General features: G+C 69.4%; 206 protein-coding genes and 4 pseudogenes (2 of these 210 only partly in view). 131 read left to right on the top strand and 79 right to left on the bottom strand.

The genetic code is table 11. From position 1 onward, the window contains the following. Positions 1–779, top strand: the 3' portion of a protein-coding gene (locus D892_RS0134305; protein WP_024805586.1) for a carbohydrate kinase family protein. Its footprint begins 148 nt before the window's first position; 779 of the gene's 927 nt are visible here — the last part of the coding sequence; its start codon lies off the left edge, out of view; it ends in the stop codon at positions 777–779. Here the strand turns inward: D892_RS0134305 and D892_RS0134300 are convergent. The 3 genes from D892_RS0134300 to D892_RS0134290 all read right to left on the bottom strand — a co-directional run bounded on the left by D892_RS0134300 (position 776) and on the right by D892_RS0134290 (position 3,261). Continuing rightward, positions 776–1,429 (bottom strand): hypothetical protein, encoded by a 654-nt coding sequence (locus D892_RS0134300; RefSeq protein WP_036567681.1) that lies wholly within the window; start codon positions 1,427–1,429, stop codon positions 776–778. The two genes, D892_RS0134305 and D892_RS0134300, sit on opposite strands and share 4 nt — an antisense overlap. Positions 1,430–1,438: 9 nt before the next feature. Continuing rightward, positions 1,439–2,500, bottom strand: a complete 1,062-nt coding sequence (locus D892_RS0134295; protein ID WP_232236234.1) for a radical SAM protein — start codon at positions 2,498–2,500, stop codon at positions 1,439–1,441. Between the two features lie 80 nt (positions 2,501–2,580). After that, positions 2,581–3,261, bottom strand: coding sequence for a hypothetical protein (locus tag D892_RS0134290; protein ID WP_036570843.1), 681 nt, complete (start codon positions 3,259–3,261; stop codon positions 2,581–2,583). 194 nt (positions 3,262–3,455) lie between these two features. On the opposite strand from D892_RS0134290, the gene D892_RS0134285 reads away from it, so the two are divergent. Next, the gene (locus D892_RS0134285; protein ID WP_198037058.1) at positions 3,456–4,895 is read left to right on the top strand and encodes a helix-turn-helix domain-containing protein; all 1,440 of its coding nucleotides are present in this window, start codon (positions 3,456–3,458) and stop codon (positions 4,893–4,895) included. Here the strand turns inward: D892_RS0134285 and D892_RS0134280 are convergent. Next, a complete protein-coding gene (locus tag D892_RS0134280) occupies positions 4,794–5,720 on the bottom strand; it encodes an alpha/beta hydrolase (RefSeq protein ID WP_024805581.1) in 927 nt (308 codons plus the stop codon). The two genes, D892_RS0134285 and D892_RS0134280, sit on opposite strands and share 102 nt — an antisense overlap. 374 nt (positions 5,721–6,094) lie before the next feature. Between D892_RS0134280 and D892_RS0134275 the strand changes: the two genes are divergently transcribed. From D892_RS0134275 to ruvB, 4 genes are all read left to right on the top strand, one after another. Next, positions 6,095–6,604 carry an O-acetyl-ADP-ribose deacetylase gene (locus D892_RS0134275; RefSeq protein WP_024805580.1) on the top strand — a complete coding sequence of 170 codons (510 nt, stop codon included), beginning with the start codon at positions 6,095–6,097 and terminating at the stop codon, positions 6,602–6,604. A gap of 203 nt (positions 6,605–6,807) precedes the next feature. After that, entirely contained in the window at positions 6,808–7,377 is a 570-nt protein-coding gene (gene ruvC / locus D892_RS0134270; RefSeq protein ID WP_024805579.1) for a crossover junction endodeoxyribonuclease RuvC, read from the top strand. Further along, positions 7,374–7,979: a Holliday junction branch migration protein RuvA gene (gene ruvA, locus D892_RS0134265; RefSeq protein ID WP_024805578.1), complete on the top strand. Its 606-nt coding sequence runs from the start codon at positions 7,374–7,376 to the stop codon at positions 7,977–7,979. The genes ruvC and ruvA overlap by 4 nt, the downstream gene beginning before the upstream one ends. A 7-nt stretch (positions 7,980–7,986) precedes the next feature. Beyond that, the gene (gene ruvB / locus D892_RS0134260) at positions 7,987–9,075 is read left to right on the top strand and encodes a Holliday junction branch migration DNA helicase RuvB (protein WP_024805577.1); all 1,089 of its coding nucleotides are present in this window, start codon (positions 7,987–7,989) and stop codon (positions 9,073–9,075) included. Positions 9,076–9,083: 8 nt separating this feature from the next. Here ruvB and D892_RS0134255 read toward each other — a convergent pair whose 3' ends face one another. After that, the gene (locus D892_RS0134255; protein ID WP_024805576.1) at positions 9,084–9,437 is read right to left on the bottom strand and encodes a DUF4288 domain-containing protein; all 354 of its coding nucleotides are present in this window, start codon (positions 9,435–9,437) and stop codon (positions 9,084–9,086) included. A 117-nt stretch (positions 9,438–9,554) separates the two neighbouring features. After that, the gene (locus D892_RS0134250; RefSeq protein ID WP_051499279.1) at positions 9,555–10,220 is read right to left on the bottom strand and encodes a TetR/AcrR family transcriptional regulator; all 666 of its coding nucleotides are present in this window, start codon (positions 10,218–10,220) and stop codon (positions 9,555–9,557) included. A gap of 37 nt (positions 10,221–10,257) precedes the next feature. Between D892_RS0134250 and D892_RS0134245 the strand changes: the two genes are divergently transcribed. After that, entirely contained in the window at positions 10,258–11,748 is a 1,491-nt protein-coding gene (locus D892_RS0134245; RefSeq protein WP_024805574.1) for an NAD(P)/FAD-dependent oxidoreductase, read from the top strand. Between the two features lie 82 nt (positions 11,749–11,830). Here D892_RS0134245 and D892_RS0134240 read toward each other — a convergent pair whose 3' ends face one another. The 6 genes from D892_RS0134240 to D892_RS47270 form a co-directional block, all read right to left on the bottom strand. Continuing rightward, positions 11,831–12,133, bottom strand: coding sequence for a WXG100 family type VII secretion target (locus D892_RS0134240; protein ID WP_024805573.1), 303 nt, complete (start codon positions 12,131–12,133; stop codon positions 11,831–11,833). Between the two features lie 55 nt (positions 12,134–12,188). Next, positions 12,189–12,995, bottom strand: coding sequence for an ESX secretion-associated protein EspG (locus D892_RS0134235; RefSeq protein ID WP_024805572.1), 807 nt, complete (start codon positions 12,993–12,995; stop codon positions 12,189–12,191). Between the two features lie 2 nt (positions 12,996–12,997). Next, on the bottom strand, positions 12,998–15,568 hold the full coding sequence (locus tag D892_RS49420; RefSeq protein WP_024805571.1) for a hypothetical protein: 2,571 nt from the start codon (positions 15,566–15,568) through the stop codon (positions 12,998–13,000). A 51-nt stretch (positions 15,569–15,619) separates the two neighbouring features. Further along, complete coding sequence (locus D892_RS0134225) at positions 15,620–22,135, bottom strand: hypothetical protein (RefSeq protein WP_024805570.1); 6,516 nt, start codon at positions 22,133–22,135, stop codon at positions 15,620–15,622. A 15-nt stretch (positions 22,136–22,150) separates the two neighbouring features. Next, complete coding sequence (locus tag D892_RS0134220; RefSeq protein ID WP_024805569.1) at positions 22,151–22,654, bottom strand: YbaB/EbfC family nucleoid-associated protein; 504 nt, start codon at positions 22,652–22,654, stop codon at positions 22,151–22,153. A gap of 177 nt (positions 22,655–22,831) precedes the next feature. Beyond that, positions 22,832–23,143: a hypothetical protein gene (locus tag D892_RS47270; protein WP_156959807.1), complete on the bottom strand. Its 312-nt coding sequence runs from the start codon at positions 23,141–23,143 to the stop codon at positions 22,832–22,834. On the opposite strand from D892_RS47270, the gene D892_RS42825 reads away from it, so the two are divergent. From D892_RS42825 to D892_RS0134155, 12 genes are all read left to right on the top strand, one after another. Continuing rightward, complete coding sequence (locus tag D892_RS42825; RefSeq protein ID WP_232236408.1) at positions 23,046–23,411, top strand: YbaB/EbfC family nucleoid-associated protein; 366 nt, start codon at positions 23,046–23,048, stop codon at positions 23,409–23,411. The genes D892_RS47270 and D892_RS42825 overlap by 98 nt on opposite strands. Positions 23,412–23,458: 47 nt before the next feature. Then, a complete protein-coding gene (locus D892_RS0134205; protein WP_156959805.1) occupies positions 23,459–23,764 on the top strand; it encodes a hypothetical protein in 306 nt (101 codons plus the stop codon). A 4-nt stretch (positions 23,765–23,768) separates the two neighbouring features. After that, entirely contained in the window at positions 23,769–28,298 is a 4,530-nt protein-coding gene (locus tag D892_RS48940) for a hypothetical protein (protein ID WP_024805566.1), read from the top strand. 76 nt (positions 28,299–28,374) lie between these two features. Further along, a complete protein-coding gene (locus tag D892_RS44180) occupies positions 28,375–28,881 on the top strand; it encodes a YbaB/EbfC family nucleoid-associated protein (RefSeq protein ID WP_024805565.1) in 507 nt (168 codons plus the stop codon). After that, positions 28,878–30,353, top strand: coding sequence for a hypothetical protein (locus D892_RS42810; protein WP_024805564.1), 1,476 nt, complete (start codon positions 28,878–28,880; stop codon positions 30,351–30,353). Before D892_RS44180 ends, D892_RS42810 begins: the two co-directional genes overlap by 4 nt. Positions 30,354–30,424: 71 nt before the next feature. After that, positions 30,425–31,129, top strand: a complete 705-nt coding sequence (locus D892_RS0134185; RefSeq protein ID WP_024805563.1) for a hypothetical protein — start codon at positions 30,425–30,427, stop codon at positions 31,127–31,129. Positions 31,130–31,291: 162 nt separating this feature from the next. Continuing rightward, positions 31,292–31,768: a preprotein translocase subunit YajC gene (yajC, locus tag D892_RS49860; protein ID WP_024805562.1), complete on the top strand. Its 477-nt coding sequence runs from the start codon at positions 31,292–31,294 to the stop codon at positions 31,766–31,768. A gap of 100 nt (positions 31,769–31,868) precedes the next feature. Continuing rightward, the gene (secD, locus tag D892_RS0134175; protein WP_024805561.1) at positions 31,869–33,758 is read left to right on the top strand and encodes a protein translocase subunit SecD; all 1,890 of its coding nucleotides are present in this window, start codon (positions 31,869–31,871) and stop codon (positions 33,756–33,758) included. A gap of 2 nt (positions 33,759–33,760) precedes the next feature. Next, positions 33,761–34,963, top strand: a complete 1,203-nt coding sequence (secF, locus tag D892_RS0134170; RefSeq protein ID WP_036567676.1) for a protein translocase subunit SecF — start codon at positions 33,761–33,763, stop codon at positions 34,961–34,963. 243 nt (positions 34,964–35,206) lie between these two features. Further along, complete coding sequence (locus D892_RS0134165; RefSeq protein WP_232236232.1) at positions 35,207–36,958, top strand: ABC transporter substrate-binding protein; 1,752 nt, start codon at positions 35,207–35,209, stop codon at positions 36,956–36,958. 33 nt (positions 36,959–36,991) lie between these two features. After that, a complete protein-coding gene (locus D892_RS0134160) occupies positions 36,992–37,564 on the top strand; it encodes an adenine phosphoribosyltransferase (protein ID WP_024805558.1) in 573 nt (190 codons plus the stop codon). 54 nt (positions 37,565–37,618) lie between these two features. After that, a complete protein-coding gene (locus D892_RS0134155) occupies positions 37,619–38,005 on the top strand; it encodes a hypothetical protein (RefSeq protein WP_156959804.1) in 387 nt (128 codons plus the stop codon). A gap of 21 nt (positions 38,006–38,026) precedes the next feature. Here D892_RS0134155 and D892_RS0134150 read toward each other — a convergent pair whose 3' ends face one another. Then, positions 38,027–38,332 (bottom strand): hypothetical protein, encoded by a 306-nt coding sequence (locus D892_RS0134150; protein ID WP_051499275.1) that lies wholly within the window; start codon positions 38,330–38,332, stop codon positions 38,027–38,029. 251 nt (positions 38,333–38,583) lie between these two features. On the opposite strand from D892_RS0134150, the gene D892_RS0134145 reads away from it, so the two are divergent. The 4 genes from D892_RS0134145 (at position 38,584) to D892_RS0134125 (ending at position 42,307) form a co-directional block, all read left to right on the top strand. After that, positions 38,584–40,176 (top strand): ABC-F family ATP-binding cassette domain-containing protein, encoded by a 1,593-nt coding sequence (locus D892_RS0134145; RefSeq protein ID WP_198037057.1) that lies wholly within the window; start codon positions 38,584–38,586, stop codon positions 40,174–40,176. A gap of 164 nt (positions 40,177–40,340) precedes the next feature. Next, the gene (gene msrB / locus D892_RS0134135) at positions 40,341–40,796 is read left to right on the top strand and encodes a peptide-methionine (R)-S-oxide reductase MsrB (RefSeq protein WP_024805554.1); all 456 of its coding nucleotides are present in this window, start codon (positions 40,341–40,343) and stop codon (positions 40,794–40,796) included. 44 nt (positions 40,797–40,840) lie between these two features. Further along, the gene (gene msrA / locus D892_RS0134130; RefSeq protein WP_156960032.1) at positions 40,841–41,308 is read left to right on the top strand and encodes a peptide-methionine (S)-S-oxide reductase MsrA; all 468 of its coding nucleotides are present in this window, start codon (positions 40,841–40,843) and stop codon (positions 41,306–41,308) included. A gap of 126 nt (positions 41,309–41,434) precedes the next feature. Continuing rightward, positions 41,435–42,307 carry a DUF1460 domain-containing protein gene (locus D892_RS0134125; RefSeq protein ID WP_084161336.1) on the top strand — a complete coding sequence of 291 codons (873 nt, stop codon included), beginning with the start codon at positions 41,435–41,437 and terminating at the stop codon, positions 42,305–42,307. An 82-nt stretch (positions 42,308–42,389) separates the two neighbouring features. Here D892_RS0134125 and D892_RS0134120 read toward each other — a convergent pair whose 3' ends face one another. Continuing rightward, positions 42,390–42,743, bottom strand: a complete 354-nt coding sequence (locus D892_RS0134120; RefSeq protein WP_024805551.1) for an MmcQ/YjbR family DNA-binding protein — start codon at positions 42,741–42,743, stop codon at positions 42,390–42,392. Positions 42,744–43,119: 376 nt separating this feature from the next. Between D892_RS0134120 and D892_RS0134115 the strand changes: the two genes are divergently transcribed. Beyond that, the gene (locus tag D892_RS0134115; protein WP_024805550.1) at positions 43,120–45,546 is read left to right on the top strand and encodes a bifunctional (p)ppGpp synthetase/guanosine-3',5'-bis(diphosphate) 3'-pyrophosphohydrolase; all 2,427 of its coding nucleotides are present in this window, start codon (positions 43,120–43,122) and stop codon (positions 45,544–45,546) included. A 64-nt stretch (positions 45,547–45,610) separates the two neighbouring features. On the opposite strand, the gene D892_RS0134110 is transcribed toward D892_RS0134115, so the two are convergent. Next, a complete protein-coding gene (locus D892_RS0134110) occupies positions 45,611–46,456 on the bottom strand; it encodes a DMT family transporter (RefSeq protein WP_024805549.1) in 846 nt (281 codons plus the stop codon). Between the two features lie 399 nt (positions 46,457–46,855). Here D892_RS0134110 and D892_RS0134100 point away from each other — a divergent pair, with 399 nt between their 5' ends. From D892_RS0134100 to D892_RS0134020, 16 genes are all read left to right on the top strand, one after another. Beyond that, positions 46,856–48,514: a cutinase family protein gene (locus D892_RS0134100; RefSeq protein ID WP_232236231.1), complete on the top strand. Its 1,659-nt coding sequence runs from the start codon at positions 46,856–46,858 to the stop codon at positions 48,512–48,514. A gap of 57 nt (positions 48,515–48,571) precedes the next feature. Beyond that, a complete protein-coding gene (locus tag D892_RS0134095; protein ID WP_024805547.1) occupies positions 48,572–49,558 on the top strand; it encodes a hypothetical protein in 987 nt (328 codons plus the stop codon). 15 nt (positions 49,559–49,573) lie between these two features. Further along, positions 49,574–50,449 (top strand): hypothetical protein, encoded by an 876-nt coding sequence (locus D892_RS0134090; RefSeq protein ID WP_024805546.1) that lies wholly within the window; start codon positions 49,574–49,576, stop codon positions 50,447–50,449. Further along, positions 50,446–51,123, top strand: a complete 678-nt coding sequence (locus tag D892_RS0134085; RefSeq protein WP_024805545.1) for a hypothetical protein — start codon at positions 50,446–50,448, stop codon at positions 51,121–51,123. The genes D892_RS0134090 and D892_RS0134085 overlap by 4 nt, the downstream gene beginning before the upstream one ends. Next, entirely contained in the window at positions 51,120–51,416 is a 297-nt protein-coding gene (locus D892_RS0134080; protein WP_024805544.1) for a hypothetical protein, read from the top strand. The genes D892_RS0134085 and D892_RS0134080 overlap by 4 nt, the downstream gene beginning before the upstream one ends. Further along, positions 51,416–51,676, top strand: a complete 261-nt coding sequence (locus D892_RS0134075; RefSeq protein WP_024805543.1) for a hypothetical protein — start codon at positions 51,416–51,418, stop codon at positions 51,674–51,676. The genes D892_RS0134080 and D892_RS0134075 overlap by 1 nt, the downstream gene beginning before the upstream one ends. A 13-nt stretch (positions 51,677–51,689) precedes the next feature. Next, positions 51,690–52,334 carry a hypothetical protein gene (locus D892_RS0134070; protein ID WP_232236230.1) on the top strand — a complete coding sequence of 215 codons (645 nt, stop codon included), beginning with the start codon at positions 51,690–51,692 and terminating at the stop codon, positions 52,332–52,334. Beyond that, entirely contained in the window at positions 52,331–53,173 is an 843-nt protein-coding gene (locus D892_RS0134065) for a hypothetical protein (RefSeq protein ID WP_024805541.1), read from the top strand. The genes D892_RS0134070 and D892_RS0134065 overlap by 4 nt, the downstream gene beginning before the upstream one ends. Before the next feature lie 79 nt (positions 53,174–53,252). After that, positions 53,253–54,746 (top strand): hypothetical protein, encoded by a 1,494-nt coding sequence (locus D892_RS0134060; protein ID WP_024805540.1) that lies wholly within the window; start codon positions 53,253–53,255, stop codon positions 54,744–54,746. Beyond that, positions 54,743–56,245: an SCO6880 family protein gene (locus D892_RS0134055; RefSeq protein ID WP_024805539.1), complete on the top strand. Its 1,503-nt coding sequence runs from the start codon at positions 54,743–54,745 to the stop codon at positions 56,243–56,245. Before D892_RS0134060 ends, D892_RS0134055 begins: the two co-directional genes overlap by 4 nt. A gap of 84 nt (positions 56,246–56,329) precedes the next feature. Beyond that, positions 56,330–60,001: a hypothetical protein gene (locus D892_RS48930; protein ID WP_024805538.1), complete on the top strand. Its 3,672-nt coding sequence runs from the start codon at positions 56,330–56,332 to the stop codon at positions 59,999–60,001. 163 nt (positions 60,002–60,164) lie between these two features. Then, on the top strand, positions 60,165–60,446 hold the full coding sequence (locus D892_RS0134045; protein ID WP_232236229.1) for a transposase: 282 nt from the start codon (positions 60,165–60,167) through the stop codon (positions 60,444–60,446). A 511-nt stretch (positions 60,447–60,957) separates the two neighbouring features. Then, on the top strand, positions 60,958–62,685 hold the full coding sequence (locus tag D892_RS49415; RefSeq protein ID WP_024805535.1) for a peptidoglycan DD-metalloendopeptidase family protein: 1,728 nt from the start codon (positions 60,958–60,960) through the stop codon (positions 62,683–62,685). Further along, positions 62,682–63,311, top strand: a complete 630-nt coding sequence (locus D892_RS0134030; protein WP_024805534.1) for a hypothetical protein — start codon at positions 62,682–62,684, stop codon at positions 63,309–63,311. Before D892_RS49415 ends, D892_RS0134030 begins: the two co-directional genes overlap by 4 nt. 37 nt (positions 63,312–63,348) lie before the next feature. Continuing rightward, positions 63,349–65,193 carry a type IV secretory system conjugative DNA transfer family protein gene (locus D892_RS0134025; protein WP_024805533.1) on the top strand — a complete coding sequence of 615 codons (1,845 nt, stop codon included), beginning with the start codon at positions 63,349–63,351 and terminating at the stop codon, positions 65,191–65,193. After that, a complete protein-coding gene (locus D892_RS0134020) occupies positions 65,190–65,591 on the top strand; it encodes a DUF4913 domain-containing protein (protein WP_024805532.1) in 402 nt (133 codons plus the stop codon). The genes D892_RS0134025 and D892_RS0134020 overlap by 4 nt, the downstream gene beginning before the upstream one ends. A gap of 180 nt (positions 65,592–65,771) precedes the next feature. Here D892_RS0134020 and D892_RS0134015 read toward each other — a convergent pair whose 3' ends face one another. Then, positions 65,772–66,347, bottom strand: coding sequence for a hypothetical protein (locus D892_RS0134015; RefSeq protein WP_024805531.1), 576 nt, complete (start codon positions 66,345–66,347; stop codon positions 65,772–65,774). Positions 66,348–66,811: 464 nt separating this feature from the next. Continuing rightward, positions 66,812–67,684, bottom strand: coding sequence for a peptidylprolyl isomerase (locus D892_RS0134010; protein WP_024805530.1), 873 nt, complete (start codon positions 67,682–67,684; stop codon positions 66,812–66,814). 116 nt (positions 67,685–67,800) lie between these two features. Between D892_RS0134010 and hisS the strand changes: the two genes are divergently transcribed. The 3 genes from hisS to D892_RS0133995 all read left to right on the top strand — a co-directional run bounded on the left by hisS (position 67,801) and on the right by D892_RS0133995 (position 71,121). Then, entirely contained in the window at positions 67,801–69,078 is a 1,278-nt protein-coding gene (hisS, locus tag D892_RS0134005; RefSeq protein WP_024805529.1) for a histidine--tRNA ligase, read from the top strand. A gap of 85 nt (positions 69,079–69,163) precedes the next feature. Continuing rightward, complete coding sequence (locus tag D892_RS0134000; RefSeq protein ID WP_024805528.1) at positions 69,164–69,808, top strand: hypothetical protein; 645 nt, start codon at positions 69,164–69,166, stop codon at positions 69,806–69,808. A 305-nt stretch (positions 69,809–70,113) separates the two neighbouring features. Continuing rightward, positions 70,114–71,121 carry a malate dehydrogenase gene (locus tag D892_RS0133995; RefSeq protein WP_024805527.1) on the top strand — a complete coding sequence of 336 codons (1,008 nt, stop codon included), beginning with the start codon at positions 70,114–70,116 and terminating at the stop codon, positions 71,119–71,121. Positions 71,122–71,147: 26 nt separating this feature from the next. Here D892_RS0133995 and D892_RS0133990 read toward each other — a convergent pair whose 3' ends face one another. Together D892_RS0133990 and D892_RS0133985 are read right to left on the bottom strand one after the other, a co-directional pair. Next, positions 71,148–72,020 carry a TIGR03619 family F420-dependent LLM class oxidoreductase gene (locus D892_RS0133990; RefSeq protein ID WP_024805526.1) on the bottom strand — a complete coding sequence of 291 codons (873 nt, stop codon included), beginning with the start codon at positions 72,018–72,020 and terminating at the stop codon, positions 71,148–71,150. A gap of 289 nt (positions 72,021–72,309) precedes the next feature. Next, on the bottom strand, positions 72,310–72,957 hold the full coding sequence (locus tag D892_RS0133985) for a TetR/AcrR family transcriptional regulator (RefSeq protein WP_024805525.1): 648 nt from the start codon (positions 72,955–72,957) through the stop codon (positions 72,310–72,312). A 218-nt stretch (positions 72,958–73,175) separates the two neighbouring features. On the opposite strand from D892_RS0133985, the gene D892_RS0133980 reads away from it, so the two are divergent. Then, positions 73,176–74,564: an NAD(P)/FAD-dependent oxidoreductase gene (locus D892_RS0133980; RefSeq protein WP_024805524.1), complete on the top strand. Its 1,389-nt coding sequence runs from the start codon at positions 73,176–73,178 to the stop codon at positions 74,562–74,564. Here D892_RS0133980 and D892_RS0133975 read toward each other — a convergent pair. Next, entirely contained in the window at positions 74,536–76,173 is a 1,638-nt protein-coding gene (locus tag D892_RS0133975; protein ID WP_024805523.1) for a hypothetical protein, read from the bottom strand. The two genes, D892_RS0133980 and D892_RS0133975, sit on opposite strands and share 29 nt — an antisense overlap. A 2-nt stretch (positions 76,174–76,175) precedes the next feature. Continuing rightward, positions 76,176–76,502, bottom strand: coding sequence for a type VII secretion target (locus tag D892_RS0133970; protein ID WP_024805522.1), 327 nt, complete (start codon positions 76,500–76,502; stop codon positions 76,176–76,178). Between the two features lie 239 nt (positions 76,503–76,741). Here D892_RS0133970 and D892_RS0133965 point away from each other — a divergent pair, with 239 nt between their 5' ends. The 4 genes from D892_RS0133965 to D892_RS0133950 all read left to right on the top strand — a co-directional run bounded on the left by D892_RS0133965 (position 76,742) and on the right by D892_RS0133950 (position 81,938). After that, the gene (locus D892_RS0133965) at positions 76,742–77,758 is read left to right on the top strand and encodes an NAD-dependent epimerase/dehydratase family protein (RefSeq protein ID WP_024805521.1); all 1,017 of its coding nucleotides are present in this window, start codon (positions 76,742–76,744) and stop codon (positions 77,756–77,758) included. 32 nt (positions 77,759–77,790) lie between these two features. Next, positions 77,791–78,816: an Rv2578c family radical SAM protein gene (locus D892_RS0133960; protein ID WP_024805520.1), complete on the top strand. Its 1,026-nt coding sequence runs from the start codon at positions 77,791–77,793 to the stop codon at positions 78,814–78,816. A 120-nt stretch (positions 78,817–78,936) separates the two neighbouring features. Next, positions 78,937–80,862: a 2-oxoacid:acceptor oxidoreductase subunit alpha gene (locus D892_RS0133955; protein WP_024805519.1), complete on the top strand. Its 1,926-nt coding sequence runs from the start codon at positions 78,937–78,939 to the stop codon at positions 80,860–80,862. After that, positions 80,859–81,938 carry a 2-oxoacid:ferredoxin oxidoreductase subunit beta gene (locus D892_RS0133950; RefSeq protein ID WP_024805518.1) on the top strand — a complete coding sequence of 360 codons (1,080 nt, stop codon included), beginning with the start codon at positions 80,859–80,861 and terminating at the stop codon, positions 81,936–81,938. The genes D892_RS0133955 and D892_RS0133950 overlap by 4 nt, the downstream gene beginning before the upstream one ends. 474 nt (positions 81,939–82,412) lie before the next feature. Here D892_RS0133950 and D892_RS0133945 read toward each other — a convergent pair whose 3' ends face one another. Both D892_RS0133945 and D892_RS0133940 read right to left on the bottom strand, forming a co-directional pair. Beyond that, positions 82,413–82,988, bottom strand: coding sequence for a hypothetical protein (locus D892_RS0133945; RefSeq protein ID WP_024805517.1), 576 nt, complete (start codon positions 82,986–82,988; stop codon positions 82,413–82,415). Positions 82,989–83,194: 206 nt separating this feature from the next. Beyond that, positions 83,195–84,106, bottom strand: coding sequence for a neutral zinc metallopeptidase (locus D892_RS0133940; RefSeq protein ID WP_024805516.1), 912 nt, complete (start codon positions 84,104–84,106; stop codon positions 83,195–83,197). Positions 84,107–84,351: 245 nt separating this feature from the next. Between D892_RS0133940 and aspS the strand changes: the two genes are divergently transcribed. Continuing rightward, entirely contained in the window at positions 84,352–86,139 is a 1,788-nt protein-coding gene (aspS, locus tag D892_RS0133935) for an aspartate--tRNA ligase (RefSeq protein WP_024805515.1), read from the top strand. A 99-nt stretch (positions 86,140–86,238) separates the two neighbouring features. Here aspS and D892_RS44175 read toward each other — a convergent pair whose 3' ends face one another. Continuing rightward, positions 86,239–87,342, bottom strand: a complete 1,104-nt coding sequence (locus D892_RS44175) for a hypothetical protein (protein WP_024805514.1) — start codon at positions 87,340–87,342, stop codon at positions 86,239–86,241. Positions 87,343–87,672: 330 nt separating this feature from the next. Between D892_RS44175 and D892_RS0133925 the strand changes: the two genes are divergently transcribed. The 9 genes from D892_RS0133925 to D892_RS0133885 all read left to right on the top strand — a co-directional run bounded on the left by D892_RS0133925 (position 87,673) and on the right by D892_RS0133885 (position 98,786). Continuing rightward, the gene (locus D892_RS0133925) at positions 87,673–88,842 is read left to right on the top strand and encodes a phosphotransferase family protein (RefSeq protein WP_024805513.1); all 1,170 of its coding nucleotides are present in this window, start codon (positions 87,673–87,675) and stop codon (positions 88,840–88,842) included. A gap of 117 nt (positions 88,843–88,959) precedes the next feature. Beyond that, a complete protein-coding gene (locus D892_RS0133920; protein WP_024805512.1) occupies positions 88,960–90,051 on the top strand; it encodes a methyltransferase in 1,092 nt (363 codons plus the stop codon). A 210-nt stretch (positions 90,052–90,261) separates the two neighbouring features. Beyond that, positions 90,262–91,608 (top strand): replication-associated recombination protein A, encoded by a 1,347-nt coding sequence (locus D892_RS0133915; RefSeq protein WP_024805511.1) that lies wholly within the window; start codon positions 90,262–90,264, stop codon positions 91,606–91,608. 170 nt (positions 91,609–91,778) lie between these two features. Beyond that, positions 91,779–92,366 carry a Uma2 family endonuclease gene (locus D892_RS0133910; protein ID WP_024805510.1) on the top strand — a complete coding sequence of 196 codons (588 nt, stop codon included), beginning with the start codon at positions 91,779–91,781 and terminating at the stop codon, positions 92,364–92,366. A 91-nt stretch (positions 92,367–92,457) separates the two neighbouring features. Next, positions 92,458–95,124, top strand: a complete 2,667-nt coding sequence (gene alaS / locus D892_RS0133905) for an alanine--tRNA ligase (protein ID WP_024805509.1) — start codon at positions 92,458–92,460, stop codon at positions 95,122–95,124. Further along, positions 95,124–95,705 carry a Holliday junction resolvase RuvX gene (gene ruvX / locus D892_RS0133900; protein ID WP_024805508.1) on the top strand — a complete coding sequence of 194 codons (582 nt, stop codon included), beginning with the start codon at positions 95,124–95,126 and terminating at the stop codon, positions 95,703–95,705. The genes alaS and ruvX overlap by 1 nt, the downstream gene beginning before the upstream one ends. Then, positions 95,698–97,353, top strand: coding sequence for an endolytic transglycosylase MltG (locus tag D892_RS0133895; protein WP_024805507.1), 1,656 nt, complete (start codon positions 95,698–95,700; stop codon positions 97,351–97,353). The genes ruvX and D892_RS0133895 overlap by 8 nt, the downstream gene beginning before the upstream one ends. Before the next feature lie 91 nt (positions 97,354–97,444). Then, positions 97,445–98,230, top strand: coding sequence for a shikimate dehydrogenase (locus tag D892_RS0133890; protein WP_036567666.1), 786 nt, complete (start codon positions 97,445–97,447; stop codon positions 98,228–98,230). 79 nt (positions 98,231–98,309) lie between these two features. Then, positions 98,310–98,786, top strand: a complete 477-nt coding sequence (locus D892_RS0133885) for a B-4DMT family transporter (RefSeq protein ID WP_024805505.1) — start codon at positions 98,310–98,312, stop codon at positions 98,784–98,786. Positions 98,787–98,864: 78 nt separating this feature from the next. On the opposite strand, the gene D892_RS0133880 is transcribed toward D892_RS0133885, so the two are convergent. From D892_RS0133880 to D892_RS0133860, 5 genes and pseudogenes are all read right to left on the bottom strand, one after another. Further along, positions 98,865–99,206 (bottom strand): hypothetical protein, encoded by a 342-nt coding sequence (locus tag D892_RS0133880; protein WP_024805504.1) that lies wholly within the window; start codon positions 99,204–99,206, stop codon positions 98,865–98,867. An 84-nt stretch (positions 99,207–99,290) separates the two neighbouring features. Then, positions 99,291–100,427 carry a 3-dehydroquinate synthase gene (aroB, locus tag D892_RS0133875; protein WP_024805503.1) on the bottom strand — a complete coding sequence of 379 codons (1,137 nt, stop codon included), beginning with the start codon at positions 100,425–100,427 and terminating at the stop codon, positions 99,291–99,293. A gap of 1,208 nt (positions 100,428–101,635) precedes the next feature. Next, positions 101,636–102,154: pseudogene (locus D892_RS48915) on the bottom strand (shikimate kinase); the annotation flags it as partial. Beyond that, complete coding sequence (aroC, locus tag D892_RS0133865) at positions 102,151–103,356, bottom strand: chorismate synthase (RefSeq protein WP_036570789.1); 1,206 nt, start codon at positions 103,354–103,356, stop codon at positions 102,151–102,153. The gene aroC and the pseudogene D892_RS48915, both read right to left, overlap by 4 nt. Before the next feature lie 181 nt (positions 103,357–103,537). After that, positions 103,538–103,978, bottom strand: a complete 441-nt coding sequence (locus D892_RS0133860) for an A24 family peptidase (protein ID WP_024805500.1) — start codon at positions 103,976–103,978, stop codon at positions 103,538–103,540. A gap of 207 nt (positions 103,979–104,185) precedes the next feature. On the opposite strand from D892_RS0133860, the gene D892_RS0133855 reads away from it, so the two are divergent. From D892_RS0133855 to nusB, 3 genes are read left to right on the top strand one after another with little or no spacing between them, the layout of a single operon-like run. Then, complete coding sequence (locus D892_RS0133855; protein WP_024805499.1) at positions 104,186–105,307, top strand: Xaa-Pro peptidase family protein; 1,122 nt, start codon at positions 104,186–104,188, stop codon at positions 105,305–105,307. A 48-nt stretch (positions 105,308–105,355) separates the two neighbouring features. Beyond that, positions 105,356–105,919: an elongation factor P gene (gene efp / locus D892_RS0133850; RefSeq protein ID WP_024805498.1), complete on the top strand. Its 564-nt coding sequence runs from the start codon at positions 105,356–105,358 to the stop codon at positions 105,917–105,919. A gap of 10 nt (positions 105,920–105,929) precedes the next feature. After that, a complete protein-coding gene (nusB, locus tag D892_RS0133845) occupies positions 105,930–106,442 on the top strand; it encodes a transcription antitermination factor NusB (RefSeq protein WP_024805497.1) in 513 nt (170 codons plus the stop codon). 294 nt (positions 106,443–106,736) lie between these two features. Here nusB and D892_RS0133840 read toward each other — a convergent pair whose 3' ends face one another. Continuing rightward, positions 106,737–107,876, bottom strand: a complete 1,140-nt coding sequence (locus D892_RS0133840) for a serpin family protein (RefSeq protein WP_024805496.1) — start codon at positions 107,874–107,876, stop codon at positions 106,737–106,739. Between the two features lie 728 nt (positions 107,877–108,604). Here D892_RS0133840 and D892_RS0133835 point away from each other — a divergent pair. Continuing rightward, positions 108,605–109,162, top strand: coding sequence for a DUF4334 domain-containing protein (locus D892_RS0133835; protein WP_024805495.1), 558 nt, complete (start codon positions 108,605–108,607; stop codon positions 109,160–109,162). Positions 109,163–109,223: 61 nt separating this feature from the next. On the opposite strand, the gene D892_RS0133830 is transcribed toward D892_RS0133835, so the two are convergent. Both D892_RS0133830 and D892_RS0133825 read right to left on the bottom strand, forming a co-directional pair. After that, positions 109,224–109,937 (bottom strand): HD domain-containing protein, encoded by a 714-nt coding sequence (locus tag D892_RS0133830; RefSeq protein WP_024805494.1) that lies wholly within the window; start codon positions 109,935–109,937, stop codon positions 109,224–109,226. Positions 109,938–110,019: 82 nt separating this feature from the next. Next, positions 110,020–110,646 carry an alpha-ketoglutarate-dependent dioxygenase AlkB gene (locus tag D892_RS0133825; protein ID WP_024805493.1) on the bottom strand — a complete coding sequence of 209 codons (627 nt, stop codon included), beginning with the start codon at positions 110,644–110,646 and terminating at the stop codon, positions 110,020–110,022. 353 nt (positions 110,647–110,999) lie between these two features. Between D892_RS0133825 and D892_RS49855 the strand changes: the two genes are divergently transcribed. The 3 genes from D892_RS49855 to D892_RS44170 all read left to right on the top strand — a co-directional run bounded on the left by D892_RS49855 (position 111,000) and on the right by D892_RS44170 (position 113,642). Next, positions 111,000–111,116 carry an integrase core domain-containing protein gene (locus D892_RS49855; RefSeq protein WP_369801848.1) on the top strand — a complete coding sequence of 39 codons (117 nt, stop codon included), beginning with the start codon at positions 111,000–111,002 and terminating at the stop codon, positions 111,114–111,116. 285 nt (positions 111,117–111,401) lie between these two features. Continuing rightward, positions 111,402–112,730: a DUF1254 domain-containing protein gene (locus D892_RS0133815; RefSeq protein ID WP_198037055.1), complete on the top strand. Its 1,329-nt coding sequence runs from the start codon at positions 111,402–111,404 to the stop codon at positions 112,728–112,730. A 261-nt stretch (positions 112,731–112,991) separates the two neighbouring features. Next, on the top strand, positions 112,992–113,642 hold the full coding sequence (locus D892_RS44170) for a TetR/AcrR family transcriptional regulator (protein WP_024805490.1): 651 nt from the start codon (positions 112,992–112,994) through the stop codon (positions 113,640–113,642). A gap of 4 nt (positions 113,643–113,646) precedes the next feature. On the opposite strand, the gene D892_RS0133805 is transcribed toward D892_RS44170, so the two are convergent. The 4 genes from D892_RS0133805 to D892_RS0133790 all read right to left on the bottom strand — a co-directional run bounded on the left by D892_RS0133805 (position 113,647) and on the right by D892_RS0133790 (position 116,870). Further along, a complete protein-coding gene (locus D892_RS0133805; RefSeq protein WP_024805489.1) occupies positions 113,647–114,387 on the bottom strand; it encodes an SDR family NAD(P)-dependent oxidoreductase in 741 nt (246 codons plus the stop codon). A 94-nt stretch (positions 114,388–114,481) separates the two neighbouring features. Continuing rightward, positions 114,482–115,606: a Rieske 2Fe-2S domain-containing protein gene (locus D892_RS0133800; RefSeq protein ID WP_024805488.1), complete on the bottom strand. Its 1,125-nt coding sequence runs from the start codon at positions 115,604–115,606 to the stop codon at positions 114,482–114,484. Between the two features lie 125 nt (positions 115,607–115,731). Further along, the gene (locus tag D892_RS0133795; protein WP_024805487.1) at positions 115,732–115,917 is read right to left on the bottom strand and encodes a hypothetical protein; all 186 of its coding nucleotides are present in this window, start codon (positions 115,915–115,917) and stop codon (positions 115,732–115,734) included. A 71-nt stretch (positions 115,918–115,988) separates the two neighbouring features. Next, positions 115,989–116,870, bottom strand: a complete 882-nt coding sequence (locus tag D892_RS0133790; RefSeq protein ID WP_036567663.1) for an alpha/beta fold hydrolase — start codon at positions 116,868–116,870, stop codon at positions 115,989–115,991. Positions 116,871–117,131: 261 nt separating this feature from the next. On the opposite strand from D892_RS0133790, the gene pyrR reads away from it, so the two are divergent. The 14 genes from pyrR to D892_RS48910 all read left to right on the top strand — a co-directional run bounded on the left by pyrR (position 117,132) and on the right by D892_RS48910 (position 134,122). After that, positions 117,132–117,788: a bifunctional pyr operon transcriptional regulator/uracil phosphoribosyltransferase PyrR gene (gene pyrR, locus D892_RS0133785; protein WP_024805485.1), complete on the top strand. Its 657-nt coding sequence runs from the start codon at positions 117,132–117,134 to the stop codon at positions 117,786–117,788. Between the two features lie 55 nt (positions 117,789–117,843). Beyond that, a complete protein-coding gene (locus D892_RS0133780) occupies positions 117,844–118,809 on the top strand; it encodes an aspartate carbamoyltransferase catalytic subunit (RefSeq protein ID WP_024805484.1) in 966 nt (321 codons plus the stop codon). Continuing rightward, on the top strand, positions 118,809–120,122 hold the full coding sequence (locus D892_RS0133775; protein WP_024805483.1) for a dihydroorotase: 1,314 nt from the start codon (positions 118,809–118,811) through the stop codon (positions 120,120–120,122). Before D892_RS0133780 ends, D892_RS0133775 begins: the two co-directional genes overlap by 1 nt. After that, complete coding sequence (locus D892_RS0133770) at positions 120,123–120,632, top strand: hypothetical protein (RefSeq protein WP_024805482.1); 510 nt, start codon at positions 120,123–120,125, stop codon at positions 120,630–120,632. Continuing rightward, on the top strand, positions 120,629–121,780 hold the full coding sequence (carA, locus tag D892_RS0133765; protein WP_024805481.1) for a glutamine-hydrolyzing carbamoyl-phosphate synthase small subunit: 1,152 nt from the start codon (positions 120,629–120,631) through the stop codon (positions 121,778–121,780). Before D892_RS0133770 ends, carA begins: the two co-directional genes overlap by 4 nt. Beyond that, on the top strand, positions 121,780–125,166 hold the full coding sequence (gene carB / locus D892_RS0133760) for a carbamoyl-phosphate synthase large subunit (protein WP_024805480.1): 3,387 nt from the start codon (positions 121,780–121,782) through the stop codon (positions 125,164–125,166). The genes carA and carB overlap by 1 nt, the downstream gene beginning before the upstream one ends. A 13-nt stretch (positions 125,167–125,179) precedes the next feature. Further along, positions 125,180–125,836 carry a hypothetical protein gene (locus tag D892_RS0133755; protein ID WP_156959801.1) on the top strand — a complete coding sequence of 219 codons (657 nt, stop codon included), beginning with the start codon at positions 125,180–125,182 and terminating at the stop codon, positions 125,834–125,836. After that, the gene (gene pyrF / locus D892_RS0133750) at positions 125,833–126,657 is read left to right on the top strand and encodes an orotidine-5'-phosphate decarboxylase (protein WP_024805478.1); all 825 of its coding nucleotides are present in this window, start codon (positions 125,833–125,835) and stop codon (positions 126,655–126,657) included. Before D892_RS0133755 ends, pyrF begins: the two co-directional genes overlap by 4 nt. A 645-nt stretch (positions 126,658–127,302) precedes the next feature. Continuing rightward, positions 127,303–127,620 (top strand): integration host factor, actinobacterial type, encoded by a 318-nt coding sequence (gene mihF, locus D892_RS0133745; RefSeq protein ID WP_024805477.1) that lies wholly within the window; start codon positions 127,303–127,305, stop codon positions 127,618–127,620. Between the two features lie 7 nt (positions 127,621–127,627). Then, complete coding sequence (gmk, locus tag D892_RS0133740; RefSeq protein ID WP_024805476.1) at positions 127,628–128,209, top strand: guanylate kinase; 582 nt, start codon at positions 127,628–127,630, stop codon at positions 128,207–128,209. A gap of 66 nt (positions 128,210–128,275) precedes the next feature. Further along, positions 128,276–128,551, top strand: coding sequence for a DNA-directed RNA polymerase subunit omega (gene rpoZ, locus D892_RS0133735; protein WP_024805475.1), 276 nt, complete (start codon positions 128,276–128,278; stop codon positions 128,549–128,551). Positions 128,552–128,601: 50 nt separating this feature from the next. Further along, entirely contained in the window at positions 128,602–129,819 is a 1,218-nt protein-coding gene (coaBC, locus tag D892_RS0133730) for a bifunctional phosphopantothenoylcysteine decarboxylase/phosphopantothenate--cysteine ligase CoaBC (protein ID WP_024805474.1), read from the top strand. Between the two features lie 271 nt (positions 129,820–130,090). Further along, positions 130,091–131,305, top strand: a complete 1,215-nt coding sequence (gene metK, locus D892_RS0133725) for a methionine adenosyltransferase (RefSeq protein ID WP_024805473.1) — start codon at positions 130,091–130,093, stop codon at positions 131,303–131,305. A 111-nt stretch (positions 131,306–131,416) separates the two neighbouring features. Then, positions 131,417–134,122: a primosomal protein N' gene (locus tag D892_RS48910; protein WP_232236404.1), complete on the top strand. Its 2,706-nt coding sequence runs from the start codon at positions 131,417–131,419 to the stop codon at positions 134,120–134,122. Positions 134,123–134,224: 102 nt separating this feature from the next. On the opposite strand, the gene D892_RS0133715 is transcribed toward D892_RS48910, so the two are convergent. The 5 genes from D892_RS0133715 to D892_RS0133695 all read right to left on the bottom strand — a co-directional run bounded on the left by D892_RS0133715 (position 134,225) and on the right by D892_RS0133695 (position 138,319). Beyond that, on the bottom strand, positions 134,225–134,629 hold the full coding sequence (locus D892_RS0133715) for a hypothetical protein (RefSeq protein WP_024805471.1): 405 nt from the start codon (positions 134,627–134,629) through the stop codon (positions 134,225–134,227). 4 nt (positions 134,630–134,633) lie between these two features. Beyond that, positions 134,634–135,221, bottom strand: coding sequence for a putative immunity protein (locus D892_RS0133710; RefSeq protein ID WP_024805470.1), 588 nt, complete (start codon positions 135,219–135,221; stop codon positions 134,634–134,636). Positions 135,222–135,581: 360 nt separating this feature from the next. After that, a complete protein-coding gene (locus D892_RS0133705) occupies positions 135,582–136,139 on the bottom strand; it encodes a hypothetical protein (RefSeq protein WP_024805469.1) in 558 nt (185 codons plus the stop codon). A 287-nt stretch (positions 136,140–136,426) separates the two neighbouring features. Further along, positions 136,427–137,470, bottom strand: a complete 1,044-nt coding sequence (locus D892_RS0133700; RefSeq protein WP_024805468.1) for an NAD(P)/FAD-dependent oxidoreductase — start codon at positions 137,468–137,470, stop codon at positions 136,427–136,429. A 63-nt stretch (positions 137,471–137,533) separates the two neighbouring features. After that, positions 137,534–138,319, bottom strand: coding sequence for an acyl-[acyl-carrier-protein] thioesterase (locus tag D892_RS0133695; protein ID WP_024805467.1), 786 nt, complete (start codon positions 138,317–138,319; stop codon positions 137,534–137,536). A 297-nt stretch (positions 138,320–138,616) separates the two neighbouring features. Here D892_RS0133695 and D892_RS0133690 point away from each other — a divergent pair, with 297 nt between their 5' ends. Next, entirely contained in the window at positions 138,617–138,793 is a 177-nt protein-coding gene (locus tag D892_RS0133690; protein WP_156959800.1) for a hypothetical protein, read from the top strand. On the opposite strand, the gene D892_RS0133685 is transcribed toward D892_RS0133690, so the two are convergent. From D892_RS0133685 to D892_RS0133620, 12 genes are all read right to left on the bottom strand, one after another. Next, positions 138,760–139,857, bottom strand: a complete 1,098-nt coding sequence (locus tag D892_RS0133685) for a winged helix DNA-binding domain-containing protein (protein ID WP_024806614.1) — start codon at positions 139,855–139,857, stop codon at positions 138,760–138,762. The two genes, D892_RS0133690 and D892_RS0133685, sit on opposite strands and share 34 nt — an antisense overlap. Positions 139,858–139,983: 126 nt before the next feature. Then, the gene (locus tag D892_RS42780; protein ID WP_084161333.1) at positions 139,984–140,772 is read right to left on the bottom strand and encodes an aminoglycoside adenylyltransferase domain-containing protein; all 789 of its coding nucleotides are present in this window, start codon (positions 140,770–140,772) and stop codon (positions 139,984–139,986) included. Between the two features lie 146 nt (positions 140,773–140,918). Further along, a complete protein-coding gene (locus D892_RS0133675) occupies positions 140,919–141,326 on the bottom strand; it encodes a VOC family protein (RefSeq protein WP_024805465.1) in 408 nt (135 codons plus the stop codon). A gap of 21 nt (positions 141,327–141,347) precedes the next feature. Then, the gene (locus D892_RS0133670; RefSeq protein ID WP_024805464.1) at positions 141,348–142,088 is read right to left on the bottom strand and encodes an ArsR family transcriptional regulator; all 741 of its coding nucleotides are present in this window, start codon (positions 142,086–142,088) and stop codon (positions 141,348–141,350) included. 235 nt (positions 142,089–142,323) lie between these two features. Further along, the gene (locus D892_RS0133665; RefSeq protein WP_024805463.1) at positions 142,324–143,082 is read right to left on the bottom strand and encodes an ESX secretion-associated protein EspG; all 759 of its coding nucleotides are present in this window, start codon (positions 143,080–143,082) and stop codon (positions 142,324–142,326) included. A gap of 55 nt (positions 143,083–143,137) precedes the next feature. Then, positions 143,138–144,295: a hypothetical protein gene (locus D892_RS0133660; RefSeq protein ID WP_024805462.1), complete on the bottom strand. Its 1,158-nt coding sequence runs from the start codon at positions 144,293–144,295 to the stop codon at positions 143,138–143,140. Between the two features lie 10 nt (positions 144,296–144,305). After that, on the bottom strand, positions 144,306–144,803 hold the full coding sequence (locus tag D892_RS0133655) for a hypothetical protein (protein WP_024805461.1): 498 nt from the start codon (positions 144,801–144,803) through the stop codon (positions 144,306–144,308). Between the two features lie 42 nt (positions 144,804–144,845). Next, positions 144,846–145,406, bottom strand: coding sequence for a DUF3558 domain-containing protein (locus tag D892_RS0133650; RefSeq protein WP_024805460.1), 561 nt, complete (start codon positions 145,404–145,406; stop codon positions 144,846–144,848). 374 nt (positions 145,407–145,780) lie between these two features. After that, positions 145,781–146,800: a 2-hydroxyacid dehydrogenase gene (locus D892_RS42775; RefSeq protein WP_024805459.1), complete on the bottom strand. Its 1,020-nt coding sequence runs from the start codon at positions 146,798–146,800 to the stop codon at positions 145,781–145,783. Between the two features lie 166 nt (positions 146,801–146,966). Further along, entirely contained in the window at positions 146,967–147,758 is a 792-nt protein-coding gene (locus D892_RS0133635) for an ABC transporter ATP-binding protein (RefSeq protein ID WP_024805458.1), read from the bottom strand. Next, positions 147,748–148,590, bottom strand: a complete 843-nt coding sequence (locus D892_RS42770; RefSeq protein WP_156959799.1) for an ABC transporter permease — start codon at positions 148,588–148,590, stop codon at positions 147,748–147,750. The genes D892_RS0133635 and D892_RS42770 overlap by 11 nt, the downstream gene beginning before the upstream one ends. Before the next feature lie 5 nt (positions 148,591–148,595). Next, the gene (locus D892_RS0133620) at positions 148,596–149,603 is read right to left on the bottom strand and encodes an ABC transporter substrate-binding protein (protein ID WP_198037054.1); all 1,008 of its coding nucleotides are present in this window, start codon (positions 149,601–149,603) and stop codon (positions 148,596–148,598) included. Positions 149,604–150,268: 665 nt separating this feature from the next. Here D892_RS0133620 and D892_RS42765 point away from each other — a divergent pair. The 12 genes from D892_RS42765 (at position 150,269) to D892_RS0133560 (ending at position 161,054) form a co-directional block, all read left to right on the top strand. After that, positions 150,269–151,267 carry a TRAP transporter substrate-binding protein gene (locus D892_RS42765; protein ID WP_156959798.1) on the top strand — a complete coding sequence of 333 codons (999 nt, stop codon included), beginning with the start codon at positions 150,269–150,271 and terminating at the stop codon, positions 151,265–151,267. A 14-nt stretch (positions 151,268–151,281) separates the two neighbouring features. Next, positions 151,282–152,055: an Asp/Glu racemase gene (locus D892_RS0133610; protein ID WP_024805454.1), complete on the top strand. Its 774-nt coding sequence runs from the start codon at positions 151,282–151,284 to the stop codon at positions 152,053–152,055. After that, positions 152,052–152,603: a TRAP transporter small permease gene (locus D892_RS42760; protein ID WP_024805453.1), complete on the top strand. Its 552-nt coding sequence runs from the start codon at positions 152,052–152,054 to the stop codon at positions 152,601–152,603. Before D892_RS0133610 ends, D892_RS42760 begins: the two co-directional genes overlap by 4 nt. Beyond that, positions 152,600–153,880 (top strand): TRAP transporter large permease, encoded by a 1,281-nt coding sequence (locus D892_RS0133600; protein ID WP_024805452.1) that lies wholly within the window; start codon positions 152,600–152,602, stop codon positions 153,878–153,880. The genes D892_RS42760 and D892_RS0133600 overlap by 4 nt, the downstream gene beginning before the upstream one ends. Further along, positions 153,877–154,815: a LysR family transcriptional regulator gene (locus D892_RS0133595; protein WP_304413537.1), complete on the top strand. Its 939-nt coding sequence runs from the start codon at positions 153,877–153,879 to the stop codon at positions 154,813–154,815. The genes D892_RS0133600 and D892_RS0133595 overlap by 4 nt, the downstream gene beginning before the upstream one ends. A 91-nt stretch (positions 154,816–154,906) precedes the next feature. Next, complete coding sequence (locus D892_RS0133590; RefSeq protein WP_024805450.1) at positions 154,907–155,695, top strand: alpha/beta fold hydrolase; 789 nt, start codon at positions 154,907–154,909, stop codon at positions 155,693–155,695. Further along, entirely contained in the window at positions 155,692–156,696 is a 1,005-nt protein-coding gene (locus tag D892_RS0133585; protein WP_051499259.1) for a zinc-binding dehydrogenase, read from the top strand. Before D892_RS0133590 ends, D892_RS0133585 begins: the two co-directional genes overlap by 4 nt. 121 nt (positions 156,697–156,817) lie before the next feature. After that, complete coding sequence (locus D892_RS0133580; RefSeq protein WP_024805448.1) at positions 156,818–157,345, top strand: flavin reductase family protein; 528 nt, start codon at positions 156,818–156,820, stop codon at positions 157,343–157,345. After that, positions 157,342–158,802, top strand: coding sequence for a 4-hydroxyphenylacetate 3-hydroxylase family protein (locus D892_RS0133575; protein ID WP_024805447.1), 1,461 nt, complete (start codon positions 157,342–157,344; stop codon positions 158,800–158,802). Before D892_RS0133580 ends, D892_RS0133575 begins: the two co-directional genes overlap by 4 nt. Continuing rightward, positions 158,799–159,215, top strand: a complete 417-nt coding sequence (locus D892_RS0133570; protein WP_024805446.1) for a RidA family protein — start codon at positions 158,799–158,801, stop codon at positions 159,213–159,215. Before D892_RS0133575 ends, D892_RS0133570 begins: the two co-directional genes overlap by 4 nt. After that, entirely contained in the window at positions 159,212–159,886 is a 675-nt protein-coding gene (locus D892_RS0133565; protein ID WP_024805445.1) for a DUF1028 domain-containing protein, read from the top strand. The genes D892_RS0133570 and D892_RS0133565 overlap by 4 nt, the downstream gene beginning before the upstream one ends. Before the next feature lie 31 nt (positions 159,887–159,917). Beyond that, positions 159,918–161,054: a M20 family metallopeptidase gene (locus tag D892_RS0133560; protein ID WP_024805444.1), complete on the top strand. Its 1,137-nt coding sequence runs from the start codon at positions 159,918–159,920 to the stop codon at positions 161,052–161,054. 79 nt (positions 161,055–161,133) lie between these two features. Here the strand turns inward: D892_RS0133560 and D892_RS44165 are convergent, their stop codons facing one another. Then, positions 161,134–161,511: a DUF4254 domain-containing protein gene (locus D892_RS44165; RefSeq protein WP_198037053.1), complete on the bottom strand. Its 378-nt coding sequence runs from the start codon at positions 161,509–161,511 to the stop codon at positions 161,134–161,136. Further along, positions 161,508–161,894 carry a hypothetical protein gene (locus D892_RS0133550; RefSeq protein ID WP_024805442.1) on the bottom strand — a complete coding sequence of 129 codons (387 nt, stop codon included), beginning with the start codon at positions 161,892–161,894 and terminating at the stop codon, positions 161,508–161,510. The genes D892_RS44165 and D892_RS0133550 overlap by 4 nt, the downstream gene beginning before the upstream one ends. Positions 161,895–162,183: 289 nt before the next feature. On the opposite strand from D892_RS0133550, the gene D892_RS0133545 reads away from it, so the two are divergent. The 3 genes and pseudogenes from D892_RS0133545 to D892_RS0133535 all read left to right on the top strand — a co-directional run. Next, positions 162,184–163,077, top strand: a complete 894-nt coding sequence (locus D892_RS0133545) for a DUF5753 domain-containing protein (RefSeq protein ID WP_084161328.1) — start codon at positions 162,184–162,186, stop codon at positions 163,075–163,077. A gap of 38 nt (positions 163,078–163,115) precedes the next feature. Next, on the top strand, positions 163,116–163,757 hold the full coding sequence (locus tag D892_RS0133540) for a LysE family translocator (protein ID WP_198037052.1): 642 nt from the start codon (positions 163,116–163,118) through the stop codon (positions 163,755–163,757). A gap of 119 nt (positions 163,758–163,876) precedes the next feature. Then, positions 163,877–164,140 (top strand): annotated as a pseudogene (locus tag D892_RS0133535) (DUF885 family protein); the annotation flags it as partial. A gap of 6 nt (positions 164,141–164,146) precedes the next feature. On the opposite strand, the gene D892_RS0133530 reads toward D892_RS0133535, so the two are convergent. Beyond that, complete coding sequence (locus D892_RS0133530; RefSeq protein WP_024805438.1) at positions 164,147–164,605, bottom strand: helix-turn-helix domain-containing protein; 459 nt, start codon at positions 164,603–164,605, stop codon at positions 164,147–164,149. Between the two features lie 90 nt (positions 164,606–164,695). Here D892_RS0133530 and D892_RS0133525 point away from each other — a divergent pair, with 90 nt between their 5' ends. Further along, positions 164,696–165,916: an MFS transporter gene (locus D892_RS0133525; protein WP_024805437.1), complete on the top strand. Its 1,221-nt coding sequence runs from the start codon at positions 164,696–164,698 to the stop codon at positions 165,914–165,916. A gap of 3 nt (positions 165,917–165,919) precedes the next feature. Next, on the top strand, positions 165,920–166,135 hold the full coding sequence (locus D892_RS47245) for a hypothetical protein (RefSeq protein ID WP_156959796.1): 216 nt from the start codon (positions 165,920–165,922) through the stop codon (positions 166,133–166,135). Positions 166,136–166,909: 774 nt separating this feature from the next. Here the strand turns inward: D892_RS47245 and D892_RS0133520 are convergent. Both D892_RS0133520 and D892_RS0133515 read right to left on the bottom strand, forming a co-directional pair. Beyond that, positions 166,910–168,250, bottom strand: coding sequence for a sensor histidine kinase KdpD (locus D892_RS0133520; protein WP_024805436.1), 1,341 nt, complete (start codon positions 168,248–168,250; stop codon positions 166,910–166,912). Between the two features lie 12 nt (positions 168,251–168,262). Beyond that, positions 168,263–168,979 carry a response regulator transcription factor gene (locus D892_RS0133515; protein WP_024805435.1) on the bottom strand — a complete coding sequence of 239 codons (717 nt, stop codon included), beginning with the start codon at positions 168,977–168,979 and terminating at the stop codon, positions 168,263–168,265. Positions 168,980–169,156: 177 nt separating this feature from the next. Between D892_RS0133515 and D892_RS0133510 the strand changes: the two genes are divergently transcribed. Continuing rightward, on the top strand, positions 169,157–169,930 hold the full coding sequence (locus D892_RS0133510) for a hypothetical protein (protein WP_024805434.1): 774 nt from the start codon (positions 169,157–169,159) through the stop codon (positions 169,928–169,930). Positions 169,931–170,007: 77 nt separating this feature from the next. Here the strand turns inward: D892_RS0133510 and D892_RS47240 are convergent, their stop codons facing one another. After that, on the bottom strand, positions 170,008–170,439 hold the full coding sequence (locus tag D892_RS47240; protein WP_156959795.1) for a hypothetical protein: 432 nt from the start codon (positions 170,437–170,439) through the stop codon (positions 170,008–170,010). A gap of 456 nt (positions 170,440–170,895) precedes the next feature. Between D892_RS47240 and D892_RS0133495 the strand changes: the two genes are divergently transcribed. From D892_RS0133495 to D892_RS42745, 3 genes and pseudogenes are all read left to right on the top strand, one after another. After that, positions 170,896–172,422, top strand: a complete 1,527-nt coding sequence (locus tag D892_RS0133495; protein ID WP_024805433.1) for a sulfatase-like hydrolase/transferase — start codon at positions 170,896–170,898, stop codon at positions 172,420–172,422. A 403-nt stretch (positions 172,423–172,825) separates the two neighbouring features. Then, positions 172,826–173,197 (top strand): annotated as a pseudogene (locus D892_RS49850) (transposase); the annotation flags it as partial. Further along, on the top strand, positions 173,098–173,583 hold the full coding sequence (locus D892_RS42745; protein ID WP_051499254.1) for an IS3 family transposase: 486 nt from the start codon (positions 173,098–173,100) through the stop codon (positions 173,581–173,583). The pseudogene D892_RS49850 and the gene D892_RS42745, both read left to right, overlap by 100 nt. A 128-nt stretch (positions 173,584–173,711) precedes the next feature. On the opposite strand, the gene D892_RS42740 is transcribed toward D892_RS42745, so the two are convergent. From D892_RS42740 to D892_RS48900, 4 genes are all read right to left on the bottom strand, one after another. Further along, positions 173,712–174,557, bottom strand: coding sequence for an FAD-dependent monooxygenase (locus D892_RS42740; RefSeq protein ID WP_255360308.1), 846 nt, complete (start codon positions 174,555–174,557; stop codon positions 173,712–173,714). A 27-nt stretch (positions 174,558–174,584) separates the two neighbouring features. Further along, a complete protein-coding gene (locus tag D892_RS48905) occupies positions 174,585–174,986 on the bottom strand; it encodes an FAD-dependent monooxygenase (RefSeq protein WP_232236227.1) in 402 nt (133 codons plus the stop codon). A 259-nt stretch (positions 174,987–175,245) separates the two neighbouring features. Further along, positions 175,246–176,019 (bottom strand): oxidoreductase, encoded by a 774-nt coding sequence (locus tag D892_RS0133480; RefSeq protein ID WP_024805432.1) that lies wholly within the window; start codon positions 176,017–176,019, stop codon positions 175,246–175,248. A gap of 88 nt (positions 176,020–176,107) precedes the next feature. After that, positions 176,108–176,278 carry a hypothetical protein gene (locus D892_RS48900; protein WP_232236226.1) on the bottom strand — a complete coding sequence of 57 codons (171 nt, stop codon included), beginning with the start codon at positions 176,276–176,278 and terminating at the stop codon, positions 176,108–176,110. Here D892_RS48900 and D892_RS49845 point away from each other — a divergent pair. Then, positions 176,204–176,563, top strand: coding sequence for a TetR family transcriptional regulator (locus D892_RS49845; RefSeq protein WP_369801847.1), 360 nt, complete (start codon positions 176,204–176,206; stop codon positions 176,561–176,563). The genes D892_RS48900 and D892_RS49845 overlap by 75 nt on opposite strands. Here the strand turns inward: D892_RS49845 and D892_RS0133475 are convergent. Next, positions 176,516–177,040, bottom strand: coding sequence for a VC0807 family protein (locus tag D892_RS0133475; protein WP_304413536.1), 525 nt, complete (start codon positions 177,038–177,040; stop codon positions 176,516–176,518). The two genes, D892_RS49845 and D892_RS0133475, sit on opposite strands and share 48 nt — an antisense overlap. Before the next feature lie 313 nt (positions 177,041–177,353). Between D892_RS0133475 and D892_RS49840 the strand changes: the two are divergent. Both D892_RS49840 and D892_RS49835 read left to right on the top strand, forming a co-directional pair. Continuing rightward, positions 177,354–177,545: pseudogene (locus D892_RS49840) on the top strand (histidine kinase); the annotation flags it as partial. A gap of 344 nt (positions 177,546–177,889) precedes the next feature. Further along, complete coding sequence (locus D892_RS49835; RefSeq protein ID WP_369801846.1) at positions 177,890–178,045, top strand: response regulator transcription factor; 156 nt, start codon at positions 177,890–177,892, stop codon at positions 178,043–178,045. A gap of 18 nt (positions 178,046–178,063) precedes the next feature. Here D892_RS49835 and D892_RS0133455 read toward each other — a convergent pair whose 3' ends face one another. The 3 genes from D892_RS0133455 to D892_RS0133445 form a co-directional block, all read right to left on the bottom strand. Continuing rightward, positions 178,064–178,951, bottom strand: a complete 888-nt coding sequence (locus tag D892_RS0133455) for a glycine betaine ABC transporter substrate-binding protein (RefSeq protein WP_024805429.1) — start codon at positions 178,949–178,951, stop codon at positions 178,064–178,066. 94 nt (positions 178,952–179,045) lie between these two features. Further along, on the bottom strand, positions 179,046–179,996 hold the full coding sequence (locus D892_RS0133450) for a proline/glycine betaine ABC transporter permease (protein WP_024805428.1): 951 nt from the start codon (positions 179,994–179,996) through the stop codon (positions 179,046–179,048). Beyond that, positions 179,986–181,266, bottom strand: coding sequence for a glycine betaine/L-proline ABC transporter ATP-binding protein (locus D892_RS0133445; protein ID WP_024805427.1), 1,281 nt, complete (start codon positions 181,264–181,266; stop codon positions 179,986–179,988). The genes D892_RS0133450 and D892_RS0133445 overlap by 11 nt, the downstream gene beginning before the upstream one ends. A gap of 354 nt (positions 181,267–181,620) precedes the next feature. On the opposite strand from D892_RS0133445, the gene D892_RS0133440 reads away from it, so the two are divergent. From D892_RS0133440 to D892_RS0133410, 7 genes are all read left to right on the top strand, one after another. Further along, complete coding sequence (locus D892_RS0133440; RefSeq protein WP_369801845.1) at positions 181,621–182,268, top strand: PadR family transcriptional regulator; 648 nt, start codon at positions 181,621–181,623, stop codon at positions 182,266–182,268. Between the two features lie 105 nt (positions 182,269–182,373). Next, a complete protein-coding gene (locus D892_RS0133435) occupies positions 182,374–183,381 on the top strand; it encodes an alpha/beta fold hydrolase (RefSeq protein WP_024805425.1) in 1,008 nt (335 codons plus the stop codon). Between the two features lie 77 nt (positions 183,382–183,458). After that, on the top strand, positions 183,459–184,025 hold the full coding sequence (def, locus tag D892_RS0133430) for a peptide deformylase (RefSeq protein WP_024805424.1): 567 nt from the start codon (positions 183,459–183,461) through the stop codon (positions 184,023–184,025). Further along, positions 184,025–184,948: a methionyl-tRNA formyltransferase gene (gene fmt / locus D892_RS0133425; protein ID WP_024805423.1), complete on the top strand. Its 924-nt coding sequence runs from the start codon at positions 184,025–184,027 to the stop codon at positions 184,946–184,948. Before def ends, fmt begins: the two co-directional genes overlap by 1 nt. 347 nt (positions 184,949–185,295) lie before the next feature. After that, positions 185,296–186,606 (top strand): RsmB/NOP family class I SAM-dependent RNA methyltransferase, encoded by a 1,311-nt coding sequence (locus tag D892_RS0133420; protein ID WP_024805422.1) that lies wholly within the window; start codon positions 185,296–185,298, stop codon positions 186,604–186,606. Positions 186,607–187,088: 482 nt separating this feature from the next. After that, entirely contained in the window at positions 187,089–190,994 is a 3,906-nt protein-coding gene (locus tag D892_RS0133415) for a Pls/PosA family non-ribosomal peptide synthetase (protein WP_369801844.1), read from the top strand. Then, positions 190,994–192,328: a M1 family metallopeptidase gene (locus D892_RS0133410; RefSeq protein ID WP_024805420.1), complete on the top strand. Its 1,335-nt coding sequence runs from the start codon at positions 190,994–190,996 to the stop codon at positions 192,326–192,328. The genes D892_RS0133415 and D892_RS0133410 overlap by 1 nt, the downstream gene beginning before the upstream one ends. Before the next feature lie 244 nt (positions 192,329–192,572). Here D892_RS0133410 and D892_RS0133405 read toward each other — a convergent pair whose 3' ends face one another. From D892_RS0133405 to D892_RS0133395, 3 genes are all read right to left on the bottom strand, one after another. Further along, positions 192,573–194,648 carry an NAD(+) synthase gene (locus tag D892_RS0133405; RefSeq protein WP_024805419.1) on the bottom strand — a complete coding sequence of 692 codons (2,076 nt, stop codon included), beginning with the start codon at positions 194,646–194,648 and terminating at the stop codon, positions 192,573–192,575. A gap of 153 nt (positions 194,649–194,801) precedes the next feature. Continuing rightward, positions 194,802–195,578 carry a SigB/SigF/SigG family RNA polymerase sigma factor gene (locus D892_RS42730; protein ID WP_036570744.1) on the bottom strand — a complete coding sequence of 259 codons (777 nt, stop codon included), beginning with the start codon at positions 195,576–195,578 and terminating at the stop codon, positions 194,802–194,804. Positions 195,579–195,874: 296 nt separating this feature from the next. After that, entirely contained in the window at positions 195,875–196,297 is a 423-nt protein-coding gene (locus D892_RS0133395; RefSeq protein WP_024805417.1) for an ATP-binding protein, read from the bottom strand. A 113-nt stretch (positions 196,298–196,410) separates the two neighbouring features. On the opposite strand from D892_RS0133395, the gene rpe reads away from it, so the two are divergent. Next, positions 196,411–197,076, top strand: a complete 666-nt coding sequence (rpe, locus tag D892_RS0133390) for a ribulose-phosphate 3-epimerase (RefSeq protein ID WP_024805416.1) — start codon at positions 196,411–196,413, stop codon at positions 197,074–197,076. A gap of 101 nt (positions 197,077–197,177) precedes the next feature. Here rpe and D892_RS0133385 read toward each other — a convergent pair whose 3' ends face one another. After that, positions 197,178–197,648 carry a hypothetical protein gene (locus D892_RS0133385; RefSeq protein ID WP_024805415.1) on the bottom strand — a complete coding sequence of 157 codons (471 nt, stop codon included), beginning with the start codon at positions 197,646–197,648 and terminating at the stop codon, positions 197,178–197,180. Between the two features lie 621 nt (positions 197,649–198,269). Between D892_RS0133385 and D892_RS0133380 the strand changes: the two genes are divergently transcribed. The 4 genes from D892_RS0133380 (at position 198,270) to D892_RS0133365 (ending at position 201,313) form a co-directional block, all read left to right on the top strand. Continuing rightward, complete coding sequence (locus D892_RS0133380; RefSeq protein ID WP_024805414.1) at positions 198,270–198,875, top strand: riboflavin synthase; 606 nt, start codon at positions 198,270–198,272, stop codon at positions 198,873–198,875. Positions 198,876–198,961: 86 nt separating this feature from the next. Further along, the gene (locus D892_RS0133375) at positions 198,962–200,218 is read left to right on the top strand and encodes a bifunctional 3,4-dihydroxy-2-butanone-4-phosphate synthase/GTP cyclohydrolase II (protein ID WP_024805413.1); all 1,257 of its coding nucleotides are present in this window, start codon (positions 198,962–198,964) and stop codon (positions 200,216–200,218) included. A 62-nt stretch (positions 200,219–200,280) separates the two neighbouring features. After that, positions 200,281–200,796, top strand: coding sequence for a 6,7-dimethyl-8-ribityllumazine synthase (ribH, locus tag D892_RS0133370; protein ID WP_024805412.1), 516 nt, complete (start codon positions 200,281–200,283; stop codon positions 200,794–200,796). 4 nt (positions 200,797–200,800) lie between these two features. Beyond that, positions 200,801–201,313, top strand: a complete 513-nt coding sequence (locus D892_RS0133365) for a PH domain-containing protein (RefSeq protein WP_024805411.1) — start codon at positions 200,801–200,803, stop codon at positions 201,311–201,313. Positions 201,314–201,762: 449 nt separating this feature from the next. On the opposite strand, the gene ggt is transcribed toward D892_RS0133365, so the two are convergent. Next, positions 201,763–203,697 carry a gamma-glutamyltransferase gene (gene ggt / locus D892_RS0133360; protein WP_024805410.1) on the bottom strand — a complete coding sequence of 645 codons (1,935 nt, stop codon included), beginning with the start codon at positions 203,695–203,697 and terminating at the stop codon, positions 201,763–201,765. 227 nt (positions 203,698–203,924) lie between these two features. On the opposite strand from ggt, the gene D892_RS0133355 reads away from it, so the two are divergent. After that, complete coding sequence (locus tag D892_RS0133355; RefSeq protein ID WP_024805409.1) at positions 203,925–205,397, top strand: amino acid permease; 1,473 nt, start codon at positions 203,925–203,927, stop codon at positions 205,395–205,397. Between the two features lie 51 nt (positions 205,398–205,448). Here the strand turns inward: D892_RS0133355 and D892_RS0133350 are convergent, their stop codons facing one another. Next, the gene (locus D892_RS0133350; protein ID WP_024805408.1) at positions 205,449–206,252 is read right to left on the bottom strand and encodes an ABC transporter ATP-binding protein; all 804 of its coding nucleotides are present in this window, start codon (positions 206,250–206,252) and stop codon (positions 205,449–205,451) included. A 76-nt stretch (positions 206,253–206,328) separates the two neighbouring features. Here D892_RS0133350 and D892_RS0133345 point away from each other — a divergent pair, with 76 nt between their 5' ends. Next, positions 206,329–207,018 carry an HAD family hydrolase gene (locus tag D892_RS0133345; RefSeq protein ID WP_024805407.1) on the top strand — a complete coding sequence of 230 codons (690 nt, stop codon included), beginning with the start codon at positions 206,329–206,331 and terminating at the stop codon, positions 207,016–207,018. Positions 207,019–207,056: 38 nt separating this feature from the next. Here the strand turns inward: D892_RS0133345 and D892_RS0133340 are convergent, their stop codons facing one another. Beyond that, the gene (locus tag D892_RS0133340) at positions 207,057–208,727 is read right to left on the bottom strand and encodes an FAD-binding dehydrogenase (protein WP_024805406.1); all 1,671 of its coding nucleotides are present in this window, start codon (positions 208,725–208,727) and stop codon (positions 207,057–207,059) included. Between the two features lie 123 nt (positions 208,728–208,850). Here D892_RS0133340 and D892_RS0133335 point away from each other — a divergent pair, with 123 nt between their 5' ends. The 3 genes from D892_RS0133335 (at position 208,851) to D892_RS0133320 (ending at position 212,894) form a co-directional block, all read left to right on the top strand. Next, positions 208,851–210,128, top strand: coding sequence for a winged helix-turn-helix domain-containing protein (locus D892_RS0133335; RefSeq protein WP_024805405.1), 1,278 nt, complete (start codon positions 208,851–208,853; stop codon positions 210,126–210,128). Positions 210,129–210,414: 286 nt separating this feature from the next. After that, positions 210,415–212,349: a CocE/NonD family hydrolase gene (locus tag D892_RS0133325; RefSeq protein WP_084161869.1), complete on the top strand. Its 1,935-nt coding sequence runs from the start codon at positions 210,415–210,417 to the stop codon at positions 212,347–212,349. A 98-nt stretch (positions 212,350–212,447) separates the two neighbouring features. Next, positions 212,448–212,894 (top strand): hypothetical protein, encoded by a 447-nt coding sequence (locus tag D892_RS0133320; RefSeq protein WP_024805402.1) that lies wholly within the window; start codon positions 212,448–212,450, stop codon positions 212,892–212,894. A gap of 100 nt (positions 212,895–212,994) precedes the next feature. Here the strand turns inward: D892_RS0133320 and D892_RS0133315 are convergent, their stop codons facing one another. Then, entirely contained in the window at positions 212,995–213,999 is a 1,005-nt protein-coding gene (locus tag D892_RS0133315) for a bile acid:sodium symporter family protein (RefSeq protein WP_024805401.1), read from the bottom strand. Positions 214,000–214,070: 71 nt separating this feature from the next. On the opposite strand from D892_RS0133315, the gene D892_RS0133310 reads away from it, so the two are divergent. From D892_RS0133310 to tpiA, 9 genes are all read left to right on the top strand, one after another. Then, entirely contained in the window at positions 214,071–214,928 is an 858-nt protein-coding gene (locus tag D892_RS0133310; protein WP_024805400.1) for a LysR family transcriptional regulator, read from the top strand. 382 nt (positions 214,929–215,310) lie between these two features. Next, complete coding sequence (uvrC, locus tag D892_RS0133305) at positions 215,311–217,449, top strand: excinuclease ABC subunit UvrC (RefSeq protein WP_024805399.1); 2,139 nt, start codon at positions 215,311–215,313, stop codon at positions 217,447–217,449. Positions 217,450–217,575: 126 nt separating this feature from the next. Continuing rightward, complete coding sequence (gene rapZ, locus D892_RS0133295) at positions 217,576–218,565, top strand: RNase adapter RapZ (RefSeq protein ID WP_024805398.1); 990 nt, start codon at positions 217,576–217,578, stop codon at positions 218,563–218,565. Beyond that, positions 218,562–219,803 (top strand): uridine diphosphate-N-acetylglucosamine-binding protein YvcK, encoded by a 1,242-nt coding sequence (gene yvcK, locus D892_RS0133290; protein ID WP_024805397.1) that lies wholly within the window; start codon positions 218,562–218,564, stop codon positions 219,801–219,803. The genes rapZ and yvcK overlap by 4 nt, the downstream gene beginning before the upstream one ends. Beyond that, positions 219,794–220,777, top strand: coding sequence for a DNA-binding protein WhiA (gene whiA / locus D892_RS0133285; protein ID WP_024805396.1), 984 nt, complete (start codon positions 219,794–219,796; stop codon positions 220,775–220,777). The genes yvcK and whiA overlap by 10 nt, the downstream gene beginning before the upstream one ends. A gap of 254 nt (positions 220,778–221,031) precedes the next feature. After that, positions 221,032–221,790 (top strand): hypothetical protein, encoded by a 759-nt coding sequence (locus D892_RS49410; protein WP_024805395.1) that lies wholly within the window; start codon positions 221,032–221,034, stop codon positions 221,788–221,790. 176 nt (positions 221,791–221,966) lie between these two features. After that, positions 221,967–222,986 carry a type I glyceraldehyde-3-phosphate dehydrogenase gene (gene gap, locus D892_RS0133275; RefSeq protein ID WP_024805394.1) on the top strand — a complete coding sequence of 340 codons (1,020 nt, stop codon included), beginning with the start codon at positions 221,967–221,969 and terminating at the stop codon, positions 222,984–222,986. A gap of 4 nt (positions 222,987–222,990) precedes the next feature. Further along, positions 222,991–224,211: a phosphoglycerate kinase gene (gene pgk, locus D892_RS0133270; RefSeq protein ID WP_024805393.1), complete on the top strand. Its 1,221-nt coding sequence runs from the start codon at positions 222,991–222,993 to the stop codon at positions 224,209–224,211. Then, positions 224,211–224,996, top strand: a complete 786-nt coding sequence (gene tpiA, locus D892_RS0133265; protein WP_024805392.1) for a triose-phosphate isomerase — start codon at positions 224,211–224,213, stop codon at positions 224,994–224,996. Before pgk ends, tpiA begins: the two co-directional genes overlap by 1 nt. A 175-nt stretch (positions 224,997–225,171) precedes the next feature. Here tpiA and D892_RS0133260 read toward each other — a convergent pair whose 3' ends face one another. After that, on the bottom strand, positions 225,172–225,984 hold the full coding sequence (locus tag D892_RS0133260) for an SAM-dependent methyltransferase (RefSeq protein WP_024805391.1): 813 nt from the start codon (positions 225,982–225,984) through the stop codon (positions 225,172–225,174). Between the two features lie 92 nt (positions 225,985–226,076). Here D892_RS0133260 and D892_RS0133255 point away from each other — a divergent pair, with 92 nt between their 5' ends. Continuing rightward, entirely contained in the window at positions 226,077–227,285 is a 1,209-nt protein-coding gene (locus D892_RS0133255) for a cytochrome P450 (protein WP_024805390.1), read from the top strand. Between the two features lie 10 nt (positions 227,286–227,295). Here D892_RS0133255 and D892_RS45795 read toward each other — a convergent pair whose 3' ends face one another. The 3 genes in view from D892_RS45795 to D892_RS44150 are tightly spaced (at most 9 nt apart) and all read right to left on the bottom strand, a layout consistent with a single transcriptional unit that may run on beyond the window. Next, positions 227,296–229,731: a thiamine pyrophosphate-dependent enzyme gene (locus tag D892_RS45795; RefSeq protein ID WP_024805389.1), complete on the bottom strand. Its 2,436-nt coding sequence runs from the start codon at positions 229,729–229,731 to the stop codon at positions 227,296–227,298. After that, complete coding sequence (locus D892_RS0133245) at positions 229,728–230,510, bottom strand: META domain-containing protein (RefSeq protein WP_198037048.1); 783 nt, start codon at positions 230,508–230,510, stop codon at positions 229,728–229,730. The genes D892_RS45795 and D892_RS0133245 overlap by 4 nt, the downstream gene beginning before the upstream one ends. Before the next feature lie 9 nt (positions 230,511–230,519). Further along, positions 230,520–230,686 carry the 3' portion of a hypothetical protein gene (locus D892_RS44150; protein WP_051499252.1) on the bottom strand. 142 nt of this gene lie beyond the right edge of the window, so only the last 167 of its 309 coding nucleotides appear in the window; its start codon lies off the right edge, out of view — the gene reads right to left on this strand; the stop codon is at positions 230,520–230,522.

Below are 230,686 nucleotides of genomic sequence, written 5' to 3'. Positions count from 1 at the left end.
CGGCGCTCGCAGCTCTCGGAGCGCCGACCCTGTTGGCTGCCAACGACATTGGCAGCGACGATCACGGCACGTTCGTTCGCCAGTGGCTCGAAGAGCGTGCCGTCGAATGCGCTTTCACGACCCGACCAGAAGTCGTCACCCCACGGACCGTGGTGGCTGCCGACGATGACCACACCCGCACCTGGTTCGCGCATCTGCCGGGCGTTGCCGCCAGCCTGGAGCAGGTGGATCTGGCGCCGATCGCGGCGGCCTCCTTCCTCTACGTCGACTGCTACGAAATCATTGAGCAGGCAACCATACGGGTGATCGACGCCGGCCGCACGACCGAGGTGCCAATGCTCCTAAATCTTGGCGGCTCCGATCTCTCGGAGTCAGTGGCCACCGCACTCCGCGGTCATCCACACCTCCTGATTCAAACCAACGTCGATGACACCGCTCACGAAGAATCGCCAGCCTTGGCCAGGTCGCTGCTGGCCCAGACCAGCGCTCGGTGGGTGATCGTGACGGCCGGTGCCTTCGGTGCCGTTGCCGTTAGCCGATCCGAACAAACTTCTGTGCCCGCATTCCCGGTTACCGTTCGCCATACCCACTGCGCCGGTGCAGCGTTTTCCGGTGGCCTCCTCTATGGCTTGCGTGCTGGGTGGTCGATGCAGCTCAGTATGTTGCTTGGATCGGCCAGTGGGGCGCTCCAGTGTGCACGACACCAGAACGCCCCACTGCCGAGCTTGGCTGAACTGCAAGCGCTGATCGCCTCGCGCCAGCAGTTCGCCGCCAGCTAGAACAACTCCCACTCCGTCAGCTGCCCCCGCACCTCCTGCAATCGTTCCGGCGTCATCCGCTTCCGCTCCGCTTCCTCGGCAGACTCATCCTTCGCCCCGAACTGCCACCACGCCTCCCCAGTGTGCCGGTCCATGACCAGGAACTTGTCCTTCACCGCTGGGCCGCGGACCACCAGGCTCACCGTGAACGGCTCGGCCACCACCGCGTGAACCATTGTGTGGTGCAGTGCGTAGCTGGTGCCGATCGGCTCCTCCCGAGCCTGAAGAACTGGCAGCTTGTTCGGGTCCATCTGCTCATCGACCTCGGCATTGCCGAACAGATAATGCCGGTACTGGCCGCGCAGAAGTCGGCTGGCATACGACCAACGGTGGTTGTGCGGCCGGTCGAAGTAACCCGGCAGAAAGACGTGTAGCCGGATACGGATGCCCGGATCGTCGTCGCTGTGCAGCACGATCTTGTCCAGGATGTCGTAGTGCTCGCACATGGCGAGTAGTTTTGGCTGGTTGGGCAGCTCGTCCAGCCGCGTACGCACAATCCGCGGTTCGGCGGCGAGTTCGTTCAGTGCCTCACGGCAGTTGATCTCAACGTCGTCGATGTCGTTCCAGTCGATCCAGCGCAGGTTTTCGGCGATGCGGTCCATGTCGTCCATTCCGGTTCCTCACTCCTCGGGCTTGGCGCTGGATTTCCACAACCGGCAGACCGGCACGATGTCGTCGTAGGCGTCGCAGGAGGCTTTGCCCATCACCAACTCCTCGGCCGGGCAGCCACCCATGCAGGCGCTGGCCTTGCAGCCGCCGCAAGAGCTTTCAGCGAGTGCGCCGGTGAACAGGTCGAACTCGTTGACCCCGGGGTTGAGCTGCACTTTCCCGTCAACCATCTGGGCGAAGTGCAGCTCGGTGTCGAACAGGTACGAGCAGACATAGCAGCGGCCATCCGGAAAGATGGAGATCCGATCCAGCGTCCGGCCGATGCACCCTTGGTAACCCTCGGCGGCGTAGCGCTCCATCTGGTCGCGCCGGGCATATGTCGGCTGGTACCACACGCGCGTCTTGTGCTCGGGTGCAACAACATGCAGGCGATCACAGAAATTCACCCACTCGGGTGGCGTCATCGCCATCTCGGCATTGCCGTGGCCGGTGCCGATCGTCGAGAAGACATGGAACTTGACCAAGTTGACGTTCAGCTCATCGGCCAGCTCCAGCAAGTGCAGGACATTGCCCTCGTTGGCCTTGTTCACAGTGCAGATGATCCGGGTGTCGAAACCGCGGGCCGTCAGCTCCGCCGTCGTTTCCAGAGCAGTGTCGAAGGTGTTCGGACCCCGGATCGCGTCGTGGCTGGCTGGCGTTCCGCCATCCAAACTTATTTGGACGTAAGCGAAGTCCTCGGGTTCCAGCTGCCGGAACTTCTTGAACGCTGGCTTTTGCGCATTCGTGGTCGTGATGACGTGCTCGTAGCCGAGCTGCCGACTCATCCGAACGGCGTCACAGTAGGCGGGGTGCAACGTCGGTTCCCCGCCGAGGAGAGTCAACTTGCTCCCGCCCAGCCGACGCCAGGTGGCGAGTGTATCCACGATCTGTTGCAGCGGCATCTTCAGGGCACGGTCCAGCCGTTCGCCCATGTAGCAGTGCTCACAGCGCAATTGGCAGGCTTCGGTGATGTATAGGTACACATTGCGGAAGCGCCCATACGCCACCCGATCAATCCGTTCCGGCTCCGGCACGCTGGCACCACGGGGCATCCGAGCATGGCCGTAGCCATCACTTTTGCTTCTGAGGAGTGGGACAGGTAGGTCAACAGTCGTCATAGCGAAGTACTCCGTGAAATGAGCAGCGGGGCAAGCAGATTCGCCGCCCCATCGATGGTGTTGGTGGTGTCGAGTGCGGTGACGGTGATCCCGGAATCTGTAAAGCCCGCTCGGATGCCAGCGGCCGTCTGGTGGTAGCGCTGCAATCTGGCCTTGAACAACAGCGGGGAGTCACCTCGGCGCGGATGCAGCAGGCCGCCGCAGTGCGCGCACTGCCATGGGTCATCGTCGGCCGGGACAGCTGGCAGACGTGGGTCCGAGATCGGATCGCGTTCGCAGCGGTGGCAAACCTTGCGAGTCTTGGCCCGCTGCTTCAGCGTTCGTGCGTCCGTCAGCACTTCGATCGGCTCGATGTGCGGCGAGGGCGTCAGCGTCCAGAGCGTCGCCAGCAGCTGGTCGACCTGGCTGGCCGATCCGGGGAAGTTGTCCAGCAGGATCGTGTGAACGGCCGAATCTTCGTGAGCAGCAACGAAATATGACCGGAGCACATCACCGACGGTGAACTCGTCGATCCAGCCCAGGCGTTCGCTGCTGGTGGCTGTCGCGGCCAGTACCTCTTTTGGGACGTGCTCGCGCAGTCGGAAGATTCGCCGTCCCGGTGTTTGGAGGCGCAAGGTCAGGGTGGTTTTACCGGCGGCCGGTGGGCCGAAGATGGGAACTACCAGGGACAAGGTCACGGCCAACCCCTTTCGTGAGGCCCGAATATGTCCAGGCCCCTCAGGGTCGATCGGCGGGGCGAAAACGACCACGACATGGGGGTATGCGGGGTATGTATGAAACGTATAGTGAGGACCGTCAAGCCCTGGTAAGGTCACGCGACCAGGGCGAACGGGGCGCGGTCAGGGCACCCCAAAACGATGTCGGAGTAGCCATGAAGCGCGAACCCGAGCAGCAACGCTACTGCGCTCGCTGTGGGAGCAGGCTCAATCGCTACAACGCCGAAATACTATGCGGCCCTTGTAATCTCACTGCGCGCGACGAGGCACTACATCCGCCCACGGTGCCGCCGGATTTCTGGCAGACCGACAAGATCCGCGACGCCTTGGCCACTTGGCACATGGGCCGCGTGATCTTCGCTTACCGGACCCATCCGTATCATGGGCGCCCACTGCCACAGGAACTGGTGGCCAACTGGCTGGAACTGACCCAAGCGCAGCTCAGCCGGATCGAAAAGGGTCCGGCACCCGAACAGATTTCCAAGCTGATCCGCTGGGCCGAGATCCTCGACATTCCGGCTGACCTGCTGTGGTTCAAGCTGCCGGATGCCGAAGGCGACGGAGCAGTGTTGCCCACCGAAACTACCAGTGTCGCAGGCCATGACGCCGTGGCGCTCGTCCGATGGTTGGCCTCGGACGGCACCGCCGCACCACCGCCCAGTCACGCCGACGACCTCGAACGTGTCGGCGCGGCCTTGGAGGATGCACGCCGGTACTTCGATGGCACCGTGGTGGACTTCTTCCGCGCGCAGCTGGCGCGGTGTAAGGCCGACGACGGCACACTCGGTCCGGCAGCGGCCCTGCCGTTGGTGCTCGGGATTCTTGGTGCCATCAGGCGGCACACACGGGAAGTTAAGCCGAACATCCAGCGGCAACTGCTCGCCGTGGGGGCCGATGGTGCCGAGTTCGCCGGGTGGCTGTACCGCGATCTGCACAATCCGCTGACCGCCACCTTCCTCTACGACCGGGCAATGGAATGGGCGCAGGCCGCGGGCAGTCTGCCGATGCAGGGGTACGTGCTGCTCAAGAAATCCCAGATGGCTTACGAGACCCGTGACACTGGCACGTTGCTGACGTTGGCGCAGGCGGCAAAGGATGGCCCCTGGCAACTGCCCACGCGGGTCCAGGCCGAAGTCGTGCAGCAGGAGGCCCTGGGCCTCGCCATGATCGGCGAACCGACCAGCGTCGTTGAACAAAACCTGGCCGATGCGGGGCACCTCCTCACCCAGGCGAACGGTGCGGATGACCATGCCCTGGTCAGCTACTTCAATGAGGGCACGCTCCTGGTGCGGTCCGCATGTTGCTACACCGAAGCGGGGAGGCCGCAGACGGCGACGCAGCTCTTCGGCCAGGTCCTTGCCAGTGGCTCACTGTCGCGGCGCGATGCTGGCTTCTTCGGGGCTCGGCGGGCGAAAGCATTGGCCCTGAGTGGCGAGCCGGACGAAGCGGCCACGGTCGCGGTTGAATCAGTCGCGGTGGCGCGCGAAACACGGTCAGAGCGAACGATGAACGTCATCATCGACGTTGTCCGCACCCTGGATCCGTGGCGGCATCGGCCGAGGGTGCAAGAGCTGCGCGACGTGCTGTTGCCTTGACGACGAGCCGGTTGCCAGCCACGAGGCCGCGATGCCGATGACCTCGGCCTGGTACTCCTGGCTCTTCGGATTCAAGTACTCCGGGTCGTCATGGACGGCGAAGCCGTGCTGTGATCCCTCGATCTCCACCAGTTCAACCGGCGACGTCAATTTGGTGGCGGCCTCGCGCGATCCGTCGATCGGCACCAAGGTGTCGGCGTTGCCGTGGATGATGAGCGTCGGCGCTTCAATCTCGCCGAGCACATCGAGCGGCCGGAACCAGAACACCTCGTTCAGGAACGGGCGGCCATGCTGCAAGTTGGCCTTAAATTGAATGGCGCCAGTCGAATTCAGCTCTTCGGCTCGCTCGTCACTGATGGCATCGTTCGTCCAGTAGTCCCGAGTGTCGATCGTCCGCTTCTTGTAGTCCACCTGCGGATTGAGGAGCACCAGCCGTGACAGATCGTCCGGCCGTTTGGCGGCGTAGTAAGCGCAGATGCCGCCAGCGAAGCTCGCGCCGCACAGGCTCAGCTCGGCCGCGCCGGTGACCTCGCGGAGATGTGCCAGGCTGACGCGGATGTCGTTGAGGATGGTGGCGAGTGTGAGTTCCGCTTGGCTGCCTTCGCTATCCCCGTGACCACGGAGATCGAACCGGAGGGAAGCAATCCCAGCCTCGGCCAGGCCAGCAGCCAGCCGGGTGAAGAAGCCGCCCTCTTCGCGGGTGACGCCGCCGCCATGGACCAACACGACAGCCTGCGATGGCGGTTGATCTGGGGTGGCGAGAGTCGCGGCCAGTTGAAGGCCGTCGAGGGTGCGGACGCGGGTGACGGTGCTCGTCGGAACCACGGGAGCCAGTCAACCAGACCGGGGCAACCGCGGCCAGGTGGTTGATCAGGATGTGGGAGGGCCGATGCACGAATAGAGTATTCGCCGACATTCGCTGACCCGTCGGGGAAATTTCGCCCCTTCCGGAAGGAAGTTCTCCCGGCGTCGTGGGTGGATTCGACGCTGAGATCTGGTCTCGATTCCGCCGGGTACGTTCCGTACCTCATCCGACTGGCTAGGCTCTTCAATTGATGAGCAACTAGCGGGAGGCGCACATCGTGCAAGGCGGGGAAGGCTCGGCGCAACGGTAGGCGACTGTTCGATCGCTACTGCGGATCCGCGGCGGGCCGAGGCCCGTCCGGGTGCCGCGTCGGAAATGGGGGCACACTCGGTTCATGACCGAACTCGTACTGGTGCAGGGTGATATCACCGCGCAGGAGGTGGACGCCGTCGTGAACGCGGCGAACTCGTCGCTGCTCGGCGGGGGCGGCGTCGACGGGGCGATTCATCGCAAGGGCGGGCCGGCGATCCTGGCCGAGTGCCGGGATCTGCGTGCCTCCCACTACGGCAAGGGACTGTCGACCGGGCGGGCGGTGGCCACGACCGGCGGCGATCTCCCCGCGCGGTGGGTGATCCACACCGTGGGCCCGAGGTGGTCCGCCGAGGAGGACCGGTCGCAGTTGCTTGCCTCCTGCTATCGCGAATCCCTGCGTGTCGCCGACGAATTGGGCGCGCGAACCGTCGCGTTCCCGGCGATCTCCACCGGAATCTACGGCTGGCCGATCGACGACGGCGCGCGGATCGCCGTGCAGACCGTCCGCGAGACCGGCACGTCCGTCACCGAGATCCGCTTCGTACTGTTCTCGGCCGACGCCTACGCAGTCTTCGCCGACCGGTTGTCCTGAGAACGATCGGTTGGACTGCCGTGATGGCGCGCGGTTCTCGTCGAGCACCGGACCCGCCGCACCGGGGATCCGACACTGTGGTTCCGTTGTCGCGCCCGGTCATCGGCCGGCTCCGGATTCGAGGATGTGTCGGTGAGTGGCCGGGCACGCATGCTCCGTTAGACTTCGAACAACTGTTCGCGGATGTGGAGGGGTGCTTTGTCGTGCGGGTGATGGGTGTCGACCCCGGGCTCACCCGGTGCGGTCTGAGCATCGTCGACGGCGGGCTCGGGCGGCAGGTCACGGCACTCGATGTAGGCGTGGTGCGCACGCCCGCGGAGATGGATCTCGCCGAGCGGCTGCTGCTGGTCTCGGAGGCGGCCGAGCACTGGATGGATACCCACGAACCGGCCGCGGTGGCGATCGAGCGGGTGTTCTCGCAGCACAATGTGCGCACCGCGATGGGCACCGCGCAGGCCGGCGGCGTCATCGCGCTGGCCGCCGCCCGCCGCCGCATCCCGGTCGCCTTCCACACGCCGAGTCAGGTGAAGGCCGCCGTCACCGGAAACGGGTCGGCCGGCAAGGCTCAGGTGACGGCGATGGTGTCGCGGATCCTAGGCTTGCAGACGGCGCCGAAACCGGCCGACGCCGCCGACGCGCTCGCGCTGGCGATCTGTCACTGCTGGCGGGCACCGATGCTGGAGCGAATGGCGAAGGCGGAGGCCCAGGCGGCGGAGGCGCAGCGGAAGTACACCGAAAGACTTGCCCGGCAACGAAAGGCGGTGACGAGGTGATCGCGTCGGTGCGCGGCGAGGTACTCGAGATCGGGCTCGACCACGCGGTGCTGGAGGCCGCCGGCGTCGGCTACCGGCTCAACGCCACCCCCTCCACGCTGGCCGCCCTGACCCGCGGCGAGGAGGCGCGGCTGTACACGTCGATGATCGTGCGCGAGGATTCGATGACGCTGTACGGCTTCGCCGACACCGAGGCCCGCGAGCTGTTCGGGCTGCTGCAGACCGTCAACGGCGTGGGCCCGCGGCTGGCCATGGCGGTGCTGGCGGTGCTGGAGCCCGAGGCGCTGCGCAAGGCGCTGGCCGAGAGCAATATCGCGGCGCTGACCAGGGTGCCCGGCATCGGTAAGCGCGGCGCCGAACGCATGGTCGTGGAGCTGCGCGACAAGGTGAATCTCGTTCCGGTGCAATCGGGTCCGCCCGGCGCCGGGCCCGCGCCGGTCGTCACCCCGGTCCGCGAACAGGTGGTGGAGGCGCTCACCGGCCTCGGCTTCCCGGCCAAACAGGCCGAGCCCGCCGTCGACGCCGTGCTCACCGACCAGCCCGATCTGGACACCTCGAAGGCACTGCGCGCGTCGCTGGGCCTGCTCGGTAAGAACAAATAGGGCGTAGATGACCGAGCCGACGGACGACGACACCGAATCCCAGGTCACGCCGAGCTATCTGCGGTCGGACGGCGATATCGAGGCCGGGCTGCGCCCGAAGTCCCTGGACGACTTCATCGGCCAGCCGCGCGTGCGCGAGCAGCTCGCGCTGGTGCTGCACGGCGCCAGGAAGCGCGGCGGCACACCGGATCACGTGCTGCTGTCCGGCCCGCCGGGTCTGGGCAAGACCAGCATGGCGATGATCATCGCCGCCGAACTCGGCTCCGCCCTGCGGATTACGTCCGGTCCGGCGATGGAGCGCGCGGGCGATCTGGCCGCCATGCTCAGCAACCTGGTCGAGGGCGACGTGCTGTTCATCGACGAGATCCATCGGATGGCCCGGCCTGCCGAGGAGATGCTGTACCTGGCGATGGAGGACTTCCGCGTCGACGTGGTGGTCGGCAAGGGCCCCGGCGCGACGTCGATCCCGCTCGATATCGCGCCGTTCACGCTGGTCGGCGCCACCACCCGGTCGGGCGCGCTGACCGGCCCGCTGCGCGACCGGTTCGGCTTCACCGGCCACATGGATTTCTACGAACCCGATGAGCTGCAACGGATCCTGGTGCGCTCGGCCCGGATACTCGAACTGCGCGTCGAGCCGGATGCCGCCGCCGAGATCGCGGGGCGCTCCCGCGGCACCCCGCGCATCGCCAACCGCCTGCTGCGCCGCGTGCGCGACTACGCGGAGGTGCGGGCCGACGGCGTGATCACCCGCGAGGTCGCCCATGCCGCCCTGGCCGTCTACGACGTCGACGATCTGGGCCTGGACCGCCTCGACCGGGCCGTGCTCGGCTCGCTGGTGCGCAGCTTCGGCGGTGGGCCGGTAGGGGTTTCGACGCTCGCGGTGGCGGTGGGGGAGGAGGCCGCCACCGTCGAGGAGGTGTGCGAGCCGTTCCTGGTGCGGGCCGGCATGGTCGCCCGCACCCCGCGCGGCCGCGTCGCCACCGCCGCCGCGTGGGAGCATCTGGGCCTGGTCCCGCCGCCGGACCTGGTCTTCGGGTCGATCGAGGTGCGCGGGCGCGAACCGCACCCGACCCTGGACCTCTTCGATTCCTGACTACCCGGCTACCCGCTCGTTGCACTCGGTGGTTCGGTGTCGCCGAGCAGCGGCTCCAGCCGCTGGTAGGCGTCGAAATCCCGGAAATACCGGGTGTACAGCGCGCCGCCCGCGGGCACGTCCTCGGTCAGCGCGGCGCTCACGTCGACGATGCTCTTCACCGACAGGCTGATGCTCTCGCCGGTCTCGTTGCGATACGTGCATTCCTGCTGCCGGGCGAGATCGGTGACCAGCTGCACCGCATTCGGATCCGACTCGGCGTACACGAGGACGATGTCCTCCTGGTACAGCGGTGTGGACTCGGGCGCATTGGACAACGATTCATAGACGACGACCCCGACGTAGGGAACCTTACCCGCCACCCCTGCCTCCTCCGGTCCGCTTGTCGTTCGACTCCGCCCCGAAGATAGTCCACCGCCGGCCCGGCATCCGGTCCCTTCACCAGAATGCGATGCGGCCGGAGCCGAATCGAAAGACGCTCAGTCCTTGCGCACGCCGTCGATGAGCAAACGGCGGATCGCCTGGGTCAGGTCGGCAGTTGCCTGCGCGTCCGGGTCGCGCAGGCCGTGCACGATGGCGGCCAGCATCATCCCGGTGACCGCCCTGGCGGTATTGGCGGTGTCCAGATCGGCCCGGAGGTAACCCAGCTCGACGCCGTGTTCGAGATAGCCGGCGGTGAGCGTGTCGGCGGTGTCGAGCAGCCCGTACAGCCGCAGGGTCAGCTCGCTGTCGATGCCGGTCGCCTGGAACAGCAGCAGCTGCGAGATCCGCCGGTCCTCCAGGAAGATCCGGTTCAGGGCCGCGCCGATGCGCTCGACCTGGGCGCGGTACTCGTCCAGCGAGGTCGCCGCGTCGGGCGCGTTGTCGGTGCCCAGCGAGTCGATGATGCGGGCGGCCAGATCGTCGATGACGTGGTCGATGATGTCGCGCTTATTGGCGAAGTAGCGGTAGAAGGTGCCGTGGCCGATCCCCAGCTGAGCCGCGATATCGGCGATTCCCGTTGCGTGATAACCCTTTTCGGCGAAGCAGGCGAAGGCGGTGTCGATGATCTCCTGGCGGAGCTCGGCCTTGCGCCGCTCGAGGCGGGTGGATGACTTCGGCACGCAGCCGATGATACGGTGTTCCGAAACGGAATGATGTGTCATTCTGTAATAGATACTTCGGGTACCAGGGAGGTTCGTCGTGGCACCTCAGTACGACGCCGTTGTCGTAGGGGCCGGATTCGGCGGGATGGGCGCGGGCATCGAGCTGGACAGGCTCGGCCTGAGCAATTTCGTGATCCTCGAGCGAGAGGACGATCTGGGTGGCACCTGGCACGTGAACCGGTATCCGGGCCTGGCGGTGGATATCGCCTCGGTCACCTACTCGTACTCGTTCGAGCCGAATCCGTACTGGTCACGGCTGTTCGCGCCGGGTGCGGAGCTGAAGCGCTACGCCGAGCACATCGCCGACAAGTACGACCTGCGCCGCCGGATGCGGTTCGGCCGGGTGGTCGGCGGCGCCCGCTGGGACGAGGAGCAGCAGCACTGGGTGGTCTCGGTGGACGACGGCGACACCCTGACCGCGCGCTATCTGCTGACGGCCACGGGCTTCCTGTCCCAGCCGTACACGCCGCCGTTCCCGGGCATCGACACGTTCGAGGGCAAGATCCTGCACACCACCGCCTGGGAGGACGACGTCGACCTCACCGGCCGCAAGGCCGCGATCATCGGCACCGGCGCCACCGCCGTGCAGCTGGTGCCGGAGGCGGCGAAGAAGGTGTCGGCGCTGACGGTCTTCCAGCGCACGCCGATCTGGGTGGTGCCCAAGGTCGATACCGCGATCCCGAAACCGGTGCAGCAGCTGTTCGCGAAGGCGCCGGTGACCCAGAAGGCGGCCCGGCTGGTGAATACGAGCATGCTGGAGCTGCTGATGGTGTCCGGCGTGCTGCACTACAAGCAGGCCAAGCTCGGCAACAAGGCGGCGGCGCTGCTGGCCAAGTCGCATCTGCGAGCACAGGTGCGCGACAAGGAGATCCGCCGCAAGCTGACCCCCGACTACGACTTCGGCTGCAAGCGCCCGACCTTCTCGAACACCTACTTCAAGACCTTCAACGAACCGCACGTGCGGCTGGAGACGCACTCGATCGATCACCTCGAGCCGGACGGCATCGTGACCGCCGACGGGCACAAGACCGAGATCGACACGCTGATCCTGGCCACCGGATTCAACCTGTGGGACGTGAACTTCCCGGCCATCGAGGTCATCGGCCGGGACGGGGTGAACCTCGGAAAGTTCTGGCGCGACAACAGGTTCCAGGCATACGAGGGCATCACGGTGCCCAAGTTCCCGAACTTCTTGAGCCTGAACAGCCCGTACTCCTACAGCGGCCTGTCCTACTTCACCACCATCGAGGCGCAGATGAAGCATATGGGCCGGCTGTTCGGCGAGATGCGGCGCCGGGGCGAGCAGGTGTTCGAGGTGACCGAGCAGGCCAATGCGCGCTTCCTCGACTACGTCACGCGCAAGCTGGGGTCGTCGGTGTTCTACAGCGGCAGCTGCTCCACCGCCCGCAGCTACTACTTCAACCAGCACGGCGAGGCGGCGCTGCTGCGGCCCAACAGCACTCCGGCCACGCACCGGGAGGCGGTCGGGTTCCCGCTGGAGGACTACTCCTACGGCACCGCCGCCTGACCTGCCAGGCACGGCCTGACCCGCCAGGCACGACGGGCTCCGTGGTCGGCCGCCTCGTTCGGCGACCGGCCACGGAGCCGGCTCAACGCTGGTCCATGTTGTCCATCTTGTCGGCGGCGTCGTTCATGCTGACGCCGAACTGGTCGAGCGAGTTCGCCATGTTGTCCGCGCCGTCGACCAGATTCTTGCTGGACTTGTCGTAGCCCTGCTCACCCTGGGTGAATTTGTCTCCGTAGCTGTCCTTTCCCCACGGATAACCCTTCTCGTCCAGCGTGGTCTTCAGATTGTCGACGGTGCCTCGCACCCGTCCGGCGACGTCGTCCACCTTTCCCGCGGCATTCCGCAATTTCGTGGTGTCGACCTCGACGGGCTGTTCCCCGGCCATCGCCTCTCCTGTCCTCGTGTCAACGGTTACCGGGTATCCGGTGCCGGTCCTGTGTTCAGTACCGGTCCTGGGGATATCCGGACTCCCAGTGTGTCTCCATCCGCAGCATCAGGTTGTCGATATCGTCCTGAATTCGGTCGGCGAGCTGCTGCGGCCCGACGGCCTCCGCCACCGGAGCGTCGTCGAGCGCCATCACGTAGCGGCCGTCCCCGATCACATCGCGGAACAGCTTCTTGGTCTCGTGGATACCGCGCGGTCCGTACTTCGACCGCCCCTGGACGGCCACGATCGTGCCGGTGAGACTCGCCTTGGTCTCGAAGAACTTCCGGGAGCCGGCGACGGCCCGGTCCTCGAGGTGGTCATCGTCCATGATGAAGCTGCCGCCGCCGTGGCCGATGTACTCCTGCGGATCGGTGACGACCGGAACACTCGAAATATGGCCCGCCCCGACCTTGGGCAGTGACCGGACCACCTCGGCGCCGAGGCTCCGCGGATCGCATTCGGTCACGGTATATCCGTCGGTGTGCCAGAACGTCTTTCCGGGTTTCTGGTTGAACTTGTAGGCCCAGACGCCCTTGCGGGCGAAGTGCATGTAGATCTTCTTCTTACCGTTCTCCATATCCAGCTCGTCCCAGCCGTGCACCCGGATGTACATCTCGGGCGCGCACATGGCCTCGATCATCGAGTCCCAGGCCGGATCCCACTTCGCCCGCAGCTCATCCCACGTCTTTCCCTTCAGGCGTGCGGATTCGTCGAGCGTCATGGGCTCGTCGAGCGTGTAGAACAGCGGTGCCGGCAGCTCGCCGTCCCGATACCGTTCGCAGAGCACCTGGAACTCGATGCCGGTGAAATCCCACGACATTGTCACGGCTCGATCACCGGCCGCACCCGATCGGGCTCATCGAGGGCCTCGTCGAGATTACTCGTACTGTCCAGATACTTCGCTCGCTTATGTTCCTTCGTGCCGCCGCCGGCGGCACCGCCGCCCGCTCCGCCGCCCATGGGTGCGCCGCCGCCCATGGGGGAGCTGTTGCCCGAGCCGCCGCCCTGGATGGCGCCGCCCAGTTCCTGCGGAACGTTGCTGGTGGGAACGCTCGCTCGCGGGAACAGCTTCGACAGGTTGCGTCCGGCGTCGCTGAGCGCGCCGCCGAGCGCCGCTCCGGCACCGGCCGCTCCCGCTCCGGCGCCGCTCATCATGTTGCCGAGCGCGTCTCCGGCTCCGGCGATGCCGGCGCCCAGGCCGGTCAGCGCGTCGCCGAGCGCACCGTCTATCGCGCCACCCACTCCGGACAGGTCCGCGCCCAACTGTTCGAGGACCGGTCCGAGTACCGAGTTCATCGCGGAAGCGCCACCGCCGAGCAGCTCACCGAGGTTCGACAGAGCCGACCCGAGCCCCGAACCACTCGACCCGGCGAGCAACTCGTTGAGCAGGGATTCCATCCCCGATCCCGAGCCGCTGCCGAGCAGTTCCTGCAGCAGGGATCCGAGGCCCGATTCCGACCCGCTGCCGTTGAGCAGCTGGTCCAGCAGGGATCCCGAGCCGCTCTCGCCGAGCAACTGGTCGAGCAGCGAGCCCGAACCTGAGCCGCTGTCGCCGAGCAACTGGTCGAGCAGGGATCCCGATCCCGAGCCGCTGTCGCCGAGCAGCTGGTCGAGCAGGGAGCCGCCCGAGCCCGAGCCGGACCCGTGACCGCCGCCCCCGCCGGTCTGCGTCGAGCCGCCTCCGCCGAGTCCGGTACCGCCGAGGTACTGGTCGATCAGCGACGAGGCCTCCGACATGCCGTCCGAATAGCCTTCCGCGTAACCCTCTTCGTAGCCGGAACCGGAGTCGGACCCGCCGCCGTTTCCGAGGTCGGAGTTACCCGTATCCGCCGTGCCGCCGTACCCTTGGCCGCCGCCGCTGCCGGTGTCGCCCGGGAGGCCGCCGCCCTGGCCGCCGCCTTGGCCGCCGCCTTCGCCGCCGCCGGTCTCGCCGTTGTAGCCGCCGCCGGTACCGGTGCCCGTGCCGCCGCCTTGGCCGCCACCGGTGCCGCCCCCCGTGCCGCCGCCGTAGCCGCCGCCGGTACCGGTGCCCGTGCCGCCGCCGTAGCCCCCGCCGGTTCCGGTTCCGGTGCCGTAGCCACCGCCGTAGCCGCCTCCGCTCATCGTGGCCGCGGCCGAATATCCTGCCGAATAGCCTGCCGAATAACCGTCCCCGTAGGACCCCGTGCCGGTGCCGGTGCCCGTTCCGGTGCCTGTTCCCGTTCCGGTGCCCGTCCCTGTGCCGGTGCCCGTTCCGGTGCCCGTCCCTGTGCCGGTGCCCGTTCCCGTTCCGGTTCCTGTGCCCGTGCCGGTCCCGCCACCGCCGCCCTCGCCGGCGTTGATGTTCCCGGTACCCGTACCGAGGACGGTGATCATGGGGAACGCGGCGACCGATGCCTTGATGCCGGCCGTGTACCAGTCGTTGTACCGGTCCAGATACTTCTTACGCCACTTCTCCAGCGTGCAGGGCACATAGGCCACGGCGGGGTTACCACGGCCGTGGCGGTAGTCGTCGTACGTGTACTCGGGCATTCCGTTGAACGTCATCTTCAGCCAGGTCGACGTGTAGGTCAGATTCCCGGCCAGTGAGTTGATGCTGTCGCCGAACGCCTTCGAACCCTCTTCGAAACGGTTCACCGCTTTGATCGCGGCGTCCTTACCGGTGCCGCTCCACATGTCGTCGTCGATCTTCGACAGGTGGCTGGTGAGTGCCGCGATATCGGCGGACATCTGGTTCGCCAGCCACTGGTATCGGGTACCGGCGATATTGGTGGCCCAGTCGCTGTTGGGTGCGTCGGCGATCGAACGTCCGAAATGATAGAACCCGTCGAAACCCCAGGCACTGGCGTCGCTGATCGATACCGACACCGTCGTGTCCTTGTTGCCGGGCGCCTTCGGCGCCTCCGGCATATCGTCCGGATCGTGCACTCCGAAATTCGACGCGCCGGGTGGGTTCCGGCTGCCCGGATCGTTCTTCACGCCCGCGTCGCGGACCTTGCTCAGATCCTCGGCCGACTTGTCGTCGGCCTCTCGGTAGGCCTTCAGCGCGTCGAGGAAGGCATCCTGCATCTCTTTCAGGATTTTCGTCATCGTCTCGATTCCCTCGACGATGTCCGTGCCTTTTTGGTTGTAGATATTGGTGAGCTCGCCGCCGCCGAGTTCGTTGGTCAGCGGCGGGAGACCGTTGAGTTTGTTATCGGTGATGTACTTCTTGTAATACTCCAACTGCTTGATCAGCTCGTGGACGGCGCTCGCGGCGTCCGTGAAGGTTTGATCGACGACGGTGACATCCTGATCCCGATTCAGGCTGAGACCGCCGTTGTTCACCTGATCACTGAGGCTCGTCCAGTCCGTCAGGTCCTGGGACGAGGTGTCGTTGGGGCCACCGGTAGGGGTACCACCCGGATCAGCCATGTGTTCCGCTCCTGTTCGGGTCTCTGCATTCGATAGGGCCTGTCACCGCGATCAGCCTCCGGGGGGATCGCCGCGGTCGGCGCGGGTCGTCGGTGTCGTGGAATCCGGGTTTTCCCGGGACTCGGCCTGGACGCCGCCGGAATCCCCCAGGGTGAACGCGATGTCCACATCGAGTCCGGGGTTGTTCTGTGGCTCGGGACCGGCCTGTGCTCCGGGGCCGTCCTGCGCTTCCTCCTCATCGGGGGAGGGCACGAGAACCACCTTGGGCGGCTTGCGGGGCTTGCGGTCGTTCGACTTGCGGTCCTTGCGGTCCTTGCGCGCCGGTTTCTCGGGGTCGTCGCCCTGCTGACGGCCGCCGGGCGCGCCGGGCGAACCGGGGGCGCCGCTCGAGCCGGGTGCTCCGCCCGACCCCGGAGAGCCCGGACTGCCCGACGAGGCCGGCTGCTGCGCATCCTGTCGGCCGTCCTGCCCGTCCGCCTGCGCACCCGGCGCGCCCTGCCGCGCCTCGCCGTCCTGGCCGGGACTGCCGGAGTCGTTCGCGGGGTCGGAGCCGTCCGTCGGCGCCGAGCCGTCCGTATCGTTCGGTGCCGCACCGGATTTCGATCCGTCGGGTGCGTATTCGCCCCCGGACCGGGCGTCCGCGCCCGGTCCGGATTCCGACGACGAATTCGGTGCGCCGGACGTCCGCCCCGAATCGTCTTGCGCGGACGAACCCGAGCCGTCCTGTGCGGACGAGCCGGTCCCATCCTCCGCCGACGAACCGGGTCCGGCGGCATCGGACGAACCGGGGTCGTTCCTTGCCGCCGGGTCCTGCGCCGGGTCCGGTGTGGTCGTTCCCTCGTCACCGGGCGATCCTTGGTCACCGGACGATCCTTGCCGCAGCGCGTCCAGCAGCCCGTCGGACGACAGCGATTCCAGGGCGTTGGACCCGCTCAGCGCGTTCATCAGTGCCGACAGGGGAGACAGGCCCGAGAGGCCGGAGAGGTCACCGAGACCCGACAGGCCGTTGAGACCCGACAAGCCGTTGAGGGCGGACAACATATCCGAAAGCCCGCCCGCCCCACCGAGGCTCGACAACAGGTCGGACAACCCCGAGAGTCCGTCGGATCCGCCGAGTTTCGATAGCAGGTCGTCGAGTCCGGAGAGTCCGTCGGACCCGCCGAGTTTCGATAGGAGGTCGTCGAGTCCGGAAGGTCCGTCCGACCCGCCGAGTTTCGACAGCAGGTCGTCGAGTCCGGAGAGTCCGTCGGACCCGCCGAGTTTCGATAGCAGGTCGTCGAGTCCGGAAGGTCCGTCCGACCCGCCGAGTTTCGACAGCAGGTCGTCGAGTCCGGAGAGTCCGTCGGACCCGCCGAGATTCGACAACAGGTCGTCCAATCCGAGGCCCGACAGGTCCGGCGGATTCGACAGTCCGGAAAAGTCCGACAGCCCAGGGAGATTCGCCAGATTCGACAGCCCCGACAACTGCTGGGCGATTCGCTCGGCCGCCTCGTTACCGGCTTGATTCGCCAGCGCCGACCAGTCCGGGACCGGTCCGCCCGAGTTGCCCGGCTGGTCCGGACCCGACTCGTCTCCCGGAGGTGTCGGCGAATAGTTACCCCAGTCGGACGACCACGGGGGCGGCCACTGGTAGTAGTTGCCCGGTGGCGGTGGCCAGCCGGGCGGTGGAACCCAGCCAGGTGGGGGTACCCAGCCGGGCGGCGGTACCCAGCCGGGCGGTGGTACCCAGCCGGGCGGCGGGAACAGTCCCGCCGGAATCCACTGCTCGGCCGCCGGTGCGATCGGTGCTTGAAAGGCCATGGGGGGCGGCGGATCCGGATAGGGCACGAGACGCCCCCGAGGCGAAATGGGGGTCAGGTCGCTGCCACGCACGTGCGGGCTGTCCCGGTCGACCGGCGGGCGCCGGGTGCCGTCGGGATCGGTGACATGCACCTTCCCCTCGTCGTCGACCTTCCATGTGATGCCGTCCGGCCGACTGCCCGAGGAGGTGCCGTCGGGATCGGTCACGCGCACCGCTCCATCCGACCGGATATCCCGGATCGTACCGTCCGGATTGGTAACACCGATCATGCCATCGGGCCGCGTCTCCCGTGAAATCCCCTGGATATCGGTGAATTTCACGCCGTTCGGGCCGACCTCGGACACCGAATCGCCATGGAAGACCTTGAAGCCGCCGGAGGTGTTCTCCACCGTGGCGCCGTTGGACAGTTCGACCGTGCCGTGACGGGATCCGATGGGCGCCTGCGTCTTCCCGCCGTCCTCGTGGCCCGGGCCCGTGATCCGGACGTTGCCCTTCGAATCCTTCTCATAGGTGGTGCCGTCGGGATCGACGACCTTCATCGTGCCCTTGTTGTCCAGCGCCAGGCTGGTGCCGTCGGGGCGATCGAGCACGACCTCGGGGGGACGCCTGGGTCCGGTGAGCCGGTCCCGGAACCCGAACCCGTCCGGCGTCTTCGGCACGGTGGTCGTCGATCCGTCCGGAAACGTGGTCTCCCGGCCGCCCAGCGGATTGCCCGCGTCGCCGATCACGTGCCGGGTACCGTCGGGCTCCGTGACGGTGACCGAGGCGTCGGGCCGCAGCGTCTGTTCCGTGCCGTCGATCCAGGAGACCACGACGGGCTTGTCCGGGCCCTCCCGCACCACGGTGCCGTTGTCCGTGGACAGCGTGGTGTCCCCGTCCGGCTGCGTGAATCGCGTTGTGCCGTCGGGTTGCACGGTGGTGACGTGGCCGTCCGGGGACTCCGTCCGCACCGAGCCGTCGGGTGCGATGGTGTGCGCGGTCCAGTCCGCCCGGCCCACATCGATCGAACGATCGGGGTTGACCGTGATCATGTTGTTCGGGTCGTCGGGCCGGGAGAGATGGATCTTCTTGTCGGTGTCGACCACCAGATGCGTGCCGTCGGGCGCGGTGATGTGCACGTCGCCGTCGCTCTTGGTCCAGGTGGCCGGGTTGTCGTTCCAGTTCGCCTTGGGGCCCGAGCGCCGGCCGCCGCTGCCGAAACCGCTCTTGTCGCCGTTCTCGGACACGAATTCGGCCGAGCCGTCCGGCTTCACGGCGATGGTCGAGCCGTCCGGCCCGGTGATCCGCACCGGCCCCTTGGCATCCACCTCGACCTTGACCGGCCTGCCCTCGGGGTCGAAGAACTCGACCGTGTGGTCGTCGGGCGTGATCCGCATGCGCTGCGGATCGTCGACGCCGCGACCGACCTGCACCGTGCCGCCGTCGGGGTCGATCAGGTGCATCGTGCCGTCCGGAGTACTCGCCAGGGTCTGTCCCTCGGAGTTGCGGTTCCACGATCCGCGATCGGTCGGGACCCGGTAGGCGGTGCCGTCCGGGTGGGTGACGACGGTGGGGCGGTCGGGTCCGGAGTGGATCGAGGTGCCGCTCGGGTCGTACTTGGTGGTCACGCCGGAGGGCGACCGGAATTCCGCTGTGCCGTCGGACTTCACGGTGGTGGTGGAGCCGTCCGGACCGCGCGTCGTCACCGATCCGTCGGACGAGACGGTATGCGACGTCCGGTCCGGGCGGCCGAAGCTCTGCTCCTCGAACTGGCCGGCCGGTTTGCCCGGCTTCCCGGCGGTCGTGCCGGCGGCCTCGTTGTCGGCGCCGACGAGTTCGACCGTCTTGTTCTCGGGAGAGATCTTGATGCCGTGCGGGTCCCCGGGCCTGCGCACGACGATATTTCCGTCGGCGTCGACGGTGTGGTGCGTGCCGTCCTGGGAGACGACCGTGAAATCGTCGTCGTCGCCGCGTGTCCAGCCCTGTTTGTCGGTCGGCACGGTGTGCACGGTGCCGTCCGGAGTGGTGACCATGGTCGGGCGGCCGGGCCCGGATTCGACCTTGGTGCCGTCCGGCTGGTAGGTCGTCTTCTCTCCGTTCGGCGCGTGCTGTTCGACCTCTCCGTTCGGCTTGACCGTGGTGGTCGATCCGTTCGCTCCGGGGAACCGCACCGATCCGTCCGGCCGGAAGCTGTGCGGTGCGGCCGCGCCGCCGTCGACGCCGCCCGGCATGCCGACGAACAGGAACCCGTCCTGGACTTGCACTTCCGTGCCGTCGCTCAGGCGAACCGTGAGGGTGCCGTCCGGATTGCGCGTCCACCGCGGTGACCGATCGCCGCCCTGCGAACCACCGCTGTCGGCGGGTGGTCCGCCGCGGAGGTTGCCGAGACCGGCGCCGTCGTGTTCGCCGCCGGGCGTGCGCGATCCGTAGGGCGGCAGCTGCGTCTCGTCGCGGCCTCCGCCGGTCGGGCCGGGGCGGCCGCCGGATCCGTCTCGCGAGACACGGTCGCCGTCCGCTCCCGGGCCGAGGGGCCGGCCGCCGGAGCCTTGCCGCGAGGAACGGTCCCCGTCCGCATCCGGTCCGACCGGGCGAGAGGCGGACCCGTCGTTGGACGCGGGGAGCTGGGACCTGTTCGAGGGCGGCGGTGCGGAGCGGTCGATGGGCGTCTGCCCGGTCGAGGAGGCCGACAGCGGGCCGCGGGAACCCGAACCACCGTCGCCGAGGCCCGGGCCGGCCGGCGCGCTGCCCGCGCGGCCGGGGATGTTCGTCGCCGACGTGCCGCCGGTGCCCTCCACGCTGCCGAGGCTGCTGATGCTGCTGACGGTTCGGAAACTGGCGACGCTGCCGCTGCGGCTGAGCGGACTGATGGGACTGACGGGTTCGTTTCTGCCCGGGAACGGAGACGACGTGCCCGGGGTGCCGCCCGGCGGTGGCGTGCTGGGCCGCGAAACGGCGCCGTCGCCGTACCCGCCGGACGGGTTCGAGGCGGGGGCATTCGAGGCGGGGGCCTGTGGCCCGCCTTGACCGGCGTACGCCCCGGCACCGCCGGACTGCTGACCACCGGCGCCTCCGGTGAGGGAGGATGCCTGGTTTCCCTCATCGCCGTAATTGCTCACGGTGTCGGGGGTCCGGCTACCGTCGCTGCCGGAATCGTCGAAGGTACTGGGTGTCCGGTTGCCGTCGCCGCCGGAATTGCCGGGTGTCTGGTTGCCGTCACCGAAATCGCCGGTGGTGGAGGAGGTTCGGTCGCCGCCGGACTCTCCGAAGGGTGAGGATTCCGGGCCGCCGCCGGAGTTTCCGAAGGGTGAGGATTCCGGGCCGCCGCCGGAGTTTCCGAAGGGTGAGGACTGCGGGCCGCCGCCGGAGTTTCCGAAGGGTGAGGACTCCGGGCCGCCGCCGAAATTCGATGCGGCGGGCGGGCTCTGGTTGTTGCCGCCGGAATTGCCCGCGGTCGGCACGGTATCTCTACCGCCGTTGACGGTGCCCGGGTCCGAGGGCTTCTGGCCGCCACCGAACCCATTGCCGCCGAAGGGCGAATTCTGTCCGAAGCCCGGCGAATTCCCCGGGACCGGTGTTTCGGGCCGGGACACCGGGCCCTGTCCGCCGCCGGAGTCGTTTCCGGTCGGGCCGGCGGCGGCGGGAATCGTTGGCCGCCCACCGAAGTCGCTACCACCGCCGGAGCCGGGACTGTTATAGCCCGGCGGTGGGTTGAACGCGTTCTGTTCTCCCTCGAAACTCGTGTTGTCCCACGACCGTGGGTTGCCGGCCGGGGTGTTGCTGTGGTCGGACCCGGATCCCGGGGTATCCACCGTCAGGGGCCCGATCTCGAAATTCTTGAAACCCGGGCCCTCGAAGTCGCTGCGGAAACCGCGGACACCACCGCCGATGGCGCCCTGTGCGGCGCCACCCACCCAGCCCGCCCCGCTGCCGAACGTCTCCGCCCAGTCACCGGTGACCATGCTGGAGCCCAGGCTGTAACCCACATTGCCGAAGACTCCGCCACCGGCGCCGACCACCATGCCGTTGCCCATTCGAACCCACGGATTCGACAGCTTGTCGCCGAGGAACTTGCCGGTCTGATTGCCGAGGAAGTTGCCGAATCCATGGGCGAAGGCGCCGCCCGCGGCGCCGCCCGCCACGGCGGCGCCGAATTGGGTACCGTCGAATTCCCGGCGCGTACCGCCGGCCATCTGGCCGAGCTGTACGCCCAGGTCGATACCGGCGGAGATCAGCATTCCCTCGAGAATCTTCGCCACCCAGCCGCTGGCCAGATCGGCGAATTTATCGCCGAAGACCTGCAGGACCTTGTGCACGATCTTGTCCTGCAGGAATCGCGCGACGAAGCGCACGACCGTCTGGGTGGTGGTGGTCGCTGCCGCCTCCACCGCCGGGGCGGTCGGCGGAAACATCCATGCCCAGGCAATCTCGATTGCCAACGCGATCAGCGAGATGATCACGGTCAGCTTGGCGGCCTCCACCTGCGTGCCCATATCGAAGGCGGCGTCGGAAATCGACTCCATATATTTGGCGAGCGATTCCATCGAATTTTCGCCGGTCAGGATTCCGTCGAACATCGAGCCTATGCTGTCGGAGCCCGCTCCGGAAGAGTATGCCTGGACCGCCATTTCCTTGGCGGTTTCGATATCCGGGATGACCGAGCGCAACTCCTCGGCGGCATCCTTCCAGGCAGCCGAGACCTCCCGTATGACCGTCTCGTCACCCTCCGGCCATTCGCCACCTGCGACCCAGGCCAGCCACTCCAGTTCGGGTGGCAAATAGAGTCCCATATCGGAGCGCCGTACCTACCGATCGGTGTCACTGACGATCGAGCGTGGCTGCCAGGCCGTCTCGACATCGCCGTAGACCATCTCCGGAATATCGTCCTGGTGTTTCCGCTCCGGGGCATCCGGTGGTGCGGTTGATACGGGCGGCGTCGTGGGCATCATATGGCCGAGGTCCGGCGCTTCCTCCAGCAACTCGGACAGGCGCGGCAATCTCGTTTTACGTGCTTTCAGCGGTTCCATGAGTTCTTGACCCATCTTTTGAACCTTCTCTGCCGCCCCCTGCACGGCCTCGGTCATGGCCGCCGCGATCTCCTCGTAGGTCAGGTCCTTGATGTCGTCGGCGAACTTGGTCTGGATGAGAATGCCGTCGGCATTGACAGTGACGGAAATACGCTTGTCGCATGCGGTCACGGTGGCGGTGAGCTGTGCTCGATTGCGCTGAATCTCGGCGATGCCCGACATTTGCTCGGACAATGCTTCCATCATCATGGCAGCGTCGGCCCGTAGTCGCTCATTGCTCATCCGCAGCCTCCACCAGGTCCACCACAACCACCACCGTGTCCGAGGGTAACTGGCGAGCGGCCCGACCGCACGTCAACTCCGGGAAAGCCGAGGCGAACATCGAGGTCGCAACCCCCAACGGGCGGTAACGTTACAGTTACGTATATCGATCGTCCTGCTACTTCGAGGTTAAAAGCGCTAGTCATCGATATCGTTCGGTTGTTCGAGTCCGGCCACGTCAGGGGGTCGTTTGCGGTAACGTCCACTGAGGATGTAGGGAGACAACCCCGCCGCGTCGCGGGCCCGGCCTCCCGGCATGCCCTGTGCGAGAGGAGGATTCGACATGGTCGACAGCGGGTCGAGGCCGGTGGCGACGACTCCGGAGGACGCGGTCGAAGCCCGGCGGCAGGCGATCGCGGCGCTCGAACAGCGGCGGAAACTGCTCACCGCGAGCGCGGCGGCATGCGACAACCGGATCACGGTCACGGTGAATGCCGACGGCGTGCTCATCGAAACGAAATTCTCCGGCGATGTCGTCGATTTATCCTATGCCGAAGTGGCCGAGGCATTGCCGCTCGCCGTTCGGGCCGCGGCGCGGGAGGTGACGAGAAAGAGCCGCGCCATGATGTGGCCATTGCTGGACCGCGATACGGAGACTCCGGTAACGGCGGGTGATGCGGGGGCGCCGGGCGCCGGGTCATCGGTTCCGCTGACACCGACATCACACGATCTTCCGGCAAGTCTGCGCGATTCGGGAAAACCGGGTCACGATGATTGATCGGGTTGCTGCGGCAGTTGGTTGTTCTCTTTTTCCGAGGAGTGGTGATGGCGGAACGGGTAGAGATCGATCCGTCGAAGTTGGGTCTGGCCGGAGAAAGCATGTTGTCGATCAAGGACAAGATGGCGGCGATCTTCGCGAAGCTGAACGACGAAGTGGGCTCGGCAGGGGAGGAAACCTGGGGGGACGACAAGTTCGGAAAAGGCTTCGCCGAGGGTGAGGAAGGCTATATCGAGTCCCGGAAGCAGCTGCTCGGCGGTGGTGGGGACATGGTGAAAACCATCGGGGAATTCGGGCAGGGAATGATCGACGGCGCTGCCGAGATCAGGAACACCGACAACGCGGGATTCTGACGGCATGGCACTCATGCTGCCCCCGGAGCTGCATTGGCTGGGGTATATCGGCGGGGCCGAGTGGCCGCACGGCAACGAAGACCTGTTGTTCGCCATGGGCGATGCGTGGCTGCGGGCCGCGGACGAGCTGGACAAGCTGGTCGACGAGATAGAGACCGTCAACGGCCAGGCGGCCGCGGCATATCCGGCGGGAGCCGGCCGCGAGTCGGTGGAAGCCGAGATGAACAAGCTGGTCGACGGCGACGCGTCGGTCCGTCATCTCGCCGAGTTGATGAGGCAGATCGGCAAATCCAGCCGCAATGCCGGAACGAATCTCGAACAGACCAAACTCACGGTCATCGTCTCCCTGTCGCTGCTTGCCGGAGAACTGGCATTGGCCTGGCTGTTCCCGCCGACCGCCCCGGCGGTGGAGGCCGCCGCGATAGGTACGACCCGCGCCTTTCTCTACGGCATGGGCCGGAAGGTGATGACGGCGATCGAATCCATTCCCTGGGCCAAGGCTCCTGCCGGAATGTTCGTGAAGGGCGTCACGATCCTGCCCGAAATTCCCGCCACGCTGGGTGGGTTCGCCGCGAAACCGATCGGTTACGGGGTACGTCAGGTCACCCCGAAATCGACATTCGCGGACCTGATGTCGGTGCAGGCGGCGTCCAAGTATCCGCGCGTCCACGAATTCTTCGACGTGATGCCCGACGAGTTCGCGGAATGGCTCGTCAAGAGTGGAATCAACCTCGGCGGCTGGGCCGCCGGGGAGGACGCCCTCGTCCAGGTCATTCAGATCGCCAAGGACCACCGCGACAGCTTCAACTGGCAGAACTTCTTTCTGTCGTTCGGCGCGGGTGCGGTCGGCAAATGGGCCAACCACCTGCCGACCGTCTATGCCCACAAATGGTCCACCGATCTGTTCAAGCACTACGGCGCCGACGTGACCCGGGGCTGGGCGGGCGCGATCACCGGTGCGACGGCGGCCATCACCACCAATATGATGAGCTCCATCGCGGGTGGCGGCCTGGCCGCGGTGGTGACCGGGACCAACTACGCCGAGAGCCTGGGGCCGGCCGCGATCGGCGCGGCCGCACAGGGCGCGATGATCGGCGGAGTGCGCGGTGGCATCGGCCAATTGGGCGCCGCCCCCGGCACGGGCGCGGACTTCACGGCCGCCCACCCCGAATTGCCTCTGCCCAGTGGGAATACGGGGACTACGGCGGGTGGGACGTCGGGGACCACGACGGGTGGGACCACGGGAACCACTCCGGTGGGAAGCCAGGCGAATTCGCAGTCGGGCACGCTGGGTGATGGTCAGACGGCTACGCCGGGTGTGAACCAGTCGAGCGCGGTGGGTGGGGGCCAGCCGAATACGCCGGGCCAGAGCGGACGTGTCCGTTTCGCCGACGAGGTAACAGTCCTCGGCGAGGACCGGTCGACCACTCCGGTCGGTAATCAGCCGACTGCGCAGGGTGGGTCGAGTGCGCTGGGTGTGAACCAGTCGAGCACGCCGGGTGTGAACCAGTCGAGCGCGGTGGGCGGGGGCCAGTCGAGCACGGCGGGCGGGGGGCAGACGAGCACGCTGGGTGGAGGTGAGACGAACACACGGAGCGAAAATCGATCGAACCTGTTCGGGGGAAGCCACGTGGCGGCGAATCACCTGCCGGGCCAGGGGGGTGGTGGGAGTACGGCGTCGATTCCGCCAGGAAATTCGCAGGCGCAGAACTCTCAGCAATCGGGGCAGAATTCCACTCCGATCCGGGCGGATTCCACGGGCGAGCCGCCCCCGAAGAGCTACGAGCAGCAACACAAGGATCTGCTCGAACAGCATAAGCAGGACTACAAGACGGCCCGTCGCCTCGACGGGAATGCTCTCGAACGCATGACGGGCAGCGTCGAGCGTGCGGGACGCACGGTGGCGTCGCCGTTCAGCGACCAGACCGATGCGTTACAGCAGTCCCACGACGATTCCTATCGCCACCGCGATGCGGTGGAGACCCGGCACCGCGCCGAGATGGATGCACTGAATGCCGACCACAAGGCGGAGGTTGCCGAGCGGCAGGCGCAGGAGGCGAAGGATCGCGCCGATGACGCCCGGGACCGGCGGGCAGCCGATGAGACGACGCGACAGCGGATCGCGGATCACGCACGCGTACAGGCGGAGGAAGCGCGCGCGGCGGCAGATGCGGCGCAGGCCCGGCTCGACGGGGTGCGCAACGACCCGAACGTCCAGCACCTGGTCGACAATGTCGCGAACGCCCCGCGTTCCACGCAAGCTCAGCCCGATCCGCCACCGGCACAACAGGATCGGGCCGGTGCCGATCGGAAGGTCGGGGAACAACAAGCCGAGCTGAATACGGCACTGGACCGTCTGGAGGAGGCCAATCGGGTCGTCGAGCAACGCCTGAACGGAAATGATCGGCCGAACGCCGGGTCGGGGTTTCGGCAATCGGCGGAGCGGTCGCTGTATGACATGCAGCAGATTCGGGACAATCTGACCCGGCTGGAGAGGGATCGCGTAGCCGCACAACAGGAAGTGACCGATGCGCGCCGGAATCAGAAGGATGTGGCCACCAACGTCGGCGAGTTGAACAACCAGGTGAAACAGGCGGGTGATGCCGCGACGAGAAGCGACCTGAAGGATCAGCTCCGCGATGCCCGGCGCAACGTCTTCGCCGAGGACAAGAAGGTCGCAACGGCCGAGGGGAACCTGCGTCATATCGACCGCGAGATAACGAAATACCAGGACCGGATAAAAGGCGTTCTGGAGCCTCAGAAAACGGCTGCCGCCGACGTGAGGAAGGCCCGGAAAGAATTACAGGATGCCGCCGAGAATGCTCGGAAGTTGCACCAGGACATCATCGACCGGCACGGCGACGAGGTGGATCGTGCCCGGGCGACGGTGAACGACTACGGCGGCCGAGTGCGTCAGGCACAGGAGACCGTCGACCGGCACGGCAATGATGTGGATGTTGCGCGGGGGACGCTGGAGGAGCACGGCAGCCGAGTCGACTGGGCGCGTGGCAATCCCGATGCGCCCGGGGCCCGGGAAACGCTGGAGGTGCTCGGCACCGATGTGCGTGATGCGCGCGCCACCATCGTCGAGCACGGTCCTGCGGTCGACAATGCGCAGGATGTGCTGAATCGGGTCGGCGATGCGCGCAATACCCTCAACCGACACGGTGCCGAGGTCGACGCAGCGCGGGCTGCGGTGGACCGGATGCGAGCCGCGTTGGATCAGCACTCCGATCAGGTCGACGCCCGCGGCATTCTCAACCGGCACGGTGACCAGGTGGACCTTGCGCGGGGGACGGTGGACGAGTACGGGCGTCAGGTGGATCAGGCGCAGCGGATCGTCGATCTGCACGGCAACGATGTGGATGTTGCGCGCGCGACGCTGGAGGAGTACGGCGCCCAGGTCGGCTGGGCGCGTGACAATCCCGATGCGCCCGGGGCTCGGGACATCTTGGATGTGCTCGGTAATGACGTACGCAATGCGCGCGCTACCGTCGACGAGTTCGGTGGCCCTGTCGACGGCGCGCGGGATGTGCTGAATGTGCTGGGTAACGATGTGCGTGACGCGCGAAACACCATCGACCGGCACGGCGCCGATGTCGACAGGGCGCGGGCGACGGTGGACCGGGTGCGGACCACATTGGACGATTACCGCGATCGGGCGGATCGTGTGCAGGGGACGATCGACGAGCACGGGGATCAGGTGGACCGGGCGCAGCGGATCGTCGATCTGCACGGCAACGATGTGGATGTTGCGCGCGCGACGCTGGAGGAATACGGCGCCCAGGTCGGCTGGGCGCGTGACAATCCCGATGCGCCCGGGGCTCGGGACATCTTGGATGTGCTCGGTAATGACGTACGCAATGCGCGCGCTACCGTCGATCAGTTCGGCGGCCCTGTCGACGGCGCCCGTAATGTGCTGGATTTGCTGGGTAACGATGTCCGTAATGCGCGCAACATCATCGACCAGCCCGGTGCCGCCGTCGAGAACGCGCGGATCGCCGATCGGATGAACTCTCTGCTACAGGATGCCGATCGGATGCTGGGTCCCCTGGGCGTATCCGATGCTCGCGCGCGGGCCGAGCTCGCGGCATTCGAGAAGAGCATTCGTTACGAGCGAACACTGGAGTCCGGCCCGTTCTTCAGTGGCCGGTCCCGGCCGAGAAAGATCGCGCTCGACACATCGATGCCGGATCCGTTCGCCGCGCCGGACGCGCCGGACAGCGATTTCTGGGTCGACCCCACGGAGACTCCGAACGACGAGGGTCCGGACGACGAGGGTCCGGACGACGAGGGTCCGGACGACGAGGGTCCGGACGACGAGGGTCCGGACGACGAGGATCCGGGTGACGAGGACCCCGGTGACGAGGACCCGAACGATCCACGGGGACCGGGCGAGCCACGGGAGCCGGGCGAGCCGCGGTGGCAGGGTGACCCACGATTTCCCGGGGATCCGCGGTGGCCGGGTGATCCCTGGTGGCCGGGCGACCCGTGGCTGCCGGGTGATCCGCCGTTGCCGGACGGCCAGGGATGAGCAGGTATGCGGCGTAACAGGATCGGCATTGATGGGCGACGACCGTGGTCGGCGGTGGCGGTAAGGAGGCGGGAACATGGCGAATGAGCGGTTGGCGAACGAGATGGCCACGATGCTGGCGGGGTTGCAGGAGCAGATCCGCGAGACGGTCGACGTGCATCGCCGGCGGGCGGAACTGACCGCGACGGCCTCGGCGCACGACGGGCGGGTGGTCGTCACCGTGGACGCCGACGGCATTCTCACCGACGTGACCTTCTCCGACAAGATCGACGACCTGTCCGACGACGAGATCGCGCTGGCGGTGACGACGGCGACCCAGCGGGCCGCGCAGGAGGCCGCCGACAGCATGCGGGAAATGGTGCAGCCCTTGCTGGATCGCCGGGCGCGCTGGCCCAAACTGTCCGATCTGCTGTCGGGCGCGATCGACCTCGAGGAGAACATACCGGGCGCCTCCCGGGCGCCGACCAGTGCACCGGACGCGCGCCGCGGCACGAATCCGGACGCCGATACCCCGGGCGCGGCCCGATCGATGCGGTCCGGCGAGGACGGTGACCGCTTCCCGGGGAACGGCCGGCAACCATGAGCAATGCCGAAACCGGAGTGGGCGACACACCCTCCTCCACATCGGATGCCCCGCCCGCCGCCGACGGGCACGAGCGTGGCGATTCGCACGACGAACAGTCCGGCGCGGCACCGGATATCGCATTCACCCTGGGCGGATCGTCCGAGAATGCCGCGCCGTCGGCATCGGCCGCCGTGTCGCCGACACCCGCCCCTGTCCCGTCCGCATCGGACGCCGCCATGTCCCCGGCATCGGATGCCGCGTCGCCGGTATCGGGCATCGTGTCGCCGACATCGCACGACCGTTCCACGCACGACCGTTCCACGCACGACGGGGCGGCCGTCGTCGCACCGGGTTCTCCGGCGACCACGAGCGCGCCGGGGCCCGATGATGCCCCGGCCGATCCCGAGGTCTACGTACAGAAACTCGCGCACGCCATCGTCGACACGGTGCTGCCGAACGCACCCGCCGACTGGCAGCGGCTGGACATGGTGTTCTCGGTGACCGTGCGGTCGGTGTCGAACGTGGCCTTCTGCACCGACGATCTGGACAACATCACACAGGTGGAGGTGCCCCGCGACGCCGTGGAGCTGGTGCAGCTGCTGCGTGCCATCACGGTCCCGCTACAGGACCGCGCCTGGTGGCGAGTCCTGTTGCACCACACCGGTTCCGACGTCGTGAACATCGAATACGACTACGGCGACTTCCGTTTCGACGCGGACGAACTGCAACCCCCGGAGGCCTATCGCGCCGATCTCGAGACCTACCCGCGCGACCGGGTGCCGGTCTGGCTCGCGGCGTATATGCACCACGGCGACCGGCAGTCCCGGACGGCGTGGCAAGCGGTGGTCCAGGCCCGGGTCGATCGGGAGAACGGGGTCGGCGGCGTTCCGCTCGGCCTGCCGGACCCGCAGGTGCTCTGGGCTCGCTGGACGACGGTCGCCGCGGCCGCCGTCGCCATCGGTTCCGAGAACGGGCCGCGGATCGTCGGGTCGGCCGGATTGTTCGAGGCGACCGACGGCAGCGGCTCGACGCTGTATTTGCTGCCCGGGAACCGCGCCGTGCTGTCGGGCGGGCGGTGGGACGCGCCGGAACTCGAGGCCGCCTACAATCAGGACGCGGAATTGCCGAATCACTATGCGGGAGCACCGGAATGGTTGGCCAACCCCATCCTGAACCAGCGGGCGGCCACCGGCATGCTCACATTCTGCTACTGGTGGGACGGCAGCGGCTGGTACCGCGGTGAGTCGCCCGACCCGCCCGGAATCGGCCCGGCGATCCCGGGGGTGTGGACGACCGGCACGGTGGTCGATGTCGTCTGCGCCGTCCTGGGTGAGCAGGCCTCCCGGCCGGTGGTGGCCGAACTCGCCGAGGCCGCCGAGACCCACGGTGTCACCGCCGATATCGTGTTGCGCGCCTTCGATATCGAGGGTTCGGAGACCGACCTGGCGGGTGCGATGTACCAGTTCGCGCTCGCCGGCCTGACCGCATGACCATGATCGAATAACCCACCGGCAACCCGCTGTTGTGCTCGCCGTCAACCCGATGAGGGAGAAATAACCCTATGGATCCGTCCCGTTGCGTCGTACTTGTTCCGGTCGGCAGCTATATCGAGCCCGACTGCGCCCGCGGATTGAGCGAACTGGAAAGGCGCGGCTACACGGTCCGCACCGTCCAGGGGTTCGCCGCGATCGATCAGGGCCGCAGCCAGATGGCCACGGACGCGCTGCTGGACGGCTTCGACGCGCTGATGTGGATCGACTCGGACATCGGCTTCGACGCGGATTCGGTGGACAAGCTGCGCGAGCACGACCTGCCGATCGTCTGCGGCATCTACCCGAAGAAGGGCGTCCGCGCGCTGGCCTGCCACGTGCTGCCGGGCACCGAGCGGATCATGTTCGGCAAGGAGGGCGGCCTGCTCGAACTCAAGTACGCCGCCACCGGGTTCCTGTACACGCAGCGCACCGTCTACGAGACGATGGCCGAGCACGAGAAGTTGCCGCTGTGCAACAAGCAATTCGGCCGCGTCACCGTGCCGTATTTCCTGCCGGAGATCAAGCAGGACGGCGAGAACCACTGGTACCTGGGCGAGGACTACGCCTTCTGCGAGCGCGCGCACCGCAGCGGCTTCCGCATCATGGCCGATTCCAGCATTCGTCTCATCCATGTCGGCCGCCGCGGTTACAGCTGGGAGGACGCGGGGACCGACTTCCCGCGCTACGGCACCTACAACTTCAAGCTGCAGGGCGGCGACGAACAGCCGGCCTAGGCGAATCCGCTGGTCACGGACATCTCGATGTCCGGGTGCCGGCACGTGCTATGCGGTGGCGCCCGCGCGCCGGGTGTGCGGGTGTGGCGGTATTCGGCGGGACTGGCAGACTGTGTGGGTAAACAACCATCCCAACCCACAGACTAGGGACCGACTAACACGATGGAACTGCTGTTTCCGCTGCTGCTGGTAGCCCTGCTCGTGCCGATGTTCCTCGGTGTCCGCCGCCAGAAGCGGGAGGCGGAGAAGGTCGCTTCCATGCAGGCGACAGTGAAGATCGGCGACCGCGTCACCACCACGTCGGGCTTGTACGGCACCGTCGTCGACACCGACGACACGACGGTCGACATCGAGATCGCCGAAGACGTCGTGACCACCTGGTTGCGCGCCGCGGTCCGCGACGTCCGCACCGACGACGCCGAGACCACCGAGACCGCCGAGCCGGCCGACGAGGCCGCGGCGTCCGAGTCGACGCAGGACAAGTCGGCCGAGGACAAGCCGACGGAGCACAAGTCGACGGAGCACGAGTCGACCGGGACCGCGCCGACGCAGGCCAAGGTCACCTCGGACGCCACCGCGGGCACCACGGCCGTGGAGGAATCGGTCGAGGACACCGCCGGCCGCCTGAGCAAGGACTGACCCCACGCGCGCCATCGCGCCGCCGCGAGTCCGCGGTGCGGTGGCGTCGGCGCATGTCCGACACCGCTTCTCATCCGACACCGCCTAGGAGACAAGTACTGTGCCACCTTCCAAGGGGACGGGGCATCCGCTGCGATTGCTCGGCGTCTACGCCGCGCTCTTGGCCGTGATCTACCTGCTGGTGTTCTTCACCGCCGACAAGTCCCCGAAGCCGAACCTGGGCATCGACCTGCAGGGCGGCACCCGGGTGACGCTGACCGCGCGCACCCCCGACGGCAGCAAGCCCAGCCAGGACAGCCTGAAGCAGGCCCAGCAGATCATCGAGTCCCGGGTGAACGGTCTCGGCGTGGCCGGGTCCGAGGTCGTCATCGACGGCAGCAACCTGGTGATCACCGTCCCCGGTGAGGACGGCCAGCAGGCCAAGTCCCTCGCGACCACCGCCAAGCTCTACATCCGGCCGGTCCTGTATGCCGGCGCCCCGGGTCAGCCTCCGAGCGCGGGCGGCATGGGTGGCGGCCAGATGCCGGGCGGTCTCGGCGGTGGTGCGATGCCGGGTGGCCTCGGCGGTGGTGAGATGCCGGGTGGCCTCGGCGGTCTTCAGATGCCGGGTGCCCCCGGTGACGGCGGTCAACTTCCCGGCGGCATACCGCAACTACCGCAGGGCGACCAGGCCCCGCCGGCCGACGCGGGGACGGCACCGGCCCCGGAACCGTCCGGCGAGACCGGCGGCGCGACGCAGAACCGGGTGTTCCCGGCGCAGGCGCCCACCCCTTCCGACAACCCGGCCCCGGAGAGTCCGGCGCCGCCGGAGACCCCCGCGCCGGAGCCGAGCCCGGCGCCGCAGCCCGGCGGTCAGCCCTCGGGGCAGCAGACCCCCTCGGGGCAGCAGACCAAGGAAGAGATCGACGCGCAGAAGGAACTGCGGCAGAGCACCGACCCGCAGATCCAGCAGCTGGCGGTCGCCGCCCTGGACTGCAGCAAGCCGGACCCGCTGACCGGGAACGACGATCCGAACCTGCCCCTGGTGACCTGCTCGACCGACGGCACCCAGGTCTACGTGCTGGACAAGAGCCGCATCGACGGCCAGGACATCAAGGACGCCAGCGCGGAGTTCGATCAGCAGCAGTCGCAGTGGACGGTGAACCTGACCTTCAAGTCGGCCGATCCGTGGGCGCAGCTGACCGGTGAATACGTCCAGCAGCAGGTGGCGTTCACGCTCGACTCCAAGGTGGTCAGCGCTCCGCAGGTGCAGCAGGGCCCGCAGCAGGGCGGCAGCACCCAGATCACCGGCAACTTCAATACCGACTCGTCGAAGGCGCTCGCCAACCAGCTGAAGTACGGTTCGCTGCCGCTGTCGTTCGCCACCTCGGAGGCGCAGACGGTCTCGGCGACCCTGGGTCTGGCGTCGCTGCAGGCCGGCCTGATCGCCGGCGCCATCGGCCTGGTCGCGGTGCTGCTGTACTGCCTGCTCTACTACCGGATGCTCGGCTTCCTGGCCGGATTCTCGCTGGTCGCTTCGGGTTTCGCGGTGTACGGCATCATCGTGCTCCTGGGACGGTGGATCAACTTCACGCTGGATCTGGCCGGTATCGCGGGTCTGATCATCGGCATCGGTATGACCGCGGACTCGTTCGTGGTGTTCTTCGAACGAATAAAGGACGAGATGCGCGAGGGCCGAAGTTTCCGTTCGGCGGTGCCGCGCGGCTGGTCCCGGGCCCAGCGCACCAACCTGTCGGGTAAGACCGTCAGCCTGATCGCCTCGGCGGTGCTGTACATCCTGGCCGCCGGCCAGGTGAAGGGCTTCGCGTTCACGCTGGGTCTGACCACGGTCCTGGACGTGGTCGTGCTGTACCTGGTCACCGCGCCGCTGATGATGATGGCCTCGCGCTCGCCGTTCTGGGCCAAGCCCTCGATCAACGGCCTGGGCGCGGTCCAGCAGCTCGCCCGTGAACGCAAGGCCGCCGCCGGCGCGCTGGTGAAGGAGGCATGAGGATGAGCAACCATTCCGTCCTCGACGCGGGACCCGCCGACGGTCCGGCCGAGCCGGCCGGGCCCGCGCCCAAGCACAGTTTCTTCGAGCGCCTCTACACCGGCACCGGCGGATTCGAGATCGTCGGCCGGCGGCGGTTCTACTACGCGCTGAGCCTGGCGCTGGTGGTGATCGCGCTGCTGAGCATCGTGCTGCGCGGGTTCACCCTCGGCATCGATTTCGCCGGCGGCACCCGGATCCAGTTGCCGGCCTCGGGCGATATGGACACCTCGCAGGTGGAGCAGGCCTACAACGAGGCGCTCGGCCACGACCCGGTCACGGTGCAGAAGGTCGGCTCCGGTGCCTCCGCGGCATTCGAGATCCGTTCGGACACACTGGATGCCGCACAGCAGGACAAGGTGCAGACGGCCTTGTTCGACGCCTTCCATCCGAAGGACTCCAGCGGCACGGTGACCCGCAACTCGATCAGCATCGCCGAGATCAGCGAGACGTGGGGCGGGGAGATCACCCGCAAGGCGATCATCGCGCTGGTGGTGTTCGTGGCACTGACGATGATCTACATCGCCATCCGGTTCGAACGCGACATGTCGGTCGCCGCGATCGCCTCGCTGTTCTTCAACCTGATCGTCACGGCCGGCATCTATTCGATCGTCGGCTTCGAGGTGACGCCGGCCGCGGTCATCGGCCTGCTGACGATTCTCGGTTACGTGCTCTACGACAACGTCGTGGTGTTCGACAAGGTGGAGGAGAACACCCGCGGGGTGCTGCACCTGACCCGGCGGACCTACGGCGAACAGGCCAATCTGGCCGCCAACCAGACCCTGATGCGCTCGATCAACACGACCGTGATCGGCATCCTGCCGATCATCGGCATGCTGGTGATCGCGGTGTGGCTGCTCGGCGTGGGCACGCTGAAGGATCTGGCGCTGGTGCAGCTGGTCGGCATGATCGTCGGCGCCTACTCGTCGATCTTCTTCGCGGTGCCGATTCTGGTGTCGATCAAGGAGCGCTTCGGCCCGGTCGCCGCGCACACCAGGAAGGTGCTCGCCAAGCGGGCGAACGCCGGCAGCGCGCGGATCGGTGAGGCCGCGGCGGAACGCGCCGGCGCGGCCAGCGGCATGGCCCGGCAGCAGCGCCCACCCGGTTCCGGCGCACCGAGACCCGGTGCCCGGCCCAGCGGGAAGAGGCAGAAGAGAAGGCACTGAGTGTGCCGTGGGCACACACGGTGAGCGGCCGCGGCGCGGCGGGGTGGGCACGTGCCGGGGTCGAGCCGGCCGTCGCGCTGGGGCCCGTCGTCGATCGGTGGCGTGGCCCATCGGTGGCGGGTCGGTCGGTGGCGTGGTCGGTCGGTGGCGACGGGGCCGGAGGAGACGGCTTGCGTAACGACGAAGGACTCGGAGCTGTCCCCGGCCGTCGGCGGCGGGAGCCAGGGGCCCGGAGGAGGCGGTGTGCGTAACGACGGAGCCGGACGCGACCCCGGGTCGCGGGTGCGGCGGGGTGCGCTACGGGTGGCGGGGGTGCTGGCGGCCGGTGCGCTCGCCGGCGGCGTCCTTGCCGGATGCGGCAGCAAGAACCAGGTGCCGTCGATCGGTTACGCGGTCGACGCGGTGCCGGTGAGTTACAACGGCGGCAGCACGTCCGGCGCGAGCGGCGGTGCGGCGGCGGTGTTCTCGCGGGTGCTGACCGGGTTCTACTACACCGGCCCGGACGGCCAGCCGGTCGCGGATACCGATTTCGGCACCGCGAAGGAGGTGCCCGGCGAGTCGCAGACCATCCAGTACCGGCTCAACCCGGACGGAAAATACTCCGACGGAGTCGCGACCTCATGCGACGACCTGGTGCTGGAATGGGCCGCGCGCAGCGGCCGGTTCACCAAACCCGGTCCGGGCGGCCCGGTCCCGATGTTCGACGCGGCCTCCACCGCGGGGTACTCCGATATCGAGCGGGTGGAATGCCAGCCGGGCTCGAAGGACGCGACCGTGGTGTTCCGGCCCAACCAGCGCTTCCTCCCCTGGCAGACGCTGTTCAACGCGGGCGACCTGATGCCCGCGCACGTGGCGGCCGAGGCGGCCGGGGTGTCGAACGTCGTGGCGGCGGTGCAGGCGGGGGATACGAACGCGCTCGACCGGCTGGCGCAGTTCTGGAACACCGGATGGAACCTGAAACCGGGCGAGCTGGATACCGAACTGCTGCCGTCCTCGGGGCCCTACCGCATCGAGTCCTACAGCGACAGCGACGGTCTGGTGCTGGTGAAGAACGAGAACTGGTGGGGCAATCAGGCCCGCACGCCGCGCGTGGTGGTGTGGCCGAAGAACACCGATCTGAAGCAGAAGCTCGCCGACAAGGAGGTCGGGGTCGTCGACGTCGGCGGCGGATCGGTGCCGGACCTGAACCTGGACGGGTTCTCGGTGGAGAACGTGCCCGGCCGCGGCGCCGAGCAGCTGACGCTGTCCAGCGCCGGGCTGTTCGGCTCGGCCGAGGCGCGGCGGGCGTTCGCGCTGTGCGTGCCGCGCCAGGCACTGTTCGACAAGTTCGGCCATCCGGGCTTCCAGAACGAGTCGGGACTGGGCGCCGGACCGCTGAATTCCCGTACGGTGCAGGCGGATTCGCTGTACTACCCGGCAGTCACGGGTCCGGCCGACAAGTATCGCACCGGCGACCCGGCGGCGGCGCAGCGTGCACTGGCCGCGGCCGGGGTGCAGAATCCGACCGTCCGCATCGGCTATCGCAAGCCGGACGATCGCCGCGCGCAGACGGTGGCGGCGATCGCGGAGGCGTGCCGGGCGGCGGGGGTCACCGTCGTGGACGCGGGCACACCGGATTTCACGCCGTCCCGGCTCGGCGAGGGTGCGGTGGACGCGGTGCTGGGGAGCACCGCCGCCGCACCCGGCCCGGCCGGGTCGCTGCCCGGGATCGAGGCGACGGCGGCGCTGCGCACCGGCGACGGGCTGAATTTCGGCCGCTTCGGCAACGGACGTTACGATGCCATCGCGGATCAGCTTGCGGCCGAGGACAATTCGACTACGGTGCTGAACCTCGACACCGAGGCGGAGAACCTGCTGTGGAGTGAGATGCCGTCGATTCCGCTGTTCGGCACGCCGCGGACGATCGCGTTCGGGGACGGAATGGAGAACGGGATCGCCAACCCGACCAAGGCGGGTGCGGGTTGGAATATGGACCGCTGGGTGTTGTCGCGCTGAATATTTCGTGCGCGAGCTGAGGGATGGGTGTAGATGAGCAAACATGGAATGGTGGAAACAGAGGAGATCGCCGGCGAGCGGCTGGCGCGGGCGGCGGAGGCGGTGCAGCGCCTGACCCGCTGGCACGACGACTTCCCGACGCCGGGAGTGCGTTTCGCGGACCTGACGCCGGTGTTCGCCGACGCCGAGGGCTTTCATGTGGTGATCGAGTGTCTGGGCACCTGCGCCGGCGACGTCGATCTGGTGGCCGGCGTGGACGCCCGCGGATTCCTGCTCGGCGCGGGCGTGGCGGCGGCGCTGGGCACCGGTGTGGTGGCGGTGCGCAAGGCGGGCAAGCTGCCGCCGCCGGTGTTGTCGCGCGAGTACACCCTCGAATACGGTTCGGCCGCGCTGGAGATCCCGGCCGACGGCATCGATCTGGCGGGCCGCCGGGTGCTGCTGCTCGACGACGTGCTCGCGACGGGCGGCACGCTGGCGGCGAGCGCGGAGCTGTTCGCCTCCGCCGGTGCCGAGGTGGTGGCCGCGGCCGTGGTGCTGGAGCTGAGCTTCCTCGGCGGGCGGGAGCGGCAGGGCGACTACCCGCTGACCTCGATCGTCAGCCTGTAGCGAGGCGGTTGTGGGCGCGGGTGGGCGGTGGCTATGCTCGGCGATCGTGATCCTATGAGCCGTTCGAAGCCCATGCGGTGGTCCGCCGCCCTCGCCGGTGCGGTGGGGATCGTTGTCGTCGTCGGGGCCGCCACCGCGTCGGCCACGCCGTCGGCGGTCGTGCGCGGCGGCCCGACGATCACCGCGCACGTGACGGAGGCGAAGCAGGGGCAGGCGTGCCGCATCGAGGCGCCCGGCGTCGACATGCCGTGGCGCGCGGTCGGTGCCGACGGGACGGTGGACCTGGATACGGGTCCCGTTGCGCCGGGCCATCATCGCGCGCGGGTGACGTGCGAGGAGCGGGGCGCGGCCGCACATCCGGTGGGCCGGCAGGAGGACGTGTTCACCGGGCGCTGGGCGCCGGCGCTGGAGTTCCTGCATCACCATCGGCTCGAACTGTGAGCCGGCGGCGCGTTCGGCACATCAGAACCGCGTGATCAGGCGTGCGGCGAATCCCGTCACGATCAGCCAGAACAGCGCTGCCAGACCGTAATTGAGGATCGTGTTCAGGTCGGCGTTGGTCGTGTTGAACAGGCCCGGGAAGAACAGCGCCAGCGGTTCGGCCATCCCCTTGACGAAGGTGAAGAACTTGTTGGCGGGGTTGGCGTCGAAGACCAGCAAAAGGATGTAGACGGCCTCGATGAGGGCGAAGATGCTGCCGACGGCACTGAGGATCGCCGCCGCGGTACGCGGGCCGTGGACGCCGCGTTCGGTTCGATATCGGTACATGCGTCGGACTTGCCCGGTCGTCGGCCGGTCGAAACGGACAGGCCCCTTGACCTATTCGGCCCAACTCGGCCCTACTCGGCCCAACCCGGCCCGGGCGTGTCCGGAATATCCCTTGCGCCGTCGTCGTTGTGTCGGCTAACTTGTACGCGTCTTGTTCCCGACGATCGGAGTCGTGCATTGCTCTGCTGAGGTAGCCCCGAGCGGCCCGCGTTCGTGCGCCGTATCCCACGCCACCTCCCAGGAGTATGCACATGTCATCTACCGTTGTCGTTTCCGATCTCACCTTCGCCTGGCCCGACGGCACGCCGGTGTTCGACGGTCTCGACGCCGCGCTCGGACCCGGACATGTCGGCCTGGTCGGCGCCAACGGCGCCGGGAAGTCCACCCTGCTGCGGCTGATCGCCGGCGAGCTGCGCCCGGTCCGCGGCTCGATCTCCGTCCCCGGCGGGCTCGGCTACCTGCGTCAGGATCTGGGGCTGGCCGCCGGTCAGCACGTGGACGCGGTGCTCGGCATCGCCGGCGTGCGAAAGGCGTTGCACCGCATCGAATCCGGCGAGGGCGACGAGACCGATTTCGAGACCGTCGGCACCCGCTGGGATGTCGAGGAGCACGCGATCGCGCTGCTGGGCCGCCTCGGGCTGCACTATCTGGCCGACGATGTGGCACAGCTGGATCGGCGCCTGGACACCCTGTCCGGCGGTGAGACCGTGTTGCTGGGCCTGGTGGCCGAACTGCTGCGCGAGCCCGGCGTGCTGCTGCTCGACGAGCCCACCAACAATCTGGATTCGGTTGCGCGCCAACGCCTCTACGAGGTGGTGGGGCAGTTCCCGGGCACGGTGCTGACCGTCAGCCACGACCGCGAACTGCTGGGCCGGGTCGGCACGGTGGCCGAGTTGCGGCAGGGCGAGGTCCGCTTGTTCGGCGGCAATTTCGACGACTACGAGGCGATCGTCGAGGCCGAGCAGGAGGCCGCCCGGGCGGCCGTGCGCGAGGCCCGCAGCGATGTGCGCAAGCAGTCGCGTGAACTGGTGGAGGCCCGCATCAAACTGGACCGCCGCAAGCGGTACGGGCAGAAGATGCAGGAGAACAAGCGCGAGCCGAAGATCATCATGAGCGAGCGCAAGCGGCAGGCTCAGGTCTCGGCCGGAAAGCTGCGCAACAGCCACATCGCGAAGGTGGACGAGGCGAAGGAGCAGCTGGCCCAGGTGCAGGAGCGGGTGCGCGACGACCGGGAGATCCGGGTCGACCTGCCCGATACCCGGCTGTATCCGGGCCAGGATGTCATCGAGCTGAACGAGGTGGAGCTGGCCAACGGGCCGGTGGTGTCGCTGACGGTGACCGGGCCGGAACGGATCGCGCTCACCGGGCGCAACGGCGCGGGCAAGACCACCCTGCTGCGCCGCATCGCCGCAGCGCCGCCGAAGGTGCCCGCGCGCACGCTGCCGCAGCGGCTGGACATCTTCGACGAGCGCCGCTCGGTGTTCGAGAACGTCGCGGCCGCGACGCCGCACGTCTCGGCCGAACGGGTCCGGGCGCAGCTGGCCCGCTTCCTGTTCCGTGGCGCCGACGCCGATGTCGCGGCGGCGGCGCTGTCGGGCGGCGAACGGCTGCGCGCGGCGCTGGCGATGCTGCTGCTGGCCGATCCGGCCCCGCGGCTGCTGCTGCTCGACGAGCCGACCAACAATCTCGATCTGCCCAGCCTGCGCCACCTCACCGAGGCGCTGACCGCCTTCGAGGGCGCGCTGATCGTGGTCAGCCACGATCCACGGTTCCTGGACGAGATCGGGGTGACCAGGCGGATCGAGCTCACGCCCGAAGGCCTGCTGGAGGATTCGCCGGGATAGTGGCCGCGCCGGCGGCCGCCGGGCGGTGGTGTCGGTCCGCGGTTGCCGGGGCGGTGGCTTCGGCCGGCGGTCGCCGGAATAATGGGTGCCGGAAACCACCGTGCCGAGCGGGATGGCGGAGGCCGCGACGGGAGTTGTACCGGGAGCCGACACGAGGAGGTCATGTGGCATCGGAATATCACCGCAACCCCGCGGCCGTCGACGCCCTGTCGCCGGAGCAGTACCACGTCACACAGCAGGACGGCACCGAGCGGCCGTTCACGGGCGAGTACTGGGACAACCACGAGCCGGGTATCTACGTGGACGTGGTGTCCGGCGAGCCGTTGTTCGCCTCGGTGGACAAGTTCGACAGCGGTTCGGGCTGGCCGAGTTTCACCAAGCCGATCGACACCGGCACCGTGGTCGAGAAACGGGATACGAGTCATCTGATGGTCCGCACCGAGGTGCGTTCCACGTTCGGTGACAGTCATCTCGGGCACGTGTTTCCCGACGGCCCCCGCGAGGCGGGCGGCCTGCGGTACTGCATCAATTCGGCGGCCCTGCGATTCGTCCACCGCGACGATCTCGAGGCGGAGGGCTACGGGCGGTACAAGACCCTGTTCACGAAGGAGGACGCGTGACCGACACGCGCAAGGCGATTCTGGCCGGTGGTTGCTTCTGGGGGATGGAGGACCTGATCCGCAAGCAGCCGGGTGTGCTGTCGACGCGGGTCGGCTACACCGGCGGCCGCAACGACCACCCGACCTATCGCAATCACCCGGGTCATGCGGAGGCCGTGGAGATCGTCTACGACCCGGCGGGGACCGATTACCGGGCGCTGCTGGAGTTCTTCTTCCAGATTCACGATCCGACCACGAAGGACCGCCAGGGCAACGATATCGGCACCAGCTACCGGTCGGCGATCTTCTACCTCGACGACGAGCAGAAGCGCGTCGCGCTGGAGACCATCGTCGACGTCGAGGATTCGGGCCTGTGGCCGGGCAAGGTGGTGACGGAGGTGACCCCCGCGAGCGAGTTCTGGGAGGCCGAACCCGAACACCAGGACTACTTGCAGCACTTCCCGAACGGTTACACCTGCCATTACCCGCGGCCGGGGTGGAAGCTGCCGAAGCGGCAGGCCACCGCGCAGTAGCGAGTCGCCGGGCCGGGTCGTGCGGTCGGCGGCCCGTCCCGTGGCGGCCTTCGGCCGCACGGGTTTTCGGCGGCGACAGGGAAGCGATCGAAGTATGCCGCGGTCTCGGGGAGTAGTCTCGGTCGGATGGTCGGGTCGGTCGAACGGCCCGTCCGTGACCTGTTGCTCAACTCCGGTGGAGGTGTCGTGCGCGGTGTCGCTCGCGTAATGCTGGTCGTGGTGGCGATGGCCTGTGGTATCTCATCGATGATCCCGGCCGCGGTGGCCGCACCGGCGGGCACGGTGGCTTTCGACGACTACACCTCGCACAAGCTCGACGAGCTGCTGGCCGCGAAGGCGGCGGCCGGCCCGCGGAGCAAGGGGGAGCTGACCGAGCTGCTGTCGCGGCAGTTCCTCGGCACCCCGTACGGCGCCGACATGCTGGTCGGCTCGGCGACCGAGCCCGAACAGCTGGTCATCGATTTCCGGCGGGTGGACTGCTTCACCTATGCCGACTATGTCGAGGCGCTGAGCCGTTCGGCCGACCGGGATCAGTTCGTGGCGAACCTGGTCGATACGCGATATGCCGACGGCACAGTCGATTTCGCACATCGCAAGCATTTCTTCACCGATTGGGCGCACACCCCGCGCATCGCCGCCGCCGATATCACCGCGACGCTGAGCCCGGCGGCGGTGACGGTCGGCAAGCACCTCAACGCGAAGGGGGACGGCGGGACCTACCTGCCGGGGCTGCCGGTGGTCGACCGCAATATCACGTATATACCGAGCGCCGCGGCCGGCGACGGCGTGATCGGGCAGCTGCGCACCGGCGACTATCTCGGCGCGTACGCCGACCGGCCGGGCCTGGACGTCACCCACGTCGGCATCGTCGTCACCACTCCGGACGGCCCGATGTTCCGCAACGCGTCCTCGCTGACCGAGAACGACCAGGTGGTCGACACCCCGCTCGCCGACTATCTCCGTTCGGTCCCGGGCATCGTCGTCCTCCGCCCGCACTAGTCGATCCCGCCGAGGCGCGAGCGGTCCCGCCCGGGTGGATGGGGCCGACGGCTCATCGGCGGAATCCGGCGGCGCACCGGGCTCAGTCCAGCAGGGCGCTCACCTTCTTCGGGGCGACCAGACGGAAGGCGTCGCGGACGATGCCGTCGATCTCGGACCAGTCGAGGTCGACGTCCAGGCGGACGCCGAGCCAGCCGCGATGGCCGACGTACGGCGGGACGAAGAAGCGCTCGGGCTCGGCGTCGACCAGTTCGGCCTGGGCGCCCGGTGGTGCGGGGCACCAGATCGCCGGGCCGGGCTCGGCGTAGGCCGCCACGGTGTACATCGTGAACACCTTCTTCTCGCGCACGAAGAAGGCGGGAGCGCCGTGGCTGAGCCGCTCGCTGCTCTCCGGCAACGCCAGGCAGATCTTCCGTAGCCGCGGTAGCGGGTCCATGGGCGCAGTCTAGAGCCGACCGGTGACACGTTCCGGCGATCGGCCACGGGCCGCGGTGGTCCGCCGGGCAGCGCGCTCATCAGCGATGATCCAGCGAACCTGCCGACTCGTTCCGATGCGGCGTAGGGTCGGCACATCGCCACGGAGTGGGCGCAGCGCTGTCCGGGCCGTGCGGTGCTGTCCGGCCCGGACGGTGCGTCGATGTCCGGTCCGGACGGTGCATTGATATCCGGTCCGGACGGTGCATTGATGTCCGGTCCGGACCGTGCGTCCGGGAGCGACCCCGGCGGGTGTCGAACGACCGGATTAAAGTTGGTGGTCTGAGCCGTAGGACGGTCGGATAGGGTATTCCGATCGAGCCAGGAGAGGTGGTGGCATGACTCAGCATCTGGAGAAAGCGAATGCCGAGCAATCGAGCGGCGATCGCGACGCCACCCCTGCGGCCTCCGCTCCGGAACCGGCCGCCGACACCCCCGCCTCGAACTCGGAGCAGGCGCCCACGCCGAGCAACATGCCGATGCGCCAGCCCGGCACGCCGGCCGCCGTGCCCACCTCCGCCTCGCGCCGGGTGCGCGCCCGGCTGGCCCGCCGGATGACCGGCCAGCGCGGGATCGCCGCGGTCAAGCCGGTGCTGGAGCCGCTGGCCACGGTGCACCGCGAGCTGTATCCGAAGGCCAACCTGCAACTGCTGCAACGCGCCTTCGACGTCGCCGACGAGAAGCACGCCCACCAGTTCCGCAAGTCCGGCGATCCGTACATCACCCATCCGCTCGCGGTCGCCAACATCCTCGCCGAACTCGGCATGGACACCACCACCCTGGTCGCCGCGCTGCTGCACGATACGGTCGAGGACACCGGCTATTCGCTGGACGAGCTGACCCGAGATTTCGGTCCCGAGGTCGCGCACCTGGTCGACGGCGTCACCAAGCTGGACAAGGTGAACCTCGGCGCCGCCGCGGAGGCCGAGACCATCCGCAAGATGATCATCGCGATGGCGCGCGATCCCCGGGTGCTGGTGATCAAGGTCGCCGACCGGCTGCACAACATGCGCACAATGCGCTTCCTGCCGCCGGAGAAGCAGGCCAAGAAGGCCCGCGAGACGCTGGAAGTGATTGCGCCGCTGGCGCATCGGCTGGGCATGGCCACCGTCAAGTGGGAGCTGGAGGATCTGGCCTTCGCGATCCTGCACCCGAAGAAGTACGACGAGATCGTGCGCCTGGTCGCCGACCGGGCGCCCTCGCGCGACACCTATCTGGCCAAGGTCCGCGCGGAGATCGTGAACACGCTGGCCGCCAGCCGGATCAACGCCGTCGTCGAGGGCCGTCCCAAGCACTACTGGTCGATCTACCAGAAGATGATCGTCAAGGGGAAGGACTTCGACGACATCCACGACCTGGTCGGCATCCGGATCCTGTGCGACGAGGTGCGCGACTGCTATGCGGCCGTCGGCGTGGTGCATTCGCTGTGGCAGCCGATGGCCGGCCGGTTCAAGGACTACATCGCCCAGCCGCGCTACGGCGTCTACCAGTCGCTGCACACCACCGTCGTCGGCCCCGACGGAAAGCCGCTCGAGGTGCAGATCCGCACCCAGGACATGCACCGGACCGCCGAATTCGGGATCGCCGCGCACTGGCGCTACAAGGAGACCCGCGGCCGGCACTCCAACGACAGCACCGAAGTCGACGATATGGCCTGGATGCGCCAGCTGCTCGACTGGCAGCGCGAGGCCGCCGACCCGGCCGAGTTCCTGGAGTCGCTGCGCTTCGACCTGAAGTCGCCCGAGATCTTCGTGTTCACCCCGAAGGGCGACGTCATCACGTTGCCGCAGAAGTCGACGCCGGTCGATTTCGCCTACGCCGTACATACCGAGGTCGGCCACCGCTGCATCGGCGCCCGCGTCAACGGGCGGCTGGTGGCGCTGGAGCGGCAGCTGGAGAACGGCGAGGTCGTCGAGATCTTCACGTCCAAGGCGCAGAACGCCGGGCCGAGCCGCGACTGGCAGAACTTCGTGGTGTCGCCGCGCGCCAAGGCCAAGATCCGGCAGTGGTTCGCCAAGGAGCGCCGCGAGGAGGCGCTGGAGGCGGGCAAGGAGCAGATCTCCAAGGAGGTCCGCCGGTCCGGCCTGCCGCTGCAGCGGCTGATGAGCGCCGACGCCATGACCGCGCTCGCGCACGAGCTGCACTACGCCGACATCTCCGCGCTGTACGCGGCGGTGGGGGAGAGCCAGGTGTCGGCGCACACCGTGGTGCAGCGGCTGATGGCCCAGCTCGGCGGCGTCGGCGACGTCGAGAACGAGCTGGCCGAGCGGTCCACGCCGTCCACCCTGCTCCCGCGGCAGCGGGTGAGCGGCGACGCCGGCGTGGAGATTCCGGGCGCCCCCGGCACGGTGGCCAAGCTCGCCAAGTGCTGCACGCCGGTCCCGGGCGACGAGATCATGGGCTTCGTGACGCGCGGCGGCGCGGTGAGCGTGCACCGCACCGACTGCACCAATGCCGATTCGCTGCGCGACCAGGCCGAACGCATCATCGACGTGAAATGGGCGCCGTCGCCGTCGTCGGTGTTCCTGGTGGCGATCCAGATCGAGGCCCTCGACCGCACCCGCCTGCTCTCCGACGTCACCAAGGTGCTGGCCGACGAGAAGGTCAACATCCTGTCCGCCTCGGTGATGACCTCCGGCGACCGCGTCGCCATCAGCAAGTTCACCTTCGAGATGGGCGATCCGAAGCACCTGGGCCACCTGCTGAACGTGGTGCGCAACGTGGAGGGCGTGTACGACGTCTACCGGGTGACGTCGGCGGCCTGACCGGGACGGCCGCGGTGAACGGCGGCGGCTTCGTCCGACGCGGCCGGTCGCACTGGTCGACGGCCTAACGCACTGCCTGGGCCCGGGACAGCCGCACCGCCTCGACGGCCATCACCGCCACGGCCACCAGGACGAATGTGGTGCCGACGGGCCCGCTGCGCAGGCGCTCGCCGAGCACGGTCATGCCGAGGAAGGCCGCGCCCAGCGGTTCGGCGACCGTGAACGCCGGCAGCGAGGCCGACAGCGGGCCCACCTGATAGCCCCGCTGCTGCAGATACAGGCCCACGATTCCCGAGGCCGCCAGGGCGTAGGGCTGCCAGCTGGTCAGGACCGGGCCGGCGCCCCGCCCGAACAGTTCGGTGACATGCTCCGTGAGCGCGGCCGCGATACCGAACAGCAACCCGGCGGCGGTCCCGAGCAGCAGCGCCCGCAGCGCCGGTGCCCGGGCCGTGACCGCCACGGCGACGGCGGCCGCGATCACGGCCGACAGCAGGCCCAGCGGTCCGATCCAGCGCTGCCACGGCGCGTCGGTGACGCCCTCGGTCGGATCGCCGACGACGAGGAAGACCGCGAGCGCCGCCGACAGCGCGAGCGCCTGCGCCCACATCGTGGGCGTCACCCGCCGGCCGCTGTAGTGCGCGGCCAGGGGGAGCGCAAAGACCAGTGCGCTCACCAGAATCGGCTGGACGACCAGCACCGAGCCCAGTGCCAGTGCCGTCACCTGAAAGCCGAATCCGCCCGCGTCGCCGATGATTCCCGCCCACCACCGCGGGCTGCGGACCAGGCGCGCCAGCAGCGCCTCGCCCTCCGGTACGGCCGCCGCCGCGCGCTGCTGCGCTACCGCCGATACCGCGAACAACACCGCGCCGACGAACGCGCACACCACCGCCGCCACCGGAAGATCCGCCACCGCCTCAGTCTGCCCGCCGCCCAGGCGATACCGGGCGCCACCGCGGGCGTGTCCCGGCAAACTCCCGGCATTTCAGTCGTCTCGGCCCGGGCGACGGTCGCGGCGCGCGAGATCGTCTCGCCGCGTGGGGGATTGCCGACGGTGGTCGCCCGGATGTCAGCAGAAGTCGCGAAGGGTGGGGCGGCGGCTAGAATTCTTCCGGTCGGTTTACGGTAGGGGCGTTGATAGTTCCGATTGGGCGTTCGCAATATGCAGCTTGCACTGCGCGGTTCGTTCTATTCTGTTACGGTCTATTGGGTTTCGAGGCCCGCGCGGCAACGACCGCAACTCGGACGCAAGACGATCGCTGGACAATGGTCGTCCACAACGGGTCGCTGCGGCACTCGACCCTCCGGACTGATGCATACAGCTGGTGAAGGGGGTCAGGCGTTGCTGGCCACGCGCACAACCTGGAGTATGCCGGCCACGATCGCACTGGTTATGGCGACGGTGGCGTCGATCGGGGCAGTGTCGCCGATCGGAACGCCCTCCGCGCAGGCGCAGCCGTCCGGCCCCACCACCGCCGTCGCGATCGATGTCTGTCCTGCCCTGTACGCCTTGGGCGTTCAGGGCACCGGCGAGTCCTCCCCGGACGCCGCCCCGACCACCGACACGGGCATGCTGTCCTCGGTGTTCCTGCCGATGCTGGCCCAGGCGCCCGAGCGGGGCCTGGTCGGCCGTGCCTACGTGCCCTACGAATCCGGTTTCGGCGGCGCGGTTCCGGGCGGGCAGGCGCCGTACTCGGAGTCGCTGGCCCAGGGCCTGTCCCGGCTGCGGGCCATGGCCGGCCAGGTAGCCCAGCGCTGCGCGCAGACCCGTTTCGCGATCGTCGGCTATTCGCAGGGGGCGCACGTCGCCTCGCTGTTCGCCCAGGAGATCGGCGCCGGGCGGGGCGTGCTGCCGCCGGAAAGGGTTGCGGCCGTAGCGCTTTTCGCCGATCCGACGCGTAATCCCGGTGCGGCGCTGTTCCCCGGCGCGCCCGGCCGATCGACCCCGCAGGCGGTGCCCGACACGGCGGGCTCCCGGGTGTCGGCCGTGCGGGCCCTGCCGCAGGAGCCGGCGACGGGCGGCGGCATCGGCCCCGACCGCGACCGGGCCCACGATTTCGGCGCGCTCACGGGGCGGGTGGCGAGCTTCTGCGCCGCGGGCGATCTGGCCTGCGACGCACCCGCCGGCGCCCCGATCCTGCGGGCGGTCGCGAATGTGGCGGGCCAGTCCACGCTCTCGGGCGGCGATCCGATCACCGCGCTGCAATCGATCTCGCAGGCACTGGCATTCACCTCGATCAAGACCGCGGCCACGGTGATGAACTCGGATGTGCAGGGCACCGTGCCGGCCTCGCTGTCGTATCAGCCGCGGGAGTCGATCTCGCAGCGCATCGCGGAGGCGTCCGATCCGCGCAGCCGCATCGGCCTCGCCGATCCCATGCACGCGCTGTTCAAGGTCGGGCTGATCGGCCTGAACGCCGTGGGCACGGTGGTGCGCACGGTGCTGAATCCCGCGGCCATCGGCGAATTGGCGCGCGCCGCACTGACCGATCCGCCGGTCGCGCTGACGCGGTTCGCCGCCGGGCTGACCGGCGCGGTGACCCAGCTGATCCCACCGGTGACGGTGTCGCGGCTCATCGATCAGGCTTTCCAGGCGGTCGTTCAGAACATCACCGACAACCGGGAGTTGCTGGACACCGCGACCTGGGTGCGGTACTGGGATACCGTCCAGCGGCACGGCGCCTACGCGACGGCGGCGGTGGACGCCGCGGGCGACGCGCCGGTGCGATTCGTCGCCGATTGGCTGGCCGCGGCGGCCCGCGATCTGGTCGCCGCGCACGGTCGCCCGGAGTCACCGAAAGGTGCCTCGAACAGCCCCGTCACGGGAATCTTGGTGCCGCCCCCCGGCGCGTCGCGTTCGCCGAATTCGTCGGGTACGGGACAATTTCCGTTTGGGACGGGCCCCGGCGCCGCGCCGACGGCCTCGCCCGCTCCAGGTACCGCCAACGACTACCCGTTCTCCACGAACTGATCGCCGAGAGGGTCCGACGATGCCGCACGATGTGCCCGGCCCCGCGGGGAAGGGGGAATGTTGAAGTCGTACAAAGAGTTGGCGCGCTGGTATCCCGCGCTGGAGGCGCCGAGCGCCCAGACCCGTCCGGCCGTGCGCGAACAACCCGTGTTCGCCGACGACGGGTTCGACGCCGGTGCGGCGCGCTACCCGCACTACATCCGCGACACCGAGCCCGAGCCGGTCGACGTCCCGTTCGCCGGGGAGTCCACCCGGCACAGCGAATTCACCGGCGGCTGGGCCGATTGGGTGGGCGATCACGCGCCGGGCCCCGACGACGACTATCCCGAGCGCGCCGGCGATGTGGTCCGCTTCCCGTGGGACGACGAGGAGATCGAGCCGGAGGTCACCCCCCGGCGCCGCCCGGTCACCGATCTGGACGCGACGGGCCGGGTCGGCCGGGACGGGCCCGGCGCGGCCGCATCGCCGCACACCCTCCGTGAACGCACCCGGCCGGATCCGTGGCGCGTCGCGCTGGTCCTGGCGGTGGCCGTGCTGGTGCTGGCGGTCGCCGGTGCCGTCGCGGTCTATGTGCTGCATATCCGCGGCGGCCCTGCGCATTCCGCCGGACCGGCGTCGGCGGTGCGGCTGACCTCCGGCATCGGCGGGGGAGCGGCGGGCGGATTCTGCCCCACCGAGACCGCCGAGCGGGTGATCCGCGGCGCCGAGCCGGGCGGCACCGATTCCGGGCCCGCCGCGATCATGTGGTTCCAGCACTCCTACTACGTCGAGCGGTCCGCCGAGCGCGCCCGGGAGGTGGTCGCGCCCGGCGCGCCCGTCTCGCCGGCCTCGGTGATCCAGCGCGGCATCGATTCCGTCCCGCCCGGTACCGCGCATTGCGTACGCGTGGCGACCGTCAGCGCGGACGGCGACGGCACCGGTAAGTACGCGGTGGAGGTCACCGAGCGCCGCCCCGGCGGCGCGCCGGCGACCTATGGCAAGCAGGCGGTCACCACGGCGGTGATCGGCGGCCGGACCCTGATCACGGGAATCGCGGCCGGGTAAGAGGAGAGCTGAGGGATGGGACAGGACTGGAGCCGGTGGCTCGACGAGGCGCCCGAGGCGGGCGATCCCGCGAGCCGTGAGACGCGCGCGAAGGCTCCGGTGGTGCGGTTACGCAAGGGCCGGGGCGACGACGGCGACGACGCCCCGCTGTCGCGCCCGATCCTGGTGGTGGGCGGCTGCGGCGGCGCGGGCACCACGACGACCGCGCTCGGCATCGCCGGTGAACTCGGCACGGCCGGCGCGCCCACCGTCGCCGTCGACGCGACGGCCTCCGGCAGCGATCTGGCGCTGCGCGGCGCCGACGAGAACCTGAGCCCGATCAGCCTGCAGCAGTGGCTGTACGGGCGCGGCGACGACGAACCGGCGCCGCTGAAGGAATGCCTGTCGTACGCCAGTTCCGGGATCGGACTGCTGTGGCGCGATGCGGCACCGCTGCGCCGGCGCGCCACCTACCTGACGGTCGCGCGCGCGGTGGCCGACGCCGGATACACCCCGGTCTACGACGGCGGCAGCCCGATCGCCGGGCGGCACCTGCGCCCGCTGCTGGAGGACGCCGATATCGCTCTGGTGCTGGCCATTCCGGCCCGCGTCGACGCCGCCAACCGGCTGCGCGTCACCCTGGAATGGCTCGACGACCAGTTCGGCGGCCCGGCCGAGGGGCCGGGCGGCGGCATCGTCGGCGACACCACGATCGTGGTCTCGCACCAGCAGCCCGGCAGCGAGCCCGCCATCGCCGACCATTTGCGCGAGCACCTCACCGGATGGGTGCGCGACATCCGCGAAATCCCCTACGACCAGCAGCTGGGTCGCGGGGAATTGGTGCGCCACACCATGCTTGCCGCCGAGACCCGCAGGGCCTATCGCACGCTCGTGGCGGGGGTGGCATCATGACCGCGGCCATGAAGGAACCTCGGAACTCATCGGAATCCGCCGCGGGGGGCGAGGGCCCCGCGGGTACGGCGGGTGTCGTCGCGCCGCCGGAATCGCGGCGCGCCCCCGTCTGGGAGCGCCCCGTGCCCGGCGCCGGCCGCGCCCCGCTGGTCTGGTTGCTCGGGGTGCACGGCGGCGCCGGGGCCAGCACCCTCTCGCATGTGCTTGCGCCCGCGGCGGATTCGCACCGGCGCTGGCCGGGCGTCTTCGAGCGGGAGTCGCCGTTCGTGGTGCTGGCGGCCCGCGAGACGATCGCGGGGCTGGCCCGCGCCCACGACCTGCTCCGCCAGCATCGCGCGGGACTGGCCGGGCCGAGCGAGGTGCTCGGCCTGATCACCGTCGCGGTCCGCCCGGGCCGCATCCCCGTCGAGATCCGCCGCTATCGCGATGTGGTCGGCTCCCTGGCCGGCACCGTCTGGCAGGTGCCGTGGCACGAGGAGTGGACGCTCGTCGAGCCCGATCAGCTGCCGGTGTGGTCGCCGTCGGACCCGCCCCCGCAGCAGAAGAAACGCAAACTCGATCCCCTGCAAGAGGTTCCGCACGACATCGGCGAACTCGGTGCGAGCATCGTCGAGGTGATTCGTGAGAAAGTAACTAGCAGTTCGCAATTGGAAGAAGAAGAGGACGCTCGATGAGTACCATCCTGGCGGCCGTGCACGAGACGTACGGCGTCGTACTCGCCCAGGTCGGGAATCCGACGCCCGAGGCTCCTCCGGCCTCGGAGAAATTGTTGAAATTGGTCCGGTACTTCACATGGTTCGTGCTGCTGTCGGGCATCCTGGGAATCACCTACGCGGGAGGCAAATTCGCATGGGAGAAGTGGACGGGCGGCGGGCTGGAGTCGCCGAAGATGGTGGCCGGCGCGATGATCGGCGGCATCATCGCGACGAGCGCCGGAACCATCATGAACGCGGTCATCGGTAGCTGATGTCGGCCGCGACCGTGCTTGCCTACAAGCGGATGCCGACCGAGGTGGTCGAGCCCGTCATGCAGCTCATCAACTGGCTGCTGTGGGTCGTGCTGTTGTTCTGCCTGGCCTGGATGATCATCTCGGCCGGGCGGCTGTGGTCGGCGATGCGCGACGACATGGCCGTGAACGACGCCTCCCACGGCATCGTGATGAGCCTGATCGGCGCGGTGGTGGCCAGCTCGGCGAGCGCGATCGCACTGACCGTGCTTCCGACGTGAGCGGTTGGGCGCCATGACATCGGCCGACATCGACGCGATGACTCCCTTGCGCATCCGCCGGGCCGCCGCGGGTGTGCTCGGCGTCGCCGTGCTGGCGGCCGCCGGGTGCGGCGGGAGCGATGGCGACGAGTCGCGGCCGGATCCGGCCCGGCCGCCGAGCGGGGTGCGCTGGCAGCCGTATCAGGGCGTCCCGCTGCCCGTCACCGATCAGGGCCCGAAGAACGACAGTGAAGGCGCCGCAACCGGATTCGACCACGACCCGCCCGGTGCGGCGGTCGCGGCGATCACGCATTCGGTGCGGCTGTCGGTGGCCACCGACGGTCAGTGGTCGACGGTGGTGGCCCGGGAACTGGTGCCGGGGCCGGCCCGCGACGAGTGGTCGGTCAACCGGGTGCAGCTGTCGATCACCGGGCCGGCGGCCGAACAATACGCGCCGCGGGTGCTCGGCTACCGCGTCACGGAGTACACCCAGGACAGATCGAGCGTGGACGTCTACACCGAATATTCGGACGGTTCCCGGGCGGTGAACCACACCACCGTCGAATGGTTCGCGGAGGACTGGAGATTACGGCTGCCCGATCCGGACGCGATCACGCGCCCGGTCGACGCCATCGACCAACTCCCCGCCGACGTCGTGACATTGGAGGCCCCCACATGACCGAGAAGGGCGCGGCCGGTTCCTACACCGGGGAAGACCGCAGCGTCTCCTTCGGCGTCATCGTGTCCGCCGCGGTGCTGGCGCTGATCGTGGTGGTCGGCGTGTTCATGTATGTGGGGCGGGACGACTCCGGCGACGACCGGGCACCGGCCTCGGCGCCGTCCCCGGCGGCCGGGAGCGATGCCACCGGCTTCGCGGCGCCCGAGGTGGACCTGTTCGGCCGTCGCGTGGATGTTCCGAACAATCCTGCGGGACAACCGCTTCCGCAGGACCCGTCGCAGCAGAAGAGTCCGTCCGAGGAGGACTGGCTGACCGCCGGTCCGGCGGGCACCACCGAACCGCACGGCTGGCAGCGGGTGTACGGCGCGTCGGTGCCGTTCTCCACCAGCGACGGGCCCACGAGCGTCGACGGCGACGGCCTGGCCGTCGGGTATTCGCATACGCCGCAGGGCGCGGCGCTGGCGGCCGCGCAGATCACCTACCGGCTCAATGCCCGCCCGGCCGACCGCGGCCTGTACACCCGTCAGGTGCGCGCGTCGGCGCCGCAGCTGGCGGCCTACGACAAGGCGCTCGACGCCGGCAAGCTGCCCGGGCAGCAGCCGGAGCGGATCACGCGATACCTGGTGGCGCCGGACGCGTTCCGGGTCGAGAACTACGCCGACGACATGGCCATCGTGCGGCTGGCCGCGCGCGGCCCGGTCAACGACGGCAAGCAGCTGTGGGCCGCGGTGCGGCTGGTCATGGTGTGGGAAGGGGGCGACTGGCGGCTGAAGCCGACCGAATCGACGGGTTCGCCGACCGAATACGTCGACTCGATCACGGGGTGGACGAGATGGTGAGTGTCAGAAAGGCAAGAGAAGTCATAGAGCAACAACCGGTCCGGATCGATTCACTGCCAAGCATCGAGAGGCGTACGACATGGTGAGGCGCATCGTCACGATCCTCGCGGTCGTGTTCACCGTCGTGGTCGCGACACCGACGGTGGCGTACGGACAGACCTACGGATTCGACCAGACCTGCAACGAGATACACGACGATCTCGACGGGCTCGGCGTCCCCGGCGTCTCGCTCGGCGACGCCGCGTCGGCCGCGTGCAAGGCGGGTAATGCCGCGAGCCATCCGTCCGACGCCGCGGGCGCCGTGCGCGACAAGGCATGGGACTCCACCTTCGGCAAGGTGGTCGACTCGCTGATGAACGGGCTCGGGCAGGCGCTGATCATGGCGCTGACCTTCTGGATGAAGGTGCCCAACGAGCGGATCAGCGACGGCGGGGCGCTGTTCCAGAAGATCAACGACTACACCTATCAAGCGCAGATACTCCTGCTCATCGTGTCGGTGATCCTGTCCGGGGCCAGATTGGCCGAGGCCAGACGCGGTGCCGCGCTGAACGAGGCGGGCGAATCGTTCCGGATGTTGGCGCGGGTCATATTCAGTTCCTGGATGCTGGGGGCGGTGATCGTCGCGGGCACCCAGGCCTCGGACCGGTTCGCCTCCTGGGTGATTCAGGACGCCACCGACGGCAATGCCAAGAACATCGCCGAGTTCATGGTGAAAACCGCCAAGCTGCAAGCGTTTTCACCCGGACTCGTGCTGATCATCGCGGTCGTCGGCCTGCTCGGCGCGCTCGCCCAGATCGTGCTGGCGATCGTCCGGCAGGGGTTGCTGGTCGTCGCCGCGGGGATGCTGCCGCTGGCGGCGGCGGCCTCCGGCACGAGTATGGGTAAGCAGTCCTATCCGAAGCTGCTGAGCTGGATCATCGCGTTCATGCTGTGGAAACCGGTGGCCGCGATCGTGTACATGATCGCGTTCATCGCGGTGGGCAACACCGACGAGCTGTCCTCGACCTCGCAGCTGCCGGACGCCGAGCAGGCGCAGCGCATGCTGGTCGCGATCGTGCTGCTGTGCAGCGTGGCGTTCGTGCTGCCGGCGCTGATGCGGCTGGTCGCGCCGACCGTGGCGATGATCGGCACGGGCGGTTCGGGTCTGGGCGCCACCGGCGGTGTGCTGCTGGGCGCCGCGGCGCTGGGCGCGGTCGGCACCAAGGCGGTCGGCGTACGCGGCACCGCCTCGGCGGGTGCGCCCGGGTACGTCGGCCGAGGCGGCGGTCAGCGTCCGCCCGGCGGCACCGGTCCGCGCGGCGGCGGTGGTGCGCCGCGGCCGACTCCGCCCCGCGGCGGTGGCGGTGGCCGGGGCGGACAGGGTGGTCAAGGCGGTCAGCCCGCCGCGCGTCCTGCGGCTCCGGGCGGCTCCGGCGCAGTACGATCCGCCCCGTCCAGCGCGATGAATCGCATCGCGACGGCCCGGGCCGCGAGCGGCGGCCTGAACCGGGCCGACGCCGCCATGGGTGACGTCGCCGGCGACCGCTGGGCCAACCGCTCACCCGACCTCGGCAGGAGCACCATTCCGCGATGACGACGACCGAGAGCAGCAGCAGCATCTACGAGCGCCGCTCGTACGGTCTGTGGCAGAAGCCCCGCAGCGCAGGCCTTTTCGGCTTGCGCTGGGGGGAGACCGTGCTCGGTTTCGTGGTCGTCATCACGGCGCTGCTGACGGCGCTGGTGGCGGGCCCGAAGCCGGCGTTCTTCGTGGCCGGCATCGGCGCGGTCGTGATGGTTCCACTGGTCTGGCGGACGGGGGGCCGCTCCGGATACGAGACGGGATTGATGATGTTCCATTGGTTGCGCGGCCGCAGCAAGGGCGAGCACGTGTACCGCGGCGGCCGGTTCTCCCGCGTCCCCGGCGGCGCGGCGCGGCTGCCGGGCCTGATGGCGCCGTCGAAGCTCTACGAGGGCATCGACGCCGGTGGCTACAGCTTCGGCATGATCCATCTCCCGCAGTTCGCCCAGTACACGGTGGTGCTGCGGGCCTGGCCGCAGGGGCACGAGGCGGTCGACCAGCCGGTGATCGACCGCTGGGTGTCGGCGTGGGGGACGTTCCTGGCCTCGCTCGGCCAGACCTCCGACATCATCGCCGTCGTCCCGGTCATCGACACCGTGCCCGAGACCGGAAACCGTTTGCTCACCGAGGTTTCCACCATCACCCGCTCGGAGGCGCCGGATCTGGCCCAGCAGGTGATGTTCGAGCTCGCCACCGAATTGCCGCAGGAGCGGGTGCAGTTGCTGCCCCGGGTGGCGATCACGTTCAAGGCCACCACCGCCGAGCGTCGCAAGAATCCGGCCGAGGAGGCCGTGGAGATCGGCCGCCGGCTGCCGGGTATCTGCGCGGCGATGGCGGAGGCGGGCGTGCGCGCCCAGCCGATGTCGGCCGACGAGGTGATCGGATTCATCCGGCGCAGCTACGATCCGGCCTCGCAGGCCGATCTGGAGGTCTCGGTCGGCGATCCCGGCGGCCACGGCCTGGATTGGGCGGATGCGGGCCCGATCTCGCACGAGGAACGCTGGGATCACTTCCTGCACGACGGCGGCCGCTCGGTCACCTGGGAGATGGATACCGCCCCCGAGGGCGCGGTGGACGAGCGGGTGCTGCAGCGCCTGCTGGCGCCGAATCCCGAGGTGCCGCGCAAGCGGATCGCCATCGTGTACCGCCCGCACTCGGCGGCCGACGCCGCGGAGATCGTCGACGACGACTACAAGAACGCCCTGGTCGCCCAGCAGAGCGAGCGCGGCGTCGTCTCGGCGTCGGCGACGCTGCGTGTGGGCGCCACCCAGCAGGCCCGGGAGGAGCAGGCCCGCGGTCACGGTGTGACCCGGTTCGGGGCGCTGGTGACCATCACCGAGCCCCTGCGCGGCGACCTGCCGCGCATCGAGGCGATAACCCGCGATCTGTCCACGCAGGCGCGGTTGAAGATCCGGCGGTGCTATCGCTATCAGGCGGCGGCCTTCGCGGCGTCGCTCGGATGCGGGGTCATCCTGCCGGAGCACGCGAGCATTCCGAAGGCATTGGCGGGGTGAGTGAGCGCAGCGAGCGAACCGAGGGCACAGGGCGCCTCGCGCACGACGGAGCCGAGCGCCGGCGAGGCGGAGGAGTGAGCGTTCATGGCAGGTGAGCAGGAGCCGCCGATCCGGCGGCGCGGGGAGCCACCGCGCTACCGCGAGCGGGTGGTGGATCCGGAGAATCCGGTGCCCGTGGGCCGGGGCGCGCGGCGCGGCCGCGCCGACGGCTGGGAACTCGAGGCGTACACGCCCGGCGAACCCGGTTCGGAGGACTGGCCTGCCGACTGGGACGACGTGCCGTTGCGCCCCGTGCGCCACCGCGCACCCGGGGAACCCGAGCCGAACCGTCCGACGGTCGACCGGGATCGGCGCGCCGGCGCCGACCGGGACGCCGAATCCCGTTCCGCGCGTAGCTCGTCGCGGAAATCGGCGGGCCGGTCCGGGGCGGCCGGCGGATCCCGTGGGCGTCGTGAACCGGGCCGGGCGGATGCGATCGCGCGGGCCACGGAACCGGGCGCCAGGCCGGCCGAGCGCGACCGGTCGGAGCGGGCGATCACCGAACCGGTGCTGCGGGTGGACGAATCCTCCGCCGCGCATACGCAATTGCACGGCGTGGGGCAGGCGGACTCCGCGGCCGGAGCGGCCCCGTCGGAACCGCTCGACGCGGGCCGGGGACGTACGGAGGCCCGCGGACATGCCGACGAATCCCGTGCCGCGCGCAGGCCGGCTCGTGGCCCGGACCGGGGAGAGGCCGAGGCGCGCGGAGCGTCCGGGCGCGACGGTGAATCCCGTGCCGCGCGTGCCGAATCGCGCAGCGGGGATCCGGCAGGTGGCGATGTGGCCGGGCGTGAGGGGGGAGCAGGCGCCGTCCGTGACGATTCGAACGGCGCGGTTCGCGGATCCGGCCGTGCCCCGGGGCGGGGTGACGAAACACGTGCTGCCCGTGACGAATCCGGTGGTGTGGGCCGGGCCGGCGGCCGGGTTTCCGGTCGCGGTGGCGAATCGCGAAGTGCCCGTGCGGAATCGGGCGACCCGGATCCGGGTGCCGGAGATCCGGACGGGCAGGCCGGCGAATCACGCGCGACGCGTCCGGAATCGCACGATCCCGGACGCACCGATCGGGACGCGGACGGCGCGGCCGGCCGTGCCCGGACGGGGATCGACCGGGCCACCACCCGGCATCCCGCATCGTCGCGGGCCTTGCCGGAGGGGCCGGAGACGTCCGCCGGCGAATCCGCCACCCGGGCACGGGGCGGCACCAACGGTGCGAACAACGGTTCCGGCGAGCGGGTTTCCGGCCGCACCCGGGCCGACGGCGCCGACGGTCCGGGCGCCACACCCTTCTCCGGAACCGCCCCCGGCATCGGCGCGGCGCAGCGCACCTCCCGCGACGCACCTCCCGCGCGGACGCCTTCGGGCGCTTCGCGATCGCGCACCGACGGTGCTGCCCGGCAGAGCGCGGAAGGTGCTGCCCGGCAGAGCACGGACGGTGCTGCCCGGCAGAGCACGGACGGTGCTGCGCGGCAGAGCACGGAAGGTGCTGCCCGGCAGAGCACGGAAGGTGCTGCCCGGCAGAGCGCGGAAGGTGCTGCCCGGCAGAGTACGGACGGTGCTGCGCGGCGGAGTACGGAAGGTGCTGCCCGGCAGAGTACGGAAGGTGCTGCGCGGCGGAGTACGGAAGGTGCCTTCCGGCAGAGCACGGACGATGCCGTCCGGCAGCGTACGGCCGGCGCCGTTCCGCCGGATCTCCCCGCGCGGATCGAGATCCCGGCCGACCACTTCACTTCCGGCGCCACGCAATCCGGCCGGCGCCGCCGTCGGCCGGACGAGCCGTCCGGCCGGGAGCACGTGCGCGGATCCGGCCGCGCGCGTGCCGACGCCGAGCGATCGGGGGCGAACCGGCCGCGCGCCAACGGTTCCCGCCCCGATCGGCCGGTTCGCGATTCCGGATCCGAGGTTCCCATGCATGCTCCCGCCCCCCAGCGTTCCGGCGGTCCCCGCCCCGACCGTCCCGACCGCACCGACCCGAAGCCCGGCCGTTCCCGCACACCGGCCCGGAAATCCGCGCCGGGCAGGCAGAAGACCCAGGGCCCGCCGCTGCTCGACGATACGGCGCGGGCCCGCTACGAGGCCATCGCGCGCGAGCGCAACGGATTGCGCGCGGCCTGGGCGGCCTTCCGCATCCGCACCGACGACCTGCGCCGCGCCAACGCCGCGGCGCGGCGCGAGGCGATCTCCGAGGACGGATCCGACCGCGAGACCGCACCGCTCACCGACCGCGGCTATTCCGGGCCGGGCGGCGGGCGGATGAGCGTGGTCGGCCGCCCCGTGGAGTACCGTGCCACCACGGCGCAGGTGGCGGGCCTGTGGCCGTGGTCCGTCGGCGCCGGCGCGCCGCTGATCGGCACCCCGCTCGGCTCCCATCTGCATACCGGCGCGCCGGTCTGCTTCGACCCGATGAACTGGTTCATGCGCGGCAGCTTCATCACCGCACCGAGCCTGTTCGTGCTGGGCCTCAACGGTTTCGGCAAGTCCTCGCTGGTGCGCCGGATCGTGCTCGGCGGCGTCGCGCAGGGCATCACGCCGCTGATCCTGGCCGACGTGAAACCCGACTACCGCAAGATGGTGGAGATGGTCGGCGGCCAGGTCATCGACCTCGGCTACGGCCACGGCGTGCTGAATCCGCTGGCCGGTGGCGTGCTGGGCCAGATCGTGCCGCGGCTGGAAGAGATGCCGGCGCTGCAACTGCAAGTGACACAGGAACTCCGGGCCCGGCAGGTCACCCTGATCGCCGGACTGGTCGAGCTGGTGCGCGGCGCCCGGGTGCGCGACTACGAGGAGACGCTGATCTCCACCGCGCTGCGGATCCTGTACCGCGAGGGCAGCGGCTTCACCCCGGACAGCCCGCCGATCATGGAGGATCTGGCCGATGTGATCAGCAACGGCGGTCACGAGCTGATGCTCGACGCCGGCGCCGAGAACGCGGACGAGTACCACGAGGCCACCAAGGGCCTGCGCCGGTCGCTGCGCGCGCTCACCCAGGGCCCCTTCGGCGCGGTGTTCAACGGCCAGACCAGCACGCCGATCGATACGTCGGCGGTGGCGGTCTGCATCGACGTGTCGCATATTCCCAACGGCGACAAGAAACTCAAGGCCGCCGTCATGCTGGCCTGCTGGGCCGATGGTTTCGCCTCGGTCGAGGCGGCGCACGTGATGGCCGACGCCAAGCTCGGACCGCAGCGCTACTTCCAGGTCGTGATGGACGAGCTGTGGCAGGTGCTCGGTCTCGGTGACTTCATGGTCGACCGCGTCGACGAACTGACCCGCCTGCAGCGCACCATCGCCACCGCGCTGATCATGATCAGCCACACCATCAAGGACCTGCAGTCGCTCGGTTCCGAGGCCGCCATCGCGAAGGCGCTGGGCTTCCTGGAACGCGCGCGCGCCAAGATCTTCGGTGCGCTGCCGCCCGAGGAGATCAAACGCCTGGATTCGACGGTCCCGTTCACCTCCGCCGAGGAGGATATGGTGACGGGATGGTCGGCGCCGCAGGCGTTGACGGGCGAGGCGCTCAAGCCCGGCCAGTCCCGGCCGCCGGCGCCGGGCACCGGCAAGTTCCTGCTCAAGATCGGTGAGGACCGCCGTCCCGGCATTCCGTTCCACATGGAGTTCACGGCCTCGGAGCGGGACAGCGGCATTCACGAAACCAACCAGCGCTTCAGCGAGTTCACCGAGTCCACCGCACGGTCGGGGGACGAGGGGAGTGCCGCGTGAGGCGGGGTGCGACCGCGCGGGGGCGGGTGCGCACGTTCGCCGGTGTGCGCCGGACCGGACTCGAACCGAGTCGGCAACGGTTTGTGCCGCACCAGAATTCGCACAGTCGGCTGCCCAGCATCGGGAGGTTATCGGGATGATGCCGCACAGGTCCTATCGAAGAGTGTCGCCGGAGGTGCGTCAGGCCGCGGTCGAGCAGGTGACCGCCCTGACCGGGAGGTTACGCAGCGAGTCCGAGGCGTGCCGGGTGGTGGCCGAGCAGATCGGCGTGCACACCAACTCGGTGCGCAACTGGGTCCGCGCCGCGGAGGGCCCGGGCCTGGACCGGATGGACGCCACCGCGCTGCGCCGCAAGGTCGCCCTGCTGCAACAGCAGCTGGCCGCCGCCGCCGAGATGAACCGCACCCTCGTGGAAACCCTCAACGAAACCAAACGCATCACATGATCCGACGCACCCGTCCCGCGGCCTCTCCCACCGCACCCCGTGCTCGTTCCCGCACCCCCTCCGGACCGCCGGCCGGGATGCGTGCGCATGCGCGGAGTGCGGGAATGGTTGCCGCACAGGGGGAGTTCGGGCCGCGCACCCCTGACGGCGCCCGCGCCGCATCCACGGTTGTCACCGGTTCCGTTGTCCTGCCCGAGGTTTCGCCCACGGCACGTCCAGGTCCCCGATCGGTGCCGGAAGCCGGTGGGTCACAGGAGATCCGGCCCTCGGCGGAGCGGCGCTCCGATGCCGGGCCCGCCTGCTTCTCGTTCCGTGCCCGCGCTCTCGTCGGCATCGCCGACGCGGCCCGTGCGGAGGTGCGGGGGACCGTCGTGCACCGGGCCGCCGGATTCGAGTGGCAACCCGCCGGCCGAATGCCCGCTCGGCCCACAGCCCGTACCCCCCTCCCGCTCAGGGTGCGGCGCCGGACGGCCGCATGCGCTCGGGGCGTGTTCGGTGCCGTGGTGGTGCGGTGAACGCGAAGACGCTGACATGGGTGGTCCTGGGCAGCGTGATCGGGTTGGTCACGCTGGTGCTGGTCGTGGTGGTGCCGGCGTCGGAGGACGAATGCGATACCACGACCGTGCCGTCCTCGGCCGCCCCGCCGCTGGGGGGATATCCGCCCGGTGACCCGCGAGCCGCGGGGGCGTCGGGGTCGGGTGCGCCGTCGAGTTCGGCAGTGTCCGGTACGGCGGCATTCGGCTCGGTGACGGCGAGTTCCTCCGCCGACCGCGGTACCGCGAACGAGCCTGCGGCCGCGACGCACTCGGCCGTGACCGGCACCGCGTCGCTGGCGGCCGGTAACGCCCCGATCCGGCGGACCTGGCCGCTGCCCGGCGGAGCGTTCCAGATTTCGGACACCTTCGGCGCGCGCGGCGGCGCCCACCTCGGCGTCGACCTGGCCGCGGCCGAGAACACGCCGATCTTCTCCGTCGCCGACGGCGTGGTCGTGGCGGCGGGCCCGGCGTCCGGCTTCGGCAACTGGATCGTGGTCGACTCGATCGACGTCAACGGCCGCCCGTTCTCGGCGGTGTACGGCCACGAATGGGAGAGCGGGGTGAAGGTGCGCGTCGGCCAGACCGTGCGGGCCGGCCAGGAGATCGGCGCGGTCGGTTCGGCGGGCGAATCCTCCGGCCCGCACCTGCATTTCGAGATCGTGCCCGGCGGCCGCTTCACGGGCGGCCGCCAGATCGACCCGCTGCCCTGGCTGGACGGCGCGCCCACGCCGAGCGGCGGTGGCGCATGGCCCTATTCGGCCGATCCGCGGTGTCTGCGCGGCTTCGGCACCGCCGGCGGCGCACTCGCCGACGGCAAGGTGCCGCCGGAACTCGAAATCTGGTACCGCCGTGCGGGTTCGCTGTGCCCGGAGATCACTCCGTCGATCCTGGCCGCGCAGGGGCGGCAGGAATCCGGATTCCGGCGTGGCCTCACCTCGCCGGCCGGCGCCCAGGGCCTGGCGCAGTTCCTGCCCTCCACCGCGCGCGCGACCAACCCCGACGACGGTCAGCCCTATCTGCTCGACGCCGACAGCAGCGGCGCGGCCAGCCTGTGGGACGACGGCGACTCGATCATGGCGCAGGGCCGCTATATGTGCTCGATCGCGCACCAGGTCGAGCGGTGGATCGGCGAGGGCAAGGTGAACGGCGACGTCATCCAGCTCACCCTGGCGGCCTACAACGCGGGCGAGGGCGCGGTGCTCGCGTCCGGCGGCATGCCCAACCAGGTGCCCGGGCACTTCTCCGAAACCCGGCCGTACGTGGCGAACATCCTCGCGATGGAGGCCCAGTTCCGTTCCCCGGGTTCGATGGGCCGGTTCCAGCCCGACGGCCGGTCCGGAAGCGGTGTTGTCCAGGCGGCCGAGCAGTGGCTCGGCACCCCGTACGTATGGGGCGGCGGCGGGCCGTCCGGTCCGACGGGCGGCGGCCTGGACGGCCCGGGCCTCACCTCCGCGGCCGTCTTCGCGGCGTCGTCGGGTCAGGTGACCCTGCCGCAGACCGCCGAACAGCAGTGGGAGATGGGCGCGGAGGTGTCGATGAACAAGGCGCAACCGGGTGACCTGGTGTTTTCCGATTTCGGCCCGCGCGGTCCGGCGGATGTCGGCATCTACGCCGGCAACGGCACGATGATCCGATCGACCAATCCGTCCGGTGTGCGCGAGGTCCCGATCCCCGGCGACGGCCGGCTGCGGAGGGTGCTGTGACCGCGACACGAAACGGACACGCCGAGACCGGATCCGGTCGGGTGCGGCCGCTGCCGCGCCCGGGCCGGATAACCTGGATGAATACGGTGAAACAGGCGAATCTGGTGGTGGTGCTGGTGGTGGGAGTCGGGGTGCTCACCTCCGCGTGCGGCGGCGACGGCTCGGACGGCGCCGTGCGGTCGCCCACGCCCACCCCCCGCCGGCTGGAGGCGGTCCCGGCGCCCGATCCGACCACCCCCGACGGTGTGGCGGTGGCCGCGGTCAAGGAGATCTACACCTGGTACCCGGTGACCGAGGCCCAGGGAGGTTCGCTGGCCCGGGCGCGGAAGTGGCTGGGCCCGAGCCTGATCCGTACCCTGGATACACCGGCCGGTGCCGCCGAGACCCCGAAACCGACGCTGCGGTGGGCCGATTGGGGCAAAGCGGGCGCGCGTGTGGAAGCGTTCACCTTCGCCTCGGGGGAGAAGGCCCCCAGCGCGGGCGATCCGGACCACGAGCAGTACAAGATCGGAATCGAGCAGACCGCGGTCTACCCGGACGGCCGGCGGGAGCCGCTGGCACCGGCGACGGTCATCGCCACCGTCGTGCGCACCCCCGACGGCTGGCGGCTCGACGGATTCCGTTGAGCGACACCACCCTATACGGTCACCCCAGGAGGCGGAGATGGCGAAGAAGGTAAAGGATCCGGCCGATCCGGGGCCGGATCTCACCCTGTACATGATCTACATCGGCTTCGCGGTACTCGGAACCGTGTGGCTCGCACTGCATCTCGGCAACCAACTGTCGGTGACCAAGCAGGACATCCCGATCAATCCGATCGCGATCGTCGCGGGCCTGGCGCGGGGCAAGTTCGAGTGGCCGCGCGCCGCGACGGTGATCCTGATCCTGGTGGTACTCGCCGTGATCGCGGTGGTCGTGGTGCGGCGCCGGATGAAGCAGAACAAGAGCAAGGGCAAGCTCCCGGTCGACGACAAGGCCCAGTACATGGGCAGCGGCGGCGCCATCGCCTCGCTCACCGAATCCGGTGTGCGGGCCAAGGCGGAGCAGCTCGGGGTGCGCCTGGGCTACGACGACGCGCCCGGTGTGCCGATCGGCATCTCGGTGTCCGACGGCATCCCGCTGTACGGCTCCTACGAGGATCTGCACCTGGACATCTGGGGGCCGCGTCAGGGCAAGACGACGTCCCGGGTGATCCCGGCGATCCTGAGCGCGGTCGGGCCGGTGCTGGCCACGTCGAACAAGCGCGACGTGGTCGACGCGACGCGAGATGTGCGGGAGACCAAGGGCTCGCGGACCTTCGTCTTCGATCCGCAGGGCGTCGCGGGCGAGGAGCCGAGATGGTTCTGGGATCCGCTGCGGTGGGTGGACGCGCCCCGCGAGGGTTGTGAGATGCGTGCGTCCCGGCTGGCCGGGCACTTCGCCGACGGTGACGACGGCGCCGACAACACCCGCGACACGTACTTCGACCCCGAGGCCGAGGATCTGCTGGCGGGGCTCTTTCTGGCGGCCTCCGCGGCCAACTACCCGATCACCCAGGTCTGGGAATGGGTCACGAACCCGAACAACGGTGAACCGGTGGAGATCCTGCGCAACAGCGCGAGTTACTACGGAATCGCAGGCCTGAACTTCTCGGCCTCGGGTCTGGCGCAGCAGTACAACTCCGAACCACGGACCAAGAGCGGCATCTTCGGGACCGCCAAGAAGATGATCCGCTGCCTGAAGCTGTCGAATGTCCATCAGTGGGTCACCAGCGGCAACGAATCCCGCTACCAATTCGACGAATTGGAGTTCCTGGAGGGTAACTGGACCCTGTACTGCCTGTCGCTGGAGGGGCGCGGCTCGGCGGGACCGTTGGTGAGCGCGCTCACCGAGGCCGTCATCGATCGTGCGATGTGGAAGGCCGCGCACTCGCGCGGCGGCCGGCTGCCCATTCCGCTGCTGGCCGTCCTGGACGAGGCGGCCAACATCGTGCGCTGGAAGGACCTGCCCAAGCAGTACAGCCACTTCGGCTCGCGCGGCATCGTCGTCATGACGGTGCTGCAGTCGTGGGCGCAGGGTGTGCGCTGCTGGGGTGAGGCCGGAATGGAGGCGCTGTGGGCCGCGGCCAATATCAAGGTGATCGGCAGTGGCATCGACGACATCAAGTTCCTGACCGCTCGCTCGGAGGCGATCGGCGACTACGACGCGATCTCGGCGTCGGTCTCGGAATCCAAGGGTGGCAAGAGCTATTCGAAGTCGCTGGGATCGTCGCGCACGCTCAACGTGAATGCCCTGGTGACCTTGCCGCACGGCCGCGCCGTCGTGTTCTCGTCGGGTTCCCCGGCGACGCTGGTACGCACCGTGCCCTGGTGGGAGGGTCCGCAAGCCGACGAGGTGAAGCGGTCGATCGAGCACCACGACCCGCAGCGCACGCAGACCACGATCGATGATCTCGTCGAGTCCCGGAGTACGCCCGACAACCCGCCGCCGCCCACCTACGGACAGCCCCAGGAGGTCAAGCCGCTGTGAGTGAACAGGAACAGAAAAAGGGCCCGATCTACGCGAACGTGGCCGAGTTCGTGGAGAACTACCTGAGCCTCGTCTACCGGCGGCAGGTCACCGACCTCACCGACACCGTGTGGTGCCCGGAGTGGTACCAGCATGCGGAGGCCGTGGTGCGGCTGGATGCGCTGTGGCGGGCGTGGGAGTATCTGCGCCAGGACACGACGACGGGGATGAGCATCTGGTTCCTGGAGCACGCCGACCCCCACATGACCAAGTTGTTCGATCCGCGCGGGCCGTTCAAATACTGCAGCGTCCGAAACGGCCACCGGGACATGCTCAGTCCGCTACCTCTGAAGGCGCCACAGCAGGGCATGTTCGACAATCCGACCGTCAATCCGGCCGCGGGGCACCTCAGCTCCTGAGTCCCGCCCGCCCCGTCGTCCCGGCCGAAATATGCCGGCATGACGGGGCGGAGGCATGTCGACATCAGAGGGCGAGACATCACCGGCGGAATGTCCGGGCCTACCGGTAATGAACCGGAGGCGGTGCCGGTATGGCGGGGTACAGGGAGAACGGCGGGTGCGGGCACCCGCCGACTCGGCTCACTGCCGCACGCGCTCGCGACCGCGCTCTTCGAGTTCTCGCGCGCGGCTGGCTCGCAGGGCCTCGCCGGGCTTGGTGCCGACCGCGGCCTGCGGCGGATGCGCCTGGCTGACTTCGAGGAGCATGCGCACCGCCGTCAGCTCCGGGGCGACCCCGACGCGGCTGAGATGGGCGGCCAGCGCCTGCCGGCGCTCGATCGAGTCGTAGCGCTCCACCTCGCGGACCTTGGCGCGTGCCGTGGATTCCGCGGTACGACGTGCGGTGGAGGCGGTGGAGGTCGCGGCGGCCGGCGTCGCGAAGCGGTCCCGCTCCAGGGAGACGCCCTTCTCCAGTACGGGCTTGTGCAACATGCGGGCCAGCTCGAGGTTGCGCGGATCCTTGGCCTTCGCCTCGCGGGCGTCGCGGAGCATCCGCTCGCGCGCCTGTTTGGCTCGCTCCTGGGTCATCTTGACGCGCGCCTCGGCCTCACGCTGGCCACGCTCTCGAGTGCGCAGCGCGACCAAGGTCGCGATCTGCAACATCTGCCTCATCAATGCCGCTGTCTCGCGGCCGATGTCGTCGAGTTCCTCGGCCATGCCTGCTCCCCGATGCTGCGGTGATCACTATGGATGATTGTGGTGCTTCGTCCTGGGCACTGCCACCCGAACGGTGATTCGGATGCCGGTGCCCCCGCCTGCACAAGACACCGGGAGTACGATCCGGCGGTCGTCTTGCCCGGTGGGGCCTACTACGCCGTTTCGTACTCCGTTCTTCGAGATTACCAGCGCGAACGCAGGGCAGCCTTACCGGTGCCGTGCCGGAAAAGCATATATCGCACAATTCCGACACCGAGCTCGAATCGCCGGATGTTCTCCGATCTCAGAATGCGCCGACCGGGCCTCCTGTGTCAGCACGACAGGCCCAGCGGCCGCGGAATACCCGTGAGGGGGCTTGGCAGGCGCCCTCCGCCGGCGCGTGGCGGCGGGCCCGGCTCCTGCGTCCGGCGCCGGGCCCGCCACCGGCGCGCATCCCGAAGTCGCGGTGGCGGAAGGTGTTTCGGTCAGGCCATCTTCACCGAGTCGAAGGTGACCGGCAGGTTCGGCTTGCCCCCGCCGGGCTTCGGATTCATCGAGCCGTCGTCGCCCGCCGCCGCGATCTTGTCGAGGGTCTGCAGCCCGGCCTCGTCCACGGTGCCGAAGATGGTGTAGTTCGGCGCTAGCTCGGAATCGCCGTAGAGCAGGAAGAACTGGCTGCCGTTGCTCCCGGGCTGACCGGTGTTGGCCATGGCGACCACGCCGCGCTTGTACTGCACCGGCTCCGGGTTGGCCTGCAGCTGCTGGGGGTCGTACTGGTCGGTGGGATATTCGTTGTCGAAGCCGTAGCCCGGGCCGCCGTCGCCCTTGCCGGTCGGATCGCCGCACTGCAACATCTTCAGGCCCTGCGTGCTGAGCCGGTGGCACGGCGTGCCGGTGTAGTAGTCCTGGTTCACCAGGTTCACGAAACTGTTGACCGTGCACGGCGAGGCGCCGGCGTCGAGCTGGATGCCGATCGGGCCCTGGCTGGACTGGATGGCGACGGTGTGCGCCCCGGTCGTGGAGACGTCGGCCTCGGTGGGCTTCTGGACCGGCTTGGCCGCCTGGCCGTTGTCCCGGTACGAGCAGCTGACGGTCGCCGGCTCGGCCTTCGGCTCCGGCGGCGGTCCGGCCTTCGGGGTCTCCGACTGCGAGGTGTCCGGGCCGGCGGCCGCGGCGTCCTGGTCGTCGCCGCGGGTCAAGTAGTAGACACCGGCCGCGGCCGCGGCGATGACGACGACACCGAACACGGATCCGGCGATGGTGAGTCGCTTGCGCTTGCGGGCCCGCTCGGCCTGTCGGGCCAGTCGTCGATCCAGCTTGCGTTTGGCCGCCTCTCGCCGCTGTTCGTTGCTCGGCACTACCAGTTCCTCCCGCGTGTTGGTCTGCTTCCGGCCTAAGAGTGTGCCATTACTCCCTGAGACGAGGCTGTAAGTAGTTGGACTATTGGGTGTCGAGTGCGCGAGACTGGACGATCGTGACCAAGACCAGCAGCTTCGCCGCCCCGAAGGGTTTCCCGGACTACCTGCCGCCCGACTCCGCGCAGTTCGTCGCCGTGCGCGACGCACTCGTCCGGGCCGCCCGGCTGGCCGGTTACGGGCATGCGGAGCTGCCGATCTTCGAGGAGACGGGGCTGTTCGCGCGCGGCGTCGGCGAGTCCACCGACGTGGTCAGCAAGGAGATGTGGACCTTCCCCGACCGCAAGGACCGCAGCATGACGCTGCGCCCCGAGGGCACGGCCTCGGTGATGCGCGCGGTGATCGAGCACGGGCTCGACCGCGGCGCCCTGCCGGTCAAGCTCTGCTACGCGGGCCCGTTCTTCCGCTACGAGAACGTGCAGGCCGGCCGCTACCGGCAGCTGCAACAGGTCGGCGTGGAGGCCATCGGGGTGGACGATCCGGCGCTGGACGCGGAGGTGATCGCCGTCGCCGACGCCGGTTTCCGCTCGCTCGGCCTGGCGGGATTCCGGCTGGAGATCACCTCGCTGGGCGACGACACCTGCCGCCCGCAGTACCGGGAACTGTTGCAGCAGTTCCTGTCCCGGCTGCCGCTGGACGAGGAGACGCGGCGGCGCGCGCAGATCAATCCGCTGCGGGTGCTCGACGACAAGCGGCCGGAGGTCCGGGAGCTGACCGCCGAGGCCCCGCTGATGGTCGACCACCTGTCCGATTCGGCGAAGGAACACTTCGAACAGGTGCTCGGGAATCTGGACGGGCTCGGCGTGCCGTACGTCCTGAATCCGCGGATGGTGCGCGGGCTGGACTACTACACCAAGACCACGTTCGAGTTCGTGCACGACGGGCTGGGCGCGCAGTCGGGCATCGGCGGCGGCGGCCGCTACGACGGGCTGATGGCGGAACTGGGCGGACAACCGCTGTCGGGCATCGGTTTCGGCCTGGGCGTGGACCGGGCCATCCTGGCGCTCGCGGCGGAGGGCCGCACGGCGGCCGATCCGGCCCAGGTCGACGTGTTCGGGGTGCCGCTGGGCGAGGCGGCCAAGAGCCGGCTGGTGGTGCTGGCCGGTCGGCTGCGCGCGGCCGGCGTCCGGGTCGACCTCGCCTACGGCGGGCGCGGCGTGAAGGGCGCGATGAAGGCCGCCGACCGGTCGGGCGCGAAATTCGCCCTGGTACTGGGCGACCGCGACCTGGCCGCCGGCGAGATCGGCCTGAAGGATCTGGCCACCGGTGACCAGCGGCAGATCCCGCTCGACGACGCGGTCGCCGCGGTCGCCGCCGCCCTGGCCGGCGATCGGTAGTACGGTCACCGGAACGGCTCGCCCGGCCCGCCGTGATGCGGCGGCGGGGCGGGGCGTTCGCCGAATGACGGACGAATGTGAACGCGTGACTGAACACTCGAATCCCGAACGGCCGCAACGGGTCGGCCTGGATCTGATCGCCCCCGAACTGTACGCGCCGATGCTGCGGCGGCTGACGGTGATCGCCTGTGTGGTCGGCGTGGTCGTCGCGGTGCTGCTGGTGCTGCTGGTGAGCTGGCCGGTGGCGGTGCTGGCCGGGGTGATGCTCGGCGCGCCGACCGCGCTCTACGCGATAGCGGTCCAGCGGCGGCGAATATGGTTGTCCGGCAGCATGATCGAGGCGCGGACGCTGTTCGGTGCGCGCCGGCTGGACATCTCGGAGGCGGGCGGGGCGGAGCTCGCGGTCTTTCCGGGCCGGCTGAGCCGCATCGTGCTGCGGGTGACCGCGGGGCCGTCCGTGCAGGTGGTTCCGCTGGCCATGTACACCGATGCGGGCAGCGGCCGCGAACTGCACATCCTGGGCCTGCGGACGCTGGCGGATGCCCTGGCTTCCAGCAATCTGGCTGCGGCCCTGGCGATTTCGGATCTGCTGGTCGGCCAGCTGCGCGCCGAGGCGCGCGACGCCGTGCTCGACGAGCGCCCGCTGTATCGCGCGGTGCAACTGGTGCGCGCCAAGGACGCGGTGCAGCCGGTCGTGCTGAGCGACCGGGAGATCGCCACCCTGGAGTGAACGACGGTGCGGTTGCGGCCATTTCGTCCCCACGGTGCCGCATGCGGCCTTCGCTCCAGGCGGGTTCGGTGCGGGGCGTCCGAGGGGGCGGCCCCGCGGTTGTCGCCGACTCGCACGGGCGTGCGGTGAATGTCTCGCGCGGGCGTGCGGTGAATGTCTCGCACGGGAGTGCGGTGGATGTCCGGCCTCGCCGGTGCGCCGGGTGGCGCACTGCCAGGTGTCTGTCTACTTGCTCACGCCTCGGGGTTTCGCGCGGTGCGTCTCATTAGGGTTGGCGGGGAAGCCGTCGATCCGGAGGAGTTGTCGTGAGCCCGACCGCCCGCACGCCCGTGACCGTCACCGTGACCGGCGGCGCCGGTCAGATCGCCTACGGTTTGCTGTTCCGGATCGCCTCCGGGGCGATGCTCGGGCCACAGACGCCGGTCCGGCTGCGGCTGCTCGAGGTGCCCGCGGCGGTCGGCGCCCTGGAGGGCGTGGCGATGGAGCTCGAGGACGGCGCGTTCCCGCTGCTCCGATCGGTCGACATCAGCGACGACCCGTGGGTCGGGTTCGACGGTGCCGGTGTGGCGCTTTTGGTGGGCGCGCGGCCGCGCACCGCCGGAATGGAGCGCGGGGATCTGCTCGCCGCCAACGGCCCGATCTTCACCGAACAGGGCGCGGCCCTCAACGCCAGCGCCGCCGACGACGTGAAGGTGCTGGTCGTCGGCAATCCGGCCAATACCAACGCCTTCATCGCGATGAGCAATGCGCCCGACGTGCCGGTCGAACGGTTCACCGCGCTGACCCGGCTCGACCACAACCGCGCCGTCGCGCAGCTGGCGAAGAAGACCGGCGCGCCGGCCGCCCGCATCCGCCGGATGAGCGTGTGGGGCAACCACTCGGCCACCCAGTACCCCGATCTCACCCATGCCCTCGTCGAGGATCGCCTCGCCGTCGACGTGGTCGACGACATCGCCTGGGTCCGTGACGATTTCATTCCGACCGTGCAGCAGCGTGGCACCGCCATCATCCAGGCCCGCGGCGCGTCGTCGGCGGCCAGTGCGGCGAGCGCGGCCCTCGACCACATCCACGACTGGGTGCTGGGCACCCCGGCCGGCGACTGGGTGTCGATGGCGGTGCCGTCGGACGGCTCCTACGGCGTTCCCGAGGGCCTGATCAGCTCGTTCCCCGTCACCTGCGCCGACGGCGGCTACACCGTCGTCCCCGATCTGCCGATCGGCGAATTCTCCCGTGAGCGCATCGATCTCAGCGTGGCCGAGCTGGTGTCCGAGCGGGACGCGGTCATCGATCTCGGCTTCGCCAAGAAGCGCTGACCGGCCCGGCCCCGGCTACGCCCGCGCTATTCGCACTTGGCGATGACGGATTCCGCGTAGCGTTCCAGATGGGCGATCTTGGTGTCGAGGGGCTCGGTATCCGGACCGGGGGTGTAGGGGTACCGGAATCCGACGATGACATCGGTGACGCCTTTGTCCTCCAGCCGCTTGATGCCGTCGGTGGTGTAGGCGTCCATCGAGGCCACATGGATCTCGAACGGCCCGGAACGGTCGCTCTGCGAACGCAATTCGGTGAGCCGGTTCAGCATGCGGTCCAGTTCCCCGGGATCGCCGCCGGCGTGCATCCAGCCGTCGCACAGCCGCACCGCGCGGCGCAGCGCGGCATCGCTGTGCCCGCCCACCAGGATCGGCAGCGGCTCCGTCGGCGCCGGGGTGATCTTGATCTTCTGGATGTCGTAGAACTCGCCGTGGTACTCGAAGTATTCGCCGGTGCACAGCCCGCGCACCACCTCGATGCATTCGTCCATGCGCTTGCCGCGCCGCTCGAACGGCACCCCCATGATGTCGAAATCCTCCGGCCACGGGCTGATTCCGACGCCGAGCGCGAACCTGTTGCCGCTGAGCGCCGCCACCGAGGCGGCCTGCTTGGCGACCAGCACCGGCGGCCGGATCGGCAGCTTGATCACGAACGGGTTGAACCGCAGCCGGGTGGTCGCGGCGGCCAGCGCCGCGGCGAGTACGAAGGTCTCGATGAACGGCTTGCCGTCCAGGAATTCGCGCGACCCGTCCGGGGTGTAGGGGTATGTCGAATCCGATTCGGCGGGATACGCGATGCTGTCGGCGATCGTCATGCCGTCGAATCCGGCGGCCTCCGCGGCCTGCGCCAGCGGTATGTAGTGCGCGGGATCGGTCATCGCCTCCGCATAGGTGAAGCGCATCGAGGCATCCTCTCGGCTCGCTGATCGGTGCCCGGCCGCACGGGTCGGCCGCTCACCGCGCCGCCCTCGGCCGGGCGACAGAACTAGAACAAATTCCAATTGACGTCGAGATCCTAGCCCGGACCGATCGGAGCTGTCACGAAATCGCCCGACGTGTCGCTCTGACCGGCGGTTCCGGCGGGTATTCGAGGGCTCCGGCGTGTAGGAACAGATACCTGAGCAGCGTGCTGGAGGGCGGGATTATGAAACGTGTTCTATGTCGAGTGAGGATGCTGGGCGAACAGTCGATTCACGCCGGGCCGGGTGCGTCTCCGTACACGACCAACCAGATCGCCCGCCCCAGGGTGGTGGCCAGTGCGTGGTCTCCGATGCCGGTATCGGCGGAGAACGCGGTGGTGATGGCGCGCTCCACCATCGAGGTCAGCACCAGCGCCGTGGCGGCGGGGTCGACGTCGGCGCTGATCCGGCCGGCCTCGCGGTCGGCCTCCAGGCGGGCGCGCACCATCGCGGTGAACGTCGCCACGCGGGTGCGCCAGTAGGCGCCGACATCGCGGTCGTAGGCGGCCACCTCGTTCAGCGCCAGCAGCAGGTAGCGGTGCCGGCGGAAACCGGCGATCATGGCGCCGATGGCCCGCACGACGCCGGCCTGGCGGTCGGTGTGCTCGGCGCTCCACCAGCTCTCGGCCGCCTGGAACAGGTCGGTGGCGGCCAGATCGGCCATCCGGATCAGCAACTGGCTCTTGTCCGGGAAGTAGCGGTAGAACGTCGATCGGGCGGAGCTCGAGGCCGCGGCGATCCGCTGCACGGCGATCTCGGTGTACGGGGTGCCGTCGGCGAGGAGATCCTCCACGGCGGCGAGCACACGCTGTTCGAACTCGGCACGGCGGTCATCGGTGGGCTTGCGCGCGTGTTTCGGAACGCGGGTCAGTGACGGCAACGCTCGGCCTCCGACACTGCCCGGGTCGACCGGCCCGGTATACCTCCGCTCGCGCATGTCATGAGGCCATTGTGCCCGCCGTTCGCGGGGAACTCGCGGCGGCGGGGGGCCGCCTTGCTGTCTCGGACAATGTCGGCGCGGTCGTTGACTTTCGCCGCCGGCGGCCGCACCATCGAATCGGACAAACTGTCCGAGACTTGATGACCGAGGCGGTATGTATGGGCGACTCCCCTGCCTCGGCGGTCGAGCGGGCCGATGTGGTCGTGGTCGGCGCCCGCTGTGCGGGTACCGCGACGGCCGCCGCCCTGGCCCGGGCCGGGCGGCGGGTGATCGTGCTGGACAGCGCCCATTTCCCGTCCGACACCCTGTCCACGCACCTGCTCTGGCCGGCCGGGGTCGCCGAACTCCGGCGGCTCGGCGCGCTCGACGGCGTGGCGGAGCTGGGCGCGCCCCGGCTGACCCGGGCGTACGCCGGGGGAGAGGGGCACGGCATCGGATCGGCGTTTCCGGCGCTCGACGGGATCGACTACGCGATGTGCGTGCGCCGCACCGGGATGGACGGCGTCCTCGTCCGCACGGCGGCCGCGGCGGGCGCCGAAATCCGGGAACGGTGCCGGGTCACGAATGTCGTCTGGGACGGACGGCGCTGCGTCGGCGTGCGATATACGAACGCCGCCGGTGCCGAGGCCGAGATCGCGGCCCGGCTGGTCGTCGGTGCCGACGGGCGGCGCAGCACCATCGCCCGGCTGGTGGGGGCCGAACGCCCGTTCGCCGAGGTCCCGAGCGGGCGGGACTGCTATTTCGCCTACTGGCGCGACAGTGCCCCGGACCGGCGGCACATCGCCGCCCAGTGGCGGACCGGTGCCGATCTGGGCACCGCGTTCCCGTGCGACGACGGCTTGCTGCTGTGCCTGGTGCAGCCGCCCACCGGCCCGAGTCCCCGCCGGCCCGGTGCGGCCGAACATCGCTACACCGAGGCGATCGAGCGGATACCGGAACTGGGGGCCCGGTTGCGGGGCTGTGAGCGGGTGGGCCGGGTACGGTCGGCGACGGGACTGGCCTCGTACTTCCGCCGGTCGTCGGGCCCGGGCTGGGCGTTGCCGGGCGATGCCGGCCATTTCAAGGATCCCGTCACCGCGCAGGGCATCCGCGACGCGCTGCACTACGGACGACTGTTGGGAGAGGCGGTCGCCCCGGTGCTCGATGACGCGCGGCGGCTCGACGACGCGGTCGCCGCCTGGGACCGGCGGCGGGTGCGCGAATGCCGCGAGATCTACCACTGGACCAACCGGCTGGCGCGCGGAGAGACGATGCGCCCGTTGGAGATCGAACTCTACCGAGCGGCGACGCACGATCCGGAACTGGCCGAAATGGTCACCGGCATCTTCAGCCGCACCCGCCGCCCGGGCGAGCTCAACTCGGCCGCCCGCAGCGCGCGCTTCGCGGCGGGCGCGCTGTGGCGTGGCCGCCACCATCCCGTTCCGGTCGTCGCCGATGTGGTGCGCGAGGTGCGCGACAGCGCGGCCGAATGGCTCACCACGCACACCGCGCTGCGCTCCGACACGCTGCGGCCCGCTCCTACAGCTGATCCATCTCGTAGTCGTTGATGATCTCGTCGTGGTGGGTCTGGCCGATGACCTCGGGTGTGGTCTCGCCCAGCTGCCCGGTGAGATCGGTGTTGCCCGTGGGGCTCTGGTAGGGCTGCACGGTGCGGTCGTGCTCTTCCTCGTTGTTGCGCTGGCCGGCCGCCATGCCGGGGGCGCCCATGAAGCCGGAACCGGCCATACCGGAGGTGCCGGCCGCGCCCGGCATACCGGGGCCGAAGGGCATTCCGGGCATCGCGCCGGGCTTCCCGACGGCCGCACCGCCGGGGCCGCCGGGCGTGGCGCCCGCGCCGCCGCTGATACCGCCGAGCCCGCCGCCGGAGAGGCCGCCACCGCCGCCCGAGCCGGGATGTGCGCCGTTGCCGCCGAACGACGACGCGTGCGTCGCGATGCCCGGGTCGGTGGAGTCGCCGAGGCCCGCCGTCATCGTGTCCGAGCCGGCGCCCGAGGCCAGCCCCTGCGCCTGCTCCATGATCGGCTGGCCGATGTTCTGCGCCATCGACTGCGCGACCTCGGCCGGATTCGGGGCGCCACTGGCGCCCACCACCTGCTGCACGACGTTCGACAGCTGACCGGTGTAGCCCCCGAGCTCGCCGCGGGTGGCGTTGACGATCGTCACGGCCTGGCCCAGATGTTCGGTGGCCAGGCCGATCAGCGTGGCCTGCCCCGGCGGGGTGAGGATCACCGGCGCCAGCGCGGAAGCCTGTGCGGCAAGGGAATTGGCGACCGCGGTGAGCTGCACGTTGCCACGCTGCACCACGGCCGCGGCCTCCTCGGTGAGCTTGGAGATGTCCAGACCGCGCTGGGCGGTGTCCTCGCCGTGGGCCTGTGTCTGCTGGCCGGCGGCCTGCGCGCTGCGCGACGCCTGTCCCTGCCACAGCTCGCCGACGCTCTTCAGGGCGCCCTGGCCGACCTGCATAGCACTCTGGATCACCTGCGAGGACTGGCTCAGCAGGGTGGCCGGGTTGAGCGCGCCCATGACGCCGGTGCCGAACGAGGACAGCATGTCCAGGAAGGGCTTGAACAGCATGTCGATACCCGGCACGGCGGGCAGCGCGAGGCCGCTCATCAGGGCCGCGGCCGGATCGGCGGGCATGGCGGCTCCCGGTACACCGGCGGCATTCTGCACACCCGCGACGGCCGGCGTGGTCGCGTTCTGCGCCGCCGAGGCCGCGCCGCCGAGCCCGCCGGCGGCGTTGTTCACCGCCTGGTGCGCGCCGCCGAGCAGGCCCTGCGCATCGCCCACCACGCCCTGCGCGCCATCGATCGCGCCGTGCGCGGCGCCGAGCAAGGGAGAGGCGGGATCGTCGAATCCGGACGGTTGCGCCGCCGCGGCCTCGGGCGCACCGGAACCGCCCGGACCGGACGCGTGCGGCATGCCGGACACGGGCGACCCGTTGTCCTCGAACTCCTTGCGGGACGGCATGAATGCCGGGGCCTCGGGCTGCGGCACGTCGGCGGGTAGCTGGCCCAGCGGGATGTCCAGGATCGGGCCCTGCTGGTCGGCCGGCGCCATCGTGGGCTCGGCCGTGGGCAGCGGGGCGGCCTCGGCCGGGGCCGCCGGTGGTGGCCCGATGACGCCGCCGTCGTGGCCGGAATCGAGTGTGCGCACGGTCAGCCCCCGATCTCGTTGCCGAGGGAACCGAGCGCGCCCTGGAAGGCCGAGTCGGTGTCGTCGAACACCGCCGCGGTGCCGAATGCGGCCCGGCCCAGGTGGTCACACTTGGCCGACAGGTCGTTGATGTCCTTGCAGTGCAACACCTGTGCCGCCGCGAACATGGCGAGATAGTCTGCCCCGATGAGGCCGAACACCGGTGTCATCGCCGCGACGTGACCGACCGCGTCCATATCGCCCGCGGCCGCGATCTGGCCGGCGACCCCCTCCTGTGTCGTGGCGAATGCCCGGACCGCGTCGGTCTCGGCGGAAAGATTCTCCGTCATCGAATGTGCCCCCCAATCATCGTGATCATCAGCCTTCGTGAACGTCGTGAGCCTTCGTGAACGTCGTGCTCGTGCACCGCCGCATCGCCGGTCGGCTGACGGCGACGGCTGCGCATCAATATAGCTGACCAGCGCGACACGTTTCGACCGGACGCGACGGCCGGGACCGGGAATCCGCCGGGAATCCGAGAAAAGTAGAACGTGTTGCAATTTGAAACGGGTTCTATATCCTCGGTGCCATGAAGGTCGCAGTGACCGGCGCAGCCGGCTTCCTTGGCACGAATCTGCTCCACCGGCTGGTGGCGGGGGGTCACGAGGTGACGGCGGTCGATCGGGTTCGGCCGGTCGGCTGGGGCGACGGGCCCGAACGCGGCACGGCCGGCCCGGGCGTGACCTGGGTGACCGGCGACGTGCTGGACCCGGAATCTCTGCGTACCGCCCTGGACGGCGCCGAGGTGGTCTACCACCTGGTCGCGGTGATCACCCTGGCGCACCGCAACGACCTGGCCTGGCGGGTGAACACCGAGGGCGTGCGCGTGGTGGCCGAGGCCGCCCGCGCGGTGGGTGTGCGCCGGATGGTGCACGCCAGCTCCATCCACGCCTTCGATCAGTACACCTGCGGCGGTCGCATCGATGAGAATTCGGCGCGGTCGGTCGATCCCGGCCTGCCGGTCTACGACCGGTCCAAGGCGCAGGGCGAGGTCGAGCTGCGGGCCGTGATCGACGCCGGGCTGGACGCGGTGATCTGCAACCCGACCGGCGTGTACGGTCCGGTCGACCATTCCGGCTCCCGGATCAACACGACGCTGCGGGACTGTGCCCGCGGCCGGGTGCCGGTGATGATCGGCGGCGGCTTCGACCTGGTCGACGTGCGCGATGTGGCCGCCGGGCTGATCCTGGCCGGCGAGCACGGGCGGACCGGCGAGAACTATCTGCTGACCGGCGCGATGGTCACGATGCTCGAGGTCAGCCGGATGGCCGCCGCGGTGAACGGTAAGCGCGGCCCGTCGTTCGCGATCCCGCCCAAGGTCATCTCGGCGGCGCTGCCGGTGCTGGAGCCGGCGGCGAGGTTGTTCGGCAGCGACCGGGTGTCCAAGGCGGCCATGGGCGCGCTGCTGTCGGCGCCGGTGGTGGACGGGTCGAAGGCCGAGGCGGAACTCGGCTACCGGCCGCGGCCGACCGAGGAGACGGTGCGCGACCTGATCGCCTTTTATCAGGGGGCGGCGCTGCGCCCGGAGGCGCCCAGCCTTGCTTGACAGTGATTAGAACAGATGTTCGACTGGAAGGGGTGCGGTGGCAGAACCAGACCCTCGACGCCGATGACGGGGCCCTCCCCGGCCTCGAGCGGGCCGGTTTCGTGCGCAGCGTGCGGACCCCGGAGTTCGACGGGGTCACGTTCCACGAGGTGCTGTGCAAGAGCGCGCTGAACCGGTTGCCGGCGGGTTCGGGGTTGCCGTTCGAGTGGACGATCAACCCGATGCGCGGCTGTTCGCACGCCTGCCGGTACTGCTTCGCCCGCGGCAGTCACGAGTACCTGGAACTGGACGCGGGCCGCGATTTCGACACCCAGATCGTGGTGAAGACCAATGTCGCCGCGGTATTGCGGCGCGAACTGCGCCGGCGGTCGTGGCGGCGCGACGGGGTGGCGCTGGGCACCAATACCGACCCGTACCAGCGGGCGGAGGGGCGCTACCGGTTGATGCCGGGCATCATCGGCGCGCTGGCCGAGTCGGGTACGCCCTTCTCCATCCTCACCAAGGGCACGCTGCTGCGCCGCGATCTGCCGCTGCTGACCGGGGCCGCCGGCGTGGTGCCGGTGAGCCTGGCGGTCTCGATCGCCATTCTGGACGAGGATCTGCACCGCGCCCTGGAGTCGGGCACGCCCTCGCCGCGGGCCCGGCTGGAGCTGGTGCGGGCGCTGACCGAGGCCGGTTTCCCGGTGCACGTCATGGTGGCGCCGGTCATCCCCTGCCTGACCGATGGCAGGGCACACCTGGACGCGTTGTTCGGCGAGATCGCGGCGGCCGGCGCGGCGAGCGCGGTCGCGTTCCCGATGCATCTGCGCGGCAGCACCCGCGGCTGGTTCCTGGACTGGCTGGGCACCCACCACCCGGCGCTGCTGCGCCGATACCGGCAACTGTACGGTCGTGGGGCGTACGTCACACCGGAGTATTCGGCGTGGCTGCGTGGTCGGGTCGAGCCGCTGCTCGCGCGACACGGACTGAACCGCGACCGATCCGCCGGCGTAACACCACGTCACGAGCCGGACAACGGTGTGCCACAGCCCGATTCGCAGCTGGCGCTGTTCGCCTGACCCGAGCTCGGCGAGTTCTGCCGAATCATGTTGGACCGCACATAACTCGGGTGTGTCCGGGGTGCGGGGGAGTAACTTGGCCAGTGGTACCTCATATCGACGAGGAAGTGATGCGGGCACATGGCTGACGAGAATGTGTCGGAGAAGATCGAGAGGGTCGTCATCCGCTTCGCCGGTGATTCCGGCGACGGTATGCAGCTGACCGGCGACCGTTTCACGCACGAGGCGGCCGCATTCGGCAACGACCTCGCCACCATGCCGAACTTCCCGGCGGAGATCCGGGCGCCGCAGGGCACCCTGCCCGGGGTGTCGTCGTTCCAGATCCAGATCGCCGACTACGACATCCTCACGGCCGGCGACCAGCCCGACGTGCTGGTGGCGATGAATCCGGCGGCGCTGAAGGCGAATCTGGAGGAGCTGGCGCGCGGCGCCACGGTGATCGTGAACACCGACGAGTTCACCAAGCGCAACCTGAGCAAGGTCGGCTACGGCGCCGACCCGCTCGACGACGAGACGCTGTCGGATTTCGTCGTGCACCGGGTGCCCATGACCTCGCTGACGATGGCCGCCACCGAGCCCACCGGCATCGGCAAGAAGGACGCCCAGCGCGCGAAGAACATGTTCGCCCTCGGCTTGCTGTCGTGGATGTACGGGCGGCCGATCGGCGGCACCGAGCAGTTCATGCGCGAGAAGTTCGCCGCCAAGCCGGATATCGCGGAGGCGAACATCCTGGCGTTCCGGGCCGGCTGGAACTACGGCGAGACCACCGAGGCCTTCGCCACCACCTACGAGGTGGCCCCGGCGGCGCTGCCGGCGGGCACCTACCGGCAGATCACCGGCAACACGGCGCTCGCCTACGGCATCGTGACGGCCGGGCAGCTGTCCGGGCTGCAGGTGTTCCTGGGCACCTATCCGATCACGCCGGCCTCCGACATCCTGCACGAGCTGAGCAAGCACAAGAACTTCGGCGTCGCGACGTTCCAGGCCGAGGACGAGATCGCCGGAATCGGTGCGGCGCTGGGTGCTTCGCTGGGCGGTTCGCTCGGCGTCACCAGTACGTCGGGCCCGGGGCTGGCGCTCAAGAGCGAGACCATCGGCCTGGCCGTGATGACGGAGCTGCCGCTGCTGATCGTCGACGTGCAGCGCGGCGGCCCCTCGACCGGCCTGCCGACCAAGACCGAGCAGGCCGATCTGCTGCAGGCGCTGTACGGGCGCAACGGCGAGTCGCCGGTCGCGGTGCTGGCGCCGCGGTCCCCGGCCGACTGCTTCGCCACCGCGGTGTCGGCGGCGCGCATCGCGCTGACCTACCGCACCCCGGTGCTGCTGCTGTCCGACGGCGCGATCGCGAACGGGTCCGAGCCCTGGGCGATTCCGGACGTCGCCGATCTGGAGCCGATCGACCCGGCCTTCGAACCCGAGGCGGCGGCCGAGGATTCGTCGTTCCAGCCCTATGCCCGCGATCCCGAGACCCTGGCGCGCCCGCTGGCGGTTCCCGGCACGGCGGGCCGCGCGCACCGCATCGGCGGGCTGGAGAAGGCCGACGGCAGCGGCAACATTTCCTACGATCCGGCCAATCACGAGCTGATGGTCCGGTTGCGGCAGGCCAAGATCGACGGCATCGCGGTGCCCGATCTCGAGGTCGACGACCCGGGCGGCCGGGCGGAACTGCTGCTGATCGGGTGGGGCAGCTCGTTCGGGCCGATCGGTGAGGCGTGCCGGCGCGCCCGCCGGCGCGGGGTGCCGGTGGCGCAGGCCCATCTGCGCTATCTGAATCCGCTGCCCGCCAACACCGGTGCGGTGCTGCGCCGCTATCACACCGTGGTCTGCCCGGAGATGAACGGTGGCCAGCTGGCCACCCTGCTGCGCGCCCGGTACCTGGTGGACGTGCAGCCCTGGACCAAGATCGCCGGGACCGCCTTCTCGGCACAGGAACTCGTCGGCGTCATCGACGCCGCGCTCGACGGCTCCATCGCGGAGATGGAGCAGGACAAGGCCTTCGCCGCGCGTGCGCGGGCCACGTACCGCACGACAGGGGGACAGGGATGACCATTGTCGAAACCTCGCTCGCCGGAACCGATCTCGGCCTGACCGGACTGTCCGGGGTGCCCGGCGCGGACGGGCCGCAGAAGGTCAAGGACTTCACCTCCGATCAGGAGGTGCGCTGGTGCCCGGGCTGTGGCGACTACGTCATCCTCGCCACCGTGCGCGGGTTCCTCGCCGAGTTGGGGCTGCGCCGCGAGAATCTGATGTTCGTCTCGGGGATCGGCTGTTCCAGCCGGTTCCCGTACTACCTGGACGCCTACGGCATCCACTCCATCCACGGCCGCGCGCCGGCCATCGCCACCGGCCTGGCCGTGACGCGGCCGGATCTGTCGGTCTGGGTGGTGACGGGCGACGGCGATGCGCTGTCCATCGGCGGCAATCACCTCATCCACGCGCTGCGCCGCAACGTGAACATGACGATCCTGCTGTTCAACAACCGGATCTACGGGCTGACCAAGGGGCAGTACTCGCCGACCTCGGAGAGCGGCAAGATCACCAAGTCGACGCCGATGGGTTCGGTGGACCACCCGTTCAACACGCTGTCGGTGGCCCTGGGCGCCGAGTCGACGTTCGCGGCCCGGGCGCTGGACTCCGACCGCGCCGGGCTCACCGAGGTGCTGCGGGCGGCCGCCGAGCACCGGGGCACCTCCTTCGTGGAGATCCTGCAGGACTGCCCGATCTTCAACGACGGCTCGTTCGACTCGCTCCGCCGCGACAACGCCGAATCGCACCTGATCCGGCTGCGGCACGGCGAGCCCGTCCGGTTCGGCGGGGAGGGCGAATTCGCGGTCGTGCGTAGCGGATTCGGGCTCGAGGTGGTGCGCACCGACGCCGTGGCCGAGTCCGAGATCGTCGTGCACGACGCCTACGCCGAGGATCCCGAGTACGCGTACGCGCTGTCGCGGCTGTCGGACCAGGACCTGTCGCACGTACCGGTCGGCATCTTCCGCAGCGTGTCCCGCCCGACCTACGACGACGGCGTCCGCGCCCAGCTGACGACGGCTCGCGAACGCATACCGGTGGGGGAGAACTCCCTGCAAGAGCTGCTGACGGGTAAGGAGACCTGGACCGTCGGCTGAGCAAATCGGGTGCGGCCTGTTGATCGCCCACGTCCCACTCGGTCCGTCGGGCGAAACGGGTGGCCGACCGGTCATTGAGCTTTCGCAAATTTGCGGCAATCCCTTGTGCGCAGCACAATGCATACAACGAATGCCATCTGTGGGCCGAGGGGTGTCCGGAGCTGGCGTTGTCTCTGTTCCCATGCCAGGAGTACAACGCCAATGCCCTTACCCACGGATGTCCTTGCCGTCGCGTCGGCAACCCTCTGCGCGGCTGCTCTGATCAAGCGCGCAGCGGACGCTCTCATCACAACGGTGGCCGCGGTTGTCGCCATCCTCGCTCGGGATCCGAAGCGCAATCATCGCGCGATGGCCGTCCTGCGGATGATGCTCGCGACTCGAAGCAGACCGTTGAACAGCGAACAGTGGCCTGCCTCGGGCGGGAACCGGACGATAGTGGGGGAATAAGCTTGCTCGGCTTGGAGCGAGCTGCCGTCAGTGGTCCGGAGCGAAGGAAGTGACGAGCTTGGCGCACAGGTCGGTGAAGCGCTGGCGGTTGGCGAGTTGTTCGGAGGTCCAGCCGTCCGTGCTGTCGGGTGCGTACAGCGCCAGGTGGACGTCCTGGTCGGGGGTGGTGCCGAGGAAGTCCAGCAGGGTGCTGCCGGCGTCGCCGTTCGGCGGGGTGCCCAGGTCGGCCGTCGCGAGCGAGCGTGCCTCGGCCAGTGCCGAATTCACCGCCTCGGCGGCCACCCTGCCGTTCACCTGCTTCGGCGGGGTGTCGGCCGGGCGCTTCGGATCGGTGGCGTCGGGGCTCTCGACGGCACGCCCGTCGGGCTGCACCTGCAGCGTCGGGCGGAGGTCGGTGCGTTCCCGCCAGCCCGCGGGAATCGTGGTGAGTGTCAAGGACACCGACGCGGGCGGTGCGGTGGCGGGTTCGGACGCGACCGGACCGGCGGCGACGGCGCCCGCGCCGAGCAGCGTGGCCGCGAGGACGACTCCGGCGGACGCACGGGCGAACCCGGTGCCGGTCGCCCGTCTCCGGAAAAGTGTTGCCGCGGAAACTCTTCGCATAGCGCGCCCTCTCCTCATCCGGCGGCCCCTCGCCGCCGCCCGTGATTGTGGACCGTACCGGTGGATTTCGTCGGCGACACGCCCGACCTGCCGCACACCGGCGTTCAGGCTCGCTGCGGGCGCGCATCCGCGGACCGTGCGGCCGTTGCCGAACCGGGAGCGCAACTCACAGCCGACCGTCGGCTGGGCGCGAGTGCGGTCGGTGCTCAGGCCGGCGGGCTGTTCAGGTCGGTGGCCGAGAAGGTGTCGCAGGAGCGGACCTGGCCGGTGCGGTACCCGGACAGGAACCACCGCTGGCGCTGTTCGGAGGAGCCGTGCGTCCAGCCCTCGGGGTTCACGCGTCCGGTCGAGGCCTTCTGGATGCGGTCGTCGCCGACGGCGGCGGCCGCGGACAGGGCGTCGCGAATATCGTTGTCGGTCAGCGTCTTGAGAAACGGCAGGGTGCTGCCGGGCGCCGGCATCTCGTCGGCGTAGTGGGCCCACAGCCCGGCGTAGCAGTCCGCCTGCAGTTCCAGCCGCACCGAGCCGGACTCCGGGCCCTTGGGGTCGCGCTGCGCCCGGGCGCTGTCGCCGAGCAGATTCTGGATGTGATGGCCGAATTCGTGGGCGACCACATACTCCTCGGCCAGCGGGCCGCCGCGCGCCCCGAATCGGTCGCGCAGTTCCTGGAAGAAGCTGGTGTCGAAGTACGCCGTGCGATCCGCCGGACAGTAGAAGGGGCCGACCTCGCTGGAGGCGCCGCCGCAGCCGGTGGACACAATGCCGGAGAACAGCCGCACCTTCGGTTCGGAGTATTCCCGGCGGGTCTGTGCCGGCAGCTCCGCGGTCCACACCGCGTCCAGGCTCTGCACGGTGGCGCGGACCCGGCAGTCGACGTAGGTGTTGGCGTCGTCCGGGGTCCGGCAGTGCGTCGGCTGATTCTGCGTGGTCTGGCCGCCGTTCGGGGCGCCGGTGAACTGGCCGAGCAGCGATCCGGGATCACCGCCGAACAGCAGCGCGAGGACGAGCACGATCAACCCGCCGGCGCCACCGCCGAGCGCGAGCTTGCCGCCCATCCCCGGGCCGCCGCCCTCCGACACCCGGTCCGGATCGATCTGAAAACCCTCGTTGAAGGTCATGATGTCGCTCTCTCACGGCTGGTCAACCGGAACGAAATCGTACCTGGTCCGGGCGCCGTTCCCGGTCCGATAGGCCCGCGCACCCGTCCGGTGCGGCGTGTCATGCGCGTGGCCCGATTACCCGCGGCGCGGCCGGGTGCCGCCGTGGCGCGGATATCGGTTTTCGATGGGCGCGCGCCTCTCACTACTATTGGGGCGCGCCTGGTCACATCGCGCCGGTGCATCGAGTCGTCGAAAGGAATCCCGTGCTGCGCACCCACTTGGCTGGTTCGCTGCGAAGCGAGCACGCCGGTCTGACCGTCACCCTCACCGGTTGGGTGGCCCGCCGGCGAGACCACGGTGGCGTGATCTTCATCGATCTGCGCGATGCGTCGGGTGTTTCGCAGGTGGTGTTCCGGGAGGGCGAACCGGCCGAGCAGTCGCACCGGCTGCGCGCCGAATTCTGCATCCGGGTCACCGGCGTGGTCGAGCAGCGGCCCGACGGCAGCGAGAACCCGAACCTGCCGAGCGGTGCCGTCGAGGTCGACGTGACCGAGCTGGAGGTGCTCAACGAGTCCGCGCCGCTGCCGTTCCAGCTGGACGAGCAGCCCGGCGAGGAGACCCGGCTCAAGTACCGCTATCTGGATCTGCGCCGGGAGGGCCCGGCGCATGCGATCCGGTTGCGGTCCAAGGCCAATGCCGCCGCCCGCGAGGTGCTGGACACCCACGCGTTCGTCGAGGTGGAGACGCCGACCATGACGCGGTCGACCCCGGAGGGCGCCCGCGATTTCCTGGTGCCCGCCCGCCTGCAGCCGGGCAAGTTCTACGCGCTGCCGCAGAGCCCGCAGCTGTTCAAGCAGCTGCTGATGGTGTCGGGCATCGAGCGCTATTACCAGATCGCGCGCTGCTACCGCGACGAGGACTTCCGCGCCGACCGCCAGCCCGAGTTCACCCAGCTCGACGTCGAGATGAGCTTCGTGACGCAGGAGGACGTGATCCTGCTGGCCGAGGACATCCTGGTCGCCCTGTGGAAGCTGATCGGCTACGACATCCCGACGCCGATCCCGCACATGACCTACGCCGACGCGATGCGCCGCTACGGCACCGACAAGCCGGACCTGCGCTTCGGCGTGGAGATCACCGAATGCGCGGAGTACTTCGCGGACACGCCGTTCCGGGTGTTCCAGGCCCCCTATGTCGGTGCGGTCGTGATGCCGGGCGGCGCGAGCCAGCCGCGCCGGCAGCTCGACGCCTGGCAGGAGTGGGCCAAGCAGCGCGGCGCCCGCGGGCTGGCGTACGTGCTGGTCGGCGAGGACGGCACGCTCGGCGGCCCGGTGGCGAAGAACCTCAGCGACGCCGAGCGCGAGGGGCTGGCCAAACATGTCGGGGCCGAACCCGGTGACTGCGTCTTCTTCGCCGCCGGTGAGGCCAAGCCGCAGCGGGCCCTGCTGGGCGCGGCGCGCGGCGAGATCGCGCGGCGGTGCGGCCTGATCGACGAGGACGCCTGGGCGTTCGTGTGGATCGTGGACGCCCCGCTGTTCGAGCCCGCCGCCGACGCCACCGCGAGCGGCGATGTGGCCCTGGGGCATTCGGCGTGGACGGCCGTGCACCATGCGTTCACCTCGCCGAAGCCGGAGTCGATCGACACCTTCGACACCGATCCGGGTTCGGCGCTGGCCTACGCCTACGACATCGTGTGCAACGGGCACGAGATCGGCGGCGGCAGCATCCGCATCCACCGTCGCGACGTGCAGGAGCGGGTGTTCACGGTGATGGGCATCGGGCACGACGAGGCGCAGGAGAAGTTCGGCTTCCTGCTCGACGCGTTCGCCTTCGGCGCGCCGCCGCACGGCGGCATCGCGTTCGGCTGGGACCGCATCACCGCGCTGCTGTCCGGGGTGGATTCCATCCGCGACGTCATCGCCTTCCCCAAGTCCGGCGGCGGCGTGGATCCGCTCACCGACGCCCCGGCCCCGATCACCGCGCAGCAGCGCAAGGAGGCGGGCCTGGACGTGGTGCTGGACGAGAACGGTAAGCCGCGCCCCGCGAAGTAGCGGGGGCGGGCGCTCCGGGGCCGGTTGGGCTCGGGGGCCGGGCTGGGCTCGGGGGCCGACTGGGTTCAGGGGACGACTGGGCTCAGGGGACGACTGGGCTCAGGGGACGACGAGGCCGCCGACCAGTACGCGATACGCGTAGGTCACCGAGATGGCACTGATCGGGCCCACGACCAGCAGCGGGATGGCGCAGAACAGCAGGGACACCAGGGTCATCACGACGATCGCCAGCGCCAGCAGAGCGGTCGATCCGGGATTGGTGACCACCAGCTGGACGCTGGATTTGATCGCCGTGAACGGATCCTGGTCCCGATCGATCACGAAGTGCAGCGAGAACATGCACAGGAAACCGACGATCAGGGCGGGAAGGAGGCACAGCAGCGCGCCGATCCACGCGGCGACGAAGACCAGCAGCGCGGTGAGCAGCACGTTGCCGGCGTTGACGAATCCGAAGAAAGCCTGGAAATCCGGTGGGGTGCCGTCGGTTTCGGCCAGTCCGCCGCGAATCATGGCCGCCTGCAACAGCCAGACGACCATCGAGGCCACCAGGAAGATCAGCACCAGCGGCAACAGCGAGTCGACGTTGCCGACGTTGATCACCAGGGTCACCGCGAGATAGGCGATGAACCCGACGAGTGTGATGGCGACCCACGGCATCCAATTGCTGCGGAACCTGGTCCAGCCGTAGCCGATCGCGTCGGGGACGCTCAGTTCGAACGGGGCGGCCGGGGCGCCGGCCTGCGGTGGCGTCCGGCCGAATTGCGGTGGTGCCTGGCCGGATTGCGGTGGCGCCTCGCCGTATCCGTCGTAGCCGGACGGCATCTCGGCGGTCTGTCCCCACTCCGAGGTCGGCGGTCCGGCCGGTCCGGGCGGCGGCGCGGTCGGGTACGGCTCCGCGCCCTGGGGCGGGGCCGAACCGTAGACCTGCCGGCTCTGTTCCGCGGTGGGCGGTCCGGATGCGGCGCCGGGAGGCTGGGGCGCTCCCGAGGCGGGCGCTCCTCCCGGGGTGGGCGGGGGTACCGGGGCCGCCCCCGAGACCGGTGGCGGTAGGGGTGCGGCCGGTGGCGGCGCCGCGGGCGGCGGGTCCGCCGGTGCGCCGCCCGGGCCGGCCGGTCCTTCGGTCCCGCGGTACCCGGTCGCGCCGGGCATCGCGTGCGTGCCGTGCTCCGGATCCTCGGCGCCGCCACTCGCCGGGGGCGACACCGGATCGTGATGATGTCCGGACCCCGCCGGGGACGGTTCACCGCCCGACTCCGCCGGTGTGTCGCCGGAGGGCCTCGGCCCTGACTGCGGAGAATGGGTCATCGGTGGGACCTTTCGAATCGCCCGGGTTGCGGTGTGGCGCACGGCAGTTGACGATGAGACAACCGGACCCGGCAGGATGTGTCAAGCAACGGTGGCACGGGTGTCCGGGTGCCGCCGACCACGATCCAGCACCGGTAGCGAATGCTTCACAATGACACGCCGAGCGACGCGCGAAAGGTTGCCGAACCGCTCGCTGAAAGTGACCCGATGCGAGTAACTTGGGATCCGATGACCGCACTATTGGCCGAACGCGCCGCCGAAGTCGTGTCCGCGGCACAACAGTTGCTCACAAAGCGAATGGGTGCTCCGGTAAAGCTGAGCGATCCGATCGAGCTCAGCGGCAGTGGTAGGACGACGGTACTGCGTGTGCGTGTTGCGGAGAACGCGTTCTCGCTGCCCCGGACCCTGATCGTCAAGCAGGTTCGCGGCGCCGCGCAGGATCCACGAATCGGCGGGCTGGCCCCCGGAGTGGGCAGCATCGACTCGGCCTTCCTGCGCGAGGCGGTGTCCTACCAGTTCACCACTGCGCTGAGCAGCGAACATCGTCCCGGCGCCTACCTGCTGGCACACAGCCTGCCCGAGCGGCTGCTGATTCTCAGTGATCTCGGCGAGAACATGTCGCTGACCACCGTGCTGCAGTCCGGCGCCGAACCGGCGACCCGCAACGCGCTGATGGCCTTCGCCCAGGCCCTGGGCCGCATGCACGCGGCCACGGTCGGCCGCGAACCCGATTTCGTGGCGCTGCTGCGCCGGGTGGACGTGCCGCACCGGGTCGACGGCATCGCCGAGCAGGCGGAGTCGGCCATCGGCGAGGTGCCCGGGTTGCTGGAGCGCGAGCTGGGCATCACGGTGCCCGGTGAGATCGCCGAGCGCATCGTGCGGGGCAACCGGCTGTTCTCCGCGGGGCGGTTCCGCGCGTTCAGCCCGTCCGACCTGTGCCCCGACAACGTCATCCTGAACGAACAGGGCGCCCGCTTCCTCGACTACGAGTGGGGCGGTTTCCGGGACGCCACGCTCGACATCGCGTACGCGCTGGTGTCGTTCCCCGGCTGCCTGTGCGATGTCGAGCTGTCGCGCGAGCGGGCGCGGCAGATGGTGGAGGCGTGGCGCTCCGAGGTGGTCGGCGTGTGGCCGGCCCTCGCCGACGACGAGCTGCTCGCCGAGCGCATCCTGGAGGCCCGCCTCATCTGGGTGTGGCTGACCACCTACTGGTTCCTGCCGGCCGACCACGCCCGCATCGCCGCCGCCCGCGAACACGGCCTGTCCGTTCCGCGTTCGGCCGCGCTCATCAACCGCTGGGCGGCACTGGCCGAGGACGCCCGCTGCACCGGCGACGACGCCCTGGGCGATTTCGCCGAACACGTCTCGGCCACGCTCGAGGAGTTCTGGGAGGAGTAGGCGGGTTTCCTTCGCCGATCGGCCCTGCCTCGGCGCCGGACGGTGCACACTGGATCGGGGTGCCGGGTCATCGATCCGGCCGGGGATCCGGTTCGTTCGCACAGAAAGAGCCCGCCCATGGTGCCCAGTCGACCCACGATGCCCCCGCTGCCCGTCCTGCGGACGATCGAGCGTTTCCGCAGCGCCCTGATGAGCGTCCATCGCCGCACGGCTCCGCCGCCGGTGGCGCTGCTCGATATCCTGGTGGGCGGATTTCTCGCCCAAACCCTCTGCGCGGCCGCCGAACTGGGGATCGCCGATGCGCTGGTCGAGCGTCCGCTGACGCGCGAGGAACTGGCGGCGCGGGTCGGCGCCCGGCCGGACGCGCTGGAGCGATTGCTGAGCCCGCTGATCGGCGAGGGCATCTTCGCCCTGCGCCACGGCACCTACTCGCTCACCCCGCTGGCGCAGCCGCTGCGCGGCGACGCCGAGGTGTCGCTGCGGGACGGCCTGCGCCTGTTCGGTGACCATCGGCACCGGCATGCCTGGTCGTCGCTGCCGGCGGCGGTCCGGACCGGCGAGGCGGCCGCGGAGCAGGCATTCGGGATGCCCTTCTTCGACTACGCCGCGAAGGACCGCGAATACGGGGAGCTGTTCGACAGGGCCATGTCGAGTTTCTCGGAGATGTCCGTGGAACCGATCCTCGGGGCCTACGACTTTTCCCGGTTCGGCACGATCGTCGACGTCGGCGGCGGCCACGGTCTGCTGTTGAGCGAGATACTCCGGCGTGCGCCGCAGGCCCGGGGAGTGCTGTTCGACCTCCCGGAGGTGGTCGAGTCGGTGCCGGATCGGATGGCGGCGCTGGGGCTGGCCGATCGCTGTACGGTGACGCCCGGCTCGTTCTTCGGCACCGTGCCCGAGGGCGGGAACGCCTACCTGCTGAAACACATCATCCACGACTGGTCCGACGAGCAGGCGGGCCGGATCCTGTCGGCCGTACACGACGCCATGTCTGATTCGGCGCGCCTGCTGCTGATCGAATTGGTGCTGCCGGAGGACAACCGGCGCAACTTCGGCCGGCTCCTCGACCTCGAGATGCTGGTCAACGTCGGCGGCCACGAGCGAACCGAGCAGGGGTACCGGGATTTCCTGTCCGCCAACGGGTTCGAACTGGTGCGCCGGGTGGAGACGGTGGCGCTCGAGGACATCCTGGAGGCCCGTCCCGTGTGAGTCGCGCGCCGGGCGCCGTGGTGGGCTCGCTCGTGCCGATGCCCGCCGGGGCGCGGGAGCAGGCGCGGTGCCGTTCGGCGGCTCGGGACCTGTCGGACCCGGTGGGTACGGTTGACCTGTGAGTGAGCTTTCGAGGGAGTCGGCGATATTTCCGGTGGTGATCTCGCGGCGCGCGCTGCATCCGGCACCGAGCGCCGAGAGGTCCGCACGGTGACCGAGGGCCTGTTCGACACGCCGTCGGCGGAGCCCGTGGGGGCAGCGCCCCCGGTCGATTTTCGCGGTTCCGGCGAGCATGTGCCGCTGGCGGTGCGGATGCGTCCGGCGAGCCTCGACGAGGTGGTGGGGCAGCGGCATCTGCTGGGTCCGGGGTCGCCGCTGCGGCGGTTGGTCGAGGGGTCCGGGGCGGCGTCGGTGCTGCTGTACGGCCCGCCGGGGACCGGCAAGACCACCCTCGCCTCGCTGATCTCGCAGGCCACCGGGCGGCGGTTCGAGGCGCTGTCGGCATTGTCGGCCGGCGTCAAGGAGGTGCGCGCGGTCATCGACCTCGCGCGGCGGCGGCTGCTGGCGGGCGAGCAGACGGTGCTGTTCATCGACGAGGTGCACCGGTTCTCCAAGACCCAGCAGGACGCGCTGCTGGCGGCGGTGGAGAACCGGGTGGTGCTGCTGGTCGGCGCGACGACGGAGAACCCGTCGTTCTCGGTGGTGTCGCCGCTGCTGTCGCGCTCGCTGGTGCTGCAGCTGCAGTCGTTGTCCGACAACGACATTCGCGACGTGCTGCGCCGGGCGATCGAGGACCCGCGCGGTCTGGGCGGCCGATACGGCGTGACGGATGCGGCGCTGGATCACATCGTCCGGATCGCGGGCGGTGACGCCCGGCGCTCGCTGACGGCGCTCGAGGCGTCGGCGGAGTCCTCGTCCGACGGCACGGTGGACGTCGGCCTGGTGGAGGCGAGCGTCGACAAGGCCGCGGTCCGCTACGACCGCGCCGGCGATCAGCACTACGACGTGATCAGCGCGTTCATCAAGTCGCTGCGCGGCTCCGACGTCGACGCGGCCCTGCACTATCTGGCACGGATGATCAGTGCGGGGGAGGACCCGCGATTCATCGCCCGCCGCTTGATGATCCAGTCCAGCGAGGACGTCGGCATGGCGGATCCGACGGCCCTGCAGACCGCGGTCGCCGCCGCGCAGGTGGTGCAGATGGTGGGGATGCCCGAGGCGCAACTGGCCCTGGCGCACGCCACCATCCACGTCGCCACCGCCCCGAAGTCCGGCGCGGTCGCCGCGTCCATCGGCGCGGCCCTGTCGGATATCGGCGCGGGAAAAGCCGGCGCCGTCCCGCCTCACCTCCGCGACGGCCACTACGCGGGCGCCGCGACACTCGGCAATGCCCAGGGCTACCGGTACCCGCACGACCACCCCGACGGTGTCCTGCCCCAGCAGTACCCGCCCGACGAACTGGTCGGCACGGACTACTACCACCCCACCGACCACGGCTACGAGCGCGAGGTCGGTCCCCGAGTGACCAAACTGCGCCGCATCGTGCGCGACGGGTGAGCCGGCCTCGTCGGGACCAGCCGGTCCTCCGAACGGCTCGATCGGTCGGCTTCCAGCGCGTCGCCCGGCGAGTCGGGGTGCGAAGTAAGCGAGAATGACTGGTAGCAGCCGGACTCGATATACCGTGACCCCGTAGGTGGATCCCGGACCGGTCGCAGAACGGAGGATCGATGACCGCCATGGTGACGGATCGGCCACAGATGCTTGTCGAGAAATTCGAGGAACTCGCCGAACTGGCGCCCCGCGCAGGGGAGGGGATCAGGCTCGAATTCATCAACGGGAAGTTGGGGGCGAAGCCGATGCCGGACGGGGACCATGACGAGATCTATCGGTGGTTGTTGGAGCAAGTCATCGTTCAGCGCCGAGACCTCTTCCCCTATCCGGAGATCGGATTGAAGGTCGATGCCTATCGCAGCGGCCGGGCCCGAACGGACGCGGTGATTGCACCGAAGGGTGCATTCGTGGGAGCCGGGGAATGGAAGGATCCCGGTCCGGTACTCATGGTTGTCGAGGTAACTTCGTTCGACTCCGATACCGATCGACGTGACCGCGTCGAGAAGCCACGGGCATATGCCGAGGCCGAAATTCCGGTCTACTTGTTGATCGATCGTGAGATCTGTGAACTGCTCGCGTACAGCGAGCCGGAAAACGGGGTCTACACCAAGTCGGTCCGGCATCCGTTCGGCAAGTCGTTCGACGTCCCGAAGCCGGTCGGGATCACGCTCGATACCGAGCCGCTGCAGGGACTGGTCCGCTGATCCGGCCACGGCCGGCGGCGCGATCGGGGTTCGCCGCGACCCCGCCCACCGACGTAAACCCGCTGGACGGTTCCCGGTAGGCTGAATGGTTGTGCAGACCCACGAGATTCGACGGCGCTTCCTGGAGCATTTCGTCCGTGCCGGGCATACCGAGGTCCCGAGTGCCTCGCTGATCCTGCCGGACCCCAACCTGCTGTTCGTCAACGCAGGCATGGTCCAGTTCAAGCCGTACTTCCTGGGTCAGGAGGCGCCGCCGTTCCCCCGCGCGACCAGCGTGCAGAAGTGCGTGCGCACGGGCGATATCGACGAGGTCGGCGTCACCACCCGGCACAACACGTTCTTCCAGATGGCGGGCAATTTCTCGTTCGGCGACTACTTCAAGGAGGGGGCCATCGGCTTCGCCTGGGAGCTGATCACCAAGTCCCAGGACGAGGGCGGTTTCGGTTTCGACCCGGAGCGGATCTGGGTGACCGCCTACGAGTCGGACCCGGAGGCCGCCGAGCTGTGGCACCGCGTCGCGGGAATTCCCCAGGAGCGCATCCAGTTTCGCGACGGCAAGGACAACTACTGGGATATGGGCGTGCCCGGTCCGGGCGGTCCGTGCTCGGAGATCTACTTCGACCGCGGCCCCGAATACGGCGTGGACGGCGGCCCGGCCGCCGACGAGAACCGCTACCTCGAGATCTGGAATCTCGTTTTCATGCAGGACATCCGCGGCGAGCTGAGCCCGAAGGAGGGCCATCCGCCGGTCGGCACGCTGCCGAAGAAGAACATCGACACCGGCATGGGCGTCGAGCGGGTGGCGATGCTGCTGCAGGGCGTCGACAACGTCTACGAGACCGACCTGCTGCGCCCGATCATCACCAAGGCCGAGGACCTGACCGGGAAGAAGTACGCCGTCGAGCATGCCGACGATGTGCGCTTCCGGGTGATCGCCGACCACGCCCGCAGCGCGGCCATGCTGATCTCCGACGGCGTGAACCCCGGCAACGACGGCCGCGGCTACGTGCTGCGCCGCCTGCTGCGCCGGATCGTGCGCTCGGCGCGCCTGCTGGGCGCGGAGCGGCCGGTCATGGGCGAGTTCATGAAGACCGTCAGCGACCTGATGGCGCCGTCGTACCCCGAACTGGCCACCGACTTCGCGCGCATCGAGAATGTCGCGGTCGGCGAGGAGACCGCGTTCCTCAAGACGCTGAGCACGGGCTCCAAGCTGTTCGACGAGACCGTCGCCGAGGTGAAGTCGCACGGCGGCCGGAAGATCGCCGGTTCGGACGCCTTCACGCTGCACGACACCTACGGATTCCCGATCGACCTGACCCTGGAGATGGCCGCCGAGGCCGGTCTCGAGGTCGACGAGCCGGGCTTCCGCACGCTGATGGCCGAGCAGCGCCGCCGCGCCAAGGAGGATGCGGCCGCCCGCAAGCACGCGCATACCGACCTGTCCATCTACAAGGAGCTGGTCGACCGCGGCGCCACCGAGTTCACCGGCTTCGACGAGCTGGCGACCGAGGCCACGGTGCTGGCCCTGATCTCCGACGGCGTCCGGATCCCGGCCGCGACCGCCGGACAGGACATCGAGGTGATCCTGGACCGCAGCCCGCTCTACGCCGAGGCCGGCGGCCAGATCGCCGATCGCGGCACGATCACCGCCTCGGGGCTGAAGCTGCGCGTGCACGACGTGCAGAAGATCGCCAAGAAACTGTGGGTGCACAAGACCACCGTCGAGCAGGGGCAGGTCACCGAGGGCGATACCGTGCTGGCCCAGGTCGATCCGGCGTGGCGGCGCGGCGCCACCCAGGGCCACTCCGGCACGCACATGGTGCACGCCGCGCTGCGGCAGGTACTCGGCCCGAACGCCGTGCAGGCCGGATCGCTCAACAAGCCCGGCTATCTGCGGTTCGACTTCAACTGGCAGGGCCAGTTGTCGGAGCAGCAGAAGGCCGACATCGAGGCCGTGTCCAACGACGCGGTCGGCGCCGACCATCCCGTCAACACCTTCGTGACCGATCTGCCCAAGGCCCGGAAGATGGGCGCGCTGGCGCTGTTCGGCGAGAACTACGGCGACGAGGTGCGGGTCGTGGAGATCGGCGGCCCGTTCTCGATGGAGCTGTGCGGCGGTACGCACGTCGAGCACTCCTCGCAGATCGGCCCGATCACCGTGCTCGGCGAGTCGTCGGTCGGTTCCGGCGTGCGCCGCGTCGAGGCGTTCGTCGGCCTGGATTCCTATCAGTACCTGGCCAAGGAGCGTGCGCTGCTGGCCGGCGTGGCGTCCTCGCTGAAGGTGCCCAGCGAGGAGGTGCCCGCCCGGGTCGAGCAGCTGGTCGAGCGGCTCAAGGTCGCCGAGAAGGAGCTGGAGCGCACCAAGATTCAGGCCGTGCTGGCGCAGGCCGGTACCTTCGCCGAACGGGCCGAGCGCGTCGGGAGAGTGTTACTGGTGGCCGAGGCGGCGCCGGAGGGCGTCGGCGCCGGCGATCTGCGTACCCTGGCCGGCGATATCCGCGGCCGCCTGGGCAGCGAACCGGCCGTGGTGGTGCTGCTCGGCAACGCCGAGGGCAAGGTGCCGTTCGTGGTGGCGGTGAACAAGCCGGCGCAGGAAGCCGGATTCAAGGCCGGCGACCTGGTCGGCAGCTTCGGCCCGAGCATCGCCGGGCGCGGCGGCGGCAAGCCGGAGATGGCGCAGGGCGCCGGGTCGGATCCGTCGGGAATCGCTGCCGGACTGGCGTCGGCGCGGGCGCGGGTGGCCGAGCTCGCCGCCTGATGGACATCTCCTCCGATGACGAGGCCGGACCCGCACCGGCGGGAACGACGGCCGAACAGCCGAACATCGCGACGGATCCGGGGCGCGGCCGCCGGGTCGCGGTCGACGTCGGAACCGTGCGGATCGGCGTCGCGGCGTGCGATCCCGACGGCATCCTGGCGACTCCGGTCGAGACGGTGCAGCGAGCGGGTTCGGCGCGAGGCAAGCGTGCGGGCGGGAAGGGTGAGGAGGCCGATCTCGCCCGGATTGCCGACATTGTGCGGGAGTACGAGGCCGTCGAGGTGATCGTCGGCCTCCCTCGCACGCTGCGCGGGGAGAACGGTGCGTCCGCCGAACTGGCGATCGCCTTCGCCCGTCGTTTGCGATCGGTGATTCCCGGAGTGCCGATACGACTTTCCGACGAACGTTTGACTACGGTGTCAGCTGCACGTGCATTGCGCGACAGCGGAGTTCGTGCACGTGGCCAGCGACGGATGATCGATCAGGCGGCGGCCGTATCGATCCTGCAGGGATGGTTGGACGAACGGAGTGCGGTGTTGAGGTCGGCCCGGGAGCAGGCGGCAGGGTGGTCGGATGAATGACCGCTGGGCGCGCGCCGAGGAACGCCTTCGGCAGAGCGCCGAGGAGCGGCGATACCGGCGTCCCGACCGCGGGTGGGGCGGTGCCGACAACCGGGCGATGGGCGGTCGCGGCGCCCGTCGCCCCGAGCCGGTCGACGACTGGGACGACTACGACGACGACACCACCGTGATCCCGCGGTACACCGACGAGAACGCCGACCTGGTACCGCCCCCGCCCCCGCCTCCGCAGCGACGCGGCCAGCCCGCCCGGAACCGGGCCGCTCGGGGCCAGCCGCGCGGACAGGCCGCGCGTGAACGGTCGGCGCGGGACCAGTCCGACCGCGGCCAGACGACCCGGGAGCAGCCGGCGGCCCGCAGGCAGTCGGCGCGCGGCGAGGGGGCGCGCGGTCGATCGGCGCGCGGTCAGTCCGCGCGCAGCCAGTCGGCGCGCGGCTCGTCCGGGCGCGGCCAGTCGGGGCGAAGCCGGCGCTCGCGGGTCGCCTCGCGGAAGGCGGCCGAACGCAAGCGCCGCCGCCGAAATCTGCTGGTACTCGGCGGCATCTTCGTCGTGCTGTTCGTGGCGGCCGGCGGCTATGCCGGCTACAAGCTGGTCGGAAAGTTCGGCGGCCCGGAGGATTACGCCGGGCCGCCCGGAGAGCCGGTCGTGGTCCGGGTGAAGGACGGCGACACCGCCGAGCAGATCGCCCAGACCATGTTCGACAAGGGCGTCGTCGCCAGCACGGGCGCGTTCTACGAGGCGGCGATCCGCAATTCGAAGATGAACGGAGTCCAGCCCGGCTACTACTCTCTGCCCACGCACAGCAAGGGCGCCGAGGCGGTGACGGCCCTGATGGGCAAGGACGCCCGGGTCGGCAACGTGGTGATCTCGGAGGGCAAGCGCCTGCACGATTCGACCGACGTGAACACCGGCGCCCGCAACGACGGCATCTATCGCAAGGTCGCCGAGGCCAGCTGCCTGGGGACCGGAACCGCCCGGAAATGTCTCACCTACGAGCAACTCGAAGCGGCCGGCGCGAGCCCCGACCTGGCGGCGCTGGGTGTGCCGGCGTGGGCCATGGACGCCGTACGTCAGGTGCCCGACCGCAGCCGTCAGCTCGAGGGCCTGATCGCCGCCGGCACTTGGGATTTCGATCCGAGCGGCACGCCGGAGCAGATCCTGGCCCAGCTGGTCGGCCAGAGTACGAAGGGCTACGAGTCGACCGGTCTGCTGCAATCGGGTGCGGCCACCGGAGGTCTGAATCCGTACCAGACGTTGGTCGCGGCCTCGCTGGTGGAGCGCGAGGCGCTGCCGAACGACATGGCGAAGGTGGCGCGGGTGATCGTGAACCGGCTGGCCGCCGACAAGCCGCTGCAGCTGGATTCGACGGTCAACTACACCCTCGACAAGACCGAGGTCGCCACCACCGACTCCGACCGTGCCAATCCGACGCCGTGGAACACCTACGCCATGTCGGGGCTGCCCGCGACCCCGATCTCGTCGCCGTCCATGGAGGCCCTGCGCGCCATGGAAACTCCGGCGCCGGGTTCCTGGCTGTACTTCGTGACCGTCGACAAGGAGGGCACGACGATGTTCACCGAAAGCTACAGCGAACATCTGCGCAATATAGAGCATGCTCGTCAGAGCGGAATCCTCGACAGTGGACGGTAGGCCCGCCCGCGGGGCTGTAAACGAAAAGCCCTGCCGGGCTGTAGACAATAAGCCCTGTCGGGCTGTAGGCAATAAGCCCTGTCGGGCAGCGGTGCTCGGTAGTCCGGTCTCGCATTCGCGCTCACCGCAACTGCATCTGGCCGCCTACCGGGCGCTCGGGCTGGACTGGAGTTACGAGCGCATCGACTGCACGGCCGAACAACTGCCCGGACTGGTCGACGGCCTGGGCCAGGAATGGGTCGGGTTGTCGGTCACGATGCCCGGCAAGGTCGCGGCGCTGGAGTACGCGGCCGAGCGCACCGAGCGGGCCGTGCTGGCCGGTTCGGCGAACACGCTGGTGCACACCGCGGACGGCTGGCGCGCGGACTGCACCGATGTCGACGGTGTGCGGGGGGCGCTGCGGGGCGCCGGTGTCGAGAAGGCCGCGCGCGCGGTCGTCGTGGGCGCCGGGGGAACGGCGCGGCCGGCCCTGCTGGGGCTGGCCGACCTGGGCGTCCGGGAGGTGACCGTGGTCGCGCGCGATCCCGGTCGCGCGAGCGGCGCCCTGGAACTGGCCGACCGTCTGCGCCTGTCGCCGCGTTTCGCCGGCTTCGACGCCACCGCCGTGCGGGACGCGTGTGCGGAGGCCGATGTCGCGGTGAGCACGGTGCCCGCCGACGGCGCCGCTCTCGTGGCGGACGCGGTCGCGGTGACGCCGGTGGTCCTGGACGCGATCTACAACCCGTGGCCGACGCCGTTGGCGGAGGCGGTGCTGCGGGCCGGGCATACGGTGATCGGCGGCCTCCAGATGCTGCTGAACCAGGCCTACGGGCAGGTGGAACAGTTCACCGGGCGGCCCGCCCCGCGCGCGGCCATGGCGGCGGCGCTGGAGGGCTGATCGGGGCGTCACCAGCCGGTTCGGTGTGTGTAACCGGTTCCAATTCGGCGGTTACGGTGTACAAGCTAAGGTGATCGATATGACTGCGTGGGTGTTGCGTGCCACCGTTCTCGGGGCGCTGACCGTCGGCCTCCGGATCCTGCTGGGCTTCGGGATGGTCTACTGGCCGACACAGGGCGCATGGATGCGGATCCTGTGCCTGATCGTGCTGATCGGGGCCGTGGCCGCATGGGGGCTGCTCGACGGCCGCGGCGACCGCCGCGCCAATCCCGATCCCGAGCGCGGCGGCGCCGATCTCACGATGATCTGGCTGAAGGCCGCCGTCGTCGGTGGCCTGGGCGCCGGGCTGGCCGCGTGGCTGGTGGATTTCGTGCCCAAGTTCGAACTGGGCGACAACGGCCTGCTCTTCGAGCTCACCGCCGGCGCCTCGTTCATCATCCTGCTGCTCTTCGTGCCGGCGATGGTCGGTGTCGCCCTGGGCCGGTTCCTGGTCGGCCGCGAGTCGAAGAAGGCCCAGCCCGCACCGCCGCCGACGGCGGCCGCCTCGGCGCTCTAGCGCCCTGGCAGCGCCTCGCCGCCAGGGTTCCGGGCAGTATTTGCCGGCAGGAACCCGGGGAGTGCTTGCCGCCAGGGCTCAGGCGGTGCTCGCCGACCGCATCGGTCCGCGCGCCACCAGCAGGGCGGCCGCCCCGAGATAGCCGGCGGCTACGACGAGATCGAGGACGCCCTGGGCGAATTCGTCGCGGGCGAACCCGGTCGGCGGCGCGACCGTGATCACGCCGGAGCCGAAGAAGAACCCGGCGGTCAGGGCCGGTGCCGCGAGCCGGGTCGGCGCCACCGCCGCGACCGGCGGCACCGGCGAGAACGCGGCATCCGGCAGCGCGAAGATATTGTCCGCCCGGTACCCGGCATCGAGCGTGGCCGGCAGCCACACGCTGACCGGGACGGCGAGGATACGGGCGAGCACGACCGGCATGGCGACTCCTGGTGCGGCCGAGGGGGATTCGGTACGCCAAGCATTACCGACAGGAGATTGCCCGGGCAACCGGTGGCCGTCCGCCTAGAGCAGAACGGCGCCGTCGTTCGTCTTCTCGTCCCGGGCCACGGCGGCATAGGCGGCGGCGAGCAGGCTCGGATCCGGCCCCTCGAGCCGGCCCGGCTTGGCCAGGCCGTCCAGGACCACGAAGCGCAGTACGCCGGAGCGGGTCTTCTTATCGGTCTGCATGGATTCGAGCAGTTGCGGCAGGGCGTCGGCGTCGTAGCTGGTGGGCAGGCCGAGAGCGGCCAGAATGCTGCGGTGACGGTCGGCGGTGGCGTCGTCCAGCCGTCCGGCCAGCCGTCCCAGCTCCGCGGCGAACACCAGGCCCACCGAGACCGCGGCGCCGTGCCGCCAGCGGTAGCGCTCGCGTCGTTCGATGGCGTGGCCGAGGGTGTGGCCGTAGTTGAGGATCTCGCGCAGGCTCGACTCCTTCAGGTCGGCCGCCACCACATCGGCCTTGACCTGGATCGCGCGGCGCACCAGTTCCGGCAGCACATCGCCGGTCGGGTCGAGCGCGGCCTGCGGATCACGCTCGACGAGGTCCAGGATCACCGGGTCGGCGATGAAACCGGCCTTGATGATCTCGGCCATGCCCGCCACGATCTCGTTGTGCGGCACCGTTTCCAGCGTCGCCAGGTCCACCAGCACCGCGGCGGGTTCGTGGAAGCTGCCGACCAGATTCTTGCCGGCCTCGGTGTTGATGCCGGTCTTGCCGCCGACGGCCGCGTCGACCATCGCCAGCAGGGTGGTCGGCACGTGCACGATCTTCACCCCGCGCATCCAGGTGGCGGCCACGAAACCCGACAGGTCGGTCGCGGCGCCGCCGCCGAGGCTGATCACGACGTCGCGCCGGGTCAGGCCGATGCGGCCGAGCACCTCCCAGCAGAATCCGGCCACCGGCAGGTCCTTACCGGCCTCGGCATCGGGAATCTCGATGCGGTGCGCGTCGATCGGGTCGCCGGAGCTGCCCGGATCGGCGTCGGTCAGTGCCTTGCGCACCGCCTCCGCGGTCTCGGCCAGCGGCGGTTGATGGAAGATGGCGACGGTGCGCACACCGGGCCGGGCCACCTGCTCGACCAGATCGCCCAGCAGCCCGCGCCCGATGACGACCGGATACGGATCGGCGGTGCGGACCTCGATGCGGGTCGGCTCGGTCATGTTTGCTGCTCCGATTCTGCTCGTGTGGGTGCGGGACCGTCCGGCCGTCGATCCGGTTCGGGGGATGAAACCGATTGTCCGGCCGGGTGTTTCGAGTCATTCGCGGATGAGCCGTCGGCCGGGTGCTCCGGTGGATTTCTACGGGCCGGTTCTATCGGGCGTCCGGTATCGGCGACGGCAGGGTGTCGGACGGTATTCGGCTCGGAGCCGGGCGGGGTGCCGGTCCCGGATCGGTGGCGAACCGGATCGGGCCGTCGTTCCGTCGATCGCGTCGGCTCCGATTGCGTTCCCTGCTCTGGAACGTGTTGTTCAGCAGCGATTTTCGATAGATCATCACGGTTGTCGGTGCGCGGCTGCGGTGAGTTGTGGTCGCTCGTCGCCGAGGGCTCGCCGGTGGTGTTCGATCGAGTCGGTTGCGATGGTGAATTCTGCGGAGCCTCGCCGGGAGGAGGCGGTGCACTCGAGGCGGGTGCGGGGCCCGGTGTGCCGGCAAGGTCGGCCGTCGGCGGTCCGGCGGGGCGGCTGGCCGTGCGTCGGCGCCGCTCCGGGGCGCGTGCCCTGGACGGTTCCGAAGCCCGTGACCCGTCGGCGGGCGTGCCGGCGTTCTGTTCGCCGGTCCGGCCGGGATCGCGCGTCCGGTCCGAAATAGGCTGCGCGGCAACGGAATAGTTATTCGTGCGGGCGGTTCCCGGGCCTCGGGTGCCGGCGCGCCTGCGTCGGGTGTTGCCGTTGCGGCGGGCAGCCGCGGGCGAGTCCGATGCGGTTTCCTTCGCGAGCGACGGGCCGTCCGGATCGTCGTTCGGGGCGATGCCCGACCGTACGAACTCAGTGGTCCGGTCGTCCGTTTCGGTGGTGGCGGTCGCGCCGCCGGTGGCTGTGGTGTCCTCCCCCGGGGCGGTTGCTGCTCGCGGGCGCCGCCGACCGCCGCGGCGGGAACGCCGAGAGCGGCGCTTGGCCGGAGGGCTCTCTGCGATTGCCGGATCCTCTTCCGCCACAACGGTGTTCGATGTCGTCGCGGTGTCCTGCGAGGTTTCGCCGGACGGCCGCCGGTCGCGATCGGGCGGAGCCGCCGCGAGACCCGATTCGGCCGTGGCGGTGTCGGCGGTCGCCTTGGACCGGCCCCGGCGCCGTCGGCGACGCGACCGGGAGCGCCGGGCGACGCCTTCGCCGTCGTCGGGCGGCGCCGGCGGTTCGACGGGCTCCACACCCAGCTTCGCGAGGATGGCTCGGACCACCCGGCCAGGGCTGCGGCCATCGGTGCGCACCCGGACGCTGGCCACCTCGCGGTACAGGGGACGGCGTTCGCGCATCAGCCTGCGGTACTTGGCACCGGGATCGTCACCGGCCAGCAGCGGCCGGTTGCTGTTCGCGCCGGTGCGCCGAAGTCCCTCGGCGATACTGATTTCCAGGTAGACCACGGTGCGCTCGCGCAGGAGTTCCCGGGTGGCCGCCGACAGCACCGCGCCACCGCCGAGCGACACCACGCCCTTGTGCTGGAGCACCGCGCGGCGCACCACCCGCTCCTCGATGCGGCGGAACTCCGGCTCGCCGTCGACGGCGAAGATCTCGGGGATGGTGCGCCCGCTCTCCTCCTCGATCCCCGCGTCGGTGTCGTACAGGTCGACGCCCAGTTCGCGTGCCAGCCTCCGGCCGATCGTCGACTTCCCGGCTCCGGGCGGCCCGACCAGCACCACGCACGGCCGGCGCGGGTCGGTCTGCACGATCATGACCCGACGGATCCCGGCAGGTGCGGGCGCGCGGCGATCCGCTTCAGGTAGCTGGTGATGTTGTCGACCGTCTCGGGCAGCGAATCGCCGCCGAACTTCTCCAGCGCCGCCTGCGCGACGACCAGCGCCACCATCGCCTCGGCGACCACGCCGGCCGCCGGGACCGCGCACACGTCCGAACGCTGGTGGATGGCGACGGCCTCGTCGCCGGTGGACATGTCCACGGTGGACAGCGCGCGCGGCACCGTCGAGATCGGCTTCATGGCCGCGCGCACCCGCAGCGGCTCACCGTTGGTCATGCCGCCCTCCAGGCCGCCCGCGCGGTTGGTGGACCGCAGCACGCCGTCCGGGCCGGGCCGCATCTCGTCGTGCGCCTGGCTGCCGCGCCGGCGCGCGGTCTCGAATCCGTCGCCGACCTCGACGCCCTTGATGGCCTGCACGCCCATGAGCGCGGCGGCGAGCCGTGCGTCCAGGCGATTCTCGCCGCTGATGAACGAGCCCAGGCCCACCGGCAGGCCCGCCACCACGACCTCGACGACGCCGCCGAGGGTGTCGCCGTCCTTCTTCGCGGCCTCGATCTCGGCGATCATCGCCGCCTCCGCCTCCTTGTCGAAGGCGCGGACCGGGCTCTCGTCGACGGCGGCCAGGTCGGCACCCGTCGGTACCAGACCCGCTGTGGCGCGGGCGGTTCCGATCGATACCACGTGCGAGACGACCTCGGCGCCGAGCGCCTGCCGCAGGAAATGGCGCGCCACGGTGCCGGCGGCGACGCGCGCCGCGGTCTCGCGGGCACTGGCACGTTCGAGCACGGGGCGGGCATCGTCGAAGCCGTACTTCAGCATCCCCGAGTAGTCGGCGTGACCGGGCCGCGGCCGGGTCAGCGGGGCATTGCGCGCGAGTTCCGCGAGTTCGGCCTCGTCGACCGGGTCGGCGGCCATGACCTGCGTCCACTTGGGCCATTCCGAGTTCGCGATCTCGATCGCGACCGGACCGCCCATGGTGCGGCCGTGCCGCACGCCGCCGATCACGGTGACCTTGTCGGCCTCGAACTTCATCCGCGCACCGCGCCCGTAGCCGAGGCGGCGGCGCGCCAGCTGTGCGGCGACATCGGCAGAGGTCACCTCGACCCCGGCCACCATCCCCTCGAGGATCGAGACGAGGGCGGGACCATGAGACTCACCTGCGGTAATCCAGCGCAACACGACCTCCATCTTTCCACGTCAGCACCGCCACCCGGACATCCGGTCCGCCGTGAGCGCCCGGTCCGCGCGGATCCCGCCGCTCGCCGGGGCGCGGCACGTCCCTGTTTTCCGGCCGGATTCGCCAGGCGCAGAGCGGAAGTGACGGCCCGGTGCGGGGGAGCGGTTCTCGACCAGCGGCACTTTATGCGAGTAACAGTGCGAGCAAGGTTGCCACGCACATCGACGGGCCGTGCGGCACCGCGTGGTTGCGGGGCGAGGCGCGAATGCGGCGCCGGGCGAACAGGAATGCGCCCGCGAGCGCGGTCAGCAGTGGCGCCGCCAGCGCGGCGCAGACCCATGTCCGGCCTCCGGCGCACGCCGAGGCGGCGCCCAGACCCACGGCCAGCTTCACGTCACCGGCTCCGCAGGCCGCGGGCGTGACGAGGTGAATGATCAGGTACGGCACCGCCAGCAGCAGTGCGCCCGTCACGGCCGCGGTCAGCCGGCCGGTAGTCAGCGCGTAGCCGAGGACGCCCAGGGCGCCGATTCCCGTGAGCGGGTTCGGCAGGCGCCGTTCGCGCAGGTCGACGGCGCTGAGCGCGGCGCACCAGGCCGCGAGGATTGCGAACGCGATGATTGTCACGGGGCCATCGTCGCCCGGGGCCGGGGCGCGCGGGACGCTCGATCGCAGGTCGGAATCGGCCTGTGGACAACGTCGAGTATGTGGACAGGCAGTGGGTCGTCACGCCGGTGCGGCGGGTGTCCGTGCAGGTCCCATGCTGTCGCCGCCGGTGAGCGAGAGCGGGAGCCACGGGCGGACGTGCGGCCGGACAGCGGTAGCGTGGAAATCATGTCTGCTGATCACGGCGTGCGACGCCCCGACCATGCGGCCCGCCGTGCCGCGCTGCGGAACCTGTTGGTGGAGAACGGGGTCGACGCCCTGCTGGTGACCGATCTGGTCAACATCCGGTACCTGACGGGGTTCACCGGATCCAATGCGGCGTTGCTGGTCTACTCCTGGGACGGCGCCGAGGATCGCACCGTGGTCTGCACCGACGGCCGCTACGCCACGCAGGTCGGCGAGCAGGTGCCCGACCTGCGGGCGGAGATCGCCCGCGCCTGCGCGCGGCGGATCATCGAGCTGGCGGGGGAGTGGCAGACCGGCCGGGTCGGCTTCGAAAGCCACGTCATGACGGTCGATCAGTACCACAGCCTGGTCGACCAGGGCACCGGGCTGGAGCTGGTGTCCACCCGCGGCCTGGTCGAGCAGCTACGCACGGTGAAGGACGACTACGAGGTCGACCGGTTGCGGGCGGCGTGCGCGGCCGCCGACGCGGCGCTGGCGAGCCTGCTCGATCGCGGAGCCATCCGGCCGGGCCGTACCGAGAGACAGGTGGCGCGCGAGCTGGAATGGCTGATGTCCGAGCACGGCGCCGCCGGCGTGGCCTTCGAGACGATCGTCGCCGCCGGCCCGAATTCGGCGGTGCCGCACCATCGGCCGACCGACGCGGTGCTGGCGGCCGGCGATTTCGTGAAGTTCGACTTCGGCGCCCTGGTCGACGGCTATCACTCGGATATGACCCGCACCCTGGTGCTCGGCGAGCCCGACGACTGGCAGCGCGAGATCTACGACCTGGTCCGCGGCGCGCAGCGGGCCGGACGGGAGGCGCTGAAACCGGGCGCGGGATGCGCGGAGGTGGATGTCGCCGCCCGCGGGGTGATCGAGGCGGCCGGCCACGGCGACCGGTTCGTGCACGGGCTCGGGCACGGTGTCGGCCTGCAGATCCACGAAGCACCCGGAATCGCCAAAACCGGCACGGGTACACTGCTGCCTGGCATGACGGTGACCGTCGAGCCAGGTGTGTACTTCCCCGGCCGCGGCGGTGTCCGGATCGAGGATACGCTCGTGGTTCGCGAGGGGGATCCCGAGTTGCTCACCCTGACCACCAAAGACCTGATCGTGGTCGACTGACCACGATCAGCCGACTGCGTTCGAACCAAACAAGGAGATCCGAGGACAGTGGCGGACACCAGCGACTTCAAGAACGGCCTCGTGCTGAAAATCGACGGCAACCTGCAGCAGATCGTCGAGTTTCAGCATGTCAAGCCGGGCAAGGGGCCGGCGTTCGTGCGGACGAAGCTGAAGAACGTCGTCTCCGGCAAGGTGGTCGACAAGACCTGGAACGCCGGCGTGAAGGTGGAGGTCGCCAACGTCGACCGCCGCGACATGACCTACCTGTACAACGACGGGTCGGATTTCATCTTCATGGACGGCGACACCTTCGACCAGATCCAGATCGGCCCGCAGATCCTCGGCACCAGCGCGCGGTTCCTGCTGGAGAACATGCCCGTCCAGGTGGCCATGCACGACGGCGAGGTGCTGTACGTGGAGCTGCCGGTCACCGTCGAGCTCCAGGTCACCCACACCGAGCCGGGCCTGCAGGGCGACCGGTCCAGCGCGGGCACCAAGCCGGCCACCGTGGAGACCGGTGCCGAGGTGCAGGTGCCGCTGTTCATCAACGAAGGCGACAAGCTGAAGATCGATACCCGCGACGGCGGTTACCTCGGCCGAGTGAACGCCTAACCTGGTGACCGTGGCCGATCAGCCCGGGGGCAGGAAGCCCTCGCACAAGAAACTGGGCGCGCGGCACAAGGCCCGCCGACGCGCGGTGGACCTGCTGTTCGAAGCCGAGGCCCGCGACATCGACCCGGCGGAACTGCTCGACGAGCGCGAGCAGCTCTCCACCGGCGATGAGCAGGTGGCACCGGTGAACCCGTATACCCGCGTACTGGTCGAGGGCGTCGCCGACGACCTCGACCGGGTGGACGGCACCATCGAGTCCTACCTGCAGGACTGGACGCTGTCGCGGCTCCCGGCCGTGGACCGCGCCATCCTCCGGGTGGCGGTGTGGGAGCTGTTGCACGCCGCCGACGTGCCGCCGGTGGTGGCCGTCGACGAGGCGGTGGAACTCGCGAAGGAGCTGTCCACCGACGATTCGCCGAGTTTCGTCAACGGTGTGCTGGGCCAGGTGGTTCTGGTCGCCCCGCAGGTGCGCGCCGCCGCCGCGGCCACCCGCCCCACCCCTCCTGCCGACGACGAGGCGTAACTTCAGGAGGCTGTGCCCGCAAGCTCGTGCACATCGCCCGAAGGGTCCGCAGGCGGGCCCGTTCGGAGCCGAGCACCGCACCGCTCGGAGATGAAGCGCCGCACCGATACTCGGGCGCTCCGGTGCACCCCTACCGAGGGTGATTCGACGGGCGAGTTACCCGCGGCCGACCGGCCTGGCCCTGCCACCGGGTCGGTGCAGCCACCTGTCCCGCGTCTCCCACCGACGGCGAACGGAGCGGCCCTATCTCGAGGTGCGGTGCGCGCGGACGAGTCCGGCTTCGGACGAGCCGCTCTACCGGGGTGGCTCGGAGACCCACCCCGCGACGATCACCAGGCCGGTCGGCCGGTGGACGGCGAGGAAGCCGAACGGCCGGTCGAACCCCACCGCGATCTCGGTGACCCGGCGCGGGCGCGGTGGCATGCCGGCGCGGGTCATGGCGACGGCGGTCACCGCGGCGGCCTCGAAGCCCTCGCGGGTGAAGCGAGCCAGCGCGTCCTGAACGGCCTCGGCGATGCACAGTGCCGTGGGGGAGATCGCCGGGAACCGATCGCGGCTGCCGTCGGACGCCGACCGCAGCCCGAACAGGTCGGCCCGGGCGAGCAGATCGTGGCGGGATCGGATCGTGAACGGCGGCACCTGAATTCGCAGCGTATCCGCCACCGACCGGGTTTCCCGAACCGCCAGGCCCGGGCCCTCGGTGCCGATCGGGAGATGAGTGTTCGTGCCGACCGAGCCGTCGAGAGCGCCGAGTCCGGCGCCGAGAACGTCCGCGGGAGCACCGTCGCCCAGCAGCAGGTGAACATCGAGGTCGCCGATTCCGCGCACCACCACGCGGGTCACCGGTTCCGTGCCCGCCAGCAGCGCGGCATCGCCGAGTTCGCGCGAGAACCGGGACAGTCCGGGCCCGCGGTGCCCACGCCACGGGCCGGCTTCGGGTTCGAGCACGTCGTCGTCGAACGGCTGTAGCCAGGCGGTCCGGGCGACGATCGCGGTGGCCAGGATGACAAGCGTGTCGGGGCGGAACGTCAGCGGAAAGCGGTCGATCAGCCCGCCGGTGTTCCGGTCGGCCCAGGTATCCACCGCCGCCTGCCCCGTGAGCTTCTCGACGACACCGGCGGGCAGCGACCGCACCCACTCGTCGCGTAGCTCGAGGTCCTCACGAACCCAGACACCGAGCGCCCCGGCCACGGTCTGAGCGCCGGCGATCTCCGCCAGCAGCCGAAGACCCGAATCCTGCGAGTGCCCGGCCGGAAGCCCCACTGCCGCAGCCAGTTCCGAGCGGGCCGGTTCGTTCGCCGCACCGGCGAGCACGGCCAGCAACGGCCATACGCCGCACCCCGAGAGCACGAAATCGCCGGCGCCCGCCGCAGCGCACCACCGCCGAGTCAGGTCGTTGGCGGCGGCCACATGCGGCAGGAGACTGGTCTGCACACCCGCCAGCCTAGCCCCGTGACAGTGCGCGGACGGCCGTCGTCCCGACCGCGCCGACGGCCGTCCCGCTCGCGTTCGATCGACCGGAGTCGGCTGCCGGGTGGCTCGGATACGGGCCACCCAGCGAGCAGCCTGGAGACGGTCCAGTTCGGATATTTCGCCGTACTTGTCGCACCTGATCACTGGTGTCGCGCAGGACGAGGCCCGTTGTCACGCTAGCCCGGTTGCCGGGTCTTGCGAGCGGCCCAGTTCCTGACCGGTTGCGCCACCGGCGCTCGGCCGGAATGGCCTTGCGCGATTCGCCCAGGGCGGATGTGGTCGCTCGTCCCGTGGCCCTGTCGTCGAGCCGAGCCGAGGGCAAGCGCCGAGGGACGGGTGCGTGGGTTGCCGCGGTCGCCGGTTCGGTGTCGCGTTGGGCCGGTTCGGTTGTCGTGCTGCTCGGGGGGCGCATGTGCCGGATGGTTCCGAAATGTGTGCGCCCCCGCCGTGGGTGTACGTGGCCGGCGGGGGCGCTCCCGGACCTCATGTAGTCCGGGGGATCGGGGGTGTTGTCGCGGACCGGGCGGCGGCCCGCACCGGATATCCTGGTGCCTCAACCGCACTCGAGGTCCAGTGCGGCGAGCGTGGCTTGGGTCACGGCAGCGCTGCCGGCGCGACCCGGATGCTGCCGGTGCGATACTGTGAGAATCCAGTTGTCTGTTGCTCTCATCGGCGGCGAGGAGGATGAGATGGCGGGTGTGGAGACGCCGACGGCGCGACTGCGTCAGCTGCGGGACGGTGGCTGCACGCCGCGGCAGGCGTGGGAGCTGTTCGACAGTCTGCCCGCGGTTCGCGTCGATGAGATCACCACCGGCCGCTGGCGCGGTGACGAGCTGGACACCGGGCACCCGTGGGCCGGTGCCCTGATCGAATCGGGTTGGCAGGGAAAGCAGTTCGACGATCCCGAGGCGGTGCAGCCGCTGCTGTTCGCGGGCCCGGACGGCGTCGTGTTCCCGGTCGATCCGCGCCGGGTGCCGCTGGCGCTGACGGGCCGTGTCCCCGCGGCGGGCATGCGGTTGGCTCGCAAGCTGCTGCCGGTGCTGCGTCCGGCCCTGCGCGCGCGGGCGCCGCGGGCCCGGCTGCGCAACCTGGAGTATCGCGGCACAGTCAGCGCCGCAATGATTTACGACCACCTGCCGATCATCGACGTATTCCGCCTGGTGGACGACGAGACGCTGCTGAGCGTGATGGACCTGCGCGGTATGGCCGATCCGTACTTCTTCATCCTGCGCCGCGAACGGTCCTGAGCCGGACCGGTCGTAGGTCGGATTCCTCCGCCGCGGTCGAGGCCGGTGGATCCGGCGCCGGTCAGCTGTGTTCGAGGATGGCGTCGAACCGTTCGTCGGCGCGGTCCAGCTGATCGAGTATGTGCCGCTTGACATGTGCCGCCAGCGGTGTGTCGGCGCGGGTGACCAACTCGCGGTAGACATCGGTGAGTGGACGGTACTTGGTGGCCAGCCGGTGCATCGCCGGGCCGGTCGCGTACAGGATCCCGACCCCGTTGTCGGTGAAGTCGGAGATCTTCACGACGCGGGCCCACGGATTGCGGGCGAGGCTGCTGGTCACATGCTCGCGGTATTGCGCGTGGCGGTCCACGGCCGGGTCGCGCGGCGGGTTGGTGACCGCGGCGACCAGGCTCGCGACCCGGCCCCCGAACCGCTCGCCCACCTCGGCCAGCGCGTTCTCGGTGACCGGACCCGTTCGCGCCCCGGCGAGTTCGGGGCCGTGATCCTCGACCGTGTCGTGCAGCAGCCCGGCCATCACCACCTCGGTATCGCGCACCTCGTAGTGGCTGACGATCCGGATGGCCACGCGCAGTAGGTGATTCACGTATGGTTCGCGGCCGTACCGATCGTCCCGATGCAGCTCGGAGGCGAGACCGAGGGCCGCCCCGACCCGTTCGGGCTCGGGCAGCTTCTCGGACTCGAGCTCGAGGCGCTGCCGCAGTCCACTCTCGCCGTGAACGTCGGAAATGGTGTGCAGCGGCATCACCGAGAGGATTCCCGCCCCAACTGTGTTCATGGAGCCAATCTATCGGTACGGTACGTCGGTCCCACTTATCGGTGCCTTGCATTTCGGCAGCCGGCGATTGAACTTCGCGTGGCTACCGTACGCCGCGCGGCCGGAACTGGATACTGATCCGCGGCCCGACCGGATGCCTCGTCTTCGGGACCGCATGCTCCCAGGTGCGCTGGCACGAGCCGCCCATCACGATCAGGTCGCCGTGGCCGAGCCCGTAGCGGACGCTCGCGCCGCCCCCGCGCGGGCGCAGCAGCAGGGCCCGGGCCGCGCCGACCGAGACGATCGCCACCATCGTGTCGTCGGTGGCGCCGCGGCCGAGCGTGTCGCCGTGCCAGGCCACGCTGTCGCCTCCGTCGCGGTAGTAGCACAGCCCGGCCGTGCGGAACGGCTCACCGAGCTCGGCGCGGTAGTACCCGCTCAGCGCCTCGCGCGCCTCGCCGAGCACCGGATCCGGCAGGGTCTCGCTCTCGTCGTAGAACCGCAGCAGGCGCGGGACATCCACCATCCGATCGTACATCCGGCGCCGGTCGGCCCGCCAGGGCACCCGTTCGGCCAGCCGCTCGAACAGCAGATCCGCGCCGGACAGCCACCCCGGCAGCACGTCCACCCAGGCCCCGTCGCCCAGCACTGTGCGACGCACTCCCTCCAGCGGCCCGAGCCCGATCGCCCCGAAGCCGTCCAGCAGCGAACCCTGCAGCGGTGTCGACATGCGCTCGAATCTACGTGCTATCGAACATACGTTCAAGAAGTTGGACGTCGTAGCCCTGGTGGACCCAGGTCCCTTCGCTGACCTCGAAGCCCTGAGAGCGGCAGACGATCTGCCGGTTTCGAGGTTTGCTCGACTGGTCGGCGTTTCCGAACGCACCTATCGACGACGGTTGGTTCGGCTTCGCGACGGAGATCCGCCTCATGGTCCGTGGCCGTCGCCGAAGGTGGAGCAGTTCGAGCCGATCGCCGCCAAGTACGCCGAGGAGTGGCCAGCGTGGGGGCATCGCAAAATCGCGGCGATGATGCACTGTCGTGCTTGCAGCTGGCAGTCATCGAGGCCGAACGGCCCTGGATATGGAGGTCCACCGCTTCCGGATCATCTACAACACAATCAGGCCACACCAAACGCTCGGCGATCGAACCCCCAGCACGGCCTTCACTGGTCGTGACTGTCAGACAACCGCTCGATGAACGCGGCTGCGAGAGTGGAAGCGGCTGCAGCGAAATGGCAGACGGCTGCAGCAAGTTCACCCGTAAGGGGTGACGTGGCACCGATGGGTGTGAAACTACCGTCTGCCCCGGCCAGTGCCAGCGCGGCCAGGATGCGCCGAGGAGATTGCGACGACCGGCTCGGCGCCGCTGGTCAACGGCCGGGTTCATACGGTCTTCCCGACGAGAGGCGGTCTGTCCATGAGTCACCAGAATCCGACGCTTCGAGCCGCGAGTGATGTCCGTGTCATCCCTGCCGGCACGGTGATGACCGAGGAGTTCGCGCGACAGCTCGCCCGCGATGTCTACGTGTGGGGATGGCCGATCGTCAACGCCTTCCACCGCCGCGCCTCGTTCGCCTCCGCGCCCGAACCCGGTCTGGTCGGTGGCGTGCTACCTGCCGCGCCGGTCGGGCACGTGGCAATGCTGAGCCGCTACATCGACCCCTCCCAGCGATGGGTGGCCCACCCCAACCAGGATGTGGTGTACGGGTTCGGATACGGCGCAGTCGATCGCGATCCGGTCGTAGCGCAGGTCCCGGACTTCGGTAACCGGTTCTGGGTCTACGCCCTCTACGACGCCCGCAGCGAAGAATTCTCCAATCTGGGACAGCAATACGGCACCGCCCCGGGCAACTACCTCATCGTCGGGCCGAACTGGGACGGTGACGTACCTGCCGGAATCACCGACGTATTGCGCTGTCCCACCGAACTGCTCGGAATGGGTCCGCGAGTGTTCCTCGACGACACCGAAGCCGACCGTGCCGCCATCGGATCGACGTTGAGCCACGTGGTGCTCTATCCGCTGAGCACTTACACCGGCGAACCCAAAACCGTTGACTGGCAGAATATCCCCCACTTCCCCGCCGGTGAATCCACCTCGGGGGAGACCCGATGGGTCGATCCCGCAACCTTCTTCGACGAACTGCCCGCCATCCTCGACAACGTTGCGCCCCTGCCCGGCGAGGAATCCCGCTACGCGATGACGCGGGCGTTGCTGGCCGCGATCGCTGCCGACCCCGATCTCGCTGCAGTGGTCGAACAAGCCGCCAAGGAGACCGAAACCCAGGTCATCGCACCGCTATTCAACTTCCGCACCAACGGATGCGTGCTACCCGGCGGCTGGAACTCACCACCCAACGTCGCCCGCTGGGGCTTCGACTATCTCACCCGCACCGCCACAGCCAAGTCCAACATGTACGTCAACCAGCCCGAGGAAACCCGCTACTTCTTCCTCGAAGTCGATAGCCAGGGCAGACGGCTCGACGGCAACAACGACTACACGATCACATTCCCCGCCGGTCAGGTCCCGCCCGTCGACGGATTCTGGTCCCTCACCCTCTACAACCCCGAACACTTCTTTGCCCCGAACGACCTGGGCCGCTACTCGCTGGGCACCAAGAACAAATCCATGACCTTCGCTCCCGACGGTGCCCTCACCATCCACATACAGCACGACTCACCCGGCACCGAATACGAGAACAACTGGCTCCCCGCACCTCGTGGTGAATTCGAACTCACCATCCGCACCTACTGGCCCAAACCTGCAGTCAACAACGGAGACTGGACACCGCCCCCAGTGCACCGGAACAGCTGACCATCCCAGCTGCCGCAAGCACCTTCGACACCGAACCTCCGCCAACAACCAGAAAACCATCCCGACCCGGCCAAGAGCTTGACTCAAGACAGACGTCCAGCGCGTCGAGCCGAATGTCGGGTGTGGCCGGTGTCGAGTGATTTTCGAACCCTGATCCGCCCGGACGACCGAAGTCCGGGCGGCTTCTCGACGCTGCGCAGATCTTCGGAACAGCCCGAGCACATGCCGAATCCGGCGCCCGGTCTTCTATGCTGAGTCTCCGTGAGCCGCGGTGAACGGGCGAGAGCCGATATTCTCGACGCCGCCGAACGGCTGATCGCCGAACGCGGCGCGCAGGTCCCCTTGCGGGAGATCGCGGTAGCGGCCGGGCAGCGCAACAACTCCGCGGTCAACTACCACTTTCGCAACCGGCACGAACTGATACACGCCGTGGTCGAGCGGCGCCTGGCGCCGATGGAGCGCGAGCGCGCCGAGATGCTGGCCACGCTCGGCAACGGTGCCCGGCGTGACGGGGGTGCCCGGCGTGATGTGGATGCTCTCCTGCGGGTGCTGGTGTTGCCGCTGACGACGGTCGACAGTCCCTGCTATGCGCGCTTCCTGCAGGCGGCCGCGCTGTATCTCCCGACCGATCTCGATGGCACCCAGGGGACGGTGTGGCCACGGGTGCTCAACGAACTCGCCCGGGCGATTCCTACCTCCGACGCCGCCGCCAAGCGCGGCAGGATCGCCGCGGTCGGCACCGCCATGTTCGCGTTGCTCGCCGAATGGGAGCGCAAGGCCCACTCCGAGACCGGCTCCCGGGACTTCCCGGAGGACGACTTCCCGGAGGACCTGGTCGTCATGCTCGCCGCGATGCTGACCGCACCGGTTCGGGTCCACGGCGAGGCGGCCGGATCGCCCACCGCCGGTTGAACCCCTAACCCGCGGTCTTGCCGTTGTCGGCGAGATAGACCGCGCCGTGCACGGCGGAGGCGTCGTCGCCGGCCAGGAACGCGATCACGCCGGCGACCTCCTCCGGCTCGTTCATCCCGCGCGGCGAGGCGGTGCGCATGACCAGGTTCACGTCGGCGCCGTCGGGCAGGGAGAACTCGCTGACCTGCGGGGTGAGCATGCCGCCGGGGCACACCGCGTTCACGCGCACGCGGTCCGCGGTGAACTCCACGGCCAAGGCTCGGGTCAGGCCGATCAGCCCGTGTTTGGCCGCGCAGTAGCCCGCCGAATAGGACTGGCCCTCGACGCCGGCGACGGAGGCGACGTTGACGATATTGCCGCCGGTGCGCAGCAGGTGCGGCAGGGCGGCGCGGCACAGGTAGAACGGGCCGTCGAGGTTCACCGCGAGGTCGCCGCCCCAGTCCTCGTCGGTGATGTCGACGGTGTGGCGCATCCGGTGCCGGCCTGCCACATTGACCAGGACATCGAGGCGGCCGAAGGCGTCGACGCATCGCTCGACCGCCGATCGGCAGGCGGCCGGGGTGGAGATGTCCGCGGTGGTGAACCGCCCGCCGGGTACCTCGCCGAACACCTCGGACAATCGTGATTCGTCGCGGGCTACGCCGAACACCGAGGCGCCGCGCCGGGCGAACAGGCGCGCCACCGCCGCGCCCAGTCCGGACGAGGCGCCGGTCACCAGTGCCACCTTGTTCGACAGATCGGTCATTTCGCCTCCACGGCTTCGCTTTCGGGGGAGTCTGCGCGCGGGCGGCCTCGCCGCGGCGCGGTCGGTGCCGCGCGATGGGGCGCGGAGCCGGAACTCAGTCGCTCGTGACCCGTTCGGCCCGTGCGAGATTCGCGGCGACCTCCTTGGCCCATTCGCCGTGCGCGTGGCGGGTATCGACCTCGCATTCGAACCGCGCCGTCATCTCGGGGGTGACGTCGGCGACGTCGACGTAGAACTGCTCGTACCAGCGCCGTTGCTGATACACCGGACCGTCCTCGGCGGTGAGCAGTGGATTGTCGATGCGGGTCTTGTTCTTCCAGACCTCGACGTCCTGGAGGAAGCCGGTGGCGAAATTACGGGAGAAGGCCGCCGCGAGCTTCTCGGCGGCCTCCGGAGCCATGCCCGGGATGCTCTGCACGCTGACACCCCATTGCAGGACGAACGAATCGTGCGTCACGGGATAGTGGCAGTTGATCAGCACGACCTCGATCGTCGTCCCGGCGAAGTCGTTGTGCAGGTAATTGATCATGTAGGCCGGCCCGTAGTAGGACGCCTCGGAGCGCAGCAGCGCGTCGTCGACCTTCTGGATGTCCGGGCGCGGTTCGGAATGCATGAACTGCGTCGCGACGTGCCCGTCCAGGACGTTCTTGAAGTAGACGGGGTAGGCGCCGTGGATATAGAAGAAGTGCGCCATATCGACGTTGTTGTCGATGATCTCCCGGCAGTGCGACCCCTCGATGAGTACCGAATCCCACGTCCAGGAACTCCATCGGTCGGTGCCGATCCCCTCGATGTGCGGGATCGCCACCTCCGGCGGGGGCGGGTTGCCTTCCGGATCGTTCCAGACGAACAGCTGCAAATTCTCCTCGGCGGTGATCCACGCGCGGGTGCGCGCCAGTTTCGGTGTCCGCCGGGCGTACGGCACCAGTGTGCACCTGCCGTCTCCTCCCCACCGCCAGTCGTGGAACGGACAGGCCAGGGCGTCCCCCCGGACGCTGCCCCGCGACAGATCGGCACCCATGTGCCGGCAGTAGGCGTCGAGCACCCGCAGTGCGCCGCCGCCGTCGGCCCAGACGACGAGCTTGGTGCCGAACGCCTCGACCGCGTGCGGCCGGCCGTCGCGGAACGCGTCCGCGAGCCCCAGGCAATGCCACCCGCGCGCATACCGGGTGGGATCGGGTCCGACGTCGATCTGACGGACGTCCACGTCTGCGGTCATGGCCTCGAGATTAAGCGATATTGCTTAATTAGTCGATGGGAAACCGAAACGCGTGCGAGCAAATGCGACAACACCTGGCGCAGTTCATAGTCCGGCCGAGCCGGAGTCCGGCCCGCCCCCGCCGGTCACGCGCCGCGTGCCGCCGTCCGGCTCAGCGAGCGGTCGGTGACGGTGAGCACCAGGAACAGCGCGGCGGCGACGAGCATGAACAGGGCCAGGTGGTGTAGTCCGGTCGCGCCCGTACCGTCCGACAGGAAGGTGCCGCCGACGGCCGCCGAACCGATGGCGCCGAAGTAGAAGAAGGTCCGCAACAGTCTGGCCGAGGAGCCGATGCGGTCCGGATCGGCCCGGTAGTAGACGGCATCCGGGTACGGCGGGATCGTCAGGAGGGCAGATGGGCGCGCACGAAATCGACGACGGCATCGGAGAACGCGTCGTTGACGTCGCTCGCGGCGGTATGGGCGGCACCGCGGATCTCGACGTACTCGAGATGGGGGACCAGCTGCCGGAACTCGGCCACTCCCTGCTCGCTGACGACGTCCGACAGCCGCCCGCGCACCAGCAGCGTGGGGATCGTCAGCTGCCGCGCGGCCTCCTCCAGCACCGCGGTGTGCAATTCGATATCCTCGCCGCGGCCGGACATCATCGCCGGATCCCAGTGCCAGTACCAGCGGCCGTCGGCGCGCTGCCGCAGGTTGCGGCGCAGTCCGTCGGTCGTGCGCGGCCGGGTGCGGTGCGGCAGGTACTCGGCGACCGCGTCGGCCGCTTCGTCGAGGGTCGCGAAGCCTTCGGGGTGGCCGCCCAGGAACTTCAATACGCGCGCCACGCCCTTGTGCTCCGGCCGCGGTACCACGTCGACGAGTACGAGACCCGCGACCAGTTCGTGCCCGGGCCGAGCGGTCGCCAGCAGGCTGGTCAGGCCGCCCATGCTGGCGCCGACCAGGATCGTGGGCCGGCCGAGTTCGGCGAGGATGCCGAGCAGGTCGGCGGTCATGGCCTCGCGGGTGTAGTCGCCGTCCGCGGCCCAGTCGCTCTCGCCGTGCCCCCGCGCGTCCAGCAGGATCGCGCGCAACCCGACCTTCGCCAGTGCGGCGCCGGAGTCCTTCCAGGAGTGCCGGGTCTGCCCGCCGCCGTGCAGGAACACCGCGAGCGGGCCGTCGTCGGGGCCCCAGCTCTCGCCGGCGAGCCGGATGCCACCCTGGCCGCGGAAGGTGAGTCGGCGCGGTTCGGAGAAGTCGGCTTCGTTGCTCACGACAACGAGCATGACACACGTTCCAGTTTCGATATACGCCGTATGAACGATTGTTCGCATTCCGGCCGCCGGGAGGCATATTTTCGGTGCTCGGCGCGCGGCGGGCGCGGTGGCCTCCGCCGGCGGCGCGGCGCGTAGGTATCCGTGCAGGTGGCGGCGCTCACAGCCCGACCCCCGATGCCGGGCGTTTGCGGGCGCGCTGCTAGGCTCGGCGCTCGAAAGACATCCTTTAACGGACCGTCCGGCGAGGCGGGGAAGGAGGTCGGCGTGGCTGTGTCCGAAGACCGCGGTGGCCGGGTCGGGCCCGAAGGCGGTACGGCCAGGTCGAGCGCTGCCGAATATTCGCAGCGGCACGATCCCGAATGGGTTCGGGCCGGGCGCGAACTGCTGTCGGCCCGCGACGTCGGCCGGACCATCGCGCGGATGGCGCACCAGATCATCGAGAAGACCGCACTCGACTCCGGCGATCCGGCCGCACCGCGTGTGGTATTGATCGGAATCCCCACTCGCGGAACGACTCTCGCGGTCCGGCTGGCCGAGCGGGTCGAGGAGTTCGCGGGTGTGCGCCCGGCCGTGGGCTCGCTGGACATCACGCTGTACCGGGACGATCTGCGCAACCGGCCGCACCGGCCGCTGGAGCGCACCTCGGTGCCCGAGGGCGGCATCGAGGACGCGCTGGTGGTGCTGGTCGACGACGTGCTGTTCTCCGGCCGCAGCGTGCGGTCGGCGCTGGACGGCCTGCGCGATCTCGGCCGCCCGCGCGCGGTTCAGCTGGCGGTGCTGATCGACCGCGGCCACCGCGAACTGCCCATCCGGGCCGATTATGTCGGCAAGAACGTGCCCACCTCCCGCAGTGAGGACATCTCCGTGCTGTTGACCGAACACGACGGCCGCGACGGCGTGTACCTGCATCAGGGAGACGAGCAGTGAGCAGGCGGGGCGCGGCCGCCCGGGTGGCGGCATGCGGCGAGGGCGGGGTGGCCGCGTGAGGCATCTGCTGTCGGTCACCGACCTGGATCGCGCCGCGGCGACCGAACTGCTGGACGACGCGGAGCGCTTCGAACAGGCGCTGCTCGGCCGCGAGGTGCGCAAGCTGCCGACGCTGCGCGGCCGCACCGTGATGACGGTGTTCTTCGAGAACTCCACCCGCACTCGGGTGTCGTTCGAGGTGGCCGGCAAGTGGATGAGCGCCGATGTGATCAACGTGAGCGCGTCGAGCTCGTCGGTGTCGAAGGGCGAATCGCTGCGCGACACCGCGCTGACCCTGCACGCCGCCGGCGCGGACGCGCTGATCGTGCGGCACCCGGCCTCCGGCGCGGCCCACCAGATCGCCCGCTGGTTCGGTGAAATGGGCACCGGCGCAGCGGGTTTCGCGGGCACCGGCCCGGCGGTGATCAACGCCGGCGACGGTATGCACGAACATCCGACGCAGGCCCTGCTGGATGCCCTGACGTTGCGGCAACGGCTCGGTACGCTGGACGGCAAGCGGGTGGTGATCGTGGGTGACATCCTGCACAGCCGGGTCGCGCGCTCGAATGCGTTCCTGCTGCACATCCTCGGCGCCGAGGTGGTGCTGGTGGCGCCGCGCACGCTGGTTCCGGTCGGCGTGGACGGCTGGCCGGTGCGGGTGTCGCACTCGCTGGATGCCGAGTTGCCCGGCGCCGATGCGGTGATGATGCTGCGCGTGCAGGCCGAACGGATGAACGGCGGGTTCTTCCCGTCCGCGCGTGAGTACTCGGTCCACTACGGGCTGAACGAGCGGCGGATGGCGTTGCTGGACGAGCACGCGGTGGTGCTGCATCCGGGGCCGATGCTGCGCGGCATGGAGATCGCGGCGTCGGTGGCCGACTCGCCGAAAGCCGCTGTGCTGCAACAGGTGACCAACGGCGTGCACATGCGGATGGCGGTGCTGTTCCGCCTGCTGATCGGAGCCGGGGAGGCGGTGAACTGATGCTGATCAAGAACGTCCGGCTGTACGGCGCGGGCGACCCGGTCGACGTGCTGCTGGCCGACGGTGAGATCCGGGAGATCGGAACGGATCTGGGCATCGTCGACGCCGAGACCGTCGACGGGTCGGGGCAGATCCTGCTGCCCGGCTTCGTCGATCTGCACACGCACCTGCGCGAGCCCGGCCGCGAAGACACCGAGACCATCGAAAGCGGTTCGGCCGCAGCGGCTCTCGGCGGATTCACCGCCGTGTTCGCGATGGCCAACACCGATCCGGTCGCCGACACCGCCGTGGTCACCGACCACGTGTGGCGGCGCGGCCAGGAGGTCGGCCTGGTCGACGTGTACCCGGTCGGTGCGGTCACCGTCGGCCTGGCGGGTAAGCAGCTGGCCGAGATGGGGACCATGGCCGCGGGCGAGGCCGGGGTGCGGATGTTCTCCGACGACGGCCACTGCGTCGACGATCCGCTGATCATGCGCCGCGCGCTGGAATACTCCCGCTCGCTCGGCGTGCTGATCGCCCAGCACGCGGAGGAGCCGCGCCTGACCGAGGGCGCCGTCGCGCACGAGGGCCCGACCGCGGCCCGGCTCGGGCTGTCGGGCTGGCCGCGCGCAGCGGAGGAGTCGATCGTCGCCCGCGACGCGCTGCTGGCCCGCGATGCCGGTGCGCGCGTGCACATCTGCCACGCCTCCACGGCGGGCACCGTCGAGTTGCTGAAATGGGCCAAGGGGCAGGGGATTTCGGTCACCGCCGAGGTCACGCCGCACCACCTGCTGCTGGACGATTCGCGGCTGGAGACCTACGACGCGGTGAACCGGGTGAACCCGCCGCTGCGCGAGGCATCCGACGCGGTCGCGCTGCGCCGTGCGCTGGCCGACGGTGTGATCGACTGCGTGGCAACCGATCACGCGCCGCACGCCGAGCAGGAGAAGTGCTGCGAGTTCGCCGCGGCCCGGCCCGGAATGCTCGGCCTGCAGACGGCGCTGTCGATCGTGGTGCGGACGATGGTCGAGTCCGGGCTGCTGGACTGGCGCGGGGTCGCGCGGGTGATGAGCGAGCATCCGGCCCGGATCGCCGGGCTCGACGATCAGGGCCGGCCGCTGGCGGTCGGCGAGCCGGCGAATCTGGTGCTGGTCGACCCGGACGCGTCGTGGACGGTGCGGGCGAGGGAGCTCGCGAGCATCGCGAACAACACGCCGTACGAGGCGATGGCCCTGCCCGCGCGGGTGACGGCGACGTTCCTGCGCGGACGGGCGACCGTCCGCGACGGCTCGGTGATCGACGGGTTCTCGGCCCGGCAGGTGGGGAGAGCGTAGATGGAGCGAACACTGTGGGTGCTGGCGCTGTTCGTGCTGTTCCTGCTGTGCCTGTGGCTGATGTACCGGGCCTGGCGGAAGCGGGCGCGCCGGCAGGCGTCCTCGATCGGGGAGCTGCCGCCGGTGCCCGCGGACCTGGGCGCGCAGCTGCTGGAACCCACCAGCGGGCTCTACCTGGGCAGCACGCTGGCGCCCAGCTGGATTCAGCGGATCACGGTGGGCGACCTGGGTTTCCGGGCCACCGCGGAACTCACCCGGTTCGAGCGCGGCATCCTGCTCGAACGTCAGGGGTCGGCGGCGATCTGGATTCCGCAGGAGTCCATCTCGGTGGTGCGCACCGAGCGCGGGCACGCGGGCAAGGTGATGACGGAAGATGGTGTGCTGGTAATTCGCTGGACGTTGCCGACCGGGACCGAGGTGGACACCGGATTCCGCGGCGACGACAAGACGGTGTATCCGGCCTGGACGGCGGGACCGGCCGGCACGACGACGGGAGACGACGAAACATGAGCAGCGGCCAGGGCGGGCTCGCGAGCGGAAGCGCCGTGATGGTGCTGGAGGACGGCCGGGTATTCCGCGGCTCGTCGTTCGGCGCCGCGGGGGAGACGCTGGGTGAGGCGGTGTTCTGCACCGCGATGACGGGCTACCAGGAAACCCTGACCGACCCGAGCTATCACCGGCAGATCGTGGTGGCCACGGCCCCGCAGATCGGCAACACCGGGTGGAACGACGAGGACGACGAGTCCGGGAAGATCTGGGTGGCCGGGTACGCGGTGCGCGACCCCGCGCGCCGGGCGTCGAACTGGCGGGCCACCACCACGCTGCAGGACGCGCTGGAGCGGCGCGGCGTGGTCGGCATCGCGGGCATCGACACCCGCGCGCTGGTCCGCCACCTGCGCACCCGGGGCTCGATGAAGGCGGGAATCTTCTCCGGCGAGCCGGCCGCCGCGCCGGTCGAGGAGCTGCTGGCGCGGGTGAACGGCCAGCCGTCGATGCTGGGCGCGAACCTGGCGGGCGAGGTGAGCACCGACGACGTCTACACGCTCGAACCCGAGGGCGAGCACCGGTTCACCGTGGTCGCGGTCGACCTCGGCATCAAGACCAACACCCCGCGGATGTTCGCTCAGCGGGGTATCCGGGTGCACGTGGTGCCCGAGAGCGTCACGCTCGACCGGATCAAGGAACTGAGGCCCGACGGGGTGTTCCTCTCCAACGGCCCCGGCGATCCGGCCACTCAGGACGACGCCGTGAGCCTCACGAAATCTGTTCTGGGCGAGGGGATCCCGCTGTTCGGGATCTGCTTCGGCAACCAGATCCTCGGCCGCGCACTGGGTCTGGGCACCTACAAGATGAAGTTCGGGCACCGCGGGATCAACGTGCCGGTCGTCGATCACACCACCGGGCAGATCTCGATCACCGCCCAGAACCACGGGTTCGCGCTGGAGGGCGAGGCCGGGCAGCGCTTCGACACGCCGTTCGGCACCGCGGAGGTCAGCCACACCTGCGCGAACGACGGCACGGTCGAGGGCGTGCAGCTGGTCGACGGCAAGACCATCAAAGCGTTCTCCGTGCAGTACCACCCGGAGGCCGCGGCGGGTCCGCACGATGCCGCCTACTTGTTCGACCGCTTTGCCGGCCTGATGGAGGAGAAAGCCTGATGCCACGTCGCGAGGATCTACACCACATCCTGGTGATCGGCTCGGGCCCGATCGTGATCGGCCAGGCCTGCGAATTCGACTACTCCGGCACCCAGGCGTGCCGGGTGCTGCGCGCCGAGGGCATGCGGGTGTCGCTGGTGAATTCCAATCCGGCCACGATCATGACCGATCCGGAGTTCGCCGACTCCACCTACGTGGAGCCGATCACGGCGGAGTTCGTCGAGAAGGTGCTGGCGCGCGAGCAGGCGAACGGGACGCCGGTCGATGCCCTGCTCGCCACGCTGGGCGGTCAGACCGCCCTCAATACCGCCGTCGCGCTGCACGACGGCGGCGTGCTGGAGAAGTACGGCGTGGAACTGATCGGCGCCGACTTCGACGCCATCCAGCGCGGCGAGGACCGGCAGAAGTTCAAGGACATCGTTGCCGAGGTCGGCGGCGAATCGGCCCGCTCCAAGGTCTGCTACACCATGGACGAGGTCCACGAAACCGTTGCGGAACTGGGCTTCCCGGTGGTCGTGCGGCCGTCGTTCACGATGGGCGGGCTGGGTTCGGGCATGGCCTACGACGACGCCGACCTCGACCGCATCGCCGGCGGCGGGCTGGCCGCGTCGCCGACGGCCAACGTGCTCATCGAGGAATCCATCCTGGGCTGGAAGGAATTCGAGCTCGAGCTGATGCGCGACGGCCGCGACAACGTGGTCGTGGTGTGCTCGATCGAGAACGTCGACCCGATGGGCGTGCACACCGGCGATTCGATGACCGTCGCCCCCGCGATGACCTTGACCGACCGGGAGTACCAGCGGATGCGCGATCTGGGCATCGCCGTGCTGCGCGAGGTCGGCGTGGACACGGGCGGCTGCAACATCCAGTTCGCGGTCGACCCGCGCGACGGCCGGCTGGTCGTGATCGAGATGAACCCGCGCGTGTCGCGCTCTTCCGCGCTGGCGTCCAAGGCGACGGGTTTCCCGATCGCCAAGATCGCCGCCAAGCTCGCGATCGGCTACTCCCTGGACGAGATCGTCAACGACATCACCAAGGAGACCCCGGCCTGCTTCGAGCCCACCCTGGACTACGTGGTGGTCAAGGCGCCGCGGTTCGCGTTCGAGAAGTTCCCGGGCGCCGACCCGACGCTGACCACCACGATGAAGTCGGTGGGCGAGGCGATGAGCCTGGGCCGCAACTTCACCGAGGCGCTGGGCAAGGTGCTGCGCTCGCTGGAGACCTCGGCGACCGGCTTCTGGACGCGAGGCGACGGAAGATGGGCGCCCTCCGACGAGGGTGACCCGCAGGCGATCGCCGCTGCCGTTTCCGCGATTCTCGACGATCTGCGGGTGCCGACGGAGGGTCGCATCTACCAGGTGGAGCGGGCGCTGCGGCTGGGCGCGAGCGTCGAGGAGGTAGCGGAGGCGTCGGGTGTCGACCCGTGGTTCGTCGCCGAGATCGCCGGGCTCGTCGAGCTGCGCGCCGAGATCCTCGCCGCGCCGGTGCTGGACGAAGCGCTGCTGCGGCGGGCCAAGCACTACGGCCTGTCCGACCGCCAGCTCGCCGAGCTGCGGCCGGAGCTGGCCGGCGAGAACGGCGTGCGCGAGCTGCGGCACCGGCTCGGTGTCCGCCCGGTGTACAAGACCGTAGACACCTGCGCCGCCGAATTCGAGGCCAAGACCCCATACCACTACTCCGGCTACGAGCTCGATCCGGGCGCGGAGTCGGAGGTGGCCCCGCAGCGCGAGCGGTCGAAGGTGATCATCCTCGGCTCCGGTCCGAACCGCATCGGCCAGGGCATCGAATTCGACTATTCGTGTGTGCACGCGGCGCAGACGCTGTCGGAGGCCGGGTACGAGACGGTGATGGTCAACTGCAACCCGGAGACCGTGTCGACCGACTACGACACCGCCGACCGCCTCTACTTCGAGCCGCTGACCTTCGAGGACGTGCTCGAGGTCTACCACGCCGAAAGCGCGTCCGGCACGGTGGCGGGCGTGATCGTGCAGCTGGGCGGCCAGACCCCGTTGGGCCTGGCGCAGCGGCTCACCGCGGCCGGGGTCCCGGTGGTCGGCACCTCCGCGGCGGCCATCGACCTGGCCGAGGATCGCGGCGAGTTCGGCGACGTGCTGGTCGCGGCCGGACTGCCCGCACCCAAGTACGGCACCGCCACCACCTTCGAGCAGGCGAAGAAGATCGCCGCCGATATCGGTTACCCGGTCCTCGTCCGCCCGTCCTACGTGCTCGGCGGCCGCGGCATGGAGATCGTCTACGACGAGAACTCCCTGGAGGGCTACATCTCCCGCGCCACCGAGCTGAGCCCGGAACATCCGGTGCTGGTGGACCGCTTCCTGGAGGACGCCATCGAGATCGACGTCGACGCGCTGTGCGACGGCGACGAGGTCTACCTGGGCGGCGTGATGGAACATATCGAGGAGGCCGGTATCCACTCCGGCGACTCGGCCTGCGCGCTGCCCCCGATCACGTTGGGCCGCAGCGATATCGAGGCCGTGCGCCGCTCCACCGCGGCACTGGCCAAGGGGATCGGCGTGCGCGGGCTGCTGAACGTGCAGTACGCGCTGAAGGACGACGTGCTCTACGTGCTCGAGGCCAATCCCCGTGCCAGCCGGACGGTTCCGTTCGTGTCGAAGGCCACGGCGGCGCCGCTGGCGAAGGCCGCGGCGCGAATCATGCTCGGCGCCACCATCTCCGGGTTGCGCAAGGAGGGCCTGCTGCCCGCCGAGGGCGACGGCGGCCACGCACCGCTGGACGCGCCCGTCGCGGTGAAGGAGGCGGTGCTGCCGTTCCACCGGTTCCGCCGCCCGGACGGCACCGGCATCGACTCGCTGCTGTCGCCGGAGATGAAGTCCACCGGCGAGGTGATGGGCATCGACGCCGACTTCGGCACGGCCTTCGCCAAGAGCCAGACCGCCGCCTACGGGTCGCTGCCCACCTCGGGCACCGTGTTCGTCTCCATCGCCAACCGCGACAAGCGGGCGATGGTGTTCCCGGTGAAGCGGCTGCACGATCTGGGCTTCCGGATTCTCGCCACCGAGGGCACCGCGGAAATGCTGCGGCGCAACGGGATTCCGTGCGAACGCGTCCGCAAGCACTCGGACCCGGAGCCGGCGGCGGACGATGCGGGCTCGGCCGGAATCCCCGGCCCGTCGATCGTCGATCAGATCAAGGATGGTGAGATCGACATCGTGTTCAATACCCCCTACGGCAATTCGGGACCGCGCGTGGACGGCTACGAGATCCGCAGCGCCGCAGTGGGGGCCAGTATTCCGTGTATCACGACGGTTCAGGGCGCGGCCGCGGCCGTGCAGGGCATCGAAGCAACGATCAACGGCGGTATCGGGGTGCGCTCCCTGCAGGAGTTGCACGCGGTGCTGCGTGGCTGAGAAGGAGACAGCGGTGGGATCCATCGGTATTGGCGCGGGCGCTCGGCCGGTGGGTGCCGGGCGGCAACGCCGGCGTCGGCTGATCGGAAGTGGCGACGTGGCGGCACCCGGCGGCGGAGACATCCGGGCGATGCGGAAGGTCGGCGGCTACAGCGCCGTCGGTTTCCGCACCATTCCGCCCATCGATCGCGAACCGGCTCCGGCCGAGGCGGATTCGGTGCCGGGAGATGTGGCGAGCGCCATCGATCGCGAGCTCGCAGCGATCGATCGTGAGCTGGCGGCAGCGCATCGTGAGCTGGCCGGCACCGCCACGGGCCCGGAGCAGCAATCGGGCGCCGCGTCCGAGTCGCGATCGGCCTCGGCCGCGGACCTATCCGCCGCGGTGGGGCTCGCGGGGGACCTCGACGCGCGGCTCGACGCCGCCGATGTAGCGGCGGCCGCCGACCCCGATCTCGGACTCGTCACCGACCCGGAGGGTCACCTCGTCACCGCCCAGGAGGGGCAGCTCGTCACCGACCCGGAGGGGCAGCTCGTCACCGCCCCGGAGGAGCACCTCGTCACCGACCCGGAGGGGCAGCTCGCCACCGACCCGCAGGGCCGACTCGCCACCGGCCCGGAGGGCCGTCTCGCCGCAGAACCGGACCCGCGGCTCGCCGCGCTTCCTCGATGACGCCGTTCGGTGCCCGGCTGCGGCAGGCGATGCGGCAGCACGGCCCGGTATGCCTCGGCATCGATCCGCATCCGCAGCTGTTGCGCGCCTGGGGTCTCGCGGCGGACATCGACGGCCTGAAGCGATTCGCCGACACCTGCGTCGACGCCTTCGCCGGCCGGGTCGCCCTGGTCAAGCCGCAGGTCGCATTCTTCGAGCCCTACGGCTCCGGCGGATTCATGGTTCTCGAGGACACCATCGCCGCGCTGCGGGAGTCGGGCACCCTGGTGCTCGCCGACGCCAAGCGCGGCGACATCGGCTCCACGATGGCCGCCTACGCCGCGGCGTGGCTCGGTGACGGCCCGCTCGGCAGCGATGCGGTGACGGTGTCGCCGTACCTCGGATTCGGTTCGCTCGCACCGGCATTGGATCTGGCGGCCGACAGCGGCGGCGGCGTGTTCGTGCTCGCCGCCACCTCGAATCCGGAAGGCGCGCAACTACAGCGGGGCACGACCGCGGACGGACGGTCGGTGGCGCAGACCGTGGTCGACGACGCGGCGGCGCGCAACGCCGGCGCCGAATTCGGTTCGGTGGGCGTGGTCGTCGGCGCCACCCTCGCCGAGGCGCCGGACGTCGGTCGGCTCAACGGACCCATCCTGATGCCCGGCGTGGGCGCGCAGGGCGGTGGCCCGGAATCGGTGCGCGGGCTCGTTCCGGCCGAGAGCCTCGCCGCGGTCGTGCCGTCGGTGTCCCGCGAGGTGCTCGGTGCGGGGCCGTCGGCGGACGTATTGCGTTCGCGGGCCGAGGAATTCGCCGACGCCTTCGCGTTCCTGCAGAACTGAACCTCGCACTTGCGGAACCGAACCGCCTTCTCGCGGAACCGAACCGCCCTCCTGTGGAGCCGAACGCGGGCTCGTGCCGCACCGGTCGGTCGGGTCCGTCCTCGGTCGCGGTCCGAATGGATGAACGAGACCGGTCCGTTCGGTGTTTTCGGCCCGCTGCGCGACCCGGACGGTCCCGGCCGTCCCGGAACTACACCCCTGTGTTTTCCGCTGTCAGCGGGCCTTCCGGGTGGCCGATCGGTGCCCCTGTGCGTTGCTCCCACTGCGGCGGCCGTGGCCGCTATCAGTCGACGGAAAACGCGACACGCAGGGCCGAAAATGCGCGACACGCCGAGAAATCGAGAAAAGTCCAGGTCGCTGGATAACGACCGGATTACAACGCCTCCGGTCCGGCGGCGAATCGGTCATTTGCCTTGTAGCGCACCGGAAAACCGCAGGCCACGCGGCCGATGGGGATTTCGGCGGTAGGATTTCCGCAACCGGCTCGAGCGAGCGCGATGCGGCACCCGCGCCGCCGGTGTCCCGCCCGAATCCCGCGCTGACCTGGGGGGTGGGTTCGCAATCGGCACGTTGCGTGGGTACGGTCGCACAGACCGCCGGGTTACCGGTGGGAGATTAAGCAATGAACGATGAGACGGAGGAACCGTGGCCCTTCCCCAGCTGACTGACGAGCAGCGTAAGGCTGCTCTGGAGAAGGCGGCTGCCGCTCGCCGCGCTCGGGCAGAGCTCAAGGAGCGTTTGAAGCGCGGCGGCACCGACCTGAAGACGGTCCTGAAGGACGCCGATACGGACGAGGTGCTCGGCAAGATGAAGGTCTCTGCCCTGCTGGAGGCCCTGCCCAAGGTCGGCAAGGTCAAGGCGGCGGAGATCATGAGCGAGCTGGAGATCGCGCCGACCCGTCGGCTGCGGGGCCTGGGCGACCGCCAGCGCAAGGCGCTGCTGGCGAAGTTCGACCAAGCCTGATCCGAGGGTGGTCGAGCACACGCAGAAGGGTCGGCTGGTCGTACTGGTCGGCCCCTCGGCCGTCGGCAAATCCACTGTGGTCCGGTGCGTCCGCGAGCGGCTGCCCGACCTGGTTTTCAGTGTGTCGGCCACCACCCGGGCCCCGCGGCCCGGGGAGGTCGACGGCCGCGATTACCTATTCGTGACCAGGGCGGCGTTCGACGCCATGATCGACGAGGGGGATCTACTCGAATGGGCCGACATCCACGGCGGCCTGCAGCGGTCGGGAACCCCGGCCGTACCCGTACGGGCGGCGCTGGCCGCCGGCAAGCCCGTACTCGTGGAGGTGGATCTGGCCGGAGCCCGGCAGATTCGTGCGGCCGTGCCGGAGGCCCTGCTGGTCTTCCTGGCGCCGCCGAGCTGGGACGAGCTGGTGGCCCGGCTGACCGCCCGGGGCACCGAATCGGCGGAGGTCATCGAGCGGCGGCTGCAAACCGCCAGGATCGAACTCGCGGCGTGTGACGAGTTCGACACCGTGATCGTGAACGACGATCTGAACAACGCCTGTGAGCAGTTGGTATCGTTGTTCGTTAGCACAAATTCGAGATGAGGGCGGCGAATTCGCCCCCGAATCTCGCATCCGGATGTCCACCACGACCTCGCAGGAGCCTCCCTAGTGAGCGACACCAAGACCATGCCCGCGTACGACACCCCGGTGGGCCTGACCAATCCCCCGATCGACGAGCTGCTCGAGCGCACGTCGTCCAAGTACGCGCTGGTCATCTACGCGGCCAAGCGGGCGCGTCAGATCAACGATTACTACAACCAGCTCGGCGACGGCATCCTGGAGTACGTGGGGCCGCTGGTCGAGCCGGGCCTGCAGGAGAAGCCGCTGTCGGTCGCGATGCGGGAGATCCACGCCGACCTGCTGGAACACTCCGAAGGCGAATGAGTTAGCGGACACCGCCGCCCCACCTCCACCGGACGAAGAGGCTGAGTCAGATGCGGATCGTTGTCGGCGTGGGCGGCGGAATCGCCGCTTACAAAGCCTGCTCGCTCGTTCGCAAGTTCACCGAGACCGGGCACGACGTCCGGGTGATTCCCACCGAGTCGGCGCTGCAGTTCGTCGGCCGGGCGACCTTCGAGGCACTGTCGGGTAACCCGGTGCACACCGGGGTGTTCGCCGATGTTCCCGAGGTGCCGCACGTGCGCCTCGGGCAGGAGGCCGACCTGGTGGTGATCGCCCCGGCGACGGCCGACCTGATGGCGCGCTCGGCCATGGGCAGGGCCGACGATCTGCTCACCGCGACGCTGCTGACGGCCCGATGTCCGGTGTTGTTCGCTCCCGCCATGCACACCGAGATGTGGCAGCATCCGGCGACCGAGGCGAACGTGGCGATGCTGCGCAGCCACGGCGCGGTCGTGATGGAGCCCGCGGCCGGCCGCCTGACCGGCGCCGATACCGGACCGGGCCGGCTGCCCGAGCCGGAGGAGATCTTCGCGCTGGCCTCGCTGCTGCTGGAACGCGCCGACGCGATGCCGCGCGATCTGGAGGGGCGCCGCCTGGTGGTCTCCGCGGGCGGTACCCGCGAGCCGCTGGATCCGGTGCGCTTCCTCGGCAATCGCAGTTCGGGCAAGCAGGGTTTCGCGCTTGCTCGGTTGGCGGCCCAGCGCGGCGCCCGGGTTACGCTGGTCGCCGGCAACACCATCGGCCTGGAACCGCCCGCGGCCGTGGAGCTCGTGCACGTCACGACGGCCGAGCAGCTCGGCGTCGCGGTCGACAAGCACGCTCCCGGCGCCGACGCGGTGATCATGGCGGCCGCGGTGGCCGATTTCCGGCCGACCGACGTCGCCGCGGCGAAGATCAAGAAGGGGGTGAACGAGCCCGACCGGATCGAGCTGACCAAGAATCGCGATATTCTCGCCGGTCTGGTGCAGGCCCGGCACGACGGGCAGCTGCCCGGGCTGGCCATCGTCGGATTTGCCGCCGAGACCGGTGACGAGCACGGCGACGTGCTCACCCACGCCCGCGCCAAGCTCAAGCGGAAGGGTTGCGACCTGCTGGTCGTCAACGCCGTCGGCGAGGGTAAGGCGTTCGAGGTGGACAACAACGACGGATGGTTGCTGGGAGCCGACGGCACCGAACAGTCGCTCGATCACGGCTCGAAATTGTTGCTTGCCAGCCGTGTGCTGGACGCGCTCGGACCGCTCTTGCGCTGAGCCGCATCCGGTTTGGGCTTATCATGCAGGTACGCGTACGGTGCGTGAGTGCACTACGCGTGAAGTTGCACCGACTGCCAAAACGGAGCCCTGTGGAGGCGGTAGCGGGTGGCGACCACGGCATTTGCTGATCACGGCAGTGCCGTGCGAGTCGCTGGGACCGTGCCGCGTCGGTGGTTTGGAATAGTCTGAGTCGAAGGGTTGCGCGGTAGCGCTAGTTCGTTACTGTCGCTTCTCGGTACGAAGACCCGTTGAGGAAGAGGGAAGAACTGTGGGCAAGTCCGGTAGCCGGCTATTCACGAGTGAGTCCGTGACCGAGGGTCATCCGGACAAGATCTGTGACGCTATCAGCGATTCCGTACTCGACGCACTGCTCGCTCAGGATCCCGCCAGCCGGGTTGCGGTGGAGACCTTGGTGACGACCGGCCAGGTGCATGTGGCCGGCGAGGTCACCACCCAGGCCTACGCCGATATCCCGAGCATCGTGCGCGACAAGATTCTCGAGATCGGATACGACTCGTCCGCAAAGGGTTTCGACGGTGCGTCCTGCGGTGTGAACGTGGCGATCGGCGCTCAGTCGCCCGATATCGCGCAGGGCGTGGACACCTCGCACGAGGCGCGCACCGGCGGTTCCGACGACGAGATCGAAAAGCAGGGCGCGGGTGACCAGGGCCTGATGTTCGGTTACGCCACCAAGGACACCCCCGAGCTGATGCCGCTGCCGATCGGGCTGGCGCACCGCCTGTCCCGGCGGCTGACCGAGGTCCGCAAGTCCGGCGTGCTGCCGTACCTGCGTCCCGACGGCAAGACGCAGGTCACCATCGAGTACGACGGTGACACGCCGGCCCGGCTGGACACGGTGGTCGTCTCCACCCAGCACGCCGCCGACATCGATCTGGACAACCTGCTGGTGCCCGACATCCGCGAGAAGGTCGTCGAGGCGGTGCTGTCCGAGCTGGAGCTGCCGAACCCGCTGGACACCTCCGAGTTCCGGCTGCTGGTGAACCCGACCGGCAAGTTCGTGCTCGGTGGCCCGATGGGCGACGCGGGTCTCACCGGCCGCAAGATCATCGTCGACACCTACGGCGGCATGGCCCGGCACGGCGGCGGCGCCTTCTCCGGCAAGGACCCGTCGAAGGTGGACCGTTCGGCCGCCTACGCCATGCGCTGGGTCGCCAAGAACGTGATCGCCGCGGAACTCGCCGAGCGAGCCGAGGTGCAGGTCGCCTACGCCATCGGCAAGGCGGCCCCGGTCGGCCTGTTCGTGGAGACCTTCGGCACCGAGGTGGTCGATCCGGACAAGATCTCGGCCGCGATCTCCGAGGTGTTCGATCTGCGGCCGGGCGCGATCATCCGCGATCTGGACCTGCTGCGTCCGATCTACGCGCCGACGGCCGCCTACGGTCACTTCGGTCGCACCGATGTCGACCTGCCGTGGGAGCGGACCGACCGCGCCGACAAGCTGCGCGCCGCCGTCGGACTGTAATTGACCGAGGCCGGGCCCGAAGCGGCAGCCGTCGAGTCCCCGACGGGGACGCGGGCTGCCGCCTCGGGGGTCGAGGCCGCGTCGGTGCGCCCCATTGCGCGCGTGCTGCCGATGCTCGAACCGGCCCATCTGGACCGGGATTTCGACTACCTGGTCCCCGCGAAACTGGACGCGCTCGCCCAGCCGGGTGTGCGCGTCCGGGTGCGTTTCTCCGGGCGTCTGGTCGACGGCTTCATTCTGGACCGTCTCGACAAGACCGATCACACCGGGCGATTGATGAAATTGGAGCGCGTCGTCTCCGGTGAGCGCGTTCTGACGCCCGAGATCCTGCGGTTGGTCACCGCCGTCGCGGCGCGCTATGCCGGGACCCGCGCCGACGTGCTGCGCCTGGCGATTCCGCCCCGGCACGCCAAGGTGGAGGGGGAGAAGCCGAAGGATTCGGGGGAATCGAAAGACTCGGGGGAGGCGAAGGGCTCGGTGCTGCCGAAGAATTCCGGTACCGCCGATCGAGGGACTGTCAACGGGGGCGTTGGTGCCGAGGCCGAGGTCGATGCCGGCCGCGGGCCGGAGGCAGTTGCCGATGAGACGAATCCCTCAGCATCTGGGGGAGAGTCGCCGTCCGGGAGAGAGTCGACACCCACCAGCTCCGGAGCGGCGGGGCGGGCGCCCACCGGAGACGAGACCGAAGTGACCGCGCTCGGGTCGGACGCCGACGAAGCTCGTAACGGTGAGATCGAGACCACGGTTCCGGCGCCGGAGTCGGACCAGGCTCGTGGCGATGAGAGCGAGACGACGGTTGCGGCACGGGAGACCGGCCGGGGCGGTGAGATCGCTGGTGACGGTCCGACGACCGGTGACGTGCACGCCTCGTGGACTTCTGGAACGGAGACTCACGATCATCGGCCGACCGGCGAACAGTCTGGCGCCGAATCGGGGGCTGATCGCGAGGCACGCTGCGCGGTAAGAGGATTGGACCCGTCCGGACTATCCGATGCCGATGTCGATGCGAATCCGGCGGCATCCGTTGACCTTTCGCATGATTCGGAGTGGGAGCGCTACCGGCACGGGCGGTCGTTCCTGGGTGCGCTGGCGGAAGGGAAGGGGCCGCGGGCGGCTTGGCAGGCGGTGCCGGGGGAGGACTGGGCGCGGCGGTTGGCGGAGCTGGCGGCGGTGGTGGTGCGGGGCGGTCGCGGTGCCGTGCTGATCGTGCCCGACCAGCGGGACCTCGATCGGCTGTCGGCGGCGTGTGCCGAGGTGGTGGGTGATTCGGCGGTCGCGCTGGCGGCGGGGCTGGGACCGGCGGCGCGCTATCGGCGGTGGCTGGCGGCGCTACGCGGGACGGCCCGTGTCGTGATCGGTACGCGCAGTGCGGTTTTCGCTCCGGTGCAGGCTCTCGGGCTCGTCGCGATCTGGGACGACGGCGACGACACGTACGGCGAACCCCGGTCGCCGTACCCGCACGCGCGGGAGGTGGCGATGCTGCGGGCCTACGAGACGGGCGCGGCGTTCGTCGCCGGCGGGTTCGCCCGGACCGCGGAGATCCAGGCCGTCGTCGAATCCGGCTGGGCGCACGATCTGGTCGCCGACCGTGCGGTGGTGCGGCAGTTCGCGCCGCGGATCAGCGCGCCCGGCGACAGCGATATCGCGCTGGAACGAGATCCGGTCGCGCGCGCCGTGCGGATCCCGGCGGTCGCGTTCACCGCGGCGCGCAAGGCATTGGCGGCGGGGGAACCGGTGCTGGTCCAGGTGCCGCGCCGCGGTTACGTTCCGGCGCTGGCCTGTGCGAAATGCCGGACCCCCGCGCGGTGTCGGCACTGCAACGGCCCCCTGACGCTGCCGGACGAGAGCGCGGCGTCGGGTTCCACTGGGGCACAGCGTAATCGGGGTCGGCGCAACGGCAAGGACATGAGTACCGCACCGGAGGGGGCGAGGAAGGAGAACGGCGCCGCGAACCCTGCCGACGCGGGAGGCCGGTACAGGGGCGAACAGCGTCCGTCGTCTCGCGAACTCGGCGTGGCGGTGTCGCGCGGCTCGTCGGGCGAGGTAGCGCACAGTCCCAGCTGCCGGTGGTGCGGCCGGATGGAACCGGTCTTCCGGTGTGCGTCGTGCGGGTCCCGGGCGTTGCGCGCGGTGGTGATCGGCGCGGCGCGCACCGCCGAGGAACTCGGCCGCGCGTTTCCCGGCGTACCGATCCGCGGGTCCGGCGGTGCGGCGGTGCTGGATTCGGTGTCCGACGAACCGCAGGTGGTGGTGGCGACGATCGGCGCCGAACCGCCGGTGCCCGGCGGCTACGGCGTGGCGCTGCTGCTCGACGGCTGGGCGCTGCTGGGCCGCGCCGACCTGCGGGCGGCCGAGGACGCGCTGCGGCGCTGGATGTGCGCGGCGGCGCTGGTGCGCTCGAGCGGGCAGGTGATCGTGATGGCCGAGCCGTCGGTGCCCACTGTGCAGGCGCTGGTGCGGTGGGATCCGGTGGGGCACGCCGTCTTCGAGCTGGAGGAGCGCAGCGAGGTCCGGTTCCCGCCCGCCGTGCGCTTCGCCGCGATCGACGGGACCACGGACTCGATCGCCGAATTGCTCGGCGAGGCAAAGCTTCCGGAGGGGATCGAAGTGCTCGGTCCGGTGCCGCTCCCGCCCGGCGCCCGAAAACCCTTCTCGTCCGGCGATTCTCCCGTCGAGGTCGAGCGCATGATCCTGCGGGCGGACCGCCGGCAGGGCTCGATCCTGTCCCGTGCGCTCACCGCCGCGCAAGCCGTCTACAGCACGCACCGTTCGACGGCGCCGCTTCGGGTGCAGATCGATCCCATCGACATCGGCTGACCGGCGCACGGCGGTGCGTGTCGAGAAGTCTGCCTTCACGAAGGATCCGTCCGCACCTCCCGCAGCGGTGGCCACAGCTGTATCCGGCGGTGCCGGGAAAGATCACGCGTGCAAGCATTCTCTCGGCCTCCCGTCTATCACCCCCGGGCGCCGCCGCGCGGTCGGCCGGTGATGCTGCGCGATCGCCCAGTGATGCTGCGCGGTCGGCCGGTGATGCTGCGCGGTCGGTTGGTGATGCTGGGTGGTCGGCTGGTGATGCTGGGTGGTCGGCTGGTGATGCTGGGTGGTCGGCCGGTGATGCTGCGTGGTCGGCCGGTGATGCTGCGTGGTCGGTTGGTGATGCTGGGTGGTCGGTTGGTGATGCTGGGTGGTCGGCTGGTGATGCTGGGTGGTCGGCCGGTGATGCTGCGTGGCCGACCGGTAGCGTTGCGCGGCCCGACCGGTGACGCAGCGTCCTGCGCTGGTGAAGTGGCAGACCGGCGCCAGCCGAGTTGTGCTGGTGCGCAACCGATCAGGTGGATGATCCGATGCCGGTGGAACGGTCGGCGGCCCGGAGTCGCAACGTGGCGTCCAATGTCCGCAACAGCTCTCCGGTACGGCCGCGACCGCTGGGCGCGTTCGGGTATCGCGTCAGAACGCTCACCACGGTGGGTTCGGCCAGCGCTTCGGCCCTTTCGATGTGGTCGGCGCCGACGGCGCTGTCGTCTCCGGCGTCGAGTTCGAATGCGCGAGCCGTGTGCGCGGCCGCTCCCAGGATGTGCCAGACCTGGGTGGCTTTCGCGAGCGGATGGAGAAATGCCGCGCCCGCCGCGGCGACGGCGGCCCGGGCGGCCTCGCCGGCGGCGGGCTGCCCCGCATCGCGGGTGTCGTGGAACGCTCGCTGGGCCGCCCACGCGCTGTCGCGGATCACCTTGGTGCGCCTGGCACCTTCGGCGAAGGCGCGAGCGGCCTCGATCGCCTCGTGCGGCCGCCGATCGCCGGGGCGGGCGCGGTCGAAGACGATCAAGGCGGGCCCGGCACAGGCCACGGCGTAGGCCGCGATCGCGCGCAGCTCGGCCGTGTCGAGGTCGATCGTCGGATTGTCGCCGGCAGCTGTCATACCTTCGACGCTATCGTTGAAGACTCGGTTGAGGGTTCGGCGCATTCTTGCCCTGTGACAGTGGGGAAAGCTTCAATACGGACCACCGGGCGACACCGGCATCCGGGCCGCCGCGACGGAATACGCAGCGCTCGGCTGCTGGTACCGGCGCGCCGCCGCTCTCGGCGCGGGCGGTACCGCGAACAACCACGTCGTGCCGGATGCTTCCTCCGTGCTGAATCCGATCGTCTACCACCAGGTTCCGATATCGGAGCGTGGGCGGCTACCGGGTTCCCGGGCGCCGATCAGGACCGGAGTTTTGTCGGAACGTCGGTGCCTGTCACGACCACCCGTTCCCGCTGTGCGGCCCGTGTCACGAGGTCACTCGTCGTGGCCGGATTCGGCGATGTGCCGCCATGCGATGTCCCACTGGGCATCTCGGCGTCGCGACGCGATCCACCGCGCCGATTCCACCAGTGCGGCCGCGCCGAGGAAGACCGTCACCAGGATGGCCAGCGCGCTGCCGATACCCAGCCAGGCGGCGATGCCGGACGAGGGCGGCGAGTCGGTCAGCGCGCCGTCGTCGTCGACCCAGATCTCGAGCCGGTCCCCGCGGACCGCGGCGGCCGGAACCCGCGCCGCGGTGCTCCGGACCTGCCCGTCCCATCGCCATCGAACCGCCGCCTCGGCCCGCCGGGCGGTGCGGACGTAGCGGGCATCGGCGGCCACCGTCGCCGTCACCACCGACCGGGCCGCCTCCTCGGTCCGCAACCGCCGCGCCGCGGCGTCGTAGCGCGCGGATCCGGCCACGACCGCGATCGGCACCGCGGCCACGCAACACACCACCGCGACCATCGCGATCGCCGCGAGCACCCGATCGGACGGCCGTATCAGCGGGTTGCGACTCCACGGCAGGCTCCGCCACGTCCACAACACCATCGTTCTAGCCTCCGGAACAACCGGTGGGCCGCTCGCCCACATCACACGCGCGCGAATCGTAAGCGATGCCGCTCGGGTTCTCATTCCCCGGGAGGGCCGACCGAGCGGTCCGGCCTGGGCCGTGCCGGTGCCGCAGGTGAACACGATCGAACCCTGCGGGCGAAGCGTTCGGAGCCAGGGGAGCGGCCGCTGCTCCGGGCCGCCGAGTAGGTCGCTGTGCCCGACGCGGTCGGTCGATCCCTACCGAACTCCTGTCCGCGGACGGTTGCCGTCACCGGTGCTCCGGCTCAACGGTATCGGCGAGCGAGGCGGCGGGCCACGTGACGGCTGTCGCGGCCGACGCCGTGCAGGGTGGCCGACAGGATGGTGTGCTGGTATTCGAGCCCGACGAAGGCGAGACCGGGATGGGTGGACGAGAGTCCGTGCCGGTGGCGCGGGAATCCGTTGCGGTCGAGGGTGATCACGGCGCGCAGGTGAGGCAGGGCGGGGCGGTATCCGGTGGCGAGGACGACGGTGTCCACGTGGTCCCGGCGGTCGTCGGGCCAGCACAGCACCGTGCCGGCCGCTGCGGTGGGCATGTCGCGGACCTCGGGGCGTCCGGCGCGCAGCGCGTTCCGGTAGCCGTCGGTGTCGATCACGGGGATCGTGCCGGTGCCGAACAGCGGCCCGACGGGCAACCGCGCCGCCGACGCCAGCAGGGACCAGAAACGGGAGCGTGCGGGAATCGGCTCGGTGCTCGCGTACCGAATCGGGGTGCGGCAGGCCAGGATCACGTCGGCGACGGCGGCGAGTTCGACGGCGATCTGCACGGCGGAGTTGCCGGACCCGACTACTACGACGCGCTGTCCGGCCAATTGTGCGGGTGTCCGGTAGTCGGCGGCGTGCATGACCCGCCCGGTGTAGCGGGCGAGTCCGGGGATGTGCGGACGATGCGGATTGGCGAAACTGCCGGTAGCCGAAACTACCACCGGCGCAACGAATTCTGCGCCGTCGACGGTGCGGAGGCGGTAGCCGGAGCCGTCCCGGACCACGGAAGTCACCCCGTGCCCGGTTCGGACGGCGTCGCCGAGGTCGGCCGCACAGGTCCGCAGGTAGGCGGCGACCTCGTCGCGGGTCGGATATCGGTCCGGGTCGCCGGGGAACGGCCGGCCGGGCAGTGCGTTGAAATGAGCGGGCGTGAACAGCCTCAGGCTGTCGTAGTAGTGCGGCCACGATCCGGCGGTATCGGAACCGGCTTCGAGAACGAGGGGGCGGAACCCGTTGTCGCGCAGGGCGAATGCGGCCGCGATGCCCGATTGGCCCGCGCCGATCACAATCGCTGTCGTCGTCATGGCGATTCCGATCGTCACATCGGCGCCGGCGCGTGCCAACCGAATTTCCCCGGGGCGAGGGTCTCAGACCGGCACGGGGGCCAGCGGCTCGATCCGTGCCAATGTGCGGGCGCCGCCGTCGACCTCGAGTTGCACGTGTAGAGCGGTCTCGCCCTGCCAGGCCCGGACGAGTACGTCGTCACCGGCCATGACGGGCCCGGCGTGCTCGAGGACCACACGGTAGGGCAATGCTTGTGCGCCCGGGAACCGCGCGAGGGCCTCCTCCACGGCCTCCCAGTGCACGGCGTTGTTCACGTGCCCGTAGTGGTCGATATCGGTGACGCGCAAGGGAAACGGCCACGGTTCCGCGGTGACATCGGTGTGTTCCCGCAGCGCGGCCCGCCAGCGCAGCCGGTGCTCGGTGGTCGCCGCCAGCATCGGGGCCATGAAGCGGTCGCTCATCCGCGCCGGGGTTCCGGCCTCGATGTCGACGTGGATCAGGAACATCTCGGTCTCGATCAGGCCGCCCTGCTCGCTGCGCACCTGGATGCGCATAGTGCACCAGCGGTTCGACAACGCGGCCGGCCACCGCCGCAGATGCACCTGGTCGCCGAATTCGATCGGACGCAGGACGTCGATGACGGTGCGGCGGACGATCCACCCCGGGTGCAGATCGCCCTCCTCGACCACCTTCAGATGGTCGTATCCGATGTCCTGGAGATACCGCGCCACGGCGTCGAGCCGCAGCCGCTGGTCGGCATCGGTGTCGCCGAGGCGCACCGGCCACTGTTCGTGAAACGCCCGGCTCTCGTCCGGGCACCGCGGCAAGGGAAAAGCGATATCTGCCGATCGATCCACGACGGCGCTCATGAACGCTCCTTCCAGGTCACGCGCGAGCGTACCGACCGGGCCTGGCAGGCACCGCGCTCGACACGGCACTGTCCCGGGCGGGCTGGTCAGTGGGGCATTGCCGATCGGCACCCGGCCTCGGTCCTCCGGGTCTCGCCCGCCGCGTTGGTCCATGACCTGCGCCGGCTGCGCATCGGCTACCGGCGCTCGACCGAGGACCGGGTGGCGCGTGGTAGATCGTTACGGGCTCGCGGTCCGCCCGGACCATGTCGGCAGCCCGGCGTGCTCATCGCGGTCTCCCCGCACAGCATCGAGGATGTGCGAGTGCTTCGCCGGTTCGGCAACGCGATCACCGTGACCGCACCGGAGGAGGCGCGTCAGCACGTCCTGCGCCTGGCGAGTGGCCGCGCGCTACTCGGCGGGGCGGTGACGGCCTGTCCGGCGGCATCCGGTGGCGGTGTTCACCGGGGCGACGCCGAGATCCGCACGCGGTGACTGTCGTTGCCGGACAGGAACGCTGCCAGTTCCCGTCCCTGCTCGGCGACGGCCGTGCGGTCGGCTCGGGTGAAGCGGTGCAGCGGCGTGACGACCACGGCGCCCGCGTCGACGGTCCAGGTCGCGGCGACGCGGCCGTCGACGAGCACGACGCGCTCGCCCGCGACCGACAGGCCGCGATGCGCGTCGTCGATGATGCGGCCGCGATCGTGGTAGCCGAGGACGGCGTTGTCGAACGCGGGCAGGAAGCGCACCGGCGCGGGCGTATCGGGGTCGGGGCGCGGGGCGTCCGGCAGGTCGAGCAGTTCCCGGCCGCGCTCGTCGCGGAACGCGATCAGCTTCTCGCGCGCCGCCGCCACGGCCGCCGGCAGTCCGGCGAGGCCCGACCAGGCGCGCAGATCGGCCGTGGCCGCGGGTCCGAACGCGGCCAGATAGCGCAGCACGAGCGCCTCGCCGACCGGATCGGAACCCGAAGGGGGCGGCTCGATCTCGGAACCCAGCCACGCGGCGAGCGGGGCGTAGCGGACGCCCGCTTTCGTGCGCCAGAGCCCGCGCGGCGGCAGCTGCGCCACCGGGACCAGGGCTGCGACCAGCATTTCGCCCAGTGCGCGCGGCCCCGCCGCGGGCCAGCGGTCGGCGAGCGCGCGGCCCAGCTCGGACATGGAGCGGGGCTCACCGTCCGCCAGCATCGCCCGGCCCGCCGCCGCGAGTTCGTCGAGATCCACGCCGTCGAGTTCGCGGCGATAGACCGCCAGCACCCGCTGGCGCAGCATGGCGTCGTGGCGGGTTCGCCAGGCGAGGGCGTCGGCGGCCGTGACGAGGTGGATGGTGCGACGCATCAGATGGGTTCGCACCACGTCGCGCCGGACGAGCAGATCGTCCAGTACCGCCGGATCGAAGGCGCGCACGCGCGACCAGAGCCCGACGAACGGCTCCTGCGGTTCCTGGGTCTGCAACCCGCACAGGTGCGCCACGGCGCCGAGGACCGGCACGTCGGCGCGGTCGAGCAGATACTGCCGGGCCAGCGTCGCGCGGTTCAGCGCCCGGGTGCTCAGCGCGGCCATCGGGTTCCGCGGCGGCCGAGTGGACGCATCCTCATCGTCGTCTCCTTTCGCGATGGTGGCAGCCGGACCGGTTCCGGCAAGGCAACGATCGCAGGGGAAGAGGTCAATTTGTGTCCTCTTTGTCCCTCATGCTCGGCTTGCGGCGTGTTCCACTCGTTCGCGGACCCAGGCCAGGAAGTTCTGTACGTCGGCGGAAGGGAGGGGGAGTGCGGCGGAGCGGGGTTGCCGGAAGCTGTGGAGAGCTTGCTCGACGAGTGCGCGGAAGGCCGGCTCGTCGGTGGCAATCGCCTGTGCGGCAGCAGGTTTGGACACCCACCGGTCCGTGCGGCAGAACACGACGGAACGGCAGCCGTTGAGGACACGATTGTCGGCCAGATGGCCTGTGCCCTCGGAGTGCTCGCGGATCGAGGACAGGACCGCTGCCAGTTGGCCGGCACGTGAGGTCGGCGCGAGGACCTGCCGCACCGGGCGCCCGTAGAGGAGCCGTCCGGACTGGTAGCCGACGGCGCGGTCGATGACGAACCAGAAGGCCGGCGCCTCCGTCGAATCGAACGAGGCCTGGTATTCCAGCAAGGGACCGGAGTTCAGGTTCAGCCGGTACCCGGCCCGTTCGGAAGGCTGTCCGGCGAAATCCGCGTCGTACAGCACCAATTCGAGGCCCGCGGCGGGGCAGTCGAGATCGGTGAGTTCTTCCGCCAGATCCACCACCGCCCGCTGCGGCAGGGCAGGATCGGCGACGACCGTCACGTCGACATCGCTCCGCCCGTGCCGATAGTCACCCAGTGCCACGGACCCCACGGCGAAGACGCCAACCACGTGATCCCCGCAGACGCTGCGCGTGCGGCGGACGAGTTCCTCCAGGTACGAGCGCAGTTCGGCGGGGACGGCCTGCGGATCCACGAGAGAGTCGGTCACCGCGACAGCATCTCGCGATCGGCGTTGCGGATGTCAGGCGGCCCCGCCGTCGGGAGACGTTCCGGAGTTGTAGTTCGGCTCGGTTCGTCTACCACCCCTGTCGGCGTTCCTCGGTGGTGGGTCCGGTGGATATGGGACGTGCTCGTTCAGCGCGTTCTGTCGAGCGGTGCCGGTTGGAACAGTTCCACGAAGTTGCCGGCGGGGTCCTGCAGCAGGATCTGTTGTCCGCCAGGGCCGCTCAGGATGTCGTTGCGGAAAGTGAGACCGGCCGAACGCAACCGGGCGACCTCGGTGGCGATGTCGTCGACGACGAGCTGGAAACGGTTCCAGCTGCCGGGCGTCGGGACGGCGCCGTCGGGCATCGGGCGGCCCGCGGAACTCTTGGGGCCGGCCAGCAGCAGTTGCAGCCGGCCGCGGACGACGGCGGCGAACGCCGGTGCGGCATCGAAGTCGACGGTGAAACCCAGATGGGTGGTGTAGAAGTCGACCGCTTCGCGCACGTCGTCGACGAGATAGCGGACGCGGGCGAGTTCGGCCGGTGCGGTCGTGGTCATGGCTTGTCTCCTTGTTGCGGTTCACGGCGGAGCGGTCTGCGGTGGCAGGAAGCCGATGCGGGTGTCGAGTTCGCTTGCCAGGCGGCGGAATTGCGGATAGGTCGCGCTGTCGGTGTCGCCGGTGGTGGCCGGATCGACCAGACTCCAATGGCTGGCGACGGCCGGGCCGTGATCGCGCGGGAGCTCGCGGATCTTGTCGCACAACGTGATCACGACATCGAAGCGCCGGCCGGCGAGCGTGTCCAGCGACCGAGGCCGCCGGGATCCGATGTCGATGCCGTAGTCCTCGCGCAGTACCCGCACCGCGTTCGGGTGGATCCGGGGCTTGGGATGGCTACCGGCACTGGCGACCTCGATGTTCTCGGTACGGTGGCTCAGCAGCGCCTCGGCCATCGGAGATCGTGCGCTGTTGCCGGTGCACAGGAACAACACCGAACTGCCGTTGGGCCATTCGCGGCGGGTGGGCGCGAGGGCCGGATGCAGGGCGCCGGCGGCATCGCCGAACGCGGCCGCGCACCGGGCGAGGTCGAGATGGTAGTAGCTGTCGCGGCCGTCGAAACTGCTGCGGCGCGCACCGACCAGACCGGCCGTGCGCAACAGGCGCAGGTGATACGACACGAGATTCTGCGGTTCGCCGACGGCCTCGACCAGTTCGCGCACCCGGCGGTCGCTGACGGCCAGCTCGGTCATCAGCGCCCAGCGCAGTGGATGGGACGCCATCCGAATCAACAGCGGGACAGGCTCACGGTCTGTCGTGCTCACGCACCCGATAATACATCAAATCAGATTGATGTATATGAGTCGACTCGTGGTTGCATAGGCCGAATCCGGTAACGGGGTTCGGCCCAGGGCGGGTGTAGTTGTTGGTGCGTGCGCTAGTGGTCGCGGCGAGTACTCGGACGGTTCGCGCGTCGGCGCGGCGAGTGCTCGGACAATCCCCTCGGTGCGGCGATATCAGCGGGAATGCTTGGGTACTAACGATTGTCGGCCGTGTCGGCTACCACGTCTCGTATTGGTCCTCGCGCATGCGCTGCACGGCGCGGTCGATCCAGGCGTCGAAGCGGGAGGCGAGATCCTGTGCGCCGACGGGGCGGACGGTGACGTGCTCGTCGCGGGTCTGGAGGTAGCGGCCGTCCTCGAAGTCGCACCACAGCACCCCGTTCGCGGGGGCCGGATCTGCGTTGAACGCTCCCACCAGCAGTTGGGCGGAGCCGTTGCCGTCGACGGGCCGGTCGAGCAGGCGGCGGTACCGCTCCGCGGCCGAAGTGCCCGTCGCGGACCGCCGGTTGTCGCGCAGATCCGCCGGGTGGACGGTGACGGGCTGCTCGGTGCCGGCCTCGCGCGCCGGAACGGTGGCGACCAGCCGCGCGGCGAGGTCGTCGGGCCGGCACAGCCGTAGTTTGATCCGGCCGTCGATATCACCCTGCGTGAACTGGTGCAGGACCGCCGCGTGATACATGGTGCGGGCGCCGATGATCCGGTACATCCGCGGGGTCGTTCCGTCGGCCTCCCGGTATCTGGTTGTGCCGCCGAATATTTCGATCCGCATATCCGAGGCGGTGAGGGTGTGCAGGGTGAGCTGGATCTGCTCGAATTCGTCGGTGCCGTAGCGGTCGCGGACGGTCGGCCCGTGGCGCTCGAAATCGTCGCGGTAGGCGAAACGACTCGTGTACCGGAGCAGGCCGGGAATCCGGTCGTTGGCGTCGCTGAACCACAGCGCGGCGAAATCGTCAGGCTCCCAAGCCCATTCGGTCATCTACAGTCCCCATTGTTCTTCACGGCGCGGGTGCGCGCCGAATTGCCGCGGCCGATCACTGTTCGGCCGCGTGATCACCGCCGATGACGCCGCCGGGAATCGAGCGTGGTTGCTCGCCGAGCAACTCCTCGGCGTTCTCGGCGGTGACCAGGTAGTCGGGCGTCTTGTGGTCCCGCTCGTCGTCTTCACCCTTGCCGCGGCCGACGCCGCCCATGCCGGGCATGCCGCCCATTCCCGGCATGCCGGGTGTGCCGCCGCGCGCCGCTGCCGCGGCATTCTGACCTGCCCCCGGAGCTCCCGCACCGGGCGCGCCGCGACCTGGACCGCCCACCGACCCCGGCCCGCCGGCCACGCCGCCGACGCCACCAGTGCCACCGCCGCCGGAACCCGAACCGCCGGAGGAAACGCCTGCGGGCGTGGTCGAGGTCGCGCTCGGATCCGTGGCCGAGGGCGCCATCGCATTCGGGTCCATGCCCGCGGTACTGGTGCGCGCCTCGTCCGGACCGGACGAGGCCTGGCTCGGCTGACTCTCCGGCTGCTGCCCGTCTTGTCCGGTCTGGTCACCGGGTTTGGGTTCGTCCGTGCCGCCCGGCTGGTCCGGTGGTTTGTTCTCCGGACCGGTTCCTCCCGGGGGAGGACCGCTCCCGTCGTTGCCGCCTGGTACGGGCTGCTGTGGCTTGGTCGGATTGAAGCTGGGCGGGAGCACTGGGACTGTCTGGTCCAGCTGTCCGAACGGGGTGACGTAGTTCGACAGCATGGACTGCCGGGCACCGGATTCCGCGTTGGCGCGCGATCGCTCCTCTTCCTGAGCCCGTCCGAGAAAAGGAATGTGCGAAGTCCACGAGTGCGCCGCCGCCGGTGGGATGGCGTTCTTCGTCGACACGATGTGGGTGGCGGCGTTATGGATGTCGTTGCTCAGAGCGGAGAGCAGTTCGGTGAGATTCGCGGCCTCGGTGACGTATTGGTTGATGGCGTTCTTCGCCGATTCGGCGGCCGCCCCCTCCCACGCCTCCGCGATGGAGCCGTGCACCGAGCGCTTGAACGTTTCCAGGCCCTGATCCCACAGACTGGCCGCACTACCGTACTTCTGCGCTTGCTGCTGGGCATCGGTCGTGTCCAGGCGTGAGAAGGCATCCTCGATCTCCGACCGACTCCAGCCGAAGACGTTCTCACCGTTCCCGGGGATCTGCTTGGGTTCGTTGTCTCTCGTCACTGTTCAACCCTCAGAAATCGAACGACAGACCCGCGCCCAGCCACTTCTGTGCCGGGGGATTCTGCTGGGGCAGCGTGGATTCCAACTGTTTGTACTGAGCAGCCGCGTCGGTCTCGATACCGGTGATCTTCTCCCGCGCGGTGCGGAACAGTGTCTGAAAATCGTCGATAGTCTTCCAATGCGCCCCCAGCACTTCATGGACGCTGTTACCGTTCTGGGCGCCCTTGGCCTTCTGTCTCCAGCGAGCGACCATGGTCTTCGCGGACACCAAGTCTCGATCCCCGTCTGCTTGGTGGTCTTCACCCAGGCCCCAATGGTCCTGCTGAGAAATCTGATCCATTATGGTCTGTATTTGCTGGATCTGAAGTTTGAAGAAGTTGCAGTCACGGTCAATGTAGACAAACTTCTCCAAGTCCATCCGTACCGTGAGCCTCCCTTCTTTGGCCTCGCTGACCAGGCTGGTCAGCGGCCTTCCGGAAGTGGTAGGCGGTTCCCCGTCTGCGGCCATGTTGTCTATCCCTCCCGATATCTACCCCTCGCGCGCTGATCCCTATGCGGTCGGAGGCATCAGCGGCACGACTTTTTCTGCCAGTCCTCGCGTGAGCTGACATGTGTCTGTGGTTCCGGTCTTGGGTAGGTAGGCCGGGTTGGATACGTTGAATTCGAGGCTGCCGCCCTTCATTTCGACGTCGATGGTGCAGGCCTCGCTGGGGTGCTCGTCGACCTGGCGGCTGGAGATCGCTCTGCGGCCGTTGATCGTGAACTCCTGGGAGTCTGGAAAGTGCTTGTCGCGGACCATGTCTACGGTGATGTTCGTTGTCTGTATCCGGGCTCCGTAACTGTCGGAGCTGGCCCATTGACAGCCGTGCCAGAGGATTTTTCCCCCGTCTGCCTTGTAGTTGTTCTGGATCTTGCTCTGCAATCCTTCGCTGGCCACGGTCTCTTGCGGGATGTCGTTGCAGGGGTCGAATCCGCGCGGTACGTCGGCGGCCTGCGTAGCCGTAGTCGCTGCCGGCTTGGCGTCGCCGTCCTCGGATGATCCGCATCCGGTGAGCAAGAGGAGTGCGCCGGCGGTCGCGGCTGCTGCGGTGATGATCCCCCGGCTGATCATGCGATCCCCTCGCTGCCGGTGGTTGGTCGGAACATCGCCGACCGGGTCGACCGGCTCCCGCCCCGTTCAGCTCGGTTCGACCGTATCGTGTTCAGCGGGGACGGGCAATTGTAGGGGCCGGTGACTGGCGTGTCGACCAGTCAGGCCGAGTTCCGGGCAAGTAGTTCGAAGTCGGTGGGCACCGTTGTCGCCATGGTCGTTCGCGGTCCGCAGGCGGCGGTCATCTGGGTCGCGAGGTAGTCGAAGTTGTTGCGATGCACGACGTTCCTGACGGCGGTGGGCGCACGTCGAGGCGTCGTCCGCGACTGAGATCAGAGTGGCTCGTACATCGGGAGCGGTGACCTGCGCGCGAATTGCGTTGCCGTGCAGACGGATCAGTAGCGACCCGGTACGTTCGCGGATCTCAGGGCAGTCACGCCGTTGACCACGGAAGCCGGTAGCTCGCCCCGGAGGCCCTCGGCCAGGGCGGTGAGTGCTCGTCGCACCATCGCGTGACGGGCTTCGATCGTGGAACCGGCGAGGTGGGGGGAGAGGAGGACGTTGTCGAGGGTGGACCAGCGGGTGATGGTCGGTGGGGGCTCTTGCGAGAAGACGTCCAGGGCTGCGGCTTTGATCTCGCGGTTGCGTAGCGCGGTGTGAAGGGCGGTCTCGTCGACGATTCCGCCGCGGGCGGTGTTGATCAGGACGCCGGCCGGGCCGAGGAGGCGTAGCCGGCGGGAGTCGATGAGGCCGCGGGTGTCCGGGGTCAGTGGTATGTGGAGGGTGACGATCTCGCAGCGGGTCAGCAGGTCGTCGAGGTCGGGGACGTACTCGAGGGTGGCCGGTGCCGTGGGGTCGGGTGCTACCGGTCGCCGGTGCCAGTAGTGGATCGGTTCGACGCCGAAGGCGTGCAGGAGGCGGGCGACGTTGCGGCCGATCCTGCCCAGGCCGACGATGCCGACCGTGCAGTCGGCGAGGTCGCGCACTCCCTCCGCCGCCGCTTCGACCATGGGCCACTCGCCGTCCGCCGTACGGTGGTGGTTGCGGACGACGTTCTTGGCCAGCATCAGCATCGCCATCACGGTCCACTCGGAGACCGCGCGGGCATTGGCGCCCGGGATGTTGGCGACCGGAATACCCAGGGCGGCAGCGGTTTCGGTGTCGATCGAGTCGTGTCCGGCCGTCGGCTGCACGATGAGGCGGCAGTGCCGTGCCGCGTGCAATGCCTTTGCGTCCAGGCGCGTCGTGCCGGTCCAGTCGCCGAGAACGAAGTCTGCCTCGGCGATGTGGTCTGTCAGTTCTCGCGACCCCGGCTCGAAGAACCGCAGTTCGTGCGGGGGCAGGTCGGTCGCGGTTCGGTGGATGGGCAGCACCACGCCGGCGGGACTGGTGCTGAGAACGATCGGCGTGCGCATCGGCCTCCTTTCAAACCACAACTTCTCAGGGCCACGGCATCTCAGGCCGCTGCTGCTCGGGATCGCGGTTGCTCGGGACCGCTGCTGCTCGGGCCACGGTTGTTCGAGGACGCTGGTGCTCGGGGCCATGGTTGCTCAGGACCGCAGCTGCTCGGAACTACGGCCTTCAAGACCACAGCTCCGCGGTCACATGCTTGCGCAGTTCGTTGAACTCCGAGGAGGTCCGGTCGCGCGGGCGGTCCAGCGGGATCGGCACGATCGTCTTGATGCGTCCCGGATTTGCGGCCATCACCACCACGCGGTCGCCGAGCGCGATCGCCTCCTCGATGGAGTGGGTGATGAACACGGCCGTCTTGCGGCGCTGTTCCCAGATCCGCAGCAGCTCGTCCTGCAACTGCACGCGCCGCTGTTCGTCGAGGGCGCCGAACGGCTCGTCCATGAGCAGGATCTTCGGGTCGATGGCCAGCACACGCGCCAGCGACACACGCTGTTTCATACCGCCGGACAGTTGATGAGGGTAGTGGTCGGCCACCTGCTCCAGGCCGACCAGCTCGAGCATCTCGGTCACCAGTCGTGCCGCCTCGGACTTCCGGATTCCCTTCTCGCGCAGCCCGTATCCGACATTCCGGCGCACCGAAAGCCACGGGAACAAGGCGAAATCCTGGAACACCACGCCCTTGTCGGGGGAGGGGCCGCCGACCGGGCTGCCGTCGACGAACAGTGAACCCGCCGTGGGCGATTCGAAGCCCGCCATCATGTTCATCAGCGTCGACTTCCCGCATCCGGACGGGCCCAGAACGGTGACGAACTCGTCGGTCGCGACATCGAGGTCGACACCGTCGAGCGCGACGAACGTCCCGTTCCCGGTCCGAAAGGTCTTGCCCAGCTTTGTACAGCTGATCATCGCCGCCGGCGGCGCCACCGCGTCTCGCGTCATGCTGTCGTACTCAACGGACATCGGGAGACCACCTCATCACCGGCTTCGCGACGACCCCGAGCACCTTGTCGGAGGCGTACCCCAGCAATCCGATCGTCACCATCGCCACCACGATCACATCCATTCGTCCGAAGTAGTAGGCGTCCCAGAGGCTGAAGCCGAGCCCCGATTTCACGGCGACCATCTCCGACACGATGACCAGAACCCACGCCAGCGCCAGCCCGACCCGCAGCCCCGTCAGGATCGACGGCAGCGCGGACGGTAATGCGACCCGCCACAACGTCATTCGCGAACTCGTGCCCAGCATCCGCGCCGCCGACACCAGCACCTTCGGGGTCGACACCGCGCCGGCCGCCGCGTTGAGCACGATCGGCGGGAAGCATCCCAGGGCGATGAGGAAGATCGAGGCCGTCGGCTGGATGCCGAAGAAGATGACGGCGAAGGGAACCCACGCGGTGGTCGGGATCGGCCGCAGAATGTCGATGACCGGCTGCAGCAGCACCCGCGCCCACCGCGACCATCCGATCAGCAGCCCGACCACCGTCCCGGCCGCGGCGGAGATCAGGAACCCGAGGACCACGCGCTGCGTGCTGGCGAACACGGCGGAAAACCATGTCCCGCTGTAGGATCCGGCCACCGAGCCGCCGCTGCCGAAGACCCACGTCCACCACGTCCGCACGGCGGTGTGGGGCGCCGGGAGCGACCGTTCGTCGATCAGGCCGCCGACGACCGCGAGCTCCCACAGCACGACGAGCAGACCCGGGACGATGAGGTATTCGAGCCGCGGCCGGAACCGGCGGCGGCCGGGGGCCTCGACCGGCGGCGACTCCGCCGTGTCGGCGACCGTGGACATCCCGGTCACCCCTTCCCCAGCTCGGAGACGGGTGCGCCGGTCACGCGTTCGAGCGGTCCGTAGTCGAAGAACTCCGCGACGCGGCCGCTGGTGTCCGACAGCAGCCCGTTGGCGGCGAACTCCCGGATGATCCGCTCGGCCGAGGCCTGCGGCAGCGCGATATCCATCGTGCCGGTCCGCACAGCGGCGCGTGCCACGTCGTCGCCGAGCCCGGTCCGCGCCTGCAGGGCGGTGACCCACTGGCCGGTGTCGGCGGAGAGCTTCTCGGTGCGGTCGCGCAGGCAGGACACCAGGGCATCCACCGCCTGCTGGTCACCGTGCAGCGCACTGGAGACGTACATCAGGCTCGTGGCATCGCCGAGGCTCCCGTCCTGGATGTCGAAAGGCGGTGCCGCGCCGAAACCTTCGGTGATCGCGGTGGCGCCGTTCGGCTCCCACGCGACCAGCGCGTCGACCTCGCCGTTGCGCAGAGCCGTCTGCAGCGGAGGTCCGGCCCCGGCGAACGGGACGAGTTCGACGCCGGCGACGTCGACGCCCGCCTCCCGCAGCGACGCGCGGAGCAGCATCTCGACGAAACTGTTGGGCGGGACACCGATCTTCTTGCCGCGCAGATCATTCCAGGATGTGATGCCCGATCCGGCGCGGACGACGATGTGCTCGCCGCCGCGATAGACGCCCGAGACCGCCCGGAAACCCTCGAACCCGTTGTCCAGCATCTGCCCCAGGTTCTGGTACCCCATCATCGCGGCGTCCAGCTGCCCTCGCTCCAGCCCGCGCTGGATCTCGGCGAACTGTTTGAAGGGGGTCAGGGTGATGCTGACGGTGTCCGATTCACACTGATCCATTGTCCAGACGTTCGCCGCGTGCACGTCGTACATGAATCCGACATCGATCGACTTCTTCGACGGGTCGGATTCGGTGCTTCCCGCGAGCGTGCATCCTCCGAGACCTGCCGCCAGCATCACGGTGATCGCCGTTCTCGACAGACGTTTCGATCGGGACAGTCGAGCCATCACCGAAACTCCATTCTCCATAGCCGGGTGGGGTCGACGAGCACAGAATCGGCCGATTTCGCGGCCGGACCGCACCGTGCAGAGTGCAGCGTTACACAGGCGGAATACCCGGTCAAACAAAAAGACCAGACCATCGGAATCCGCAGAACAGATGCAGCAACGAAAACTTCAAAACCGTGTGCCGGATTTTACGTTCCGGTTACTCGTGCCGAATGGTTTCGAAACTTGTCCGCGCACTTGTAGTGCAGCGAAGGGTGTTGCGCCGATACGGATCTCACGAACCGCGCACCGTTTCATGCGCTCATAGCGCAACGGGTGACACGCCTCACCGGAATGTGCAGATCGTGGTGAGCACGCATCGCGGCAGCCGGTACGGTCGGCCACGGGATTCATTCCGGCGGCCGAGGCGATCGCGTTCTGCGAACCCCACAGTACAGAGCAGAAAAATAAAGGGACCGTTACGCAACCGTTTCGCGATGGGCAATTGACGAACCCGGGAACGCGCATCGGAACAACAGATCCAACGGCTCTCTTTTCCCTATTTGACGCGATCCAGAATTTCCCGGAATCTGATCACCGACCGCGGACTCGGCCGGACGGGGCCGACCGTGCACCGCGGGCGATCGGCAGCCGGTGGAGAACCGTGCGCGCAGAAGGGAAATTCGTTGAGATCACTTCGGAAACTCACCGCGGCGTGTGGTCTCACCGCCGCGCTCGTCCTCACCGCGTGCTCGGCCGTGACGGGATCCGGCTCGGGAAACAAGCTGGTCCTCGCCGTGGAAACTACCCAGGGCGACCCCCTCGCCGACATGCTGCTCGCCTTCGCGGACGAGGCGCGAAACCGGCTCGGCGACACCGTGGACCTGCAGATACGCACCGGCGGGGCGATCGGCGACGAGGAGGCGGTGCTCCAGTCGCTGCGCGGCGGCGCCGTCGCGGTCGCGGCGGTCAGCGGCTCCGTGGCCAATCTCGATCCGACCTTCGACATCATGGAGGTGCCGTTCCTGTTCACCGACCGCGAGAAGGCGTCGGCATTTCTCGACGGACCGTTCGGCGACGAGATGAGCGATTCGCTCGTCGACTCGATCGGTGCGCGGGTCCTGGCCTACGGCGAGAACGGATTCCGCCACATCACCAACAACCGGCGCCCGATCCGCACGTCGAGCGATCTCGCGGGCCTGCGCGTGCGCGTCCCCGGCAGCCCCGCACGGGTCGACCTGTTCGAGGCGCTCGGCGCCACACCGACACAGGTGGATCTCGGCGAGGCCTACCTCGCGCTCGATCAGGGCGTCCTCGACGGCCAGGAGAATCCGCTGAAGGTCGTCGACGCGTTCTCGTTCTTCGAGAAACAGAAGTACCTGTCGCTGACGTCGCACATCTACAGCCCGGTGTATCTGGTCGTCAACGACAAGACGTGGCAGCGGCTGTCGCCGGAGACCCGGGACGGTCTGAGCGCCGCGGCGGCCGCGGCGGCCGAGACGAGCCGCCGTGCCGGCGCGGCGGCGGACGAGAGCCTGGTGACCCGGTTCGAGCAGGCCGGCATGGCCGTCAACGAGGCCGACGTGGCCGAGCTCAGGCAAAAGGTACGGGGTGTCACCGACACCATCGCCGACGGCATTCCCGGTGACTTCGCCAACCGCGTTCTCGCCGAGTACGGCCGATGACCCCGGGAGAACGCATGCGGCCGCCACTGCTGCTCACCTCGTTGCAGAGCGCCACCCGCATCGGCCTGATCTACATGGCCTCCAGCACGCTGATGGAAGCCGAAATGTACGCCATGGCAACGACGGACGCGACGATCCACACGAGCAGGGTCACGCTGCCGAGCGTGACCGTCGAGGGCATCGACGCGATGATGCGCTCCGAACAGCTGCGCACCGCAGCGGAACTCGCGGCGCAGGCGCCCCTGGACGTGCTGGTCTTCGGCGGAACCAGCGCCTCGTTCCTGCACGGCAGCGCCTGGGACCGCATGCTCGTCGAACACCTGGAGGAGTGGACGGGACTCACCGGACGATGCACCACCACGTCGACCGCGAGCATCGCCGCCCTCGCCGCGGTCGGCGCGGGACCCATCACGCTCGTCACGCCCTACCGCGATGAGGTCGTCCGCCGAGCCGAGACCTTCTTCACCGAGAACGGCCACCCGGTGGCCGGCAGTGTCGGGCTCGGCATCACCGACGACCGCGAGCTCGCCGAGGTGCCGCTGGAGCGGATCTACGATCTCGCCGTCCGCACCGACACACCCGACGCGACAGCGGTATTCATCAGCTGCACCAACGTCGCCAGTGTCGGCGCGATCGCCGCGCTCGAGGCGACCCTGGGCAAGCCCGTGGTGAGCGCCGTGCAGGCGTCGTTCTGGTATGCGCTCGAGCTGACCGGAACCGACGCCGCGAGAACGGGATTCGGATCGCTGCTCGAGACGCGGGTACCGGCGACCGGGGTGGCGTCATGAGCACCACCGACCGTCACCCGCCGGATCACGCCGAACAGGACGACGAAATCGGCGCCGCACCAGCGTCGGTCACGATCGCCGATCGCGTCCTCGAGGCGCTCGCGGTGCTGTCGCTGGCGGCGATTACGCTCCTGCTGTTCGCCAACGCGACGCTGCGGTTCGCCGCCGGCGCGCCGATCGGCTGGACCGAGGAGATCGTGACCGGACTGATGTTGTGGCTCACCATGTTCGGATTCGTGCTCGGCGTGCGCAGGCGCGAGTCGATCGCGGTGACCGCGTTCACCGACCGCCTGCCCGCGCGGCTGCGGGCCTGGGTCGCGCTGTGCGTCGAGGTTCTCGGCGCCTTCGTCCTGCTGCATCTGGCGTGGTACGCGTACCAGTACGTCCTCGTGTTCGGCGGCGACTCGACGCCGTATCTGCGTCTGCCGCAAGGATTCTTCACCGCCGCCCTCCCGGTCGGGACCGCGCTGGCCGCACTGGTGATCGTCTGCCAGATTCCCGGCACTCGGGCGATCATTCTGCGCGGCGCCGAGGAGGGCCGCCGATGACACTCGCGCTGACCCTTCTCGCCATCGTCGTCCTGCTCGTCGTGGGCGCTCCGCTGATCGTCGCCATGGCCGCGGGCGTGGGCCTGTACGCCGTGCTCGACGGCGCGTGGATGATGCAGTACCCGCAGCAGGTGGCCGACGGGATGAGTAGTTTCGTCCTGCTGGCGATGCCGCTGTTCATTCTCGCCGGCGTGGTGATGAACGCCGGCGGGATCGCCGACCGCGTCTTCGGTTTCGCCCGCTCGCTGGTCGGCTCGCTGCCCGGCGGACTGGCCCAGGTGAACGTTGCGGCCAGCCTGTTCTTCGGGGGCATGGTCGGCACGTCGGTCGCCGACCTCGCCGGCACCGGCTCGACACTCATTCCGCAGATGCGGCGCAGCGGCTATCCGACACCGTATGCCGCGGCGCTGACCGCGTCGTCCTCGGGAATCGGCCCGCTGATCCCGCCATCGTCGCCGATGATCCTCTACGCCGCGGCCACCGGAACCTCGCTGGGCACACTGTTTTTCGCGGGCGTCGTGCCCGGGCTGCTGCTCGCGGCCGTTCTCATGATCGTCGTCGGGATACAGGCCAAGCGCAACGGATGGGGTGAACGGACCGCGTTCCGGTGGGCGGAGGTCGGCCGCAGCCTGGTGCGCGCGATCCCCGCCGTCGGGGTGCCGGTCATCATCCTGGCCGGGATCAGTTTCGGGGTGTTCACCCCGACCGAGGCCGGGGCCTTCGCCGTCGTGTACGCCGTGGTCGTGTCGATGGTGGCCTACCACTCGCTAGGGCTGCGCAGGCTGTACCGCTGCTTCGTCGAGGCCGCGGTGCTGACCGGCGAGGTGATGCTGATAGTCGGGGTGTCGGTGGCGCTCGGAGCCGTGTTCGCGATGGCCGGGCTGCCCGAACTGCTGACCGACTTCGCCACCGCGATCGTGCCCGGCGAGACCCGATTGGGCTACATCGTCGTGCTCACCCTGGTGGCGGTCGTCGCGGGCATGCTGTTCGATCCCCTGATCCCGGTGATCATGCCGGTGCTGCTCCCGACGATCCTCGAGGTCGGGATCGACCCGATCCACTTCGGCGCGATCATCGTCCTGACCGTGGTCATCGGGCAGGTGACCCCGCCGGTCGCCATGTCGCTGGTCGTGGCGGCGCGCATCGCCAAGGTCGACGCATGGCAGGTATTGCGGTACAACACACCGTTTCTCGCGGCCACCGTCGTGGTGCTGGTTCTGGTGATGCTGGTTCCGGCGCTGGCGACCTGGCTGCCGAGCGTGGTGGGTACGCCGTGACGTCGACCGACCTGTTGCGAGATATCTCGCTGACCCAGCTGCGCTACTTCGTGCGCGCGGCCGAACGCGAAAGCATGACGCGCGCGGCCGAAGACCTCTACGTGGCGCAATCGGCCGTCTCCTCCTCGGTCGCGCACCTCGAACGCGAGCTCGGCGTCCAGCTGTTCATCCGGCAGCACGCGAAGGGCCTGATCCTCACGGCCGCCGGACGCGAGCTGCTGCTGAGTACCCGCCAGATCCTCACCTCGCTGGCGGAGTCGCTGGAGACGATCGCCGGAGAGGCGCAGGCGTTCACCGGAATCCTTCAGGTCGTGTGCTTCTCGCCGCTGGCGCCGTTCTATCTGCCGGCCGTTCTGTCCGGCCTGAAGGTCGCGCACCCGGCGCTCGACGTCCACGTCAGCGAGGCCGACGCCATCGAGGTCGCCCAGCAGCTCGAGACCGGCAAGGCGGAAATCGCCCTGACCTACGATCTGGCCCTCACCGACGCCGTCGACCGCGAGGTCCTGGCGGAGATCCGGCCGTACGTGGCGCTGCCCGCGGGACACCTTCTGGCGCAACGGAATACCGCGGTGCACCTCGCCGAACTGGCCGACGACCCGATGATCCTCGTCGACCTGCCCTACAGCCGCGACTACTTCACCGGGGTGTTCACCGAACGCGGCCTGCAACCGAACATCCAGTACCGGTCCAGCAGCTACGAAACCGTGCGGGCGATGGTCGCCGGGGGCCACGGATACAGCCTGCTGCACCAGCGCCCGGCCACCGACTCCACCTATGGCGGCGGCCGCGTGGCCGCCCTGCCGATCGCCGACGACGTGGTTCCGCTGCGCGTCGTCGTCGCGGCGCTGCACTCGGTCCGCAGGAGCCAGCGGGCCCGGGCATTCGTGGACAGGTGCCGGGAAGTGATCGGGCCCGAACCGAAATCGGCCGGGTGATACCGGATCACGCCCGGACTCACCCCGCTGTCCGGGGTTCCCTGCGACGACGATCGGAGAACCGTTGCCCGAGAATGCTTCTGGAAGACAAGTGAGCACCTGTATCCGGACGGCGACGGGACGCGTACACGTCGTGACTCGCGGCTCGGCCGGTCCCTGGATCGTCCTGCTGCACCAGACGCCCCGCTCGTGGGACGAGTACGCGCTGCTGCTACCGCATCTCGCGGGCTACCGTGCCGTCGTCCCCGACCTGCCGGGATACGGGCGGTCGGATCCGGCGGGGGAGAACACGATCGAAGCGGCCGCCGAGGCGGCGGTGTCGGTCCTGGACGCGCTCGGCGTGGACTCGGCCCACCTCGCCGGACACCATTTCGGCGGGCTCGTCGCCTATCACATCGCGGTCTCGAACCCGGATCGAGTTGCCTCGCTCGCACTTTCCTCGACGCCCTACATCGACGCGGACGAACGAGAGCGCCGGCGGGACGCGCCACCGTTCAACAGCGTGCCGCCCCGCCCGGACGGCTCCCATCTCGCCGAACTCTGGCAGCGACGCCGGCAGTACCTGGCCGAGCCGATCGATCCCGGGGTGATCACGCGGTACATCCGCGACGTCCTCGCCCATCCCGATCCCGACCGAGGCCACGCCGCCGTCGCTGCCTACCGCTCGGAGGACGGACTCGGAAAGTATCGCGGCCCGTTGCTGTGCCTCTCGTCGGCGCGCGATCCCCGCGCGTTCCCGCACCGGGACCGCATCCTGACCGCGTTCCCGCAGGCCCGCCACGTCGTGCTGGACGAGGGCGACATCTCCTCGCCCGAGACCTGCCCGGGCGCATTCGCCCACGTCCTCATGGACTTTCACCGGAAGGAAGCAGCCGTATGACCACAGCCACGATGGACGCCGTCGTCCTGCGGGGCACGGGCGGCCCGGAATGTCTCCGCCTCGAACGCGTCGCCCGCCCGCGTATCGGGCCGGGCGAAGTACTGCTGCGCGTAGCGGCGTTCGGCATCAACAATGCCGAGCTCATGCAGCGCCGCGGCGTCGTTCCCGCGCCGACGTCGGGGATCCCCGGGCTCGAGTGCGCCGGAACCGTCGTGGAGGTCGGGCCAGAGGTCACCACCCTGGCGGAAGGCGACGTGGTCGCGGCGCTGACCCGCTCGGGCTCGTATGCCGAATACGTTGCGGTGCATGCGGGAAGCTGCCTGCGCGTCCCCGGCGGCTCGAGCCCGGCGGAAGCGAGTGCGCTCCCCGAATCCGCGGCTACGGCGTGGTGGAATCTCGTGCGCCGGGGGCGAATTGCGCAGGGCGACATCGTCGTCGTGCACGGCGGGGCCGGGGGAGTCGGGTCGGTCGCGGTGCAGCTGGCGGCCGCGCTCGGCGCGACGGTCGTCGCGACGGCGCGCGGGCCGGCGAAATCCGAGGTGTGCGCCCGGCTCGGCGCGCATCACGTGCTGGACTACGGCGCTATGGACGTCTTCGCCGGGCTCCGGTCGATCGCACCCGGCGGCGTCGATGTGATCCTCGACAACCAGGGCGGTCCGGCCCTGAACAGCAACCTCGCCGCCCTCGCGCCGTTCGGCAGGCTCGTGGTGGTCGGCACGCAGGACGGCACCGCCGGCTCCCTGGACCTCGCGGACCTCATGGCGCGCGCGGCCGAGGTCTCCTCGTCGAGTCTCGGGAAGCTCACCGACGAGGTCCGGGCCGCACTGTGCCGCGAACTCGAGCGCGAGGTGATGTCCCGTGTCGCCGCGAACGAGATCCGGCCACTTCTCGACAGCGAATTCGCATTCCCCGACATCGTCGCCGCGCACGAACGTTTCGTGGCGCCCGACCGGATCGGCAAAGTGGTCGTCACGGTCGGTAATACGTTCGGCGGCAACTGATTTCGCTATGCAAGGCAACGGAAGAATCTCTTTGCCAGACGATTGAACGGGCGGGAGGATCGAAAGACGAGAAGCACTATTCCGCACCGCATTCCGCCGAACCAGCGAGCGAGGATCACCTATGAACAGCACCGTGGAACCGGTAGCCCTCAGAGATTTCGTCCGGGCGATCACGCGGGCTGCGACACCGGTCACCGTCGTCACTTCCGAATACGCGGGAAGGCCACTCGGGCAGACCGTTTCGGCGCTGAGCCGGGTATCGGACGATCCGCCCGTCCTCAGCGCCAGCATTCGGAAGCGCAGCCCGATCAACGAGATCATCCGCAGCCGCGGAGCATTCAACGTCTCGGTACTCGGCCCGGAACACCGGACGATCGCCGACTGCTTCGCCGGGCGCGTGCATTCGGGGAGGCCGCCGTTCACCTTCGCGGAGGCGGAATGGGAACGCGGGCGGAACAACGTGCCCGTCCTCGCCGGAGCGGTCGCGAGCCTCGAATGTGTTCTGCACGACAGCACCGAAATCGGCTCGCACGTGCTGTATCTCGGACTCGTGCAGCGGGCCTCGCACACCGACAAGGAACCGCTTCTCCACCTGCGCGGCAATTATCGCCATCTGTCCGCGCCCGATATGGAAGGACATCGCAGATGATACGAACCGGAGACGACTACCGCGCGGCGATCGGCACCGGACGCGAGATCTACATCGACGGTGAGCGCGTCACCGACGTCACGACGCATCCGATGTTCGCGCCGATCGTCGACATCCGCGCCCGCATCTACGATCTCGCCCACGAGGCGAGTTCGCGGGACGTGATGAGCTATGTGGACGACAACGGCGAGCGGAATTCGATCGCCAACAAACTCCCGCTCTCCCCGCAGGACTGGATCGACAAGCGCGCGGCGATAGACCTGGTTCTCGACGACGCCCGCGGCGTGGTCACCCGCGTGGGTGACGAGACCATTGGCGAGATGTGGGCGCTCTACGACGGGCAGGACGTCCTCAACGAGGTGGATCCCCGCTTCGCCCAGAACATCCGCGACCACGTCCACCGCGCGGTCACCGCCGATCCGTTCCACATCTCCGCGAACACCGACCCGAAGGGCGACCGGTCGAAACGCCCCCAGGACCAGGACCCGGACATGCTGCTGCACGTGGTGAAGGAGACCGACGAGGGCATCATCGTCCGGGGCGCGAAATACGAGACGGCCGCGCCCTACGCGACCCAGGCGTTCACCAAGCCGACGATCGCCAACTGGGGCGACAGCGAATTGTCCGACTACGCTGTGGGATTCGTCCTCGACCTGAATGCCCCGAACCTGAAGTTCATCTGCCGCACGGGTTTCGCGGGGCGGCGGTCCAGCGCGGACTATCCGCTGTCGAACCGCGTCGACGAGGTCGAGGCGCTCGTCATCTTCGACAACGTGCTGATCCCGTGGGACGACGTGCTGTTCTATCGCCACACCCGGGCGGCCACCTACGTCCGCGGCACGCTGCACCGCTACAGCGCGCTGCCGTACGTGCACCGCTCGATCCGGTTCGCCGACTTGATGATCGGCGCCGCGCTGTGGAACGTGCGGCAGACCGGACTCGACGGAAATCCCGCCGTGCAGGAGAAATTGGCGACGCTCGCGTGCTACCGCGAGGGCATCGACGCGCATCTGACGGCCGCGATCGCGACGGCCGAGACGAGCCCCGGCGGCCTGGCGATGCCGAATCAGTCGCTGCTGTACGCCGGCCGGGTGTGGGCGCAGACCCAGCTGCCGCAGATGATGCACATCGCCCGGGAGCTGTGCGGCGGCCAGATCTGCATCACCCCGGATTCGGCGACGTTCGCGCTGTCCGGCGCGTCCCCGTGGCTGGAGAAGTACTACTCGATCACCGAGCAGTGGCAGGCCGACGACCGCCGCAAGCTGCTGGCCTTCGCCCGGGACCTGCTCAACAGCGACTACGCCGGGCACCGCCTGACCTTCCAGCTGTTCGCCCAGGCGCCCCCGTTCGCGCACTACCAGGCCGTGTACCGGAACTTCGATTTCGACGGCCCGCTGGGGCTGGTGAAGGCGGCGGCGGAGCTGTCCGACCGCGTGGAGACGGGGGTGCCCGCATGACGCACACGCGAATCCGGCCGTTCAACACCAAGGACACCTATCCCGAGCAGAACCTGGACAACGACCTGTGCCAGGCCGTGGTGGCCGGTAACACGATCTACCTGCGCGGCCAGGTCGGCCAGGATCTCGACACCAGTGCGAGCGTCGGCGTGGGAGACGTTGCCGCACAAACCGATCGGGCGATGGCCAATATCGCGACGCTGCTCGGCGAGGCCGGTGGGCGGCTCGGCGACGTGGTGAAGATGACCATCTATCTGGTGGACGCTCGCTATCGCGAAGACGTATACCGGGTGGTCGGCCGCTGGCTGCGCGGCGTGTATCCCGTCTCGACGGGAGTGGTCGTGAGTGCCCTCGCCCGTCCCGAGTGGCTCGTGGAGATCGATATCGTCGCCGTCCGGCAGGAGCGCGCATGACCTTCTCTCTCGCAGCGGTGGAACGGGATTCGGGTGCGCTCGGCATGGTCATCGCCTCGTCCTCGCCCGCGGTCGCCTCGCGATGCCTGAACATCCGCCCCGGCCTCGGCGCGGCCGCGAGCCAGAACATCACCGATCCCAGGCTGTCCGGGCGGCTGCTCGACCGGTTGCGCGCCGGGGACGACCCGGACCGGGCGATGGAAACCGTTGTCGCCGGGCATGATCTGCGTGACTACCGCCAGCTGACCGTGCTGCGCGCCGACGGCCGCTCGGCGGCCTACAGCGGATCGCGGACCCTCGGCGCCCATCACCAGATCGCGGGTGACGGTGTGGTGGCGGCAGGCAATATGCTCCGCGGCCCGGCGACCATCTCCGAAATGATCCGCGGCTACGAGTCGTCTACAGAGGCCGCCTTCGAGCGGCGACTGCTCGACGGGCTGGCCGCCGCCCTCGCCGCGGGCGGCGAGGAGGGTCCGGTTCATGCGGCGGGTCTGCTCGTCTATCGCGCGGTCGAATGGCCGGAAACGACTCTGCGCGTGGACTGGTCGGAGGATCCGTCCACGGATCTGTCTGCGCTGTGGGATGTGTGGGAACCGCAACGCGACGACTACGTGCGCCGGGCGCTCGATCCCGCGAGCGCTCCCAGTTTCGGGGTGCCCGGTGATCTCTGATCCGGAAACCGTTGTCGAGGAACGCAAGTCAGTGGCCGTCCAGGCTCTGGGCGAGGCCTGGCAGGACGTCCTCGGGATCGCCACGACCCTGCACGAACACCCCGAGACGGCATGGCAGGAGCATCTCGCCCACCGCCATCTGACGGAACTGCTCGAGGCGTGGGGCTTCGCCGTCGACGCCAGGGCGGGCGGTCTCGACACCGCCTTCCACGCCCGGTACGGCGACGGCCCGCTCCACGTGGGATTCGTCGCCGAATACGACGCGCTGCCCGGTCTCGGTCACGCGTGCGGCCATAACTTGATCGCGGCCGCTGCGGTCGGCGCCGCACTCGCGACGCGGGCCGCCGAGCCCGGCATAACCGTGCACGTGCTCGGGACACCGGCCGAGGAAGGCGGCGGCGGGAAGATAGCGATGCTGGACGCGGGCGAATTCGCCGAACTGGACGCGGCGATGATGATCCACCCCGGGCCGGCGGACGTCGCGAAGGCCGACCCCTTCGCGGTCACCCACTGGCGAGTCGGCTACCGAGGCGTGGGAGCGCATGCGGCCGCCTACCCCCACCTCGGCGTCAACGCCGCGGACGCGTTCACCGTCGCACAGGTCGCGATAGGGCTGCTACGCCAGCAACTTCCACCCGACGCGCGCGTGCACGGCGTGGTCACCGCGGCCGGATCCGCACCGAACGCCATCCCCGACGAGGCATGGGGCCGCTGGTACGTGCGCGCCGCGAGCCTCGACCGCCTGACCGGCCTCGAACAGCGGGTGCGGGCGTGCTTCGACGCCGGTGCCCTCGCCACGGGCTGCACGCTCGAGGTCGAACCGGAATCACCCCGCTACGCCGAGTTCCGCAACGACGACCAACTTCTCGACCTTTTCGTCCGCAATGCCGCCGCCCTGGGTCGGGACATGACCGCTGCACCTCCGGACGGCGCCGGCGCCATGAACACCGCGTCGACGGATATGGGCAACGTCTCCCAGGTAGTCCCCTCGATACACCCATACCTGAGCATTGGTTCCCTTCCGGCGGTGAACCATCAGAAGCAGTTCGCGGACGCCGCGATCGGTCCTCTTGCCGACGATGCTGTCCGGGACGGCGCCACCGCAATGGCTTGGACCGCTATCGATCTCGCCGATCGGAGACGGACTGCGTCCAGCCACCAGCGCTGACTGTCGCGTCCAGCGGAGACCGGAAGTGTTGGGACCCGGGGAGTGGCGTGCCGATTCGGGCGGGATATGCGGGGCCTTCTCATATCCAGCGGTCGAATTCCGGTCTGGCCAGTTCGGACCACAGGATGGTGCGGCCGTTGGCGGCGTAGGCGTGGGCGGTGAACTCGGCGAGCCGATCCACGACCGCGCCCAGGCCCTCGGTGTGCACCCGCGCGCAGCCGTGTGACGTCGGTAGCCGATCGTGGATCCAGAAATCGATGCCCGCTCTGACCTCGGTGCGTCGCTGATCGATCGTCCCGATCTCGTCCCGGTCCGCCGCCAGGCGCCGCTCGTGCAACTCGGCCAGTTCCCGGGCGCAACGCAGCACGACATGATCCGGGCGAGTCTCACCCCGGCAGGCCGCCAGCATGAGGTTCTTCGTCGGCAGGAGTTCGGCGTACCAGAGTTCCGTGCTCACACCGCCCCCGTTTCGGCGGGCCTCGGGGCGGCGGCGCGCGCCCATGTCGTTGCGGGGCAGATGGTTTCGAGGTCGTAGTCCTCGCACACCCGGGCGGGCTGGTCGTCGACCTGGGCCAGGTCGAAGACCACGATGGCGGCCACGCCGAGTCCGGCGGCGATTCCGAGCGCGTAGCCGATCGGGTCGGCGGCATCCATCGGGGGCCGGACGGTATAGGCATATTTGTACCCGAGCGACAGGGCGTGTTGCTGCACGGCGATTGCATGCCGGGGGGCTTGCAGCCCGGAAACATCGCGGCGCACGAATCCGATCGCTATCGGTCGGTCGTCCGATTCGGACAGAAATGTCACCGTATTCGTCTCCGTTGCTTGCACATTCGTCATCGTTGTGAACCTTCGATCCGCGGTGGGCTCGACCGGGCCCGCGATGTGGGCGCAGCGATATGCTCCGGCCCGGCATGGGTTTCGTGTCGGAGGTATCGGCTACTGTGCAAAGTGGTTGTGCGGCTGTCGATCCGCATCCCGGTCACTGTGGTGACATAAAGTAGACACCTCAAATGCGCTACCGGAGGGTTCTTTTCGGCCTCTCCGCAGATTTCGTCAGACGTCCACTGTAAGCCGGTCCGTCATAAGTAGGTCCAGTACGGATCGCAAAAGATAGCGAGGCTAAACAATGTCAGGTGGATCCACCCTTCCCCGGCGCGCACTCGGCCGTCGCCTCCGTCATCTGCGGCTCGCAGCAGGGAAAAGCCTGCTGGCGGCAGGCGTGGCCATCGATATCTCCAAACAGGGCATCGGCCGGCTGGAAGAAGGCATGGTTGTCCGGATCAGCACGGTGCAGTATCGCGCGCTGCTGGATTTCTATCGAGCCGACGAGGACGCGAAGGCCGAGATAATGGGCCTCGTCAAGGAGGTCAGAGCTACGCAGGGTGACGCTTCGAATGGCTGGTGGCGAGCCTACGCAGACGTGGTGAACCCGCGTTTCAACCATTTCGTCAGCCTCGAACAGGACTGTAGCCGGATGACGTCGTTTCAGCTCACGTTGCTGTCCGGCCTACTCCAGACCCCGGCTTATCGCCGATGGGTCGTCAGGACGGGCGACCCGGCGATGTCGTCGGCGAGCTTGGATCGGCACATCGAGTTGACCGCACGTCGACAGCGCAAGCTCGTGGATGATCCGGAATTTTCGTTGGAAGTGTTGCTGTCGGAGTCGGTATTGCGGCATCAGGTCGGCGGTAACGGCGTGATGGCCGAGCAGCTGTCTCACCTCCTCGCTGTGGCGAGTCGGCCCACGGTGTCCATCCGGGTGATTCCGTTCGATTCGGGAGAGCATCCCGGACTGGTGTTTCAGTCGTTCGTCCTCATGGAGTTTCCGCCCTCGAATGCGGGTCGGACCCCTGAGCCGAGTGTCGTATTCGTCGAAACCTTCACCGGCGGGCTCTTCGTCGAGGACAGTGCTGCGGTCGATCGCTATCGGGCCACGCTGGCAGCCCTTCGCGACGTGGCGCTGACCGAGGAAGACAGCGTGCGTTTCATCGAAGAGATCGCAGGGGAATACATCGGGTAGTCATGGGTATGGCGCTATATTGCGCCGAGGAGGGTTCGATGGTCGACTGGATCGTGTTCGTTCCAGCCGCGATCGTGTTGTCGTTGATCCCCGGGCCGAACCAGATTGTGAGCCTGCGCAATGCCATTCGTTTCGGGACCGGGCCGGCGACGATCGCTCTCGCGGGGCGCTTCGGCGTGTTCGCGGTCATGGCCGGTGCCGTCGCCGTCGGCCTGGGAGTGATCCTGACGGGTTCGGCGATGGTGTTCGGCGTCGTCAAGTGGATCGGCGTCGCCTACCTGATCTATGTGGGGCTGAGCCTGTTGTGGGGGTCGCGTCACTCGATGCGCGACAACGGTTCCGACGAAGACCTGTCGGCGTTGCGTGCCCGGAGCAGAACATGGCGGGCCACCCGGCAGGAGGTCGTCGTCGCCGCCACGAACCCGAAGGCAATGCTCCTGTTCGCGGCATTCCTCCCGCATTTCCTGCCTGCCACCTCCGCAGGCGGATTCCCGCTGCTCCTCCTGGCTGGTGCCTATATCGGCATCGAGGCCGTATCCGCCGTGGGCTACACGGTATTGGGCGGCCTGCTCGGCCACCTCGACCTGACGGCCCGCGCTCACCGTTACATCGATAGAACGTCGGGCGCTGCCTTCGTCGGTTTGGGCGGCTATCTCGCCACCGCGCAACGCCCGTCTTGACTGCGATCAGTCTTCGCCGAACACGAGCACGGTGACGATGAGAACGTTATCTGTACCGACTACCGCCGCATCAAAGGTATGCCGTGTCACGGGATTCCACACGGTGAGGGCGGTGGACGCCGCAGCTGGGCCGGGAGTTCCTCGCTGAGTACTGCGGGGTGGGCCCGCCGGGGTTCGTCGAGTTCGAGATCGATCGGTATCTGGGGCATCCCGGTCAGGCCATCGCCGACAAGCTGGGGGAGAAGGTGTGGCTGGAGGCGCGGGACGCGGCCCGGCGCCGTGACGGTGTTGCGTTCGATCTCGAGCGGTTCCACCGCCATGCTCTGGACCTGGGACCTATGGGCCTGGATCTGCTGCGTGCCGAACTGACCCGCGAGGACTGACGGCTACTACCGGGTCTTCTGCACGTGGGTGGTATCGGTGTCGAGAAGGATGCCGTCGGCGCTGGCCGGCGCGATTTCCGGCACCGGAGTGCCGTGCTGGTCGACCAGGGTGGAGTGGGGCTCTCCGGGAGCGAAGGCGTGGCGTTCACCCCACTGCCGCAGGGTGACTATCACCGGGAACAGGTCGCGGCCGGCGTCGGTGAGCACGTATTCCCGGCGGCGGCCCGAGGGCGCGGTGCGCTGGGTGAGGAGTCCGTGAGCGATGAGTTTGTGGAGGCGGTCGGTCAGGATGTTGCGGGCGATGCCGGTGCGTCGCTGGAACTCGGTGAACGAGCGCACCCCGTCCATCGCGTCGCGGATGACGAGCAGGCTCCACTTGTCGCCGGCGAGGTCGAGCGTGCGGGCGACAGGGCAGTTCGGGTCGGTCCACTTGTCGTCCGGACCGCGACCGACGGGATGCGACATGGACACCTCCCAATGAGTTGCGGATTGAAACCATTATGCCCTACGGTCAATTGGTTGCAATTTGCCACCAATTGAGGGGATGGGAGCGCGATGAATGGGGTTCGGCGGTTGCTGCTCGCGACGGTGTGCGGTGTCGCGGTGGCGAGTATCTATGGCGCGCAGCCGGTCCTGGAGCCGATGGGACGCGATCTCGGGGTGCCGCCGGGGCTGACCGGGTGGATCGTCGCGACCGGCCAGATCGGCTATCTCGTCGGGCTGGTTCTGCTGGTGCCACTCGGCGACGTGGTGACCGACCGGCGCCGGCTCATCGCCGGGCACCTGGCCGTCACCGCGGTGGGCATGATCCTGACCGCCGCGGCACCGGCTGCCTGGGTGGCGTTCGCCGGGCTCGCGGCGGCCGGACTGTTCGCGGCCGTGGTGCAGACCACCGTGGCCTACGCCGCCTCGGTCTCAGCGCCCGCCCAACGCGGACGCACTATCGGTGTCGTGACCTCGGGCGTCGTAATCGGCATCCTGGGCTCACGGGTCGTCACCGGCGCTCTCGCCGACCTGTGGGGCTGGCGCAGTTTCTATGCCCTGCTCGCGGTGCTGTCTCTCGGACTGGCGGTCCTCGTCCTCACCACACTGCCAGCAGACGAACACCCCCACCAGCCCGCGGGATACACGCAGACCATCGCCTCACTCGGCGGACTGTTCACGCAGCGCACCTTCCTCACCCGCGGGTTCATCGCGTTCTTCTTGTTCGCGTCGTTCGGCACCTTGTGGAGCGGACTGTCCCTGCCACTGACCGACACGCCCTGGCATCTGAGTGAAAGCCAGATCGGGTTGTTCGGGCTCGTCGGACTCGCCGGCGCCCTCGGCGCGGCCCGTGCGGGACGATGGGCGGACACGGGCCGGGCGATCCCGGTCAGCGGCCTCTCGCTCACCTTGCTCGTCGCCTCGTGGGCAGCGATCGCGCAACTGCCGTGGTCGCTGTCGCTGCCCATCGTCGGGATCGTGGTGCTCGACTTCGCGGTCCAGGTCGTGCACGTGAGCAACCAGCACCTGCTCACCACCGCGTATCCGGACCGCTTCAGCACCATCATCGGCTGCTACATGGTCTTCTACTCGCTCGGATCCGCCCTCGGCGCCGTCGCAACCACCGCCATGTTCACCGCTCACGGCTGGGGAGCCTCCAGCGTCCTCGGAGCTGTTTTCGCGGCCTGCGGACTCGCTGTCTGGGCGACCGGCAGGCGACTACCCGGCGACAGCGCGAACCTCGGCCCCGAGAAGGCTGACATCCGCCGTCAGGCGCAGAAGGCAATGGACTGACCTGTGCCCGTCGTGCACGGCCCGAATGTCTTCGCCTGGGGTCATGGTTCCGCCCTGGCATCTGCGCTGAACCCGAAGATCTCCTGCTGGTCGGAGATGCTGTTCGTCCACGGCGCAAACCATTTGGCGGCCAAGGTGTTTCACTTTTGGTTCGGCCGTCAGCGCGCGCACGTATATCGGGTACAAGACGTGGACCTCGGCCAGCCGATTGTTGCATAACGACCTATGATGCGGGACACAACCGCCCTGTATCCGATGGTTCAGTTATTCGTCGGCTAGTTCGGACACGAGTGTGTCTAGGACGGATGCGTCGATAACGGGCAGAGCGGACGTCGGGATCTCCCAACCGGCGACCGACCAGGCAACCGCCAGAAGTCGTTTGCTCGGTTTGTGTGCAGGCCCCGAGATCGAAATTTGTTTGCATCTGATTCAGGAACGATTCCGATCCCGCGATGCCACGTTCGAGAGCGCAGTCGCTGCTGTCGTCGGTGCCTGCCAGTGTCTCGGCTACATGTACTAGAGTTTCGGCCTGTCGTTGCGGATCGGTGATGGCGAGGGCCAGGGCCTCGGCGCGTTCAGGGTAAGTGTCCGCTATCGCTTCGGCCACGTGGGCGAGAGCTTCGTCCTGCCACCGCGGATCGGTGATATCGCGAGCGATGGCCTCGGCGCAATCAGGGTGGTGCTCCTGCCCCGCGAACGCAACCCGATCTCCGCACAACTGTGGGACGACTGGTCGGCTCTGCTGCCGAGCATTCCTCCGGATAAGGAGCCCAGCTGTCTTGCATCAAGGAGTTGGCACGATCTAGCTGGTTTGATAGCTGACGCGCAGGGCTAGCGTGGTCACCTGAGACTGCTCGGTGATAGCCGATGTCCGGCTGTCGAGTCGGTCGTGCCTGGCCGCGGTCGCAGCGCGTACTGGCGTGTCTCGGATTTGGTGAGAAGCTCGTGGGTGATGGTGCTGGGTGGTATGTATGGGAACGGTCGGTGAGCGGATCACTGCCTGTGCCGGTGGTGTGGTCGGGTGGCGGCGATGTCGATGGTGAGCCGGGTGCCGCCGAGGGGGCTGTCGGTGAAATAGGCTCGGCCGTTGTGGAGTTCGGTTTGCTGGGCGACGAGGGCGAGGCCGAGGCCGGATCCGTCGCGGGTGGCGGTGCTGCCGCGGTAGAACCGGGTGAACACGGCGTCGCGTTCGGTGGGTGGGATGCCGGTGCCGTTGTCGTCGATGGTGATGAGGATGCGGTCGTGGGTGTGGTGGGCGGTGAGGTGGATGGTGGTGGCGCGGCCGTGTTTGATGGCGTTGGTGAGGGCGTTGTCGAGGATGAGACGCAGGCCGCTGGGGAGCCCGTGCACTGGTAGCGGCGGGTCGCTGCGGACCTCGATGGTGACGTCGGGGTGGTGGCGTGCGGCGTCGCGGGCGGCTTCGTCGGCGAGTTCGATGAGGTCGACGGTGGTGTAGTGGTGGTCGCGGGCGAGCTCGCCGGAGGCGAGTTGTTCGAGTGCGGTGAGGGTGGACTCGATGCCGGTCTGTTTGCGGAGGACGTCGTTGATGATGTCGGTGCGTTGTGGGAGGGGGAGGTCGAGTCCGCGCATGACCTCGAGGTCGGTGCGCATGGCGGTGAGGGGTGTGCGGAGTTCGTGGGCGGCGGTGGAAGCGAAGGTGCGGGCGGTGTCGAGCGCGGCTTCGGTGCGGTTCTGCGCGTGATTGATTCGGTCGAGCATGTCGGTGACGGCGGCGGAGAGTTGGCCGGCTTCGCGGGCTCCGGTGCCGGCGCCGGTGAGGTCGGGGGCGGGTGAGCCGCGGCTGATGCGGTCGGTGAGGTCGACCAGGGGGCGGACGGCGCGGCCGCCGAGGATCCAGCCGAGGGCGGTGGCGACGAGGACGGCGGCCGCGCCGGTGAGCAGGACGCGCCGTTGCTGGGTACGGGTGACGGTTTGCGCGCGGGCGGTGGGAGCGGCGACGGCGATGGTGAGTCGGTGGCCGGTGTCGCGGCGGATGGTGTCGGTGTGGATGCGGTATTCGGTGGCGCCGAGGGTGCGGGTGGTGTGGCCGTCGGGCAGTGGCGGCAGCTGGGTGGGGGTGGAGGCGGTGACGATGCCGTTGTCGCGCAGGGTGACGGCGAAGGCTCCGGCGTCGCCGACGCGGCCGAGGAACAGTTCGGCGGTGTCGGCGTTGAGTTCGACGAGGTCGACTGCGGTGTCGAGTTCGTCGTCGAGGTGGTCGATGTTGTTGCGGGCGATGGCGACCGACAGGAAGAACGCGAGTGCGGCGACGATGACCGAGGCGCCGATCCCGGTGGCCAGGGCGACGCGGGTGCGGAGTGACAGATTACGCACGGGCGGTCCTGGTCAGTCGGTGCGCAGTACGTAGCCGATGCCGCGCACGGTGTGGATGATGCGGGCCTCGCCGGTGGATTCCAGTTTGCGCCGCAGGTAGCCGACGAAGACGTCGACGACGTTGGTGTCGGTGTCGAAGTTGTAGCCCCACACGGTGTCGAGCAGTTGTTCGCGGGTCTGTACCGCGTCGTGGTGCGTCGCCAGCACATCCAGTAGTTCGTATTCGCGGCGGGTGAGTTCCAGGTCGCGGCCCGAGCGCCGTACGCGGCGTCCGGCGCGGTCGATGTGCAGCGTGCCGAGGGTGAGCGGTTCGGTGCGGCCGGGGTCGGGCCGGTCGGTCCGGTGGCGGCGCAGCAACGCCTGCAGGCGGGCGGTGAGTTCGTCGAAGACGAACGGTTTGACCAGGTAGTCGTCGGCCCCGGCTTGCAGGCCCATGATCCGGTCGTCGGGGGCGCTGTGGGCGCTGAGCACGCAGATCGGGACGTCGTTACCGACGGCGCGCAGGGCGGTGATCACGCCGAGGCCGCTCAGCCGCGGCATCTGCATGTCCAGCACGATCGCGTCGGGATCGCGCTCGGTGCACAGCCGGATCGCCTGGTCGCCGTCGCCGGCGGTCAGTACCTCGAAGCCGGACAGTTCGAGGCCGCGCTGCAGCGATTCGCGCACGTTGGCGTCGTCGTCGACGACGAGCACCCGATGCCCGGCGCGGGTATCGGTCGGCGGTGACACGCGAACTCCTCGAAGTAGGTGTTGGGCGCGGCTGATCTGCGCTGGTTGCGGCACGGTAACAGTGTGACGCGCGATGCGGCGGTGCCGGTGTGGAGACGATGAGGAAACGATGAGAGTCGTTGAACCGTGGGCGGATCCGGCCGTAACCTGCCACTGCCGACGCTACGGAGGTTCGTTTTGGCGTTCGTCACCGGATGGACCCGCCTGTTCCCGTTCATCGCCGCCGCGGTCGTGGCGTGTGTGGGTGGGTGCGCACCCGACGCCGATGTCACGGCACCGACGACCACAGTGCGGATCCCACCCGACCCGGCGTTGCCGGGAACGGTGTCGGCGGTCGGGCCGACCGACGTGGCGGTCGATATCGGCACCGCCCGCCCCGTGATCGTGAAGCTGGCCGGAGTTGCCGCTGTCGACTGCGGTCCCGGTGGCAGCGAGGCGTTTGCAGCCGGTTTGCGGGAGCTTGCGCCGGTCGGTGCGGCGGTGGTGCTGGTGCGTTCGAACGGCCCGGCGCACCCCGGTCAGGATCTCGCCGCCTTCGTTCATACGAGCGGTCGTCCGGGAGATCGCACGGTGTCCGGTGCGAGTATCAACGAACAGCTCGTCGTGTCCGGACGTGCTCGCATCGATCCCCCGGTAGACCATTCGGTCACGGCCGCCCCCGTCGAAGATCAGATCACTGAAGGGGCCGCGTCCGTTCCGGAGCCCGACCGCGACTATCGCGGCGTGCTGGCCGAGACGGAAACCCGGGCATGGCAGACACGGACCGGGCCGATCGGTGTCTGCGCGGCCCGGCAGGACGAACTCGACCGCAGCCGCGAGACCACCACCGCACCCGCACCCGGCATTGAATCGCCGCCCGTCACGAGCGCACCGCCCTCTCGCCTGCACATCGAGATCACCGTCCAGCCCCCGCCGCGCCGGCGCCCGTGCGAGCTGATCGACCGTTGCTGACCACGGACGGAAAAGGGTTCACCGCAGCCGAGCCCGCCCGAAGGTGTGACTCGGCTGCGTGGCCATTCGGACCTGGCTCAGCGCAGGAACGGGTGGCCGGGAACCCCCGGCAGACCCCATCCCAGGCCGGGAAGCAGGCCCAGACCCGGTGCGCCGAGATCGGCCGACCCGCTGCGAGGCACGAACACCCCCGGCCCGGGCACTCCGATCCCCGGACCCGGATCGACCACCGGCTCGGCCCGCGGCACGACCACCCCTGGCCCGTCGACACCGACGCCGGGTCCGGGATCGGCCGGCAGCGACTGGTCCACACCCGGTCCCGGCACACCGACGCCCAGGCCCGGATCGGTATCCGGGCGCGGTACGACGACTCCCGGTCCGGGCACTCCGATCCCCGGGCCGGGATCGACCGCGGAAGCGGTCCCGGCCGATACCGCCAGCGGGACGGCCGCCAGTGCACCGGCCACCGCGACGCGTACCGCGAGCCCGCGAACGGAATTGCGTTGCATTCGGTTCCTCATATCCAGATGTCCTTTCATGGATCCAGTCCTCCGCAAACAAGAAATTTGATCGACGGAATATTCGTGCCGGAAAAGCGAAGGACTGTCCCCACGGTAGGAATGGACAGGCCGTGACGACAAGCATGTAGCCAGTTCTCTCACCGACTGCTCATCTTTTCATCGTTCCTTCACCGAAACGCGCCACGGCCGGATACGTCCGGCGCGCTCGCACATGAAATCTGCCGCTCACCAGGAGAACTGCGGCGGTAGGGGGCGGTGCGCTTTTTCCGATCAGGCGGCCTCGGGGCAGTGTTACGGCGATTTCGGTGCCTGGTGATGAGAATTCGGTGAGGAACGGTACCGCCGTGCCGCGTCCGCCTGGTCGCCGAATTAATCTCGCTGGAGAACCATCGCGTCGGACGCGAAGAAAACCAACAACCAGTTGCCCCCTCGAGGAGAAACTCAATGCATGCACGTCGCTTATCGCGTCGTTCGCTGACCGCGGCGGCCGCGGTCCTGCTCACGGTGACCGGGTACGTCTCCGCGGCGTCGGCCACGCCGGAACCCGGAGACCGGCGGCCGAACGTGGTGATGATCCTGACCGACGACCTGGACGCAGTCACCACCCCGGTGTGGCAGGCGATGCCACGCACCGCAGCACTGATCCGCGACCGCGGCGTGGAGTTCACCGACGGCTTCGCGCCGATGCCGATCTGCTGCGCGGCCCGTTCCTCGATCCTGACCGGCGAATACGGGCACAACACCGGCGTGCTCACCAACGCCGGCGAGGTCGGCGGATTCGACGCCTTCCGAGCGCAAGGCAACGAATCCCACACCATAGCCACCGCCCTGCACGATGCCGGCTACCGCACCGGCATGGCCGGAAAATACCTCAACGGTCTCGAACACGACCCCGGCCACATCCCGCCCGGCTGGGACGACTGGAACGCCGGAGTCGACAACTTCCTGTACTCCGGCTACAACTACACCCTCAACGAGAACGGCACCCTCGTGAAATACGGTGCGGCACCGGCCGATTACGAAACCGACGTGATCCGCGCCAAGTCCGAACGGTTCCTCACCGCCGCCGCCGCCTCCGGGCAGCCGTTCTTCTGGTACGCCGCCTCCACCTCCCCGCATTTCCCGATCCCGCCCGCGCCCCGCCACCTGCCCGGCACCCGGCCCACCCCCGCACCGCAGTCACCGAACTATCAAGAACCGGACGTGTCCGACAAACCCTCCTGGCTGATCGACACCGCGCAGGCGCGGGCCGCGACCATCGCCGCGACCAACGACATCGACTACACCAACCGGCTCGGCGCTCTCGAATCACTCGATGAGATGGTCGCCGGTATCGTCGACACCCTCGCCCGCACCGGCGAACTCGACAACACCTACCTGATCTTCACCTCCGACAACGGCTACAGCCTCGGCGCCCACCGCCTCACCCAGAAAATGGCCCCCTACGAAGAATCGATGCGGGTGCCGCTCGCGATCGCCGGCCCCGGCATCCGGCCCGGCCGCAGCGACGCCACAGCCCTGTCGATCGATCTCGCGCCCACCCTCTTCGACTGGGCGAACATCCCGATCCCCGAGCAGGTCGACGGCCGGTCCCTGACCCCCGTACTGTCCGGCGACACCACCGGGTGGCGCACCGATTTCGCCGCCGAATACGGCGGCCCCGGCGGCACCGGCCGCAACGGAATCACCCAGGAACAAGTCCCCGGCACCGACACCCCGGCCATGTACGCACTCGACATGCCCTCCTGGAGCGCCGTGCGCACACACCGGTACCTCTACGTGCGCTGGTACGACCGAGAACGCCCCCTCGACCAGCGCGAATACGAACTCTACGACCTGCACGCCGACCCCTACCAGCTCACCAACCTCATCAAAACCCCCCAAGGGCGCGCCGCCCACGCCGACATCGTCACCGACCTCGACCACCGCCTCGGCGAACTGACCACCTGCACCGGACGCTCATGCCGTTGACATCGTCACCTCCACAGACCCCACCGCGAACGCACCGTCAACCCGAAGAACACGCTACGAACCCGCTCGCCGGAACCGTGGCCCGGACCCGGCGTGAGTCGGGCGCAATCCGCGCCGACGATAATGCAGGACTCCGCACCGTAATTGCGCCGGCCGGGTGAGCCTCGGCGGCGGAAACCGGCCAGCACCGATCCAAACAGGCCGCCGAAACACCTCGCACCCATGCTCGCTGAGTAGCCGCTTACCGAACGGTTCTCCGCTGCCCGTAACCGGTATAAGCCGTGCTGAGGTTCACCCCGGGTTGTGGACACCGAGTTGACAGGATGACCGATCCTGTTGAATGGATGTCTGCATGCCTCCTCACGAGCGCCGGTCGTTCCCGGCCGAGTAGAAAGTTGAGGCTGCGCATCGGGTGATCGATTCGGGTCGCACGGTCGCTGAAGTGTCCCGTGAGCTGGGTGTTCACGAGAGTTTGCTCGGTAGGTGGGGGAAAGACGAGCGGCGCGGGATCGCTGCGGCCGAGGTGCACGGTGAGAAGCCCGTGGATGCGGCTGAGGGGGCCGCATTGCTGAGGCTCCGAAGGCAAGTCAGCGAGCTGGAGAAGGACAACGCGTTCCTCTCGAAAGCTTCGGTGTACTGTGCCGCGATGCAGCAGAACCGGCCCGGTTCGATCCGATGGCCGGGTACGCCGGCCCCGGCGACATCGCCCGTAGGGCCGGCACGAGTGCGCCCCAGGGGCAACGGTTCTCGATCGCCCGGATGGCTCGGCTGCTGAAGGTATCGAGGTCCGGTTGCTACCTGCACGTGAAACGCGGGGCGGCAACCACTCGCACGCCGCGCCGGCAGCGGCGCGCGGACCTGGCGGTGAAGATCCTGGATGTGCATGCCGATGCCGGCCACACCTACGGGTCCCCGCGGATCACCGGCGAGCTGCGCGAGCGCGGTGAGGTCGTGAACCACGAGACCGTCGCGGAGATCATGGCCGGAATCGGGATCGAGGGCATCAGCCCGCGCACGTTCAAGGTCCGCACGACCGTGGTGGATCCGGCCGCGTCGTTCCCGCCGGATCTGGTCTGCCGCGTGTTCGATCAGGGCCGCCCCGATGCGGTGTGGATCACCGATTTCACGTATTCGGCCTGCGGTGAAGGCGACATGTTCTGATGTGCCATCCGGGACGGGCGTACCCGGCGGGTACTCGGGCACGCGGTGGCCGATCACATCGGCGCCGGCGTGGTCACCGCGGCGATCGAGCAGGCCGTCGCCGTGCGCGGCGGTCAGGTCGCTGACACCTACGGCTTGGCCGACAAGATGATCGGAGGTCCGGCCGGTGCTCCGGAGTCCGGCACCCCCGCATAGTCGGGCAGTTCGACGCCGTTGATCGCGCGCTGGATCAGGTCGGTGAACCATTCGCTCTCGTAATCGATATCCGGTTCCGGGACGTCGCGGCTGCGCACATGCAACCGGCCGATTTCCTGGTTGGCCTCGACGAACGAGCGCATCCGCGCCTCGTAGGCGGCGAACCCGGCTTCGGGGTCCCACCCGGCGGCGGCCAGCTCTCCGGCCAGCAGGTAGGCGCCGACCAGGGCCAGCCCGGTGCCCGCTCCGGACATCGGCGACGAGCTGAACGCCGCGTCCCCGAGCAGTCCCACCCGCCCGCTCGACCAGCGGTCCATCACCACCTGGGCGACCTGGTCGAGGTAGAAGTCCGGGGTCTCGTCGAGATGCGCGAGGATGTCCGGGGTCCGCCAGCCCAGACCGGTCATCCGCTCGCGCAGCAGGCGCTTCTGTGCCGCGACGTCGCGGTAGTCGACCTCGAAATCGTCTGCGGGGAAGGAGAACATGGCCATCGCCCGGGTGGGGTCGGGGATGGGCCGGAGGCCGGCGGAGCGCCCGGACTCCTGGAAGTCGATCAGCCAGCGGTCCAGCCCGAACTCGTTGGGCACACTGTAGAAGGCCAGCACCAGGCCGAGGTGGCGGACGAACCGCTCGTGCGGCCCGAAAACCATTGCCCGCAGCGACGAATGCAACCCGTCCGCCCCGACCACCAGACCGAAGCGCCGCCGGTCGCCACCCTCGAAGACCACGTCGACCCCGTCCGCGTCCTGGGTGAGTTCGGCGATCCGGTCGCCGAAGATGTACTCGACGCTGTCGCGGGTGTCGTCCTAGAGCACCTGGGACAGGTCACCGCGCAGGATCTCGATCTCCGCGATGTACCCGTCACCGCCGTCGTCCTCGGCACGGTAGGTCTCGAGGACATTCCCGCCTGCGTCCACGGTGTACGCGCCGGCGGTCTCGGTGCGGGCCGCGCGCACCGGCGCGTCCAGTCCCATCCGCCCGATGACCTCCTTGGCCACCCCGCGTGCATCCACCGCCTGCCCACCCGGACGCAGCGCGGGAGCCCGCTCCACCACGGTCACCTCGGCTCCGCGCCGACGCAGCCAGTGGGCCAGCGCGGGCCCCGCGATGCTCGCCCCCGCCACCAGCACCCTGGGGCCGCCCACCCGCGCACCGGTCCGGATCGTGTGCTCCTGTCGGGAGTCGTCGGCGTTCATCAGTGCCTCCATATGTTTCTCCCGCACGGGAACGGTTCCGGTACAGGCCACCGCTGTCGGTGTATCCAGCGGTATCGACGGTGGGGCAACACGAAATTCATCGGTGCGGCCGAAGTTCGTGTCCACGCTCCTGAACTCGGTTAAGAATGCACCGTCGCAGATACCCTGTGCCGGAAGCCATGTGGGCCGCCAGGATGTAGTGCGATCGTCCGGCACGGGGACGGCTTCGGCATCCTTGCCCGGGGGTGGGCAAAGGTGGTCGAGGTGCGGCTCAGACCACGGGGATGATGCCGCCGTCGACCCGGAACTGCGCGCCGGTAAGCCATTTGGCGCGGCCGGAGGCGAGGAACGCGATCATCTCCGCGACGTCCTCGGGCTCGCCGGAGCGCCCCATCGGAACCTTCAGGTGGTCGACGATCCGCTGTTCGACGTCGTCGATGCCGATGCCCTGACTGTCGGCCATCTGTTGCAGATGAGCGACCGCTCCCTCGGTCACGACGAAGCCCGGCAGCACGCACACCACGCGTACACCGTGCCCGCCCACCGCTGTCGCCAACTCGCGGCTGTAGACGTTGAGTGCTGCTTTCGCCGCGGCGTACGACGCCTCGCCGGGTTGCGGGAGGTGGCTGGCGATGGAGGAGACGTGCACCACGACACCGCTGCCACGCTCGACCATCCCGGGAACCAGTGCCCGGTCGAGACGGACGGCGCTGAGCAGGTTCATCTCGAGATCGGCGAGCCAGGATGCGTCGGACCGTCCCAGGGTCGGCATCGGCCCGGTCGCGGCTCCGGCATTGTCGACCAGGACATCGACACCTCCGACGCTGTCCAGCACCTGCCTGCCGAGTTCCGCCACTCCCGCCTCCGACCGCAGGTCGGCGGGAATGAAGGTAGCGGGTAAGTCTTCAGGGGGTGCGGTTCGTGCGGCCGTCAGTACCGTGGCTCCGGCGGCGGCGAAGCGACGGGCCGTCGCTTCCCCCAGACCTCGGCTACCGCCGGTAACCAGCACCCGCAGCCCGGCGAGCCCCTCGTGCTCGAACGTCATGGCGGCCTCTTTCAGTAAGGTGAACCCGACTCCGGAAACTGTACACATAACCGGAGTCCGGTTCACATTAGGGGGAGGATCGTTGCCCTCACCACGTCCTTTGTGCGCCGATGCCCGCCGCAACCGGGAAGCGTTGTCGACCGCGGCGCGCGCGGCGCTGCTCGCCGACGGTGACGCCGCCCATGTGGAGGAGATCGCTCACCGGGTCGGTGTCTCCGTCGGCACCCTGTACCGATACTTCGACGGGGGAAGCGCTCATCGCGGAGGTGTATCGCCACGAATAGCTCACCGCGGGTGCATTGGGCTGCGCGCCCTCGGCGGCATCTGCGGAATACGCACCGCGGGATGGAAGACGACGCGGTACACATCGCCACGTTCCTGTACGACGGGTTGCGTTACGGCGCAACGAATCACGGGTCGCGATGTCCAGTGCGGCCGCCACTCGGCACTCATCGAGACGGCCGGGGACCCGAGGTGTCGGCCTTACCTTCGCTGGCTACGTCGCCACAGCCTGGAGGCCGTCCTGGACGGCGGCGTCGGGTAGGCGGGTGAGGCGGGACTTCATGTCGAGGCGGCGGCGGGAGCGCACGGTGTGGGCGGCCAGGACGGCGATGATGGCCCACTGGACCGGGTTCATCAGGGCTACCGTCACCGAGATGGGGAGGCTGAAGATCAGGATCGTGAGCACGGCCGCGTCCAGGGTCAGGCCCGCGCCCCATACCGCGGTCGACAGGCGGAAGGCTCGGCGGACCTCGGAATCGGTGTCCCACAGGGTGTTCCACTGCGCTGCTGTGTCGGGGGCGTGCATGCGCTGGGCCAGACCGAACATGGCCGGGCGGCCGAATCGGCAGCTGGCCAGCAGGAGGACGCCGATGACGCCGGACGAGATCGGATCCTTCAGCAGCATCATGCGGCCGTCGCCGTCGTACAGGGCCAAGGCGAGGCCGAGCAGGTGAGGGCGAATGCGAAGGCGGCGAGCCCGTCCCTCTTCCGTCGTACGGCCGCCAAACCGGCCGCCCACGCTCCCGATACGAGCGTCGAGTACAGGAGCGCCTTGCAGTCGGTGTAGCCGAGCGCGGTGAGCAGGTGGTAGGTGGCGGGGGACAGGCCGATACTCGCCGCCGCGACGAGCAGGCCGGGCAGGCGGGACGGGTGCTGCGTTCGGGCGGAATCGGTTGGGGTCGTGGTTGTTTCGATTATCGGGTTTCTCCTGGGCGGTCTGCGAAGGTATCCCGAACGGTATTCGCGGACGGCCGCCGGGCACTTGGGCGCGCGGGTGGAGATATCGGTCTCCACCCGGGGGTCGATTCGAGTGCCGGGTGCCTGCGGCGAGGATGGTGATGACACCGAGACACGGCGGAGGACAGGTGCTGCTGGAGCAGACCCGGCGGGCTCAGCACGAACACGCCCGGGCCGCGGCCCTGGACGAGCGCGCCCGCATCGCGCGCGAGAGGCACGACGTCCTCGCGCACTCGCTCGGCGCGCTGGTGGTCCAGTTGGAGGCCGCCGAGGGGCTGCTCGGCGAGAAGGGCGACGCCCAGGGCGCGCCGGCCCGGCTGCGGCAGTCACGCCGGCTCGCCGAAACGAGCCCGGCCACAGCGGTTCTCGTGTTGACGACCTATGCCGACGACGAATCCGTCGCCGGTGCGCTGCGGGCCGGTGCGCGCGGATATCTGACCAAGGACGCCGGCCGTGTGCAGATCGCCGCGGCCATCCGGGCGGCGGCCGCGGGCCAGTCGACCTTCGACGCCACGGTGTCGCAGCGGCCGGTGGCCGCGCTGTCCACTCCGGCGCAGCCGCGTCCGGCCGGGCACGGGGCCCGGCCGGACGGCTTGACCGGCCGCGAGGCCGAGGTGATCGGCCTGATCGGATGGGGCTCAGCAATCCGGAGATCGCCGCGGCCCTGGTCGTGGAGGAGACGACGGTCAAGACGCACATCAACAACGCGTTCGCGAAGATCGGTGCCCGCAACCGCGCCGACGCGGTCCGCTACGCCTACCGCCACGGCCTCGCCGAACCGGACTGAAACAGCCTGGGCCCGTTGTTAACCCGTCATCTTCGCGGCGAAGTCGGGGTTGGCCTGCAGCCAGGCGTCGATGGCCTTGTCCTCGTTGCCGGAACCGGCGTTCTGGATCTCGTTCTCCAGCGTGCCCAACTGCTCGTCGGTCATCTTGAAGTTCTTCAGCCAGCCGGTGACCTCGGAGTTGTCGCCCGCCCACTTCTTGTTGGCGAGGACGTGGATCTTCTCCGCCTGGCCGAACGCGCCCTGCGGATCGGCGAGCGGCTTGATCGGGAACTTGGTGTAGGCCCAGTGCGGCTTCCACAGCGTCACGACGACGGGCTTCTGCGAGTCGATGCTCTTCTGCAGCGTGGTCAGCATCGCGGGCGTCGACGACTCGGTGAGCTTGTAGTCGTTGGTCAGGTTGTAGGCCGGCATGACCTTCTCCTTGACGGTCGTCATCTCGCCGGCGCCGGGCTCGATGCCCACGACCTGCTTGTCGAACTTGTCGGCCTTACCGGCGAGGTCGGCGAGCGAGTTGACGTCGGAGACGAAGTTCGGCACCGCGAGCTGCAGCGACGCGTTGTCGTACCAGGTGGACACGTCCTCGAGCTTGTCGCCGTACTGATCCCAGTACTTGCCGTGGGTATCGGGCAGCCAGCCGTCCAGGAACAGGTCCGGGTCGTTGGAGCCGCCCTTGGCCAGGCCGGCGAACAGCGGGCCGGCGTCGGCCTGCACCAGCTTGACCGTGTAGCCCTTCTCCTCCAGCAGGTGTTTCCACAGGTGGGTGGCGGCGACATCCTCGTCCCACGGAAGCCAGCCGATGGTGATTTCCTTGTCGTTGCTGCTACTGCAACCGACCAGCGCGCCACCGACGGCCAGTATGGCCGCCGCGGCCGCTATCAGACGATGCAGTTTCTTACCACGTCGCACGATTCGTGTTCCTTCCGTTGGACACCCGGATATAGTGAGGCCGCGCCCGGCCGATTCGGTCAATTGCTCTGCCTGATCAATTGCCTCTGCCTGATCAATTGCTCTGCGCCGCCGTTCTTTCCGCTCGCGCGACGGCCGACCGATTCGTCAGTGCCGACGTGAGCCGATCGAGGTAGATCGCGAGAATCACGACACCGAGGCCGCCCTCGAACCCGGCGGCGATGTCGACGTGGGAAATCGCCTCGTAGACGGTGCCGCCGAGGCCGCCCGCGCCGACCATGCCGGCGATGACCACCATCGACAGGCTGAGCATGATGATCTGGTTGATGCCTGCCATGACGGTGGGCAGCGCGAGCGGGAACTGGATGCGGAACAGGATCGACCGCGGCGTGGCGCCGAATGCCTCACCGGCCTCGACCATTTCCGGATCCACCTGCCGGATGCCGAGTTCGGTGAGCCGCACGCCCGGCGCCATCGCGAACACCACGGTGGCCACGACGCCCGGCACGGTTCCCAGGCCGAAGAAGAAGATGCCCGGAATCAGGTACACGAACGGCGGCAGGGTCTGCATGAAGTCGAGAACCGGCCGGACCACCTGGCTGACCCGCTGATTCTTCGCCGCGGCGATGCCGAGCGGGATCGCGATGACGACGATGATGACGCTGGCAACGATCACCAGCGACAGCGAACTCGCCGCCTCGGACCACAGGTCCATATTGTCCAGCACCCAGAGCGCGATCACGGAGAACAGCGCGAACTGCCAGCTGCGCACCAGCCAGGCCAGAGCGGCCATAACCAGGATTATCACGGTGTGGTCCGGCAGCAGTGCGATCGTGCCGGCGTCGCCGGGCAGCGTCAGGACCGGACCCGGGAGGTCGACCGAGAAATCGAGCACCGTGGTCAGGTTGTCGATGCACCAGCCCAATACGGTGGTGATGAAGTCGAACAGCCATTGGATGTTGTCGTTGAGCTCGGTGACGATCCAGTCGAAGGCCTTGCCGATATTGATGTGACCGGATTCGGCGAGCAGGAGCTCACGCCTCATCGTCGTTCCCCTCCGCGTCGGTGCCGGTAGCGCTCGCGGCGGCGTCGTCCGCCGTACCGCCGTTGGTGTGGTGACTGTCCGGACGGCCGTCCGGATCGGTACCGCCACCGAACGCGGTGAGCAGTGCGGTGCGCGGAATGACACCGACGAGCTGGTCGTGATCGACGACGGCGAGCGGCAGGCTGCTGGCGGCGGCCGGAGCCGCCAGCTCGGCCAGGACGGTGCCCGGTCCGACCCGGGCGACCTCCGTATCGATCAGGCCGTCCAGGGTGGTCGCCTTCGTCTTGACCGCATCGCTGATCGCGTCGGCGAGGACCGCCCCGGCCAACCGGCGGTCGGGTCCGAGCACGAATGCCGCGCCCGTATCGCCGTCCTGCATGGTGCGCAGCGCGGCCTGCGGTGCGGAGTCGGCGGTCACCACGGCGCGTGGCTCCGACATGACCGAGGAGGCGGTGAGCACGCGGGAGCGGTCGACATCGCTGGTGAACTGGGCGACATAGTCGTCGGCCGGGCTCTCCAGGATCTCCGCCGCGGTGCCGATCTGGACGATCCGGCCCGAACGCATCATCGCGATCCGGTCGCCGATGCGCATAGCCTCGTTCAGGTCGTGGGTAATGAACACGATGGTCTTGCCGAGGCGCTGCTGAAGTTCCAGCAGCTGGGTCTGCATATCGCGCCGGATCAGCGGGTCCAGCGCGCTGAACGCCTCGTCCATGAGCAGGATGTCGGTCTCCGCGGCGAGTGCGCGGGCCAATCCGACGCGCTGGCGCATACCGCCCGACAGCTGTCCGGGCAGCTTGTCCTCCCAGCCGGTCAGGCCGACCATGTCGAGGGCCTGCTGGGCGCGTTCGCGGCGCTCGCCCGTCGGGACACCCTGGACCTCCAGCCCGTACGCCGCGTTGTCGAGCACCGTGCGGTGCGGGAACAGGGCGAAGTGCTGAAAGACCATGCTGACCCGGCGCTGGCGCATCGCGCGCAGTTCGCTCGCGGACATGGCGGTGATGTCGGTGCCGTCGATCTCCACGGTTCCGGCGGTCGGGATGAGCAGCCCGTTGAGCGTTCTGATCAGGGTCGATTTACCGGAGCCGGACAGGCCCATGACGACGAAGATCTCGCCGGGTTCGACCGCGAAGGTGGCGTCGATGACGGCGGGCGTGACACCGGATGCGCGGATCTGTTCGTCGGGGACTCCCTCGGCAAGGTCGCGCGCGGCCTGGTGGGCCCGCTTGCCGAAGATCTTGTAAACACCTGAGGCTCTGACGGCTGGCACGATCTCCTCTTGTCCCGCGTCGTTCGCACGTACGGTGCGAACTTAGGCCAATTCTGATGTGCGCGTTGTCGTTCGTGCGCCGCCCGGTCAGCTGTTTCGACAGATCTTCATATTTGTTATGACCTGGATCACATCGTATCGCCATTCGTAATACTTCCGGCCGTGTCGGGGCTGAACAGTGCGTTTGCGTGTCGGTTCGGTCGTACCGAGGGCGCGGCCGTGAACTCGGTAACAGACCAAAATGTCCGTTTTCACTGTGGTTCAGATCACACTTGTCTAAGATGCATTGCCGATATATCGTCGATGGTGTCAAAGAGATGGCACGACATTATTCAGGAGGCAGCCATGGAAGACATGGAGAACATGCAGATGGGAGGCCGCGGACGTTTCCGCGGCCCGCGGCCCGGCGGCCGCGAACAGTTCCGCCGGCATCCCCGGGGCGGGCACGGTCCGCACGGTTTCGGGCCGTTCGGCCCGGAGTTCGGCCCGGGCTTCGGTCCCGGTTTCGGCCCGGGTCCCTTCGGTCGCGGCCGAGGCCGCGGCGGACGGGGCCGGCGCGGCGACGTCCGCGCCGCGATCCTGCTGTTGCTGCAGGAGCGGCCGATGCACGGCTACGAGCTGATCCAGCAGATCCGCGAGCGCAGCGAGGACGTCTGGCGTCCCAGCCCCGGGTCGATCTACCCGGCGCTGTCGCAGCTCGAGGACGAGGGCCTGGTGCTCATCGAGAAGGTCGCCGGTCGCAAGACCGCGAAGCTGACCGATGCCGGGACCGAGTACGTGCAGTCGCATCGCGACGAGCTCGGCGATCCCTGGCAGGAGGTCCGCGACGGAGTCGGCGATCAGGCGCTGGACCTGCGCGAACTGGTCGGGCAGCTGATGGGTGCGGTCGGGCAGGTGGCGCGGGCCGGCACGCCGGAGCAGGCGGCCAAGGCGGCCGAGGTCCTGACCGAGGCGCGCCGCTCGCTCTACCGGATCCTCGCCGACGACGACGCCGAGGAGTGACGCCGCGGGGAACCGGCGGCACCGCGAGACCGTGTCCCGGAGGTCTGTCCCGGTCGTTCGGGAGATGATCATGACATGGGACAACGGTGGGGCCGGTGGTCTCGGATGGCGGCACGGTGGCGGCGTGTGACGGTGACGGGTGTGCTGGTGGGTGCGCTGGCCGCGGGGGCCGGCGGGACGGGAGCGGGTGTGGCCGGGGCCCGGCCGGCATCGCCCGGGTACCGTCCGCCGGTGGTGCCGGCCGAACCGGGGCCGCCGCAGTCGGACCAGCTCGCGGCGTCCCGATATCTGAAGGAGCACCCGGATGCGGTGCCCGCCGGGGTCAACGACTTCGGCTGCCGGCCCGCTCCCGAACATCCGCGCCCGGTGATTCTGGCGCACGGCACCGACGCGTCCGCTTATGCCGACTGGGCGGCGATCGCCCCGGCGCTGGTGCGGGCGGGCTTCTGCGTCTTCGCCCCGAACTACGGCGGCACACCCGATGCGGTGGACAGCTTCGGCACCGAGGACCTGTGGCTGTCGGCGGATCAGATCGGCGAATTCGTCGGCCGGGTGCGGACCGCGACCGGTGCGGAGCGGGTCGACCTCGTCGGATTTTCGCAGGGCGCCAACGTTACTCGGTATTACGTGAACAAACTCGGCGGGGCCGCCGCGGTGGGAAACTGGGTCGGGCTGGCCTCGCCCACCTACGGCGGCGTCATGTACGGGCTGGTGCCGCTGGCCGACGCGATACCGGGCCTGTGGGGTGCGTTCGAACGGGTCACCTCGCACGCGGCGGTGCAGCAGGCCGCGGGATCGCCGTTCATGACCGACCTCAACGCCGGTGGCGACACCGTGCCCGGCGTGCGCTACACGACCGTCGCCAGCCGGGTCGACGAGATGATCCAGCCCTACACCACCATGGCCCTGCGCGGGCCCGGTGCGGACAACATCGTGCTGCAGGACGTATGCCCGGTCGACCTGACCGGGCACTTTCATCTCGTGTACGACCCGCTGGTCCGGCAACTGCTGATCAACATCCTGGACCCGGAACACGCGCGCGAGCCGGAATGCGCACCCGTGCCGCTGGGGACGGGGATTCCCGAGGTGATCCTGGGGGCACATTCCCGATAGGGGCGAACCCCGGCGAATCCGCGCCGGCGGCTTCGTAAAATCGAGACGACCGTTTCCTTCTCGCTCGGGAGTTGCCTGTGACCGTCCAGCCCGTTCGCCTGTTCGGCGATCCCGTCCTGCGCGCCCGCGCGGACGAGGTCACCACCTTCGACAGGGAACTGCGCCAGCTGGTGACCGACCTGACCGACACCATGCGCGCCAGCGGCGGCGTCGGGATGGCCGCGCCGCAGATCGGCGTCGGCCTTCGAGTGTTCGTGCACGACACCGGTGGCGGCGTGGCCGGGCATCTGGTGAATCCGGTGTACGAGGTGGTGGGCTCCGAGGAACAGACGGGAACCGAGGGCTGCCTGTCGATTCCGGGCCTGCGCTACGACGTGACCCGGGCGCTGCGCGTGCTGGCGCGCGGTGTCGATATCGACGGGGCCCCAGTGGAATTCGAGGCGGAGGGCCTGCTGGCGCGCTGCGTTCAGCACGAGACCGACCACCTCGACGGCGTGCTGTATCTCGACCGGCTCGATCCGGCAACTCGCAAGGAGGCGAAGCGCGCTGTGCGCGAATCGGAGTGGTTCACGACAGGAAAGACGGTGATGCCCGCGGCGGAGGTGTCGGCGGCCCGGATCGCGGCGGCGGAGCGGGGCCACTGATGCGGCTGGTGTTCGCCGGTACGCCCGACCCGGCGGTGCCCTCGCTGCGGCGGCTCGTGGAGTCCGACCGGCACGAGGTGGTCGCGGTGGTGACCCGCCCGGACGCGGTGGCCGGTCGCGGGCGCAAGGCGACCCGGTCGCCGGTCGGCGTCCTCGCCGACGAGTACGGCATCCCGGTCCGGTCGCCGGCCAAGCCGTCGGAACCCGAATTCGTCGAGTGGCTCACCGAACTGGCGCCGGACTGCTGTCCGGTGGTGGCCTACGGTGCGCTGCTGCCGAAGCAGGTGCTCGGTATTCCCCGGCACGGCTGGGTGAACCTGCACTTCTCGCTGCTGCCCGCCTGGCGCGGCGCCGCGCCGGTGCAGGCGGCGATCCAGGCCGGTGACGAGGTGACCGGGGCGTCCACCTTCCGCATCGAGGCCGGGCTGGACACCGGCCCGGTATTCGGGGTGGTCACCGAGAAGATCGACCTCACCGACACCGCCGGAACGCTGCTGGGCCGGCTCGCGGACAGCGGTGCGAGCCTGCTGGAATCGACCCTGGACGGGATCGAGGCCGGCGCCGTGCAGGCGGTTGCGCAGTCCGTCGACGGTGTGTCGTATGCGCCGAAGGTGGACGCGGAGACCGGTCACGTCCGCTGGGATCAACCGGCGCTGACGGTGAGCCGCCGCATCCGCGCCGTCACCCCCACACCCGGCGCCTGGACCGAGGTGGCCGGCAAGCGGCTCAAGCTCGGCCCGGTGGAGCTGGTCGAGGAGTCGCTGCCGGCCCGCACGATCGACATCCGCAAGTCGGGGGTCTACGTGGGCACCGCCACCACCGCGGTCCGCCTGAACCAGGTTCAGCCGCAGGGCAAACGCATGATGCCCGCCCTCGACTGGGCCCGCGGCGCCCGCCTGGAGCCGGGCACGGTGGTCGAGTGAGTCGCCCGAATCCCGAAGGGGGCAAGTCGAATTCCCGGGGCAGCGCTCGTGGGACGGGGCGGGCGGACGACGGTACGCCGCAGCGCGGTTCGGCCGACCGGCGCGGTGCGCGGCCGGATCGTGGTGACGGCCGTTCGGAACGTAGCGGCGGGCAACGTAGCGGTGGGCAAGGAAAAGCCGGTTCCCCGGGGCGGGCGACAGGCCGTGGTAGCGACCGTGGCTCGACATCCGGACGGGCGGACGGTCGAGCGAAGGACCGTGACCCGGCCGGTCGGCGCGGCGGTGACCGGGCAGGCCGGAACGATGGGCGGAAGTCTCCGGCCGCCGCGGTCGACGCTCCCCGGGAGGTGGCGCGCGACGTCCTGCGGGCGGTGCGGGAACGGGACGCCTATGCGAATCTCGTGCTGCCCGGGCTGCTGCGGGAACGGCGGCTGGAGGGGCGGGACGCGGCGTTCGCGACCGAGCTGGCCTACGGGGCGTGCCGGTCGCGCGGGATGCTGGACGCGGTGATCGCGGAGTGCGCGGGGCGGCCCGTGGCCGAGATCGACGGGCCGCTGCTGGACGTGCTGCGGCTCGGCGTCTACCAGCTGCTGCGTACCCGGGTCGGGGCGCATGCGGCGGTGGACACCTCGGTGGCGCTGGCGCGCGCCGAGTCCGGCCGCGGCCGGTCCGGATTCGTCAATGCCGTGCTGCGGCGGGCGGGGGAGCGGACCGCGGCGGAGTGGGTCGGCCGGCTCGCGCCGCGAGATCCCGTGGGGCACCTGGCATTCGAGTACGCGCACCCCGCATGGATCGCGCAGGCGTTCGCGGATGCGCTCGGCGCCCGGGCCGGTGAGCTGCGCGATCTGCTGGCCGCCGACGACGAGCGCCCGGCCGTCCATCTCGTGGCCCGGCCCGGTGACATCACCGCGGAGGAACTGGCCCTGGTCAGCGGGGGTGCGGAGGGCCGCTGGTCGCCGTACGCCGTCTATCTGGACGGCGGCGATCCCGGGAAACTGGAGCCGGTGCGCGAGGGCATGGCGGCCGTGCAGGACGAGGGCAGTCAGCTCGTCGCGCTGGCGCTCACCCGAGCACCGCTGACCGGGCCCGATACCGGGCGCTGGCTCGACCTGTGCGCGGGACCCGGCGGCAAGGCGGCACTGCTCGGCGCGCTCGCGGATATCGACGGCTACCGCGTCGACGCCGTCGAACAGGCCGAACACCGTGCCGAGCTGGTGCGGAAGGCGACCGGCGGGTTGCCGGTGACCGTGCACGTGACCGACGGCCGCGACAGCGGGCTGACGTCCGGCTACGACCGCGTCCTGGTCGACGCGCCCTGTACGGGCCTGGGGGCGCTGCGCCGCCGGCCCGAGGCCCGCTGGCGGCGCTCCCCGGCCGATGTGCGCGATCTCACCGTCTTGCAGCGGGAATTGCTCACGGCCGCTTGGGGTCTGCTGCGACCGGGCGGAGTGGTGGTGTATTCGACCTGCTCGCCGCACCTGCCCGAGACCGTGGCCGTGGTCGCCGACCTGGTCCGGCGCACCGGCGCCGACCAGCTCGACACCCGCGATCTGCTGCCCGGCGTCACCGATCTCGGCGACGGCCCTGCGGCGCAGCTGTGGCCGCATCGGCACGGCACCGACGCGATGTTTCTGGCCGCACTGCGCAAACCGGTGTAATATCGACCTTCGCGCTGCCGCAAGGGATTTCGAAAGCCGTCCCAAACAGACACTGCCACAAGCCATTTGCCGTCTGCGAACGTGGTGTGCGCCACGGTCCGATCGAGTCGATGCCGGGCTATGCCGGACGGGCATCGCATCGGCCGGCTCGGCACCGTGAGATCCGTCGGATTCGTCGCGATGCCGGGCGCCCGAGCCCGCGCACAGCGTCGAGCCTGCGTAGCGGCGGTACGGAGGGCTCCCGTCCGAACCGGTGACGCGGGTGCGAACCGGGCCGTCGGCGCGGTGTGATCACGGCGGTGTCGCCCCGCGGCGGCGGTCCTGGAAGAATGGTCCGGGCAAATCGACCGCACATGGTCCGGATCCGGTCTCGCCCGGAGAGGAGCGGGACGGTGTAACGATGGCGTTTGCACATCGGTAACCCTGAGGTGACACGGTAGAGCGCGTGTCCAGGGGCCGATCGGAAAGGTGGACAGGACGTGATACTCCATCCGGAGGTCTCGGAGATCTTCGGCGTCGCGGAGGCCACCGAGCCTCCGTCGCCGCTGCTGCGATCGGATAACGCCGCACCACCACGCACCCTCGTCGACATCCTGGCGGCGACCGCGCGGGCGCACCCTGATGCTCCCGCCGTCGACGACGGCACCGACACCCTCAGCTACGCCGAACTGCTCGCCGAGGTCGACGACACCGTCGACCGGCTGCACGAGGCGGGAGTGCGCGCCGGCGACCGGGTAGGGGTGCGGATCCCGTCCGGCACCGGTGAGCTGTACGTCACCATTCTCGCCGTCCTGTACGCGGGGGCGGCCTACGTCCCGGTCGACGCCGACGATCCCGAGGAGAGGGCACGGCTGGTATTCGGTGAGGCCGGCGTCAGCGTCGTGGTCACCGCCAATGGAATCACCCGGTACCGCGATGCGGCCTACGCCGACATCGAACCGTCGGCCCGCCCCGACCCGGACGACGACGCGTGGATCATCTTCACTTCCGGATCCACCGGAACGCCCAAGGGCGTGGCGGTCACCCACCGCAACGCCGCCGCCTTCGTCGACGCCGAGGCCCGGCTGTTCCTGCAGGACGCGCCGATCGGTCCGGGCGACCGCGTGCTGGCCGGCCTGTCGGTGGCCTTCGACGCCTCCTGCGAGGAGATGTGGCTGGCGTGGCGGCACGGCGCGTGCCTGGTCCCGGCGCCCCGCGCGCTGGTGCGCACCGGGATGGACCTGGGCCCGTGGCTGGTGCGCCGCCGGATCAGCATCGTCTCGACGGTGCCGACGCTGGCCGCGATGTGGCCGGCCGAGGCGCTGGACGCGGTCCGGCTGTTGATCTTCGGCGGCGAGGCGGTCCCGCCCGAACTGGCCGAACGGCTGGCCGGGCCCGGTGGGCGCGAGGTGTGGAACACCTACGGACCGACCGAGGCCACCGTCGTCGCCTGCGCCGCCCGGCTGACCGGACAACCGCCGGTGCGCATCGGGCTGCCCCTGGACGGCTGGGATCTCGCCGTCGTCGACTCGGCCGGAAATCCGGTGGCCGAGGGCGAATCCGGCGAGCTGGTGATCGGCGGCGTCGGGCTCGCCCGCTACCTGGATCCGGCCAAGGACGCCGAGAAATACGCTCCCATGCCGACATTGGGCTGGAAGCGCGCCTACCGCAGCGGCGATCTGGTCCGCGACGACGGCGGCGCGGGCCTGGTCTTCCTCGGCCGCGCCGACGATCAGGTGAAGATCGGGGGCCGCCGCATCGAACTCGGCGAGCTCGACACCGCCCTGCAGGAGCTGCCCGGCGTCGGCGCCGCGGCCGCCGCGGTGCGGACGACCAAGGCGGGCAACAAGATTCTCGTCGGCTACCTCGCGAGCGCCGATCCCGATTTCGATGTCGCGCACGCCCGGACCCTGCTGGCCGACCGGTTGCCGGCGCCGCTGGTGCCGCGGCTGGCCGTGCTCGACGAACTGCCCACGCGCACCTCGGGGAAGGTGGACCGGGAGGCGCTGCCGTGGCCGCTGCCGGGCGCCGGCCCCGATCCTGCGGCCGGTCTGACCGAAACCGCGGAATGGGTTGCCGGGCTGTGGAATTCGATTCTCGGCGCGGATGTCTCGGGGCCCGACGCCGACTTCTTCGACGTCGGCGGCGGATCGCTGTCGGCGGCCCAGCTGGTGACGGCGCTGCGCGAGCGCTTCCCGTGGGTCACGGTCGGCAACCTGTACGACCACCCGCGGCTGGGCGCGCTCGCCGAGCTGCTGGACGCGGCCGAACCGGCCGCGGCCGTCGAACCGCGCACCGTCGCGCCCACACCCCGTCGGGCCCAGTGGGCGCAGCTGCTGGCCCTGGTGCCGCTGGCTACGCTGACCGGCCTGCAGTGGCTGACCTGGCTCGGCATCGTCACCAACATCGCGAGCTGGTCCGGCGCCATACCGTGGATGCCGGGGCTGTCGTGGTGGTGGGCGCTGCTCGGATTCGTCCTGTTCATCTCGCCACCGGGCCGGATGGCCATCTGCATCGCCGGTGCCCGGCTGCTGCTGCGGGGCGTCGGGCCCGGCACCTACCCGCGGGGCGGCCCGGTCCATCTGCGGCTGTGGGCGGCCGTGCGGCTGTCCGAGGCCAGCGGTGCCGAAAACCTGTCCGGCGCACCGTGGATGGTGCCGTTCGCGCGGGCACTGGGCGCCCGGATCGGCAAGGGTGTCGACCTGCACACGCTGCCGCCCGTGACGGGCCTGCTGGAACTGGGCGACGGCTGCAGCGTGGAGCCCGAGGTGGATCTGGCCGGGTACTGGATCGACGGCGACCGGCTGCACATCGGCGCCGTCCGGATCGGCGCGGGCGCGGTCGTGGGATCGCGGTCGACGCTGCTGCCCGGCGCGGTGATCGGCAAGAACGCCGTCGTGGCACCGGGATCCGCGGTGTTCGGCAAGGTGAAGGCCGGTCAGGAGTGGGCCGGCTCGCCCGCGGTGAAGGTGGGCAAGGCCGACCATCCGTGGCCCGCGAGCACGCCGGCCCGGGCCCTGCACTGGGTGCTGATCTTCGGCATGACCTCGATGGCGCTGGCCGCCATGCCGATCGGCGCCCTGGCCGCCGGCGGCGCGCTGATCGCCTGGTGGATTCGCGACGACCGGACGCCGGCAGGCGCGCTCGGGCACGCATTCCTGATCCTCCCGGTCGCCACCGTGCTCTGCCTGGCGGTCTTCGCGGCCGCGACGGTAATCGCGGTCCGCCTGCTGAGCATCGGGCTGACCGAGGGATATCACCCCGTGCGCAGCCGCGTCGGGTGGCAGGCGTGGGCGACCGAGCGCCTGATGGATTCGGCGCGCACCTTCCTGTTCCCGCTCTACGCGAGCCTGCTGACGCCGCTGTGGCTGCGGCTGCTGGGCACGACCGTCGGCAAGAACGTCGAGGCGTCGACGGTGCTGCTGCTGCCGAAGTTCACCACCGTCGCCGACGGCGCGTTCCTGGCCGACGACACCATGGTCGCCGGGTACGAGCTCGGCGGGGGCTGGCTGCACATCGGCGGCGCGAAGGTCGGCAAGCGGGCATTCCTCGGCAATTCCGGGATGACCGCTCCGGGCCGCCGGGTACCGAAGAACGGCCTGGTGGCGGTGCTGTCGGCCGCGCCGGAGAAGGCCAAGGCCGGATCGTCGTGGCTGGGCAGCCCGCCGGTCCGGTTGCGCCGCAAGGCCGGTGACTCCGATACCGTGCGCACCTTCGATCCGCCGCTGCGGTTGAAGGTGGCCCGCGGCGTCGTCGAGACCTGCCGACTGATACCGGTGATGGTGACCTTCGGCATCGGGCTCGGCGTGCTCTTCGGGCTCGCCGCGCTGGCGCAGGGGCCCGGATACTGGTTCGCGGCGCTGCTGTCGGGCGTGGTCCTGCTCACCGCGGGCGCGTTCGCCGGTGCCTGCGCGGTGGCGGCGAAATGGCTGGTGGTCGGGCGGATCGCGAAGGTCGAGCACCCGCTGTGGAGCTCGTTCGTCTGGCGCAACGAGGTGTCCGACGCCTTCGTGGAAACCGTTGCGGCGCCGTGGTTCGCGCGGGCGGCCACCGGTACCGCGGTGATGAACGTCTGGCTGCGCGGGCTGGGTGCGCGGATCGGGCGCGGCGTGTGGTGCGAGTCGTACTGGCTGCCCGAGGCCGACCTGGTCACGCTGGGTGACGGCGCGACCGTCGAACGCGGCTGTGTCGTGCAGACTCACCTGTTCCATGATCGGATCATGGCCATGGACACGGTGACATTGGACGCGGGCGCCACCCTCGGCCCGCACTGCGTCGCGCTGCCGGCCGCGCGGATCGGGGAGGGCGCCACCGTCGGCCCGGCCTCACTGGTGATGCGCGGCGACACCGTGCCGCCCTCGACGCGCTGGCAGGGCAACCCGATCTCGCCCTGGCCGGAAGGCGCCTGATGGGGGGGAAGTTCACCGACGACCCCATAGACGAATATCTGCCGCAGAACGGCAACCGCGGGTACCGGGTGTCGCGGTACGAACTCGACCTGGTCTACAAGGTGGCGAGCAATCGCCTGGCGGGTAAGGCCACCATCACCGCGGTAACCACCGCTCCCCGCACCCGGTTCGCCCTGGACCTGTCTCCCTCGCTGGGGGTCGCCAAGGTCTTCGTCAACGGGTCGAAGGCCGCGAGGTACACCCACCAGCGTGGCAAGCTGATCGTCACACCGGCGCAGGCGATTCCGGCGGGCGGCATGCTCGCGATCGTCGTGCACTATTCCGGGACGCCGCGCCCGGTGCGCGGCCCGTGGGGCGAGGTCGGCTGGGAGGAGCTGACGGAAGGGGCGCTGGTGGCGAGCCAGCCCAACGGCGCGGCGTCCTGGTTTCCGTGCGACGATCACCCGAGTTCCAAGGCCAGCTACCAGATCTCGATCACCACCGACACACCCTACTTCGCCGTCGCCAACGGCGCGTTGATCCGCAAGCGGACCAAGGCGAGCCAGACCACCTGGGTGTACGAGCAGACCGAGCCGATGGCGAGCTACCTGGCGACCATCCAGATCGGCCCGTACCGCCAGTTCCGGTTCGATTCGGCGCAGGAGGATACCGACGTGCCCATGCAGGCGGTGTTCCCGCCGCGGCTGCAGGGCACCTTCGATCACGATTTCGGCCGGCAGCCGCGGATGATGGAGGTATTCCAGAACCGGTTCGGGCCGTATCCGTTCGGGGGGTACACGGTTGTGGTGACCGACGACGAGCTGGAGATCCCGATCGAGGCGCAGGGGATCTCGATCTTCGGCGCCAACCACTGCGACGGGTGGCGCGGCGCGGAGCGGCTGATCGCACACGAGCTGGCGCACCAGTGGTTCGGCAACAGCCTCACCGTGCGGCAGTGGCGCGACATCTGGCTGCACGAGGGATTCGCCTGTTACGCGGAGTGGATCTGGTCCGAGGCATCGGGTGGGCAGAGCGCCGACCAGCTGGCCCGCGCCGCCCGGCACACTCTGTCGCGTTGTCCGCAGGACCTCGTGGTCGGCGATCCGGGCGCGGAGCTGATGTTCGACGACCGCGTCTACAAGCGCGGCGCCCTCACCCTGCACGCCCTCCGGCTCGACCTCGGCGACACGAATTTCTTTGCGCTGCTGCGGGATTGGACCAGCAGGTACCGCCACTCCTCGGTGAGCACGGAGGAATTCGCCGACCTGGCCGGGCACTACAGCCCGGCCTCGCTGCGCCCGCTGTGGGACAACTGGCTCTACGACCGCATCCTGCCCACCTTGCCCCCGGGGTGACACTGCCGGGAGACGGTCGTGCCCCCGCAGCGGAACCGGGCGTCATGGTCCGGGAATGGCTCACTCGCCCTCCGGTTGCGGCCCCACCCGTCGTCTGGTTGTGCCCCCACTCGTCATACCGGCATGCTTTTGGCCGGAACCTGCTGGGCGACAAGTTGTCTCAATGGATCCCGGCCGAAAGCATGCCGGGACGACGGTGGGCGGGGCGACGGGCCCGGACGGAGAGTCGTGGGTTCCGGGCGACTCACTCGTCGGGGACGTTGCGTTCCAGTTCGTCGAGCCAGGCTGTGGCGACGGCGTCGCTGGGGGCGCGCCAGTCGCCGCGCGGGGACAGCGAACCGCCCGAGCCGACCTTCGGGGCGTTCGGCAGGGTCGAGCGCTTGAACTGGCTGGTCTGCACGAAGCGACGGAGGAATTCGGCGAGCCAGTGCTTGATGGTGGGCAGGTCGTATTCGTTCCGGTCGGGTTCGGCGATCAGGTCGGGCCAGCGGCCGCGGGTGCGGTCGGACCAGGCGTGCCGGGCCAGATAGGCGATGCGGCTGGGCAGGTAGCCGAAGCGCAGCAGGTGGTACAGGTGGAAATCCTGTAGTTCGTAGGGGCCGACGGTGGCCTCCGAACTCTGGCCCGGCTGATCCGGATCACCGTCCGCCGCACCGTTGTCCGAGGGGATCAGCTCCGGTGAGATCTCGGTGGCGAGGATGGAGGTGAGCACCTCGTCGGCCTCCGGGCCGAGCCCGCCGGTGTCGACCGACCAGGCGATCAGGTACTTGATCAGCGTCTTGGGCACCGAGGCGTTGACGCTGTAGTGCGCCATGTGGTCGCCGACGCCGAAGGTGCACCAGCCCAGCGCCAGCTCGCTGAGGTCGCCGGTGCCGAGCACGAGCGCGTGCTGCTGATTGGCCAGCCGGAACAGATGCGAGGTGCGCTCGCCGGCCTGGACGTTCTCGTAGGTGATGTCGTACTGCGAAACCCCCTCGGCGGCAGGGTGGTTCAGGTCCCGCAGCATCTGGGTCGCGGACGGCCGGATATCGATCTCGTGCGCCGACACGCCGAGCGCCCGCATCAGCCGGTGCGCGTCGTTCAGCGTCCGTGCGCTGGTGGCGAATCCGGGCATGGTGTAGGCCAGCACGTTCGAGCGCGGCAGGCCCAGGCGGTCCATCGTCTTGACGGCCACGATCAGCGCCACCGTCGAATCCAGCCCGCCCGATACACCGATCACGACGCGCTGCGATCCGGTCGCCGCCAGCCGCGTGCTCAGCCCCTCCACCTGGATGTGGTGCACCTCGGCGCACCGCTCGTTGCGCACCGCGGGGTTGGCGGGAACATAAGGGAAGCGCGGGATTTCGCGGTCCAGCCCCAGTGCGCCGGCGGGCACCGGCAGCTCGATCTCGATTCGCCGCAACCGTGCCAGCCGCTCGCGGTGGTCGTGCACGTTGTCGGCGAAGCTGGTCATCCGCAGCCGGTCGGCGGCCAGCCGGCGCAGATCGACGTCGGCGGTCACCAGCTGCGGATGGTCGGCGAAACGCTCACCCTCGGCAAGTATTTCGCCGTTCTCGCATACCAGCGCCTGGCCGTCCCACGCCATATCGGTGGTCGACTCGCCCTGTCCCGCGGCCGAGTACAGGTATGCCGCGATGTATCGGGCGGAATGCGAAGCGCACAGCTGCCGACGATAATCGGCCTTGCCCACCACGATATTGCTGGCGGACAGGTTCACCAGCACCGTCGCCCCGGCGAGCGCGGCGAAACCGCTGGGCGGCAAGGGAACCCAGCCGTCCTCGCAGATCTCGACGGCGAATGCGAACCCGTCCAGGCCGGCCGCGGTGAACAGCAGATCGGCGCCGAACGGCACCCGCTGCCCGGCGATGGTGATGTGGTCGGCAAGATTCTCCCGTGCCGCGGCGAACTGGCGCTTCTCGTAGAACTCGCGGTAGTTCGGCAGGTAGCTCTTGGGTACCGCGCCCAGCACCCGGCCCCGGTCGATCACGATCCCGCAGTTGAACAGCCGTCCCTGCGCGCGGACGGGGGCACCGACCAGCAGCACCGAGTCGATCCCGGCGCTCTCGGCGACCACCCGTTCCAGCGCCGACTCGATCGCGTACTGCAGCGCGTCCTGATGGAAGAGGTCGTCGGCGGTGTAGCAGGACAGGCCGAGTTCGGGGAACGCCGTCAGCACCGCGCCCCGCTCGGCGGCCTGCCGCGCGAGCGTCAGCGTGTGCTCGGCGTTGTGGGCCGGATCGGCGACCCGCACCGGCGGGACGGCGACCGCGACCCGCGCGAACCCGTGCCGGTACAGCGAATCGAACGGTAGCTGCGCCACGCGGACCCCTTTGCCGGACGTCGGATGATCATGGTCGCTTCGCAATCTACGACATGCGGCCGCGCCTCTGTCATATGCCGTCCGGGTCGCGCGGGCCGGCCTCCGCGGAGCACGGCCGAGCCGTCTCGGGCCCGCGGCCGGTCAGCCGGCTCGTCACTCCCGTGCGGACTGCTCCCGCAGGCGGGCAAGGGTTTTGGCGAGGATGCGCGAGACGTGCATCTGGGAGATGCCCATGCGCTGGGCGATCTGAGTCTGGGTCATGGATTCGAAGAAGCGCATGGTCAGAATTCGCCGCTCCCGCTCGGGCAGGCCGGCCAGCAGCGGCCGGATCGCCACGTACTCCTCCACCCGGTCGAACTGGGACTCCTCCTCGCCGAGGGTGTCCAGCAGCGACGCCTCGGTGTCGCGGCCCACCGAGACCGCGTCGATGGAGCTGGGCTGGTAGGCATTGCCCGCGATGACCGCCTGGGTCACCTCGTCCGGATTGATCTCCAGCTGGCCGGCGATCTCCTTGACGGTGGGGGAGCGGCCCAGCGACTGCGACAGCGTATCGATGGCGGCGCCGATCCGCAGGTGAGTCTCCTTGACGCGCCGGGGAACTCGCATCGCCCACGTGTTGTCGCGGAAGTACCGCCGGACCTCGCCCATGATGGTCGGCACCGCGAACGACAGGAAGTTCGAGCCGCGCGAGATGTCGAAGCGGTCCACCGCGTGCACCAGCCCGACCCGCGCCACCTGGGTGAGGTCGTCGAACGGTTCACCGCGCCCGCTGAACTTGCGGGCGATGTGGTCGGCCAGCGGAATGCAGCGGCTGATCAACTCGTCACGCAGCTCGGTCCGCCGCACCGTGCCCTCCTCGGCACCGGCCAGCTCCTCGAAAAGTATTGTGACGTCGTCGTATCCGGTTACCGACCGGGTGACTTCCTCCAGCTCGTCTTCGTCGTCGTCGGAATCCTCGGCACTGCCGGCGTCTTGCGCACTGCCGGCGTCTTGCGCACTGCCGGTGCCTTGTGGACTGCTCGAATCCTGGGCAGCGCCGGAGTTTTGTGTGGCGCCGGGGTTCTGTGTGGCGCCGGGGTCCTGGGGACTGCCGGAGTTCTGGGTGCTGCCGCCGTGCGGTGTGCTCTCGGATTCGTCGGTGGGATCGGCCGCCGGGCCGCCCTGACCGGTCTTCGGAGATTCGGCGGTGCCGCCGTCGGACTCGAACATGGTGTCCTCGTCAGCCACTACGCCTTCCCCCGGACCCGCCGGAACTCCACGATCGTCGGATAACCCGATGCTGCCTGATCGTAGGGCTGCTGGGTGATGGTCACCTCGTCGGTCAGCGTGCGTAATACGTGCCAGCCGAAGCTGCGCTGGTCGGGCAGGCCCTCCGCGCCCGCGATACCGGTCACCCGCACGAGGAGGTCCTCGTCGCCGACGGTGAACCGGCACCGCAGCGTCGTGCCGGCGGCGGCCACGGCGATGAGCGTGGAGCACGCCTCGTCCACGGCCAGCCGGATGTCGGCAACCTCGTCCAAGGTGAAATCGCTGAGCAGGACCAGGGTTTCGGCGAGCCCGCGCACGATCGGCAACTGTGACACGGTAGCGGCGACGCCGATCTCCACGGGGGTGCTGCGCAGTCCCTGTTCCGCCGAAATATTGATCACCCTGAGAAGGCTACCCAAATGCTTTGCGGACAATCGGACCGATGCCGAAAAACGCGCCCGCTACACTTCGCGCTGTGTCCCCCTCGAATCCACACTTCCAGCGGCCGACGCCGATGATCGCCCCGTCCATCCTGTCCGCCGATTTCGCGCACCTCGCGGAGGAGGCCCGGGCCGTCGAGGGCGCCGACTGGCTACACGTCGACGTGATGGACAACCACTTCGTGCCGAACCTGACCCTCGGCCTGCCGGTGGTGCAGAGTCTGCTGCAGACGACCGATATCCCCCTGGACTGCCACCTGATGATCGAGGATCCGGGTCGCTGGGCGCCGCCGTACGCGGAGGCGGGCGCCTACAACGTCACCTTCCACGCCGAGGCCACCGACGATCCGGTGGCGGTGGCGCGGGATATCCGCGCCGCCGGCGCGAAGGCGGGCCTGTCGGTGAAGCCGAATACGCCGATCGAGCCGTACCTGGAGATGCTGCACCACTTCGACACCATGCTGGTGATGAGCGTCGAGCCCGGTTTCGGCGGCCAGTCGTTCATCGCGCACGTGCTGGACAAGGCGCGCACGGTGCGCCGGCTGGTCGATTCGGGTGAACTGCGGCTCGTCGTCGAGATCGATGGCGGCATCAACATGGACACCATCGAACAGGCGGCGGAGGCGGGCGTCGACTGTTTCGTGGCGGGGTCGGCGGTCTACGGCACCGAGGATCCGGGTGCGACGGTGGCGACGCTGCGCGACAAGGTGGTCGCCGTCGAGGCCGAGTCGGCACGGTAGCACCTGAATACGTCGGCAGCGCCGGCACTTCCGCAGCTCCGGATACTTCGGCAGCGCCGAATGTCTCCGCAGCGCCGAATGCCTCAGTGCGCCTGGATGTCTCAGTGCGCCCGGGTATCTCGTCCGCACACCGCCCTGGTCGCGGCGATGACCTCGGCCAGCGGCGGCATGGTGTCGGCCGACTCCGGCGCCCGCACCCAGGTGCGATAGCCGGTGCGCTCGTCGTCGGCGGAGGGCAGCACCACCTGGGTGCCGGTGCAGGCGACGGTGGTGTAGAGCCGGAACAGTTCGGCCGTGACCGAGGCGGTCAGGCTGTCCGGCTGGGCAGGACCGGTGAGGAAGGTCCAGCGGCGGGCTCGCGGATGATGGACGACCGGCCCGGCGAGATCGGCCTGCGCCAGCCGCTGCTGCACGCGTTCGCCGAGATCGGCAGGCATGATGATCGCGCCGTACTCTTTGCCTGTCTCCAACAGGATGTGCCGTGACGCGGGGTCGATCGATGCCGGCAGGTGGAATTCGCGGCGGTACTGAACGCAGCGAATTTCGAGTGTCGAATCGAGAAGCGTGGTCACGCGGCACCCCCATCTGTGATGTTGTCCAACCTGGATCCGACCCGTGCGGGTCTGTCCCTTCCTCGGTTGACGGGTTTCTGCGATGAGCCCCGTGCCGCCGTGGGCGCGGGGTGGAACGGTTGCGCGCTGAACTGCTCGAGAGAAGTCCGGGCCGCTCGGTGGTAACGCTCCCTCGGTGGTACCGCTCCGGAGGGCACCGAACGCCAGGACTCGACTGCATAACAATATTGCGTCCTATTCCCTCCGAACGCAAGTTTTGTGTGTATGTGAGTTGCCGCCCGGGTACAAGACGGTATTCGGCATGTATCGGATGGGTAAATTACGACAGTCCGTGCCGAAAACGAGCGGCGGATATTCGCCGCCGAGGTATTTCCGACCTCCGCGGGGAAAATTCCCGCAATTACCTGAATGTATTTCCGATTCCGGCGTGCGTGCGGGTCGAGCCGTATGTTTCGCCCGGGTTTATCCGGACACCGCCCGCCGACCGGCCGGTCGGGACCGCCGAGTGCCGTCTACGACCTCGCGTCGTTAAGCTGAGCGCACAGCAGCGCCCCGGCGGGAATAGCGGCGGTGGTCCGAGCTGTTGGCGCAAGCGGGCACCGGGTGACAGGAGTAGCGGGCATGTTCACAGGCATCGTCGAGGAGCTCGGCGAGATCACCGAGGTCGAGCGGCTGGCCGACGCGTCGCGACTGACCATCCGCGGCAAGCTGGTGACTTCCGATGCCGGGCACGGCGATTCGATCGCGGTGAACGGCGTCTGCCTCACCGTCGTCGACGTCGAGGGCGACAGCTTCACCACCGACGTCATCGGCGAGACCCTGAACCGGTCCGGCCTCGGCGGGCTGAGCGCGGGCTCGCGGGTCAACCTGGAGCGCGCCGCCGCGGTGAACAGCCGGCTCGGCGGGCATATCGTGCAGGGGCACGTCGACGGCACCGGCACCATCCTGGCCCGCGACCCGCAGGAGAACTGGGAGGTCGTGCGGATCTCGCTGCCCGACGCCCTCGCCCGCTACGTCGTGGAGAAGGGTTCGATCACCGTCGACGGGATCTCGCTGACGGTCTCGGGGCTCGGCGTGGAGCCCGGTACCGGCGACTGGTTCGAGGTGTCGCTGATTCCCACCACCCGCGAGCTGACCACCCTCGGCACCGCATCGGCCGGGAGCACCGTGAACCTCGAGGTCGACATCATCGCCAAGTACGTGGAGCGGCTGCACCAGCGCGGATAGGCCGGTCCGCGCGCCGCCGCGACGAAGGAGCCGCGATCGGACGCAGTACTGTTATTGGCACCAGAGGGAGATGGAGCGCAGCAGACGTGACCAGGTTCGACACCATCGAGCGCGCAGTCGCCGACATCGCCGCCGGTAAGGCGGTCGTCGTCGTCGACGACGAGGGCCGCGAGAACGAGGGTGATCTCATCTTCGCCGCGGAGAAGGCCACCCCCGAGTTGGTCGCCTTCATGATCCGCTACACCTCCGGTTACATCTGTGTGCCGCTGACCGGTGCCGACTGCGATCGGCTGGGCCTGCCGCCGATGTACGCGATCAACCAGGACAAACACGGCACCGCCTACACCGTCTCGGTCGATGCCCGCGAGGGCGTCAGCACCGGCATCTCGGCCGGTGACCGGGCCACCACCATGCGCCTGCTCGCCGACCCGGCCGCCGAGCCCGGCGACTTCACCCGGCCCGGTCACGTCGTTCCGTTGCGTGCCAAGGAGGGCGGCGTGCTGCGCCGTCCCGGCCACACCGAGGCGGCCGTGGACCTCGCGCGGCTGGCCGGTCTCGGCTCGGCCGGCGTGATCTGCGAGATCGTGAGCCAGAAGAACGAGGGCGATATGGCCCGCACCGAGGAGCTGCGGATCTTCGCCGACGAGCACGAGCTGGCGCTGATCTCGATCGCCGACATGATCGCCTGGCGGCGCAAGCACGAGAAGCAGGTCGAGCGGATCGCCGAGGCCCGCATCCCCACCAAGTTCGGCGAGTTCCGCGCGGTCGGCTACAAGAGCATCTACGACGACGTCGAGCACGTGGCCCTGGTACGCGGCGATATCGCCGTGGACGGCGGCGAGGACGTGCTGGTCCGGGTGCATTCCGAATGCCTGACCGGCGATGTGTTCGGTTCGCTGCGGTGCGACTGCGGCCCGCAGCTCGAGGCCGCGCTGGAGATGGTGGCCGCCGAGGGCCGGGGCGTGGTGCTGTACATGCGCGGGCACGAGGGCCGCGGCATCGGGCTGATGCACAAGCTGCAGGCCTACCAACTGCAGGACAACGGGCACGACACGGTCGACGCCAATATCGAGCTGGGCCTGCCCGCCGACGCCCGCGACTACGGTACCGGCGCGCAGATCCTGGTCGACCTGGGCATCTCCTCGATGCGGCTGCTGACCAACAATCCCGCCAAGCGGGTGGGCCTGGACGGCTACGGGCTCAGCATCACCGCGCGGGTCCCGATGCCGGTGCGCGCCAATGCGGAGAATCTGCACTACCTGCGCACCAAGCGGGACCGCATGGGCCACGATCTGGTCGGCCTGGACGATCTCGATCTGGACCTGGGCGAGACGGCGCAGTAGCAGGCGCCGGGCATCGACGGCTCGGCACGAAGAACCAGAGACAGGAAGGCGGACGTTTTCGGATGAGCGGTACCGGCGTACCGGATTTCGCGCTGGAGGATGCGGCGGATCTCCGGCTCGGCATCGTCGCCTCACGGTGGCACACCACGATCTGCGACACGCTGGTCGCGAACGCCGAGCGGGTGGCCCGCGCGAGCGGCGTCCGCGAGATCACCGTGGTGCGCTGCGCGGGCGCGATGGAGCTACCGGTGGTGGCGCAGGCGCTGGCCCGCGGGCACGATGCGGTGGTTGCGCTCGGCGTCGTGATCCGCGGGGAGACACCGCATTTCGAATACGTCTGCGATGCCGTGACGGCCGGGCTGACGCGGGTGTCGCTGGACGAGAGCACGCCGGTGACCAACGGCGTGCTCACCGTGCACACCGAACATCAGGCCCTGGACCGGGCCGGGCTGCCGGATTCGGCCGAGGACAAGGGCGAGCAGGCCTGCTCGGCGGCGCTCGACGCGGCGCTGACGTTGCGGGCGCTGCATCCGGGTGCCCAGCGCACAGGCGCCGTCGGACACAGCCCGGCGGTCTGAGCCGATGCCGCCCGTCGTCCGGATCTGGAAGCGCGGTCCGCAGCCGGTCCCGTCGGCCGAATCCGCCGGGACGGCCTGGGATCTGGAGGTGCGGCCGCGTCGCGCGGTGCGCACGGCCCGCATCGTCGCGGCGGTGATCGCGATCCTGTTCACGGTCGCCGGGATCGCCTCGGCGCACAGCGCGACGGGCGTGAACTTCCGCGGTGTCGACCAGGTCGCGGTCATCCTCTTCGGGTGGCTGCTCGCCGGTGCGGTGCTGCTGCTGACCCGGCCCCGGCTGAGGGTCGGTCAGCAGGGCGTCTCGGTGCGCAATGTCCTGGGCGACAACGACTTCCACTGGAAGGACATCCGCGGCGTCACCATCCCGGACAAGCGCGCGTGGGCCCGGCTGGAGCTGGCCGGCGACGAGTACGTGCCGCTGCTGGCGATCCGGGTCAACGACAAGGAGTACGCCGCGCGGGCGATGGACCGTTTTCGCGAGCTCGGCGAGAAATACTCTGCCGCGCAAGAGGACTGAACAGGTCGTTGATCTCCGCGGGAGCCCGGTCGCCCCGGTCGGCCGTTGCCTGTCATCGTGGTCGGCGCACCCGCTCCCTGCGGGTGCTTATCGTCCCGGGCGGGCGTGTCTGTCCTCCGTCGAAGGTGCGTCCGCCCTCCGCAGGCCGGGGGTGCCCGTTATCCGGCATGCTTCTCGCCGGGATCCATTCTGTACGGCCTTGGTCGGTGGGTTCCGGCCGAGAGCATGCCGGAATGACGTGGGTGGGGCAGCGTGCCGGAACAGCGGGACAGTGTGGCGGAATGACGAGACAGCATGGCGGAATAACAGGACGGCGTGGCGGAACGTCAAGCGGGACAGCATGCTGGGATGACAAGGGGAGCGGCGTGCCGGGATGACGGCGGGGCAGCGTGCCGGAATGACCTGTGGTGGTGGCGGATCCGCTGGGGCGGAGTGCGTGGGGTGGGTCGCTACTTCGTATCGCCCATGACGGCGCCCTCGCGTCGTGGATCGGCGCCGCCGATCCAGCCCTGGTCGTCGCGGTGTAGTGCGCTGAGACCGCTGGTCTGCGGGTCGACCGATACCTGGTGGCCCCATTCGCGCAGTTTCCGCACCAGCGGATCGTGGTCGCCCTTGTCGGTGGCGTCGATGGCCGGATGCTCGCCGCCGACGCCCGTGGTCGCGGTGTTGGCGGCGCCGAAGGCGACGCCGGATACCGCCTGTTGCGGGTCGAGTTTCCAATCCAGCATGTTCACCAGGGATTTCACCACGAACTGGATGATCACCGAGCCGCCGGGCGAACCGGTGACGGCGGTCAGCTGCCCGCGCGCACCGTCGGCGCCGCGGTCGAAGACCAGCGTCGGGCTCATCGAACTGCGCGGGCGCTTGCCCGGCTGCAGCCGGTTCGCGAGCGGCGTGCCGTCGGCCGCGGCCGGTGCGGTGCTGAAGTCGGTGAGCTGGTTGTTGAGCACGAATCCGTCGACGACGTGGAACGATCCGAAGGCCGACTCCACCGTGGTGGTCAGCGCCGCAGCGTTGCCGTACTTGTCCACCACCGAGATGTGGCTGGTGCCGTGCTCGGGCTGCTGCGGCCCGGTGCCGAGCGGGACCGGGCCGAAATCGCCGGGCTGTGCGGTGCCCATGGCACGGTTCGGCTGGATTCGTGCGGCGCGCTGTTTCAGGTAGTCCCCGTTCAACAGAGTGTCGGGGGAGTTGCCCGGCAGCGGAACGAAGTCGGAGTCGGCCACGTACTTGTCGCGGTCGGCGTAGGCCAGCCGCTCGGCCTCCGAGATGAGGTGCACCGCTTCGGCTTTGGGCTTGCCGCCGTTGCCGTCGATAGTGTCGGGCGGCAGTGTCGGCAGATCGAAGTTCTGCAGAATGCCCAGCGTGGCCGCGACCGTGATGCCGCCGGAAGAGGGGTTGGGCATGCCGCAGACCTGGTGGTCGCGATAGTCGGTGCACAGCGCGGTGCGCTTCTTGGCCTGATATCCGGCGAGATCGGCGAGGGAGATCTGCCCCGGCGTGCGGCCGCCCGAGGCGGTGGCGGCGGCGTCGACGATGTCCTGGGCGATGGCGCCGGTGTAGAAGGCGTTCGGGCCGTCGGAGGCGATGGCGCCCAGCGTTTTCGCCATCGCCGGGTTGGTGAGTGTGGTGCCGGCCGGCTTCGGGGTGCCGTCGGGCCGCAGGAAGTAGGCCTTCGCGTTCTCGTCGCGTGCGAGATCCGGGGCGGATTCGGCGATCTGGCCCGCCATCCGCGGGCTGATCGCGAAGCCGCGGTCGGCCAGGTCGATCGCCGGAGTGAACAGGTCGCGCCAGGGCTGCCTGCCGTGTTCGGAATGGGCGAGCTCGAGCAGGCGCAGCGCACCGGGCACGCCGATGGATCGGCCGCTGGCGCGCGTATTCGGTTGCGGCACCGTGCGATCGGTATCGCTCACCCAGCGCAGATAGTTCTCGGTGGCGGACGCGGGGGCGACCTCGCGGCCGTCGTAGGCGTCGACGGACCGGGACGCCGCGTCGTAGTACATCAGGAACGCGCCGCCGCCGATACCCGACGCCTGCGGCTCCACCAGGCCCAGCACCATCTGGGCGGCCACCAGCGCGTCCGCCGCCGTGCCGCCGTCGGCCAGCACGCGGCAGGCCGCCTGTGTCGCAAGGGGATTGGCGGCCGATACGGAATAGGTGCCGGTGCGCACCGGCTGCATGCCGTCGCGGTAGCCGGAGGCGATCTCGGGATTGGTCGCCAGATCGGTGCCGGCGGCGGTGGGAGCGGCGGCGACCGGGGTGCCGTTCGGACTGTCCGCGCATGCCTGTGCGGCGCCGCCGGAACCGGACGAGCAGCCGGTGAGTACCCCGGCCGCGAGCAGTGCGGCGGTGGCACCGGCCCAGATGTGTCGCGTGCGCCTCATGAACGGACTTTAACGCCGGCCTCCGACACCGGCAGGGCTTTCGCGCCCGCGCGGCACGGTCGAGGAGTAGAGCATACGATCAGCTACTCTCATTCGGACAGAAAGGACATCGCCTACCGGTTACATCGAGATGACACGGCCCGACTGCGGTGGCGCGGTTCGAGGTTCGGCTATCGACCAGGTAACGTCGGACGCTCACCGACCGACGGCGAAGGACCAACCGGCAGATGACGGAAGTGCGGGGCAAGACGTATCTCGGTGCGGAGGACAGCGGCTACCACAAGAGCCTGAAACCGCGCCAGCTGCAGATGATCGCCATCGGCGGCGCGATCGGGACGGGCCTGTTCCTCGGCGCCGGTGGCCGCCTGGCGACTGCGGGGCCCGGATTGTTCCTGGTGTACGCGATCTGCGGCGTCTTCGTCTTCTTCATCCTGCGCGCGCTGGGCGAGTTGATCCTGCACCGGCCGTCGTCCGGGTCGTTCATCTCCTATGCCCGCGAGTTCTACGGCGAGAAGGCGGCTTTCACCGCCGGCTGGATGTACTTCCTGAACTGGTCGATGACCGGCATCGTCGATACCACCGCGATCGCCACGTATCTGCACTACTGGGGTCCGTTCCAGCCGGTGGCGCAATGGGTGCTGGCGCTGATCGCGCTGTGCCTCGTACTGGGGATCAACCTGATCTCGGTGAAGTGGTTCGGTGAACTGGAATTCTGGGCAGCGCTGGTGAAGGTCGTCGCCCTGGTCTGCTTCCTGGGCGTCGGCACGATCTTCCTGGCGGGCCGGTTCACGATCGAGGGCCGGACGACGGGATTCGGCATGATGTCGGATGCCGGGGGCTGGTTCCCGACCGGTGTGCTGCCGCTGGTCACCGTGACCTCCGGCGTCGTATTCGCCTATGCGGCAGTGGAACTGGTCGGCACCGCGGCGGGGGAGACGGAGAATCCGCAGAAGATCATGCCGCGGGCGATCAATTCGGTGATCTTCCGGATCGCCGTGTTCTACGTCGGCTCGCTGGTGTTGCTGGCGCTGCTGCTGCCGTACACGGCGTACTCGGCCTCGGAGAGCCCGTTCGTCACGTTCTTCTCCGAACTCGGTGTGGGGAACGCGGGCTCGGTGATGAATTTCGTCGTGCTCACCGCCGCGTTCTCGAGCCTCAACGCCGGGCTGTACTCCACCGGTCGCATCCTGCGGTCGATGTCGATGAACGGCAGCGCGCCGCGGTTCACCGGCCGCATGAACAAGCGCGGCGTCCCCTATGGCGGCATCATGCTGACCAGCGTCGTCGCGTTGTTCGGCATCTGGCTCAACTACATCGTGCCCTCGCGCGCGTTCGAGATCGTGCTCAACGTGGCGTCGATGGGCATCCTGTCCTCGTGGGCCACCATCGTGCTGTGCCAGTTGCAGCTGTGGCGCCGGTGGCGGCGCGGCGAGGCCGAGCGGCCCGCGTTCCGGATGTTCGGCGCGCCCTACACGGGCCTCGCGACGCTGGTGTTCCTGGCGGCCGTGCTGGTGCTGATGGGCTTCGACTATCCCGTCGGGACGTGGACGGTGGCGAGCCTGGTGGTGATCGTGCCGGCGCTGATCATCGGCTGGTTCGCCGCCCGCAAGCGGGTGCTCGCGGTCGCGCAGGAGCGGGCCGGGTACACGGGGGAGTACCCGGTGGTGGCGAACATTCCGATGGACGATGACCGAAAGTAGTTCCGCCGCAGTGATTTCCGCGGTGGACGGTGTCCGGTCGTGGCCGGGAGGCTATCCGGCGTGCACGGTGTGGTCGGTGCGGACCTGCCAGCGGCCGCCGGTCCGGGTGAGCCGGACCGGGTGATCGAAGCAGATGCTGATGTTCTCGTCGGTGAGGACCTCCTCGACCGGGCCGCCGGCGACGCTGCGCCCCTCGCGCAACAGCATGACGTGCGTGGTGCCCGGCGGCAGCTCCTCCAGATGATGGGTCACCAGCACCGAGGACAGCTCGGGGCGCGCGGCCTGCAGGCGGTCGATGCGGTCGATGAGCTGCTCGCGGCCGGCCATGTCCAGGCCGGTGGTCGGCTCGTCGAGCAGCAACAGCCGCGGGCTGGGCATCAGCGCCCGGGCGATCAGCGCGCGGCCGCGCTCGCCCTGGGACAGCGTGGGCCAGCGGGCATCGCGGCGGTGCATCAGGCCCAGCAGGTCGATCAGCCGGTCGGCCTCGGCGATCTCGGCGGCGGTCGGATTCCAGCGTTGCTTCAGATCGGCCGTATTGGTCAGGCCGGTGAGCACGACCTCGTGCGCCGTCAGCGGATAGGGTGGGGCGTGGCGCGGATCGACATGGCCGATCGCGGTGCGCAGTTCGCGCATGTCGACGCGGCCGAGGCGGTGGCCGAGCACCTCGACGGCGCCGCGGGTGGGATGCTCGACGGCGCCCAGCAGCTTCAGCAGCGTGGTCTTGCCGGCGCCGTTGGGGCCCAGCAGCGCCCAGTGCTCACCCGGCCGCACCGTCAGCGACACCTCCACGAGAATGGGGTTGCCCTCGCGCACGAAATCGACGGAGGCTACCTGCAGGATGGGGGCGTCGACCATGCGCACACGGTAGCAAACTCCTCAGACAAGCTGATGGGTGATCCGTGTCATGGGACGATTTGTGTACGCTGGCCCGGTGACCATCGAGGCGGTGCTTTTCGATTTCTCCGGGACGCTTTTCCGACTGGAAGGTGACGGGTCCCTGCCCGCCGACCTGGCGACGGACGGCGGCAACCCGATGAACGCGGACGAGTCGGCCGCGATCCTGCACCGGATGACGACCCCCGCCGCCGAACGGGTGGTGCCGTTCGACGAGCGCGGGCTGTACGCCTGGGAGCACCGGGACCTCAGCCCGGAGTTGCACCGCGAGGCCTACATGCAGGTGCTGCTGAAATCCGGGGTGGCGCAGCCGCAGGCCGACCGGCTGTACGCGTGGATGGTCGACCCGCTGGCGTGGACTCCCTACCCCGATACCGGTGCCGTACTGAAATCGCTGGACGCCCAGGGTATTCCGGTCGCGGTGGTCAGCAATATCGCCTTCGACGTGCGCCCGTCCTTCGCCGCGAACGGCTGGGAATCCGATGTCGCGCTGTATGCGCTGTCCTACGAGATCGGTGCGATGAAACCCGATCCGCGGATTTTCGAATGGACTCTCGATCGGATGGGCGTCGCCCCGGAGGCCGCGCTGATGGTCGGCGACAGCCGCGAGAACGACGGCGGCGCAACGGCACTCGGCTGCCGCTTCGCCTGGGTCGATCCGCGGCCGACGGCGGATCGTCCCGACGGGTTGCGGAGGGCGCTGGCCGAGCACGGCCTGACCGTCTGACACCGGCCGCCGAAGCGGCGCCGGCCACACCCGCCGGCTCAGCGCGGTGTGCGAGCGAGGGCGCGGCCGGCGGCCCGGCCGGAGAAGATGCAGCCGCCGAGGAAGGTGCCCTCCAGCGCGTTGTATCCGTGCACGCCGCCGCCACCGAACCCCGCGACCTCGCCGGCGGCGTACAGGCCCGGGAACGGCGACCCGTCCGAGCGGATCACCTGCGAATTCAGGTCGGTCTGCAAGCCGCCCAGCGTCTTTCGGGTCAGGATGTTGAGCCGGACGGCGATCAGCGGTCCGTGCGCCGGGTCCAGGATGCGGTGCGGCGCCGCGACCCGGCCCAGCCGGTCGCCGAGCGAGCGGCGGGCGTTCGCGACCGCCATCAGCTGCGCGTCCTTGCCGTACTTGTTGGCCACCTCCCGGTCGCGCGCGACGATCTGGCGCTCCAGGTCGTCGTGGTCGAGCCGCGGCCCGCGGGCGATCTCGTTCATGCCGTCGACGAGTTCGCGCAGCGTATCGGCGACCACGAAGTCGGCCCCGTGCCGCTTGAACGCCTCCACCGGGCCGGGTGCGCCCTTGGCGAGCCGGCTGCGCAGCGTCAGCTTCTTGTCCTTGCCGGTGATGTCCGGATTCTGCTCGGAGCCCGACAGCGCGAACTCCTTCTCGATGATCGACTGGGTCAGCACGAACCACGAATAGTCGTGTCCGGTGTCCAGGATGGCCTTCATGGTGGCGTTGGTGTCGAATCCGGGGAAACACGGTGCGGGCAAGCGCTTTCCGTGCGCGTCGAACCACAGCGAGGACGGCCCGGGAATGATCCGGATGGCATGGTCGGGCCAGATCGGATCCCAGTTGTTGATGCCCTCGGTGTAGTGCCACATGCGGTCCCGGTTCACGATCCGCCCGCCCGCGCTCTCGCTGATCGCGAGCATGCGCCCGTCCACGTGCGCGGGCACGCCGGAGATCATGGTGCGCGGGCACGGACCCAGCCGCGCGGTCGGCCAGTTCGCGCGGATGAGGTCGTGGTCGTGGCCGATGCCGCCGGAACCGACGATCACCGCCGGTGCGCGGAATTCGAACTCGCCCACGGTATTCCGCGACGATGGCCGGCCGCGCTCCAGCTCGGTCGGTTCGAGCACGCCGCCGCGCACGCCCACCACCGCCTCGTCCTCGACGATCAGCTCGTCCACCCGGTGCCGGAAGGCGAACTCGACCAGGCCGCGCCGCTCGGCCGCCAGCACCGGTTCCAGGAACACCCGCACCACCTCGGGGCCGGTGCCCCAGGTCAGGTGGAAACGCGGCACCGAGTTGCCGTGCCCGTCGGCGGTGGCGCCGCCGCGTTCGGCCCAGCCCACCAGCGGTGTCACCCGCAGCCCGAGATCGTGCAGGTACTGCCGCTTCTCGGTGGCGGCGAACTCGACGTAGGCGCGCGCCCACTGCCGTGCCCAGTGATCCTCGTCGTCGCGGTCGAATCCGGCCGAGCCCTGCCAGTCCTGCCAGGCCAGCTCGAACGAGTCGTGCACGCCCAGCCGCCGCTGCTCGGGACTGTCCACGAAGAACAGCCCGCCCAGCGACCAGAACGCCTGCCCGCCGAGATTGTTGCGATTCTCCTGGTCCAGCACCAGCACCCGGCGCCCGGCCCGGGTCAGCTCATAGGTGGCCACGAGCCCGGCGAGCCCGGCTCCGACGACGATGACATCCGGCTGCTGTGACGGCGCCACGGGAACTCCTCCGCGCTCGGGTGGAATGGATACACGAGTGTATCGACCGGCGATGATCGCGGCCACGTCGGTCGCCGCCGGTGCCGCGGCGAATCTGTCGGTGGTTCGTGGGATGGTTCCTTCGTGCGTACGATGACCGCCGCCGCAGCCCGCCGGACCGCGCTCGCCGCCCAGGGATTCGCCGGACCGCGCCCGGCCCCGGGGGCGAACCGCCGGTCGATTCACCGAGCCCTGGAGAGAACGCAACTGCTGCAACTGGATTCGGTCTCGGCGGTGGTGCGGGCGCACTACGCGCCGGTATTCAGCCGGATCGGCAGCTACGACCGCGACCTCCTGGACGAGATGGCCTGGCGGCACAGCGCCCGGCGGCCGCGGCGGCTGGTCGAGTACTGGGCGCACGAGGCGGCGCTGCTGCCGGTCGAGGATTGGCCGTTGTTGCGCTGGCGGATGTCGCGGTATCGCGACGGGCGCTGGGGTGGTGCCGTGCGGGTGCTCGAACGCAACCCGGGCCTGCCGAAGGACGTGCTGGAGGTGATCCGGGATTTCGGCGCGTGCACGGCGGGCGAGGTGGAGAAGCATCTGGAGCTGGACCGGCCGCGCACGAAGGGCCATTGGGGCTGGAACTACAGCGACACCAAGGTGGTCTGCGAGTTGCTGTTCGCCACGGGTGAGCTGTCGGTGGACAAGCGCATCGGTTTCCAGCGCTACTACGACCTCACCGAGCGGGTGATCCCGCCCGACATCCTGGCCCGCGAGATCGACGAGCCCGACGCCGTGCGGGAACTGGTGCGCCGCGCGTCCGGCGCGCTCGGCATCGCCACGGAGGCCGATCTGCGCGACTACTACCGGCTGCACCGGCGCCAGACCGAGCCGGCCATCGCGGACCTGGTCGACGCGGGCGAACTGGACGAGGTGGCCGTCTCGGGCTGGGATCGGCCGGCCTACCTGCGCGCTGGCGCCCGCACGCCGCGCCGCGTCGAGGGCGCGGCCCTGCTGTGCCCGTTCGATCCGCTGATCTTCTTCCGCCCGCGCACCGAGCGGATCTTCGATTTCCACTACCGCATCGAGATCTACACCCCCGAGCACAAGCGGGTGCACGGCTATTACGTGTTCCCGTTCCTGCTCGACGGCGAACTGGTGGCCCGGGTGGACCTGCGCGCCGAGCGCGCCACCGGCCGGCTGCTGGTCCCCGGTGTCTTCGCCGAGAGCGGGCGGGATGCCGCCGCCGTCGTCACGGCGCTGGCCGGTTCGCTGCGGGAGATGGCCGACTGGCTGGAGCTGGAGACCCTGGAGGTCGGCGAGCGCGGCGACCTCGCCGATGCCCTGCGTGCGGTATGCGGTCCGTCCGGGCGCCGCCGTCGGACCGCGGCGTCGGCCGGCGGGCGTTCGAATTCCGCCTGACCGGGTTCGGCCGGGGTGGGATCTCGTATGGAATCGCCTGCTGCACTCGGTTTTTCGATGATGCAGCCGATGCCCGCCGATCGGAAGCCGCCTCGGGGTGGGGTCGGTGCTCGACGGTCGGCCGGGCCGGGCGGATGCTGGTGCATGCCTCGGCGGTCTGGTGAGAGCGTGACTCTCGGTGGGTACGGCGGAGGCGCCTGCCACCGGTGTGGCACAGGGTATGGCCATTCGGCTGCGGTGTTATTACTTTCTCGCGGACGCTTCCCTGCGGTGCTACCTTCGGCAGATGTCGTCGAATCGTCTGCGACGCAGTCGAATTGTCCGGAGCGGTGCGCTGGTGGCGGTTACGGTTCTGGTCGCGGTGGCCTGCGGGGGATCCGAGCCGGGGCCGAGCGCGGTGCACGAGGCCGGCCCGTGGCCGCCCGCCGAGGGGCGCGGCGACTGTGCCGTCAGCAAGCAGGAGAACGTTCCCGCCACGATGCGCGACGGCGTCGTATTGCAGGCCGACGTGTACCGGCCGCGGACCGCCGACCCGGTGCCGGTGATCCTGATGCGGACCCAGTACGGCAAGGGCTCGCCGCAGGTCCAGCCGTACCGGTACCAGACGCCGGAGTGGTTTGCCTCGCACTGCTATCTCGTTGTCGTACAGGACATTCGCGGTCAGGGCGCCTCGGGCGGCACGTTCACCGAATTCGGCAGCGACATGGACGACGGCTACGACTCGGTGGAATGGGCCGCGGCGCTGCCGGGGTCGAACGGCAAGGTCGGCATGTACGGCTCCTCCTACGTCGGGGCCACCCAATGGCTGGCCGCCGTGCGCACGCCGCCGCATCTGGCCACCATCGTGCCCGCCAACACGTCCTCGGACTACTACGACGGCTGGACCTACGACGGCGGCGCCTTCCGGCTGGGATTCGTCGAGCCATGGGCGATGGGGACCATCGGCCGGTCCGCGGCCGAGAACCGCGGCGACACCGCGACCGCGAAGCAGTTGCTGGCCGACAGCGGCGACTACACCCGGTGGCAGGCATTTCGCCCGTACCGGCAATTCCCGCCGCTGCACCCCGGCGATCCGGTGGTCGCGCCGTGGTTCTACGACTGGATCCGCCACTCCACCCGCGACGACTACTGGAAGCAGTGGAGTATCCGGGACCGCTACGAGAATGTGCGCGTGCCGGTGCTCGACGTCGAAGGCTGGTACGACGCGTTTCTCACCGGCGGCATCGAGAACTTCACCGGCATGGTCGGCCGCGGCGGCTCCGAGGAGGCCCGGCGCAATCAGCGTCTGGTGATCGGTCCCTGGGACCACGTCGGCTGGGGCCGGCCGGGCAGCGGTATCGCGGCGCCCAAGCTCGCCGCGGCGGGCCCGGCCGGCGACAGCCCGATCAACGAGCTGATGCTCACCTGGTTCGACCGATTCCTGAAGGGCGCCGACAACACGGTGTCCGGACAGCCCGCCGTCGACTACTACCTGATGGGTGCCGACAAGTGGAAGACGGCTCCGGCGTGGCCGCTGCCGAACACCCGGTGGACCACCTATTACCTGTCCGGTCCCGGCGGTGTCGGGATGGGTGTCCGCAAGGGCGCCCTGGTCCCGGAGCCGCCGAAACAGCCGCAGCAGCCGGACCGGTACTATTACGACCCGCTGAATCCCGTCCCCAGCGCGGGCGGGCACTCGTGCTGTGGGGCGTCGTCGGGACCCCAGGGTCCCTACGATCAGGGTGCGGTGGAACAACGCTCCGACGTGCTGACCTACACCACCGAGCCGATGCCGTCCGACACCGAGATCACCGGGCCGACGACGGTGCGGCTGTGGGCCACCTCGACGGCCCCGGACACCGACTTCACCGCGAAGCTGGTGGCCGTCGCGCCGGACGGTTCGACGGTGAACCTCAACAACGGCATCCTGCGCACGTCGTTGCGCGACTCGCTGGAACATCCGGTGCCGGCCGTGCCCGGGCAGCCGTACCGGTACACGATCGAGGTATGGCCGACCAGCTACCTGGTGCCCGCCGGTTCCCGTGTGCGCGTGGAGATTTCGAGCAGCGACTATCCGCAGTACGCGCCGAATCCGAATACGGGGGAGCCGTTCGGGAGCAGCGCCGCCGTGCAGGGCGCCACCCAGACGATCCTGCACGACGCCGAACACCCGTCGTCGGTGGTGCTGCCGATCATCCCCGCCGGCGACGAGGGCAGCGCGACCTTTCCGATGACCCACTAGGCCACCGCGTCGGTGACGCGCTGGGGTACCGCGTCGGTGACGCGCTGGGTTACCGGGTACCGCTTGCCGACCGACCGAACCCCGCCTAGCGTGGCCTCATGTCGCGCATCGAGATGGAGGATCTCCCCGCCGAAACGGCCGAGGTGCTGCGGCGCCGCGCCCGCTACGCCGAGATGCCGGTGGTGGATTACGTGCGTCGCGAGCTGACGGGGCTGGCCGCGCGCCGCGCGCCGATAGATTCGGTCGTGGAGTTCCTGGACGCGGAGCGGCCGGAGCATCCCGCGCCCGCGCTCGACGAGGGCGCGATGGCCCTGATCCACACCTACGACGTGCCTGCGGATGCGTGGAGCGTGCTCGGCCGCCGCGCCGCCGCGGCCGGATCGCCGCTGGGCGACTACGTGCGCCAGGAGCTGATCAAGCTGGCCCGCCGGAGCACGCTCGACCAGTCGATGCAGGAACTCCGCGAGGCGATCGACCGCGACCCGAACCTCGACATCGACCTGGCCGCCGTCGAGGACACGCTCCGGTACGTGCGCGGTCTGTAACGGGGGGTCGGCCCGCGGTCTATGGCCCTCGGCCTGCGGTCTGTGACCGGGCTCAGCAATAACGGACCTGTCATCATCACCCCGAGGCGCACCCGCGGGCTCAGCCCGGCGCGCCCGCCGGAACCGGTTGCGCCGCCGCGGAATCGGCCGCCCGCCCCCAGCGGCCGGCCAGCGCCGCGCAGGTGAACAGCTGGATCTGGTGAAAGATCATGAGCGGCAGCACGATCAGGCCCACCGGATGCCCGGCGAACAGCACCGTCGCCATCGGCAGCCCGGTGGCCAGGCTCTTCTTCGATCCGCAGAAGATCAGCACGATGCGGTCGGCGCGGTCGAAACCGAGGAGCCGGCCACCGATCGAGGTCACGCCGAGCAGGACGGCCAGCAGTGCGGCGCAGACACCGACCACGCCGGCCAGGGCCATGAGCGACAGGCCGCTCCAGATGTGTTCCACCATGCCGGCCCCGAAGGCCGCGTACACCACCAGATACACCGAGCCTCGGTCCACGACCTTGGTCACCGCGGTGTGCCGCAGCAACCCGGTCAGCCACCGGCGCAGCAGCTGACCGGCGAGGAACGGCAGCAGCAGCTGGACCACGATCAGCCCGATCGAGCCCGGCGAGACCGAGGCGCCCCCGGCGGCGTCCATCAGCAGCATCACCAGCAGGGGCGTGGCGAACACTCCGATCAGATTCGACAGCGACGCGCTCACCACCGCCCCCGCGACATTGCCGCGGGCGATCGAGGTGAACGCGATCGACGACTGCACGGTCGACGGCAGCAGGCACAGATACAGCACGCCGGTGTACAGCTCGGTGGTGAGCACCGACGGCACCAGTAGCCGCAGCGCCGGCCCGAGCAGCGGGAACACCACGTACGTCACGGTCAGCACGCTCGCGTGCAGGCGCCAGTGCCGCAGGCCGGCCAGCGCCTCGCGCGGTTCCAGCCGGGCGCCGTAGAGCAGGAACAACACCGCGATGGCGATCTTGGTGGCCCAGTCCAGGACGTCGGCGGCGCCGCCGCGCGCCGGGAGCACGATGCCCACCAGCACGCTGGCGAGCAAGCCGAGCATGAAGGCATCGATGCGCAGCTTGGCGAGGAACTTCACCCAGGTACCGTACGACCCGGCAAACTGATCGCGAAAGGCGTTGGGAGTGATAATTCCGAACGCGTACCGTGATAAGTGTGTTCGATCCCGACCTGTTGCGCACCTTTCTCGCCGTCGAGCGCGCCGGCGGCTTCACCGCGGCGGGCCGCCTGCTCGGGTTGCGGCAGTCCACCGTCAGCGGGCACGTCGCCCGTCTCGAACAGGCGACCGGGCGGGAGCTGTTCCGCCGCGACACCCGCAATCTGGCCCTGACCGCCGACGGCGCCGCGATGGTCGGCTTCGCCCGCGCCATCCTCGACGCGCAGGCCCAGGCCGAGCGCTATTTCTCCGATTCGCGGCTGACCGGCCTGATCCGGTTCGGCGCCTCCGACGACGTGATGGCCCGCGAACTACCCGATGTGCTGCTGGAGTTCCAGCGCACGCACCCGGGCGTCGACCTGGAGCTGACCGTCGGGCTCAGCGAGAACCTCAAGACCCGGATGGCGGCCGGCGAGCTGGATCTGGTCGTCGGCAAGCGGCTGCCCGGGGAGCGGCACGGCGAGCTGCTGTGGCGCGACCGGCTGGTGTGGGCGGGCCGTTCGGGCGCAACGGGTTTCGACGATCCGGTCCCGCTGGTCACCTATCCGCCGCCGAGCCTGACCCGCCACATCGCCCTGCGATCGCTGGAGCGCGAGGGCCGCACCTGCCGCATCGCCTGCACCAGCGACAGCCAGCTGGGCCTGCGCGCGGCGGTGCTGGCCGGGCTGGGCGTGATCGTCCATGCCGAAAGCCTGCTGCCCGCCGGGCTTTTCACCGTCGAGGACGCCCGCCTCCCGGACCTCGGCGACCTCGAGTTCGTCCTGCTGCGCCGCCGCAGCCGCCTGTCCGAACCGGAGCGGGCCCTGTGCGCCGCGATCAAGACCAACGCCCGCCGGCTACAGCGGACGTGATCGGCGGATCGCCGTCGAGCGGCGAGCGGACCGTCGTGCCGGGTAGCGGATTCCGCGCCGGGGCTGAGCCTGCCGCAGCAGGTTGCCGATGCGCGGGCACCGGGAACGGCGGCCCGGTTACGCGAGTACCGCCGTGCGGCAGGGCGGTCCGGCCGCAGTGACGATTCCGGTGCGGCTCGGACGGATCCCGCCCGGGCGCGGGTTCGATCGGCAAGACGCTCGGGAACCCGGGCACCTGTCCCGGCGGGCTGTCTCCAGCGCGCGGGACTCGTATCCGAGGTTCCCTCGGTCCCGCGTGACAGGGGCCGGGCGTCGAATCGGCCGGCCGGCCCGGCCTGTGGCATCGCCGGTGGTGTCGGGGGCTGTCGATAGGCTTTAGGGCGTGGCAGATCCAGCGACGTACCGGCCGGCGCCGGGGACCGTTCCCGTCGAGCCCGGCGTCTACAAATTCCGGGATGCGTATGGGCGGGTCATCTACGTCGGCAAGGCGAAGAGCCTGCGTAACCGGCTGAACTCCTACTTCGCCGATATCGCCGTGCTGCATCCGCGGACGCGCCAGATGGTCACCACCGCCGCGAGCGTCGAGTGGACGGTGGTCACCACCGAGGTGGAAGCCCTTCAGCTGGAATACAACTGGATCAAGGAGTTCGATCCGCGCTTCAACGTCCGCTACCGCGACGACAAGACCTATCCGATGCTCGCGGTGAGCATGAACGAGGACTACCCGCGGGTGTTCGTGTACCGGGGCGCGCGGAAGAAGGGCGTGCGCTATTTCGGCCCGTACGCGCACGCCTGGGCCATCCGCGAGACGGTCGACCTGCTGCTGCGCGTGTTCCCGGTGCGCACCTGCTCGGCGGGAGTCTTCAAGCGGCACGGTCAGATCGGCCGCCCCTGCCTGCTCGGATACATCGACAAGTGCTCGGCGCCGTGTATAGGCCGGGTGAGCGCCGAGGAGCACCGCCGGATCGCGGAGGACTTCTGCGACTTCCTGTCCGGCCGCACCGACCGCATGGTGCGCGAGCTGCGGCGCGAGATGCAGACGGCGGCAGCGGAACTGGATTTCGAGACGGCCGCCCGCCGCCGCGACGACGTGCAGGCGCTCGAGCGCGCCCTGGAGAAACAGGCGGTCGTGCTGGGCACCGGCACGGATGCCGACGTGATCGCGTTCGCCACCGACGAGCTGGAGGCGGCGGTCCAGATCTTCCACGTGCGCGACGGCCGGGTGCGCGGCCAGCGCGGCTGGGTGGTGGACAAGTCCGGTGACGCGGCCGACCTGGGCTGGTCGGGCTCGGAGGCGGGTGTCGGCGGCCGGGGCGGCGCCGCGGCGGGCGGTGAGCTGCCGGCCCTGGTCGAGCAGTTCCTCACCCAGTTCTACGGGGAGCAGGCGGCCTTCGCCGAGCACACCGACACCGAGACGCCCGCGACGGTGGTGCCGCGGGAGGTACTGGTGCCGGTGCTGCCGGGGGAGCCGGAGCAGGTGCAGAACTGGCTGTCCGAGCTGCGCGGCTCCGCGGTGCAGCTGCGGGTGCCTCAGCGCGGCGACAAGAAGGCGCTGATCGAGACCGTGCAGCGCAACGCAACCGAGTCGCTGGCCCAGCACAAACTGAAGCGGGCGGGCGACCTGACCGCGAGATCCGCCGCGCTGCAAGGCATTCAGGACGCGCTGGATCTCGACAGCGCCCCGCTCCGGATCGAATGCGTCGACATCAGCCACGTGCAGGGCACCGATGTGGTGGCCTCGCTGGTGGTGTTCGAGGACGGCCTGGCGCGCAAGTCCGAGTATCGGCACTACACGATCAAGCAGGCCGCCGGGGAGGGCCGCTCCGACGATGTGGGCAGCATCGCCGAGGTGACGCGGCGCCGGTTCCAGCGGCTGCGCCGCGACCTCGACGAGACGGAAGCCGCGGAGCTGCGGTCCGGTCCGGCGGAGGACGGGGGAGCCGAACCGGGTCCGGCCGGTGCGGCACTGCCGGTCCCGGGGAGCCCCGGCGGCGAGGAGAGCGACGGGGACGCCGAACCGCACATTCCGCCCGGCATCGACCCGAAGACCGGCCGGCCGCGCCGGTTCTCCTATCCGCCGAACCTGTACGTCGTCGACGGCGGCGCGCCCCAGGTGAACGCCGCCGCCGAGGTGCTCGACGAACTGGGCATCACCGACGTCGCCGTGATCGGCCTGGCCAAGCGCCTGGAGGAGGTGTGGGTGCCCGGCGAATCCGATCCGGTGATCATGCCGCGCAATTCCGAATCGCTGTATCTGCTGCAGCGGGTCCGCGACGAGGCGCACCGCTTCGCGATCACCTTCCATCGCAGCAAGCGCTCGCGCCGGATGACGGCCTCGGCGCTGGACTCGGTGCGGGGCCTCGGCGAGTCCCGGCGCACCGCGCTGGTCACGCACTTCGGGTCGGTCGCCCGGTTGCGTACCGCTACGGTGGAGGAGATCACGGAGGTCCCGGGTATCGGGGTGGCGACGGCCAAGGCCGTGCTGGCAGCCCTGAACGCGGGCGAGGCGAACGGCGGATGACGGCGCCCGGCGGTGGTTGCGGATGACGGAAACGGTCACGTCTCGGTTTCCTGCCGCGTGTCGGACGACGCGCCCGGTCGCAGGACAGCATGATCGAAGGACACGCAGACACGGATCCGGTAGGACATGACCAGCGTCGAATCGAACAGCAGCCCGGCGACCCCGTCGCCGGGGCCCGCGCGTCCGCAGTCCGGCAGCGAGGCGGCCGGCCCCGCCCCCGCCGCAGGCCACGGTGAGCATGTCGAGGTGGTGATCGTCACCGGCCTGTCCGGCGCCGGCCGCGGCACCGCGGCCCGGGTGCTCGAGGACCTCGGCTGGTACGTCGCCGACAATCTCCCGCCGGAGCTGATCGGGCGGATGGTCGAGCTGGGCGGCTCGGCCGATCCGCCGATCCGCAAGCTCGCCCTGGTGATGGACGTGCGCAGCCGGTTCTTCACCGGCGATCTGTCCGCGGTCACCGAACAGTTGCGCGGCGCCGGCGTGCGCACCCGGGTACTGTTCCTGGAGGCGTCCGACGACGTGCTGATCCGCCGGTTCGGCTTCGCCCGTCGCCGGCATCCGCTGCAGAGCGAGAGCGCCGACGGCACCCTGACGGCGGGTATCGCGGCCGAACGCGCCCGGCTGTCGCGGGTGAAGACGGCCGCCGACCTGGTCATCGACACCACGGCGCTGTCGGTGCACCAGCTGCACCGGCGGCTGGAGGAGGCCTACGGCGGCGGTGTGCCGGCGGCCCTGCAGATCACAATCCAATCGTTCGGTTTCAAGTACGGAGTTCCGCTGGACGCCGACATGGTGTTTGATGTGCGTTTCCTACCCAATCCGCATTGGGTACCGGAACTACGCGAACACACTGGACAGGACGCGGTGGTCAGCGAGTACGTGTTGTCCCGCCCGGGCGCCGAGGACTACCTGCGGACCTGTTCGCACCTGATCGATCTGACGACCAACGGGTACCGCCAAGAGGGGAAGCGATACATGACCGTGGCAGTGGGCTGCACCGGCGGCAAGCACCGGAGCGTCGCGATAGCCGAGGCGCTGGGCGAACTGCTCCGCGACAGAGACCCCGATCCCAGCGATGTCGTGCGGGTGGTGCACCGGGATCTGGGGCGCGAATGAGTGACGGAGAAACCGAGACCCCGGCGGACCACGAATCCAGTAGCGCGGCGGGCCGCGAATCGAGCACCGCGGCGAACGGTGAACTGAGCACCGCGGCGAACGGTGAACTGAGCACCGCGGCGAACGGTGAACTGAGCACCGCGGCGAACGGCGAATCCGGTTCGGCGGCGGGCCGCGAACCGAAAACCGCGGCACCGGACGGCGAATCCGAGCCGGCGATCGCGGCCCTGGGCGGCGGCCACGGGCTGTATGCGACCCTGTCGGCGGCGCGGCGGCTGACCCGCACCATCACCGCGGTGGTGACCGTCGCCGACGACGGCGGTTCCTCGGGGCGGCTGCGGGCCGAGCTGGGCATGCTGCCGCCGGGCGATCTGCGCATGGCGCTGGCCGCGCTGGCCGAGGACACCGAGGGGGTCTGGGCTCGTGCGGTGCAGCACCGCTTCGGTGGTACCGGTGCCCTGGCCGGGCATTCGGTCGGCAATCTGATCGTGGCGGGGCTGACCGAGGTGCTGGGCGATCCGGTCGCGGCGCTGGACGAGGTGGGCCGGATACTGCGCACCAGTGGCCGGGTACTGCCGATGTCGCCGATCGCGCTGACCATCGAGGCAGACGTGTCGGGGCTGGAGGCCGATCCGCGGGTGAGTCGCTGCATCCGGGGCCAGGTCGCGGTGGCGACCACGCCGGGCAAGGTGCGCCGGGTGCGCCTGATCCCGTCCGATCCGCCGGCCAGCCCGGAGGCCACCTCGGCGATCGAGCACGCCGACGTGGTCGTCCTGGGGCCGGGATCGTGGTTCACCAGCGTCATTCCGCATGTGCTGGTGCCCGGCCTGCGCGAGGCGCTGGTCCATACCAGGGCCCGAAAAGTGCTGGTGCTCAACCTCGCTGCCGAGCCCGGCGAGACGGCCGGATTCTCCGCCGAGCGGCACCTGCATGTATTGTCCCAGCACGCACCGGATTTCGCGGTCGACCACGTGGTGGTGGATTCCGGGTCCGTACCGGAGGGTAGGGAACGCGAACATGTGGCAAGAGCTGCCGAACAGCTGCGTGCGCGAGTAACCTTCGCTGATGTCGCCGAGGCGGGTACGGACCGGCACCACCCTGGAAAGCTTGCCGCCGCACTGGATCAGGTGATTCGGCAACCTCGGCCGGAATCAGCAAGGCTTCGAGTCGAAGGACGGCACATGGGCCAGCAGGTGCGGTCCGCGTTGGGTGGAAAGGAGCGGGTCTCGTGGCGATGACAGCCGAGGTCAAGGACGAGCTTAGCCGTCTGTCGGTCTCGCAGGTGAGTTCACGCAAGGCGGAACTGTCGGCGCTATTGCGGTTCGCCGGCGGCCTGCACATCGTCGGCGGCAGAGTGATCGTCGAGGCCGAGGTGGACATGGGTTCCATCGCACGCCGGCTACGCCGTGAGATCTTCGAGCTGTACGGCTACGGCTCCGATGTGCACGTGCTGGGTGCCGGCGGTCTGCGCAAGACCTCCCGGTATGTGGTGCGGGTGTCGAAGGAGGGCGAGGCGCTCGCCCGGCAGACCGGGCTGCTGGACGTCCGCGGGCGGCCGGTCCGCGGGTTGCCCGCGCAGGTGGTCGGCGGCAGTCTCGGCGATGCCGAAGCCGCTTGGCGCGGAGCGTTTCTCGCGCACGGCTCGCTGACCGAGCCCGGGCGGTCCTCGGCGCTCGAGGTGAGCTGCCCGGGGCCGGAGGCGGCGCTGGCGCTGGTGGGCGCGGCGCGCCGGATGGGCATCTCGGCGAAGGCCCGCGAGGTGCGCGGCACGGACCGGGTGGTGGTGCGCGACGGTGAGGCGATCGGCGCGCTGCTGACCCGGATGGGCGCCCAGGACACCCGGCTGACCTGGGAGGAGCGCCGGATGCGCCGGGAGGTCCGGGCGACCGCCAACCGGCTGGCCAACTTCGACGACGCCAACCTGCGCCGGTCGGCGCGCGCGGCGGTGGCGGCGGCCGCACGGGTGGAGCGCGCCCTGGAGATCCTCAGCGAGGACGTGCCCGACCATCTGGCGGCAGCCGGTCGACTGCGTGTGCAGCACCGTCAGGCGTCGTTGGAGGAGCTGGGCCAGCTCGCCGATCCGCCGATGACGAAGGATGCGGTGGCGGGCCGGATAAGGCGTCTGTTGTCGATGGCCGACCGCCGCGCCAAGGAACTGGGCATCCCCGACACCGAGTCGGCCGTGACGGCCGAACTGCTCGAAGACGCGTAGCCGAGGCGGGCCGGTCGACCACGACCGGCCCGTCCCACGCACGCGAGTCGTGCTTCACGGGGGTGGTAATGGTTTTGGGGGCCAACTGCTTTCGGCCCGCGCGCCGAGGATGCGAAGCGGGCGTTGTCCACATCTTCGCAGCGCTCCACAGATATTCGCGGGTACTGCTCGAAGCCGTCCTCGATGTCGGTCCGGTGCGGTAGCTTCATCGCACCGCATCGGAGGGATGCCGAATTCGCGAAGGGGGATCGGGAATGACGACAGTGGCTCGACTGGAGACGAGGGTGGCCGCGTTGGAAGCCGGGCGGGCCGAGGATCGAGAGGAGCGAGCGGCGACGATTGCGGCCGTGCGCGAACTCGGCGAGACGATGAACGCCCACCACGAGGAGAACTCGCAGCGTTTCGGGGCGTTGGAGGCAGGGCAGGTGTCCTTGTCCGAGGGACAGGCGTCCTTGGTCGACGGGCAGGCGTCGTTGGAGGCGGGGCAAGCGTCGTTGGTGGAGAGACAGGCTTGCTTGGAGGCGGGGCAGGCGTCGTTGGTGGAGAGACAGGCTTGCTTGGAGGCGGGGCAAGCGTCGTTGGTGGAGAGACAGGCTTCCTTGGAGGCGGGGCAGGCGTCGCTGATGGAGGGGCAGGCGTTGTTGGTGGAGCGGCAGGTGTCGTTGGAGGCGGGACAGGCGTTGTTGGTGGGGCGGCAGGCGTCGCTGGAGGGGCGGCAGGTGTCGTTGGAGGCGGGGCAGGGGGCGATGGTCGAACGGCAGGTCGCGCTGGAAGGGCGGCAGTCTTCGCTGGAGACGAAGGCGGATGTGCAGCGGGAGATGACCAATGCGCTCGGGCTGCAGTTGGCGGAGCTTCGGCGGGAATGCGACGTGAAGTTCGATCGGCTGGATCACCGGCTGACAACCGGCCTGGACTCGCTGCGCGGGGAGTTGCGGGGTTATCAGCGCGCCACGGAGGAGGGGATGGCCGAGTTGAAGGTTCTCGTGTTGAGGGCACTCGACCGCGACCGGTGACGGGACCGTCCCGCACAATGGGGCATCCGACCGGCGTGCGTACGCGCGCGACGCGTCGGATCGTCCTGTGCCGCCTCCGGTTCACGGTGGGCAGGGGTATCGCGTCGAGGTAATGCGCGGGCATTAGGGTGGACCTGCAACGGAACGAATCCGCTTGAAAACTGAGGAGCGATAACGTGACTGTCCGGGTAGGCATCAACGGCTTCGGCCGCATCGGTCGGAACTTCTTCAGGGCGGTCGAAGCGCAGAAGGCGCTCGGCACCACGGATATCGAGATCGTCGCGGTCAACGACCTCACCGACAACGCCACGCTGGCGACCCTGCTCAAGTACGACTCCATCCTGGGCCGCCTGCCGAAGGACGTCTCGCTCGACGGTGACGACACCATCGTGGTCGGCGACCAGCGGATCAAGGCACTGGCCATCAAGGAGGGCCCGTCCGCGCTGCCGTGGGGCGACCTGGGCGTCGACGTGGTCGTCGAGTCGACCGGTATCTTCACCGATTCCACGAAGGCGAAGGGGCACCTGGCCGCCGGCGCCAAGAAGGTGATCATCTCCGCGCCCGCCAAGGGCGAGGACCTGACCGTCGTCATGGGCGTCAACGACGACAAGTACGACGGCAGCCAGAACATCATCTCGAACGCGTCCTGCACGACGAACTGCCTGGGCCCGCTCGCCAAGGTGCTGAACGACTCGTTCGGCATCGAGCGCGGCCTGATGACCACGATCCACGCCTACACCGCGGATCAGAACCTGCAGGACGGCCCGCACAAGGACCCGCGCCGCGCCCGCGCCGCCGCACTGAACATCGTGCCCACCGGCACCGGCGCCGCCAAGGCCATCGGCCTGGTGCTGCCCGAGCTGAACGGCAAGCTGGACGGCTACGCGCTGCGCGTGCCGGTCCCGACCGGCTCGATCACCGACCTGACCGCCGACCTGCGCAAGCCGGCCTCGGTCGACGAGATCGACGCCGCGTTCAAGGCGGCCGCGGAGGGCCCGCTGAAGGGCATCCTGAAGTACAGCACCGACCCGATCGTCTCCAGCGACATCGTGACCGACCCGCACTCGTCGATCTACGACGCGCCGCTGACCAAGGTGATCGACGGCCAGGTGAAGGTCAGCTCGTGGTACGACAACGAGTGGGGCTACTCCAACCGCCTGGCCGACCTGATCGGCCTCGTCGGCAAGTCGCTGTAAACCTATGGCAGTCAAGACACTTCAGGACCTGCTGGACGAGGGCGTCGAGGGCAGGGGCGTGCTGGTGCGCTCCGACCTCAACGTTCCCCTCGACGACGGCGCGATCACCGACCCGGGCCGGATCGTCGCCTCCGCGCCCACGATCAGGGCGCTGGCCGAGGCCGGTGCCAAGGTCGTCGTGACCGCGCACCTCGGCCGCCCGAAGGGCGCACCCGATCCGGCGCTGTCGCTGGCCCCGGTGGCGACCAGGCTGGCCGAGGAACTGGGCCGCAACGTGCAGCTCGCCGGTGACGTGGTAGGCCAGGACGCGCTGGCGCGGTCGGAGGGCCTGACCGACGGCGACGTGCTGCTGCTGGAGAACATCCGCTTCGATCCGCGCGAGACCAGCAAGGACGACGCCGAGCGCGGCAAGCTGGCGCTGGCGCTGGTCGAGCTGGTCGGTGACGACGGCGCGTTCGTCTCCGACGGATTCGGCGTGGTGCACCGCAAGCAGGCCTCGGTCTACGACGTGGCGAAGCTGCTGCCGCACTACGCGGGCACGCTGGTCGCCGCCGAGGTCGACGTGTTGCGGACGCTGACGGCCGACCCGCGGCGCCCGTACGCCGTGGTGCTGGGCGGATCCAAGGTCTCCGACAAGCTGGCCGTCATCGAGGCGCTGGCGCCGAAGGTCGACACCCTGGTGATCGGCGGCGGCATGTGCTTCACCTTCCTTGCGGCACAGGGTCTTCCGGTCGGTTCGTCGCTGCTGCAGGAGGAGATGATCGCCACCTGCCGCGATCTGCTGGACCGCTACGCCGACGTCATCCACCTGCCCGTCGACATCGTGGTGGGTGAGCGGTTCGCGGCCGACGCCGAGTCGAAGACCGTGGCCGCCAACGAGATTCCCGACGGCTGGATGGGTCTGGACGTGGGCCCGGAATCGGCGAAGCGGTTCGCGGCACTGCTGACGGAGGCACAGACGATCTTCTGGAACGGCCCGATGGGCGTGTTCGAGTTCGAGAAGTTCGCCGCGGGCACCCGCGGAGTCGCCGAGGCGATCGTGACGGCGACCGGCAAGGGTGCCTTCTCGGTGGTCGGCGGCGGCGATTCGGCCGCGGCCGTGCGCGCGCTCGGCCTGCCGGACGACGGGTTCTCGCACATTTCGACCGGCGGCGGCGCGTCGCTGGAATACCTGGAGGGCAAGGAACTTCCGGGTATCAGCGTTCTGGAACAGGAGGCCGAGTGATGGCTCGTAAGCCGCTGATCGCCGGCAACTGGAAGATGAACCTCAACCATCTCGAGGCCATCGCGCTGGTGCAGAAGATCGCCTTCGCCCTGCCGGGCAAGTACTTCGCGAAGGTCGACGTCGCGGTCATCCCGCCGTTCACCGATATCCGCAGCGTGCAGACGCTGGTCGAGGCCGACCGGCTGCTGCTCACCTACGGCGCCCAGGACGTGTCGACGCACGCCTCCGGTGCCTACACCGGTGAGGTCAGCGCGCCCATGCTGGCGAAGCTGGGCTGCAGCTTCGTGGTGGTCGGCCATTCGGAGCGGCGGCAGTACCACAACGAGGACGACGCCACCGTGGCGGCGAAGGCCAAGAAGGTGCTCGACAACGGGATGACCCCGATCGTGTGCATCGGCGAGGGCCTCGGTGTCCGCGAGGCGCAGACGCACGTCCGGTACAACCTGGAGCAGCTGCGCGGTTCGCTCAAGGGTATGTCGGCGGAGGAGATCTCGAAGGTTGTCGTCGCCTACGAGCCGGTATGGGCGATCGGCACCGGTCAGGTCGCCACCCCCGCCGACGCGCAGGAGGTGTGCGGCGCGATCCGGGCCGAGCTGGCGGAGCTGGCGGACGCGGAGATCGCGGCGACGGTGCGGGTGCTGTACGGCGGCTCGGTGAATGCCAAGAACGTCGGCGAGCTGATCGGTCAGACCGATATCGACGGCGCACTGGTCGGCGGCGCATCGCTGAAGGGCGACGAGTTCGCCACCCTCTCGGCCATCGCGGCCGGTGGCCCGCTTCCGTGACCCGGCGCGGTACGGTCCCCCTGTGACCCGCTGCGGCACGGTCGCTCTGTGACCCGGCGCGGCACAGTCGCCCCGTAACTCGTTGCGGTACAACCGGATACAGCGTCCCGGCGTGACTCCCGGACGGTTCACCAGAGGTGGCCGGTTTCGGAAGGCACGCCGGGACGCTGTCGTGTCATCCGATCCGGGCCACCGCACCCAGCATGGACACGGCCTCGGGCCTGGGGTGGGCCCGCCAGCTCTCCGGCCGCCACGCCGTGATCGAGCCGATCCCCGGCGGCGCCACCTGCATTCCGGTGAAGAAGCGGCTGAACTCGGCGGTGGAGCGTAATCGGAACGGAATTCCGCTGCGCCGGTTGGCCTCCTCGCTCTCGGCGAGATCCTCGGCGGTGAGGTGGTCGCTCGTCGCGTGGCTCATCACCAGGTAGCTGCCCGGCGGCAGCGCGTCGCACAGCCGCCGGACCACCTCGCGGGGCCGGTCCTCGTCGGTGAGGAAGTGCACGACGGCGAGCAGCATCAGCGCCACCGGGCGGGTCGGGTCCAGGGTGGCGCGCAGGTCGGGGTGGGTGAGGATGCGCTCGGTGTCGCGGATGTCGGCCTCGATATAGGCGGTGCGGCCCTCGTCGCTGCCGTGCAGCAGCGTGCGGGCGTGGGTCGCCACGATCGGATCGTTGTCGACGTAGACGATCCGTGAATCGGGCGCGATCTCCTGGGCGATCTCGTGCACGTTGCCGGCGGTCGGCAGCCCGGTGCCGAGGTCCAGGAACTGCCGGATCCCTACCTCGTCGGCCAGGTAGGTCACGGCGCGCCGGAGGAACGCGCGGTTCTCGAGGGCGGAGAACTGGACGCTGGGGAAGGCCTCGGCCACCATCTCCGCCGACTCCCGGTCGGCTTCGAAGTTGTCCTTGCCGCCGAGCCAGTAGTCGTACCGGCGCGCCGGGTGCGGCTTGCTGGCATCGATCCCGGGAGGGGCCTGTTCGGAGTCCACGCCCGCTCTCCTTCCTCTCGACTACTGTGATGATGTCAGCCCAGGGTGGGAGAACCGGTAGCGCCCCCGTCGCACCGTCCGGAAGGCTTGCGATGCATCTGCAGTACAGCCCCTACGACTACAGCCCTTACGACTACAGCCCTTACGACTTCGATGTCCACGCCGACCCGTACCCGTACTACGCCCGGCTGCGCGAGCACGCACCGGTGTTCCGGAACGAGACCGACGACTTCTGGGCGCTGTCGCGGCATGCCGATGTGGCGGCGGCGCAGCGTGATTCGGCGCTGTTCTCCAGCGTGAACGGGCTGCGCATGGAGCCGGCGTTCTGGGGCCCGCAGGCCGGCCGGTTCTTCTCGTTCGTCGCCATGGATCCCCCCGAGCACACCCGCATGCGCGGGCTGGTGGCGCGGGCGTTCACCCAGCACCGGGTGCAGTCGCTGGAACCGAGGCTGCGCGAGCTGGTCCGCGGCCTGCTGGAACCGCTGCTGGACCGGGGCGGCTTCGACCTGATGACCGAGTTCGCGAGCATCTTTCCGACCGACGTGATCTCGGAACTGGTCGGTGTGCCGGAGAGCGACCGGGAGCTGGTGCGCGACCTCGGCATGGAGATCATGTACACCGACGAGGAGTCGACCGACCTGCGGCCGGAGGCGATGCGGGCGATCGGCGAGCTGGTCGGCTACTACACCGAGCTGACCGCCGAGCGGAACAGGCACCGCCGCGACGACCTGCTGTCGGGCCTGCTCGACGCCGCCGACGGCGACGACCGGCTGACGCCGGAGGAGATCGTCGGCGTGCTGATCCTGCTGGTCGGTGCCGGCAGCGAGACCGTCATGCTCACCCTCGGCAACCTCTGGCATGCGGCCTGGCAGCATCCGGAGCAGCGGCGGCGGGCGCTCGGCGGCCGCATCGACGACTGGATCTCGGAGGGCATGCGCTACGACCCGGCGACCCAGTCGAACCTGCGCACCACCACCGCGCCGGTCGAACTGCACGGGGTGGCGATCCCCGCCGGTGCGCGCATGCTCCTGCTCAGCGGCTCGGCGAACCGGGACCCGGAGGTCTTCGCGGATCCGGACACCTTCGACCTGGACCGCGACACCGGGCCGGCGCTGGTGTTCGGCGGCGGCCGGCACCACTGCCTGGGCGCGAACCTCGGCCTGCTGGAGCTGCGGGTGGCACTGGGTGAGATCGTGGCGCGGGTGGCCGATTTCGATATCGATCCCGGCGGCCTGCGGCGGATCCATTCCTCCAACAACCGCGGCTTCGCGGCGATGCCGACCACCGTCACCCTGCGCTGACGCGGGTCGTTCAGCTGCGGCCGCACAGTGTGACCGCGGCGGTCTCGATCGCGGACTCGTCCAGGAGCACGGTATTCGCCGCCGGACCGAGCGGGACGAAGCTGTCGGCACTGGTGACGCGGGCGATCCGGCCGTCGAATCCGGCGTCCAGCAGTGCGGCGCAGACGGATTCGGAGACGCCGCCGCTGCGGCGGGTCTCGTCGGCGATCAGCACCCGGCCGGTGGCCCGGGCGTGCGCCAGCAGATCGTCCGCGGGAAGCGGTGCCAGCCAGCGCAGGTCGAGGACGCGGGCGCGAATTCCGCGGCCGGACAGGCGGCGTGCGGCGCGCAGGCTCATCGGGACGCCGTTGGCGAAGGTGACGACGGTGAGATCGGCGCCGTCGCCGTGGATCCGGGCCCGGCCGATGTCGACGGGTTCGGCGGTGGGCGGCGCCAGCCAGCCGTCGTCGCCGGATTCGTAGAGGTCGCGGGTGTGGTACAGCGCGATCGGCTCGAGGAACAGGCACACCCGGCCGTCCACGCGCGCGGCGGACGCACAGGTGCGCAGCATGGCCGCCGCGTCGTCGGCGCGCGCGGGGGAGGCGACCACCACGCCGGGGATATCCCGCAGTGCCGCAACGGAATTGTCGTTGTGGAAATGTCCCCCGAAACCCTTCTGGTAGGCATAGGACGCGATGCGCACCACGAGCGGGTTGCGGTACCGGCCGGTGGCGAAGAACGACAGCGTGGCGGCCTCGCCGCGGATCTGGTCGAGGGCGTTGTGGAGGTAGGCCAGATACTGGATCTCCGGAATCGGCACGAATCCGGCCAGTCCGGCCCCGAGCGCGGTGCCGAGCAGGCTCTGCTCGTCGAGCAGCGTATCGAAAACCCTGCGCGCCCCGAACGTTTTCTGCAGTCCCTTGGTGACGCCGTACACCCCGCCCTTGCGGCCGACGTCCTCGCCGAACACCAAGACGTCGTCGTCGCGCTCGAGCAGGGCGGCGAGCGTGTGGTTGATCGCCTGTGCGAGAGTCACCGGGGACGAGCCGGCGTCCGCCTCGCCCTCGCGACTCGCGCCCGGATCGCGGCCGGATGCCTGCGGCACGGCACCGTTCTCGCGGTCGCCGCGGCCGTGCGATCCGGTCGCGCGCCGGGCGGCCGGATCTGGGCTCGAGGAGCCGGAGCGCCGATCCCGCTGTGCTGCGGGTGCTTCCGCGGTGTCATCGCGGGTTTCCCCTGCGGGCCCGGTGATTCCGGCCGCCGGCACGCCGCCGGGCAGGAGTCCCGAGCGCCGTGCGTCGGTGCGTACCAGGTCGGGATCGCCGGCGGCCAGCGGTGCGATCACCGCCGCGGCCGAGGCCAGCTTCGGTGCGCGCGCGACGCGGTCGGCGACCTCGGTGACGTGGGCGCCGATGGCGTCGTAGCGGTCGATCACCTCGGTGGCGCCGGCGACACCGGCGGTGATCAGCAGGCGGGCGGTGGCGGCCAGCGGATCGTGCTCGAGATCGGCGGCGATGTCGCCGGTGCGCCGGTAGGCGGATTCGACGTCGGATCCGGCATGTCCCAGCAGCCGCACGGTGCGCAGCCGCAGGAAGGCGGGCTCGCGATGCTCCCGGACCCAGTTCACCGCCAGCGCCGAGACCGACAGCGCCTGCAGGAGGTTGCCCCCGTCGGCGCTGAAATATCGCATGCCGGGCCGGGATCCGTAGGCGTACTCGATCCACTCGGGCGGGGTGGGCACGCTGAGGCCGACCCCGTTGTCCTCGCATACGAACAGCACGGGCATCGGAATCCGCTGGTGCGCGGTGTGAATCGCGGCATTGATCGCCCCGGCGGCGGTCGAGTGGTTGGCCGAGGCGTCGCCGAAACCGCACAGCACCACGGCATCCGGCGGCCATTCGGTGAACCGGCCGAGCCGAGCGGCGCGGTCCAGCGCGAACGCGAGGCCGACCGCGCGCGGGACGTGCGAGGCGATGGTGGAGGTCATCGGGATCACCGCGGCCGGCTTGCTGCCGAACACCTTGTGCCGCCCGCCGGAGATCGGGTCCGCGGCCGCCGCGACGACGCCGAGCAGGACGTCGCGGACCGGATCCGAGCCGGGCACCTGCCGGCTGCGGTGCACGAAGAACGCGCCCGAACGATAGTGCAGCAGTGCGGGATCGGAGGTGCGCAGCGCGGCCGCCACCGCCACGTCGCCCTCGTGACCCGCCGAGCCGATGCTGTAGTACCCGCGGCCGGACGCCGTCAGCTGCCGTGCGGCCAGGTCGAGATGGCGGCTGGTCGCCTGCGCGTCGAAGTAGCCGAGGCAGTCCGCCGCCGTGTAGGGCGAGCCCGGCCGAATCGGATCCGTTGCGGCACGGCGGGATCCGGGTTCGGCATCCGCGACCGCGGTGCGGAACCTCCGGTCGAGTTCGGCTTCCCGTTCGTTGATCGCTTCTCCCGTGGTGGTGCGGCGGTGGGCACTCACTGGGCGTGCAGGATCAGCCCGGTGTCGTCGGCGGCATTGCGCAGGGTGAGGGTGTCGGCGTCGACGGTGGCGGAGGTCTTGCCGTCCAGCGCCTCCAGGACCTGCCGCTCGACCTCCATCACCTCCGGCGGGCAGGCCATCCTGGTGGTGGCGATCCGGAAGGTGGCCTCGGCGCCGGCGATATCGGCGTGGCCGGTCATCCGGTTGCATCCGGCGCTACCGGACACCTGCCCGTCGGGGGCGATGGTGAGGGTCGGGCGCGCCTCGTCGAGGGCGCGCGAGCGCACCTGGCCCTCCGGTCGCAGCAGGGCGGTGACGACCCAGGTGGTGCCGGTCAGCGATCGGTCCGGCCGGGCGGCCTTCTTGTCCAGCAGCGTGACGGTGGCGGTGCTGCCGGTCAGCGTCAGGGTGTCGCCGGACAGCTTCCACCGGGGCCCCGACTGCAGCAGCCGGTTCTGCCAATCGTCGGCGCCGGCCCGCTCGTCCGGGCAGGCCATCAGGGTGGACGCCAGACCCGACACCCGCAGCACATCGCCCTCGAACGCCACCGGCCCGCTGCTGGTGTTGCACCCCGACGTGGCCGACACCCGGCCGTCGGCGAAGCGGAGTTCCAGCGGCCCGCCGCCGGGGATCGGGGTGCCCTCGACCTCGGTGGAGACGAAGGTGCGCCCCATCGGCGTCGGTGCGGGCCGTGCGGGCTCGTCGTCGGCGCCGGACGAGCATGCGGCGGCGAGCCCGAGCGCGACCAGGACCGGAACGAGACGCAGCATCGCCGACATGCCGCGATCCTACCGACGGGTGCGGGCCGGGAGCGGGAGCGCCGGGCGGGGGATTCGGGTCCGGCGCCGCGGCCGTCGGGTGAGCGGGGCCGGCTCGTTCGGGCTTTGCCGGTACCGCGTCATCGTGAGCTGCTGCCCGCGCTCGTCGTACTCCGGAATCGGTAGCGGGAACCAGT

This window comes from Nocardia sp. BMG51109 (assembly GCF_000526215.1).
Taxonomy (GTDB): Bacteria; Actinomycetota; Actinomycetes; order Mycobacteriales; family Mycobacteriaceae; genus Nocardia.
Note: the sequence above shows the minus strand (reverse complement) of the source record. Positions and strands in the feature narration are given on the sequence as shown.

What these genes read in the sequence shown, in the direction of transcription:
- D892_RS0134300 (WP_036567681.1), bottom strand. Translation starts at nt 1,429, where the DNA reads ATGGACGACATGGACCGCATCGCCGAAAACCTGCGCTGGATCGACTGG.
- D892_RS0134285 (WP_198037058.1), top strand. Translation starts at nt 3,456, where the DNA reads ATGAAGCGCGAACCCGAGCAGCAACGCTACTGCGCTCGCTGTGGGAGC.
- D892_RS0134275 (WP_024805580.1), top strand. Translation starts at nt 6,095, where the DNA reads ATGACCGAACTCGTACTGGTGCAGGGTGATATCACCGCGCAGGAGGTG.
- ruvB (WP_024805577.1), top strand. Translation starts at nt 7,987, where the DNA reads ATGACCGAGCCGACGGACGACGACACCGAATCCCAGGTCACGCCGAGC.
- D892_RS0134250 (WP_051499279.1), bottom strand. Translation starts at nt 10,220, where the DNA reads ATGACACATCATTCCGTTTCGGAACACCGTATCATCGGCTGCGTGCCG.
- D892_RS0134240 (WP_024805573.1), bottom strand. Translation starts at nt 12,133, where the DNA reads ATGGCCGGGGAACAGCCCGTCGAGGTCGACACCACGAAATTGCGGAAT.
- D892_RS0134235 (WP_024805572.1), bottom strand. Translation starts at nt 12,995, where the DNA reads ATGTCGTGGGATTTCACCGGCATCGAGTTCCAGGTGCTCTGCGAACGG.
- D892_RS49420 (WP_024805571.1), bottom strand. Translation starts at nt 15,568, where the DNA reads ATGGCTGATCCGGGTGGTACCCCTACCGGTGGCCCCAACGACACCTCG.
- D892_RS0134225 (WP_024805570.1), bottom strand. Translation starts at nt 22,135, where the DNA reads ATGGGACTCTATTTGCCACCCGAACTGGAGTGGCTGGCCTGGGTCGCA.
- D892_RS0134220 (WP_024805569.1), bottom strand. Translation starts at nt 22,654, where the DNA reads ATGAGCAATGAGCGACTACGGGCCGACGCTGCCATGATGATGGAAGCA.
- D892_RS47270 (WP_156959807.1), bottom strand. Translation starts at nt 23,143, where the DNA reads ATGAGCACGCCGTCGGCATTCACCGTGACCGTGATCCGGTTGTCGCAT.
- D892_RS0134205 (WP_156959805.1), top strand. Translation starts at nt 23,459, where the DNA reads ATGGCGGAACGGGTAGAGATCGATCCGTCGAAGTTGGGTCTGGCCGGA.
- D892_RS48940 (WP_024805566.1), top strand. Translation starts at nt 23,769, where the DNA reads ATGGCACTCATGCTGCCCCCGGAGCTGCATTGGCTGGGGTATATCGGC.
- D892_RS44180 (WP_024805565.1), top strand. Translation starts at nt 28,375, where the DNA reads ATGGCGAATGAGCGGTTGGCGAACGAGATGGCCACGATGCTGGCGGGG.
- D892_RS42810 (WP_024805564.1), top strand. Translation starts at nt 28,878, where the DNA reads ATGAGCAATGCCGAAACCGGAGTGGGCGACACACCCTCCTCCACATCG.
- D892_RS0134185 (WP_024805563.1), top strand. Translation starts at nt 30,425, where the DNA reads ATGGATCCGTCCCGTTGCGTCGTACTTGTTCCGGTCGGCAGCTATATC.
- yajC (WP_024805562.1), top strand. Translation starts at nt 31,292, where the DNA reads ATGGAACTGCTGTTTCCGCTGCTGCTGGTAGCCCTGCTCGTGCCGATG.
- secF (WP_036567676.1), top strand. Translation starts at nt 33,761, where the DNA reads ATGAGCAACCATTCCGTCCTCGACGCGGGACCCGCCGACGGTCCGGCC.
- D892_RS0134160 (WP_024805558.1), top strand. Translation starts at nt 36,992, where the DNA reads ATGAGCAAACATGGAATGGTGGAAACAGAGGAGATCGCCGGCGAGCGG.
- D892_RS0134155 (WP_156959804.1), top strand. Translation starts at nt 37,619, where the DNA reads ATGAGCCGTTCGAAGCCCATGCGGTGGTCCGCCGCCCTCGCCGGTGCG.
- D892_RS0134150 (WP_051499275.1), bottom strand. Translation starts at nt 38,332, where the DNA reads ATGTACCGATATCGAACCGAACGCGGCGTCCACGGCCCGCGTACCGCG.
- D892_RS0134145 (WP_198037057.1), top strand. Translation starts at nt 38,584, where the DNA reads ATGTCATCTACCGTTGTCGTTTCCGATCTCACCTTCGCCTGGCCCGAC.
- msrA (WP_156960032.1), top strand. Translation starts at nt 40,841, where the DNA reads ATGGAGGACCTGATCCGCAAGCAGCCGGGTGTGCTGTCGACGCGGGTC.
- D892_RS0134125 (WP_084161336.1), top strand. Translation starts at nt 41,435, where the DNA reads ATGGTCGGGTCGGTCGAACGGCCCGTCCGTGACCTGTTGCTCAACTCC.
- D892_RS0134120 (WP_024805551.1), bottom strand. Translation starts at nt 42,743, where the DNA reads ATGGACCCGCTACCGCGGCTACGGAAGATCTGCCTGGCGTTGCCGGAG.
- D892_RS0134115 (WP_024805550.1), top strand. Translation starts at nt 43,120, where the DNA reads ATGACTCAGCATCTGGAGAAAGCGAATGCCGAGCAATCGAGCGGCGAT.
- D892_RS0134100 (WP_232236231.1), top strand. Translation starts at nt 46,856, where the DNA reads ATGCATACAGCTGGTGAAGGGGGTCAGGCGTTGCTGGCCACGCGCACA.
- D892_RS0134095 (WP_024805547.1), top strand. Translation starts at nt 48,572, where the DNA reads ATGTTGAAGTCGTACAAAGAGTTGGCGCGCTGGTATCCCGCGCTGGAG.
- D892_RS0134090 (WP_024805546.1), top strand. Translation starts at nt 49,574, where the DNA reads ATGGGACAGGACTGGAGCCGGTGGCTCGACGAGGCGCCCGAGGCGGGC.
- D892_RS0134085 (WP_024805545.1), top strand. Translation starts at nt 50,446, where the DNA reads ATGACCGCGGCCATGAAGGAACCTCGGAACTCATCGGAATCCGCCGCG.
- D892_RS0134080 (WP_024805544.1), top strand. Translation starts at nt 51,120, where the DNA reads ATGAGTACCATCCTGGCGGCCGTGCACGAGACGTACGGCGTCGTACTC.
- D892_RS0134075 (WP_024805543.1), top strand. Translation starts at nt 51,416, where the DNA reads ATGTCGGCCGCGACCGTGCTTGCCTACAAGCGGATGCCGACCGAGGTG.
- D892_RS0134070 (WP_232236230.1), top strand. Translation starts at nt 51,690, where the DNA reads ATGACATCGGCCGACATCGACGCGATGACTCCCTTGCGCATCCGCCGG.
- D892_RS0134065 (WP_024805541.1), top strand. Translation starts at nt 52,331, where the DNA reads ATGACCGAGAAGGGCGCGGCCGGTTCCTACACCGGGGAAGACCGCAGC.
- D892_RS0134060 (WP_024805540.1), top strand. Translation starts at nt 53,253, where the DNA reads ATGGTGAGGCGCATCGTCACGATCCTCGCGGTCGTGTTCACCGTCGTG.
- D892_RS0134055 (WP_024805539.1), top strand. Translation starts at nt 54,743, where the DNA reads ATGACGACGACCGAGAGCAGCAGCAGCATCTACGAGCGCCGCTCGTAC.
- D892_RS48930 (WP_024805538.1), top strand. Translation starts at nt 56,330, where the DNA reads ATGGCAGGTGAGCAGGAGCCGCCGATCCGGCGGCGCGGGGAGCCACCG.
- D892_RS0134025 (WP_024805533.1), top strand. Translation starts at nt 63,349, where the DNA reads ATGGCGAAGAAGGTAAAGGATCCGGCCGATCCGGGGCCGGATCTCACC.
- D892_RS0134015 (WP_024805531.1), bottom strand. Translation starts at nt 66,347, where the DNA reads ATGGCCGAGGAACTCGACGACATCGGCCGCGAGACAGCGGCATTGATG.
- D892_RS0133990 (WP_024805526.1), bottom strand. Translation starts at nt 72,020, where the DNA reads ATGCGCTTCACCTATGCGGAGGCGATGACCGATCCCGCGCACTACATA.
- D892_RS0133980 (WP_024805524.1), top strand. Translation starts at nt 73,176, where the DNA reads ATGGGCGACTCCCCTGCCTCGGCGGTCGAGCGGGCCGATGTGGTCGTG.
- D892_RS0133970 (WP_024805522.1), bottom strand. Translation starts at nt 76,502, where the DNA reads ATGACGGAGAATCTTTCCGCCGAGACCGACGCGGTCCGGGCATTCGCC.
- D892_RS0133965 (WP_024805521.1), top strand. Translation starts at nt 76,742, where the DNA reads ATGAAGGTCGCAGTGACCGGCGCAGCCGGCTTCCTTGGCACGAATCTG.
- D892_RS0133955 (WP_024805519.1), top strand. Translation starts at nt 78,937, where the DNA reads ATGGCTGACGAGAATGTGTCGGAGAAGATCGAGAGGGTCGTCATCCGC.
- D892_RS0133950 (WP_024805518.1), top strand. Translation starts at nt 80,859, where the DNA reads ATGACCATTGTCGAAACCTCGCTCGCCGGAACCGATCTCGGCCTGACC.
- D892_RS0133945 (WP_024805517.1), bottom strand. Translation starts at nt 82,988, where the DNA reads ATGCGAAGAGTTTCCGCGGCAACACTTTTCCGGAGACGGGCGACCGGC.
- D892_RS0133940 (WP_024805516.1), bottom strand. Translation starts at nt 84,106, where the DNA reads ATGACCTTCAACGAGGGTTTTCAGATCGATCCGGACCGGGTGTCGGAG.
- D892_RS0133925 (WP_024805513.1), top strand. Translation starts at nt 87,673, where the DNA reads ATGACCGCACTATTGGCCGAACGCGCCGCCGAAGTCGTGTCCGCGGCA.
- D892_RS0133920 (WP_024805512.1), top strand. Translation starts at nt 88,960, where the DNA reads ATGGTGCCCAGTCGACCCACGATGCCCCCGCTGCCCGTCCTGCGGACG.
- D892_RS0133910 (WP_024805510.1), top strand. Translation starts at nt 91,779, where the DNA reads ATGACCGCCATGGTGACGGATCGGCCACAGATGCTTGTCGAGAAATTC.
- ruvX (WP_024805508.1), top strand. Translation starts at nt 95,124, where the DNA reads ATGGACATCTCCTCCGATGACGAGGCCGGACCCGCACCGGCGGGAACG.
- D892_RS0133895 (WP_024805507.1), top strand. Translation starts at nt 95,698, where the DNA reads ATGAATGACCGCTGGGCGCGCGCCGAGGAACGCCTTCGGCAGAGCGCC.
- D892_RS0133885 (WP_024805505.1), top strand. Translation starts at nt 98,310, where the DNA reads ATGACTGCGTGGGTGTTGCGTGCCACCGTTCTCGGGGCGCTGACCGTC.
- D892_RS0133880 (WP_024805504.1), bottom strand. Translation starts at nt 99,206, where the DNA reads ATGCCGGTCGTGCTCGCCCGTATCCTCGCCGTCCCGGTCAGCGTGTGG.
- aroB (WP_024805503.1), bottom strand. Translation starts at nt 100,427, where the DNA reads ATGACCGAGCCGACCCGCATCGAGGTCCGCACCGCCGATCCGTATCCG.
- D892_RS0133855 (WP_024805499.1), top strand. Translation starts at nt 104,186, where the DNA reads ATGTCTGCTGATCACGGCGTGCGACGCCCCGACCATGCGGCCCGCCGT.
- D892_RS0133835 (WP_024805495.1), top strand. Translation starts at nt 108,605, where the DNA reads ATGGCGGGTGTGGAGACGCCGACGGCGCGACTGCGTCAGCTGCGGGAC.
- D892_RS0133830 (WP_024805494.1), bottom strand. Translation starts at nt 109,937, where the DNA reads ATGAACACAGTTGGGGCGGGAATCCTCTCGGTGATGCCGCTGCACACC.
- D892_RS0133825 (WP_024805493.1), bottom strand. Translation starts at nt 110,646, where the DNA reads ATGTCGACACCGCTGCAGGGTTCGCTGCTGGACGGCTTCGGGGCGATC.
- D892_RS49855 (WP_369801848.1), top strand. Translation starts at nt 111,000, where the DNA reads ATGGAGGTCCACCGCTTCCGGATCATCTACAACACAATCAGGCCACAC.
- D892_RS0133815 (WP_198037055.1), top strand. Translation starts at nt 111,402, where the DNA reads ATGACCGAGGAGTTCGCGCGACAGCTCGCCCGCGATGTCTACGTGTGG.
- D892_RS0133805 (WP_024805489.1), bottom strand. Translation starts at nt 114,387, where the DNA reads ATGACCGATCTGTCGAACAAGGTGGCACTGGTGACCGGCGCCTCGTCC.
- D892_RS0133800 (WP_024805488.1), bottom strand. Translation starts at nt 115,606, where the DNA reads ATGACCGCAGACGTGGACGTCCGTCAGATCGACGTCGGACCCGATCCC.
- D892_RS0133790 (WP_036567663.1), bottom strand. Translation starts at nt 116,870, where the DNA reads ATGCTCGTTGTCGTGAGCAACGAAGCCGACTTCTCCGAACCGCGCCGA.
- D892_RS0133775 (WP_024805483.1), top strand. Translation starts at nt 118,809, where the DNA reads ATGCTGATCAAGAACGTCCGGCTGTACGGCGCGGGCGACCCGGTCGAC.
- D892_RS0133770 (WP_024805482.1), top strand. Translation starts at nt 120,123, where the DNA reads ATGGAGCGAACACTGTGGGTGCTGGCGCTGTTCGTGCTGTTCCTGCTG.
- carA (WP_024805481.1), top strand. Translation starts at nt 120,629, where the DNA reads ATGAGCAGCGGCCAGGGCGGGCTCGCGAGCGGAAGCGCCGTGATGGTG.
- carB (WP_024805480.1), top strand. Translation starts at nt 121,780, where the DNA reads ATGCCACGTCGCGAGGATCTACACCACATCCTGGTGATCGGCTCGGGC.
- pyrF (WP_024805478.1), top strand. Translation starts at nt 125,833, where the DNA reads ATGACGCCGTTCGGTGCCCGGCTGCGGCAGGCGATGCGGCAGCACGGC.
- coaBC (WP_024805474.1), top strand. Translation starts at nt 128,602, where the DNA reads ATGCGGATCGTTGTCGGCGTGGGCGGCGGAATCGCCGCTTACAAAGCC.
- D892_RS48910 (WP_232236404.1), top strand. Translation starts at nt 131,417, where the DNA reads ATGCTCGAACCGGCCCATCTGGACCGGGATTTCGACTACCTGGTCCCC.
- D892_RS0133710 (WP_024805470.1), bottom strand. Translation starts at nt 135,221, where the DNA reads ATGACAGCTGCCGGCGACAATCCGACGATCGACCTCGACACGGCCGAG.
- D892_RS0133705 (WP_024805469.1), bottom strand. Translation starts at nt 136,139, where the DNA reads ATGGTGTTGTGGACGTGGCGGAGCCTGCCGTGGAGTCGCAACCCGCTG.
- D892_RS0133700 (WP_024805468.1), bottom strand. Translation starts at nt 137,470, where the DNA reads ATGACGACGACAGCGATTGTGATCGGCGCGGGCCAATCGGGCATCGCG.
- D892_RS0133695 (WP_024805467.1), bottom strand. Translation starts at nt 138,319, where the DNA reads ATGAGCGCCGTCGTGGATCGATCGGCAGATATCGCTTTTCCCTTGCCG.
- D892_RS0133685 (WP_024806614.1), bottom strand. Translation starts at nt 139,857, where the DNA reads ATGGCCGCGCTGAGCACCCGGGCGCTGAACCGCGCGACGCTGGCCCGG.
- D892_RS0133675 (WP_024805465.1), bottom strand. Translation starts at nt 141,326, where the DNA reads ATGACCACGACCGCACCGGCCGAACTCGCCCGCGTCCGCTATCTCGTC.
- D892_RS0133665 (WP_024805463.1), bottom strand. Translation starts at nt 143,082, where the DNA reads ATGACCGAATGGGCTTGGGAGCCTGACGATTTCGCCGCGCTGTGGTTC.
- D892_RS0133655 (WP_024805461.1), bottom strand. Translation starts at nt 144,803, where the DNA reads ATGGCCGCAGACGGGGAACCGCCTACCACTTCCGGAAGGCCGCTGACC.
- D892_RS0133650 (WP_024805460.1), bottom strand. Translation starts at nt 145,406, where the DNA reads ATGATCAGCCGGGGGATCATCACCGCAGCAGCCGCGACCGCCGGCGCA.
- D892_RS42775 (WP_024805459.1), bottom strand. Translation starts at nt 146,800, where the DNA reads ATGCGCACGCCGATCGTTCTCAGCACCAGTCCCGCCGGCGTGGTGCTG.
- D892_RS0133635 (WP_024805458.1), bottom strand. Translation starts at nt 147,758, where the DNA reads ATGTCCGTTGAGTACGACAGCATGACGCGAGACGCGGTGGCGCCGCCG.
- D892_RS42770 (WP_156959799.1), bottom strand. Translation starts at nt 148,590, where the DNA reads ATGTCCACGGTCGCCGACACGGCGGAGTCGCCGCCGGTCGAGGCCCCC.
- D892_RS0133620 (WP_198037054.1), bottom strand. Translation starts at nt 149,603, where the DNA reads ATGGCTCGACTGTCCCGATCGAAACGTCTGTCGAGAACGGCGATCACC.
- D892_RS0133610 (WP_024805454.1), top strand. Translation starts at nt 151,282, where the DNA reads ATGCGGCCGCCACTGCTGCTCACCTCGTTGCAGAGCGCCACCCGCATC.
- D892_RS42760 (WP_024805453.1), top strand. Translation starts at nt 152,052, where the DNA reads ATGAGCACCACCGACCGTCACCCGCCGGATCACGCCGAACAGGACGAC.
- D892_RS0133600 (WP_024805452.1), top strand. Translation starts at nt 152,600, where the DNA reads ATGACACTCGCGCTGACCCTTCTCGCCATCGTCGTCCTGCTCGTCGTG.
- D892_RS0133585 (WP_051499259.1), top strand. Translation starts at nt 155,692, where the DNA reads ATGACCACAGCCACGATGGACGCCGTCGTCCTGCGGGGCACGGGCGGC.
- D892_RS0133580 (WP_024805448.1), top strand. Translation starts at nt 156,818, where the DNA reads ATGAACAGCACCGTGGAACCGGTAGCCCTCAGAGATTTCGTCCGGGCG.
- D892_RS0133575 (WP_024805447.1), top strand. Translation starts at nt 157,342, where the DNA reads ATGATACGAACCGGAGACGACTACCGCGCGGCGATCGGCACCGGACGC.
- D892_RS0133570 (WP_024805446.1), top strand. Translation starts at nt 158,799, where the DNA reads ATGACGCACACGCGAATCCGGCCGTTCAACACCAAGGACACCTATCCC.
- D892_RS0133565 (WP_024805445.1), top strand. Translation starts at nt 159,212, where the DNA reads ATGACCTTCTCTCTCGCAGCGGTGGAACGGGATTCGGGTGCGCTCGGC.
- D892_RS0133550 (WP_024805442.1), bottom strand. Translation starts at nt 161,894, where the DNA reads ATGACGAATGTGCAAGCAACGGAGACGAATACGGTGACATTTCTGTCC.
- D892_RS0133545 (WP_084161328.1), top strand. Translation starts at nt 162,184, where the DNA reads ATGTCAGGTGGATCCACCCTTCCCCGGCGCGCACTCGGCCGTCGCCTC.
- D892_RS0133540 (WP_198037052.1), top strand. Translation starts at nt 163,116, where the DNA reads ATGGTCGACTGGATCGTGTTCGTTCCAGCCGCGATCGTGTTGTCGTTG.
- D892_RS0133530 (WP_024805438.1), bottom strand. Translation starts at nt 164,605, where the DNA reads ATGTCGCATCCCGTCGGTCGCGGTCCGGACGACAAGTGGACCGACCCG.
- D892_RS0133525 (WP_024805437.1), top strand. Translation starts at nt 164,696, where the DNA reads ATGAATGGGGTTCGGCGGTTGCTGCTCGCGACGGTGTGCGGTGTCGCG.
- D892_RS47240 (WP_156959795.1), bottom strand. Translation starts at nt 170,439, where the DNA reads ATGCAACGCAATTCCGTTCGCGGGCTCGCGGTACGCGTCGCGGTGGCC.
- D892_RS0133495 (WP_024805433.1), top strand. Translation starts at nt 170,896, where the DNA reads ATGCATGCACGTCGCTTATCGCGTCGTTCGCTGACCGCGGCGGCCGCG.
- D892_RS42745 (WP_051499254.1), top strand. Translation starts at nt 173,098, where the DNA reads ATGGCCGGGTACGCCGGCCCCGGCGACATCGCCCGTAGGGCCGGCACG.
- D892_RS48905 (WP_232236227.1), bottom strand. Translation starts at nt 174,986, where the DNA reads ATGGAGGCACTGATGAACGCCGACGACTCCCGACAGGAGCACACGATC.
- D892_RS0133480 (WP_024805432.1), bottom strand. Translation starts at nt 176,019, where the DNA reads ATGACGTTCGAGCACGAGGGGCTCGCCGGGCTGCGGGTGCTGGTTACC.
- D892_RS48900 (WP_232236226.1), bottom strand. Translation starts at nt 176,278, where the DNA reads ATGAGCGCTTCCCCCGTCGAAGTATCGGTACAGGGTGCCGACGGAGAC.
- D892_RS49835 (WP_369801846.1), top strand. Translation starts at nt 177,890, where the DNA reads ATGGGGCTCAGCAATCCGGAGATCGCCGCGGCCCTGGTCGTGGAGGAG.
- D892_RS0133450 (WP_024805428.1), bottom strand. Translation starts at nt 179,996, where the DNA reads ATGAGGCGTGAGCTCCTGCTCGCCGAATCCGGTCACATCAATATCGGC.
- D892_RS0133440 (WP_369801845.1), top strand. Translation starts at nt 181,621, where the DNA reads ATGGAGAACATGCAGATGGGAGGCCGCGGACGTTTCCGCGGCCCGCGG.
- D892_RS0133435 (WP_024805425.1), top strand. Translation starts at nt 182,374, where the DNA reads ATGGCGGCACGGTGGCGGCGTGTGACGGTGACGGGTGTGCTGGTGGGT.
- fmt (WP_024805423.1), top strand. Translation starts at nt 184,025, where the DNA reads ATGCGGCTGGTGTTCGCCGGTACGCCCGACCCGGCGGTGCCCTCGCTG.
- D892_RS0133410 (WP_024805420.1), top strand. Translation starts at nt 190,994, where the DNA reads ATGGGGGGGAAGTTCACCGACGACCCCATAGACGAATATCTGCCGCAG.
- rpe (WP_024805416.1), top strand. Translation starts at nt 196,411, where the DNA reads ATGATCGCCCCGTCCATCCTGTCCGCCGATTTCGCGCACCTCGCGGAG.
- D892_RS0133380 (WP_024805414.1), top strand. Translation starts at nt 198,270, where the DNA reads ATGTTCACAGGCATCGTCGAGGAGCTCGGCGAGATCACCGAGGTCGAG.
- ribH (WP_024805412.1), top strand. Translation starts at nt 200,281, where the DNA reads ATGAGCGGTACCGGCGTACCGGATTTCGCGCTGGAGGATGCGGCGGAT.
- D892_RS0133365 (WP_024805411.1), top strand. Translation starts at nt 200,801, where the DNA reads ATGCCGCCCGTCGTCCGGATCTGGAAGCGCGGTCCGCAGCCGGTCCCG.
- ggt (WP_024805410.1), bottom strand. Translation starts at nt 203,697, where the DNA reads ATGAGGCGCACGCGACACATCTGGGCCGGTGCCACCGCCGCACTGCTC.
- D892_RS0133355 (WP_024805409.1), top strand. Translation starts at nt 203,925, where the DNA reads ATGACGGAAGTGCGGGGCAAGACGTATCTCGGTGCGGAGGACAGCGGC.
- D892_RS0133350 (WP_024805408.1), bottom strand. Translation starts at nt 206,252, where the DNA reads ATGGTCGACGCCCCCATCCTGCAGGTAGCCTCCGTCGATTTCGTGCGC.
- D892_RS0133325 (WP_084161869.1), top strand. Translation starts at nt 210,415, where the DNA reads ATGTCGTCGAATCGTCTGCGACGCAGTCGAATTGTCCGGAGCGGTGCG.
- D892_RS0133320 (WP_024805402.1), top strand. Translation starts at nt 212,448, where the DNA reads ATGTCGCGCATCGAGATGGAGGATCTCCCCGCCGAAACGGCCGAGGTG.
- rapZ (WP_024805398.1), top strand. Translation starts at nt 217,576, where the DNA reads ATGACCAGCGTCGAATCGAACAGCAGCCCGGCGACCCCGTCGCCGGGG.
- yvcK (WP_024805397.1), top strand. Translation starts at nt 218,562, where the DNA reads ATGAGTGACGGAGAAACCGAGACCCCGGCGGACCACGAATCCAGTAGC.
- D892_RS49410 (WP_024805395.1), top strand. Translation starts at nt 221,032, where the DNA reads ATGACGACAGTGGCTCGACTGGAGACGAGGGTGGCCGCGTTGGAAGCC.
- pgk (WP_024805393.1), top strand. Translation starts at nt 222,991, where the DNA reads ATGGCAGTCAAGACACTTCAGGACCTGCTGGACGAGGGCGTCGAGGGC.
- tpiA (WP_024805392.1), top strand. Translation starts at nt 224,211, where the DNA reads ATGGCTCGTAAGCCGCTGATCGCCGGCAACTGGAAGATGAACCTCAAC.
- D892_RS0133255 (WP_024805390.1), top strand. Translation starts at nt 226,077, where the DNA reads ATGCATCTGCAGTACAGCCCCTACGACTACAGCCCTTACGACTACAGC.
- D892_RS0133245 (WP_198037048.1), bottom strand. Translation starts at nt 230,510, where the DNA reads ATGTCGGCGATGCTGCGTCTCGTTCCGGTCCTGGTCGCGCTCGGGCTC.